The organism is Chryseobacterium sp. MDT2-18, assembly GCF_030815285.1.
Lineage (GTDB): Bacteria > Bacteroidota > Bacteroidia > Flavobacteriales > Weeksellaceae > Kaistella > Kaistella salivictor.
This window is the reverse complement of record NZ_JAUSWQ010000005.1, coordinates 1-230,686: the sequence shown is the minus strand read 5'-3', so window position 1 is coordinate 230,686 and position 230,686 is coordinate 1. Positions and strand designations below refer to the sequence as shown.

The following is a 230,686-nucleotide window of genomic DNA, read 5'->3' as shown; positions in this document are numbered from 1 at the left end:
TTTCGGATGTCGAAAAAAGATGGGAAATCAGTTTTATTGAAAACGGAAAACAAGAAAGGGTTTTACACTTTAAAAATTCCAAATCCAGAAGCGTTTGAACCTTGCGACAAAGCCGCAAAAGCCTGTCCGGTCAAGATTATTTCGGTGAAAGAAATTTGAACTTCAAATAAATGATCAATTGCGTTTCACTGGAACGCGATTTTTTTTCACTATTTTTGAATATGAAAAAAACTGAAATCAGAAAAATATATTTAGCGAAAAAGGAGAAATTAAGTAAAGCCGAGATTGAAGGCTTCTCTAAGAAAATATTTTCCCGTTTTATCTCTGAATTTCAATTGAAGGAAAATCAGAAAGTGCATTGTTTCCTTTCTATTCCTGGGAAAGGTGAAGTTGATACGAAGGAGTTTCTCAACTATTTTTTTGAAAATAAAATCCGTGTTTTTGTACCGAAAATGATAAACACAAAATTAATCGCGCTTGAAATTACCAAAGAAACGACTTTAATTGAGAACTCCTGGGGAATAAAAGAGCCCGCTGGTGAAGAAGATTGTGGCGTCAAAGATTTTGATATCATCATTACGCCGCTTTTGTATTCCGATCATTTTGGAAACAGAGTGGGTTACGGAAAAGGCTTTTATGACCGGTTTTTTTCAGAAATCAATCCGAATGCGGTTAAAGTTGGCGTAAGTTTCTTTCCTCCCGAAGAAAAAGTGGAAGATATTTCAGCTTTTGATGTCCCGTTGGATTATTTGGTAACCCCGACAGAAATACTGTCTTTTGGCACTTTTGAATCGAAATCGACGAAGTAAAATTTGAATTCCTTTTTAAATTTGATGGGTGAAGGTTCCAGTACGTAATGCGCACTTTTTTCAAATGACCCGATTAAGCGGTTTTTGAAATCGAAGTATTCTACATAAAATTTTGCAAGATCCAAAGTGTCGTTCCCTCTGATTTCTTTCGTTACAGAAATATCTCCCACTTTTGCCGTTTGTACTTTCAAGCTGTCGAGTTGCTGGAGAAGTGGTTTTAGTCTATTGGAGTTAGGATCTACGAAATAGCTTTTCATCTGAGCATAAATTACAGAATCAATTTCGGTATCCCGGTTTCCCGCGGTATATAAAGTAGAGAGATCGAGCAGCTCTTGAATCTTTTGTTTCGTAATAAAAGTGATTGCCTGCGCGCTGTCCATTTTGGTGACAGGGTAGGATTTTTTATTGTTGTTGTTTCTAACGATTTCTAAATCAGATATTTGTGTGTTTTCTTTATTACAGGAAAAAGTAATTAAAAGTAAACTGATGAGGAGAAGAACAATTTTATTTTGGTTTTTCATCGGTGGCAATTTTAAATTTAATCATTATTATTTTGTTGTTTTTATCGTTCCTGGTGTCGATGACCTGTAGGTTTTCCAGTGAGGTCGATGGCAGGGTGACCAGATTGATATACCGTTGTTTATCCATGGTTTCTACGCCGTAGGTTTCGTTATCATAAACCTGGTAAATCAGAGCGTCATCACTAATTAGATAATTTAATGATTCTCTTTTCTTCTTTAAATCTTTGATCGATTTTGAATAGTAGAAAAGCATAATCGCATAATCATTAGGTTTCAGCTCGATGGTTTCCGCCTCGGGCGCGGTTTCCAGATTCCGTCGGATGGTATCTGTCTTATAATAGGGTGAAGATACGACCATCGTCAGGTTTTTTGATTTGGTGGTATAAACAAACGCTTCGTTGGGTTTGGCATTATATAAAATCGGCGATTCGTTTTCTTTGAGGATCTGTACTTGTAATTCTGCATTAATTGTTGTATTCCGGTCTGCATCAACAAAGCTATAATAGAATTTTTTACTGAAGAGTTCCTCTTTGAATACTAAAAGTCCCACCAAAACTGCTAAAATAGCAGAGATTCCCAACCAGATATACTTTTTTACAATTGATATGGTTGATTTTTGTTCAGTGGTATCGTAAGTAGTGAATGTGCCTTTCTTTTCCTTAATATTTTGATTATCAGTATTCGATATTTGTAAATCAGATTTTTCAGTCGTCGTTTCAGCCGGGTTATGTGCGGAAATATCCTGTTTCTGGATAATTCTGGTTTGTTGTAATGTGTTTTCTGCGTTTTCAGGATGATTTTCCAATTCGGCCTCTGGATTTTCATCAGAATCTTCTAATTCTTTTAAGATTTCATTGGCAAAAAGATGTTTCTTTTTAAAGTCGTACCATGAGACATAACCCGCATAAATGCTGAGGATGTTAAGCATGTCAATCCTGGGAAGTCTGGTTACAGGAGAATTTTTAAAATAGGTGTAAAACGATTTTTCGCTGATATTTCCTTTAGCGATCTTTCGTAGATCTTCTTGAAAATAGATGATGTCAATCCCTTTCCATTTTGATATATTATCATAGGAAGGGGTGTGTTGGCTTAAATATTGAGTTTGAACCTCATTTTTTAGCTGTTCAAAGTGTAATAAATCTAAATCGCTCAATTGCTATTTTTGTGTAATTTATTGATTTCCAGTTATATTGTTTTGTAAAACGATTTTACAAAGATATTACAATTAATTTTCGAATGCAAATTTATTTCTCACCCTATCTTTGTCCTGTTCAAAATGATAAATGAGAACAAACAAATTTTACAATAACAAAACAATTAAATTTAATTTATTATGAAAAAGTCATTATTCGTAGCTGCTATCGCTGCTTTAGCTCTTGTAGCTTGTAACAAAACTGAAACTGTAGAAACTGCTAACGCAACTGATTCTGCTGCTGCTGTTGTTGATTCTGCTGCTGCTGTTGTTGATTCTGCTGCTACTGTTGTAGATTCTGCTGCTACTGTTACTGCTGATGCTGCTAACGCAACTGTAGAAGGAGCTGCTGATGCTGCTAAAGGTGCTGCTAATGCTGCAACTGATGCTGCTAAAGACGCTAAAGATGCTACTAAATAATTAGTAACTGATTTACAAATTAACCGTTTCTCTTTGAGAAGCGGTTTTTTTTATGTCATTTTTTGTCTTAAAATCTCATAACAGGTGATGGCAACGGCATTGCTCAAATTCAAAGAGTCGATACTTCCCGACATCGGAATAACCGTATTCTTTCCTTTCCCCATCCAGAAATCGGTCAGTCCCGAATGTTCTGTTCCAAAGAGTACTGCGCTTTTTTCTTTTAAATTTCTTGTTTGGATATTTTCAGATGCTTTATCCATGATGGTAGTATAAACTGCGTAACGGTTTTCAGTGAGAAATTCGTACACTTCATCATTGCTGGAATAGAAAATGTTCATCCCAAAAAGACAACCCACACTGGAACGGATCACATTTGGATTATAGAAGTCAACTTTCGCATCAGTTACAATTAAGGCATCAATCCCAAACGCTTCGCAACTCCGCAATATTGCGCCCAGATTTCCTGGTTTCTCGATACTTTCTACGATAATTACCGATGAGTTTTTTTTAGGGTTGAAATCCTTTAAATCAGAGTTTTTCGTGTGGTAAATTCCTATGATTCCTTCTGAAGAACCACGATAGGCAATTTTATCATAGATTTTTTCTGAGACCAAATGTATTTTTCCTTCCGGTAAATCTTCATTAAAAATACTGTCGGCGATATAAAATTCCTGGGCATCAAAACCGAATTTTAACGCTCTATCGTTCTCCTGCTTCCCTTCGATCACGAAAACATTTTCTTTTTTTCGAAACCTGTTGTCTGTCAAAAGTCGGGTGACATATTTTATTTTTTCGTTTTGAAAACTTTCTATCATTTTTATTTAATTGAAATTTTGTTCTTCATCAATACTGAGCGATATCTGATTCTCCGGATTGACCCGCGAGATTAAGTTTTCCGGTAAAGATTTTTTAGCTTTTGCGCCCATTATTTTTAATTTCTGAACACTGTTTACCAAATTCCCTTTTCCTGTAACTAATTTATTCATCGCTCCCTCGTATTCTGTTTTTGTTTCTTCCATTTTTTTTCCAATTCTTAATAAATCGGTAACAAATCCATCGAACTTATCATATAAAGCACCGGCTTGTCTGGCTATTTCTACGGCGTTTTCCTGTTGCTTCTGATTTGTCCACATGCTGTCGATAGTTTTCAGAGTTGCCAAAAGAGTAGAAGGTGTGACAATAATAATGTTTTTTTCAAAAGCTTTATTGTAAAGATGAGTGTCCTCATTCAGCGCAATCGCAAAAGCAGGTTCGATGGGAACGAAAAGTAAGACAAAATCCGGACTTTCGATATGATATAAACTTTGGTAATTTTTATTGCTTAACTGTTCAACGTGACGTTTCAGTGAAAGCACGTGTTCTTTCAAATGACTTGGCTTGAGTTCGTCGTTTTCTTCATTGATCAGTCTTTCATAGGCATTCAGCGAAACTTTTGAATCGATGACCATTTTTTTGCCGTCGGGTAAATTTATGACAACATCAGGCTGCAGGCGTCCGTTTTCGGTTTGATGGCTTTTCTGAACTTCGTATTCTCTACCTTTTTCTAATCCGGATTTTTCCAGAACTCTTTCCAAAACCAGTTCACCCCAATTTCCCTGAATCTTGTTGTCGCCTTTTAAAGCTTTGGTAAGGTTGACGGCTTCTTTGCTCATTTGCTTATTCAAATCCTGCAAACCGATAATTTGTTGTCGCAGAGCCGCGTGATAATCGATACTTTCTTTGTGGGTGTTTTCTACTTTCTTCTCGAAATCGTTGATTTTTTCCTGTAATGGATGGAGTATTGTTTTTAATTGAAGTTGGTTCTGTTCCGTGAATTTTTCTGTTTTTTCTTCTAAAATTTTATTGGCTAAATTTTGAAATTCATTTTTGGCCAGTTCCTGCATGTTGGTAATCTCCTCTTTCTGGTTTTCCAGTGAGTTTTTTAAAGCGTCGTTAATGGCTGAAAGTTCGGAATTCCTGGCGAAAATATTTTGTTTTTCCTGATGTAGATTTTCAATTTGCGAACTTTGTTTGAAGTTAAATTCCCGCTGGTCCTGCAACTGAGAATTGATGGAAACGTTTTCTGCCGAAAGAGTTGCCATCTTATTTTTCAGTTGATTAATGTTTTCCTGCTGAAATTGGCTGGCTTCTTTCTGTTGCGAAATCTCCTCCTGAAATTCCTGATTCCGTTTCGAATAATTCTCTAAATCTGAATTTGTTTTAATAAAACTTTGATTCAAATCATCGAATTTCTGTCGCGGAATATGAGAAGCTTTAAATATGAAATACAGAATAACCGCACCGAAAACAGCGCCGAACATAAAGCCGGTTAATATAGAGGTGAAATCCATTTTTCAAAAATACAAAAGTTAATTTCAGTAATGCAGAAAGAAATTAATCCTCTTAGTTTTTAATGCGCAGAAATTCCTTGGCAAGATCGATCATTTTTGGGTCTCCTGTATACTTTCCGTGTTCATCAGAAAGTTTTACCGTTGGAATCCAGTCGCCGTTAATCGATTGTGCGGCAATGAGTTTCATGACGATATTCATTGGTTTTAAACCGACATCGTTTGTTAAATTAGTTCCGATTCCGAAAGAAATTCCGATTCTGCCTTTGCAGGCTTTCGTGATTTCTTCCACTTTTTCCAGATTCAGTCCGTCGGAAAAAATAATGTATTTAAATAAAGGATTGATTCCGTTTTTCCTATAATGTTCAATGGTTTTATTGGCAAATTCGATTGGATCTCCGCTGTCGTGACGAACGCCATCAAATAATTTTGCGAATTTCTTATCAAACTGCTGAAAGAAAACTTCTGTCGTATAAGTATCCGAAAGGGCAACTCCCAAATCACCGCGGTACACATCTACCCAGTGTTCTAGCGAAAGCGCGTTGGCCATCTTGAATCCGTATTCTGCAGCGTGAAACATAAACCATTCGTGCGCATGGGTTCCGATGGGTTTTATGCCATATTTCATGGCAAAGTGAACATTTGAACTTCCGATGAAATTTCCGGATCGATTGTTCCTTACCAGAGAATCTACCACCAAGTCGTGTACTTTATAAGAATGCCTTCTGCGCGTGCCAAATTCGGCGAAAGTAACACCAAGAATGTTGAGTTGATCGGCCTTTTCTAAAGTTGTTTGAATAACCGCTTCATTAGAATTACGCTCCATGTGATTCATCTCATAATGTAATTCTGAAATCAAAGACAAAATAGGCACTTCCCACAAAATGGTCCTGTACCATTCGCCGTCCACGGTAACTTCTAAAGAATCTTCGGTCTGCACAATTTGTACTTCTGCGGGATCGTAATGATAGCCTGCTAGAAAATCTAAATAGGGAAGGTCTAAATAAGGACAGGTTTCTTTTAAGAATTGCTTTTCATCTTTGCTTAATTTCAGCTCTGCCATTGCGTTGACCGATTTTCTGAGTTCTTCTGCAAATCCAGTAGGGAAGTTATGGTTGCCGCGATTGATGAACTGGTATTTCACTTTCTCGTTCGGAAAAAGTTTAATCACAGCATTTTGCATCGTGATTTTATAGAAATCATTATCGAGAATTGACTTTAGACGGACTTCAATCATGGTTTATTATATATTCAAACAAATGTAAAAATTCAAAAACAAAAATCGCCTTTAAAAAGACGATTTCTTCGGTTGGTGATTTTTTTAACTGTTATTTTCCGAGATAGGAGTTGTACATCCACACTTCTTTTTCCTGCTCCGGAATGTAATCACTCATCAGGGAATTCGTTCCTTCATCACCCGCTTTTTCGGTAAGATCTAAGAGTTCCCTTTGCGAATCAATAACGGTTTTAAAGGAAGCCAAAATGTTTTCTACCGCTTTATCAGCGTTGGAAACTTCTTTACTTTCTTTGATGGTAGAAAGCGTTAAATAATCCGAATAATTATGGTTGGGCGTAGATCCTAATGTAAGAATTCTTTCTGCAATTTCATCTATTTTTAAAACCAGATTATTGTAGAGTTCTTCAAATTTGGGATGTAGGGTAAAAAACTGGTCTCCTTTAATATTCCAGTGTGCGCCTCTCGTATTTTGATAAAAAACAGAATAATCGGCTAAAAGAATATTTAATTTTTCTGAAATTTTTTTACAGTCGGTTTCGTCTAAACCGATAATTTTTGAATTGTTCATAATCTTTATTTAAAGTCAAATATACTGATCATAAAAGGGTTTTCCTATTTTTATTGATTGACGAAAACTATCGTGATTATTTTATCGATTGTCGTTTTCTATTAAATCTTGATGAATTTAAACGATTTCAAACCATCAGAAGTTTTAATTGAAATGATATAAGTTGCCGACGGTAAAAGGCTGATGTCGATTCTTTTCGATTTTTCAGTCATGATTAATTTTCCGCTTAAATCAAAAATAAATACTTTTTCAATATTGGATTTGCTGGTTTTGATGTTGATTAAATCTTTCGCCGGATTCGGGTAAACAGTTAAATCTGTTTTGACTTCGGCAGTGGCCAGTTCTATTGCCAAAGTAATAGGTTCCCGAAAGAACGAAATTTCCATCAGTTCTTTTGGAAGGACTTCAAAAAAATAGGCTTCACAAGTGTAATCCGCAAAATCTTCGTTTGCAACATTGCCGATGTAATATTTTTCTGAATTAAGCGGAGTTTTCTGATCTAAGTTTTTAAACCAGGAATATTGATACTCATTTCCTGAAAGGGATTGCGGTAAAGTTGCAGCACTGCCTATACCTGCAAAAACAGTTTTCGCCTCATCATATCTTTGTGGTGAATAGCTGAAATCTGCCAGTGATTTATTTTTCAGTAAAAATGTTCTGATATCCTGCTTCGTAAATTGGTTGTTGTCGATAAAAGTGAGCGCGGGAATAGTTTCCGGTATTTCACCAGACAGCTGATTGTTGTTGAGCGACAGCATTTGCAGTTTTTTTAACTGAAGAAGCCCACTTGGGAAAGAACCCGAAATGAGATTTTTATCCAGATAAATCTGTTCTAAGTTTTGCAAACCTGCTAAATTTTCCAAGCCGCCTGAAATTTGATTATCAGAGAAATTCAAATGAATTAACTGTGTTAATTGTGAAAGTTGCGCTGGGAATTTCATCATCTGGTTTCCTGCAAAAGACAGCCATTCTAAATTTTTCAATTGCGCTAAAGCTGCGGTGAAATTAGGTGAGATGGTATTGTTGCTTAAATCCAGACTGTTTAATTGACTAAGCGTGGATAATTCTGTTGGTATTTTTGTCAGCTGATTTCCCGAAAGATTTAATTCTTTTAAAGAGAGTGCCGTTGAAAGATAATTGAATTTCTGAGAAATCGAATTGTTGCTTAAATTCAAAGATTTGAGCTTCATTAAAGTGGAAATCTTTTGTGGAACTGCGTTTAAACCAATATGTGCTAAATCCAGAATTTCCATATCCTGAAAGTTTTGCAGGAATGTTTCGATATCTGCAAAAACAAATGTATTGTTTCCGAGTGACATTTCCTGAAGTTGCGAAAGTGGTAAAAGACTCGCAGTTGGATCCCCGAAAAAACGGTTATTGCTTATGTCCAGACGTGTTAAAGTAGTTAATCCTGAAACCGCCATTGAAACTTCGCCAGATAATTGGTTCGAACTCAGATCGAGTTTTTCAAGTTTTGACAGACCCGAAACAGCAACCGGGAAATTTCCTTTCAAAGCATTTCCTCGAAGATTAATTTCGCTTACGTTTCCATTTTTGATTTTAATGCCGTACCAATATTTAGGATCTTTGGTTAAATCCCATGTTGTACTCCAGTTTTCGCCGTGAGTACTGTTGAACAGATTGATCAGCGAAGATCTTTCAGCAAAAGAAATACTCCAGTTTTGTCCAAAGCAAAAGCTGGACAGAAGAATAAAGAATAGAATTTTTTTCACTCAATTTTTAGTTTTTATGCAATACAAATATATACTAAAAGTTGATTTGTGAAATTTTTTTAAATTAAATAAACATCTTCCTTTTAAATTTCGATAATTAAAAGTTATGAGATTCTTGTGTCAATCTGCATTTGAAAGTTTGATGCCGTCTTCTTCCAGTTTGTTTTTCAGTATCCGTAATGCATTACTCTTTATTTTCATAATGTTTTCGCCGCTTTTCATGAAAAATCGGGCTTGAAAATAGAAAATGCCAAAAGACTGTTTCAGGATAATAACCTGGGATTCTTCAATATGGTCTGTGAAATCAAAACTTTTGATCTGGTCTAAAATAATCTCTCTTGTTTTTTCTAAATCCTGACTGCCGGCCACCTGTAATTCCAGAAAAACTTTCCGCTGTCCGGAAGATGAATAATTGGTAAAAGGAGCACTGAAAATTAATTGGTTGGGTACGAAGACTTTTTTTCCGTCGTCTGTAATAATCTTCGTAGTCAAAAATCCGATTTTTTCTACCACACCGGTTACGTCTTTGATGGAAACATAATCGCCATCGGCAAAAGATTTATCGATTCCCACCAGCGCTCCCGAAAACATGGAGGAGACTAAATCTTTCAAAGCGACACCGGCCACAACTCCCGCAACTCCCAAACTGCCGATGAATTTTAGAATAAATCCGCCCAATCCCATTATTTCAAAGGCGATAAATGCTCCTGAAAGAATAATTAAAAACTTAAAGACTTTAATTAAAGTCACAATGGAACTGTTGTTGCTTTTTGGGAAAAACTTATGAAAAATTCTTACCGATATCTTGCTCAGGTAGGTGCTCAGCGTTAAAAAGAGCAGGAATACCAAAATCCCAACTGCAAGTTTAGGGGTCGCCTGTGCAAAGCTTTTGTACCAGCGGTCCAGCACAGACATAATGATTTCATAATAATTCATAATTCAGATATATCAATAATTCAAGGTGTCTTCACAGCAAATTTCTTTCCAAAAAAAAATTACTGTAAATTTTCAACTTTATGTATCTTTGTTGTCCACAAGAAAAACGGCCTGTTGATTCCCGATTCGTTGGGGGTAGGAAAGTCCGGACACCATAGAGCAGCAAAGCGGATAACATCCGTCGGTCGCGAGATCAGGACAAGTGCAACAGAAAGTATGTATATTAATTTATAGTGAAACCAGGTAAACTCTTTGCGGTGCAATGTTAAGTATATCGGATTTTTTCAGCAATGAAAATAGGAGCGGCTCGCTCCAAAAACCGAGGGGTAAACAGCAAAAGTTTTGCAGCAATGTAAAGCGCAGATAAATAACAGGCATTTTGACTTCGGTCAATGTACAGAATCCGGCTTATAGTTTTTCTTGTGGGTTTTTTAAAAATTGAAAAAGCAGAAGTTGAGGTTTCTGCTTTTTTCATTTTCTTTTTCATTTTTCAAAACAAATATTTAAAAATTCACCGGTTTAAAATGAATCCTGTATTTTTCGATAAATTCACCATTCACTTTTCACCATTGCTATTCACTTTTCATCTGCTTCTTCGCATCAGCTAACTCGGCTGTTTGATTTTCTGAAAGGGTGGGATATTGCAAATCCATTTTTTCCATTGCATCGATAATAATCTGAATGGCAGCCACTCTCGTAAACCATTTGTGGTCAGCCGGAATCACGTACCATGGTGCATCATCTTTTGATGTTTCATTGATGGCTTCTTCGTATGCAGACATGTACTTATTCCACAGGGCGCGTTCGGGTAAATCTCCTGCGGCGAATTTCCAGTTTTTGGTGGGATTGTCAATCCGTTCCAGGAATCTTTTTTTCTGTTCTTTTTGGGAGACGTTCAAAAATATTTTAATAATCGTCGTTCCGTTTTCAGCTAAAGTTTTTTCAAAGTTTCTGATGCTTCTGTACCGGTTTTCCCAGAATTCGTTATCAAAATCATCCACTGATTTCCAGACTTTTTCATTCAGATTATATTCAGGATGAACTTTACATACCAGAACACTTTCGTAATGGCTTCTGTTGAAAATACCGATTTTTCCTTTTTCAGGCAGTGCGGTATAATGTCTCCACAGGAAATCATGGGCATATTCTTTATTATTTGGCGTTTTGAAACTGGTTACTGCACAGCCCTGCGGATTTACCCCACTAAACACGTGCTTGATCAGAGAATCTTTTCCAGCTGCATCCATCGCTTGCAAAACAATCAGTATAGATTTGCTGCCATCACTGTACAGCCGTTCCTGAAGTTCACGGAGTTTTTCTTTCTCCTTAGCCAGCATTTTTTTTGCAGCGTCTTTCGAGAGTTTTCCCTCGTATTCTGTAGAGAAATCTTTGAGAGAGAATTTTCCGTTCACGATGAAATTATCCGTAAAATCTAAATCCATTGTTGTAATATTTCTACTAAAATAAAAAAATCATTTCAATTCTGAAATGATTTTAGATTTTTTATTTGTTAGCACAAATTACAGTGCCTGTAATTTTTTTGCCGTTGCTTTTTTAGCTGCAGGAGCAACTTTCATCGTTTGTGGAGTACTCATTAATTTAGCTTCAGTCTTAATCGCTGTTTGTGGAGCGATGGTAGCTGATGCCTCGCCTACATTTCCTTTAATAGTGATTACAGATCTGCTGTTTTCGGTATCATTAGAATATACTTCGATAATCTTTGTAAAAGGTCCTACGATTTTGGTGTCGTAACCTACTTTTAATTCAGCGGTTTTTCCCGGCATGATTGGGTCTTTGGTAACCTCAGGAGTTGTACAGCCACAAGATGCCTGCGTTCTTGAAATAATAAGAGGTTTATCGCCAGTGTTTTTAATGATAAAAATTCTGTGGCCATCAGCGCCAACTGGAACATTCCCATATTCGTAAACTGTTTTATCGAAGGAAATAGTTTGTGCTGATGCTAATGCAAAAGTTCCGGCTAAAAATAGGCCTGCGAAGATTTTTTTCATTTTTTTAATTTTTAGTAATTGGTTTTTTGATTAAATTTAACAAACAAAGTTAAAAATTATTTTAATAGTACGGTCAATTTTCTTTATTTCGCTATTTTTGCAACTATTAAGCCAAAGATTTTATATATGCAGATTTCAGAGAAATATACGCCCCAGGAAACAGAACAGAAATGGTATGATTTCTGGCTAAAAAATAATTATTTTCACTCCGAACCCAACGAAAAACCTCCCTATACGATCGTCATCCCGCCACCCAACGTGACAGGGATTCTTCACATGGGACATATGCTGAACAATACCATTCAGGATATTTTGGTTCGCAGAGCCAGAATGCAGGGGTTTAATGCATGCTGGGTTCCGGGAACTGACCATGCATCAATTGCGACGGAAGCGAAGGTAGTGGCGAAACTGAAAGAAGAAGGAATCAATAAAGCAGATATTTCCCGCGAAGAATTTCTAAAACATGCGTGGGACTGGACTGACAAATATGGCGGTACTATTCTGGAACAGTTGAAAAAACTGGGTTGTTCCTGCGATTGGGAGCGTACCCGTTTCACTATGGAACCAAAACTTTCACAGCAGGTGGTGAAGTCGTTTGTCGATTTGTATAATAAAGGTTTGATTTATAGAGGATACCGAATGGTAAACTGGGATCCGGAAGCGAAAACCAATATTTCTGATGAAGAAGTTATTTTCAAAGAGCAAAACGGAAAACTGTTTTATTTAAAATATAAAATCGAAGGCACAGAAGATTTCCTTTCTGTTGCGACCACACGTCCGGAAACGATTTTCGGTGATACTGCCGTTTGTATCAATCCTAATGATGAAAGATATGCACATTTAAATGGGAAGAATGTAATTGTTCCGATCGTAAACCGCGTGATTCCGATTATTGAAGATGATTATGTGGATATCGAATTCGGAACCGGGGCTTTGAAAATTACACCGGCTCATGATACCAATGACTATGAAATCGGAAAGCGGCATCAGTTGCCAATGATCGATTCTTTGGATGATGATGCCAATTTGAATGAGCACGGTTTACATTATGCCGGTAAAAACAGATTCGTCGTCCGCAAAGAAATCGTAAAAGAATTAGAGCAAAATGATCTTTTGTTAAAAGCAGAAGACTACGTAAATAAAGTGGGAACATCTGAAAGAACGGGAGCAGTAATCGAACCGAAAGTTTCTGTTCAATGGTTTTTAAAAATGTCGGAAATGGCAAAACCAGCCTTGGATGTGGTCATGAATGATGAGGTGAAATTTCACCCGGAAAAATTCAAAAACACCTACAAACACTGGATGGAAAATATCCGCGACTGGAATATTTCCCGTCAACTTTGGTGGGGTCAGCAAATTCCGGCTTTCTTCTATGGTGATGGTCAGGATGATTTTGTCGTAGCAGAAACGATTGAAGATGCCCTGGTTTTAGCAAGAGAAAAGTCTCAAATGTCAAATCTTCAAATCTCAGATCTTCGTCAGGATGAAGACGCGCTCGATACCTGGTTTTCTTCCTGGTTGTGGCCGATGTCGGTTTTCGACGGACTTCTGGATCCTGAAAATAAAGAGATCAATTATTATTATCCAACTTCTGATTTGGTTACCGGTCCGGATATTATCTTTTTCTGGGTCGCCCGGATGATTATGGCGGGAATTGAATATAGAAAAGAAGTTCCTTTTAAAAATGTTTATTTCACCGGAATTGTCCGTGATAAGCAAAGACGGAAAATGTCGAAATCGCTGGGTAATTCGCCAGATCCAATTGAATTGATTGAGAAATATGGAGCAGACGGTGTTCGTGTCGGGATTTTATTGAGTTCGGCTGCCGGAAACGATTTGCTTTTTGATGAAGAGTTAATGTTGCAGGGAAGAAATTTCGCCACCAAAATCTGGAATTCAAATAAATTAATTCAAGGCTGGAAAAAAGACGATTCGATAAAAGCGAATGAGGCAGATCAACAGGCAATCGCCTGGTTTGGAAATCAAATGGATAAAACCATTGCTGAAATAGCAGATCAATTTGAAAAATTCCGTATTTCTGATGCTTTGCATTTGGTGTATAAACTAATCTGGGACGATTTCTGTTCCTGGTATTTAGAAGCCATTAAACCTAATTTTGGTGAACCGATTTCTACTGAAGTTTATGATCAGACGATCCAGTATTTTGAAGAATTAATGAAATTACTGCACCCTTTCATGCCGTTCTTATCTGAAGAATTATGGCAGAATATTTCTGAAAGAACAGTGGAAAATGCTTTGGTAATTGCGCAGCAAAGAAAAGTACAGTCTTATAATTCAGAGGTGATCAAACAGTTTGAAGTTTCGAAAGAATTGATTTCCGGCGTTAGAAATTACCGTCAGAGCAAAGGGATTTCACCACGTGAAAGTGTTGAGGTATTCACCAATGCTACTTCTTTTGACAATATGAATTTAGTAAAGAAACTGGCGAATATTGCACAAATCCATTTTGCTGAAAAAACAGACAAACCTACTTTTTCATTCTTAATTGGAGGAACAGAAGTTTCGATTCCGTTAAGTGAAAACTTAGATTTAGCAGAAGAGAAAGCAAAAACTGAAGAAGAAATCAAATATCTGAAAGGATTCATGATGTCTGTAGATAAAAAATTATCCAACGAAAAATTCATGGCAGGAGCGCCGCAGCAAGTGGTAGATAATGAATTGAAAAAGAAAAAAGACGCGCAGGATAAATTAATCCTTCTCGAAGAAAAACTGAAAACGCTATCATGAACCACATTGAAAATATCAAAAAACTTTTCACCAGAAATTTTATAGAAAGTCCTTTGATTGAGACTTTCGACGCAGGAAATATTACGCTTACAACTGGGAAGCTGGTGATCTGCGATCCTTTGATTACCAGCGAAATGCCGGTTTTCACCACAGATTTCCCTAAAGGGGATTTTTCGGTTTTAGTTCATAAAGAAATCGAAAGCAATTGCATCGCTTATGTAGAAATCGTTTTTAATGATTCAGAAATTACAGATTGGAAGCTCGCAACTTCGGAAGGTCAGAATATAGCTGATTTACAGGAGGAAGAAATCTTCGGTTTTCCCGTAGAAAGTGGGATGGGATGTTTGATGGATTTCGAAACGCAACAAAATCTGAATCTTCTGGAACAGCATTTGTTCAAAAGAAAAGGAGCCGATTTTATGGGAATTTATGAAGAGTTTTTTCATGAGCATTTTTTTCAGGAAGAAGGCGCTGTCAATCAGTACGCTTTTCTAAAACCGAACGAAAAAAAACCGGGTAACCTGTTCGCTTTTGAAACGGGTTATGGTGAAGGATTTTATGCGAGTTATATAGGTTTTGACCGAAATAACAATGCTGTAAAAGTCGTTTCTGAATTCGTAGAAATTAATTAGGATGTAATATTTCCTAATCATTCTATATTTAAGTACATTTGAAAGATAAGTTATCAGCACAATGAATATCACTTCCGAGCAACCGAAAATTATTGTAATTGGCAGTTCTTCTATCGATTTAGTTTTGAACACCGCGCATACTCCACAGCCTAATGAAACGGTTATGGCAGAAAAGTCTGAAAGTTTTTTTGGTGGAAAAGGAGCCAATCAGGCAGTCGCAACTTCCAGATTGGGCGCAAGCGTTTACTTTATCGGAGCGGTTGGTATGGATCCTTTTGGCCAGCAGATTTTCCGCAATTTAGTGGATGAAGGGGTAAATGTCAGCTATGTTGTCGAAATTGAAGACGCCCCAACCGGAACCGCGTACGTTGTTGCAGCAAAAGGAATTAATTCCATTGTCGTTGTTCCCGCATCGAATTATTACCTGCAGCCAAAACATGTAGAGGAGGCTGAAAAGCTTTTTGCTACCGCAGATCTGGTTTTAATTCAGCTTGAAATTCCGATGGACGTTGTAGAGTATACTGCGCAATTGGTGAAGAAAAATGATAAAAAATTGGGAATTTACGCTTCTCCTGCCAAACCTCTTTCTTCTGAAGTGATTGATACCGCCTCTTTCATCGTTGCCAAAAGCAATGAATTATCAATTATTTTTGGTGATGAACCCAGAGAACAGATTTTAAGAAGATATCCGAATAAATTATTTGTCCGCGATGACACCAATTCTACAACCTATTTCAATGGTACAGAAATGAAGTATTATCGGAATGATCATGATTCTGTATCTCACAAAATGGGTATGGGCGATGCCTTTACCGCAGGTTTTGCGGTCGCGCTTTGTCACCGGAATAATATCGACGACTGCGTGAAATTTGGTAATGATGTGTCTTTGAAAGTAACCAAAAACAGAGGTTCCCAAAGCGGACTACCGTACCTGAAAGATATAATTGAAGGATAATTTGCTATATTGAGCATATCGGTTTTTCCTTTTATTTCATTTAAATTTTATATTTTTAAAAAAGCAATTCCACTTATTGAAAGGTGGAATTTTTATTAAATGAAAGAACTTACTTTAAATACTCCAGATAAAATCCAACTTTCTGTAAAGATTTTCGAACCGGAATCTTCAAACGGAAAATTATTGCTCATTAATTCTGCAACCGGAGTGAAACAGCAGATTTATTTTTCCTTCGCAAAATATTTAGCAGATAACGGATTTGTCGTCATCACCTACGATTATCGGGGAATCGGGGAATCGAAACCAGAACAAATGAGCGGTTTCAAAGCCTCGATGAGAATTTGGGGAACGGTAGATTTTAAAACGGTTACTGATTTTATTCAACAGGAATATCCGGATTATACTAAATTTTGTTTAGGCCATTCCGTCGGTGCTTTAATTCTTGGGATGAATGATTATTCTGGTAATTTCGAGAAATTTATTTTTGTAGGAACGCAGGACGCTTATATTGGAAATTTAAATTTCAGCGTTGCGGTTACCGCTTTGCTGGGCTTCGGGATCGCACTTCCGGTGATGACTCATTTTTTTGGATATTTCCCGGCACACCGTTTCGGTTTGGGAGAATCTTTACCAAAAGGAGTTGCTTTCGACTGGCAGACTTTAATTTTAAATAAAAAATCCACAAGCCAACTTTATAGAGAAATTAAAGAAAATCATGCCCGGAAATTAAAACAGAAAACCTTTATTATCCACGCCGAAGATGACAACTGGGTGACTGAAAAAGGGATGAAAAATCTCCTGAAAAATGTTTATCCTGATTTAAAAACAACATTTAGAGAACTTAAAGCTTCTGAATCTGAGAAAGGCGAAATCGGACACATCAATTTTTTCAGAAGTTTCAATAAAAGACTTTGGAAGATTGTACTAGATGAACTTTAAAAAAAAATCTGGAAGTTTTAGTTCCCGGAATTTTTTTAATTATTGAAATTGATTTTCGAGATTTTTAAGCTCCGAAATGATGTGGTCTAATTTTGCATCCTGTTTTTTAATTTCCTTTTTACCGAGATAAAAATAAGCAAAAAGCATCCATAAATAAGTGATCACAAAAGTGAGAATCATCTTCCATAAATCTACATTTTTTAGTAATTCATAGAGATAAACTCCGAGTGCAATACTTAGTAAAGTGTAATAAACCGGCATGTTCCAAGATCTCTGTTTTTTCTGAAAAGCTCTGAAATTCTGCCATTGTTTCAAATGAAAACCAGGGGTTTGCGTTTCATCAATTTTATTGATTTCATTTGCTGTGAAAAGCATTAATAGCGCTTGAAGAAAACAAGTTGATGAAATAATGACCATTGATGAAATGATTGGAATGGTTTGTAATTTAGAGTCTAATAAAAACATTAAAACCAAGATGAAAATCCCTGTAAGCATCAATAATATGGCTCCTTTTGTGTAAGTGTTTTTCAGTTTCATACGATTGTTTTTTATTTTTGAAATGTTTGTGCTTTTTGTTGGAACCTTGGTTTCTGATTGTTTCCAAAGGTTTTCCAGTTCGTTAAATTCTTCCATAATTCATATATGTTTCCTGAAGTTCTTTTTTTATTCTGTGAATTTTCACACGCAGATTATTTTCGGTAATTCCTGTGATTTCTGCAATTTCTTCATAAGGTTTTTCTTCCAAAACCAAAGTGATGATAATTCTCTCACTTTCTTTCAATTTGCTGATGCATTCGTACAATCGGTTGATTTCCTTAGAGTTGTCATAAGTTTCTTCATGAACGAGTTTTGATAAAATCAGTTCAGAATTCTCCGCTTTGTTTTTTTGCTTTTTAATTCCAACCAAGCATGTATTAATGGCGATTCTGTAAATCCAAGTGCTGATTTTGCTTTCGTTCCGGAATTTGGGCAAACTGTTCCAAACTGAAATCCACGTTTCCTGGTGAAGATCGTCCGCAAATAATTTTTCACCCGAGTAACTCAAACATAATTTGTAAATTCTGGCAGAAAACTCTTTATAAAGTTGATCAAAATCGTAAGTCATCTTTTGAATATTTTGTAAAGGTCAATTTTGAATTTATAATTTTTCATTTAAAAGCTATTGGTGTTAATAAAATCAGATTTTCTGGTTTCTGTACATTGGATACAAATAGTCTAAAATTATTACAAAAATGGATGAAAAAAATCGATCGTGTCAAATAATTAAATTCTTTATTACGGCAACTCTTTTAAAATCATTAAATTTACAACAAAGTAAATCCAATGAAAATCTACACCAAAACCGGTGACAAAGGCGAAACTGCACTATATGGCGGAACCCGCGTTTCCAAAGCGTCCGCAAGAGTAGAATCTTACGGGACGATCGATGAACTCAACTCTTTTATCGGTGTTGCGAAATGTGAAATTATAGAAGAGGAGATTTTAAATCAACTCAGGAAAATTCAGTTTGATTTATTTACCGTCGGTTCAGAATCGGCGACACCTACCGATAAATTAACTTTAGCCAATGGGAAATCACGCCTGGCTTTAATGATTACCGATAAAGAAATTGAAGAACTCGAAAACTGGATGGATGCTTTTGAGAAAGAACTGGAGCCTTTACAATATTTTATTCTTCCGGGAGGCGGCAAATCTGCCACGACACTTCATGTTTGCAGAACTGTTTGCAGACGGGCAGAACGCAGCTTGGTTTTTCTCGGTGAATCTGAAGAAGTTCGCCCGGAACTCATCAAATATCTGAACCGACTTTCCGATTATTTATTCGTTTTGGCACGTTATGTTTCAAAAATAAATGGGGAAACCGAAGAATACTGGAATCCAAATGACCGATAAAGCGCTCCTTTTCATCAACGGAATCCCGCCAAAATATCTTCCACAAACTGAGGGGTATTCGTTAATAGCCTGTTCCGATGGAGCATTTCATTATTTGAAAGAGATGGATTTTCCATTTGAAAAACTCGATTTTATTTCCGGGGATTTCGATTCGCATTCCGGGAAAGACGAACAAATTTATAATGATAAATTTATATATACGCCAGATCAGGATAGAACCGATTTTGAAAAATCACTCGAGATTATCAAAGAAAAAGGATTTAAAACGATTGACGTTTACGGCGGAAGTGGTGGCGAAATGGATCATTTTTTAGGGAATCTGACCGTGGCATTTTTATTTAAAGACGATTTAAAGATTACTTTTTTTGATGAATATTCCACCTATTTTTTTGCGCCGAAAAAATTAGTTCTCGAAAACAGTAAGAATTGCATGATTTCATTATATCCGTATCCTGTGGCAGAAAAGGTGATAACAAAAGGTCTGAACTGGCCTTTAAATAAGGAAAACTTAGATATCACCAGCAGAATTGGAACGCGGAATTTCGCAAAAGATGACCAGGTGACCATCGAATTTGAAAGTGGAAATTTAGTCGTCTTTGTAGGAAAAACAGACCAACGCTAATTTTTAAGGAATTTTAAAATAAAAACCCAACTTTTTTCCTCAACTTTGCATTTTTAAAACTGTAAAATTTCAGCAACAAAATGAAAATTAAATATTCAGAACTTATCGATCAAACTTTGTATTTTCCAACCGAAGAATTTAACGTCTCGGAAAATATGCTTCAATTTCATGACATTCCTTTGATGGAGGTTATTGAACAGTTCGGTACGCCTCTGAAATTTAATTATCTGCCGAAAATATCTACCAATATTCAGCGTGCAAAAGCATGGTTCAAAGAAGCTTTCGAAATCAATGATTACAAAAAAAGTTACCGATACTGCTACTGTACCAAATCCAGCCACTTTGCTTTTGTGCTGGAAGAAGCACTGAAAAATGACATTTCACTCGAGACTTCTTCTGCTTATGATATCGATATCGTAAGATCTCTTTACGAAAAAGGGAAGTTCGATAAAACGGTGGAAGTGATTTGCAACGGTTTTAAAACCGATGATTATTTGGCAAAAATCTCTGATTTAATTAATAAAGGTTTTCACAATATTACACCGATTCTCGATAACTACCGGGAACTCGACAAACTGACAGAAAGCATCGATTCTACCTTCAATATCGGGATCCGTATCGCCTCGGAAGAGGAACCGAAATTCGAATTTTACACCTCCAGATTGGGGATTGGATACAAAGATATTATTCCTTATTACAGCCAGAAAATTGCAGACCATCCGAATGCAAGATTGAAAATGCTGCACTTTTTCATCAATACCGGAATCAAGGATACGGCTTACTATTGGAATGAATTATACAAATGTTTACGCGTTTATGCCCGTTTAAAAAAAATCGCGCCCGAAGTTGATTCTTTGAATATTGGTGGTGGTTTTCCGATAAAAACTTCTTTGAATTTCGATTACGATTACCAATATATGGTGAACGAAATTGTTTCTCAAATCAAAAAATTCTGTGAAGAAGAAGGCGTAGAAGAACCAAATATTTATACCGAATTTGGTAGTTTTACCGTTGGCGAAAGTGGTGGACATCTTTATAAAATAATCTCTCAAAAACGCCAGAACGACCGCGAGAAATGGAATATGATCGATTCGTCTTTTATGACGACTTTACCAGATACCTGGGCGATTTCCCGCAAATTTATTATGTTGCCACTCAACCGTTGGGAAGATACGTACGAACGGGTTTTCTTAGGAGGATTAACCTGTGATTCAGACGATTACTATAATTCAGAGCAGCATACCAATGCGATTTATTTACCGACTTTCAGCGACACAAAACCTTTGTATATCGGTTTTTTCAATACCGGTGCCTATCAGGAAACCATCGGCGGTTACGGCGGCGTTCACCACTGTTTGATGCCTCAGCCGAAACATATTTTGATCGATAAAGACGAAGAAGGCAATTTTGTATATACCGTTTTCCGGGAAGAGCAAAAACCGGATGATGTTTTGAAATTATTAGGATATTAAAATAAATAAGGAGCAACCAGATTGGTGCTCCTTTTTATTTTTCGGTCCCGCTGTCCACTATATCTTTTTCTTTCACTGTCGTGAAAAGAAAAAGGATGCCGTTTCCATCGGGGCTAAAACAACTTTCAGGTTTTTTTTCAAAGGCAACCTCTCTAAAAATACTTTCGACGATTATGTCTTTAGAATAAAAAATAAAATCAACTTACCGTTAAAAGTATTTAATAATTTTTTCAATCTCAATCTCCGAAAAATTAGAAATCAAAAGATTGGCTTGGTCATAATTCTGATTGATGGAATGTTCACTTTTGTAGGCGGTGCAGAAAATCCCGGCCGAGTGAGCTGCCATGATTCCGTTGGTAGAATCTTCAATGACCATGCAGCTTTCTCTTTTTTCGTCAGCGATTTCAGAGGCTAACAGAAAGATTTCAGGATGCGGTTTCGATTCCTTTAAATCGGCGCCACTGATTTTTCCAAGAAAATATTTGCCCAAATCAAACTTTTCAAAAACCATATCAATCGTAGTCATGCTGGCAGACGAAGCCAAAACGAGTTTTATATTATTTTCAAAATAATTTTCAATCAGATTTTTGACACCCGGAATTAAATTAAAATCTGCATCGCCGTAAAAATACTGTTTGAAATATTTTCTTTTGACAATTGCTAATTCTTCGGGAGTATTTTCAAGTTGGAATCTTTCGATAAGGGTGTTAGAAACTTTTTTTGTAGAAGCGCCGGTGAAGGTCGTGTATAACTCTTCAGAAACTTCAATTCCCAAATCGGCGAACATCTGGAAATAGGCTTTCCTGTGAAGAGGTTCGGTATCAACGATAACACCGTCCATATCGAATAAAACAGCTTTTAATGGCATTGATTGTTTTTTGTAAAAATAAGGGTTTTTACAGAGTTTCCGGAAATTTTCACTAAAGATTTAGATGACGGTAATAAATAGCAGCAGGCATTTTCTTATCTTTGAAAATCGAAAACTTATCATTTAAAATTTAAAAACTCATGAAAACCTACGCCGATATTCCAGAAGAAAATGCTCAGTTAGAAACCTCGAAAGTGATGCTGGTAACTGTTCCTTATGACGGAACTTCTACTTGGGGAAAAGGTGCTGACAAAGGCCCGGAACTTTTTTTAGACGCTTCCGAAAACATGGAACTGTACGATATCGAAACCAGTACAGAACCTTATTTGGAAGGTGTTTTTCTCGCAGGGGAAATCACCGAGAAATCTTCGCCGGAAGCGATGACGGCAGCGGTTTATAATAAAACCAAAGAACTTTTGGCGAACGACGGAAAATTATTTACCCTTTTCGGCGGCGAACATTCTGTATCGATTGGCTCCATTCGCGCGGTGGGTGAAAAATATGAAAACCTGACTGTTTTGCAGTTAGATGCGCACACCGATTTGCGTCCGGAGTTCCACGGATCTAAGTCTAATCACGCCTGCGCGGTTTATGAAGCCAGCCAAAAACATAATTTAGTTCAGGTAGGGATTCGTTCCATGGATATTGAAGAAATGGAATATGTGAACAAGGAGCAGTGTTTTTGGGCGCACCAAATTGCCAATAACGAAAACTGGATCAATGATGTTTTAGAAAAAGTTTCAGGGAATGTTTATATCACGATTGATTTGGATGCGTTCGATCCTTCGATTGCACCGTCCACAGGAACTCCGGAACCAGGCGGTTTACAATGGTATCCAACTTTGGAACTGCTGAGAAAAGTATTTGAAAAATGCAATGTGGTTGCTTTTGATATTGTTGAATTAATGGATTCTCCGATGCCAAAACCTACGGCGTTCTTAGCTGCAAAACTTTACTACAAAATGTTGGCGTATTATCACATCAGTAAGAATTAAGAAACGATAAATCAAAAATAAAAAACCCGTAGAATTTCTATGGGTTTTTTATTTTAACGTTCTAATAAAATATCGTCAACGTCTTTCATTCGTTGCATAACGGAACGCGCATAGGAGCAATGCGGATATATTTTCCAGTTGTTTTCTCTGGCGAAATTGATGCCTTCTTCGACCAGGTATTTGCCCATTCCTTTTCCTTCGAATTTTGAATGAACCAAGACGTAAGAGATAACTAATTTATTTTCGTCCGGGAAAATGGTGTAGGTTAATCTTCCAACTTCTTCGTCGTCATTGCTTAAAATCAGTACGCCGCCGTTTCCGGATCTGTTATTTTCGTATTTCATGATAATCGATTTTGTTCTTTAAATTTAAGGAAAATAAATTAAAAGACGTTTTTCTGCTTAAATACAGTTTTTCGTTTTGATAAAATCGCTGCGCCATAAGATTTAGATTAAAGATCTTTTCCGGTATAAAAATTATAATCTTTGATGATGACGTTGATGAATTGTCGCTCCGTCATTTTCGTTGGATCGATTTCTAATTTCAGGATTTCTTTAATTTTAGTTGAGAGTTTTGAAACGACTTGTCGGTCATCAATTTTCAAGGCTTTTTGATAATTTTCTTTAATGATTCTCACGTCGTTATCGGTCAGCGCAATGACTTGCGGAAAAAGGGGAACGTAGTCTTCTTTCAGGTTTTCAAGAATCGTCTGCGAAATAGTCACTCCGTTTTTTAAAGAAATAACTGCCGTGCCGGAGGCGATATCTCCTAACCGCTGGTTGTTTTTAGAAACAATCATGCTGATTAATCCGACCACGCCGGAGTTGGAGAAAACATCGATCAGACGGAAAAACCAGCGCATCAGATAATCGCCAAAGCCAGCCTGAAATCCATCGATTTTCACCACTTTTATTTTGACGATTTTCTTCCCAATAGTCTGCCCTTCCATGAGACTTTCGCACACCAGAGTGTAAATGTAAATCGGAAATGTGATGATGAGAATAACTGCCATTCTCGACCAATTATCCATACCGTCGAGCACCGAACCAAGATTTAGAATTCGAAAAAACACCAAAAAAAGAACAAATAAATAGGCTGCTTTTATTAAAATATCAATAAAGAAAGCCAGGATTCTTTCGCCAATACTTGCCGTATTGAAATTAATATTTACATTTTGTGAAGTATTTATAGCGATCAGCGACATATTTTTATTATTTTAGCGTCAGATGAGAGAGGTTGCATTTATCAAACAAAATAAAGAAAAATGGTTGGGAATCGAGCAGGTTATCGCGGGAAAAGTTAAAAAAAATCCGGATGATCTCTCTTCGCTGTACATTAATTTGGTGAATGACCTTTCTTTTGCACAGACCTACTTTCCCAAAAGCAAAACCACGGTTTACCTGAACCATCTTTCTTCCCTTATTTTCCAAAGAATTTATAAAACAAAAAGAGCCGAACAAAACCGACTGTTTGAGTTTTTCAAAACTGAAGTTCCGCTTTTGGTTCATCAGTACCGCAGGTATTTGTTTTATGCGTTCGGATTTTTTATTTTGTTTACGTTAATCGGTTTTATTTCAGCGTATTACGATAAAGAATTTGTCAGAATTATTTTGGGTGATGAATATGTAAATACAACGCTTGAGAATATTGAAAAGGGAAATGCGGTGGGCGTTTATCAGCAAGGTTCGGATTGGGGAAGTGCCATTGCCATCATTTTTAACAATCTGAAAGTCGGCGCTATTCTATTTGTCTATGGCGTTTTCGGTGGCGTAGGAACTTTGTATGCTTTGTTGCAGAACAGTATTATGCTCGGCTCATTTCAGTATTTTTTTCACGAACATGGCGCATTGAAAGAAAGTGCGAGTGGAATCTGGCTCCACGGCGTTTTCGAAATTTTCAGCATGGTTGTAGAAGCGATGGCAGGATTGATTTTAGGCGCTTCCATTTTATTTCCGAAAACCTATTCGCGTTTTAATTCCTTTAAATTGGGTTTTAAAGATGCTTTTAAAATATTTTTAAGTACCGTTCCCTTTACTATTGTCGCGGGAATTATCGAAGGTTATGTGACAAGATATGCGTTGGTAATGCCGGGAATTATTAATGGACTTATCATTTTCGGCACGCTTTCATTGGTCGGTTACTATTATTTTATCTATCCATATTCAGTAGCAAAAAAAACAAGAATATATGATGCAGTTTTATCAGAAACGGGACTTCGGAACCTTTATTAGCGACACATTTGCCTTTTTTAAAGAACACGGAAAAAACTACTTTAAAAATTATCTTTTAATCAACGGGATTTTATTAATTCTGATGGTTCTGATTTTTGTTTTAGGATACCGTGAATTATTCTCACAAATGATGGGTTCCAATACCAGCGGACAGAATTATTATTTTGAGGCTTATTTTCAGGAAAACCAGACGATGCTTATTTTCGTTTCCACTATTGTGTTTATTCTGTTTCTGGCCGTCACGATGGTTTCCTATTCGTACCCGATTCTGTATCTGAAAAGGCTGACTGAAACCGGTGATAAAAATATTAAAGCCGACGATATTTTAAGTGATCTGAAAAGCAATATCGGACGGTTTCTGAAATTGTTTCTCGGACTGCTTTTTATCGTAACACCGCTGGCGATGATCGTCTTCGGACTCTCGGTGATGTTGATGTTTATCCTGATCGGGTTTTTGCTGATATTTTTAGTCGGACCCACTTTGATGAACATCGTTAATTTTTTAATGTTTGATTATTTCAATACCAGGAAAGGTTTTTTCGAATCTTTGAGTTATGCCGTAAGAGCGCAGTTCTCTTATCGAAACGGTCGGGAAAAATCTCCTTTTTGGAAATATTGGGGATCCACCGTCGTGATGTATTTAATCATTCAAACGGTTTCGTCCATTTTCACGATGATACCGATGATGTTTATTTTTGGCGGCATGATGACGGTTCCGCAAACGGGAGAATTGCAGCAAAACCCTTTTGAAGGGACTATGGGAATTTTTATTTTTATCATCTACGGAATTTCCCTTCTTTTTTCTTTTTTAATGATTAACGTTATTTTTGTAAACTCCGGGTTGCAGTATTATGACAGCCGCACAGACCTTCACAGGAATTTAGACTTATCAGAAATCGATACGATTGGCAGCAATGAAATTTAAGATATTCCTCTTCTTTTTTATATTACAGTTTATAGCCGGGAATTCTCAGGAACTTCCGCCACCGCCCATTACCCGTTTTTCGGATTCGCTGGAAACTTATGAAAACGGACAATATTACACCGATTCGCTTCTGCTCGAAAAGCCTACGACCAATAATATTGTTTTTCCCAAAAGTTTTGATCAAAAATTTCAGTCCAAATATAAAGGGTCAGATTATGATTACACGACAGTAAAACCCAGAGAATCGATCTGGCAAAAGATTCAGAAAAGAATAATGAAAATTCTGGAAGCGATTTTTGGAAAAGTTGATCCCAGTAAAACTGCTTCGTATGCGGAAAATATCATGCGGATTTTCGCAGTGATCATTATCGGTTTTGTCCTCTATTTTTTAATTAAATTTTTACTGGGCAAAGACGGAAATTTATTTTTCAGTAAGAAAAATAAGAAAATCAATATCGACGATCAGGATCTTCACGAAAATATCCATGAAATAAATTTCAGTGAAAGCATTGAAAAATTTGAAAGTCAGAAAGAGTATCGTTCCGCGGTTCGTTATCAGTTTTTATTGGTTTTAAAGAAACTGGCCGATAAAAAACTGATTGCCTGGAATCCCGAAAAAACCAATAAAGATTATCTTTCAGAATTAAAATCAAAAGATGTAAAATCGGGTTTTAAAGAACTGGCTTACGTTTTCGAGTATGTCTGGTATGGCGAATTTGAGATTAATGAAGAGAATTATCTTTATTTTAAACAGAAATTTTTAAATTTTAAGATCTAGAAATCTCATTGGGATTTAGTGAAACATGAATAAAACATTCAAATTATATGGCTTGATTTTCATCATCGTGATGGCGGTTTTGGCGTTGCTGGAACTGACAAAATCCGACGTTACCGATTGGCGAAAGAATTTCGATGTTCATGAAAAGTCGCCTTTTGGTTTGTTGATCTTTAGCAAAGAAGTGGATCACCTTTTAAAAAATAAAGTACAGCGAACCGATCTTTCACCTTATGATTTCTATAAAACGCAAAAATTAAAAGCTCATAATATTTTAATGGTCCAGTCAGAAATCGATTCGGAATCCTGGAATAAAATTCTGCAGAACGTCGAAACCGGATCCGATGCATTCATTATTTCAGATTCTTTCAATAAAAAAGTGGCGGACTCGCTCGGTTTTTCAGCTTCAAGAATAAGTTATGAAGATTCTAATCTTTTATTGTTGACCGACGAAAAATTCGCTCAGGATTCTTTAAAAATCGATAAGTTACCGTCTGGAAAAGGATTTGAACTTATTCTTGAAAGTGATGAAATCTTAGGAAAAGAAGCAAGTGACAGTAAAATGGCGAATTTTATTAAAGTCGGTCACGGCAAAGGAAATCTTTATTTACATGCAGAACCATTGATTTTAACTAATTATTATTTGCTAAAGCCCGGGAATGAAAAATATGTTCAGGATGTATTTTCTTATCTTCCGGACCGGGAAACGGTTTGGTTTTCGGGAGCCAATAAAAACAGAACAGAATCCCGGTCGCCACTGCGGTTTATTTTGTCGAAACCCGCGCTCCGTTACGCCTGGTGGTTGTTTTTAGGTGGACTTTTATTGTTTATCATTTTTAATGCGAAACGCAAACAGAGAATCGTTCCCGTGATTGAACCAAAGAAAAATAAGTCGGTCGAATTTGTAAAAAGCATCGGGAATTTATATTTGCAGGAAGGCGATTTCCACGATATGATGGCAAAAAAAGCGCAATATTTTCTCAATCGGGTGAGAATGGATCTGTTAATCGATACCAAGGATTTAGATGAGAAATTCATTCATCTTCTCCATCTGAAAACCGGAAAAAGTGTAGAGGAAATTACAGAAGCCACCGAATTGATTAAGAAAGGTCAGGATCCTTATGCCAGCGTGATGAAAGAAGATTTAATAAAAATGAATACATTGTTAGACGGGATTTTACAATAAAATCCATCAACTTTAATTAAAAAAAAGACCATTCAACCCAAAATAATTATGGAAAATTTTGCAACTCAAAATCAAGAAAATCTAAATACTGAATTTCGCCCGCGATTGGATATGACCGAACTTCAACAAAGTTTGGAAGGTGTAAAAACCGAAATAGGGAAAGTGATTATCGGCCAGGAATCGATGATCGAACATTTGTTGGTGGCACTTTTGTCTAATGGTCATGTTTTGATCGAAGGCGTTCCCGGAGTTGCAAAAACCATCACGGCAAAATTACTGGCGAAAACGGTAGAGGTCGGTTTCAACAGAATTCAGTTTACACCGGATTTGATGCCTTCTGATATTTTGGGAACGTCAATTTTTAATGTTAAAAATTCAGAATTTGAATTCAAAAAAGGACCAATATTCTCCAGTTTTATTTTGATTGATGAAATCAACCGTTCACCTGCGAAAACCCAAGCCGCTTTATTTGAAGTGATGGAAGAACGCCAAATCACGATGGATGGGAAGCAATACGAAATGCAGGAACCTTTTTTGGTGGTCGCCACACAAAATCCAATCGAACATGAAGGAACATATCGCCTTCCGGAAGCGCAACTCGACCGTTTTCTTTTCAAAATAAATGTCGGTTATCCAAATCTTTCGCAAGAAATAGAAATCATTAAAAATCAGCATGAAAATAAACTGGAAGATAAAACCGATGCTGTGCAGAAAGTGATTACCGGCGCACAGTTGAAAAATTATCAAAATCTGGTGAAAGACGTTGTTGTGGAAACTCAGCTGCTCGAATATATTGCAAAAATCATTGTGAATACGAGAGAAAATCAATTCCTTTATTTGGGCGCTTCCCCCAGAGCGAGTTTGGCCTTACTGACGGCTTCTAAATCATTTGCCGCCGTTCGTGGACGAGATTTTGTAACGCCGGAAGATATCAAAGAAGCCAGTTACGCCGTTCTTCGCCACCGCGTGATGGTTTCCCCGGAACGCGAAATGGAAGGTTTAACGGCTGACGAAATTATCCGTCAAATTTTGGAAGCGATAGAAATTCCGAGGTAATGAATTTTGTGGTGAAAATATTAAAACATTAAAAAATGAAAAACCTATACCTTAACAACCGTCTTTTCTTCGCGCTTTTCGGTGTGGGATTTACTTACGTTCTGGCGTTTTTCTTTCCGGTTTTAATGTGGATTGCACATGGGGTTTTGGTTTTAATTCTCATCGTATTTATCGTTGATTATATGCTTTTATTTAATCAAAAAAAGGCAGTTCAGGCACAAAGAATTTTACCTGAAAAATTATCAAATGGCGATCAGAATTCGATAAAAATTGATCTTAAAAACAATTATCCGTTTACCATTAAAACGAAAGTGATTGATGAAATTCCTTTTCAGTTTCAGAAGCGGGATTTCAATATTGAAAGAACCATTAAACCAAATGAAAATATCCTTTTTGAATATCTACTTGAACCGAAAGAACGCGGTGAATACAGTTTTGGGAACCTCAATGTTTTTGTAGAATCGCCTTTGGGATTGGTTTCCAGAAGATTTACTTATCAGAAAGAAGCGGTGTTGCCGAGTTATCCATCTTTTATTCATTTAAGAAAATATGAATTGATGGCGCTTCAAAACGAATTTCTTTTGGGTGGAATTAAAAAAATCCGCAAATTGGGTCACACGATGGAATTTGAACAAATCAAAGAATATGTGCCCGGTGATGACGTAAGAACGATTAACTGGAAGGCGACTTCGAAAAGAAATCAATTGATGGTCAATCAGTTTCAGGACGAGAAATCGCAACGGATTTTCATGTTGATCGATAGTGGCAGAACGATGCAAATGCCTTTTAATGGATTAAATTTACTCGATTATTCGATTAATGCAACGATGGCTTTAAGTCACATTATCCTGAAAAAAAATGACCGTGCCGGAATGATGACTTTCTCCAAAAAAACAGAACATAAAGTCGCTGCTGACAATAAATCAGGACAGTTGAAAAAGATTTCGGAAGCGCTTTATAATATTCAAACTAATTTTTTCGAAAGTGATTTCAGCAGATTGTATCAGGATGTAAAATATACAGTGGGACAAAGAAGTTTGATTTTACTTTTTACTAATTTTGAAACTTTGGACGCGGTAAACCGACAAATGAAATATCTCCGCGGAATTGCAAAAAACCATTTGTTGGTGATTATTTTCTTTAAAAATGCTGAACTTCAGAGTTTAATCAATACCAATCCTGAAAACATTCAGGAAGTCTATGATGAGATCATCGCCGAAAAATTCGAGTACGAAAAGAAATTAATTATTCAGGAACTTCGGAAATACGGGATTTATACGGTTTATACTTTGCCGGAAAATTTGAATATTGAAGTCATTAATAAATATCTGGAAATAAAAGCGAGAGGAATTTTATAATTTCTTTAATCATGATATATTTTACCGCAAAAGAGACAAAAGTTTCAGTGTGAAAAACGAGCAAATCAAAGAATGCAAAAGTTATGGTCTGCAATTTTTTTAGTTTTTAAAAATGAGAAAACTGACTTTTGTGTACTGGCTTTTTTATAGAAATCCAATAAAGTTTTAATAAATTTGAGATATGAAAATTACCCTAAATAGAATCAACGATGATTACTTGTTTGAATGCACCAATTCGTTGGGCAACAAAATTCTTTTAGACAACACGTCGCAATCTGAAGGAACGAAAGGCGTTTCTCCCATGGAAACTCTTTTGATGGCTGTTGCCGGTTGCAGCGGAATCGACATGGTTTCAATCCTGAAAAAGCAAAGACAGGAAATTACCAAATTTTCTGCAGAAGTTGTTGGTGAAAGAGTTCAGGTTGACGAAGCAAAACCGTTTAAAACCATTTTGGTTACATTTTTTGTTGACGGAAATATAGATCCGAAAAAAGCCGAACGAGCCGCTGCATTATCTTTCGAAAAATACTGTTCGGTTTCTAAAACCCTGGAACCGAATGTGACGGTGAATTACGAGGTTTTCGTGAATGGTGAGAAAGTAGGAATATAGTAAAAATTTTAAATAAAAAAATGAATAAAAAAATGAATAAAAAGATATTTTATTATGTCGCGTGTATATATTTATTAGTTAAAGGTGTTGCTGCATTACGAAAAATAATATTTATTAAAGATAGTATAATCATAAGCAGTTCAACTGAATCAATGGCTTATAAAATCGGATATGTATCAGGAATTGTTGCCGAAATTATCATTTGTCTTACTTTAGTAATATTTATTTTTCAGAATTTTATAATGAAAAAATCCTTAACCGAACTGAAATCCATTAAACAGATTTAAAAATTTGTAGAAACTGATCAATCACATTTAAAAATAATAAAAGCAGCATTTCAAAATGCTGCTTTTTCATAATTCTTACCTCGGCCTCGAACCCATTCTCGGCTGTATCAATTTTGCAATCGTCGCCGTCCAGCCGGTTTGGTGAGATGCACCAATTCCTTCGCCCGTATCACCGTTGAAATATTCGTGAAACATAATGTAGTTTTTGAAAAATTCATTGTGGTTCAACAGATCATTTCCGCCATTGAAAGGCCTGTTCCCGTTTTCATCTTTACTGAAAATCGAGTAGAGTCTTTTGCTCAAGTCGGTAGCGATAAAATCGAGATTCCGGCTTTTTCCGCTGTTGGTAGGATATTCGATCTGCAAACTGTCGCCATAATAATAATGGAAACGCTGTAAACTCTCTACAATCAGAAAATTAATTGGGAACCAAATGGGGCCGCGCCAGTTGCTGTTACCCCCGAACATGCTGCTGTCACTTTCTGCAGGAGTATATTTTACTTTGAAATCTTTGCCATCGACGGTGAAGAGATAGGGCTCATTTTCATAAATTTTCGACATCGAACGGATTCCGTAATCTGATAAGAATTCATTTTCATCAACCATTCGGCACAGAACTCTTTTCAGCCGGGTTTTTCGCAGAATGCTCATCAGGTGTTTTCCGCCTTTTCCTTCTACTTCCCAATGTGAAACCAAATCAGCCAAATGCGGTTTGTTTTTAAGAATCCACTGCATTCTATCCAGAAAATTAGGCAGTTTTTCCAGCATACTGTGTTCTACAATTTCTACGGCAAACAAAGGAATTAACCCAACAATACTTCTCAATTTTAAGGAAATAGAATCGCCATTGTTCAATTGCAGAAGGTCGTAGAAAAAACCGTCTTCGTCATTCCACAAACCATTTTTCGTTTCGCCGATATTTTCCATGGCTTCGGCGATATAGAGATAATGCTCGAAAAATTTAATCGCCATATCTTCATAAATCGGATTGTACTGTGCCAGTTCCATTGAAATCCGCATCATGTTCAGAGCAAACATCGCCATCCAACTCGTGCCGTCGGCCTGCTCTAAATGGTCGCCGTTTTTGAATTCCATATTACGGTCAAAAGCACCGATATTATCCAAGCCTAAAAATCCGCCACCAAAGACATTGTTTCCTTTTTTATCTTTTCGGTTCACCCACCAGGTAAAATTCAATAATAATTTTTGAAAAACACTTTCCAGAAAAGGGACATCGGGTTTTCCGTTGATCATCTGGTCAATTTTAAAAACCCGGAAAGTGGACCACGCATGAACAGGCGGATTGACGTCGCTGAAATCCCACTCATAAGCCGGCAACTGTCCGTTCGGATGAATGTACCATTCTTTCGTGAGTAACCTTAATTGTTGTTTCGCAAAACCTGAATCCAGAATAGCAAAAGGGACACAGTGAAACGCCAAATCCCACGTCGCAAACCACGGATATTCCCATTTGTCGGGCATCGAAATAATGTCCTTATTCTGCATGTGTTCCCATTCTTTATTTCTCACATGATGATGGAAATTTCTTGGGGCATTCAGTTTCGGCTCTCCTTTCAGCCATTTAGAGACATTATAATGGTAGAACTGTTTGTTCCATAATAGTCCTGCAAATGCCTGTCTTTGAATCATTTTTTCTTCTTCATCGGTAATTTCTTTTTGGATTCCTTGGTAGTATTCGTCGGCTTCTTTTTTTCTTAAACTAAAAACGTCGTCGAAGTCAAAGAAAGCATTTTTCATATCATGCGGACTCAACCGGAAATCGAAAGTTTTGCTTTCGCCGGCTTCAATTTCTGTATCGATTGCGAAACAGGCTTTAGTTCCGGTTTGGTCAGGATTTACAGCATTTCGGTCGTCATGAATTATAAAATTATTGATGCCGTCTTTATAGTATTTTGGTTCACTGCTCGCGCCATGAATTGTAGCCGGATTACTTTCGTTATTGCAAAAAAGAGCTTCTGTATTTTGATCCCGGGAATATAATTTGATGACGGGTAAAGACTCATGATGAATTTCAATGTCGCCGGTTGCCGAAGATTTTAGTTGAGGTTGATAATCTCCGAAGCCCCAGTTCCAGTTGTTTCTAAACCAGATTGTTGGTAAAATAACAAGCGGCGCTTTGTGACGGCTCCGGTTTACTGCCGTGACACGGATTAGATAATCATCATGATTTATTTTAGCATATTCAATGAAAAGATCAAAGTAATTATTGTCATTAAATATCCCGGTGTCGATCAACTCAAATTCCGGATCGTGCTTCGATCTCCTTGCGTTTTCTGCAATTAAATAGTCATAAGGAAATTCACTGACCGGATATTTATACACCATTTTCATGTAAGAATGGGTCGGTGTATTATCCAGATAATAGTAGAGTTCTTTTAAATCCTCGCCATGATTTCCTTCATGATTACTCAATCCAAAGAAACGTTCTTTGATCATTTTGTCTTTGCGGTTCCAAAATGAAAAAGCAAAACATAATCTTTGTTTAGAGTCACAGATTCCTGCGATTCCGTCCTCACTCCAGCGATAGGCTCTGCTGATGGCCTGGTTGTAAGTTGTATATCCCCAGGCATTTCCATCATTGCTGTAATCTTCCCGAACCGTTCCCCATTGTCTGTTGCTTACGTACGGTCCCCACGTTTTCCAGTTCTCATCGAGCATTCTTTCTTTCTCCGTCATCTTTCTAAAATAATTTCTGGTGCGAAATTAAGGAATAAAATAGATTCCTAAAATTTGTGAGATTATATTTTAATGCTTTCCTTTGCACCGAAATAAGTTCATTTACATATTTGAAAATGTTATTAAGAAAGGTGGAGAGATTAGACTCAATGAAACCTTGGCAACCCTTCGGAAACGGAGAAGGTGCTACATTCTATCCCGATTTGGGAAGAGATAACAGAAACTATTTTTACCTTTCTCAGGTAGCATTTTCAATTTTAATTTTAAGAAAAATTGAAAAATTCGCTACAACATCTCAAACTCAAAAATCATCATTTAGTATCAGGAAAAATCCTTGATATTGATTTATCGTATCAACTTTATGGTAAAGATTTACACGCTGCTCCAATTATTTTGGTCAATCATGCCTTAACCGGAAATTCGAATGTTGCCGGAGAAAACGGCTGGTGGAATTCTTTAATCGGAGAGCATAAAATTATTGATACCAATACTTTTTCTGTCATCTGTTTTAATATTCCCGGCAATGGTTTCGATGGAAATTTAATTGAAAATGAACAGGATTTTGCACCAAAAGATATTGCGGCTATTTTCCTTAAAGGTTTATCATTTTTAAATATTTCCAGACTTCATACTTTGATTGGCGGATCCTTAGGCGGAGCGATTGGCTGGGAAATGTTGGCATTAAAACCCGACTTGGCAGAAAGTTTCATTCCGGTAGCCTGTGATTATAAAACCTCCGATTGGTTGCATGCGCAGTGCTTGGTTCAGCAATTCTTATTGAATCAAAATGACCAGCCTTTGCAAAAAGCCAGAATTCACGCCATGTTGTGTTACCGAACGCCGGCATCTTTAAATGAAAGATTTAAAAATGAAATTCATCCAGAAAAGCAGATTCTGAAATCCCACGACTGGCTCAGTTTCCACGGTGAAAAATTAAACGAGAGATTTAGTTTGAATGCCTATCGGTTGATGAATCATCTGTTGATGACCATTAATACAGATCAAAAGAAACTCAAAAAAATCAAAGCCAATATTCATCTCATCGCTGTCGATTCCGATTTGTTTTTCCCCGCTTTTGATATGCAAAAATGTTATCAGTTTTTACTCGAATCAAAATCAAATACTTTCTACCACGAAATAAAATCCATTCACGGGCACGACGCTTTTTTAATGGAATACGACCAACTTAATCAAATTTTAAATACCATCATTCATGAAAAATAAAACCGCAATAAAGATTTTAAAAAACAGATCCATCATCAAATTCGAAGGAAAAGATTTCTTAGGCGAAGTCGGTATCGACGGCAGAATCTTCAAAGCACTGACTTACGCAAGAATCAGCGTGGGCGTTATTTCCCAACAGGCAATAGAAAACGGCATTTCAGTTTTGGTGAACGAAAGTGATTCCGAAAAAGCAGTGAACTGTTTGATCGATGAATTTGAAAAAGAAAGAAAATCAGGAAAAGTAAGTCAGATTTTCAGCATTAATAATGTTTCTGTTTTAGGATTTGTTGCCCAAGATTTTAATAAGATCATGTCGGAACTGGCGAGGAATAATATTTTTCCTTTGATTCTGAATCAGATTGCGGCCGAAAACAGGATCAATATCGTGGTCACTTCTTTGCAGGACGAGAAAGCGAAAAACATCATCGAAGCCGAAATCAATTCAAAACCTAAAACGGTCCATTTAGCGGTGATCGGACATGGGAAAGTGGGATCGACGCTGATTGAGCAGGTTCTGCAAAATTCAAAAGAAATCAGGAATCGTAAAAATCTTGATTTAAAAATTATTGCAGTGGCAAATTCCAGAAAAATCGCATTTAATAAAAAAGGGTTTAATGAAAACTGGGAACAGGACGTTTTAGTCGCGGAACATGAATCGAACATGGATTCCTTAATACAGTTTTCACAGGTTAATCAACTCGAAAATCTAATCGTAGTCGATAATACCGCAAGTGTCGATTTTGTGAAAAACTATACGCTTCTGGCAGAAAACGGCTTCGATCTGGTTTCATCCAACAAGATTTTCAACACTTTATCTATTTCTGAATACCGGGATTTCCGACGTGTTTTAAATAAGAGAAATAAAAAATATTTATATGAAACCAATGTTGGAGCAGGTTTACCTTTAATTGATACCATTAAATTACTGCATTTGTCGGGAGAAAATATTACCGGGATAAAAGGCGTTTTCTCCGGTTCTCTCAGTTATATTTTTAATAATTTTTCAGTTCGTGATGAGAAGTTTTCGACGGTTTTGAAAGAAGCGATTGATCAAGGATTCACAGAGCCGGATCCGCGCGAAGATTTATCAGGAAATGACGTTGCCAGAAAACTATTAATCCTGGCCAGAGAACTTGATTTAAGCAATGAATTTAGCGATATCAATGTTGAAAGTCTAATTCCTGAACATCTGTCAAAGATTGAACAATCTGAATTTCTGAATGGATTAAACCTTTTAGATGCGCATTTTGAAGAATTGAAAAAGAATCAAAAAGAAAATCACGTTCTGCGTTTGGTAGGAGATTTACATGGTGATTTGCAACAAGAAAAAGGAGAACTCGATGTTCAGTTAATTTCAGTTCCTTCCAATTCTGCCCTCGGACAGTTAAAAGATTCAGATTCTATTTTTGAAATTTATACCGAAAGTTATGGTGAAAATCCGATCGTAATTATGGGTGCCGGAGCCGGAGCAAAAGTAACTGCCAGAGGTGTGTTCGGAGATATTCTGAGATTATCTGAAAATAAATAACCGTCATTTTAATTTTATTGGAAAAAAATGAAAAATACAGCAGCACTTTATAAAGTCTTAAATGAAAGAATCCTCGTCCTCGATGGGGCGATGGGAACGATGCTTCAACGCTATAAATTTTCAGAAGAAGATTACCGAGGTGAACGATTCAAAGATTGGGAATATTCTCTAAAAGGAAACAACGATTTACTTTCACTTACGCAACCTCACGCCATCGAAGAAGTTCACAGAAAGTATTTAGAAGCCGATGCTGATATTATTGAAACGAATACTTTTTCGGGAACTACCATCGCTATGGCTGATTACCACATGGAAGAATTGGTTTACGAACTCAATTATGAATCGGCAAAAATTGCGCGCAAAATTTGCGATGAGTTTACTTTAAAAAATCCTGATAAACCTAGATTTGTGGCAGGGTCCATGGGTCCGACCAATAAAACAGCGAGTTTAAGTCCGGATGTGAATGATCCGGGTTTTCGGGCGGTTACTTTTGATGAATTGCGACTGGCGTACAAATTACAGGCAGAAGCACTTCTAGACGGAGGTTCAGATATTCTTTTGGTCGAAACAATTTTCGATACTTTAAATGCGAAAGCAGCGCTTTTTGCGATTGATGAAATTCAGGAAGAAAGAAATATTAAAATTCCAATCATGGTTTCGGGAACGATTACTGACGCTTCGGGACGAACTTTGAGCGGACAGACCGCAGAAGCATTTTTAATTTCTGTTTCACATTTAAATTTATTGAGTGTTGGATTAAACTGCGCTTTGGGAGCAAAACAATTAACGCCTTATTTGGAAACTTTATCCAAAAATTCCGACTTCTATATTTCTGCTTATCCCAATGCAGGATTACCCAATGCTTTCGGTCAATACGATGAAAGCCCGGAATTTATGGCAGAACAGATTCGCGAATATGCCGAAAAAGGTCTCATCAATATTATTGGCGGTTGCTGCGGAACAACACCGCCACATATCAAAGCCATCGCTGATTTGGTGAAGGATTACGTACCGCGTTTAAAAAATGTACCAGTTTAGTGATGTAACAATTTACCAATCATGGTCTTCATCGTTACATTGCTACACTTTTATATTGTTACATTAAAATATTATGAAATATCTAAAACTCTCAGGTCTCGAACCTTTAATTATAACGCCGGAATCCAATTTTATTAATGTTGGAGAACGAACCAATGTCGCTGGTTCTAAGAAATTTCTTCGACTCATTAAAGAAGGAAACTATTCAGAAGCACTTAATATTGCCCGCGATCAGGTGGATGGCGGCGCACAAATCCTCGATGTTAATTTTGATGATGGATTGCTCGACGGAAAAATGGCAATGGTGAAATTCCTGAATTTAATTGCTTCCGAACCGGATATTTCCCGGATTCCGATGATGATCGATTCCTCAAAATGGGAAATTCTGGAAGCCGGATTACAGGTCGTTCAGGGAAAATGTGTGGTGAATTCCATCAGTTTAAAAGAAGGAGAAAAGGAATTTATCAGCCATGCAAAGACGATAAAAAGATACGGCGCTGCAGTAATTGTAATGGCTTTCGACGAAAATGGACAAGCCGATAATTACGACCGAAGAATAGAAATTTGCAAACGATCCTACGATATTCTAGTGAACCAAGTGGGGTTTCCATCCGAGGATATTATTTTCGATCTCAATATTTTCCCCGTCGCAACGGGAATGGAAGAACACCGCAGAAACGCTTTGGATTTCATTGAGGCCACAAAATGGGTTCGAGGAAATTTGGCAAATGTTTCGGTGAGTGGAGGCGTTTCCAATGTTTCGTTTTCTTTCCGTGGAAATGATAATGTACGGGAAGCGATGCATTCCGTTTTTCTTTATCATGCAATCAGAGCCGGAATGAATATTGGAATTGTGAATCCATCGATGTTAGAAGTGTATGACGAAATTCCGAAAGAGTTGCTGGAGTTGGTAGAAGATGTGATGCTCGACAGAAGAGACGACGCAACCGAGCGACTTTTAGATTATTCCGAGCGGGTAAAATCTACTAAAAAAGAATTTGTAGAAGAATTAGAATGGCGGAAAGAACCATTACAAAATAGAATCACCCACGCTTTGGTAAAAGGAATTGATCGATTCATTATTGAAGATGTTGAAGAAGCAAGAATTATTTCTAAAAGACCTTTAGATGTTATTGAAATTAATCTTATGACCGGAATGGGTGTTGTCGGCGATCTTTTCGGAAGCGGAAAAATGTTTTTGCCGCAAGTCGTAAAATCCGCGCGGGTAATGAAAAAAGCCGTTGCTTATTTGCAGCCTTTTATTGAAGCGGAAAAAGATGAAAAGCAAAAACCCAATGGCAAAATTTTGATGGCGACTGTAAAAGGCGATGTCCACGATATTGGAAAAAATATTGTGAGCGTAGTTTTAGGCTGCAACAATTATGAAATCATCGATTTGGGTGTCATGGTTCCGGCGGAGAAAATTATTCAGGCAGCGATTGACCACAATGTTGATGTGATCGGTTTGAGCGGATTGATTACACCGAGTTTAGACGAAATGGTTCACGTCGCGGAAGAACTGCAAAGAAAAAATCTGAATTTTCCATTGTTAATAGGTGGTGCCACCACTTCAAAAGCGCATACTGCCGTGAAAATCTTCCCCAAATATGGAAACACAGTTGTTCATGTCAATGATGCTTCCAGGGCAGTTGGCGTAGTTTCGCAGCTTTTGGATCATAATAATGAACAGTATAAAGCAGATTTAAAAGTTGATTATGAAGATTTCCGAGAGAAATTTTTGAACCGGCAAATTGAAAAAGAATATGTTTCTATCGAAGACGCCAGAAAACAAAAGTTCACGATCGACTGGAAAAACGAAGAACCCGTAAAACCTAAAACTTTAGGAATCTATATTATAGAAAATCAAGATTTAAGAGAATTATTAGATTTTATGGATTGGACTCCTTTTTTCAGAAGTTGGGAACTCCACGGGAAATTTCCTCAGATTTTAACTGATGAGTTTGTGGGTGAACAAGCAACCGAATTGTATAAAGAAGCCAAAGTTTTATTAAATAAAATTTTGGATGAAAAATTATTTACCGCGAAAGGGATTTTTGGAATTTTCCCGGCAAATTCAAACGAAGAGGATGATATTTTGCTTTATGATAAAGATGGAAATGAAATCTCACAATTCCGAACTTTAAGACAGCAACTGAAGAAATCTGCAGGGAAAAAATATTTGGCTTTAAGTGATTTTATCGCGCCGGAATCTTCCGGTAAAAAAGATTATGTGGGCGCTTTTGCGGTGACGACAGGATTTGGAACAGAAGAATTGGCGCAGAAATATTACGATGATGGTGATGATTACAATGCAATTATTGTTAAAGCATTAGCCGATCGTTTGGCAGAAGCGTTTGCCGAATTTCTGCATCATAAAGTGCGGACAGAATTTTGGGGATACGCAGAAAGTGAAAATTTAGAAAATGAGGACTTAATCGCAGAGAAATATTCAGGAATCCGCCCGGCTCCCGGTTATCCGGCCTGTCCCGATCATTTGGAAAAAACCACGATCTGGAATTTATTAGAAGTAAAAGAAAATATCGGATTGGAATTGACTGAAAGTTTAGCCATGTTTCCAACAGCCGCAGTTTCGGGTTATTATTTCGCCAATCCGGAAGCTAAATATTTCGGCGTTGGAAAAATTAAAGAGGACCAGTTGAAAAATTATGCTGAAAGAAAAAGAATCGATTTGGAATTCGCAAGAAAATGGTTGAGTCCGAATCTTGCGGAATAATCGGGATATGCGTAAAGCGCTGTTAGAGCTTCAAGCTCTAACAGCGCTCTGGAACCGATGGGATTTGCATCCTTTTTTGCCAGCGTAAACGTCGGTCATAAATAACACAAAAACAACTATGAGCAAATATTGCTTGGCTTCCCTAACAATGACAAAATGAAAATTACAGAACATATCAATAACGCCAAAGGTAAAACCTTGTTTTCCATCGAAATTGTGCCGCCCACCAAAGGAACAGGTATCGAAGATCTCTATAAAAACATCGATCCTTTAATGGAATTCAAACCTCCATTCATCGACGTCACAACTTCGCGGGAAGAGTATATTTATCTCGATAAAGGCAACGGTTTGATGGAGCGGAAAATTACCAGAATGCGGCCGGGAACTTTGGGGATCTGCGCGGCAATTCAGCATAAATATAATGTAGATACCGTTCCGCACGTTTTGTGCGGCGGCTTTACTAAAGAGGAAACAGAGTATCTTTTGGTCGACTGTATGTATCTGGGAATCGAAAATATTATGGCTTTAAGAGGCGATGCGATGAAAGGACAACAGTATTTCGAACCAACCGAAGGCGGTCATAAAAATGCAGTGGATTTGGTTCGACAAATGAACGATTTGGGACGCGGGAAATATCTTCATGATGAAAAAATCTGTGACGGAAACAACAAATTCTGTATTGGCGTTGCGGGGTATCCCGAAAAACATATCGAAGCACCCTCGATGAATTACGATTTAAAATGGCTGAAACAAAAAGTAGATGCCGGTGCGGATTATGTCGTTTCCCAGATGTTTTTCGATAATAAAAAATTTATTGATTTTGTAAAAAGTGCCCGGGAAATCGGCATTAATGTTCCGATTATTCCGGGAATTAAGCCCATTGCAACGAAGAAACAGCTGCAACTTTTGCCACAGGTTTTTAAAATTGATTTGCCGGAAGATTTGATTTCCGCCGTAGAAAATGCAAAGGATAATGCCACTGTAAAGCAAATCGGAATCGAATGGACGATCAATCAATGTCGTGAATTATTGGATTTCGGTGTTCCGGTCTTGCATTTTTACTCGATGGGGAAAAGCGATAATATTAAAAAAATTGCTCGCGAACTTTTTTAATTAAAGATAAATAACGCAAAAAACCCACGTTCAAAAAAATTGAAACGTGGGTTTTTTAGACTGAATTATTGATTCAGGAAATTTCGGGATTTTATTAAATCCTGTTCCTTATTATTAGGTTTGGGCTTATTTTTATCAGTAAACTCTTTTATGTTCTTTACCGGGAAATCGGCTCAGAATCTTTTAGCCAGGACACTTTGATTTTAATACAAATTAATCCATTTTGTTGTATTTCCTCATTAAATTCTCATAAAAGTTCTGCGGCAGAATCCATTTTAGCGGAATCCCAATCTTCTGTCCGAATTTCCCAAAATAAAAATGGGCTTTCCATGATTTTTTATTTAAAAGTTTTTCAATATACGCTGCGACTTCAAGTGGCTCTGTTCCATCGTCTACGTGAGAATTCATTAGAGAATATACTTTATTAAAAGTAGATTGATACGGTTCAGAAACTTTGGTTTTTACTCTGTTTTCAGCAATATTTGTTTTAATGTCTCCTAAATGCAAAACACAAACCTGAATATTCCAGGGAGAAACTTCGTAGCGGATTGCTTCTGTCACTTTATCTAAAGCCGATTTTGAAGCCGAATAAAATCCACGGAACGGCAATCCCATTTCACTGCCGATACTGGAAATATTAATGATTTTTCCCAATTTTTGCGCCCGCATTGTCGGCAGCACAGCGGTCATCATCTGTACGGAACCAACTAAATTTAAGTTAAATAATTTCAGGATTTCCTCCTGTGAAGAATCTTCAACTGCGCCCACCATTCCCATTCCTGCATTATTGATGAGAATATCGATTCTGGATTCTGTTTTTAATATTTCGGCAATTGCATTCTGAACCTGAGTATTGTCTGTAACGTCGGTCGCAATTGTTTTAAAATAGGTAGAGTCCGCACTTTTTCTGCTTAATCCGTAAACGGTATGTCCTTTCTTGCCGAGATAGTTAGCCAGGGTAAAACCAATTCCGGCAGAAGTTCCGGTGATAAGTATTGTCATTTTTGTAATTTAATGTTGATCAAGAACCTGGGCGAAATCATCCCAAAACTGTGGATAGGATTTTTCGACCACTTGTTCATTTTCAATTGTTAGCGGCGTGATGAGGCAAAACGGTGCAAAACTCATGGCCATCCGGTGATCGTTATAGGTTTCAATCGAAATATTTTCATTCGCCTCAAAGAATTTTACCGAGTAAATGGAATCGTCGGTGATTTCAGAAATACAACCGATTTTGAAAAGTTCATTTTTTAAAGCGACCAGACGGTCGGTTTCTTTTACTTTTAAAGTTGATAATCCTGTGATTTCAAAAGGGATTTGTAATGCCGTTGCCGTGACACAAAGCGTTTGCGCAATGTCCGGGCAGTCATTCATGTCCAGAGAAATGTATTCCGGAAAAACAAATGAACTTTCCGGCATTAGTGAAATCTTACTTTCCGAACCTTGAGAAATCGTGTTGACTCCGAAAAACTTCCAGTAAATTTCCTTGATTACAGAATCGCCCTGAAGCGAGTGTGGCCGGAAACTTTTAAGGTTAATGGACTTTCTGCCGATAGCTGCCAAAGAATAAAAGTAGGAAGCAGAACTCCAGTCGCTTTCACAAATACATTTGATAATCTGCGAACTTTTATCGCTGTGAATATTTGGGAAAATCTGAATCACCTGGCCTTCCCATTGCGTTAAAATCCCAATGTTTCGAAGGATTTTTAAAGTCATTTCCAGATAAGGCCGCGATGTAATTTTTCCAACCAGATTAATTTCCAGGCCGTTTTCTAATTTCGATCCGATCAACATTAAGGAAGAAATAAACTGACTTGAAATATTCGCAGGAATTGCTACCGAACTTTTTTCCAGTTTTTTTCCGTTAATCTTTAATGGAGGAAAACCTTCTTTTTCTAGATAAGAAATATCGGCTCCCAAATCCCGTAAAGCATCGACCAGGAATTGAATCGGTCTCTCTTTCATCCGCTCAGATCCCGTCAAAACGGTCGTCTTTCCTTCCTGAATTGCAAAGTAGGAGGTGAGGAACCGCATCGCCGTTCCGGCATGATGAATGTCGACGAGGTCTGCATTGCTTTCCAGAGCTCTGTGTAAAAGTTGAGTGTCCTGAGAATTAGAAAGGTTTTCAATTTTCAGGTTTTTAAAAAGATAGCTTAAAATTAAAAGACGATTCGAAATACTTTTCGAACCGCTTATTTTAATCGTTTCATTGTCTTTTAAGGTTGATTTTTCCAGCCTCATATTGATACTTTTGTCTGATTAAATTCTGAATTTTTTGATTCTTATTTCAGTTTTTCGTTTTTCTGATGACGGTCTTTGTCGCGGTCTGTTTTAACTTTCATTTTTCGGTCAAATGCTTCCTGCAGGTTAGTTCCGGTTTGATTCGCCAGGCATAAAGTGACAAATAAAACATCCGCTAATTCTTCACCGAGATCTTTCACTTTATCAGATTCTTTTTCACTTTGTTCACCATATCTTCTGGCAATAATTCGCGCAACTTCACCCACTTCCTCAGTAAGCATCGCCATATTCGTAAGTTCGTTAAAATACCGGACGCCGATGGTTTTTATCCATTGATCGACTTCTTCCTGGAGTTTAATTATTTCCATATTTCTTTTATTTGGGCAGAACTGAATTATTGATAAGCGCCCATACTTGGATTGACCAATCGGGAAATTTTCACAATATCCAAAGGCGCTGTCGCAGCTGCCGCCGTATTTCCTTTTCCTTTTGCCGGAGAATCAGCTTTTAATCTCAGATTCATTTTTTGGGTAAAATAATTCTGGAATTTCGGATCTTGATTCTTCATCGAACCTGCATCCAAAGTATAATTTGCGGAACTTCCGTATTTCAGTAATGAAGTCTGGAAACTGTAATTAAAAGTCTGTCCGGCTGTTGGTTTAAAAAGAACTGCGTTGTCATTATCGGTATAAATAATCGAGTTTTTAACATTTAAAGTTAAAGCTCCCTGTTCAATGGACGTTCCGTTATCGTACTCATTGGTGGCGTACAATCCAAGTCCCGGAAGTGCTGAATTTAGGCTCCAATAATTCGCCAAAGTAGAATGGATGATATTATAAGTTCCGCCTTTAAAAATGGCAAAGTCGGCATTTCCACAATTATTCATCACCAGGTTTTTCGCAGTAACAATCGAGTTGATCGCCATAATTCCAAATTCCTGATGCGTATGGAAAATAGAATTATCAATCGTTGCAGTTGTTTGATTCATTTCTAAACCAACGGTTCCGCCGAAAACTTTCGCATAATTCATATTTAAAATAGAGTTGGCCTCCATTGAAATTCCCTGCCAGTTTTTAGGAATCGTGTCATAGCGCGTGTCATTTCGGTCGCCACGGAAAATGATTTCTTCTCCTAAATCACCATTAATATTCAGTTTGGCATTTTTAGAAATCTTCAGTCCACTGTTTTTGTGAAAATAAATTTTAGTTCCTTTTTCAATATTTAAAGTTTTTCCTTCCGCCAAAGTCAAATCTCCGAAAATGATTTTCGCCTTATTGCCGGTCCACAATGTATTTGAATTTAAAATATTTGGATTGGTTTTACTTTCAATATAAAATTCAGCATCCTGAACGACTGAAAACAAAGTCACATGTTGATTTCCGGCCGGCGTTTGAAAATTAATACGATCCTCGGCAATCGCTTCCGGTGCGTTGGCAATCGGTGCAATTTCTACAAAAATATACAGACTGTCTTTTTTCCGCAAAGGAATATTACTGAAATCTGTCCCCGCTTTGCCATCAACATTGATTCGGTATAAAGAGCCGGCTCCTTTTTCAAGAGAGATTTTCGGAATCATAACGTCTTTGTCTTCGTTGTTATAAATTTTCACAGCGTAAGTTTCCGACCGGACCTGATTATAAACAGTATCCAGGAAAAGGGTGTCTTGCGAAAAACGAAGCAGCTGAGTGGGGGATTCAAAGTTGATATCGTCTCTGTTACAGCTTATTGCCGTTAAAAAAATCCAAAAAGAAAAAGCAAGAATAAGTTTAAATTTGTTCATTTATGTAGGAATAGATGTAGGTTTCAAATTTAATTAAAATTGTTGAACATAAAAATTATTAATTAAGTTGATATACTATTTGGAGATAAGAAAATTATTTGTACTTTTGCGGTCTAAAATTTAGCAGAGAAATACCATTACTATTTCGAAAGCAAAGCTTTAATTATTAATAATAAAATAAGTTATGAAAAACGGAATCCACCCAGAAAATTATAGACTTGTTGTTTTCAAAGATATGAGTAACGACGAGATGTTTCTTTGCAAATCTACTGCAGATACAAAAGATACAATTGAATATGAAGGTTCAACTTACCCATTGATCAAAATGGAAATCTCTTCAACTTCTCACCCTTTCTATACCGGAAAAGTGAAATTAGTTGATACCGCAGGTAGAGTTGACAAATTCATGAACAAGTACAAAAAATTCGCGAAGTAATTTTCGAATTTTAATGATAATTAAAGTCTTTCAAGTTTTTTGAAAGACTTTTTTTAGTGTAAATTTGATTCACTTTGTCAAACTATTAATTTTTGATAAAGTTTGTAATAAAAATAGAACTTTAAACTTAAGCCGATATGCAACTCGTATTTTCAGACGCCCAGTTTTGGGAAGATTTTTTACCGCTTACTTTTACCAGGCCTGTCGCAGAAATGCGTTGCGGGATTTTGACTTTTTCGGAAAGATGGCAAAAGCTGTTGGGTTCCGCAGATGTTTCTTATCTCACAGAAGATTATTTGCAGGAAAAGTTTAAAAAATACGACCTGAAAGAAAGCCTTTTCATTGTTCCTAATTTTCTGCCCAGCGAAAATCTTTTAAACCAAATTAAAGACTTGCAATTGGGAGAAGCGTTGGTTTACAAAGATGAATTACTCGCAGTCAGAATTAATATGGATAATTTTTCCTTAAGTCACATTAATAAAATGACTGATATTGAGGAAGAAGTTTTGTTTTTTAATCAACCAACCGATTTGTTTTCATTTAATGAAAAAGCAATCGATTTTGATTTTGAACTTCTTACAAAAGGGCGAGTTTCGGCACCTCTTTCTGAAACCAATGGTTTCTTAGGTGACAAAAAAGATTTGTTCATCGAAGAAGGAGCAGAAGTTGAGTTCTCAACCTTAAATACCAAAACCGGAAAAATCTACATCGGTAAAAATGCAGAAGTGATGGAAGGTTGCAATCTTCGTGGCCCAATCGCATTGTGTGAAGAATCGAAATTTAATTTAGGCGCAAAAATTTACGGTGCGACAACGGTTGGTCCGCATTGCAAAGTCGGTGGTGAAGTGAATAATGTCGTCATTTTTGGATATACCAATAAAGGTCATGACGGGTTCATTGGTAATTCGGTCATTGGCGAATGGTGCAATCTCGGTGCAGATACCAATTCGTCGAATCTTAAAAATAATTACGCTATGGTAAAGCTGTGGAATTACAAAGCGAAAAAATTTGTGAATACCGGATTGCAATTTGTAGGTTTGATTATGGGTGATCATTCGAAATCGGCGATCAATACACAGTTTAATACCGGAACAGTGGTAGGAGTTGCTGCCAATATTTTCAAAAGCGGCTTTCCGCCAAACCTGATCGAGAGTTTTTCCTGGGGCGGAATGAAAGGCGATGAAAAATTCAAATTGGAAAAAGCGTATGAAGTTGCGGAGTTGGCGATGGCGAGAAGGAAAGTGGCTTTTACTGTAATAGATCAGAAAATTTTAAAAACGATTTACGAATTTTTTTAATCTCCAGGTATCAAATATAAAACAGGATGATTTTTTTTGGCCTGGAGCATTTACAAAAACCCCGCTCAGTTCATTCGATAAAAAGAATGTAGATTAATTCAACGACAATTCTACCAGGACCGGACAATGATCAGAATGAACGGCTTCTTTCAAAATCGCAGCACGCGAAAGCTGCTGCTTCAGCGAGTAAGACACGAAATTATAATCTAATCTCCACCCTTTATTTCTTGCTCTGGAATTTTGTCGGTAACTCCACCAGGAATAATTATCGGGTTGATCATTGAAAAACCTGAAGCTGTCGATTAGCTCGCATTCTTCGATGAACAGAGTCATCCATTCTCTTTCCATCGGCAGGAATCCGGAAGTGTTCTTTAAACCTTCAGGATTGTGAATGTCAATAGCGTGATGACAGATATTGAAATCTCCGCATATAACCAAGTTAGGGATTGTTTTTTTTAATTCTTTAATATAAGTCAGGAAATCGCAACAGAACTTCATTTTAAAATCGAGTCTTTCGATATTGGATGCAGACGGGACATATACAGAAATCACCGAAAAACCTTCGAAATCTGCGCGCATAATTCTGCCTTCAGAATCATAGTCTTCAATACCGCAGCCATATTCAATGTGCTTGGGTTTGATTTTTGAAGCGATTCCAACGCCGGAATAGCCTTTTTTCTGGGCAGAATGCCAGTAACTGAAATAACCGTTTTTTTCTAAACTTTCGATATCGATTTGGTCGTTGCCTGCTTTGCTTTCCTGGATGCAGATGACATCAGGATCGGCCACATTCAGCCAGCCTAAAAAATCTTTGGTAAAAGCCGCCCGAATTCCATTGACATTATAAGAGATGATTTTCATAAAATTGTTTAATGCCCAAAAATACAAATTACGATTTGTAACTAGTAATGAAAATGAGTTAATCAAAAGAAAATACAGAGATTCCAAAAAAAAATGATTGCTTTATCACGGGTTTATCCAAGTGTTTTTACTTTATATTTATATACCTTTGAAGCCTGTTTGTTACAGAATCATTATGGTAAAAGGCTTGATTTTGATGCTCTTGTTTAATTTGGGAACTCTTTCAGAACATTTTCGATCTACGAAAAGCGGTGAAGATTTGTTGCACACCCAGCTAGAAAAAAGGCAGGGAGGCGATAGTTATTTATGGACTTCTTTTTTTAATCAGAAAAGCAATGCTTATTTAATGGCTTTACTGAAGGAATGGAATATCAAAACTCTTTTTCTTTCTGTGAATCCGACAATGGATTTGGCAAAACTGCGTTCTTTTAAAATTCTTGCTTCACAAAATGGAATTAAAGTCGATTTTCTAATCGGAGAAAATTCTTATCTGGAAGAAGATGATGGATTTACCCACTTAGAAAAAGTAATGATCGAAGGTAGAGATCTAGGATTTGCCGGAATCCATCTGGATATTGAGCCACATACTTTTGATGATTACCATGAAAATATAAAGGTTTATTCGAAAAGGCAAATCAAGTTATACACCCAGGCGAAAAAATGGTGTGCCGATAACGGCATGGATCTGAGCACAAGTGTTCCGATGCATTTACCAATTGAGGTGGCAAAAAACTTGAGCAGAAATAATATCACAACCTATATTATGGCCTACGACCATTTGAGTTTAGAAAAAAAGATGGACAAAACAGAAGCCATCAGAAAAATTTTAAAAAATAATTACCGCTGGGTATTCGAGATTGATGATTTTCCGGATTATACCAGTTTGCAGGAAACTGAAAATAAATTAATTGAAAAAGGAATCAAAGGGTTTGCCTATCATGATTTGTCTCAGATGAATTTGTTTAAAAAATAATGGAAATTTTAGATCATTTTTTAAAAAGATTTTTGCGCGTGAAAATGGTGGTCAATAAAAAAGCGGAAAGAATCTAAGATTCTCTCCGCCCTAGAGCCCAAAATCAAATAAACTATGAAAAAAACTATTTGGGTTCTAATATGCTGATCGGAATAATGCATTCCTCCAAAGAAATCCCGCCATGTTGATAGGTTTCTTTGTAATAGTTTACAAAATGATTATAATTTTTCGGATAAGCCAAAAAAGTATTATTCTTTGCAAAGATGTATTTGGAACTTAAATTTCCTTTCGGTAAAAATAATTTCTCGGGATTGGAAATTGCCCATACATCATTGTTTTCGTAGGTTAAACTTCTGCCCGTTTTATACCGGATATTTGTTGAAGTTTCTCTGTCGCCAACCACTTTACTGGGTTTCTTCACATAAATAGTTCCGTGGTCAGTCGTGATGACGAGTTTGAAACCATTTTCTGCGGCCTGTTTAATAATCTTTAATAATGAAGAGTTTTCAAACCAGTTATACGTCAGTGACCGGAAGGTCTTGTCATCTCTGATCAGTTGATTGACAATGACGTTGTCTGTTTTTGCATGAGATAATATATCGATGAAATTATAGACAATGACCAACAAATCGTTGTTTTTATGCTGGTTGAAATCTTCTAAAATTTTGCGTTCAAAATCTGCATTTAATATTTTCAAATACTTCATAGACTTTCCGGATAAACCGAGGCGTTTCATTTGATCTTCTAAAAAATCGCGTTCGTGCTCGTTTTTATTGCCATCTTCATTATCATTAATCCAATATTGCGGAAATCTCTTTTCAATTTCTGACGGCATTAATCCGGCGAAGAAAGCATTTCTCGCGTACTGTGTTGCCGTGGGGAGAATGCTGTAATAATAATCTTCAGATGTTTTCTGATAAAATTTGGTAAATAGCGGCTCGATGACTTTCCACTGATCATAGCGCAGATTATCAATCATTAATAAAAGAACTTTATCTTTTTCTACTTCCGGCTTTATTTTATCTTTAAACAACGTATGGCTCATCATCGGTTTATCAGATGAATTCAACCAATGTTCATAATTTTTTTCAATGAACTTTCCGAACTGAATATTGGCTTCCTCTTTTTGAGATTGCAGCAAATCTGAAAACTCATTGTCGAAAACTTTATCAAATTTAATTTCCCAGTTCAGGATTTTCTTATAATATTCTGCCCATTCCTGATAGGTTTTCAAATAAGACAACTCCATCGAGAGATTTCGGAATTCCTGCTGGTATTCGAGTATGGTTTTTTGCTCGATTAAGGTTTCCTCCTGCAAATTCTTTTTTAATGAAAGTAAAATCTGATTCGGATTTACCGGTTTCAAAATATAATCTGCAATCTGTGAACCAATGGCCTGTTCCATAATCAGTTCTTCTTCGTTTTTGGTAACCATTACGATTTTAATGGCGGAGTCGATATTCTTAATCATCGGAATTGCCTCCAGCCCAGAAATCCCAGGCATATTTTCGTCCAGCAAAGCCAATTGAAAATTTTCTTTTTCAATCATTTCTAAGGCTTCATTCACGTTATTCACCGGTGAAACTTTGTAGCCTTTGTTTTCTAAAAATACAATATGAGGTTTTAGTAAATCTACTTCATCATCTATCCAAATAATTTTTGACATCTATTTCTTAATTTGTTTATTGTTACAGAAAGGAGTATTGATACTCGCAATTCTATTATCTAACTGCCATCAAAAATACAACCAAAAACTGCCAACTTTTCTGTAATATCAAGTTAAAGTTGCGTTAAATTTAATCATAATTGATAAATGCTCGATGTGAATAATTCATAACCGACACCGAAGCACTTACCTTAAAACTAAATTGTAAATTTGCAGATCGAAGTTTCTATTATGACCAATAAATTTAAAATAATCAATGATCCGGTACACGGATTTATCAATATTCCCCACGAAATTCTTTTTGATGTGATCGAGCATCCTTATTTTCAAAGATTACGGCGGATTTCGCAGACCGGTTTATTGAATTTAATTTTTCCCGGTGCAACACATACCAGATTTCATCATGCTTTAGGCGCAATGCATTTGATGTTTACCGCGTTGGAAACTTTGAAATTGAAAGGTGTTACAATCTCTAAAGAAGAAGAAAAAGCCGCAATGCTGGCCATTCTTCTCCATGATATTGGGCACGGTCCGTTTTCGCACGCTTTAGAAAATATGCTGATGGATGACTGGCATCACGAGAAACTGTCGCTGTTGCTGATGAATAAAATGAATGAGGAGTTCAATGGTGAACTTTCGATGGCGATAGAAATGTTTCAGGGAAAATACCAGAGAAAATTCTTTAATCAGCTGATTTCCTCCCAGTTGGATGTCGACCGTCTTGATTATTTAAAGCGCGACAGCTTCTATACAGGAGTCGTAGAGGGAAATGTAAACACCCAGAGAATTATTTCGATGATGAATGTTTCTGAAGACGAACTGGTGATCGATGCAAAGGGGATTTATTCCATCGAAAATTTTCTGACGGCACGGATGTTTATGTATTGGCAGGTGTATTATCATAAAACGTCTGCATTGGCAGAATATCTTTTGGTGAAAATTTTAGCACGGGCAAAATTTCTGGTTTCTCAGGGCAATGAACTTCCAGCTTCAGAAAACCTGGCTTATTTCCTACACAAAAATGAGTTTGAAAAAGCGACCGGAGAAGACATTCAGCGTTTTACAGAACTTGATGATAATGATGTAATTCAAGCCATTAAATTCTGGACAAAAAGTGATGATGTTGTTTTGTCTTATCTGTGTAATTGTGTTATTCAAAGAAAATTTCCGAAAACACTGATGTCTTCCAAACCTTTCGATAAAGAATTTATTGAAGATAAAATCGCCAGAACAAATCTAAAATTTGGACAAGATATCGGTTCAGAACTTGTAGATCAGATAGCCAGAAATCTTCTGCCGTATAATGCAGAGCATCAGCCGATTTATTTACTGCAAAAAGATGGCGAAAAAACCAAGCTTGACCATTCTGAGAATCAAATTCTGTCCTCCTTTATCAATCAACTGAATACCAAGTATATTTTATCATTTCCCCGAGAAATTTAAAGCCGTTTTTTGTCACCTAAATGATTTGCAATATTTGGGAATTTGTTATCTTTGCAGGATATGGAATTTACCGCATCGCAGATTGCAAATTTTATTAACGGACGAATCATAGGGGATGAGCATGCGCTCATCACGGGCGTATCGCCTATAGAAAGTGGAGAAGAAGGCCATCTTTCTTTCGTCGCGCAAGAAAGATTTGCAGAGCATATTGATCGATCGAAATGCTCAGTTCTAATTGTTTCTGAGAAACTATTAACCGAAAAAACTTATCAACCCACTATTATTGCTGTAGAAGATGCTTATCTGGCGTTTCAGGTTTTAATGAATCTGTATCAGGAAATGCAGGGGCGTAAATCTGGAATTGAAGATGGAGCGGTGTTTCACGAGTCTGCCTCGGTAGGCGAGAATGTATATGTAGGCGCTTTTACCTGCGTCTCTGAAAAGGTAAAAATAGGAGATGGTTCCCAAATTTATCCGCAGGTATTTATCGGTAAAAATGTAAAGATTGGTAAAAACTGTGTCTTATACAGTGGTGTAAGAGTTTACGATTATTGTGTGATTGGCGATAACTGCATCATTCATTCCAATACGGTAATCGGTTCAGATGGTTTTGGTTTTCAACCGACGAAAGATGGCTATCAGAAAATTCCGCAGTTAGGAAATGTTATTTTAGAAGATCATGTAGAAATTGGTTCTAACTGTAGCATTGACAGAGGAACTATCGGATCGACGGTTATTGGGAAAGGTACCAAAATCGATAACTTAATCCAAATCGCTCATAATGTAAAAATTGGCCAGAATAATGTAATTGCCGCACAAGCCGGAATTGCAGGTTCTACAGTAATTGGCGACTGGAATCAAATCGGCGGTCAAGTCGGTATTGTGGGACATATTCAGATTGGTAATCAAGTAAAAATACAGGCACAAAGTGGTGTGAATTCTAACACCAAAGACGGCGAAATTCTGTACGGCTCCCCTGCCATCAACGCAGGCGAATACCGAAGAAACTATGTGCATTTCAGAAATTTCACCGATATTGTTAAACGAATAAATAATCTTGAGCTCAACTCAAAAGATAAAACTAATGAGTGATAAACAAAAAACCTTAAACGAAGAGATCTCTCTCTCCGGAATCGGCCTTCATACTGGTCGGGAAGTAACCCTTACCATGAAACCTGCAAAAGAAAATACAGGTTTCGTTTTCGTAAGAACCGATCTTGAGGGGAATCCTCATATCGAAGCAGATGTCAACTATGTTACCACCACTGAAAGAGGAACAACTCTGGAAAAATTGGGCGTCAGAATACATACCTGCGAGCATTTGCTTGCTGCTTTGGTAGGATGTGATATCGATAATGTCATCTTGGAAATGGACAGTGCAGAACCACCAATTTTAGATGGATCTTCTAAATTTTTCGTGGAAGCAATCGAGAAAGCAGGGATCATCGAACAATCTGCAGCAAGAGAATATCTGATTGTAAAAGAGGTGCTGAGTTACAGTGATCCTGCAACCGGTTCAGAAATTACAATTATTCCCTCCGATACGTATGAAGTAACAACCATGGTCGATTTTGGAACCAAAGTATTGGGAACCCAAAACGCCACTTTAAAGGATATTTCAGAATTCAAAACCGAAATATCATCAGCAAGAACTTTCAGCTTTTTACACGAGCTGGAAATGCTTTTGGATGCCGGCTTAATTAAAGGTGGTGACATTTCAAACGCCATCGTCTATGTTGATAAAGAACTTACTCCTGAAACAGCAGAGAGACTGAAAAAAGCGTTCGGAAAAGATGAAGTTTCAATCCGTCCGAATGGAATTTTAGACAATCTTACCTTAAATTATCCTAACGAAGCAGCACGTCATAAATTACTCGATGTGATAGGCGATTTGGCTCTGGTTGGTGTTAAAATCAAAGGAAAAGTTATTGCAAACAAACCGGGACATTTCGTCAATACACAGTTTGCAAAGAAATTAAACAGACAGTGGAAACTGCAGAAAAAGAAAAATGTTCCCGATATCGATATTTATAAAGAACCGGTTTACGACATCAATGGAATTATGAAATTGATGCCGCACAGACCACCGTTTTTATTAATTGACAAGATTTTAGAACTTTCAGATTCTCACGTGGTCGGTTTAAAAAATGTAACGATGAACGAACCGTTTTTCGTTGGGCATTTTCCGAAAGAACCTGTGATGCCAGGCGTTTTACAAGTAGAAGCTTTAGCCCAGACCGGAGGTATTTTGGTTCTGGCAAGCGTACCCGATCCCGAAAATTACTCGACTTATTTTATTAAAATGGATAAAGTAAAGTTCAAGAAAAAAGTAGTGCCGGGAGATACGATGGTATTTAAAATAGAATTGATTTCACCTATCAGACGGGGAATTGTGCACATGCAAGGATACGGATATGTCGGCGACAGCGTTGTGGTAGAAGCAGAGCTGATGGCCCAGGTGGCAAAAAACAAACCGGATTAAATGGTACATCAATTAGCTGCCGTAGACCAGCGTGCAAAAATAGGCAAAAACGTTACCGTAGAACCGTTTACAACGATTGCCGGTGATGTGGAAATTGGCGAAGGAACTTGGATTGGGTCGAATGTGACCATCATGGATGGAGCCAGAATCGGCAAAAATTGTAGGATTTTTCCGGGCACTGTAATTTCCGCAATTCCACAGGATTTGAAATTCGACGGTGAAGAAACGCAGGTGATTATCGGCGACAGAACAACCGTTAGAGAATGTGTGACCATCAACAGAGGAACAAAAGCCCTTGGTTATACCAAAATTGGTGAAGATTGTTTGATCATGGCTACTGTTCATATTGCCCACGATTGCGTTTTGGGTGATCATGTTATCATTGTAAACGGCTCTGCGCTTGCAGGTCATGTAGAGGTGGGCGATTATACCGTTATGGGAGGACTTTCGGCCGTACATCAATTTGGTAAAATTGGCAAACATGTCATGATTTCAGGAGGAACTTTAGTGAGAAAAGACATTCCTCCTTATGTTAAAGTGGCGCGTGAACCAATGAATTACGCTGGAATTAATTCCGTGGGTCTTAGAAGAAGAGGGTTTACCAATGATAAAATTTTTGAAATTCAGAAAATTTACCGCGCTGTTTATCAAATGAAAATGAATGTTTCTCAAGCTTCAAGTTATATAGAAAAAGAAATGCTGCCTACTGCAGAGCGTGATGAAATTCTTGAGTTCATCAGAAATTCACCACGCGGAATCGTAAAAGGATATGGGACCGGTAAAGAATAATATCGGTTTTCATAAATCCCCAAAGGGATCATTTAATAAAGAACAGGAGATAATCCGCTGACTATTACCAATAAAAAAACAACAAGTCCCGAAGGGAAAGAACAGGACGTAATCCTGTGATTATAATAACATAATATATGGCAACAAGCAACGATATTAAAAAAGGAATGTGTATCGAATTCAGTAACGATATTTTCAAAATTATTGATTTTTTACACGTGAAACCAGGTAAAGGTCCAGCTTTCGTAAGAACAAAAATGAAGTCGGTTACCAATGGTAAAGTCTTAGACAATACTTTTTCGGCAGGTCACAAAATCGATGAGGTCAAGGTAATTACCAGAAAATTCCAATATCTGTATGAAGATGATAATGGATATCACTTTATGAATAATGAAGATTTTTCGCAGATCTATCTTGATAAAGAAATGATTGAAAACGCTCAGTTTATGAAGGCAGGCGAAGAAGTAACCATCATTTTAAAAGACAGCGACGAATCTCCTTTGTCAGCCGAAATCCCACCAACAGTTTATTTGGAAGTAATTGAAGCAGATCCGGGAGTGAAAGGAAATACTGCAACCAACGCATTGAAAAATGCCATCGTAGAAACAGGAGCCAGAGTAATGGTGCCATTGTTCATCGAAGCTGGTGATAAAATTAAAGTAAATACCGAAGATGGATCTTACTTGGAAAGAGTGAAATAATTTTAATAAAACCGACCGATGACTTTTACAAAACCACAAACCCTGAAATCAATCTCAGAAATTATTGGCGCTAAAATGATTGGCGACGAAAATTTTCCGGTTTTAGGAACCAATGAAATTCATAGGGTGAAAAGTGGAGAAATTGTTTTTGTAAATCATCCGAAATATTATGATAAAGCACTCCATTCTGCGGCAACCATTATTCTTATCGATAAGGAAGTAGAGTGCCCAGCCGGAAAAGCACTGCTCGTTTCTGATGATCCGTTCAGGGATTTTAATAAAATCAATACCCATTTTACAAAAATTACCAACTTCGGCGAAGCGCTGCATGAACTGGAAGTAGGAGAACGCACGCAAATTCATTCTTCTGTAGTCATTGGTAATAATGTGAAAGTCGGAAACGACTGTATCATCTTTCCGAATGTTGTGATTGGCGACCGAACGATAATTGGTGATAACGTCATCATTCAGTCCAATACAGTTTTGGGCGGTGATGCCTTTTATTACAGAAAACTTAACGGAAATTTTGACCGGTTAATTTCAGTCGGAAATGTCATTATAGAAAATAATGTAGAAATAGGAAACGGCTGTACCATCGACAGAGGAGTTACCGATGCTACGGTGATTGGCGAAGGTTCTGTTTTAGACAATCAAATCCAGATCGGACACGACACCATTATCGGAAAAAAATGCCTCATTGCTTCCCAAACAGGCATTGCAGGATGCTGCATCATCGAAGATGAAGTCACCATTTGGGGACAGGTGGGGATGGCCTCAGGTGTCCGTGTAGAAAGCGGAACGGTTCTTTTAGCAAAATGCGGTGTAAACAGGGATTTGCAAAAAGGAACTTATTTCGGACCCATTGCGGAAGAATTCCGGCAGTATTTAAGAAAGGAAGTGAAGCTTAAGAAGTTGAAATAACGGCTATAGATGCCAGCAAGTTCAAATATTATTAAGTAATTTTGTAATCATTAATTGAATAATAAATTTAAAAAATAAAAAATGTCAGTATTAGTAAACAAAGATTCTAAAGTAATCGTACAGGGATTTACCGGAAATGAAGGAACTTTCCATGCAGGGCAAATGATCGAATACGGAACAAATGTCGTAGGTGGAGTTACCCCAGGAAAAGGAGGTTCTGAGCATTTGGGAAAACCGGTTTTTAATACGGTTGCAGATGCGGTAGAAAAAGCCGGAGCTAATGTGAGTATTATTTTCGTGCCGCCGGCATTTGCTGCAGATGCGATTATGGAAGCAGCAGAAGCAGGAATCAAAGTAATCGTATGTATTACCGAAGGAATTCCGGTTGCAGATATGGTGAAAGTGAAAGCATACCTTGCTGACAAAGATAGCAGATTGATTGGGCCAAACTGCCCGGGAATTATTACTTCTGATGAAGCTAAAATCGGAATTATGCCTGGTTTCGTTTTCAAAAAAGGAAAAATAGGAATCGTTTCTAAATCAGGAACTTTAACTTACGAAGCAGCAGACCAGGTGGTAAAAGCCGGTTACGGTGTTTCTACAGCAATCGGAATTGGTGGTGACCCGATTATCGGAACAACGACAAAAGAAGCGTTGGAATTATTCATCAATGACCCGGAAACTGAAGCAGTAGTGATGATTGGTGAAATCGGTGGTAACTTAGAAGCTGAAGCTGCAAGATGGTACAAAGAAAGTGGTTCTAAAAAACCGGTTGTTGGATTTATCGCGGGACAAACTGCTCCTAAAGGTAGAACAATGGGTCATGCAGGTGCAATCGTTGGTGGTGATGATGATACTGCTCAGGCAAAAATGGCCATTATGAGAGAAAACGGAATTCACGTAGTAGATTCTCCAGCGGAGATCGGCGCTACGGTGGCCAAAGTTTTAGGATAATTTTCCTTAATAATATAAAGCGTCTTGTAATTTTTGCAAGACGCTTTTTTGTTGGTTGCATTTTTTTATATCTTTGTATGAACGCAAGTACAAAACAGATTTTAAAAAACACAATATGAAAAAATTATTACTCAGTTCAGCACTATGTGCAGCTGCCGTTTTATCAGCTCAAATTGATTTCAGCAGCACGCGATTCGGAATTACCGCAGGAGGAACTTATTCGAGGATAAGTAATGCCCATAATCCATCAGGTCCCAGATTTTCTGGTTATGGTGGGGTTTTGGCAATGATCCCTGTAGACAGTAATAACCAGTTTTACATTCAGCCTCAGGTTGAATATCTGGGAGCCGGTGAAACCGGAAAGGATAAAGATGCGAAAGGAAAAATTGGGTACGATGCAGTTTATGCCAACAACTATATCAGTGTTCCTATTTATTTTAAAGCGTATTTTTCTGAAGCCGAGTCCGAGTTTTTTGCAATGGCCGGACCGAAATTTAATTTTTTGGTGAATCAGAAAGTCACCGATCCAAGTAAGCCATATTATGCTGTTGACGAACTGTCTGCTTACCCAGGCGTAAACGGAAAGGCAAACAGTTTTAATTTTGCTTTGGGTTTCGGCGTGGGTTATTCATTGAAGCGGCAACTTGAAATCGCTGCAAGATATGATCTTGGATTGAGCAATACCTACAAAGGTTTAATGAATGAACCGGGATCTGATCCCAATATTGCAAAAAAGAAATCGGAACAGGTGCTTAGCCTGGGCTTAAGTTATATTTTTCAATAATAAATAAAAATTCCATCAATTAATTTTGATGGAATTTTTTATTTTGAAATTTTTGTCTTAAAATGATGTGGTAAATTGCTTTTTTTAAACAACTTCATTTTATTTGAAGTCAGACTTAATTCACCTCAAACTTTCTTTCTCTGATTAACTCTGCGATTGCCAACATATCTTCGCCGATCAGTCGGTCTTCTTCTAATTTGGCTACTTTCGTCCGGATTAATGAATAGGCGTTTTCTACAAACTTTCCGCATTTTGCCGGTCGCCGGAATTCTAATCCCTGCGCTCCAAACATTAATTCTACAGCAAGAATATTTTCTAAATTCCCCAAAACCTGATTGAATTTTCTACCGGAAATACTTCCCATAGAAACGTGGTCTTCCTGTCCCAAACTCGTTGGAATAGAATCTGCCGAAGCCGGAAAACACAAGGTTTTATTCTCCGTAACCAACGCAGCAGAAGTGTATTGTGGAATCATAAAGCCGGAATTTAATCCTGAACTTTCCGTTAATAATCTTGGTAAACCATATTTTCCTTCCAGTAAAAGATAACTTCTTCGGTCAGAAATATTTCCCAGTTCCGCTACAGCTAAAGTGGCGTAATCCAATGGTAAAGCCAATAACTGTCCGTGAAAATTACCACCTGAAATCGACTCTTCCGCACTTAATACAATCGGATTATCCGTCACCGAATTCAATTCGGTTTCTGCTAAATTTTTTAAATGTTCAAAAGAATTTCTGCTCGCCCCATGAACCTGAGGAACACAACGCATAGAATAAGGATCCTGAACACGGTCACAAAATTCATGACTTTTTAAATTGTCAGAATCTTTTAAAAATTTCCGCATCCTTGATGCCACTTTCCGGCTGCCGTCAAACGGACGGATATCATGAAGTTCCTTTTTAAACGGACTTGCCGAACCGCGATAAGCTTCCAAACTTACAGCCGCCGTTAAATCTGCCAGGTCGAGTAAATATTCAAATCGATGCAAACCTAAAATAGCATGTGCTAAAATAAACTGGGTACCGTTAATTAGACCCAATCCTTCTTTCGGACCGAGTTGCAACGGTTTTAAACCATGCTTTTTCAGAACTTTTCCAGTCTCTTGAATTTCATCTTTTTGCCAAACTTTTCCCAAACCTAAAAGCGGTAAAACCAAATGCGCCAGCGGAGCCAAATCTCCGGAAGCGCCTACAGAACCTTGCTCAGGCACCACCGGAATAATATCATTTTCAAGCATCAGAATCAATCGCTCAATCACTTCCAGAGAAACGCCTGAAAATCCTTTTGACAACGCATGAATTTTTGCAATCATCATCACTTTCGAATAATCCTTGGCAATTGGTTTTCCAACGCCTACTGCATGCGAAATAATTAAATTATACTGAAGTTGAGCTGTTTCTTCTTCCGAAATTTTCACATCGCAAAGCGGACCAAAACCTGTATTGATTCCATAAACCGTTCGGTCAGAAGCTACGATTTTCTGCACGTTTTGCTGAGATTTCAGAATTTTCTGTTTGGCTTCTTTGTTGAGTTTTGCTTTTTTAGGGTTGTCTAAAATCGCCATTACATCGGTAATTGTAAAAGTATCTACGCCGTAAATTTTCATTAATTAGATTTTGTCTAAAAATACAATTTTTTAACAATCTGCAGGAATAGTTCGGTGCTTTTTTATTTGCTGACAAAAGTCATACAATCAGCGTATTATTAAAGTTGCTATCCGATACATAATTAAAAATTTAATTCTAATTTTGATGGGTGTTTAAAATTATCTAATTAATAAAAGGACCAATAAAAAATATGAATAAGAAAAAACCCGCGCACAATTTTCACATTCCGGTAATGGGATTGGCATATACAATCGACAGTCCGATTCGAGTTGCACAATACGGAATTTCGTCTGTAATTTCAATTATCGATGACGAGATTATCGAGAAAATGAACTGTCTTTATCACAAAAGAAATAATTTCAGCTATACCGGAATTTCCAATAAGATTGAAGATTACCGTGCCAAAAGAATCACCGCTTACCTGGATATGGTTCACGATGTGGTGAATATGAAATTCGAAAATTTCAAGCAGGAATTAAGTAAAAGCAAGGAAGCACTTAGTCAGTACATCGATATTCTTCCCAACAAATCTGAACTTAAAAAGGGACTGGAGAACCTCGCTGATCAAAAGGAAAATTTCACCGAAAATGTTCGGAAATTTTTAGAAAGTCACCTTTCTCCCGGAAGTATTGATGTGAATATCATGACCAAAGTAGACAAGGATAATTTCGTAAAAGGGGAGCAGTTGCCAGTCATTTATAATGATGCGCACGTTTCTTTGAGAGGTTTTGCCAACAGTAAACTTTCGTCTTCCATTGTACTTTCTGCAGGAATGAATCCGAGATTATACAGTTATTTTGAATCTTTCCCCGATTTTTTTCCAAATGAAAAAGGAGAACTCAAAAAGAAAATTATTTTGAAAGTAAGTGATTTCCGGTCTGCGATGATTCAGGGGAATTTCCTGGCAAAAAAAGGGCTTTGGGTTTCGGAATATCGGGTAGAATCGGGCTTGAATTGTGGAGGTCACGCCTTTGCAACAGATGGTTTATTGCTGGGACCGATTATGGAAGAGTTCAAACAAAAGAAAAACGATCTGATTTCGTCTGCTCATGAATTGATGGTAAATGCTTTGACTCAAAAGGAAATTCCTTGTCCGAGTGAACCATTAGAAATGAAAATCACCGTTCAGGGAGGAGTGGGGACCGCCGAAGAACACGAGTTTTTGCTGGAGAATTACCAAGTTGACAGCATCGGTTGGGGATCGCCTTTTTTACTTGTTCCCGAAGCGACTTCTGTGGACAGAGAAACGCGGGAACTGTTAGCAAAATCTAAAGAAGAAGATTTTTATTTAAGCAATATTTCTCCGCTCGGGATTCCTTTTAATACGATTAAAGGAAGTTCGAATGAGTTTTTCAAACAGGAAAAAATTAATAAAGAAAAAGCCGGAAGTTCTTGCCCGAAAAAGTATTTGGCTTTAAGCAAAGAATTTGGACCCGAAGGAATTTGTACCGCTTCCCGAAAATATCAAACCGTAAAACTGAATGATTTAGAGGAGGTTAAAGAGGAAATATCTTTAAAAGAATACGACAAAAGAAAATCAAAAATCACAGAGAAATCCTGCCTATGTGTTGGTTTGGTGAATTCGTCTTATCTCGAAAGCGAAATCCAGATTAAAGGAGAAAAGCAGGGAGTCGTGGTTTGTCCCGGACCTAATCTCGCTTATTTCGACAAAGAAGTTTCGCTTTCTGATATGGTGAAACATATTTACGGAAACGAAAACGTAATGCCGGAGCAGAACCGTCCGAATATTTTCGTCAATGAACTGAAAATGTATGTGGAATATCTGAAAAATGAAATTGAAGAATTCTCCGACAGTTTCACCAATGCTCAGACTAAAAAATGGAAAACCTTTAAAACCAATTTGATTGAAGGCGTGAATTATTATGAAAAATTATTTGCAGAAACTCCTTTTTTCAAAAAGAATGTAAAAATGGTCGAACTTCAGCTGGCTGATTATAAAAACGAAATAATCGCTCTGGAGATTCCTGAAAATGTAAAAGCGTAACATTTTTAAAATTTAATTTTAAACCAGTCTGTCCATTTCGGCAGGCTGGTTTTATTTTTAGCAGTTCTTTTTTACGAAGCAAATCCCTATTTTTGTAACATGAATGCTGATCTTGAACTTCAACTGAAAACTTTGCCATCCGATCCCGGAGTTTATCGGTATTATGATAAAAAAGGTAATTTACTCTACGTTGGAAAAGCGAAGAATTTAAAGAAAAGAGTACTTTCTTACTTTAATAAAAATCAGCCGGGTTACCGTACGAAAATTATGGTCGCCAAAATATTCCGGCTGGAAACTACCGTCGTGAATAGCGAATACGACGCGCTTTTGTTGGAAAATAATTTAATTAAAGAACATCAGCCGTTTTACAATGTCATGCTCAAAGATGACAAAACCTATCCCTGGATCTGCATTAAAAATGAAGATTTTCCGCGTGTTTTTTTAACGCGGACGAAAATTAAAGATGGTTCAGAATATTTCGGACCTTATGCGAAAGTCCGCCCAGCCAAGGTTTTGCTCGATACCATCAAACACCTCTATAAAATCCGGACCTGTAATCTGAACCTTTCACCCAAAAAAATTGCGGAAGGAAAATACAGGGTTTGCCTGGAATATCATATCAAAAACTGCGAAGGTCCCTGCGAAATGCTGGAATTGAAAGAAAGTTATGATAGAAAAATTGATGCGATACGCGGAATTATTAAAGGTGATTTCCGGACGGCGAAAGAATATCTGACCAATCAGATGATAGCTTTTGCTAAAAATTTGGAATTTGAAAATGCTCAGACAATAAAGGAGAAAATCGATTTGCTGGAAGATTTTCAGCACAAGCACACGGTGGTCAATCCAAACATTGATGATGTGGATGTTTTTGGGATGACGAGCGATGAAACTGCGGCCTACATTAATTATTTTAAAATTCAGAACGGAAATATTATCCAGAGTTTCACCACAGAAATAAAGAAAATTCTGGAGGAATCTGACGAAGATATGCTGGAAGAAGCGATGATTGAGATTCGCCAGAAATTTAATTCTGATTCTAAAGAAATTCTGATTCCTTTTCATTTAACATTAGAAATTCCTAACGTGAAACTGATTGTTCCTAAAGTCGGCGATAAGAAAAGAATCATCGAACTGTCTGAAAAAAATGCCAAAGAGTACCGTGTTGAAAAACTAAAGCAGGTTCAGATTATCGATCCCGAAAGACATACCAACCGAATCATGGCAGAGATGCAGAAACTGCTGCGGATGCCTGTGGAACCGCGACATATTGAAGGTTTTGACAACTCGAATATTCAGGGAACAAATCCCGTTTCCGCCTGTGTTGTTTTTAAAGATGGAAAACCCAGCAAAGCCGATTATCGTATTTTTCATCCGAAAACGGTGGTAGGTCCTGACGATTATAAGACGATGGAAGAAGTGATTTACCGCCGATACAAAAGGCTTTTAGAAGAAGCAGAACCTTTGCCGCAACTTATTTTAATTGATGGTGGAAAAGGTCAGCTTTCTTCTGCTGTTAAAAGTTTGAAACTGCTCGGTCTGTACGGAAAAATCACCATCATCGGAATTGCAAAACGCCTGGAAGAAATTTATTTCCCGGAAGATTCGATTCCGCTTTATTTAGATAAAAAATCAGAAACATTGAAAATTCTTCAAAGAGTTCGCGACGAATCGCACCGTTTTGGCGTGAAACATCACCGAACCAGACGCAAAAATTCAACCATCAAATCCGAACTCGACGAAATTCCCGGAGTGGGTGAAAAGACGATTGAAATGTTGCTTCAGAAACTGAAATCCGTCAAGAGAATTAAAGAATCGAATTTAGAGACTCTGGAAGAAATTCTGGGAAAATCGAAAGGGAAAGTGGTTTGGGAGTATTTTAATCCGAATTAAAGATTACTTTTTTGAAAAGACCTCTTTTCTGAAACTTCCGTCTGAATTAACTAATTCTACAATGATTTCGCCGTTTTCGAAATAACCCAAAGTTGCCGTTTCATCAGCGAGTTGAACCCGATAAACGTCTTTTTTAGTGGAAGGTTTGAAGGTGGCATACAGAACCGAATTGTTTGGATGAACTAAAATAAATTCTCCATTGGCCAGGAAAATTCTGTTGACCGATAAAGTTCCGTTACTGTAAACTTCTGCTTTTTGTCCCGCGGTCGCGCCTTCTTTTGGAGCCGGTACCACTTTAATGTTTTTACTTTCTGAAACGAGCGGCAAATCTTTCTTGACGGTTTCTGATTTCTGTTTTATTTTTGCAGGTTCTACTTTTTCAGTCACCATCGATTTCTCAACAGGCATTGAAACCGGTACTTTTTTCGCGGCATCTTCTAAAGCGTCACGCATTCCGGGTTCAAATTCCTTGATAGAAGATTTTCCTTCCAAAGAACTGATTGTTGTAGTTTGACAGTCTTTAAATTCAATCTTAAGTCTGTTTTTGAACATATTACTGCTGTTCAAAAGTTCTGCAGTCAAAATATGACAAGGGTTTTGTAATAATTCTGCAGGCCATTTTTCTTTGGATTCGGTAATTACTGTGAATTTTTTCTGTTTTAATTTGAGTTTCAGCAAATCATTCAAATCGAATTTGTTGACTTCAGTATCACTGAATTTTTCCGGAACATAAATATATTGATAATCCGAAACTTGTTGTCCGTATAGAAATGGGAGAAAAAGCAAGGTGAAAATCTGCAGAATTTTTTTCATAAATTTAATTTGATGAGAAGTTACTATTTTTCTAAATAATCCTTTCTGTTCATTTTATTTTTAATTCAATTAATGTTTTAAAAGCTAAGGTTGTAAAAGTTCTTAAGGAGGATTTGAGTCGAAACTTTTCCACCTGCATTTTTTCATCGTTTTTTTACCCTAAAAAATCTATTTTTGCAAACCCATGGCCAAGAGAACTGTTAAAAGAAAAACCACCCGGAAAATTCATAAAAAACGCAGGAGACATTTTCTTCTGCGCCGGGAAATTTTATTGCTTTTTTTGGCTTTGGCATTATTCGGAACCGGCTTTTATTTAAAGCAGAAAATCGCGTTTTATTATGCGATGTATTTCAATAAGTTCGAACATAAAAAACTGTCGAATTCTGAAAGGGAAGAAAACAGAATCAACAGGATTATCGGTGATTACGCCGATAAAACTTTTGGGATGGATGTTTCTCATTACCAAAAAAAAGAAGATATTACCTGGGACAGTTTAAGTATCGGGAACCGCGCTATTCCTATAAAATTTGTGGTTCTTCGGGCGACGATGGGCAACAGATCTGCTGATAAACATTTTGATGAGTTTTGGCAGCTTTCGAAAAAACATGAACTCATCCGGGGTGCATATCATTTTTACAGAGCCGATGAAGATCCCGTAATGCAGGCCAATAATTTTCTCGACAATGTGAAATTGGAATCCGGAGACCTGCCACCGATTTTAGATATTGAAAAAATTCCGCGGAAAAAATCGACCAAGAAATTAATTGAAGATCTGAAGATTTGGTGCCGGATAGTCGAAGAAGCGTATGGCGTGAAACCGATTATTTACACTTATTACCATTATCACAAAGATTTTCTGAAAGGAGAGTTTGATGATTATCCGATGTGGCTGGCCAATTATAATGATGTGCCACAACCGTCGCCCGACGCAGATTGGAAAATCTGGCAGTTCACCGAAAACGGAATCGTATACGGAATCAATACCAAAGTAGATCTGAATGTTTTCAACGGGAATCTGTGGTCGCTGAAAAGGTTGACTTTAGATTAACAAAAAAGGATGCTTTTGGGCATCCTCTTCGGTATATAAATATAATGAAATGGTCTATTTAAGTTGATTTAATAAAGCCTGAGTTTCTGCATAATCTTCACCTTCTTTTTTGGCCAGTTCAATGGCTTTTGCTGCCCATATTTTGGCATTCACCTTGTCTCCGCTCTTTAAATAAAGATTTGCGAGCGTATCGGTATTGGCGTAACCCTCATTCAGTTTTACCGATTGCTTTGCCCAAAGAATCGCTTTCCCTAAAGCGGTTTTGTCTGTGATATTTTCAAAAAAGTACCAGGAAACAGAGTTGAGTTCATCCCAGGTAAATTCCGCAGATGCTCCGTCTTTGTAGTAGGCTAAAGCGTATTTTTGATAAGCAGCGGTATCTTTGTCCGAAGCAGCAATTTTCATTTTTGCTTTCAATAACAGGGAATTCGCTTTCTCTTCAGACATTATTTTTTTAGCTTCTGTGATAAATTTTTTCTCATCAAGAATTTTTGTGGTTTGGTCAAAAGAAGTATTGAAAATCGCGTTCAGTTTAAAATTATTAACAGTTCTGTTGTAATTTTCTTCCGGCATCAGTTTCAGTAATTCGTCTTTACGGGAGATAAATTCGGGAAAAAGGGGAGAGTTGCTGTCTTTCGTCAATGAAAAAAGATAAGATAAATCTTCCTGAGTTAAAAGATCTGCTTTTTTACCCTCAAAGTAGGTTTTGGCTACTTTCGATGCCAAAACAGGATCTGTGTAAGCATACACTTTGATGAAATTTTTCAAAAATTCCGGATCTTTTTCGCCGGCTTCAAATTTCTTTTTAAGCGCGCCCATTTGTTTTGAAGGATCTACGGCATCTTTCCCGACATTGATGAAATCTTCGGGGTCGTAATAAGAAGTCACACGATGAATCAGTTCACCGTCTCCATTGATGAAAAGATAGGTAGGATAGACTCGCACATTATACTTTTTCGCAATATCGATTCCTTCGCCTTTTTCCATATCAATTTTAGAATTGATGAAATTGGCATTGTAAAATTCTCCAACGGAAGCCTGTGGAAAAACGTTTTTTGCCATCATTTTGCAGGGACCGCACCACGTGGTGTAAGCGTCTAAAAAAAGAAGTCGGTTTTCTTTCTTGGCAAGTGCCAAAAGTTCTTTAAAGGTTTTGTTTTCCTCGAATTTCATTCCCTGTCCAAAAGTGATGATGCTGAAAAACACGAGTAATATCAGTGAAGTTTTTTTCATTTTATAAAATTTGTTACGATGTAAAAATAAGGTATTCTGCAAATATTGAGATTAAAACTATGAATTATTTTTGAACTTTCACATCGATGTTGATTGCCGGGCTTACCATCGGAACCTTTTTCCATTCGCCTAAATAATTTCTGTAAATGGTTTTGTTTCCCATCAGCGCGCCACTCATATAAAAAGCACCTTCGAAACGATTCAGCAACTGAATTCCGATATAGAAATCATTATTTACCCAGATGTTGTTTTTAGAAACATCGTAACTATAAGTGTTATCAACGATTTTATTTGAAGTAATTTCGTCGTGTAGATCTTCAGTAAGAATTGAATTCAGATTTTTATCGTAAACAGTAAACCTTATAAAGACCGGTTTGTCAGTTTTGAAATTAGAAATATTGATGTTGATTTTTTCAATTTTTGCCTTTTTATTGGTTTTAAAAAGCATGGCAACTTCTTTTGAAAGATCTTCTTCACTTTTTGAAGGAATATGACCGATCTGTATACTTTGGGTTTTCGTGTTGATTCCCCAGTTTTTTCTAATATATTTTTTAGGATTAATGACTACTTCCTGAATATCTTTTACTTTTTCAGTTAGGAAAATCGGGCGTTGCTTTTCTTTTAAAAAATGAGCCACTGAAACTGCATATTTTTCAAAACCACCAACTTCAATTTTTAAAGTTTTATTTATGTCGATGTTTGTTAATTCGATTTTAAAATGGCCGTTTTCATCGGCGATGGTCCCGGTATTTTCGTTTTCGATTCCAATTTTCGCGTAAGGAATGGGTTGCCGGTCTTCTTTAGAAAAAATGGTTCCGGAGATAATTTGTGCATTTATTAAAAATCCAAAAAGGAGAATAAAAAGTAAAGATGCTTTTTTCATAAATTAATTTTGGCAAATATTCTAAAATTATCTTTAGGATTGTGCTAAAGAATTGTTAAAGTCGGTGACTTTAACTAAATTTTAGAAATTAAAAGTGCTCTCTTTTGATTAAAAACAAAGCGCAAAGAAGTCTTTTATCTCTCATCTAAAAATCTCTCATCTAATTTCCGTACTTTTGCACCTTTCAAAAATCACTCAGTCCAAATACATAATGAATTACATTTCAGCCGAAAACCTTACGAAATCTTACGGGGTAAAAACACTTTTCAAAGACATCACTTTCCATATTAATGAAGGTGATAAAATTGCCATCGTTGCCAAAAACGGCTCCGGAAAATCGACTTTGCTCAAAATTTTGATGGGTAAAGAAATCGCCGATTCAGGAACAGTTACCATTAACAAAGATATTCAGGTCGTTTTATTTGATCAGGAAATCGATTTTGAAGGCGAACTGAATGTTGAAGAATTCATGATGACTTTGGATTCTGCGCCGATTATGGCGTTGAAAAATTACCATCACGCTTTGATCTCCGAAAATCCGGATGATATGGATAAAGCGTTGAATGAAATGGAAGTTCACGAAGCCTGGGATTTGGAAAATGAAATGAGCCAGATTCTCAGCCAGTTAAAAATCACGGATTTGACTTCGAAAATGAAAACCCTTTCCGGTGGTCAAATTAAAAGAGTTGCCCTGGCAAAACTTCTGGTAGAAACGCGCGCGCAGCACCGCCATACTTTATTGATTATGGATGAGCCGACCAACCACCTGGATGTGGATATGGTGGAATGGCTGGAGAATTATCTCTCAAAAGCGATGGTGACTTTACTTCTGGTAACGCACGACCGGTATTTCCTGGATGCGGTTTGTGATATTATTTGGGAAATTGAAGATTTTAATATGTATGTTCATAACGGGAGTTACGGAACCTATCTGGAGAATAAAATCATCCGCGAAGACAATATGAATTCTACGATCGACAAAGCACAAAACCTTTACAGAAAGGAATTGGAGTGGATGCGCCGTCAGCCAAAAGCGAGAACGACGAAATCTAAATCACGCCAAAGCGATTTTTACGAAACCGAAAAAGTAGCGAAAACTGACACCAGAAAAGAAAAACTCGAGCTTGATTTTGAGATGAAACGACTCGGAACAAAAATTCTTGAATTACATGATATCGGCAAAAGTTACGGTGATAATTTATTGTTGAAAGATTTCTCTTACCAATTTCAACGAGGTGAAAAAGTAGGAGTCGTTGGAAAAAACGGAGCCGGAAAATCGACGCTTTTAAATATTATTCAAGGTTTGGAACCTTATGATTCCGGGTCTATTGAAACCGGTGAAACCATTAAATTCGGTTATTTTTCGCAAAAAGGTTTAAAGTATAAAGAAGATCAAAGAGTGATCGACTTTATTAAAGATATTTCAGAAAATTTCCCGTTGGCAAACGGACGGACGATTTCTGCCTCGCAGTTTTTACGTTTGTTTTTATTTGACGACCAAACGCAGTATTCGCCGATTTCTAAACTTTCTGGTGGTGAAAAAAGACGCCTGCATTTGATGTATGTCTTGTATCAGAATCCGAACTTCCTGATTTTCGATGAGCCGACCAATGATTTGGATTTACCAACTTTGACGGTTTTAGAGAATTTCCTGTTGCAATTTCAGGGAAGTCTAATAATTGTTTCTCACGACAGGTATTTTATGGACCGTATTGTAGATCACGTTCTGGCTTTTGAAGGCGACGGAATCATCAAAGATTTTGTGGGTAATTTCTCAGAATATCGTGAAAAGAAATCTCAGGAACAGAACAAAAAAGTTGTTGCTCCGGTGGTTGAAACTCCTAAAAAAATAGAGACTGTGGTTTCATCGCCAACAGTGGTCATCAGGAAATTATCATTCAAAGAGCAGCAGGAGCTAAAAGAGATTGATAAAGAAATCCCCAAGTTAGAAAAACAGAGGGCAGAAATTCTGGAGAAATTAAATAACGAAACAGATTACGGAAAAATCGCGGTCTATTCGAAAGATTTAGAAACCATTGCAGAAAAGCTTCAGGCTTTAGAAATGCGTTGGTTGGAACTTCAGGATTAATTACTTGGATTAGTAAAGATTTTAAATCATCAAAAGGAATGGGTTTTTGCCCATTCCTTTTTTTGGGTAATAAGCGCCACGACTGCACGAGTTTTTCATTTCAAATTGCTTCAGTTTATTTAAAATTCGCGGATTTTTTACAAACAGTAAAAACATGTTGTAAAGGAATTCGTGAATTTGTGGCAAAAAAATAATACGGAAAAATCGCGGACTATTTGAAAGCAGAAGCCACGAATGCACGAATTTTTCTTTTTAAAAGGATAAAGTTAATTTTAGATTCGCGGCTTTTTTTAAAGCTGTAAAAATCATTTGCAAAGAAATTCGTGAATTTGTGGCAAAAAAACAATACTTTTTTTCGGGATCTTGTGCTTTTTATTTAATAACTAAAAAGCTTTTGCTTTCTTTGTGTTAAATTTTTATAAAAATGAGCAACGACCAAAAACTGGAAGCCAAATACGGATTGTTTACCGCCATTTCGATGGTGATTGGCCAAGTGATTGGTTCCGGCATTTTCTTTAAAGTAGACGATGTTTTATTGGCAGCACAGGGAAATGTTTTGGCCGGGCTTTTAGGTTTTATCATTGTGGGAGTCAGCGTGGTGTTCGCGGGAATTTCAATGGCGAATTATGCAGAACTTTTACCGAAAGATGGGGGGATTCTGAATTACGTGAACTACAGATTCGGCGAAACGGCAAGTTATTTTGTGGGTTGGATGTACATGAGTTTGTTTTATCCTGCCCTTACAGCCGTTCTATTCACCGTTTCAGGAATTTATATCGCGCATTTACTGGCAGAGTTCATGAATTTTGAACCTACGCCTCTGCATTTTGCGCTGATAGGTTTTGTTAATTTAGTCATCTTCTTTTTTATTAATATTTTCCGACCGAAAAGCAGTGGAGTTTTTCAGCAGATGACCACGGTGTTGAAAGTTTTGCCTTTAATATTTATTGCTTCCCTTGGAATTTTAAGTTTATTTAAAGGAGAGGTAAGCGAAGTGAATACCTTTACTCAGGTTGGAAGTGGTTTGCAAAATCAATCGTTTATTCTTTTGGTGGCGGCGAGCTTCATTCCTATTTCATTTGCATTTGACGGTTGGTATATTGCCACGCAGATTTCTGGGGAAATTAAAAATTCAAGGAAAAATCTGCCGAAAGCTTTAATTATTGGAACCATTTCGGTAATGGTGATTTATATCGCTTATTATTTGGGAATTGTTTTCCGGATGAGTGGCGATGAAATTATTCAGTTAAAAGACACTTATATCACAGAGTTTGCACGGAAAACTGCGTCGAATTCTGGGGCGATATTAATGCAGCTTTTCATTATTATTTCTGTTTTAGGAACTTCTAATGGTTTGCTTTTAGCGACAATTCGCGTTCCTTATCAATTTGCAAATTTAGAAAAGTCGAAGAAATTTCTAAATTTAAATAAAGTGAATGAGAAAACGAAAATGCCTGTTAACAGTGCAGTTTTTGGAACATTAATTATTGTTTTTTACCTCTTCGTCTATTATATTAACAACACGCATCCTTATTTTACGGAGAGCAACTTTGATCTTTCTGCCATTCCTATTATTTTTATTTATTTGGTAAATGGGGCTTTATTTCTGGGTTTATTTCAATTATTTAACAAGAAAGTCTTCACTACAAATTCCTTCTTAAAAAAAATCATCACCATTATTGCTGTTTTAGGAAATGCAGTGGTGCTGTTCGGGACAGCAACCGCGCCGAATGGACTCACGTATTTCGTTATCAATATAGTGTTCGTTCTCGCAGGGTTTCTGCTAATGAGACGAACATGATAAAAATCACGGTCTTTAATTTTACTCATTTTCAGTGATTTAAGCATTTGTCATAAAGTTTATTTAGAATAATTACAAATAGCCTTGTCTAATAGTAAACTGTTTTTTACTTTTGCGCTGTTATTTTAATTCAGTCTAAATAAAAACGTCTTATGAAAAAACAGATTATTTCACTTGGAGCTTTAATGATTGTCGCGACACTAAGTGCGCAGATGAAATTTGACCCAATAAGCGATACCATCAGAATTCAACAGATAGAAGATATCAACCTGCACAAAACAGGGAATCCAAATAAAGCAAGACCAATGTCGTCGAAATCCAATTTGACGATGATGGAAAACCCACAACCCGTGGCAATTGTTACCCATGAAATTATTGAGCAGCAACAGGCAAAACAGCTGAGCGATGTTCTTCAGAATGTGAATGGATTGTACATTACTTCTTCCAGAGGGAATTCTCAGGACAGTTTTGGCGGACGGGGATTTAATTTCGGGAACGATAATATTTTCAAAAATGGAGCCCGGGTAAACAGCGGTGTTTTTCCTGAAGTTTCGGGGTTGGAAAGAGTAGAGGTATTGAAAGGTGGAAACGCCATGTTGTACGGGAATGTCGCAGCGGGCGGCGTAGTCAATTTAATTACGAAAAAACCGAGATTCGATTTTGGCGGAAGTGTCGGATTGAGTGCCGGAAGCTGGAATACTTATAAACCTACTGTCGATTTTTACGGGCCGTTAAATGATAAAGTTGCTTTCAGAGTCAATGGTGCTTACGAAACGGCTGACAGTTTTAGAGATGTGGTTTCTTCTTCAAAATATTATTTCAATCCGTCTTTCTTATTTAATATTGGAGAAAATTCTCAGTTGATTGTAGAAGCAGATTATCTGAAAAATGATTTTACACCGGATTTCGGAGTGGGTTCTATTATCAGTAAAGATGATTCTTACTCCTTAAATACTTTATTGCCAAGAAATACATTTGTTGGTGCCGACTGGCAATTTCAAAATGTACAGCAGGCCACAACGGGAATAACTTTTAATCACCAGTTTAATGATGTCTGGACTTTAAACGCGGTGGCTTCCTATCAGAATTATACGAAAGATTATTTTTCAACAGAAAGAGTGCAGTGGAGTTACGATGCGGCAGACCGATTGAACTGGAAAAGACCGTTGAACAGAACTTATAATGAACAGAATTATACTTCATTACAAGTGAATCTTAATGGTGAAGTAAAAACCGGAAAGGTTACGCACAAAATTTTGGTGGGTACCGATGGAGACTACGGGACGGCTGATTCTTATACTTATCTTGATCCCAAAAACGGAAAAACTTTCGGAACCTCTTATTTATACGGAACCAATGGTGCGGCAAACGGTACTGTTTATTTAGATGATCCTGCAACCTGGACTTCAGGAGCGATGCCAGACACCATCAAAAAGGACAGAAACAGAATTCCAACCCAAAGATTCGGAATTTATGCTCAGGATTATATTGAACTTTCAGATCAATTTAAAGTTTTGGCCGGTTTAAGATGGTCATACATTGAAAATAAAGAATCTGAGAAAGTGAATTTTGCCGATGGAAAAATTACTGCCGGCCCAGGAACTGTGGATAGGGCTTTTTCTCCAAAAGCAGGTTTGGTTTATATGCCGAATAATAACTTATCACTTTTTGCAACGTATACCAATTCCTTCTCCGCCAATACGGGACGCGATATCAATGGGAATTCTCTGAAACCTTCATTAATCGACCAGTTTGAAGTGGGAATGAAACATAATTTCTGGAATAACGCAGTCGCTTTAAATCTTTCCGTTTATCAGATTGAAAACAGAAATTTCTATCAAACTGCAGATTATAAAGCAGATGGAACTGTAAATTCGGATACAGCAATTAAAGAATTCGCGGGGAAAATGCGTAGTCAGGGTGTAGAATTAGATATTACAGGAAATCCTTATCCGAACTTGTCAATAATCGCGGGAGCATCTTACAACCATTCATTTTATCTGGATACGCCCGCAGATTTCGGATATGTTGAAAACCAGCGGCTCGTGAGAACGCCTGCTACCACAGCAAACGCATCCGTTTTCTATACCTTTAATCAGTATGTGAGAGGATTAAAATTAGGCGCAAGTGTTTACTTCGTAGGAGACAGACTTGCCGGCTGGAATGATACAAAAGCCACCAATGATGCAAGAGACGGCGTTTCCAGATTATTCAAAGTGGATGATTATGTCACCGCATCTTTATCTGCCGGATATGACTGGAAGAAGTTTTCCATCATGGGAAAAGTTGGAAATCCGTTTGACACCGTGAATTACAATGTGCACGAAAATTACTCGGTAAACCCGATTACGCCAAGAAATTTCTACGTGACTTTAACTTATAAGCTCTAATTAAAAAAACATTCATATCATCTTAAATTCATAGCAACAGCGGTGGGGATTTCGGTTTCCACTTCTGTTATTTAAAAGTAAAAAAACAAAAAAACAAAAACAGAAAACTATGGCAGCAATTAAGGACACCAAGTCATTCATGCGGATCACACACCGTTATCTAGGTTATTTCGCAGCGGGAATTATGGCTGTATATTCCATCAGTGGAGTATTGTTAATTTACCGCGACACCAATTTCCTGAAAAAAGAAAATAAAACCGAAATCGTATTGAAACCCAATATGACGGAAAAAGAACTCGCGAAGGAAATCAAAATGAAAAATATTGAGTTCCAGCCAGGCGAAGGTGATCTTAAAATTTTTGAACAGGGAACTTATAATCTCAAAACCGGTGAGGCGAAATATACTAAAATGCAGTTGCCGATCGTGTTGGAGAAATTTAATCAGTTGCATAAATCAACCTCCACACACCGTTATGCTTCTTTGAATACGGTTTTTGGACTTGTCTTATTTTTCTTTGTGATCTCCTCATTCTGGATGTTTAATTTCAAATCAAAAGCCTTCCGAAGAGGAATGATCTACGCCGGAATTGGATTTATTCTGGCTTTGATTATGGTATTCTTTCAGTAGAGAATTAAAAGTACACGAAGTATAAATTTAATAATGAAAGGTTCTGAAGAGAAAAGAATTGTCTTCTTTGATCTTACAGTTAAATTGCATTTTACTATTTTCTCTAAGGGTGTAAATCTCAGTTTTGAACCTAAATTTCTTTCGAAACGTCCTTCATAGTCCTGATTGCAGCGGCATCCTTTTATGAAGCTTGAGCGGAATAAAAGATACAGCGGAAAGCAGGTTCCCGACTCCTGAAAAAAAAGATTCTTAGGCTGTAATTATTTAAATATTAGGACTGGTGAATGAGAATATTTCATTATCTTTGCGGCCTTAATTAATCGGGACGAGTTCCCACAAATTCAAACATTTATGTCAGTAAAAATTAGATTACAGAGACACGGTAAAAAAGGAAAACCTTTTTATCACATCGTAGTTGCCGATGCAAGAGCAAGTAGAGATGGTAAATTCATCGAAAAAATTGGTACTTACAATCCAATCACCAATCCAGCGGTAATTGAACTTAATGTAGATGCAGCAGTAAAATGGTTAGGAAACGGAGCGCAACCTACCGATACGGCTCGTGCAATCCTTTCTTACAAAGGGGTGCTTTACAAAAGACACTTGCAGGGTGGAGTAGCGAAAGGTGCTTTCGATCAGGCTGAAGCTGATAAAAAGTTCGCAGCGTGGTTAGAAGAAAAAGAGCAAAAAGTTGTTGGTAAAAAAGACGGTTTGGCAAAATCTAAAGAAGATGCTAAAAAAGCAGCTTTAGAAGCTGAAGCGAAAGTAAACCAAGATAGATTAGCTGCTGCACAGAAATTAGTTGACGACGCAAAAGCTGAAGCTGATGCTAAAATCGCTGAAGCAAAAGCAGCTGAAGAAGCAGCTAATGCACCAGTTGTAGAAGAAGCAGCTCCGGAAGTTACTGAAGAACCAACTGCAGAAGCAGAAGGAACTGAAGAAACTCAGGCTTAATAAAATTTCTTATCTTTAAGAATTATGGAGACGTCATTTTTGACGTCTCTGTTATTTTAAAACACTTTATATTTGTACCATGAAAAAAGAAGATTGCTATTTTTTAGGAAAAATTACCCGAAGACACGGATTACACGGAAATGTATTCCTGAAATTAGATACAGACCAGCCTGAAATGTACTCTAAATTAGACACCGTATTTGTAGATATCAACGGATTATTGGTGCCTTTTTTTATTACCAGACAGTCTTGGAGCAAAGGCGAAACGCTGATTGTTTCTTTCAAAAATTCTACCGAAGCACTCGTGGATCAGGTGGTGGGTAAAGATGTTTATCTTCCGCTTTCCGGTTTGCCGAAATTGACAGGTAACAAATTCTATTACCACGAAGTTATAGGTTTTGAAATCCGCGAAGAAGACGGTAAATCCTGCGGTATTATCGAGTCGGTCAATGACCAAACCGGTCAGCATTATTTCGTGCTTACTTTAGCGGGGAAACAAATCGTTATTCCGATTATCAAAGACTGGATTATTGAATTAAACCGCGAAGAGAAGTTTCTGAAAATGTCTTTGCCAGAAGGTTTGATGGATGTTTTTCTGGTGCCGTCTAAGAAAGACGAGTAAATCTTATTTTTTATGTCTTCGAAAGTTAATTCGTTAATTTTTTGGTCGACAATTTCCGCCTGAGTTTATCCTGAGCTTGTCTAAGGATTCCCGCTTTTTTGCCCCACTGCGTTGCCCAAAAGGAGCTCCACTCAAGTCGGTTCGCAACTGGGATTTCAAAATAAATTTCATTGCTTATCAGTTAGGTTGCTAATTCGATATTTTGGGAGGTTATATTAAAACTGATTTCATTATATTTATGATGCATTTCCCATCAATGAAAGTAGAAAATTGAAGAAATTACAGATGTAATTTCTCTAAAAAAACAAGATTATCTTCGGAAATATAATAATCCAATCGAGCTTGATAAAGCAATCTTATATCCAGCCCAATGAATTTAAACGCTTTTTAACAAGCGTTTTTTTTATGATAATTTTTGCCTAAGAGCAAATTTTACGCCAATTTTTAGTAAGTTTGCATCTATAGGATTATGGAATGCTGAATCTAGCCGGTTCGCAGGACACATTAAAATTGAATACTTACGAATGAGAACGACTATTAAAGAATTATTAGGGGATTATAAAAAACTGATTCATCATGACATCACCGTGCAGGGCTGGGTAAGAGCATTCCGCTCCAACCGGTTTATCGCTTTGAATGACGGTTCCACGATCAACAATTTACAGGTGGTTGTCGACTTTGAACAGTTTGATGAAAATATTCTTAAAAACATCAGCAACGCGGCTTCATTGAAAATTGTCGGTGAGGTTGTAGAAAGTCAGGGAGCGGGACAAAATATCGAAATCATTGCTAAAAAGATTATTATCTTAGGAGATAACTTTACCGAAGAAAGAGACAAAACAATCCTTCAGCCAAAGAAACATTCATTGGAAGTTTTGCGTGAACAGGCGCATTTGCGTTTCCGTACGAACTTATTCAGTGCGGTTTTCAGAGTGAGAAGTTCGGTGAGTTTTGCGATTCATCAGTTCTTTAGTCAGAACCAGTTTTTCTATATGAACACGCCGATTATTACCGGTGCAGATGCAGAAGGAGCCGGAGAAATGTTTGGCGTTACCAATTTCGATCTGAATGAAATTCCACGTGATGAAAACGGTGCGGTCGATTTCGCACAGGATTTTTTCGGCAAGAAAACCAATTTAACGGTTTCCGGTCAGTTAAGTGTAGAAACGGCCATGATGGGCTTGGGAAGAGTGTATACTTTCGGACCAACTTTCCGTGCAGAAAATTCAAACACTACGCGTCACCTTGCAGAATTCTGGATGGTAGAACCTGAAGTTGCTTTTAATAATTTAGAAGATAATATAGATCTTGCAGAAGATTTCTTAAAATACGTCATTAATTATGTTTTGGAAAATTGCAAAGATGATCTGGAGTTTTTAGACAAAAGATTTGCAGAAGAACAAAAACAAAAGCCTGAGAAAGACAGAGCGTCCGAAGGATTAATCGAGAAACTGCAAAACGTAATTCAGAAAAGATTCAAACGGGTTTCTTATACCGAAGCGATTGATATCCTGAAAAATTCGAAAGAAAATAAAAAAGGTAAATTCCAGTTTCCTATTGATGAATGGGGCGCAGATTTGCAAAGTGAGCACGAACGTTTCCTGGTAGAAAAGCATTTTGAAAGTCCTGTCGTTTTGTTTGATTATCCGAAAGATATCAAAGCGTTTTACATGAAACTGAATGAAGACGGCAAAACCGTTGCTGCGATGGATGTATTATTCCCGGGCATTGGTGAGATCATCGGAGGTTCTCAGCGAGAAGATAAATTCGATGTATTGAAAGCCAAAATGAAAGACATGAACGTAGATGAGGAGGAACTTTGGTGGTATCTGGATACCAGAAAATTCGGTTCTGTGCCGCACGCAGGTTTCGGATTGGGATTAGAAAGACTGGTACTTTTCGTAACGGGAATGACCAACATCAGAGATGTAATTCCGTTCCCAAGAACGCCTAACAGTGCAGAGTTTTAAGGAAATTTTTTTAATTTTATCTTTAAAATAAATGTTATTATGCTTTTAAAAATTCGCCAATAGTGATATTGAGGAATTCGATGAAGCATTAACACGAGACTCAAGATGAAATTTAAGCATATCATAAAAAGAAAAACAGATAAATAAAAGCACAAAAATATGTTGAAACAAAATCTTCAAATGAGACTCGGCCAGAAATTGGCCCCGCAACAAATTCAGTTGATGAAGTTGATTCAACTTCACACGCTGGAATTTGAAGAAGAATTAGAGCGCGAGCTCGAAGAGAATCCTGCTTTGGAAAAGGTGCAGGAAGAAAATAAAGAAGAGGACTATGCTTCGCTCGATGAGAAATTTGAAGATGAAGGCAATGAAAGTATCGACACCGATTTCGATGTGAATGACTATATTTTCGATGACGAACCGGCCTACAAATCATCCGCTAATAATTATTCTGCTGACGATGAAGAGTTTGATAATCAATCCCTTTTAACGGAAGGTGAATCTTTGTACGATTACCTTTTAGAGCAAATCCGTTTGGCAAATGTAGATGGTGATGATTTGAAAATTGCAGAATATATCATCGGAAACCTCGATAACGACGGCTATCTTCGTAGAGAAGTAAAGCAGTTGGTAGATGATTTGGCCTTTTCACAAGGTTTGATTACAACTACAGAAAGAGTAACTGAAATTTTAGAAAATTACGTTCAGAAATTAGATCCGCCGGGAGTGGGAGCCAGAGGTTTACAGGAATGCCTTCTGCTGCAGATTGAGAAAAAAGTAAGTGCAGATAAAGCTGTAATTTTAGCGGGAAATATCCTGAGAAATCAGTTTGATGCATTAACCAATAAGCATTACAATAAGATTATCCAGAAATACGATATTGAAGAAGACGATCTAAAAGCTGCTTTGGAAGTGATTTCAAAATTGTCTCCGAAAGTGGGCGGGAACTATGATACGCAGACCATTACCATTAATAATGAAATTATTCCGGATTTTTTGATTACCGTTAAAGATAACGGACCGCGAGGCGTGGACGTTATTCCTTCTTTGAACAGTAAAAACGCTCCGTCTTTGAGGGTTTCAGATGAGTACAAAGATATTTTAACCACCTATTCCCACGATAAAAAATCGGCGGAACATAAGCAGGCAGCGCTTTTTATTAAACAGAAATTAGATGCCGCGAAATGGTATATTGATGCGATTAATCAGCGCCAGAATACTTTACTGCAAACGATTTCTGCCATCGTTCAGTTACAGAAAGAATATTTCATTACTGCGGATGATAAGTCACTGAAACCGATGATTCTGAAAGATGTGGCAGATATTACAGGTTTCGATATTTCTACAATTTCCCGTGTGGTAAAAAGCAAATACGCCGATACACCGAATGGAATCGTTTATTTAAAAAGTCTCTTTTCAGATTCGTTGACGAATGATGACGGTGAAGAAGTTTCTACCAAAGAAATCAAAACCCATCTGATGGAAGTGATCGAAAATGAGAACAAAAGAAAACCTCATACAGATGATGCACTGGTTGGCCTTTTGAAAGAAAAAGGATATAATATCGCCAGACGTACGATTGCAAAATACCGCGAACAGCTGAATATTCCGGTGGCCCGGTTGAGGAAAGAACTGTAAAATTTCACAGTAAAGAACAGAAAAAGAAGAGGAGATTTTTATTAATTCTCCTCTTCTATGTTTTGCAGCTGCTTCAGGTTTTTCCCTAGTCTTCGGAGGATAAATCCGTAAACGATGCGGTAATAGATCCAGATTAAAACAACACTGATTCCCATGGTTAGGATTAAACCTGTGATAAAACCAGTTAATGTAGGATTTGTTAATTCAACATTTTGTTCAACCAAAACAGTTATCGTGAATACTCCTAAAATTAGCGTAAATAAGATTACCAAGCCGATATTGGCAACGATAAACAGTTGAACCGTTTTTTTGAATTTAATGATCTGGAGAATCAGTTTTTTAAGATTCGATTCGATTTTTATTTTTCGGTAATTTTGATAGAATAAATACACGAAAATTCCTGTGAGAGCTAAACTGACCATTTTTAAAACAAAATAAAGATGCGATATTGTTGTTTCAAAACCCTCAGAATGATCGATTCCTAATTTGCCCAAAACGCTCATTAAATCCGAGGTGTCGTCTCCCAAAAAAGAATAGTACATGTTGGCCAAAAGAATAATGATAAATTCAGCTAAACTGATCCAGAGGATATATTTCACATAATTACGGGACGATTTATTCAGCATCGATTCTATATCTTTGCTGTCATATTTTGGCCGGACAGGTTCCTGTTGCCATGTTTTTTTGAAATTATCTAAATCAAATTCAGGCATGTTTTTCCATTAGTTGTTTTAAAGTTTTTTTCAACCGATTCATCTTTACCCTTGCATTCACTTCTGTAATCCCTAAGTTTCCTGCAATGTCGCGGTAGGGCAAATCATCCAGATACATGGTTACGATTGCCCGTTCTACCGTTGGCAGCATTTTGATGACTTTATAAAGGGTCGAAATGTGCTGTTGTTTTTCATCGTCAATTTCCACAAAATCGCTGTGGTGATAATCCATCAGTTCATCGGTTTGCGGGGACTTTGTTTTTTTTCTGAAAAGCGTGATGGCGGTATTCAGAGCCACGCGGTACATCCAGGTAGAGATTTTCGACTGTCCTTTGAATGAGTCGTAAGAACGCCATAGTTGTAACACGATTTCCTGAAAAAGATCCTGCTCATCTTCCAAAGTATTAGTGTAAAGCCGGGAAACCTTGATAATCAAACCTTGATTATCCTTAATTAGTTTCGCAAATTCCTTTTCTTTGGCACTCAAATCTGATGATTTTTCTAAAAAGCGAAGATAATTTTTTTAAATTGAAAATTAAAGAAATTCAGAGACAAACATTCAATTATCGGTTTCAGCGGCTGAGGTTTTCACCCAATCTTGCATCTAATTTATTATATTTGCTCCATGATTCTACGCGGAGAAAATTTAATTAAAGAATACGGCCCGAAAAAAGTGGTAAAAGGGGTTTCTGTCGAAGTCCGGCAAGGTGAAATCGTAGGGCTTCTCGGTCCCAACGGAGCCGGGAAAACCACCAGTTTTTATATGATCGTGGGTTTGGTAAAACCAACTTCTGGTAAAATTTTCCTGGACAATAAAGAAATTACCAGCGATGCAATGTACCGTAGAGCTCAAAAAGGAATTGGTTATCTGGCGCAGGAAGCATCGATTTTTAGAAAACTTTCGGTAGAAGATAATATCTTGGGCGTTCTGCAGTTGACCAAACTTTCAAAACGGGAGCAACAGATCAAATGCGACGAACTCATCGAAGAATTTTCTTTGCAGCATGTTCGCAAAAACCGTGGAGATCTGTTATCCGGTGGTGAAAGAAGAAGAACGGAAATCGCCCGTTGTCTGGCGACCAACCCGAATTTTATTTTACTCGATGAACCTTTTGCGGGCGTAGACCCGATTGCCGTGGAAGATATCCAGAAAATTGTGAGAAGTTTGGTGGATAAAAATATCGGCATTTTAATTACAGATCACAACGTACAGCAGACTTTGGCGATTACGCATAAAACCTATATTATGTTTGAAGGAAGAATTTTGAAAGAAGGACTTCCGCATGATTTGGCCAATGATCCCCAGGTTCGGGATGCTTATCTTGGCGAAAACTTCGTCTATCAGGATATTTTAAATAAACCGAAGAAAAAATCTTTTGTCTATAATATCTGGGCCGGAAATTTTGATTCAAAAAATCAGTTTCAACATTTTGTAGATGAAAATTTTCAGAATACCGATAATCTGCGGTTGATGTACGGTTTTGAAGACATCAGTTTTGCATCGTTAGCGAATTCTGAAATTGAACATATCTTTAATGAAGTGGTAGACAAAAATTCTAATAATTCTTTTCTTTTTCAAAAGAAAGAAATCAACAGCAATTATTCTTTGGAAGAAGCAGAATCAAATTCAAAACTGGTCAGCAAACCCGAATTGCATTATTTAACCAGTTTCACTTTTGAATTGTAAAAGATTGTTTTTTCTTTTTTATCGCTTTCATTTTTATCATTTGATCGTGGTCGGTTTTTTGTAAGTTAGAATATTTCCAATTTTTTCTATTTTAAACGATGCCCAAACCATTCAACAGAACGATTACGCTTTACAATATTTATCAGCAACTGGTTCCATTTATTAAACCTTATCGTTTGATGATGTACGGAACTTTGTTTCTGACTTTTATCGGTGCTTTGATGGCGCAGGTGAATCCTTTGGTTTTAAAATATACCGTTGACGAAGTCACCAAACTTTCGCTGCTTCCAAATCCGATGGACGAAGGAATTCATGTTTTGGTTATCATATCCGCCATTTTACTTGGGAAAGAAGTCATGAATATTTTCATTCAGTTTGGCCAGAAATTCTACGGGGAAAAAATCAGAATTAACACAAGTTCGGTTCTTGCCCAAACGGCCATTGACAAAATACTGACTTACAGCGTTGCCTTTTATAATGATGAAAACCACGAGTCCGGAAAACTTCAACAAAGGATAGACCGCGGAATCGAAAGTTTAACCAAGTTGGTTCAGAATTTCTTTATCGATATTTTGCCCATGTTCTCCAATGCGCTGATTGCGTTGGTGATTATGTATATGCAAAATGTATATGTAGGTTTAGTTTCTACGATTGTGGTTCCTGTTTATTTTGTGATAAGTTCTTTACAGGCAAAAAAATTATCAGGTGTCCGCCGGCAGTTGCGCAATCAGCGGGAGCAAAAAACTTCCGGACTTTTAAATCTGATCAATTCGATTATGGTGATCAAAAGTTTCGTTCGTGAAAAGTTTGAAGGAAAAAAACAGTACGATTTGCAGATGCAGTTGATGGACAGCCAGATGTTTACCCGAAGAACCAATTTTATTTATGACGGTTTAAAAACTTTTATCGAGCAGATCGGGGTCGTTTTAATTATTCTGCTGACTGTTTATCTGGTACTCGATCAGCAGATGACCATCGGGGCGATTATGCTGCATATTCTTTTATTTAATAATGTTTCTGCGCCCATTCGCCAGCTTCACCGGATTTATGATGATATGAATGATGCGATGATTTATGCGGAAGGATATTTCGATATTTTGAATGCAGAGGACGAAACCGAACCGAACGGAACTTTCATTGAAGAAAATATCAAAGGAAAATTTCAGTTACAGAATGTCGATTTCACTTATCCTAACGGAACGAAAGCTCTGCATAATGTTTCTATGACCATAGAAAATGGAAAAACTACGGCGCTGGTCGGTTTGAGTGGTGCCGGGAAGTCAACGGTCATAAATCTTTTGTGCAAATTTTATTTTCCGGATTCAGGACATATTTTTTTGGATGAGGTGGATTTAAATGATTTCAATAATACTTCATTACGAAACGATATCGGTTTAGTTTTGCAGAAGAACCATATTTTTCAGGGAAGTATTGAAGACAATATTCGGTACGGAAATATGAACGCCACTTTTGAAGAAATAGAAACTGCTGCCAAAAAAGCGTATCTCCACGATCAGATCGTCGATTTACCGCAACAGTATAATCACGATGCAACACAGCTTTCGGGTGGGCAGCAGCAGCGTATTGCCATTGCCAGACTGTTTCTGAAAGATCCGCCGATCATTTTTCTCGACGAGCCAACTGCAAGTCTGGATGCGGTCGCTACGGAACAGATAAAAAATTCGCTGGATGCCATTAAAGAAGGCAGAACCGTCGTTATTATTTCACATTCTTTATCGCAGATTTTAGATTCGGACTGTATTTATGTCATGAAAAAAGGACAGGTTGTAGAAAGTGGAACGCACGACCAACTCATCAGTCTTCACGGCTCCTATCGGGAAATTTTTGATGCTTCTGCACGGAGTCTTAATCTCGATAAACTCATCAGTTCCTTTAAAGAAAATTAATTTTAAAATTTAAAAATGAAAAAATATATTGTCATCATCATTCCATTATTCGTATGGACTTCTTGCTCTAAAATCGAAGAAACAATCACTGAAACCATTGATAAAACCACTGAAAGTGTCAAACAAAAAGCACAAAATGCAGTTCATGAAACCTTGAATGAAACCGTGAGTAATTCTATAAATTCGATAACCGGTGCAGAGAATGCTCAGTTTCAGGAAGTATTTCCTCAGAGTGAACCAACCATGATTTCTGATTTTAGAGGAAAGAAATTCAGTTTCCCGAACGGATCGCCCGCTTATTTTTTTAAGTATAAAGCTGATAAAGAACTGTTGATTCCTTTTCTGGAGCAACAGGAAACTTTAAACGAAGAGAAATCTGATCAAGTGGTCAAAAAAATTGATGGTAAAAGTATCATTGACAAACTGAGTTTTGTAGAGAAGTTTCTGCCTGCAAATACCATCGATATGAGCTTTTTAGAAGATCTGAAAAATGATAAAAGCATTGAATATTACAAACTGAAAAGATTTCCGAACAGCAGCACGCTTATTTATAATCCTAAAACGCAACAGGTTTTTCAGTTTGTAGAAGTTTCCCAATAATTTAAAAAAAAGAAGAATGTCCCAAAATTTAATTCAGAATACGGTTGCTTTTGTTAAAGAAAAATTAGAAGGTGCCGAAGCAGGTCACGATTGGTTTCATATCGAAAGAGTTTGGAAATTATCGCAAAAAATTGCTGCTGCAGAAACCTGTAATCTGGAAGTTGTTGAACTTTCTGCTTTGCTTCATGATATTGCAGATCCGAAATTTCACGACGGGGATGAAACTTTGGCGCTGAAAATATCCCGCGAATTTCTGGAAGGTCAAAATGTTTCGGCTGAAATAATCGAACCGGTTTTATTCATTATTGAAAATATTTCCTTTAAAAACAGAGAAGAGATGCCGGATATTTTACCGGTCGAACTGCAAATTGTTCAGGATGCCGACCGCATTGATGCCATTGGCGCTATTGGAATTGCAAGGACTTTTAATTATGGTGGCTTTAAAAATAATTTAATGTATCATCCCGATATTCATCCAAAACTGAATATGACGAAAGAAGAATATAAAAAATCGAACGGAACCACCATCAATCATTTTTATGAGAAATTGTTGCTGTTAAAAGATTTGATGAATACTGGCACCGGAAAAAAAATAGCGGAAGAACGACATGATTTTATGCTGAATTTCCTGGAACAGTTCTACCGGGAATGGAATGTAGACTAAGATGCTGCACTTTTAAATTTTCGACGGGTACTTGTTAATTTTATTTATCTTTACGCCATGTTTTATTTGTTTTTTCTGCTTGCAGTATTGCTTTCCTTTGGCTTGTTTTTTTCGGTGATTAAAACCGGCAGGTTCAGTATTTGGGCGAAGGCTTTTCGAATGACAGTTGTCGGGATTGCCATCATTGTTTTCTCTTATTATTTCATTCAGAAAAGTGTAGATCACTTTGTAAAGGATTCTATGACCGTTCAGGTGGTCAACAAATTGCCTTTCCCTCTGGACTTTTATATTATCAAAGTAAACAACCATGCTGATCCCGATTTGCGGTACGAAACCAGACACGTCGGAAATATCAGAAACAATTATTATAGAATCGATTATTTGAAAATGGATTCCTCCGATCAGTATTGGATTGCCGCCTATATGGGAAAGAAAAATATGGTTTATTTCTCCCAGCATTCAGTGCCAAATAAAAATGAAGATCAGATTATTGAGGTTCAAAATTATATTGTTCAGAGTTCTAAGTTGGCAGAAATTGCAAAAACGCATATAGAACAACTCAAATTCGACAATATCAAAACAGCGATCTGGATGACTTTAGGATTGCTTCTTTTATTCTTAAACCTGGGATTATTGCTCAGAAAAGCCAAATCAAAAATATAGTCCCTTATTTTGTAAAAAAAACAGGGACTATAAATCGATAATTTGGAAAAAAATAGTTTTAAATAAAGAGTTTTGCGAAAATTAGTAATATAGCAAATTCTACTTTTTCATATAAAGATATTTTCTTTTTTTTCTTTACAAAGAATTTTTTATCTGATCTTAAATGCGAATTTGGTTTTGAAGAAATTCCCATTTCTCTGCCCAAAGAATTACAGGCAGCATTAAAGCAGTCGTCGATATCGTAATTAAAGGTTTTCATAACTGTAATTTATTTACATTTCATTTGCGGTCAAATAAAATGTTCTGTTTTTCTTAAAGCAAAGATGAACATAATGTGGGCCGAACTATTGGGGGAAACCACCTAAGTTGAAGAGAGACAACACCCTTTTTTTTATAGGTCTTTTATCGAAAGAATAATTAAAAATTGTTATGAAAATTTTTATCAGGAAAATATCGTTCCTATTTATTCATTAAATAATCTTACCTATTTTTTTTTATTTAAAAATATTAAAACAACTTTCCGGACAAATCCAGAATAAAAAAAAATCCCGGAAATTTCCGGGATTATCTGTTATAGAACTAAGATTGTTGTTTATTTACCTTTCTTTTCCTTCAAAGCTTCTTTGTCTTTATCAGACGGATTCCAGACTTTTACTTCAGCATCTTTGTTGATGCCGGATAAGATCTGAACATTTATTCCATCGCTTGCGCCGAGTTTTACATTTACTTTTTTAAATTTTCCGTCAGGCTGTTTCACTTCTACAAAAGAATTGTCTTTGCCGTTCACTTTATCATATTGAATTAAAGATTCATCCAAAAGCAAAGCGTTTTTCTGCGAACTCAGTATAATTTCGCCGTTTGCTGAAAATCCCGCGCGGATATATTCATTGGTTTTATTAAAAACATCGGCTTCAATGGGAAATTTAATTGTTCCGTTTTCCTCTTTTCCTTTCGGTGCAATCATCGTTACGCGTCCCGGGAAAGATTTGTTTTGCAAAGCACCAATTACCACGTTCATCTCCAAACCTTCTTTTAATTTTCCGGCTTGTGCTTCATCAATCGTGCCCTGGAAAATGAGAGAATTCAAATCTGCAATCGAGCAAATTGTACTTCCCGCATTAAAGGAGTTGGCTTCGATGACTTGGCTGCCGACTTTTACCGGAACTTCCAATACGGTTCCGTTGGCTTTAGATCTGATTTGTGTCGTTGCCAGACCTGCCAATTCCGGCGTCGCTCCGGTTTTTGCGATTTGCAGGTTTTTCAGGGCAGTCTGTCTTTGCTGCTGCGCATTTTTCAACACTTGCTGTGTCGATTGCAACTGCTGCTGAGCCGAAATATATTCCTGTTTAGAAATCACCCCTTGGGAATACAGTCTTTCCTGCATGGCAAACTGCTTTTGTTGCTGCGACACATTCACCTGAGCATTGTTGATCTGCAGATTCGCATTATTAATTTCCTGTTGCGCTGCGTTCACATTTTGTATACTCGGGACGATTCTTATCGTTGCAACCAGCTGTCCGGCGGTTACTTTGTCACCTTCCGTCACCAGGATTTTATCGATAATTCCAGAGATATTCGGTTTGATTTCAATTTCCTCCCGCGGTACAATTTTTCCGGTCGCCATTACCTTGTCATCCATATTTTGAACAAATGGTTTTTTAGTTAGGAATGCCTCGCTTTCTTTGGTGTTCGACGAAATCAGATAGCTAATTCCCGAAATTAATGCCACCGCAAAAACTACTCCTAAGAGGATGTAAATTGCTTTTTTTAAAGTGAACTTCTTTTTCATATACTTCGTTTATTTTTTAATATTTTTTGTGGGCGACTGTTTCCGTCCTCCATTCCCGCTTTTTTGTTCGTCGTGCCTCCTCGCAAAAAGAGCTTCATTCAGGCCGGGTCGCGATTTCGTTTTATTTACAAAATCAGGTGATTATCCGGTATTTATTAGTTTTAAACTGAAAGCTTTGTAGTACAAAACCCAATCACCCAATTACCCAATTACTCAAAAACTCCCTACTCCGACCTCAGTGCTTCAATCGGTCGGATCTTCACCGCTCTTTGTGCCGGAATCATTCCGACAATTAAACCTAAAATAACCATAATTGCCATCGCGCCGAAAACCTGTCCATAATTCACCGTCGGATTATAAAAAGGAAAAGAATCCTGGCCTTTGGTCACCGCATTGAGAATCATCAGCAGAAAAATGCCCAGCATAAATCCCAAAAGTCCTGATGATAAAGTAATCACCACGCTTTCTAACAGAATTTGATTTCGCACTTCTGCCGGTTTTGCGCCCAAAGCACGACGGATACCGATTTCTTTCGTTCTTTCTTTTACTGTAATTAATAGGATGTTCGAAATGGCAATTACGCCGGCTAAAATGGTTAAAGTGCCCACCGTAATGGTCAGCAGCTGCATACCTGTAAGAAAGCCGGTCAGTTTGGCAAATTCTTTTCCGAGGTTAAAGCTTCCGAAAGCGTTGGTGTCTTCCGGCGAGACATTGTATTTTTTTTTGAGTTCAGCTTTTACCTGATCTTCAACAATTTTCAAATCTGCATTTGGTTTGCTTACAATCGCGAAGAATCCCACTTTGTCGCCATTGTTATACATTTTAGAAAACGTCGTAAAAGGAATAAAAGCGGATTGGTCATTTTCCATACCTCCTCCTTTTTTTACCCGGAAAACACCGATGACGTTAAAGAATATACCTTTTATATTAACTGACTGTCCGATAGGGTTTTCATTTTTTTTGGCATCGAAAAAGTTTTTATAGATTTCTTCACCAATGACGGCTACATTTTTATTTCCGGAGATGTCGGCATCGTTAATATACCTTCCGAAGATGAGTTTTTTTTCAGAAATTTTATTTCCTACCGGAAAATCACCGGTTAATGTGTAAGTTGCATTTTTTCCGTTTTTGGAAAAAGCTTCACCCGGGGTGCCGAAGTTTCCACGGGTACTTTGAGGGGAAATATAATCAATGGCCGGAATTTTTTGGGGAAGCAAATCAAGATCGCTTAAATGCAGATCCATTTTTCTGCCTTTCGGAAATCCATCATAAGGAATCGAGGTATTCTGTGCCCACAGGAAAATAGAGTTGGTTGCAAAGCCTGAAAACACTTTATCAAAGCCATTTTCCATCCCTTTCGCCGCACCCAGAAGGGCAACAAAAAGAAACATTCCCCAGCCCACGCCAATCATGGTTAGAAACGTTCGAAGCTTATTATTCTTCAGGGAATAATAAATTTCTTGCCAGGTATCTATTTTGAAAATGATATTCATATAAAAAAACTTTGTTTTTTGTCAATTTCGGCTTCGCCGGTGAATTTGCTTCGCTTGTCAATTTATTCGGGTCAATTTTTATGGTGGATTTCTTCGGAGGAATTATTAACAGCTAATTTCACTATTCACTATTCACTATTTAAAACTCCCATTGACATTAAAGCTAATTACTTATTCGCTTCTCAACGCTTCAATCGGTTTAATTCTACTGGCCCGATAGGCAGGTACAAATCCTGCGATCAGCCCTGAAATGACTAAACTGATAAAGGCCACGATCACTAACCCCCAACCAACAGAGGGATCTACTATGAAATATTTCTCTAAACTGTCGCCGATTAAATGCAAAGTGAGAATTCCCAGGCCAACACCTATCAAACCGGAAATTACAGTGATGACAATGCTTTCCTGCATAATCAAACTGACGATACTGCTTGGTTTGGCTCCGATGGCTTTTCTAACCCCTATTTCCTGCGTTCTTTCTTTAACAATATAAACCATGATATTGCTGATTCCAATAATTCCGGCGAGGAGTGTTCCCATACCAATAAAACCAACAATGAGCGTAATGATGAATAAAAACTGAAAAGTTTGACCCATATTTTTAGCATTATTTCTTACAACAACACCATTCTCGTCATCGGGAGAAACTTTATGTTTGGCTTTTAATTCTTTTTCCAGTTGTTCACCATATTTAATGGCCTGGTCTGGAGTAAGGTTGGTATTGTAAGTCAGGAAAATAGTGCTTACGGTATCTGAACCTTTTTTCAGTTGCTGCAGCGTGGTGATGGGAATGGTAATCATTCGTTCGTCGAAATCGCCTCCGTCATCAGAAAAAACACCCACGATTTTAAATATGCTGCCATTAATATCTAAGTCTTTTCCAATGGGACTTCCGTTTTTTATTAAATCGCGCTGAACCATTCTGCCAATCACGGCAACATTCTGTTTGCGGTTTAGATCCAAAGGGTTGAGGTACCGGCCTTCAGTCACTTTACGGTTTTCGATGATAATCTCATCAGGATTCGCGCCACTGATCTGATAATTCCCGCTTTCTTTACCGTATTTCACAGTCATATTTGCGGAATATCTTGGCGTTGCACTTTCTAATCTTTCTGGTTGCTCGGTGGTGATTTTCTCGTAATCATCATTTTTAAGAATGATTTGCCGGTCAGATTGTAAACCGCCGTAAGCGATGGTTGTTTTTCTGGTGAAAATAGTGATCAGGTTGGTTGCGTCCCGGGCAAAACCTTTGGTAAAGGCGTTTTGCAAACCGGTTCCAATGCCAAAAAGGACGATGAAAATATATAAACCCAGGGCGACCGTAAACCCAGAAAGCACCGTTCGCAATATGTTACTGCGAATCGATTCGAATATTTCTCTCCAGCGGTCAAGATCAAACATAATTTTTAACTCTAATTTTATTTCTTAAATTCACTATTCGCCAATTGCTCATTGCCAATTACTCATCATTTATTGTAAAACCCTTTGGGTAATAAATTTGTCACTTTCGATAATGCCATCTTTCAGGATAACGTTTCTTTTGGTTTCTGCAGCAACGTCTGGTTCGTGGGTAACCACAATGATTGTTTTTCCCTCACGGTTAATTTCCTGAAGAAGCTTCATAATATCATAGGTTGTTTTAGAGTCCAGAGCTCCTGTGGGTTCATCAGCCAAAATTACTTTTGGATCCGTAATTAAAGCGCGGGCGATGGCGACTCTTTGTTTTTGTCCGCCCGAAAGTTCATTCGGCATATGGGTCGCCCAGTCTGCCAATCCTACTTTTTCCAGATATTCCATGGCTCTTTGGTTGCGCAGTTTTCGCGGAACATCTTGATAGTAGAGTGGGAGGGCTACATTTTCCAGGGCGGTTTTGTAACCGATCAAATTAAACGACTGGAAGATGAAACCGAGGAATTTACTCCGGTATTCTGCGGCTCTTATTTCGGATAGATCCTCAATCGGAATCCCGTCGAGGTTGTAAATTCCGGAATCTTTCTCATCTAAAATCCCAATTATATTTAATAAAGTAGATTTTCCAGAACCCGAACTTCCCATAATCGAAACAAATTCTCCTTCATCAATCGAAAGATTAATTCCTTTCAGAACATGAAGTTTGCTCTTTCCGGTGTCGTATGATTTATTGAGATCCTTAATTACTAACATCAAGTGGAGATTTATTTTTTAATAGGTAGGATATTTATTTTAATTGTTACAATACTTTCATTAAACTGATAATTAAAATTAACCTTAATGATGTGGGAGTTTTTAGGATTTATAATTCTGTATAGATATAACTTATTAAAAATAGAAATCGCTATGTTTTTAATCGTCTGATATGGATTTTTTATTAGTAAGAAATGATGACTCTATTTTCAGTTGGATCTGAATTCCGGAGTTCTCTAAATTTTTCAGCATGTTTAAAAATTTGGGGCAGTTCTCGTGATTTGTAAAACTTATTTCCAAACAAAAATGCAACATTGTTTAAAGGTTAGGTGCATGCCAGAAGGGTTTTACAGAAAATTGTTTAAGTGTTTACAGCGATTCGCCGCTGGCAGTAACCTTTGTTGCAAGGTAAAGGCAATGGGAACGCAAGGTCTGTGTGATTGTGGAAAACTTTTACCCCTTGTAGTCAGTTAATTAATGATTGTAGCTTTCTTCTTAAGGTTTCATTTCCTATTTTTGTACGGAACGCATTAAAGGAGAAATATGCTGCTTTCGCGTCCATTCATTTTGCAAACAGCTAATAATCATTTCGTTATATAATTTCACTTTTCCAGGAGAAGTGCTCTAAAAATTAAGTTTTACTATGGGAATTTTTGACAAAAGAATTGGATATAAACCATTTGAGTATCCTGAAATCTTACAGTTTGTGGAGGCGATAAACAAGTCATTTTGGGTGCATTCCGAAGTAGATTTTACCGCTGATGTTCAGGATTTCCACTCTCAGTTAGAACCCCATGAAAAAAACGCGATTAAAAATGCGCTTTTGGCCATTGCTCAAATCGAGGTTTCTGTAAAAACTTTCTGGGGGAATCTCTACAGTCATATGCCGAAACCGGAACTCAACGGATTGGGCGCTACCTTTGCCGAATGCGAATTCCGCCATTCCGAAGCCTATTCCCGTTTGCTCGAAGTTTTAGGATATAACGATGCTTTTAACCAGGTTATCGAAATTCCTGCCATTAAAAAAAGAATTGATTTTCTTTCCAATGTTTTAAAACACGCAAATTCTACCTCGCAGAAAGAATATGTATCGTCTTTATTGCTGTTCAGTATTTTAATAGAAAACGTTTCTTTGTTCTCGCAGTTTGCCATCATTTTGTCGTTTACGAGATTCAAAGGGTATATGAAAAATGTGTCCAATATTATCGCCTGGACTTCCGTAGATGAGCAAATTCACGCCAATGCCGGGATTTATCTGATCAACAAGATCCGTCAGGAACAACCGGATTTATTAACTGATTCCGATATCGAAGATATTTATACTTTAGTCGATCATTCAATCAATGTAGAAGAAGAAATTCTGGACTGGATTTTCGAAATGGGCGAGATCGATAATGTCAGCAAAGAAAACTTGTTGAACTTCATGAAATTCCGTGTGGATGACAGTTTGAAGAAGATCAATATGAAAACCCGTTACAATATAACGCCGGAGCAATACCGTCCGATGGTTTGGTTTGAAGAAGAAGTTTTCGCCAATTCTATGGATGATTTTTTCGCCAAAAGACCGGTTGATTATACCAAACACGATAAGAGTATTACCGAGAACGATTTGTTCTAATACTTTTATTTGGGCGCCTTAATCCGCCTTCCACTCCCAGTCTTTTTGTTCCGCTTTGCTTCACAAAAAGGATTTCCGTTCAAGTCGGGGCGCAACTGGGAATGTAAAATGAGTTTGGTATTTTAAAAGAACAAAAGTGCAAATGCCAAAGATTTAAGATAAATCATTATCAATACGAACTGGCCTTAGCCAAAACTTATATGCAGATAAGAAATCTTCGAAAAACAAAAGACAGAAATTAATAGCCCCGATTGGAACGGCATCCTTTTTATTTTTTCTCAGAAAAATAAAAAGATACAGTGAAAAGCGGGACTGAACTTTATAAGAAGCAAACATTTCATGCTTCAAAAAAAATAATAAAAAACACATTTGTACGCAGTACATTTTTAGAGAAAGAGAATTATGGAAGAACAAAACAAAATTTGGTGGCTGAACGAAGAGTCGGAGCAAATGTTAAACCGCGGTTATTTATTGAAAGGCGAAACCGTAGAAGGTGCCATTCTAAGAATTACGACGGCTGCTGCGAAAAGGTTATATAAACCCGAATTACAACCTGCTTTTGAGGAAATGATTACCAAAGGTTGGATCAGTTTTTCATCGCCAGTTTGGGCGAATATGGGAACGGAAAGAGGATTGCCGATTTCTTGTTTCAATGTTCATGTGCCGGATAATATTGAAGGAATTACGCACAAATTAGGGGAAGTGATTATGCAGACCAAAATTGGTGGCGGAACTTCTGGTTATTTTGGAGAATTGAGAAATCGTGGAACGGCGGTTACGGATAACGGAAAATCTTCGGGTGCGGTTTCTTTTATGAAATTATACGATACGGCAATGGATGTGGTTTCGCAAGGTGGCGTTCGCAGAGGAGCTTTTGCGGCTTATCTGGATGTTGACCACGGAGATATTGAAGAGTTTTTATCGATTAAAGATATTGGAAGTCCGATTCAGAATTTGTTCACAGGAATCTGCGTGCCGGATTATTGGATGCAGGACATGATCGATGGTGATATGGACAAACGTAAAATCTGGGCGAGAGTTCTTGAAAGTCGTGCACAGAAAGGTTTGCCATATATTTTCTTTACGGATAACGTGAACAGAAATAAACCACAAGTTTATAAAGACTTAGGAATGACGGTTAACGCGAGTAACTTGTGTTCTGAAATCATGTTGCCTTCCAGTGAAGCAGAATCTTTTATCTGTTGTCTTTCTTCGATGAACTTAGAATTATATGACGAGTGGAAAGATACCGATGCGGTGAAACTGGCCATCTATTTCCTGGATGCCGTTTTAACAGAATTTATTGAGAAAACAGAAGGGAACTATTATTTAAATGGTGCGCGAACTTTTGCTTTGCGTCACAGAGCGCTTGGTTTGGGAGTTTTAGGATACCATTCTTACCTTCAAAAAAATATGATTCCGTTTGAAAGTTTTGAGGCGACTCAGTTTAATGCAAAAGCATTCAGACAAATCAAAGAACAATCGGTGATCGCTTCTCAGGAACTGGCGAATATTTACGGTGAACCGGAATTATTGAAAGGTTATGGTTTAAGAAATACCACCACCATGGCGATTGCGCCTACCACTTCCAGTTCTGCAATTTTAGGACAGACTTCGCCGGGAATCGAACCGTTTGCTTCCAATTATTATAAGGCAGGTTTGGCGAAAGGAAACTTTATGCGTAAAAATAAATACCTCGCAAAATTACTTCAGGAAAAAGGAATCGATAATGAAGATACCTGGAGAACCATTATGTTGAATCACGGTTCTGTTCAGAATATCGCGGAATTGAGTGATGAAGAAAAAGCAGTATTTAAAACATTTAGAGAGATTTCCCCAATGGAAATTATTTCTCAGGCGGCACAAAGACAACAGTACATCGATCAGGCACAATCACTGAACTTGCAAATTCCATCGACCATGCCGGTGAAAGATGTGAATTACCTGTACATCGAAGCCTGGAAAAAAGGAGTAAAATCTTTATATTATCAAAGAAGTTCTTCTGTTTCTAAGGAAATGATGGTGAATTTTGTGACGTGCTCAAGTTGTGAAGCGTAATTTAGCTAAAAGAGTAAAGACAAAAGAATAAAGAAAAACCACGGAATTATTTCTGTGGTTTTTTAAGTAAAATTGGTTTAATGATGACCGGATAAATTCAAAATTCCATAACTTTAAACCTCAAATTATAATCACTATGAAATTCGGACAAGTTGAAGACCCATCGCAAATTGATTTTACCCTTCCCAAAGATCATCCGAGAACAAAAGAAATTTTAAAGGACAATACATCCAAAAAATTCAATGTTTTTATCGGATGTGCCAAATGGAACAAAACTGATTTGAAAGGATTTTATCCAAAAGGAACAAAAGACGAATTAACCTATTATTCTACACAGTTTAATTCAATTGAGCTGAATGCTACTTTTTACGGAATGCCCTCACCGGAGCAGGTATTGATCTGGAAAGAGAAAACGCCGCCAGGTTTTAAGTTCTTTCCGAAAATCCCAAATACGGTTTCTCATTACAGAAGATTGTTAAATATCACCGATGTTGTGACCCAGTTTGCGACCTCTGTTTTAAATTTTGATGAAAAACTGGGAATGGTTTTCCTTCAGCTTCATGATAATTTTAAACCAAAAGATTATGAGCGGTTGGAAAAATTTGTGCAGGACTGGCCAAAAGAAGTTCCGCTTGCGGTGGAATTAAGAAATAGTGAATGGTTTGCAGATGAAGAAATTTTCAACAAAACAATGGATCTTTTTGAAAAGTATGCTGTTACCAATATCATCGTAGATACGGCGGGCAGAAGAGATATGCTGCACATGCGTCTCACCACTCCGACTGCCTTTATCAGATACGTCGGAGCCAATGCAGACAGCGATTACACGCGACTCGATGATTGGATAGACCGCATTAAAGTTTGGGAAAAAGAAGGTTTGGAAAATCTGAATTTCTTTGTCCATCAGAATATCGAAAAAGCATCTCCGCTTTTATCCGCTCATTTTATTGAAGCCATCAATAAAGAATTCAAAATGAATATTCATATTCCTTTGATGGCTTAAATTAAAATTCCATTTATTTTCAAATACAAAGGAAAATAATAGAAGACGGTGTTGTCTTTTATTATTTTTTTTTTTACATTTGTTGTTACTTAGAAAGATATGTTTTCAAAATCATGTGAATATGGAATTCGTGCAGCCATTTATGTCGCTAAACATTCCCGCAATAATCATAAAGTAAGTTTAATAGAAGTTGCAAAACATACCGATTCTCCGCCTGCATTTATGGCGAAGATTTTACAGAAATTAACTAAAACCGAAATACTTTCTTCCTTAAAAGGTCCTACCGGTGGTTTTTTTATAACGGAAGAACATTTAAATACAATATCACTCTTAAGCATTGTGCTCGCGATTGATGGTGACGGGATTTTTGAAAACTGTACTCTCGGTCTTAGAAGATGTGATGGACAGAAACCTTGCCCAATGCATTTCAATTTTAGAAAGATTCGGGAGGAAATGAGAGAAACCTTAAGTAATACTTCTTTAAAATTACTGGCTGAAGAGGTTTCTGATGGAATAACGTTTTTGAAACGGTAGCTTTTTTTTACTACAATAAAGGACAATTTTATCTTTTAATATTTCCATATGAATAATTCAATATTTGGGGAATCGGGAATTCAGATTACGGTACTGCTGATTTTAATACCGGTACTTGTTGGTTTGCTGATCGCCGTCGTGAAGACTTATGCTACGTACAAAGACCTGCGTAACCGGCGTAAGCTGTTTGAATTCAATAAAAAATTAGAAAACCTTTCTCCCGAAGAACTTGCGTTCTACGAAAAAAGAAAAATCGAGGAGGCTTATCAACTTCCCCACAATGAACTCTCCGGTAAAATTCCTCCTTCAGACGAAAAGGGAATTATCCATAATATCAACGCGATCGAAGAGTTGAGGGTTATTCCGCATAAAAAAAGTTTTGTCCCACAGAAATATATTTCTCCGGAATTGGCAAAACTGATTCTTTATTTTCTCGGTTTTGCTGTTTTCTGGTTGCTTTTTGGGACTACAGTCGGCGAATATCTGGGGATTAAATTTGTTGCGCCGGATGCAGATCATGTCAGCTGGTTAAGTTTTGGGCGGCTTCGTCCTGTGCACACCAATATGGTTTTTTGGGGCTGGGCATCTTTTGCTATGGTGGGACTTTCTTATTATGTAATTCCGCGGGTGAGTAATATAGAAATTCACAGTCTTAAAATCGGGTGGTATACATTAATCCTCATGAACATTGCAGTATTGACGGGAACAGTTTCATTAATGGCTGGAATTAATAATGGCGGTGGTGAATACCGGGAATATATCTGGCCGATAATGGCGGTTTTTGCTGCAGGAATTGTTCTTTCACTTTATAACTTTCTGATGACCGTAGCGAAACGTGTTACCAGAGAAATCTATGTTTCCAACTGGTATATTATTGCCGCAATGATGTACGTTATTGTTATTTTGGTTGTGGCTTATATTCCTTTGTGGCAGGATGGGCTGGCAGAAACAATCATTCAGGGTTATTATATGCACCAGGGAGTAGGAATGTGGTTTATGTTTTTAACATTGGGTTTGATGTATTATTTTCTTCCCCAGCAGCTTAATAAACCGATCTATTCTTACAGTTTGGGAATCCTGGCCTTCTGGACCCAAATTATATTTTATACTTTGATCGGAAGTCACCACTTTATTTTCAGTGCCATTCCGTGGTGGATGCAGACGGTTGCTATTGTGGCGAGTGTTGGTATGGTTATTCCGGTGGTGGCGGGAACGGCCAACTTTTTACTTACATTTAATGGAGCCTGGTATCAGGTGAAAACTTCTTATACTCTTCCATTTTATCTCATAGGCATTGTATTCTACTTCACGGGTTCAATGCAGGGAACTGTAGAAGCATTCCGGTTTACGAATTTAATTTGGCACTTTACCGATTTCACAGTCGCTCACTCGCATTTAACGATGTATGGGATTATCACCTTTATGCTTTGGGCATTTATTTATACTTTAGTTCCAAGAATTACCGGAAAAGAACCACCCAAAACGATGGTCGGTATTCACTTTTGGTTGGCCTTAATCGGATTGCTGTTTTATACCTTTTCATTGATGATCGGTTCCACACAGAAAGGATTGCTTTGGATGGACAGTAAACCATTTATTCAAAGTGTGGTATTGATGGCTCCGTACTGGTTGTGGCGTGCAATAGGTGGTACAATGATGTGGATTTCGCACTTTGTTTTTGCCTATAATTTTTATAAGATGGTCAACCGAAAACAAGAGATCATCATCCCAAGAACGCCCGCAGAAATTTTGGAAGCCAAAAGACAGCTTAAAAAGACAGTATACTTCCCCACAAAATAAATTGGAATAATGGAATTTTTAAATAATCATAAAACTTTGTTTTGGTCAGCCCTGATCCTGTTTCTGTTCCTTACGTTACAGATCGCGATTTTACCTGCTTTTACCAATCAGCAAATTTATAAACCTCTTCCCGATGCAAAACCTTTAACCAAAGATGAGCTTGCCGGAAAAGCCATCTACGTAGAAAATGGCTGTATTGCCTGCCATACGCAGCAAGTTAGAGAAGTTGAAATGGATAAAGTGTTCGGAAGCAGGCCAAGTATTCCTGCAGATTATGCCGGCAACCACCGGATGGATTTTTGGAGAAATACGGCCAATTTATTAGGATCAGAAAGAACCGGTCCGGATTTAACTGCTATTGGCGAAAGACAACCGAGCAGCGATTGGCAATTGCTTCATTTGTACCAGCCCAGAGCGGTAGTGAATGAATCAATAATGCCTTCTTTTTCATTTCTTTTTGAAGAAAAAGATTATTTAGATAAAGGCGATATTGAAGTTAAGGTGCCGCCGGAATTTCTTAAAAATAAATTTAAAAAAATCGTTCCTACGAAGAAAGCACTTCAACTCGTTGCATACTTATTAAGTTTGAAACAGACAAAATTACCGGAAGGTATCAAACCGCAGGAATTTCTTTATAAAAAAGAAGTAAAGAAATCGGCTGGTGGTGGTGCAAGTGCTTTGCCAGATGGCGGAGAACTATTCACTGCGAACTGCGCAAGTTGTCACCAGGCTACGGGCGAAGGATTGCCGGGAGCTTTCCCACCTTTAAAGGGAAGTCCGATTGTGACAGGGGATGATATTTCAGTTTACGTGACGATTATTATGACCGGTTATACCGGAAGACCGGGATATGGGCCAATGCCTGCGGTTGGAAAAAACGCCAACTTTACGCCGGAAATGGTGACCGCGATTATGAATCATGAAAGATCTTCATGGGGAAATAATGCGAAACCGGTGACTTTAGAGCAGGTAAAAGCAGTGATGGATCAGCTCAAGTAAATGGATATATTAATTGCTTTTCACTTATTAAATAACATTAATTGAAACCGATGAAAAATATTAGAAATAGCGCAGTTGTCTTTTTTTTACTAATGGTAAATTTCGCGTTAGCATGTGAAGCCTGTAAACTTCAACAGCCAAAAGTAACCAGAGACTTTACCCACGGAGTAGGACCCCGTGGTGATTTTGACTGGATAATCGTCGCTGTGATCGCAGTTCTTACCCTATTTACTTTTATTTATTCTTTAAAGTATTTGGTAAAACCCGGGGAAAAAGAGCAAGATCATATTAAGAATTCTATTTTAAATTAATCCCATAAAAATCAGAAGATGACTAAAGATAGAAGTTCCGTTTTCCTCTTTATTGATGACGATGCAAAACCCCTGGCAGAACTAAAAACGCCGATTGTATTTGATTTTGACACCTCGAAATTAACCGATGGAGATCATGTTTTGAAAATAGTGAGCAAGTCGCCAACGGGCCGGGAAGGAATTCGGAAAATAAATTTCACCGTTAAAAACGGCCCCTCGATCAGTGTTGAAGGACTTAACGAAGACGATGTCGTTGATGGTATTCTTCCTTTAATGATCAATGCGTACGACAAAGGAAATCAAAAAAGTTTCGTCATCGAAGGAAGTGAAACTCCGCAGACCATTCCTGTCTGGATGTGGATTATTATGATTTTGATCGTGGGTTGGGGTGCCTATTATTTAATCACCTATTTCAGTGGACTTCCTTATTAAAGCAGATGTTTTTTTATTTTTTTAAGTATTAATTAAATTAAACTTTACAGATCACGACTATACTTTTCTAAATTTTAATAAAAAAAAGAAAGTGTCTCAATACCTCAAATAGCGCTCTGAGATTTTGATATTCGCAACCCAAGCTCGGACAGGAGTCAGTGAGAAAACTACAAAAAAAGCCGTTTCATTGAGTTATGAGACGGCTTCTTTTTATTTTTAAAATAATCCTATGCTAGAAATTCGATTTCTTTATCTTTGAAATCGTTGTTTTCAACCAGTTTCTGCATGGTTTTTAGAATTTTTTTGCGAAGTTTTGCGATTCTTCTGACGTTTTTATCATCACTGTAATCAAAGATATTGTCTTCAAAAGAAAAAGTGTCTCCTTTTTTAAATTCGATTTGATTTTCTTTCAGTTCTTTCAGCAACATTAAATTAGTCATTGTTTCTAATAGAACATGTTCAGTTTTCGCCAATCCCTCTAATGATGCGAGAAGTTCCTTCTTATATTTCTTATTCGTCTTATCCATTTTCTATTTATTTTTATTAAAAATTTATGATTGCTCTATATTCAATTTTGCATTTTATTATAGTCATGCAAGATAAGATTTTAAAGTAAATTTATCAAACTAATTTAGCGCCGATTCTACTTAAGTTAATTCTGCAATTCCTTATCTTTGTTTCATTCATGAAAAACACAGATCTTTTAACCCTGATTGCTTTTGCGAAAAATAAAAATCAGAAAGCACAAACCCAACTCATCAATCTGTTTTGGGTGGATGTGTTCAGTTTTGTAATGAAAAAAGTACAGGACGAATATGTCGCTGATGAACTTACTGTTTCTGTATTTTCAAAAGTATTGGCGAAGCTGGATTTATTTGATCCAAACTTTCAGTTTAAAACATGGATTCTGACCATTGCGCAAAATTCTATCATCGATTACTGGCGAAAAAAAGCCCGTGAAAATGAAGATTCTACCGATAATTTCGATGGATTCAAAAATCATCTGGCGCTTTCACCGGAAGAACTTCTGATTTCTGAAGAAGATCAAAAACAAATCTTATCCATCATCGAAAGTCTGGATTCTAATTACAAGGATATTATTCAGCTTCGGTTCTTTGAAGAAAAAAGCATTAAAGAAATCGCTGAAGAACAGAATATTACCGTTGCCAATACGAAAGTAAGGATTATGCGCGCTAAAAAATTACTCGCAGAATTGCTCAAAAATAAAGAGTCTGATGATTGATTCGGTGTTTTCAAAAACGACCGATTTTAATCTTTGGCATTTATCCCAAATCCGATATATCAACCACGGATTTCATTCCATAGAGAAAGAAATTTGTAAATTTGCTTTTTATCTTTAAAAATGAACGAAATACTTACCGATACAACGATACAAAAACCAAAATGGATTCGCGTAAAACTTCCTACAGGAAAAAATTACCGAGAACTCAGAACCTTGGTTGATAAATATAAACTCAACACCATTTGCCAAAGTGGAAGCTGTCCAAACATGGGCGAATGCTGGGGTGAAGGAACTGCGACTTTTATGATTCTGGGAAATATCTGTACCAGAAGTTGTGGGTTTTGCGGTGTAAAAACAGGGAAACCTTTGGATGTGAATTGGGATGAACCGGAAAAAGTAGCGCGGTCTATCAAGTTGATGAAAATTAAACATGCCGTTTTAACTTCTGTAGATCGTGACGATTTGAAAGATATGGGCTCCATTCTTTGGGCAGAAACAGTACACGCTGTGCGCCGGATTTCTCCCGGAACAACCATGGAAACGTTGATTCCGGATTTTCAGGGAATCACCAAACATATCGATCGTTTAATTGAAGTTCATCCGGAAGTGATTTCCCATAATATGGAAACCGTGAAAAGATTAACCAGAGAAGTGAGGATTCAGGCGAAATATGAAAGAAGTTTAGAAGTTCTTTCTTACTTAAAAGAAGCTGGGCAAAAAAGAACGAAAACCGGTTTAATGCTTGGCTTAGGTGAAGAAAATGCTGAGGTTTTCCAAACCATCGAAGACATAAGAAATGCCAATGTAGATGTCATAACCATCGGTCAATATCTGCAGCCGACAAAGAAACATTTGCCCGTGAAAAAATTTGTTACTCCGGAAGAGTTTAATGAATTCGGTGATTTTGCCCGAAGTCTGGGATTCCGTCACGTAGAAAGTTCGCCATTGGTGAGAAGTTCTTACCATGCCGAAAAACATATTCATTAAAAAATCAACTTTAGTACTATTAAAAAACGCAGCGATACCGTTGCGTTTTTTATTATTTGAACTTTAGAATTCTTACCTTTAATCATTCAAATTATTAATATTTTAATCATGAAAATACTCAAAATTTCTGCGGTAATTGTTTTGCTGCTTTTTATTTTTTCCTGTAAGGAGAAAAAAGACAATGTAAGAAATGGTTTAAATTCTGTGAAATCGACCACCGGAAAAATGACTACAGAAGAAGTAACTTATGACATTGACGGCAAAAGTTATCAGTCATTTGTTGCATATTTAGGGGACGCAAACGAGGTGAGACCTGTTGTGATGGTTCTTCCGGAATGGTGGGGCGTAACTGATTATGTGAAAAGCCGGGCTAAACAACTGGCAGAATTAGGCTATTTTGCAATGGCCGTGGATTATTATGGCGATGGAAAAACCGTTGATAATCCCGAAGAAGCCGCAAAATTATCAGGAGAATTCTATAAAATTCCTATCGATGCAAAATTGAAATTTGATAAGGCAAAGGCGCAGCTTCTGAAATTCCCCAATGCCAATTATGATAAAATTGCCGTAATCGGATATTGCTTTGGTGGAGCGCAAGCTTTAAATATGGCACGTTTGGAAGACGAACTGAAAGGTGCTGTTTCTTTTCATGGAAATTTAATGACCGGAATCAAACCGAAAAATAATGAGGTAAAAATTTTAGTTTTAAACGGCGAGGCAGATACTTATGTTCCCGCCAAAGAAATTGCAGCTTTCAAAAAACAAATGGATTCTGCCAAAATAGATTATCAGTTCATCGATTATCCAAATGCCATTCATTCATTTACCAATCCTGCGTCTACCGCAATTGGCGAGAAATTCAATCTGAAAGTCGCTTACAATAAAGAAGCCGACAAGAAATCCTGGGAAGCCATGAAAACTTTTTTAGCTAAAATTTTTAAATAGTATTTCAATTCTTAATAATGTTTTTTCCCTTTCATTTCCGGAAGGGAAATTTTTATGTTGTGGGATTAATTATTCGTTTGTCCAGATTAAACCAGATATAATATTTACATCCCATATAAAAAAGTACAGCTGATTTTTTTTCAGCTGTACTTTTTGTTTCAGTTTGTTATCTTAAATTTATAATAACAGTAAAACATCATGCAGAATTTGATGGTTTTAGCTCAAAGACGAATTTTATGATTCTTTGAAATATTTCCTCAGTTTCCAGGCCATTTTTTCGTGCTCCTGCATCAATCCATTTAAGAAATCAGCAGTTCCTGCATCATTATGATCTTCTTCTACTTTATCTAAATTATCGCGTAATGATTTGACGATTGTTTCGTGATCAGCCACTAGTTCTTTCAGCATTCCCTGAGTGTCAGGCACTTTTCCAGGAGTTTCCTTCAACTGGGATTCTTTCGCGAATTCAATCGAGGTTCCGATTGCAGTGCCTCCCAAAGTACTGATTCTCTCTGCAACTTCGTCTACTGCTTCACCCACTTGAGTGTACTGGTCTTCGAACAAAAGATGCAGTTCCATGAAATTATCCCCTGATAAATTCCAATGAAATTTTCTTAGTTTGATGTAAAGAATATTTCCGTCAGCCAAGACACCATTTAAAATTTTGTGAACGGCGGTTAAGTTTTTTTGCGTAATTCCTAAGTCTGGTTTCATAATTTATATTTTAATGAGTTAATATTAAATGCGTAATGTTCCTTCCCTTCCATCATCATTATCAGATTTCTGACCTGAAATGGCCGCGGTTGCAAAATGAAGCATTGAAACAAATTTTCCAACTTTCGGTTCCCAATAATAGGTTTCATCTGGAGTAACTCTGATGACAGACACATTCGGATCGTCTTTTCCATCGAACCAAGCATTTGCCATTGCACTCCATTTTTCTTCAATAGTTTCTTTATCTTTATAAATAAATGCTTTCCCCAAAATAGAAAGATATTCAGAATCACTGTTGTTCATAAAATATAGTTGAACCCGATTGTCTTTTTGAATTTCAAAGTTCTTATGACTCTGATCACTGCTGATAAACCATAGGTTTCCCTGATCATCAGTTTCCCTTAAACTCATGGGACGGCAGGAATTGGGATGAGAATCTAAATCGGTGCAGAACATACATATTCGCGCACTTTCAGAAAGTTTTTTCAGTTTTTCAATTGCTTCTTTTTGATTTAAGTTTTCGGTAGACATATTATCGGTTTTTTAAGGATTAAATAAAATTGATTCTTGTGAAAAAGATTAAATCATTTTTTTTTGCGGTGCTCATATCCATTCAAAAAGCAAACCAAAACGCAGTAATTAAAACTTTAGCATGTTAAAGTTTTATTAAATAAGATGATTTGATAAAATAAGAAGGCTTTTATTGTGGATTTAATACTGCGGCTTAGTTTTTGATTTTCAGCATTTCAAAATAAAAAGTATGGATTTAAAATCAAATGAACCTTTTTGGCTGGTGAAGAACGGACTGCTTTCTTCCTATCCTTCTTTAAAACAAGATGAGAAATGTGAGATTCTTATCATCGGCGCAGGAATTACAGGTAGTTTAATCGCTCATCAGATGACAGAAGAAGGCTACAAAACCATTATGATCGACAAACGCGAAATCTGCAATGGAAGCACTTCTGCAACCACATCAATGTTGCAGTACGAAATCGATATTCCACTTTATCAATTGAAAGACGAAATCGGGAAAAAGGCAGCAGTTGAAGCTTATCAGGCGTGCTCAGCTTCCATCGATGAACTGGAGAAGATTTCAAAAAAAATAAAATCAAAAGCAGGTTTTAAACGGAAAGCGTCACTGTATTTTGCCTCAAAGAAAAAAGATGTTTCCTGGTTAAAGAAAGAATTTGATGCCAGAAAAGAAGCAGGATTTAAAGTGAAATGGCTGGAGCCCGGCGAGATTGCAGATCAGTTTGGTTTGAAAAAAACGCATGGCGGGATTTTATCAAAACAGGGAGCAAGCGTTGATGCCTTTAATTTGGCTCATGAACTTTTACAGTACAATGCAGCGAAAGGATTGAAAATTTTCGATAAAACCGAAATGAAATCCATCAAATATCACCCGAATTATAATGAAGTGAAATTAGCAAGCGGTTTTAAAATCAAAGCCAGGAAAATTATTTACTGTATCGGTTACGAAAGCAAAAATCTCATCAAAGAAGATTTTGTACAGCTTAAAAGTACATTTGCGATGGTTTCTGAAATGGGACAGATAAAAAACAAAAACTTTTCGAAAACCCTGTTTTGGAATACCGATGATCCGTATCTTTATATGAGATCTACGGATGACGGCAGGATTCTCATGGGCGGCGGCGATGAAGATTTTCAAAATCCGGAAAAGCGGGATCAACTTTTGAGCAAAAAGCAAAAAGAAATTATTAAAATCTATAACAGCGTTTTACCGGATCAGCCCTTTGATACCGATTTCGTTTGGGCAGGAACTTTCGGGGAAACCAAAGACGGATTACCGTATATCGGCGAACATCCAAAATTTAAAAATTCTTATTTCGTTCTTGGTTTCGGCGGAAATGGCATCACTTTTTCTGTAACCGGAATGAAAATGGTTTCTGATTTTCTGAGGAAAAAAACACATCATCTGGCCGAATATTTCAGGTTTGGCCGTTAAATAAAAAGTATGAAAAATTTAAATAAACTCGCAATCCCCGTTGCGCTTGGGATTTTGGGTGTCGCATTTCTACATTCCTGTTCTGTGGGAATTCCTAAAGGAGCAACTGCCGTTCAAAATTTTAACGCTAAAAAATATTTGGGAAAATGGTATGAGATAGCCCGTTTCGATTACCGTTTTGAGAGGAATATGAAGAATGTCACCGCAACCTATTCCATGAAAGACAACGGCAATATCAAAGTGGATAATAGAGGTTATGACTACGTGAAAAATAAATGGAAAGAAAGTATCGGCGAAGCCAAATTCGTAGAAAATGAAAATGTGGCGAGGTTGAAAGTTTCTTTTTTTAAACCAATTTGGGCAGGCTATAACATCATCGATATCGATGAGGATTACAAATATGCCTTAGTAGCTGGCAACAATCTCGATTATTTGTGGATTCTTTCACGGGAGAAAACCATTCCCGTTTCCTACAGAGAAAGGTTTTTGGAGAAAGCTAAAAAACTGGGTTATCAAACAGGAAATTTGATTTGGGTTGAACAGGATGAGTAATATTTTTTATTTAGCCAAACCATTGACAAAGCAGGATCTTTTTTGATTTTTTATGGCAGCATTTTTCGTCTTCCATTCCCGCTATTTTTTTCATGGCTGGTTCTTAGCTAAAAAATGAGTTTCATTCAAGCCGGGCTGCAGATTCGGCATCCAAAAATTACTGGATTTTATTTCGGTGGGTGGCTGGAATATAATTCAGTAATTTTATCGTCTTAAAATTTGATATGAAAGCAGTTCTCATCACCATAGGCGACGAAATTTTGTCGGGAAATACAGTCGATACCAATTCTAATTTCATTGCAGCCGAACTCAAGAAAATCGGAATTCCGGTGGTGCAGATTTTAACGGTTTCCGATGAAATAGAAAGCATTAAAAGAAACCTGAAATCAGCTTTTGAAATGGCAGATTTGGTGATTACGACCGGCGGTTTGGGCCCTACCAAAGACGATAAAACCAAAACCGCTTTTAAAGAATTCTTTAATGATGAAATCATTCTGGATCCCGAAACTTACGACCATTTGCGGAGGTTATTTGAGAAAAGAAACCGTGCCCATCTTTTAGAACTCAATAAACCACAGGCCGAAGTCTTAAGCAAAGCCTTTATTTTTCAAAACGAGAACGGAAGCGCGCCCTGTCAGATGATTCAGGAAAATGGAAAGATTACCATTTGTATGCCCGGAGTTCCGTTCGAGGTAAAACCTTTGATTAAACATAAAATCATTCCTTTTCTCGCCGAAAAATGGAGTTTGAATTACATTGTAACGCACACTATTTCTGTGGTCGGAATTCCTGAAAGTGTATTATCTGAACAAATTGAAAGTTGGGAATTGGCTTTACCAAAGGATATTTCGCTTTCATATCTTCCCGTGGGAAACCGAATTAAATTGCGCTTAACTGCTCAGGGTAAAAATCAGAAAGAACTCGAACTGCGGATTGAAGAGGAAGTTCAGAAATTAAATCCTTTAATCGGCAATCATGTCATTTCCTGGAACGGTGATGATATTCAGGAAATTTTAAAAGAAATTTTAGATGAAAAAAAGCTCACGGTTTCTACAGCTGAAAGTTGTACCGGCGGCGAACTTTCAAAATTACTCACTTCAATTTCAGGAAGTTCTACTTATTTCCTTGGTGGAATTATCGCTTACGATTATCACAAAAAAATAGAAATTCTGGGCGTTTCTGAAAAAACGATTCAGGAGAAAACAGTGGTTTCTGAAGAAGTTGCACAGGAAATGAGTTTGGGTGCTCAAAAGCTTTTCAAAACAAATATTTCGCTTTCTACCACCGGTGTTGCCGGGCCGAATTCTGATGAATTCAGTAATGAAATCGGAATTGCTTTTTACTCGATTCGGGTTAATGATTTCGAAAAGACCACCCGTTTGCATCTTCCCCATTTCGAACGAAATGATTTCGTCAATTTTGTATCACAGCGAGTTTTACAGGATTTGGTTGAGATTTTAATTCGCGCGCCATATTAGAAATTTTAATTAATTATAAAGTAAAAGGCTCTATTTTTCAGTCATTTAAAATTATAGATAGAAAACTGAAAGTTTTGTTTTTTTGGGCTTTTAAAATTTAGCATTTTGAACTTGACTCTAAAGTTCAAAAATCAAATCTTCCGTAAAGGCAATACATTCAAAATCCTGACAGGACTGAGTGTCCAGGCCGGTAAATTTACTGAAAGCCGGAAGAATTAACTGATTTTCTGAAAGCCGAAAACACGGCAATCTTACAGATTTTCGCTTTTCCAGTTTTACCGTAACGCCGGGATGAAGATGTCCGGAAATTGAAAACTGATTTTCTGTATTTTCCGGGATATGAATAAAAGTAAAAGGTTCGGTGTAAAGAGAATTTTCAATGATGTGGATGTTTAAATCAAGTAAAAAGTCAGCATTTTTTATATCATGATTTCCTTTAATTAAAATAATTTTCAGGGTAATATTTAACTTTCGCCATTCTTCAAATATTTTGAAATCTGCGTTTTTTCCGGCGTGCAAAAAATCACCGACAACGATAAGTTGCTCTGCTTCAAAATGTTGAATTAAAAAATCCAGTCTTTCCAGATCATCTTCTAAAATATCCGACGGAACCGGGATGCCGTTTTTTCTAAAATAAGCGGTTTTTCCTAAATGTAAATCGCTGATAATTAAAGCTTTATTTTCCGTCCAAAAAAGGGCACGCTGATTGGTAAAAATGAGGGTTTCTTTCTGAACGGTTTTTTCTATAGTCTGCAGATTCATTTTTTCATTTTCTTTTTCATGGCTTCCATTTTCATTCTCAGAATGCGGGCTTTCAGATCTTCGCTGCTCAAACTTTGGCGCAGACTGTCAACTTTAATAGGAAAACTTAAGGGAGTAAAGGTATTTGAATTTTTAATAATAATCTCACTTTTATGAATACGGTCAAAGGCCTCGACCAATCTCACTTCATCGATCTGCTGAAAAAAAACTTCGGAATATGCCTGCTTAAATAATAAATTTTCGGGATCGTAATCCTCCAGCACATTAAATATTAAACCTGAAGATGACTGTAAATTTTTATTGTTTTTCTGCTGCCCCGGATAAGTTCTGATGACCATTCCAGAAATTACGGCGATATCCCGAAACTTCCGCCTGGCCATTTCCGTTGAATTGACTGACGCCATTACATCGCGGATTAAATGTTCTTTGGATAATATTTCTGAAATATTTTCTTCACTCAACGGAATTTCGATTTTCGAAAATAATTCAAAACCATAATCATTCATCGCAATTGAAAAAGAAATGGGTGAAATCCTGGAAATTCGATAGGCAACCAATGCCGACATCACTTCGTGAATCAATCTGCCTTCAAACGGATACATAAACAGATGATGGCCTTCGCGGGTTTTGATGCGTTCGACCAGAAACTCGTTTTCGCTTGGGATATGTGAGTTTTCCTGTTGGCTGACCAGAAGCGGATGCAAAAACCGCAGTTCTTTTTCAGAAGATTTCGCGTTGAGAGATTCCGAAAGTTTTTGTCTCAGAAAACCGCTCAAATAGGAGGATAAAGGTAATCTTCCGCCCAAATAACTCGGGACGATTCCTTTTCCGCTGGAGTTCCGAACGTACACGGTCATTTCTTTGACGTGGGAAACTTCAAGAACTCTTCCGGCCAAAACGAACTTATCATTTTTATTTAATTTAGAAATAAAATACTCTTCGATCATGCCGATATATCCGCCGCCGAAAAACTTTACTTTCAACATGGAATCGCTTACAATCGCGCCAATATTCATCCGGTGCAGCATTGCAATTCTGCGTGAAATAACTTTATACAGACCGTTTTCAATTACAACTTTATGATATTCTTCGTAGGTTTTTAATTTTCCGCCAACCGTAATGAACGTTAAAATCCAGTTCCATTCTTCAGGTGACAACTCTTTAAAAGCATTCGTCTGAGTAATTTGGCTGAAGGTTTCTTTTTCATCAAAACCATCTCCAACTGCGAGTGTTAAAACAAATTGAAGTAAAACATCATAACATAAAACCAGAGGTTCGCGCGGTTCGATTTTATTTTGTTTCACGGCTTCCTTCAAAGCCGCAACTTCAATAAGTTCTAAAGAATGGGTTGGAACAAAATAGATTTTTGAAGTTTCGAAAGGCGAATGTCCGCTTCGTCCGGCACGTTGTAAAAATCTTGCAATTCCTTTACTGGAGCCGATCTGAATAACGGTGTCAACGGGTTTGAAATCTACGCCCAAATCCAGCGATGAGGTGGAGATGACGGCTTTTAAATATCCTGAAGATAAATTTTCTTCAATCCAGATCCGGATATCTTTATCCACGGAACTGTGATGAATCGCGATCTGTCCCGCAAAATCGGGATGTTCATTCAGCAAAACCTGATACCACATTTCGGCCTGACTTCGGGTATTGGTAAACACCAAAGTTGTTTGACTTTCCAGAATAATGGGAATTATTTTATCAGCGAGTTTGGTTCCTAAATGTCCTGCCCAGGGCAAAACTTCGACATCATCGGGGAAAACAGATTTGATTTCGATTTTCTTTTTTTCTTTGGCAACAATTTTAGTTTTTTTAATCGGGTAGGGAATAAGGACTTCCATGGCTTCGTCCAGATTTCCGATGGTTGCTGTGATTCCCCAGATTTTTATTTTGTTCTGATAACTAAATATCCTTGAAACGGCGAGTTCGGTCATCACGCCGCGTTTCGAACTGAGCAGCTCGTGCCATTCATCAACAACAATGCACTGAAGATTTTTAAAAAATTTCGGGTGTTGTTTTTGTGCTAAAAGCAGATGCAGACTTTCGGGCGTTATGATTAAAATATCAGGCATTTTTTTGGTCTGCTTCGCCCGGATTTCTTTAGGTGTATCACCATTTCTCACAGCAACTTCCCAGTCTAATCCGATTTCTTCCAAAGCTTCACTCATCGCTTTCGCAATATCTTTTGCTAAAGCGCGCAGTGGAGTGATCCACAACAGTTTCATGCCGGATTTGTAGTGGTCCGGATTGTTCATATAATCGATGACGACGGCTAAAAAAACCGAGAATGTTTTTCCAAAACCTGTTGGCGCGATCACCATTCCCGAATAATTCTGGGAAAATTTATACCATGTTTCAGACTGAAAACCAAATGGTTCCCGGTCTTTGTCTTCCATCCATTTTTCGATGATCTGGAAACCTGTGGAATTTTTAAATTTTTCGGTCATTCAGAATTTAAATATATTTTCAAACACCAGTTTCACTCTTATATTTCACGATTAAAATAAAGGGAAAATCTTTTTTTTTATGGTGCCGTACGTCTTGCTTTAACAAAATTATCATTAAAAAATTATGAGATCTTTCGTAGTTTTAAAAATTAAGTAATCAGTTTTTTAATTTCCTCGAGGTCATCAATTTGATCGGCTGTTTTGTCCCGCCGCCAACGAACGATTCGCGGGAAGCGCAATGCCACGCCACTTTTATGCCGGCTGCTGAAACCGATTCCTTCGAAAGCGATTTCAAAAACCAGTTCAGGTTTTACGGTTCGGACGGGCCCGAATTTTTCGATCGCGTTTTTGTTCACAAACTTGCTGACTTCCATAATTTCTTTGTCCGTCAAACCTGAATAAGCTTTCGCAATGGTGACGAGTTTATCATCATTTTTTACTGCAAAAGTATAATCAGTATAGTAGCTGCTTCGGCGGCCGGACCCTTTTTGAGCATAAATTAATACCGCATCAATCGTGAGCGGACTGACTTTCCATTTCCACCAGTCGCCTTTTTTTCTGCCGGCGTGGTATCGCGAATTTGTTTCTTTTAACATTAAACCCTCAGAATTATTGTCCCGGGAGTTTTCTCTGATTTGGGCTAATTCTTCCCAAGTGCCGGTTGTAATAATCTCTGATATTTTAATGTTTTTGAGTGGAGCATCTACAAGTAAACTTTCTAAAAGCAATCGTCTTTCAGACAAAGACCTTTCTCTCAGATCCTCAAATTCCAGTTCCAAAATATCATAAACAAAAATATGACAAGGAAGTTCCTCCAGCATTTTTTTAGGAATTGTTTTTCGGTTCAGGCGTTTCTGCAGTTCATTAAAATTAAGAACTCTGTCGTTTTTTACCACGAGAATTTCACCATCGATTACAAAATTACCTTCCACTTCTTTTAACGCGGAAACAATTTCGGGAAACTGTTCTGTGACTAATTCTTCACCGCGGGACCAAATAAATATTTCTTCATTTCGCTTGATGAACTGTCCGCGGATGCCGTCCCATTTAAATTCTGCCTGCCAGTTTTTCCGGTCGCCCAGTTCCTGAATTTCTTTTTCTAAAGGATACGCCAGACAAAAAGGATAAGGTTTGGAAGCATCAGGATTGATATGGGTTCCCAGAATTAAATCGTCAAAATTCTTATCTTCGATTTTCCATTTTCCCATAATGCTGTGCATCAGAATATTGGTTTCAATACCGGAATATTTAGACAGTGCATTGATTAACAGTTTTTTAGAAACTCCAATTCGAAAACTTCCGCCAATTAATTTGTTAAAGATGAATCGTTCCACATGATTCAAACCGTTCCAGGATTCCAAGACATACTTTTTCTTTTCATCATCGGTTTGGTCTTTTAAGGCAGTCAATTCGGTCATCCATTGTGTTAACGGTTTATCGATTTGGTTTTCTGAGTTGGGAAGGATTAGTGATAATGTTTCGCCCAGATCGCCTACGGCAGCATACGATTCTATAAAAAGCCACTCCGGAAGCAGTGTGATTTCTAAAGCCCATTGTTTTAAAAGATTAGTGTTTACCGGTCTTTTCGGTCTTTTGCCGGTAAATAAAGCTAGGAACCATAACTTGTCATTGGCATCTGCGGTGTTCAGGTAAGAAACCATCGCCTCTACTTTCGCGGTTGTTTTGTTGGTGCTGTCGAGCGCATTGATGAGTTGGGCAAAATCTTTCATTTAGTTTCTATCAGTTCTTTTTCGGAGGTTTCTTCATCTCCGAAAATGGTTTTTAATTCTACGGCATTGATTCCGATTTCATTTAAATATTTAGAAAATACGGCGGTTTGTCCGTGGGTGACGTAAACTTTTTCGGCTTCGGTGGCTTTCACGGTTTCAATTAATCCGTTCCAGTCTGCGTGATCTGAAATTGCAAATCCGGCGTCGGCAGAACGCCATCTTCTGGAACCCCGAACCTGCATCCAGCCGGAACAGATCGCGGTGGCACGATTCGGTATTTTTTTTATGATGTTGGAATCAAATAATGCGGGCGGTAAAATCACGATTTCGCCGTTGGTTGATTTTAAACTCTCCTGAAAATTCAGCGTTTCATATTCGGGTAAATCGATCCCGACCGATTCCATTCCCTCATTCAGTTTACCGATCGACTGATGAACGAAAATCTTTCCGCTGCCTTCTATCGATTTCATAATCCGTTGGGCTTTTCCTAACGAATAACCAATGAAGACAGACGTTTTACCGTTTTCGCGATTTTGCTGAACCCAGGTTTGCATTAATTCTGAATATTCCTGCGGTTTTAACCAGTTGTAAATTGGTAGTCCAAAAGTGCTTTCGGTGATAAATTCATTGCATTTCACCAATTCAAATGGCGTTGACAATCCGTCGTCATCTGTTTTATAATCTCCGGAAAAGACAATAACATAACCTTTGTACTCCATTCTGATCTGCGCCGATCCGATGATATGTCCGGCAGGATGTAAGGAAACTTTTACTCCATTAATAATAGTTTCTTCTCCATATTCCACCGTTTGAATTTCAATATCTTCCCCAATTCTATGTTTTAAAATGGGCTTCGTAAACCGATGACACAAATATTTTTTCATTCCCCAACGTGCGTGGTCACCGTGCCCGTGAGAAATTACGGCCAGATCAACGGGTTTCCAGGGATCAATGTAGAATTTACCCGGAATGCAGTATATTCCTTTATCGGTGAGGCGAATAAAAGTTGGATTTTTCATTAAAAGTTTAGAGATTAAAAGCGAAAATTAAGCCAATATTTTCCGGTTATTTCCAGGTTAAAAAAAGGGTTTACCTTTTTTATTGCCCCTGAATGAGAATTATTCTCTTCAGATTGTCGGCATTAGACTATTTCGGGTAATAAAAAATAGAAGTTTCACTTTTTGTTATTAAGCATAACTAAATAAAAGTTCAATATATTTGTTTCCTGAATTTATATAAAATATCTTTTACCCTTTATTTGAAATTTGATGAAAAATTGTCTTGGTTTTTTAATGGTATTGTTATTTCCTTTTGCACTGTACAGCCAGCAAAATTTAAGTGCTGATGAATTGTTCAGTGAAGCGCGGAACGCTGCTTTTGAGCAGAAAGATTATACCACCGCTATTAAACTCACAAAGGAAGCGCTGGAAAAGGCACCGGATTATACCGACATTTCTGTTTTCTTAGGCCGCCTTTACACGTGGACTAATGATTTAAGTTCAGCAAGAGCTGTGTTTGATGGACTTGAGAAAAAAGAAGTTCGTGATGAAGATTTTTTTATAGCATACGCTTCTCTGGAATATTGGAACTACCAAAATGATAAAGCAATTGAAATCCTGAATAAAGGACTGGAGTACCATCCTCAATCCGAAGCGCTTTTATTGTTGAAGGGGAAAGTGGATTTTAATAATTCGAATTACGCAGACGCCGAAAAGGCAGTAAATACTCTTCTGCGAATTAATCCCAAAAATACAGAAGCCAGAGCTCTTTCCATTAAAATAAATGATTTTACTTCTAAAAATGCCATAGGTATTGCCTATAATTTTTCTCATTTTGATAAACAGTTTGATGATGACTGGCATATTGTAGGACTCAGCTATAAAAGGGTTACGCCAATCGGGTCGGTTATTCTGAAAGGGAATTACGCCAATAAATTTGCATCAAGCGGCACTCAGATTGAACTTGAGGCTTATCCGAAGTTATCGAAAATGTTTTATCTGTATGTAGGCGCGGGCTATTCCAATGACGTCGGAATCTTTCCGAAATTTAGAAGCGGTGTTTCTTTAAATGCGAATCTTCCCAAAAGTTATGAAGCTGAAGTAGGCTACAGACAACTTTATTTCAGTAATAATATTTGGATGTATACGGCATCTGTAGGAAAATATTACAAGAATTTCTGGTTTAATTTAAGGACCTATATTACGCCGGATAATGATAATATTTCTCAGTCCTATACCGGAACAGTCCGTTATTATACCACAGGAGCTACGGATTATTTTGCTTTTCAAATCGGAACCGGCATCAGCCCAGAAAGTTATCTCAGCAATTTATTGGAAAACGAAATCTACAAACTGAAAACTTTCAAAATTGGCGGAGAATATAATTTTGCGGTGCAAAAAACAAACCTGTTCTCTATTTCTGCGATGTATTACAATACAGAATATTTGCCTAAAACAAAGGGAAATCAGTATGATTTTTCTCTTGGATATACCAAAAAGTTTTAAAAGTTCGATCGGGTTTTTTTCATGAAGGTGGAGATCACGGAATCTGGCATCAGCTTTTTAGTGCTGTAAAACTGAGAATTCATATTTTTGAACTCTTTGAAACTCCCGTTGGCTTTGTTAAAAGCTGCTTGGTTATTTATACCATTTTCCTGCAGATTATTTAAAAGTAAAAGCTGGTTATTTTGCAGGTGATATTTTCCGTAAACGTAGTCGATCAGTTGATTTTTACTCTGCATTAATGGAATCCTCAATTGGTCAGTTCTTGGTTTTTCTGAAAGACCTCTGCCCACCCAGGTAACAGTAGACGGAGTCGAAATAGTATAATTTTCTCTGTAATAGGCCAGAATCGAAGGTGCCACATCAAAATGGCTTACGATATTTCTAAAATGTTTGGACTCCTTTAGCAGAGGAGAATACACCAACAAAGGAACATGGTAGCGGTCTATTTTCGACTCCAGCGTAATTTCAGGCATGCTGTGGTCACCGGTGATCACAAAAATGGTATTGTTAAAATCTTCGCGTTTTCGGTAACTTTTAAAAAAATTATGTAATGCATCATCCAGATTTAATACTGAAATCAATTGCTTTTTGTTATCCAGCGCCCATTTTTTCTGCTTGTTTGACAGTTGATTTGAATTCACCCGTTGCGTAAACAACTTCTCGTAATAAGGAGCATTATTAATTAAAAACGGATTGTGCGTTGATAAAGTAAGAATAATATCGAAATACGGTTTTACCAATGGTTTCTGAACCTGCAGCATTTTTCCGAAAACAGCCTGGTCCTCATAACCCCAACTTTCGCTGCCTACGCTTGCCGGCAATTTTTGATACGGTGCATCATACGAAAACTCATCTACTATGTGATCTACTTTGCTGTATTCCAAAAATTCTTTTATACGGTCAAAAGAACTGTTGCCGCCGTAGAAAAAACCTGTTTCAAATCCGTTTGATTTTAAAACAGTGTACAGATTGAAATGGTCGGGCGTTTTTTCTATTTCCAAAAAGCCGTTTTTTCCGAAAGGTAATGAACCTGTAATCGTAGGTAGAACGCCAAATGTTCTGCCGGAGGAACTTAAATTATTTTCCCAATAAAGGCTTTTGTGTGCCAGCGAATCGATGAAAGGAGTGAAGTTCCCGACATAGCCGTTCGGCGAACTGTAGGCATGCCCTAAACCTTCGACGAGGACGAAAACAAGATTCGGTACTTTTTCAGATTTGTTCAGATACGAGCCTAAAAAGTCCGGGGTATTTTCTTTTCGCCAAAATGGGAACGATTTGTCGAGCATCTCCGAATTGATTTCAAAATTATTTGAATCACCACCAAAAGCACTTAATTCCGGATGTTCACTAATGAAGTTATCGATGTTAGAATTTAAAAAATAAGCCCATTTGCTTTTCGCGGCGTTCTGATCAAATTCATTTAAACCTTTTGAATGATCTGACAGCAGCATATCATTAGGGACAGAAAAACTGATTGCTCCGAGACCTAAAAATACAGCGCCAACATATTTGGGTTTAAAAGAGGATTTAGAAGCGAACCAGAAAGGAATGAAAGAGAGGGTAACTAAAATTCCCAGTAAGGCAAAGTTTTTATAACTGAGCATTCCGCTTGCCTCTAAAATCTGCTTCATTTCAGCTTTACTGTAATACAGAATATCGGCACCTAATAAATTATGAGATTCTGAAAAATAAATGAATAAAAGGTAGTGGGTGACAATGACGAGGGTGAAGGTGAGGACGATTAAAGTTTTTGCCCAGCTTTCTTTGAGGAAATTTAAAATTAAATAAATGAGCCCAGAACCCATTATCAATTTTAATACAAATATCAGATTATTCAGTAAAAGATGTTCGCCGAGCATTGGACTGTTCAGCGTTTGAAAAGTATGTCGGTACCAAATCCACTCTGAAACGGTTCCCACTGAAAACAGCAGTAAAAAGACACCTGCAAATAGGCCCCACTGATGAAGCCCAAGCTGGAGCTTTGCCCACACCCGCTTTTTGAACGGTAAATTCTGATGGTTCTGATGAAAGCCCTGTCTCGTCATTTCGCCCCAAGCGTGGGATTTTTTAAAATAATCGATAAATCCGCTCACTCCTGCTTTAACCACCAGAGGATGAAAATAGAACGGTTCTAAAAGGGCGGTACCGATTAAGGCGAGGAAATCTTTCCTTTTAGCATAAACCTGATGACTTAAGAGATCTACCAAAATACCATAGATCGAAAAAAGAAATCCTGATGAAATAACCAAAGCGAATAAAATAATAAAGAAAGGCCAGTTGATAATTCCTAAAATCAAAAAAACAATAAAAATAACATAACCTAAAAATTCAACCAGCGGACCCAGGAATTCAAAAAAAAACCAGTAGGGAAGACTGATCATTCCCAGTTTTCCATATTTTGGATTAAACATTAATTTACGGTGCTTCCACAGCGTCTCCATGGTGCCACGCATCCAGCGGTTTCGCTGTTTTTTTAGAATATCCTTTGTTTCCGGTGCTTCGGTCCAGCACAAAGGATCGGGAATGGTGATAACTTCGTAGGGTTCGTTTTGTTCTTCCATATACTTTCGCATACGGACCACCAACTCCATATCTTCGCCAACGGTTTTCCGGTCGTAACCTCCACAGGCGAGAACTATTTTTCGGTCAAAAACACCGAAAGCCCCTGAAATTAAGATTAATCCTGAAGCGCGTGACCAGGCCATTCGCCCTAAGACAAAAGCTCTGATATATTCTAAAGCCTGGGTTCTTCCTAATAGTGTTTTGGGAATATTAATATCAGTGACTTTGCCATTTTCGATTTTACAGTTATTGGCCAGACGGATGATTCCACCACAGGCAATCAATTTTTTATCGGTTTGTTCCAGAAAAGGTTTTGCTAATTTCAAGATCGCGTCCTGTTCCAGAATACAGTCTACGTCGATACAGACAAGATACTCACCGGAAGATATATTGACTCCGACGTTCAGGGCATCTGCTTTACCGCCATTGTCTTTGTCTACGATAATTAATTTTTTGAAGGCGGGGTTTTTGCTTTTATAAACTTCGCGGATCTTATTGGTTTCTATTTCACCCTGTACAAAAAAAGAGACTGCTTCAAGTTCATAAGCCTCAATCAGTTTTAATATCGAATCGTCTTTGCTTCCATCATTTACAATGATGATTTCCAGGTTATGATAATAGAGAGACAAAAGAGATCTTACATTCTCTACGATGGTCATGCCTTCGTTATAAGCGGGAGCAATAACGCTGAAAGTGGGCGCATTCGGGTTAGATGCGATAATGCTGTAATCGGTAAAAGTATTCTCTTTTTTGTACCGGATAACAGCACCGAGCGCATAAATTCCGATCCATCCGTAAACGAGAAATACCGCTGTTCCATACAATAGGAACAGCCAGATGATAAGTTCATAAATGATCTGTGAAAACGCTAACATATCCTTTCCTGCATTGAGTGTTTAATAATTTGGATAATTTGCTCCGGAGCAGATCCGTCTTCTGCCAGACTGATTAAAAAAGATTCCTGGCCGAGCGCGAAAAGAGCTTCGGCCGCGAAGATTTTTAACTTTGGAAAAGGATGCTCAATCAGTTGTGTTTTTAAAAAATCTGTAGAACTTTGGTCTTTTGCCATTTTTAAAGCCTTTATGATTTCAACCTGAACGTCTGTTGTCTGATTCGCATAAGATGCGGTAAGATCATTTACAGTAGAAGGGTTTTCCAGGGACTGTAAGGTTTGTACTGCCTGTATTCTGATCTGCTCTGAAGAATGGTTCAGTAAATGTAGAATTGGAGAATAAAATGATAACATCTGAAATTTTCTCGCTAACCGAAGCGTAAAGATAATGACGGAATTGTTTTCACTTTGTAACCAACTATTTACGGTATCATCGCAATTTTTAGGAATGTGTGGGATCGAAATAAGCAAGCGCAATTGTTGCCATTCCGAAATTTTATTTGAAACGGTATTCAAAAACTGCAGGCCGTTGAAACCTTTAAAACCGACCATCGCATATTGCGCTTCCTGATAAACAAGAGGCGAAGGATGGGTTAAAAAAGAATTTATTTTTGTAACTGCCGCTTCTACCCGCATGGAGGTAAGTTCCTGTATGCCGCCTGCAATAAGGTGAGTTTTTTTTGAATCTAATTTTTTCAAGGCCTCTTTTTCAAGATTATAATCCTGAAAAAGTTTATTGATTTCGTTCTGTGCTGTTCCCGAAAATTTCTTTTCTGAGTCGACCAGTTTTTCTAAAAATAAATCGCGGAAAGAAGAGTTATTAGAATATTGACTGAAAGTGCCGCTGTCTTTTTGTTCTCCTTCATCACTGCCGTGAACAATTGCCTGCGACACTTTGTAATCTATTTCCTTTGACCAGTATATAAGATCGATGAGTTTTTTGAAGAGGTAAAAACTGTAGTACAGTACCCCGGCAATTAACAAGAAAACGATTAACAATATTCCCAGAAATGTATCGAAAAGAAAATGGAGTGAAATGTCTAGAAACAGCATTAGTCTTCTATTTTGAAATCAATCTTTTGGTTCTCAACATCAATTCATTGGGACTGAAAGGTTTCACGATGAAATCAGAGGCGCCCAAATCAAAAGCATTCAGAACCACTTCTTCCTGCCCCATACTCGAAAGCATAATAACGGGTATTTTTTTTCCTGTTGATTTAATGGCCGAAAGGATTTCTATTCCCGAGGCAAAAGGCATCATTATATCCGTGATGATAAGGTTTATGTCTGTGTTTTGTATATGGTCGATGGCTTCTTTACCATTCCGGCTTAAAATAACTTTATATCCATCTTTGAGTAATTTATGTTCAATTGTTTTTAGAATCAATTCGTCGTCTTCGGCGATTAGAATTACCATATCTTTCTTTTTTAATTTAGCAGTCCTTTCATTAAATCCAGCCCAATTGCTATTTCAGTTTTCATCTCTTTCTCCAGTGATTGGCAATCTCCAGATGTTTCTATTTTGTTTTCCCAGTTTGCAGAAGTTTCTGCGAGTTTAAACAGGCCGGCGGTTCCGGCAGTTCCTTTCAGTTTGTGCAGTATCTTTTTAATATCATCAATATTACCCTCTATGATTGCATTTTTTAATCTTTCCTGAGAAAGAGTGAGTTCCTGCAGGACCAAATTTAAGAACATTATTCGGAACTCCTGATCTTCGCCAACCTGTTCATTCAGTAAACTGACATCAAGATATTGATCGCGGTTTACCATTTTGGCAGTTTGTTCATTTTCATGAAGAGCGACATTTTGAATCAGTTTTTCTAAAAGGTCGGCCTGTCTTAAAGGTTTAGGTAAGAAATCGTCCATTCCTGCGGCGAGGCATTTTTCTTTTTCACCCAAAATATTTCCTGCCGTAACGCCAATGATAGGAACTTCTTTATACTGAGGTAATAAACGGATGTGTTTTGTCGCCTCTATTCCGTCCATCACAGGCATCTGAACATCCATAAGGATAAGATCGAAGCTATTGTTTTTGCAGGCATTCAGTGCTTGCATACCATCTGCCATTTCCGTTAAATGTGCTTGCGGAATAAGGGACTGCATGATCTTATTGTTCAATACCATATTCACAGGATTGTCATCAACCAGAAGAACATTTAATGAATCTGGAAACAGAGACTGCTTATTTTCGGACGGACCATTGAGTTCTTCAGTTTGCTTAACCTGATCTTTAACAGCGCGCTTCAATGTAGTGTAAAGTTCATCTGATTTAATCGGTTTTAACAGACAGAAAGATTTGTCATCCTGCCGGAAAGAATTGATCACTTCGTGTTCTTCCGAGGAGGTATGCAATACAATTAGCGGCGAAAGTTCATCCTGCTGGTGGAATAGCTCCTTTATTTTTTGGATGGTTTCCAAACCGGAAATTACCGGCATGTGATAATCCATTAATATAACGTCAAAGCGTTCTCCTTTCATTAAAATCTGAAGCGCTTCCATTCCATTGGCAGCTAATGTTGAGTTGATGTTTTTGTAGGCCAGCATATGTTGCAGAATGATACGGTTGTTTTCGTTATCATCTACAATCAGTGCATTATTTATATTTAAATCCTCTTCATCACCAAAACTTTCAGTTTCATAAGGAACGGTGATGTCGAAATAAAACACAGAACCTTTTTGTGGTTCACTGGAAAGCGACAGGTGACTGTCCATGTATTTTAAAATATTATTGGAAATGGTAAGTCCCAATCCGGTACCGCCATATTTTTTACTTACGGAACTGTCTTCCTGCATAAAAGCATCAAAAATGCGGGTTTGTTTTTCGGCAGGTATACCAATTCCGGTATCCCTCACTGCGAAACGCAACGTGAGGTTTTCGTTTTCTATATTCAGCTTCTCCACTTTGAGTTCGATTTCTCCGTGGTCTGTAAATTTAACGGCATTGCCGAGAAGGTTGATTAAGACTTGTTTGATTCTGGATTCATCCAGCCACAGCGTTTTTGGTAGTCCCTGTTCTATATTCAGAAGCAGTTCTATGTTTTTTCTCTGTGACTGATAAAGAATGACATTCACCACCTGACTTACCAGGTCATAGATATTGGATTTGTCTTCCAACAGTTCCATTTTCCCTGATTCTATTTTAGAAAAATCAAGGATATCATTGATGATATTAAGCAAACTTTCGCCTGACTCATTGATGTAATTGAGGTACTGAGTCTGCATTTCATTAAGCGGAGTTTTGAGTAACAGATCTGAAAATCCAATAACTCCATTGAGCGGCGTTCGGATTTCGTGACTCATATTGGATAAAAATTCGGACTTGGCTTTGCTGGCGATATCTGCTATTTCTTTTGCCTTTTTTAGATCCTCATTTACTTTAATATAATCGGTAATATTTTGTGCCGAAACGATTACGCCACCAATGTTTCCTTCTGAAAGATACCAGGGACTTACTTCTATATTGTAATTTTTCAGTTCGTCACTGCCGGCAACTTTAATCTCTAAGTTTTCATTTTTATAAGCTTTACCTTTTAAGGCATCAAAATATATTTTGGATCTTTCTTCCGGGATATTAGGAGAGATCGTGAACATGTGCTCGCCGATGATTTCGGAATCATTCATGTAAAACTCTTTTTCCCAGGATTTGCTTACAGACAGATAATTGAGTTTTCGGTCGAACATTGCTACAGACACCGGCGTGTATTTAATAAAAGACCGCAGCATCGCTTCCTTTTCTGCCAGTTCCAGATAGGTTCTTTTGGTTGCATCAATATCCTGAATAATCCCAAAGACTTTGGTGCAGACGCCATTGTCGAATTCCGGAACTCCTTTAACTCTTACCCAAATCAGCACACCGTCTGCCCGCAGAAGCTGAAGTTCCTGGTCATAAGGTATTCCTTTTTGTATCGCCTGCTGAAGTGAAAAATTAAGTTTTTCATTATTTTCTCCATGGTAGAATTCTGTGGCATTCTCAAATGTAGGGGTAAAATCCGGCTGTACTTTATGAATCTCCTTCACAGATTGTGACCAGTAAATGGTGTTTTTTCGCAGGTTTAATTCCCATCCTCCTACCTGCGCAACATCACCGGTCTGCTCAAGTATTTTTTTGGTATAAATTAAATCTTTTTCCAAAGCCATTTTTTCAGTGACATTCAGGGCGGTGCTCATGACATAGGGGTTACCTTCTTCATCAGTTTCCAGTATGTTGTGGTACATCCAGATTACTTCTTCGCCACCTTTTTTCTGCAGAAGCATATTTCCTATGTCTTTCTTATTCGACGCAATTCTGGTTAGGTAATCATTCAGTGATGGCCAGTTTGCCTGCGGAACAAGATCCTTTAAATTCAAACCTTTGATCTCCTCTTCGGAATAATCAAGCAGTTCACGGCCTTTTTGGTTAACACCCAATATGTTCCCCTCTAAATCGTGCAGGCTCATGAGTCCGATCGCATTCTGGAAAAAATTTCTAAACCTTTTTTCAGCGTTTTCGAGTTTCTGATTTTCTTCTATCTGAGAGGTGATGTTCCGGCCAAAACAAAAAATATCAGAATGATTTTGTTTGAAGGACCATTCCACGGTTATCGTTTTTTGCAGATCAGTAACAGTGGAGGTGGTGCATAATACTTCATCTTTTCTGGGGAAAGTTTCCGCCAGCGTTTTGAGTTCGGTATTGTTTTCTCCTAAAATAGTTACCAAAGACTGATGAAGCGTACTTTCTTTTTTGATTTCAAAAGCTTCTTCAAAAGCAGGGTTCAGGTCTTTCAGTTTAAAATCCGAATGGAGTACACAAACTAAATTATTGGTAATATCAAAAATCTGTTGAAAATAATCGGCTTGAATATTCTTTTTTTTGTTAATTAAAAGTTTTGTTACGGCTTCAGCCATTTTTTGAAGCGTGATGATCTGGTTTTCGGAAAGTTTTTTTGGCTGGTAGTCGATCACGCAAAGCGTTCCCAGAACAAACCCTTCATCATCGATCAGTGGAATTCCCAGATAGAAACGGATTCCTGCTTCTATAATCAACGCGTTATGAGAAGAACGCTCGTCCAGAAGGGTGTCACTAATAATTAATATTTCCTTGTTAGCAATCACATATTGGCACACTGTATCCTGACGGTTTACAGAATCTAGCTGAAGGCCTACACAACTGTTTATATGCTGCGAATCCTTTGCCATAATAGAGATCAAGGAAACCGGGCAATCTGCGATAAGACTTGCTCCCTCTGCAAAAACATTCAACTCTGGATCTTTTTCCAAATCCAACAAATCCAAAAATTCTAATTTTTCGATACGTTCTCTTTCATTATCGGGGATCGGATATTGCTTCATTTAGTTTAAAGGGCTTGGGGTGATAGTATATTGGGAAAAACCGGAATCAAAGATAGTGTTTCGCAGGTAAATTCAAAATATTTTTCAAATTAAAATAGAGTTATTGGTAATGCTTTCATTTCTCTGAAAATCAACGTGTTTTTTAAAATTAATTTTTCATGTGTAGTAAAGTTAGTCACATGATTTAAATTATTAAAGCAAAATTTTAGGAGAAATTTAAAATAAATTCTGTCGCAAAGCGTTATCTTTACTCCAATAAATTAGAAATTATGAAAAAGATAGCTGTGGGCTTGATGATGTTTGTGATGCAATATTCTTTTGCGCAGGTGACAAGAAATGTAGGAGAATTTTCATCACTGAAAGTATATGATAAAATCAATGTGGTGATTATTCCATCGAATCAAAATAAAGTAGAAGCCGAAAGTGCCGATGTAGAAACGGTGAACAAAAACGGCGAGCTGAAAATAAGAATGGCTCCGGTCAGAATATTGCAGGGAAATCAGGTTTCTGTGAAAGTGTATTATCAAACGCTCAACGATTTGCAGGCCAGCCAGGGATCTTCAATCAGTTCAACCGAAACTTTGAAATCGAAAATGTTGAGTTTAACCGCCAATGAAGGTTCAAGAATTACTTTAGGAATTGATACCGGAAAACTGAATATCAAAACCAATTCCGGCGGAGAAATTAAAGTTTCCGGAAAAGCGGACCATCAGGATATCGTGGTGAATTCCGGTGGTAAATTTAATGGTCAAAATGTAGAATCTCAAAGCGCAACCGTTGCCGCAAATGCCGGTGGAATTGCTGAAGTGTTTGCTAGTGAATCCGTAAATGCAACCACAAGAGCTGGCGGAATCATCGATGTTTATGGCGACCCAGACGACCGCAAATTTAAAAATGTGATTGGCGGCAAGATCACCTTTAAATAGATAACCTAAAGTCATTCAATTAAGAATGGCTTTTTTTATTTACAGAATGTTGTAACAAATAAAAAAAACATCAGACTAAATAAAAAAGGATTTCCTTATGAAAAATATAAACATCGGTATTCTGGCTTTTGCCGGAGTAATCGCCCTGAATTCATGTGCCTCTAAAGTGGCAAATCCGGCACAGCCCGCTGCGCCGGCGGTGGAAACGGTAAAAGAAACGCCGGAAAACGGTTTGGATTTCACCACGTTTGATAAAGCAGTCCGTCCGCAGGATGATTTCTATAATTTTGTGAACGGAAGCTGGATGAAAACTGCAGTAATTCCGGCAGATAAATCAACCTGGGGTTCATTTAATAAATTGGCGGAAGACACGGATAATAATTCGATGACGATCCTTCATTCTTTACTGAATGATAAATTTGCGCCCGGAAGCGAGGGGAAAAAAATCCAGGATTTGTACGGCACTTACATGGATATGGCCAAAAGAAATGCGGACGGAATTTCACCTATCAAAGCCGATTTAGCAAAAATAGATGGCATTAAATCACTTGCAGATTTACAGAATTATTTGATTGAAGCGACTAAAAACGGAGAAAATCCTTTTTACTCTTGGGCTGTGTTTTCAGATTTGAAAGATTCGAAAATGAACGCGGTTTATTTAGGAGATGCCAGCCTTGGGCTAGGAAGAGATTATTATCAGAAGGTAAATCCAAAAAATACAGAAACGCTGGCAAAATATACAGATTATGTTTCTTCGATGTTAAATGTTTTAGGATATAAAAACTCCGGGGCAACTGCAAATAATATTGTTAATTTCGAGAAAAGTATCGCTCAGACTTATCTGACCAATGAGCAAATCCGCGATGCCACCTTACAGTATAATCCGCGAACAATGCCGGAACTGTCAAAGTTGGTGAAAAATGTAAACCTGCCAAAATATTTGACAGAAGTTGGGGTAAAAACGGATAAAGCGATTATCGGGGAATTAAAATATTACCAAAATTTAGATCAATTCATCAATGCGAAAAATCTTCCTTTAATTAAAGACTATATGAAATTTCATCTTCTTTCGGGAAGCGCGAGTTATCTTTCGAAAGATTTAGATGATATGAAATTTAATTTCTACGGTAAATATTTAAGAGGTCAGGATGTTCAGCGAGCGCAGGATAAAAGAGGGTTCGAATTGATCAACAGCTCTCTGGGTGAAGCATTCGGAAAGTTGTATGTTGACAAATATTTCCCGGCTGAAGCAAAAGCTCAGATGGTGGAACTGATCGGTTATTTGAAAAAGAGTTTCGCTGAGCATATCACGAATTTAGGCTGGATGTCTCCCGTTACCAAAGAAAAAGCTTTAAACAAACTGAATAAATTTACCGTAAAAGTAGCTTATCCAGACAAGTGGAAAGACTATTCTAAACTGGCTATTAATCCTAAAGATACCGGTGGCACTTTATACGGAAATCTACAGAATTTAACTTCCTGGCAATATGACAGAGAACTCGAGAAAGTAGGCAAGCCGGTTGACCGTACCGAATGGGGAATGACGCCTCAGACGGTGAATGCATATTACAATCCGGTAAACAACGAAATCGTTTTTCCGGCCGCGATTTTACAGCCGCCTTTCTTTAATCCAAAAGCAGATGCAGCCATTAATTTCGGCGGAATCGGAGCGGTTATCGGTCACGAAATCACCCACGGTTTTGATGATTCTGGAGCACAGTTCGATGCAGATGGGAATTTGGTAGACTGGTGGACGCCAGAAGATAAAGCCAATTTCGAGAAAGCCACGAAAGCTCTCGCAGCGCAATATGACAAATATGAACCTGTTAAAGGAACTTTCGTGAACGGAACTTTTACCAATGGTGAAAATATCGCAGATTTAGGTGGTGTAAATATTTCTTACGATGCTTTGCAGATGTATTTAAAAGACCACGGAAATCCAGGATTGATCAGTGGCTATTCACAGGAGCAAAGATTCTTTATGAGTTGGGCAACGGTTTGGAGAACCCTTCAGAAAGAAGCCGCTCTGATTAATCAGATCAAAACCAATGAGCATTCGCCCGGGTTGTACCGTGCATTCGGTCCACTCGTAAACACTGATGCTTTCTACAAAGCTTTTAATGTGAAAGAAGGAGATCAACTTTATAAAAAACCAGAAGACAGAGTGAAAATCTGGTAATCCAACAGTAAATATTTTAGAAAAATCACTCCATTTATTTTGAGTGATTTTTTTAATGGCGTAACCCTTTTCATGCCAGTGTTAAAAGCGCTTCGGTTGCTCTTAATGCTTTATGATCAGGCCGGGCTTTTCCACTGTATCTTTTTTTGTTACTGCGCTAACCGTCCGAAAAAAAGATGGTCGTTCCAATCTTTTGCCGCGATAACAAATTGAGTCATAAAAGCATTTATAAACAATAAATAATCATTATCTTTGAAATAATCTTAATAATAATCAATAAAGTCTTATGAAAAGAATTACCATCGCAGCCCTCGCTTTTACGGGAGTTGTTTTACTGAATTCCTGTTCAACTGCGAAAGTTGCAACTACAGAAACAGAAACGACAGTAACTACTGATGTAAAGCCAGTACCAACCAAAGACGAGGGAATCAATCTTTCCTATATGGATACCACGGTTCGTCCACAGGATAATTTCTTTAATTATGTCAATGGAAACTGGATGAAAACTGCCGAAATCCCTTCTGATAAAACAAGCTGGGGAAGCTTCAACGCTTTAAGAGAGGATGTTGACAATGCTTCTTTAGGAATTTTAGATAAAATCCTGGCTGACAAATTCGCGCCGGGTTCCGAAGGTCAGAAAATCCAAAACCTGTACGGAACATTTATGGATTGGAACAAGAGAAATGCCGACGGAATTAATCCGGTTAAAGGTGATTTACAAAAGATTGATCAAATCAAAACAGTTGCACAATTACAAAGCTATTTAACAGAAGCAACCAAAACCGGAGATAATCCTTTCTACGCCTGGCGGGTAAGTCCGGATATGAAAAACTCCGTGATGAACGCTGTTTACTTTGGTGGCGCATCATTAGGTTTAGGCCGTGACTATTATCAAAAAGACAACGACGCGAATACCAAAACTTTGGCGGAATATAAAAATTACCTTGCGCAGTTGTTTACCATTATTGGTCAGAAAAACGCAGATCAAACGGCACAGAACGTTGTGAATTTCGAAAAGAAACTTGCGAAAGATCTTTTGACCAACGAGCAGAACCGCGATGCCAATCTTCGTTATAATCCTAAAACATTGCCTGAACTTTCAAAATTGGTGAAGAATGTTAACTTGCCGAAATACCTGACCGAGGCCGGTGTGAAAACGGATAAAGTCATCGTAAGCGAGCTGAAATATTACCAGAATATGGATTCCTGGATGACCGATAAAAACCTTCCGCTGATCAAAGAATATATGAAAGCCAGAATGATTGCCGGTAACGCAGGTAATCTTGATAAGCAGTTGGATGATCTGAATTTTAATTTCTATTCTAAATATCTTCAGGGTCAGCAGGAACAGAGAGCGATGAACAAAAGAGGTTTAGGCGTTATTAATGGAGTCTTGGGCGAAGCTTTCGGTAAATTGTATGTAGACCAATATTTCCCGGCTGAAGCGAAACAGCAGATGGAAACCTATATCGGTTATTTGAAAAAGTCATTCCAGCAGCATATTGCAGACAATGACTGGATGTCTCCCGAAACGAAAGTTAAAGCACAAGAAAAATTATCAAAATTCTCTGTGAAAATCGCTTATCCAGATACCTGGAAAGATTATTCTCAACTGCAACTGACAGGCCCGGCCGAAGGTGGAACGTATTATAAAAACTTACAGAACATCACCGAATGGTCTTATGCAAAGAATTTAGCTAAAGTTGGAAAACCAGTTGATAAAACGGAATGGGGAATGTCGCCGCAAACCGTGAACGCTTATTACAGTGGTTCTAACAACGAAATCGTTTTCCCGGCAGCCATTCTTCAGCCGCCTTTCTTCAACTTCAAAGCAGATCCTGCCGTTAACTTCGGGGGAATTGGTGCGGTAATAGGACATGAGATCGGCCATGGGTTCGATGATTCCGGCTCAAGATTTGACGGAGATGGAAATTTGAATAATTGGTGGACAGACGCAGACCGTAAAAATTTCGATGCAAAAGTGGGGCAACTTGCTGCGCAATATGATAAATACGAACCGGTGAAAGGAAGTTTCGTTAACGGTAAATTTACCAGCGGCGAAAACATCGGCGATTTGGGTGGAGTAGCAGTTGCTTATACCGCTCTTCAAATGTATTTGAAAGATCATGGAAATCCGGGATTAATCAGTGGATTTACACAGGATCAAAGATTCTTTATGAGTTGGGCCACGGTTTGGAGAACCAAATCTACAGAGCAATATATGGTGAATCAGGTGAAAACCGATCCGCACTCGCCAGGTTATTTCCGGGCGTTTGCACCTTTGGTGAATCAGGATTCATTCTACAAAGCGTTCGACATCAAGCCGGGTGATGATTTATATAAAGCACCGGAAGAAAGAATAAAGATCTGGTAAAATAGGATAACAGACATATTTTGAACCCTTTCAGCCTTTAAAAAGGATGAAAGGGTTTTTTAATTAAAAATAAAATCGTCATTATTTTTGTCAAAACATCAGTTTTATAACAATTTATAGTTCTTATTTTTTAAAATTATGTAACGTTTTGAGGAATTTAATTACCAATTAAATAATGAAGTAAAGGTTAAGTCTTCTTTGGTTATTAATTTAGAAACATTTTAATAAATTAGAAATGATCGACAATATAATTGAAATTAAAAATTTGAACTTTGGCTTCGATAAAAATAAACCGATATTAAAAGATGTCAATTTAATGGTACCGAAAGGATCGATCTATGGTTTTCTGGGTTCCAACGGTGCTGGAAAATCCACAACGATGCGACTGATAATGGGACTTTTTAATGATGATGCAAATTCTGTAAAAGTGTTTGATACGTTAGTTTCAAATTTGTATCCGGAAGGTTTTAATAAAATTGGTTCCCTCATCGATTATCCCGCTTTTTACGATCATCTTTCCGGCTATGATAATTTAAAGATTGTATGTATTTTGAGGAACTTGAACATTAGTAGAATCGATGAGATTTTAGAATTGGTTGGACTGACAGAGGCGAGAAATATAAAAATGAAAAAATATTCTCTGGGGATGAAACAAAGATTAGCAATTGGTTTGGCTTTAATCAGCGATCCTGAACTGCTGGTTTTAGATGAGCCCGTAAATGGATTGGATCCGAATGGAATGAAGGAAGTTCGGGAACTATTGATTAAATTAAATCAGGAATATGGCGTCACAGTTTTTATTTCAAGTCACTTGCTTTTAGAAATCGAAAAAATGGTAACACACATTGGGATCATTTCAAATGGGGAGATAAAATTTCAAGGCAGTAAAGAGGATCTTAATGAACTCTACCGATTCCAGAAAACAAAATTCAGCTTGAAAATGCCAAAAACTTTGCAGCGCTTTTAGCAGAAAATTATCAGGTAGAATTTAAAAATGAGACGGATTGTGAAATCGTAACCAATTCACCCAAGCAGATCTCTGACATCAATAAAATTTTAGTTGATCATGGCGCAGAGATTCATCAGATCTCTCCTGCAGGAGGTTTAGAAGAATGGTTCATGGAAATTTCAAAACAAAATTAGAAAGATGAAGAAAAGATCTACTTTAGCAATGGTTTTCAAAGCAGAATGGCTGAAAATCAAAGGTTTAGGGTTAGTCACAATTGCAATTGTTTTTGCGCTGTTTCTTCCTGCATTATTTTTTACTATTGGTGTTTTTAGCGAGAATGCACGCCTTTACGATGGTTTGTTAACTAAGGCCGCCACCAAGGATATTAAGGAATCCATTGGGCAATTTGGCGGTTTCTTTATGCTGTTGTTTATCATTATTTCGGCAACCAGAATTACCCAGACCGATCATAAAAATAACGGCTGGACCTTCCTGGAAACACAGCCAGTTTCAAAATTAAGTATCTATAGCGCTAAATTTTTAGTCCTCACGCTATTAAGTTCTATCATGTTTATGGTTTATTTTTTATCATCCACATTATTTTCAAATCTTACCCTATTTATTTTCCCGCAGAAAGAGCTGCAAATGGGAGTAGATTTTTATTGGCAGTTTCAAACATTCGCGAGAGTCTTCCTTTTAAGTCTGTGTATCATTTCTTTCCAGTTAATGCTTTCGACTATCATTACTGGTTTTATCTGGCCTTTTGCCATTGGATTTGTAGGATTTGTTATCAATATTGTGGCAGCAGTTCGACAGGAAACGTATGATTTTATTCCTTATAATGCTGTACAAACGGGTTTAAAATTTAAAGATTCTTTTCAGCTCAATCATTTTTTTAACTATACGGAATATCTGAGTTTATTTTGGACATTATTGTTTTTCATTATCGGATATTTTTGGTACAGTCGAAGGGGATTTAAAAATGCTTTTCTGAATAGCAGCAAAGCGAAAGTTTCTACAGTAATTGGAATAATCGTGTTTGTGAGTATGTATTATTTCATAACAAAGCCTATTTATCCACAAAAATTTAAAGATCATTCTGTAATTAGTGGTTCAATCCAATCTCCAAAACCGATTAAAAATGTTACCATAACTTCTGAAGAATTCGGCGATAATATTGTTCAGATCCCAGTGATAAACGGTGAGTTTACCTGGAATACTAAAGAAGAAATTCCCTTCGCTCAATATGCCATCAGCTATGAAGGTAAATCTTATCCCTTCGTATTTTCTAAAGGCGACAATTTACATTTCGATATAAAAATGGATGATAAACAATCAGTTGTTGTAGTAAAGGGCACGAGAAAAGCCGAAGATCTCTTCAGGAAAATGGAAAAGTATAATTCTTCTTTTTACGATTATATTGTAGCTGATAAATTGTATAGCGATAGTCCATCATTGTTTTATAAGGAAGCGCAGAAACACTGGAAGAATGAATTAAAGGATTTAGAAGATTTTAGAACAGCCGAGAATATCTATCTTGCAAGTGATTTTAAGGAATACCAACTACAGAAAAAAGCGACAAAAATGCTATCTGCTTTTTATGATTATCAAAAAATAACCTCCTTTACCGATAAAAAGTTTGCCCCTGGTCCGTCCTTCATCACTGAATTAGAAAATATTATTCGAAAACCCAGTCCTTTACTATATGCCACCGATACTTATAAATCCTGGAAATTGAAAGAATTATTGCCAAAAGAAGGAAGTGCAAATCCAGACAGTATCCTATTTGTTAAATTAGCAGCAATGACTTCAGGCAGTGCGAAAGATCAACTTTTAAGTACCCAGATCATTAAAATGATAAAGATGGAGAATGATGAAGCTAAGAGGAATTTAATATTTCAGGAAAATATTGACGGTATTAAAAATCTCAAGTTTAAAAATTTTGTAGCGAAAAATTTAGAAATTGTCAACAATCAACAAAAAGGAAAAGCGTTTCCAGCTTTGGCTTTTAAAGACACCGATGGAAAGAAAGTTAATATGTCTCAATTCAAAGGAAAGTTTGTCATCATTGATTTCTGGGCAACATGGTGTGCGCCCTGTAAAGAAACTTCTCCCGTTTTTGCCTATCAAGCCAAAAAAAATAAATATAATAATAACCTAGTTTTTCTGGCCATAAGTTTAGACCAGGACCAAAATAAATGGAAACTGGACTTAAAGAACACACGGTCTAATGTGAAACAATGGTGGCTATCTGATGCAAAAGCTTTACAACAGCTTGGTGTAGAAGGTGTTCCCAGATTTATGATGGTGGATCCTGACGGTAAAATTTTCAATGCAAATATGCCGCGTCCCAATGAAACCAATTTCGCGGATATTATAGAAAAAGTCTCCCGTAATTCCACCAACCAGATGGTTCAGGTCTATTAAATATTTATAATTAACATGAAATTTAGTTTTGTTATTGAATTTGAAGTCCTTTCACTCTAATCAGGTAAAAGGATTTTTGTTTTTAATCCGTAACTTTAAAGAACATAAAACATATTCAAATGAAACTCAATATCGAAAAAAATATCATCATCAAAAACGCTGAGACCCATGATTTTTTAGCGGACGCCTATTACCCGGAAGATGCAGAAAAATTACCGCTCGTTATTTTCGCCCACGGTTACAAAGGATATAAAGATTGGGGTGCCTGGGATTTGATGGCCAAGAAATTGGCGGAAGCAGGTTTTTTCTTTGTTAAATTTAATTTTTCGCACAATGGAACAACAATCGCGCAACCCAAAGACTTTGCAGATTTAGAAGCTTTCGGACATAATAACTTTTCTAAAGAAATGTCAGACTTTGATGAGGTTTTGAATCATTTTTATAACCATCTGAAAATCGATAATGAAAAAATCTGCATCATCGGTCACAGTCGTGGTGGCGGAATTACCGTTATTAAAACATTTGAAGATGAACGCATAAAAATCCTGATCACTTTAGCCGGTGTCAGCAATTTTAAATACCGATTCCCGACGAAAGAACGTTTTGAAGACTGGAAAAGAGAGGGAGTGATGTACTCCGAAAACAAAAGAACGCATCAGGAAATGCCGCATTATTTTCAGTTTTTTGAGGATTTTGAGAAAAATGAAAGAAGATTTGATATTCAATATGCTGCGCAACATTTAGAAAAACCCTTCCTTATTATTCAGGGAACCGATGATGAGGCTGTGAAAGACAAAGAAGCATTTCTGCTGAATGAATGGTGTAAAACTTCAGAACTTGTACTTTTAGAAAATGCGAACCATACTTTCGGCGCCAAAGAACCCTGGACAGAAAATAAGCTGCCGGAAGATTTAGAGAAAGCAAGCTCAAAAATGATTCAATTTATGAGGAGCCATTTTGAAACTTTAATGTAAACAAAAATTAATATTAGATAAATTCAGAAATGCTTTATTTTTACCGACCAAAATTTAATTTATGATGTTACTGTCAGTGCTCGAATTTCCAGATTTTAGTCAACCGCAAATCTGGATCAGTTTATTAACCCTTACTTTTCTAGAGATTATTCTCGGGGTTGATAATATTATCTTTATTTCTATCATTTCTGATAAATTACCTAAAGCCAGACAAAAATTTGCCAGAAATATCGGGTTGACATTTGCGATGGTGTTCCGGGTAGGATTATTATTAATGATCAACTGGATCATCGGTTTGAAAGAACCGATCTTAACGTTACCGTTTTTAGAAGAACCGGGAACTGATATCGCATTGGCACTAAGTTGGAAAGATTTAATCCTATTGCTCGGAGGGATTTTCCTGATTGGAAAAAGCACCTTTGAAATCCATGGGAAAATGCAGCTTCACGATGAAAATCACAAACCAAAATCTGCAGGTTCTTCCCTGATGACCATGGTGATTATTCAGATTATTTTAATCGACATGGTTTTCTCGCTCGACTCTATTCTTACCGCGATTGGTTTGGTAGATAATGTGATGTTGATGATCATTGCGGTGGTTATTTCCATTGGGATTATGATGGCTTTCGCCGGTCCTATTTCTGCGGTTATCAATAAATATCCAAGTTTACAAATGTTGGCGCTTGCCTTTTTGGTGGTGATTGGGGTAATGTTGGTGGCAGAAGGAATTCATCAGCATGTGAGTAAAAATATCATTTATTCCTGTCTTGCGTTCAGTTTATTGGTCGAAGTTTTAAACATCAAACTGAGAAATAATCAAAACAGGAAAGCGCTGAAATTAAATCCGGATCTGAACAAAGATTTAAGCATCAAAGATGAAAACGATTAATACAGGTTTTTCATTTTTTGAAAATGAATTGGTATAGAATCTTCTTAATAGAAGAAAAAAAATCCTGCTTCGAAAATTGAAGCAGGATTTTTTATTTTAGGAATTATTCTTTAATGATTTTTGTGGTATAATTTGATCCTTTATCAGTGAGCACTTTCACGAGATAAAAACCAGGTTTTAAAGTGGGTAGAGCGATCTCTTTTTCAGCAATTTTGTTTAAAAAACAATTAAAAAGATCTGAGTTTTCTTTTTAAATCCTTAGTTACATTTCAATATTTTCCACGCTTCCGCAATTTTATTGTGGTGAAGAAGTTTCTGTGCCTCACGGTGAATTTCTTCATCAGACGTGAAATTGCCCTCCGGTAAATCTTCGGTATTGGCGAGCATTCCCAAATCATTTCCCGTGAAAACAGTGCTGAACTTGATTTCATCAGGTAATCTGTCAAAGCCAATTCCTTTGGTTACTAAAGGTTTTGGAACTTCGAACAAATTATTTTCATTATTTCTGGAATACCAGTTTCCACCCAATCTTGCGACGAGATCCAATTTCTTTTGGTCAAGATTTCCGTCTTCATTCAGGTATTCTTCCCGAACATGAATTTTTATTACTTCGCAGATGACTAAATTTCCGGCTCCTCCTTCAGATCCTAAATGTTTAATTTCTATAACTTTACATTCCAGGTTGACGGGGCATTCTGCGATCAGTTTTGGCTTTACCAGATCTGCGTCTTGCATGGTCAGGCCCGATTTTACAAACTCGTTGACTTCTTTCTCATATTCCGTAGAAGCGAGTGAAATCTGCTGAACAATTTTATAATTCACGATGCCGATGACCACTTCGGGAACTTCCAAAACATTTTCTAAAGTATGTTTCGTGGTATTGTCCCGAACTCTCCGCGCCGGCGAAAAAATCACAATCGGCGGATTAGAACTGAACATATTAAAGAAACTGAAAGGACTTAAATTCACATTACCGTCTTTATCAACCGTTGAAGCCAAAGCGATCGGCCGTGGAGCAATCGCTGTCTGCAGCAGCGTTTGCAATTGAAAGTTGTTTAAATCCTGAGGAGATATTGTTTTCATATTTTATTACAATGATATTTTTTTTTAACACATTAGTCACATTAGTTTTAGTGTATCACTTGGAAAATATTTAGTACACATTAGCTGGGGAAAAATCAAAAATTTATTGATCAACTTTTTGGAAGTTTTTTAAAGTGTGAACTTACATATGTTTCATGACCTTCATGATACAAATTAGTTACATTAAAATTAACCAAGATTGCTTTAGGTACTTTCAATAAATTCATGTAGTTCATTGTTTGTGCTCTGTGGATATTAAAAAACTCAGTTACTGCCTTTAATTCCAAAACAATAAGATCTTCGATTAAGAAATCGCATTTAACCAAACAATCAATAGGTTCTCCTTTATAATTGAATGGAATTGTCAACTCTGATTTGTATTCTATATTTAATAAATCCAATTCTTTTTTGAGACATTGATGATAAATGTTTTCGTAAAGTCCAGGACCAAGTATTTTATGAACTTCGATACAAGCTCCAGTAATTTTATACGTTAGTTCGTTAATATAAGTTTGCGTAATTTCCATAGCCATTATAAAAATCTTTGATTTTTCAATCTTATGTGATCTAATGTTTACTAGAGTAGGTTCTTTAAAAGTAAACTAATGTGTTACAAAAATACTTTATGGTTTACATTTTAGCCGCCAACACTTTCCCTCTAACCTCGCCAAAACCAACGCGCATTCCTTCTTTTTCCGCATAACCTCTCATAATTACCGTGTCATTATCATTGATGAATTGACGTTCTGTGCCGTCTGATAATTTTAAAGGTTCCGTTCCCCGCCACGTTAATTCCAGCATGGAGCCGAAAGAGCTCCTTTCGCTGCCCGAAATGGTTCCTGATGCGTAGAGATCACCAACCTCTACATTACAGCCATTCACGGTGTGATGCGCCAGTTGTTGCAGCATATTCCAGTACATGAATTTGTAATTGCTTTTAGAAATCAAATTTTCTTTTCCGTTTTCCGGTTGAATATAAACCTGAAGATGGATGTCAAAATTTTGCAGTCCTTCAAATTTCAGATAATCTAAAACTTCCGGTTCCTGTTTAGGAGAATCAGTTTTAAAGGGTTTTAAAGCTTCTAAAGTAACCACCCAGGGCGAAATTGTAGAGCAGAAATTTTTACCTAAAAAAGGTCCAAGCGGAACATATTCCCAACTTTGAATATCTCTGGCGGACCAGTCATTAAACAGGACCAATCCGAAAATGGCATCTTCGGCTTCGGCAGTCGAAATACTGTCGCCCATTTCGGTATTTTTATTTACGATGAATGCCATTTCCAGTTCAAAATCGAGTTGTTTACAGGGACCAAAAATTGGATTTTCCGCGCCGGCAGGTTTCGTCTGACCTTTCGGACGGTGAAATTCTGTGCCGGAAACCACGATAGATGAAGCCCGGCCGTGATAGCCAACCGGAAGATGTTTCCAGTTCGGAAGCAATGCGTTTTCCGGATCACGAAACATTTTTCCAACATTGGTGGCGTGTTCAATGCTGCTGTAGAAATCGGTATAATTGGGAACGTGAACCGGCATCATCATCTGTACTTTATCAAAATCATAAAAACACTCTTCAATCGTTTTCTTATCGCCCGCCAGTTTAGAATTCTCTCCCAATATTTCCTGGAGTTTTAAACGTACAGCTTTGGTCACCGGTTTTCCCAGTGCAATAAATTCATTTAAAGTAAAGGCCTCGAACACATTTTCGTCAATACCTTCGATTTCATCAAAAAAACCGTAATCGTACAAAGTGGCCAGATCAATTACCTGATCACCGATCCGGGAGCAACAGGCAATGTATTCTTTGTTGAAAACTCCGACACCAAAGGGAATGTTATAGATCGAAAAGTCTGAGTTTTCGGGATATTTGATAAATGATTTCATATTAATTATATTTAAAGAAAAGGTTCAAAAGAATGAATTTACATTGCTGTTTTGAACCTTATTTTGTTTGCAGTTTATTTTTTGTTAATGGCTCTTTCCTCGATCCATCTTTCCTTAGAGTTGATGTCGATGAGGTAAAGAATTTTTTTCTGTTCGGTCATTAAAAAAGTTTTGGTCACCGGAATTGGGATTTTTCTGTCTTCTAACCGATCTGCCCGAAGCGAAATAATCTGGTGAGTAGACCGGACAATATCACCGGAGAAAACATTGACTGAGGATTCCCCGGTTTTCTTATCATCGAAAATTTCTACATAGGTGGCCAGATTCCCTTTAATAATGATAAAATTCCTTTCGGTATGATCATCGAAATCTTTAATCAAAACAAATTTGATATCGTTGATATTTACGTTTTCCAGATTTCGGTTGATGCCTCTTTTTTCTTCGAGCCGGTCTAAAATTGCGTTGATGGAACCATACTGTGCTTTCACTCCCAATGCTGACAAGGAAAACAGAATAATGAAAAATATTTTTTTCATGGTAAATTTTAATTTGAAGTTAGCGGCAATTTTAGATTAATATTTTAAAGATTTCCTCTTTTTTCCTGTTCTCTTTCCAGGGCTTCAAATAGGGCTTTGAAATTTCCGGCACCGAAACTTTGCGCGCCATGTCTTTCGATAATTTCGAAGAAAAGGGTAGGGCGGTCTTCCACCGGTTTGGTGAAAATCTGAAGTAAATAACCTTCTTCGTCATGATCGATTAATATTCCCAGTTCCTGAAGTCTCTTTAAATCTTCATCGATATGGCCAACTCTTTCGGGAACCATTTCGTAATACGCTTCTGGAGGAGCAGAAAGAAATTCGATTCCTCTTGCTTTTAATTCTACAACCGTTTTGATGATGTCTTTGGTGGCCACTGCGATATGCTGAACACCTTCGTCTTCGTAAAAATCCAGATATTCTTCTACCTGAGATTTTTTCTTTCCTTCCGCAGGTTCATTGATCGGGAATTTTGCAAAACCGTTTCCGTTGCTCATTACTTTAGACATCAGGGCAGAATATTCGGTGTTGATTTGTTTGTCGTCAAAACTTAGAATATTCACAAATCCCATCACCTCTTCGTACCATTTTACGACCGGAAGCATTCTGTCCCAGCCGACATTTCCAACGCAATGATCTACATATAAAAGCCCTACATCAGCTGGCGCATAATCACTTTCCCATTTTTGGAAACCCGGCATAAATTCACCGGTATAATTTTTACGTTCTACAAACATGTGAACGGTTTCACCATAAGTGTAGATTCCGGACATTCTTACTTCGCCGTTTTCATCGGTGAGCGTAGTCGGTTCCAGATAAGGTTTGGCGCCGCGTTTGGTGGTTTCTTCGAAAGCCGAATAAGCATCATCTACCCAAAGCGCGAGAACTTTTACGCCATCGCCATGTTTTTTCTGATGTTCACAAATCGGGGAATCAGAATTGAGTCCGGAAGTTAGTACGAGTCGAATTTTGCCCTGTTGCAAAACATAAGAAGCACGGTCTCTGATCCCTGTTTCCGGTCCGGCATAAGCTAACGACTGAAAACCAAAAGCTGTTTTGTAAAAATGGGCTGCCTGCTTGGCATTTCCGACATAAAATTCGATATAATCTGTTCCGTTAATCGGCAGGAAATTCTCTGCTTGAGCGATCTTCTCGGCAAATGTAAGTGTTGACATTTTATTCTTTTTTAGATATTGCAAAGTACAAAAATTTCAGGAGTACTAAAACGGTGTGAAATAAAATGCAAATACTGATATGTTTTTTTAAGTTTTTTTAAGTCTAAAATTTCCTGATCATTCAACATATATTTGCAATACTAAGCGTAGAGCCTCGACGATTCTAAGAACACAAATGATTTAAACTAAGCCCAGTTCTGAGGCTTAGTTTATTTTTAAAATATTGCCATAATCGGGATTGAAATTGTCCCAGATTTTCCAATGGTTATCAAGGTTTTTTATAAAATAAAACTGCGTATTCAAATGATGGACAACGTAGCTGTTTTCTTTATCATCTTTAAAAACCAAATTCCAAAATTCCCGTGTTTTAATTACTTTAAGTTCCGGATCTTCTGAGATTTTAGTGATTTGAAAAATCTCGTAGTTTGAACGGTTATTTTCGGTAACAAAAACCAGATTCTTATTTCCTTTTTCCTGAAGATATTGAGTGGTGCGTTCTAATATGGGTGAATCTTTACAGACTATTGTTGAAAATTCCGCCACATTGATTGCGGGCAAATGTTTCAGCGCATCAAACTGAAACTGGCAGAACTTAGTGACCAATTCTTTATCAGATAGATAAGTATTGCCGTCATCATTTGGTGCACTGTCGTCTTTTTGAAAATTTTTATGAATATAATCATTCAGATCAGTTTTGCCCAGAAAGATGCAAAGTTTATCCAGTGTTTTGATAAATCGCAGATCATTATGCGTCTTTATCTGATATTCGTTTTCATAGAAGCGCTGTAAGGTAATCGGTGAAATCGTAGTTCCCAGACTTAGCCTTTTCTCCTCAGTTAATATCGGAGACTTAGCCAGATGTTTGGAGATAAGATCTGCCAGAATAACATACTGGCTTCTTTTCCAGTCATCAACTATTCCCAAAAGTGATGAATTAACCTCAGGATGACTCCTGATGTCTCCTTTTATTGCGTTATAGATTTTTTCCAAATCAGATGTTTTTGTTTCACAAATATAGTATTCTTTAGCTGATATGGATACATCAGTGATTATTTAATAATTTTTTTCAAAAAAACCATGATTCAGCATAAAACTACGATGAACAATAAATCTTCAATTTTAGAGAGAATTTATAAGGGTTTATTTTTTTTAAATCAATACTTTAAATCTTTCAAAAGCTGCTGCGTCAAGCATTTCTCTGTCATCAGGATGGGCGATTTCAATTAATGCTTTTGCTCTTTGACGTAAATTTTTACCATACAGGTAAGCGACGCCATATTCGGTTACTACATAATGTATGTGTCCTCTGGTAGTTACCACTCCTGCGCCTTGTTTAAGGAAAGGAGCAATTCTCGGGATTCCTTTTTTGGTCCTTGAAGAAATGGCAATAATTGGTTTGCCACCATCAGAAAGTGCTGCGCCACGCATGAAATCCATTTGACCGCCGATCCCACTAAACTGATAGGTTCCAATAGAATCTGCACAAACCTGCCCTGTTAAATCAATTTCAATGGCGGAATTAATCGCAACCATTTTTTTGTTTTTCATGATGTTGATCGGATAATTCACATGCTCCACATCCATAAATTCAAAGGATGGGTTGTCATCGATATAATCGTACAATTTTCTTGTTCCAAAGGCGAAACTGGTAATTGTTCTGTTACAATGGGTTCCTTTAAATTTATTAGTAATGATATCATTTGTGACCAAATCTACAATCCCATCACTAATCATTTCGGTGTGAATTCCCAGATCTTTATGGTTATGAAGACATTTAAGAACAGCATCAGGAATAGTTCCGATTCCCATTTGCAAAGTGGATCTGTCATCAATTAATTCTGCCACATTTTTGCCAATCAGCATTTCATCGGCACCTACTTTTGCGCCGTAATCGATGGTTAGTAACTCTTCTTCGTGCCATACCATTCGGTGGATTTTCGAATAATGAATCATCCCGTCACCGTGAGTTCTCGGCATTCTCGGGTTTACCTGTGCGATGATTATTTTTGCAGTATCTACGGCACTTCTTGCCACATCTACCGAGGTTCCCAAAGTGCAGTATCCGTGAGCATCTGGTGGAGAAACAGTTACCATCGCAACATCCAGCGACAGTATTCCTCTTTTAAAAAGTAGAGGGATTTCACTTAAAAAAACAGGTACGAAATCGCCCCGGTCAGAATTTACCGCTTCCCGAACGGGCGTCGAAACGAAAAGTGAATTGATATAGAAACTGTCTTTATATTGAGGTTTCGCTACTTCCACATTTCCCTGCTGCGTAATCGAAACGAATTCTATATCCCTTAGGCGGCCAGCCTGATTGGCCAGTTCGCTGATCAAAAGATTGGGCGTGCAGGCGCTGCCGTGAGAAAATATCCGGTCACCACTTTTAATTAATGAAACTGCTTCTTCGGCGCTTACATACTGAACCATATTTTTATTTTTTTAATTGCTGTTGTTTACTTCTCAAAAGTAATTCTTTCATTTCAGATTTGAAATGAGCAAAATCAGTTTTGATAAAAGTCATAAGAAAAATTATTCCTGGCTGCGATCATATAAATGATGATCTTCATCCTCAAGCCAGGAAGTTTTGTAAGAAGGATCTTCTACTTTCATCGCTTCTTCGGTAATTTTAAAAGGTCGGAACGGATCAACCATTACGGCAAATTCTTCGGTGGATTTTTTGCCGATGCTGCGTTCCATCGCGCCGGGATGTGGGCCGTGCACAACTCCGCCCGGATGAAGGGTGAAGTCCATTAAATCAATATGATTGCGGCTCATAAAGTCTCCTTCGGTGTAAAACAGAACTTCATCCGAATCGATATTGGAATGATTATACGGTGCCGGAATGGCCAGTGGATGATAATCGTACATTCTGGCAACGAACGAACAAACCACGAAATTGTGCGCTTCGAAATTCTGATGAATCGGTGGCGGCAAATGTACGCGACCCGTAATCGGCTCGAAGTTTTTGATATTGAATTTATAAGGATAAAAATAACCGTCCCAACCGACAACATCAAATGGATGCGTGGCATAAATGAAATCCCAGATTTGATCTTCTTTTTTTACTTTAATTAAAAATTCTCCTTTTTCGTCAATCGGTTCTACAAAAGTAGGCGCGATCATATCTCTCTCGCAAAAAGGCGCGTGTTCCAGCATTTGGCCGAACTCATTTCGGTAGCGCTTTGGCGTATAGATCGGCGAGTGACTTTCGATGAAAAGAAGCGTGTTTTTTTCATCTTTAAACTCGATGGAGTAGATGGTTCCTCTTGGAATAATTAAATAATCACCATAAGAAAAATCAAGGTTTCCCAGAAAAGTTTTCAGTGTTCCGCTTCCTTCGTGAATAAAAAGAAGTTCGTCACATTCAGCATTTTTATAAAAATAATCGGTTGATTTTTTCGGTTTTGCAAGTCCCAGCTTGAGGTCGTTGTTGACCAATAAGATCTTTCGGCTTTCCAGGAAATCATTTTCCGGAGCAACGTTCATTCCTTTAAACATCCGTGGAGTAACGTTTTTGGCAACCGCAATTTTCGGACTTACATCTTTCGGTTCGCTGATTGATTTAATCTGTGTTGGCCGGTGAATATGATATAAGAGAGAGGAAATACCGTGGAATCCTTCAGTCCCGAACAACTGCTCGTAGTAAAAGTGATTATCCGGTGATTTGAAAACCGTATGTCTTTTCGCGGGAATTTTCCCGGATTTCTGATAACTCATTTTTTTACAATTTTAGATTGATAAAATTAATGAATTTTTTCTTGCCGCGGATTCACGAATTTCTTTTAATTTTTAGCCACGGATTCACGAATTTTTTGTGGACGTCCATGCTGGAAACGTTGCATGTTTTTTGTTCGTGAATTCGTGGCTTTTTATTTTAATTATTTCCCATGAATTCACGAATTTTTTTGCCGCAGTAATTGCAAGTTTATGGTAGAGATTCTGCAGATTTCTTATTCGTGCATTTGTGGCTTCTTATTTTAATTATTTGCCACGGATTCACGAATTTTCTTGCTACAGTAATTGGAATTATATGTTAGAGGTTCTGCAGATTTCTTTCGTGCATTTGTGGCTTCTTATTTTAATTATTTGCCACGGATTCACGAATTTTCTTGCTATAGTAATTGGCATTCTATTCAAAATTCATCACCGGTTCGTAGAAATCCTCTTCCATCACGCCAAACTGTTGAGAAAGTAATTTGATACCGTCTATATTTTTAATTAAATTTTCATCAGAAGACGAAATGGGAATTGCCCCAATATTGGTCTGCAAAGTAAAATGAGAATTGGATTTTGAAAAATTGGTTCCCGAATATTCTAATTTTCTGAAAAAGTTCAATGATTTTTCTACGGTTTCAGCTAGGCTTGCATCGTAGACCAAAATACCGCCCGGAATAATGTTTTCCAAAACAGAAATTACCTCCTCACCGGATATTTCAGAACTGATCAGAACGATATTCGGTTTAAATAAAGTTGCTTTTGCAAGATCTGAAGTTTCAACGATAACAAAATCATTATTTGAATTGGTGAAAACACCGTTTTCTGCATAAAAGTCAAAATCTTTTCCGTGGAACTGGAGTACTTCCCGTAATAATCTGGCTACAGAAGGTTGGGTACTTAGAATGAGAACTCTTGTTTTGTTTTTTGATTCCTCGAAGAGATTTTCCATCAGTAGGGGCGAATTGTTGTTAGGATTCGGTTTTGATATTCTTGTTGATGATCTGCTGAAAAGCGCTGACGATTTTTTCCCAATGCTGTTGGTTTTTTTGCATAATTAAAGAAGCATCGCTTTTATTACCTGCATTATTTCCTTTTTTAATATTGATTTCAACAGAAATATTATCGTATAATTTTTTGTAATCCTCCTGAATTTTGGTAAACTTATTTTCAGTAAGTGTGTTTTCTATTGTTATCAAATCTTCATTAGAAATGGTAAAGTTTTTTTTAATATTCTTTCCCTGTCCTTCAAATGAATAATGAACTTTATTCCCTTTAATAAGTAAGTTTTCATAAATTGGCGAGATGCCGCCACTTCGCGCAAAACTGTAGTCGAAATCAGAATATTTGTTTTGATCACTGCTGCTGCATCCTACTGCAATAATGAGTAGAAAGACAAAAATCATTTTTTTCATAATAAACCAGTATTAACTTTTAACTTCGTTTTTCTGCGCTTTGCGCTCTTCATCGTAATCATGAAGAACGTTGAAATCCTCGGTTTGCTCTATCGCCACCATGATTTTATGCATAATGGTCCTCGAGTCGTCCTTCTCATAATCGATATCCAGAGCAGGTTTGAATTCCATCGTTGGTGTACAGCCTGTCACTTTTACCCGCAAACCTTTCTTGTCGAATGCACGGCGAAAACCGTTTATTTTTATGGGGATCACAATTGGCTTTTGGTTTTTAACCAGTTTAGCTGTTCCTTTCCTACCTTGTGCAAAAGCTGAAGTTGTGCCCTGTGGAAAGGTAATTACCCAACCGTTGTCGAGAGCTTTCATGATGTTTTCTACCTCAGTTAAATCCACCATTCTGTTCACGTTGTGCCCTTCTGCCCGCCATGTTCTTTTTACCGTAACCGCGCCTGCCAGTTTAAAGAGTTTGGTCATCAAACCTTTATTCATGGTTTCTTCAGCCGCAACGTAATAGAAATCTACTTTTGGATTGAGCAGATAAATCGGATTTTTAATGGAGTTTAAATAACCATTGTTTACCGCACAAAAAGCGTGATACATCGCAGCAACATCTGCAAAATACGTCTGGTGATTTGAGACGAAAAGGACATTGGAATCCGGAAGATCAACCAGGTTTTCAGTACCGGAAATCTTCAGTTTATTAAAACCATTGAACCTTCTGTAGGAAATCATTCCTAAGACGAAAATAATCAGTCTTTTCAGGAAATACAGATTACCAAAGGCATCCGTGAAAATATTTTTCTTGGCCATTATCTAATTAACATAGTCCGCGAATTTACAAATTTTTCAGCAACTGACTAAACTCGCTTAATATCATCGAAGTCGCGCCCCAGATGATATAACCGTTGAAATCAATTACCGGAACTTTCACACCGCGGGAACTTGGTAAGATTCTCATTTCCGGTTCGTTATCCAGATTTAATATAGAGGAGATCGGAAATTCAATTAATTCAACTGCTTCACTTTGCTGAAGAATAAACTCGGGATTTTTCCTGGTGTAAGAAACAAACGCTTTCACGTAAAAATTGCTCGGTGGAATATAAATGGGCGAAAGCTCGCGGATAATTCTAATATAATGTCCCTCAATTCCTACTTCTTCTGAAGTTTCGCGTTTGGCAGTTGCTCCAAAATCAGCATCAAAATCTTCTTTTTTTCCGCCGGGTAAAGAAATTTGACCACTGTGCCGGTCACGTTCATTTTCGCTGCGCACGATGAGTGGCAGATACCATTCGTTATTTTTTAAATATAATAAAATATTGACAGCCGCGAATTTTGGATTTTTTGTTAAAATTTCATCGTAAGAATAAAGCGGCCGATAGGGAGGTGAATAAATTTCGTGCGCTGCTTCACCCTGAAGTTTTGCCTGCTGTATTTTTGTGAGTAAATCTCTGCCAAAGGTTTTCATGACGTAAATTTAGGAAATTTGTCTCTGAAAGTATTGTAAAGGAAAGTTAAATTTTTTAAGATTTAATGCGAAAATTTGAACTCACAACAAGCGTGAAAACAAGAATTATTGTTTTTAACTAACGAAACTTAATTAAGGGTTTGGCATTGAATGTTTTACTGTTTTTTAAAAATACTGTGAATAGAATTGCTGGAAAGAGAAGGTCAGCGCGTTGGTAAGAAATTTTTTTTAAGTTTTACTTGCGATCAGCCGGAATGATAACCGTTTGCCGATATTATCCATTTTGTTTGAATTGAATTGTTAATGGATGGAAATACCCATTAATTCTCAAAAACACATTTTTTTTAATTCCCTATCTTTTTTATTTTCGTTACTTTTGCACATCTTAATAAATACCCTCTTTGGAAACTCAGGATCTTATTTTTAATCCGCAGGATATTGCAGAAATGCTCAGCCAACTTCGTGCTGATGAGCGTCTTTTGGCATTTCTAAAAGTTCCGAAGGAATACAAAGCAGATGTATTCTCACATTTGGATCCGGATTTCCAGGAAGAAACCATTCGCGGAATCGGCAGTGAGGAGGTTTCTGAGATTCTGAACGCCATGAGTCCGGATGACAGAACCGCACTTTTAGAGGACTTTCCTGATGAACTGATCAGATATTCCATCAATCATCTTAACCCTCAGGAAAGAAGAATTGCACTGAAGCTTTTGGGGTATCACGTAGATTCCATTGCGCGTCTGATGACGCCATATTATATTCAGATCCGGAAAGAATGGACGGTAAAAAGATGTTTTCAACAGATAAAAAAAGTAGGTAAAAAGGTAGAAACCATGAACCATCTTTATGTGGTTGATGAAAGAAACCGCCTGGTAGACGATATCGCAATCGGTTCCCTGTTATTGGCAGAAGAAGATACGCTGATTTCAGAAATTACCGATAATCACTTTGTTGCCATTACCACCACCACTACAAAAGAAGATGCGGTCACCTATTTCGAAAAATATGACCGGTCTGCTTTGCCGATTGTCACAGAAAGTGGCGTTCTGGTGGGGATCGTAACCATCGATGATATTTTGGATCAGATCGAAGCACAAAATACCGAAGATATTCAGAGATTCGGGGGTGTTGATGCGCTCGATATGCCTTATACCCAAACTTCATGGACGGAGATGATCAAAAAAAGAGGAACCTGGCTGGTGATTCTTTTCTTTTCTGAAATGTTAACGGCGTCGGCCATGGGATTTTTCGAACATGAAATCGAAAAAGCAGTGGTGCTTGCTTTATTTGTACCCTTAATTATTTCCAGTGGCGGGAACTCCGGTTCTCAGGCGGCAACCTTGATCATCCGTGCCATGGCGCTCCAGGAAATCGGGTTGAAAGACTGGTGGTACGTCATGCGGAAAGAAATTGTCTCCGGAGTTTTCCTCGGGGGAATTCTGGGAGTTATCGGTTTTATCAGAATCATGATCTGGCAGGAAACAGGTTTGTATGATTACGGCGAACACTGGATTTATATTGCGTTCAGTATCGCGGTTTCCCTCTTATTAATAATATTGTGGGGTACCCTTTCGGGCTCGATGATTCCATTTGTTTTGAAAAAATTCAAACTCGATCCTGCGACTTCTTCTGCACCTTTCGTAGCGACATTGGTCGATGTAACCGGTTTGATTATCTACTTCACCGTCGCCGGAATGTTTCTGGCGGGTAAATTACTTTAACTTTCATGAAAATCATTTCGCTGGTTCCCAGTATTACCGAAACATTATTTGATTTTGGCTTAACGGCTGATGAAGTTATCGGGCGCACAAAATTCTGCATTCATCCTCTGAATCTGATGAGAAATGTGGAAATTATCGGTGGAACTAAAAATTTAAATATTGAAAAAATTAAATCACTGCAACCTGATTTAATCATTGCCAATAAAGAAGAAAATGAAAAACTTCAAGTTGAAGAACTGATGAAATATTTTAAAGTTTGGGTCACCGATATCGAAACTTTAGAAGATAATCAAAATTTCATTTCTGAGCTCGGAAGCCTTTTAAATAAAGAGATTTCTGCACAAAATTTTAATCAGAAAATCAATTCTGTTTTTAATGATATTAAAGTTTCTTCACCGAAAAAAATCGCCTATTTAATTTGGAGGAATCCTTATATGACCGTAGGTTCTGATACCTTTATTAATGAAGTTTTACAGGAATCAGGATTTGAAAATTTATTTAAAAACAGAAAAAGATATCCCGAAATTTCGGTGGAAGAACTGAAGGAAGCAGATCTTATTTTTCTCTCTTCGGAGCCATTTCCATTTCAGCAGAAACATATCGATGAACTTCAGAAAGAAATGCCGACAAAAGAAATCATCTTAGTTGACGGCGAAGCGTTTTCGTGGTTCGGTACCCATTTAATGAAGGTTGATAATTATCTGAAGGACCTTTCCTTAAAATATTCTGTCTGATTTTTTTGATTCAAAAAAGCTCTTTTTTACTAAAATGAAACGTTGTTTTATAAGAATATGCGACGATTTTGAACGGAACTCTTTCTTTTGTAATATGAAATGTGACTTCAAAAAAAAAGGAATTCCTTCGACAAAGCTGAGAATAATTTCAGATGGAAAGGCGTCCAATTAAAAAGGAATCAGGCTTTTTTAAACATTCCCGGTTTGTAATTGGTGATGAAAACTCCGGTGATAATCAGTGCTGCCGCGACAATGAACTGAAGTGAAATAGGCTCGTTTAAAACCAGCCAACCCAGAAAAATCGCAATAATCGTATTCACGTAAGAAAGGATCGAAATCTGGATCGGTGAAATTCTTTTTAATGCGAAATGAAATGCAAAAAAAGCAATCACAGAACCAAACAGGGCGAGATAAACCGTAGCAGACAAACTCTTCAACGTCCAGCTGTAAATATTGATGTTTTCCGACAAAAGAAATCCGAAAATAATCTGAACAATACCGGCGAAACTAAACTGATAAAAAAGATTGAGCGATATATTCTGCGGCTGATGATTCATTTTTTTTGAGAAGATCGTTCCAAATGCCCAACCGAAAATGGCAAAAAACATGTAAATGATTCCCATTCTATATTCTGCGTTGAGTAAATCCTGCAGGCCGTTTTTGAAGATCAGCAAGATTCCCGAAAATCCTAAAAGCACGCCAATTAAACCTCGAAAAGTAAATTTTTGTAAACTGAAAAACAGACTCAAAATAAACACCAGAAGTGGAGAAGTGGAGCTGATGAGCGAGGCCAAACTGCTGGTCAAATGTTTTTCGGCGACGGTCGTCATTCCGTTGGCGACGATTAGCATTAGAGAGGCGAGGATAATTTGATTTTTTAAATTTTTCCAGCCAATCCATCTTAAGTTTTTTGAAAACAGCAGATATACCAATAAAATAATCCCGGCTAAAAACTGACGGATTCCGGCGACAAACCAAGGCGGAATCGTTTCTACCGCAATCCGGATTCCTAAAAATGTCGTTCCCCAAACCAAAGCCACGGTAATGATTGCGAGTACTAATTTGGGATCTTTGAACATGAAAAGTGTAGAATTGTATTTGGTGAAATTAATAATATCGCTAAAAAAATGTTTTTTGCAGTCGTGCAAAGGTAGATTTTATGGGAGAATTGAACAAAGATGAGGGCACATTGTTGAAAATTATCCTTGTTAATTTTGGTCTTCGGAGAAAATATAAAGCAATTGTATTTCAACTTTTTAAAATTGCACAATCTGTTTTTTGTACGTAAATTTGTACAAATAAAAACGCATAATTATGTTTATCACTAGTGTTTCTGATTTTAGAAAAGATATCAAATCCTATTTAGACCGCGTTTCAAAAAACTTTGAAACCTTGATCATTAATCGTGGCAAAGATTCTGGAATCGTTGTAATGTCCTTGGAAGAATACAATTCTTTGATGGCAACCAATTACGAGCTGTCTTCGCGTAAGAATGAGATGCGATTAGATGCTGCCATCGAGAAATTGAAAATTGGAAAATCTTATTCTAAGGAATTAATCGAAGAATAAGATGAAATATATTTTCGTGGATGAATCCTGGGAGGATTATTTGTACTGGCAAAAAATCGATAAGAAAAAACTGAAACGGATAAATGATTTGTTAAAGGATATTTCACGAACTCCTTTTGAAGGCATCGGAAAGCCAGAACCGCTGAAACACAAATACGCTGGATTTTGGTCGAGAAGAATCGATGATGAACACCGCTTGATTTATAAATTTCAAGAAGATGATATCTTGATTGCTAAGTGTAGATTTCATTATGATTAAGTGAAATTTTCAGAATTAAATAGTAAGAAAAGGAATAAAAAGACTTGAGAAAAACAAGCATAAAGTCTGTAAGAAAATAAATATAACTTTAGAACAATCTCAAGATGGGAATAGAAATAGAAAGAAAATTTTTAGTCAACAAAACCAAATGGCAGCAGGTCGAAAAACCAGGCGGTGAATTTTACAGACAGGGTTATTTGCTGACCGATCCCAATAAAACAATTCGCGTGCGACAAACTTCTGATAAAGGATTTCTTACCATTAAAGGAATTTCGGTTGGTGCAACAAGAGCGGAATACGAATATGAAATTCCTGTCGGTGAAGCCAAAGAACTGCTGGATCAGTTTTGCGTGGCGGAACTTTCCAAAATCAGATTCAAAATATCCGTTGGCCAACACGTTTGGGAAGTTGATGAGTTTTTGGGAAATAACACCGGACTTCTCGTGGCAGAAATCGAATTGACAAGCGAAGATGAAATCTTCACTCTTCCTGACTGGATCGATAGCGAAGTAACGGGAGACGAAAAATATTATAATTCAAATTTGGTGACTCATCCTTATAAAGATTGGAAATCATGAAGGGTAACTATACGATGAAATTTCCGTTGTCATCAAAAAAAATCCGCATTGTTGCAACATGAGCGAAGATCAAATAATCATTATTGGAGCCGGTCCAGCCGGATTAATGGCGGCACAGATTTTAGCCGAAAAAGGCTATAAAGTTCAGGTTTATGAGCAGAATAAAGCGGCCGCCAGAAAATTTTTGGTCGCCGGAAACGGCGGATTTAATTTGACACACAGTGAAGAAACCGACTCTTTTTTAGAGAAATATGAAGCCCCGGAAATTCAGGAAATTGTGCGCCAATTTGATAATCAAAAAGTAATTCAGTGGCTTTCAGATCTTGGGATCACAACTTATGTCGGAAGTTCAGGCAAGATTTTTCCGACCAAAAATTTCAAACCGATTCAGGTTTTAAAGGCGTGGTTGAATCATCTGGAAAAAATTGGTGTGGAAATCCATTATGAATATACATTTATCGATTTTGATGATTCTTCAGTTTATCTCCAAAATAATGACAAAAATGTAACTTTCAAATATTCAAAATTAATTTTAACCATGGGTGGAGGTTCCTGGAAAAAAACAGGCTCTGATGCAAAATGGGTAGAAATTCTAAAGTCAAAAAACATAGCAATAATTCCATTGCAATCTGCAAATTCCGGATATAATACTTCCGAAAAATATCATTTGCTGCAAGGACAATATCTGAAAAACATCAAAGTTTCTTTTGATGATCAAAGTAAAACCGGCGAAATCGTATTCACCAAATATGGTATCGAGGGAAGCCCGATTTATTATTTGAACCGTTTTACCAGAAAACATGATTTTCCTGTGACCATTCATATTGATCTGAAACCCAATTTAACAGGAAGTGAAATTCTATCAGAATTAAAAAGGTCCGACAAAATAAGTCCGGTTTTAAAAAGAAATTTAAAATTATCCACCACTGCCATTAATCTTTTAAAAACATTAGACAAAGAAACCTACACCGATGTCGAAATTTTATCAAAAATGATTAAAAAATTTCCGATAGAAGTTTTCAGTTTCCGCCCGATCGACGAAGTGATTTCTACCGCTGGCGGCGTTGCGTTTTCTGAACTGGATTCAAATCTCGAATTGAAAAAGTTTCCAGATGTTTTTTGTGCCGGAGAAATGATCGACTGGGAAGCGCCTACTGGTGGTTATCTTTTGCAGGCGTGTTTCAGTACGGGATTTTGGGTGGGGAATTCAATTGCGAATTCTGAAAATTCAAAGTCTTCAAAGTTTCCCGGCTAAAACCTCAAATTTTCTTATCTTTAAACCTTAAAATTTATACTAAAAATGGTCGGAATCATCATGGGAAGTCAAAGCGATTTGACAATTATGGAACAGGCAGCGGATTTTCTGAAATCTCTGGAAATTCCTTACGAATTAACGGTGGTTTCCGCACACCGAACTCCGGAAAGAATGTTTGAATATGCAAAAACGGCAAAATCCCGCGGGTTAAAAGTGATTATTGCCGGAGCAGGCGGCGCGGCTCATCTTCCCGGAATGGTGGCCAGTTGTACCACTTTACCTGTAATTGGCGTGCCGATTTTATCCTCCAATTCCATTGATGGTTGGGATTCTGTGCTTTCGATTTTGCAAATGCCGTCGGGAATTCCGGTTGCGACGGTTGCGTTGAATGGGGCGATGAATGCCGGAATTTTGGCTGCTAAAATTATTGGAAGCGCCGATGAACAAGTTTCAAAAAAATTAGAAAGCTATCAGGATACTTTGAAAGATAAAGTGTTGGGAACCGTTTCGGAAATTCAGAAGAAACATCCGAACAGTTTTGATTGATATTTCGAATAAATTTTAAATGGGTAATTGCGCTGCTCAGCAGCTCAGCCATTTAGATGGAAAAAAACAACCACTGAAGTTGTGGTTGTTTTCATCAAGAAATTAAATTAACATTTCATCATTATAAAAATTTTAACTCAGGATGCCAACCTGTTGCATGCACCATTTCATTTTCCCGTACGTTCTTTTGATATCATGGTCTAAACCGATTGACATTCTGATTAAACCTTCAGAAAGTCCCATTTCTTTCTGTTCTGCTTCCGGGATTTCAGATGAAGTTGAACTTCCCGAGCACGAGAACAAAGTTTTATAAAAGCCGAGACTTACCGCCAGATAACCAAGATTTTCTTTTTGCATCAACTCCATCAACTCGTTGGCTCTTTTCATGGTTTGCACATCCAGTGTCAATAAACCGCCGAAACCATATTCCGGATTCATCATGTTTTTGAAAAGTTCGTGTTGTTTGTGGCTTTTTAAGCCGGGATATTTTACCGTCAGTCCGTCGTTCTCAAATTGTTCGGCCAGATACTGCGCATTCTCACTGTGTTTCTTCATTCTGATATGAAGCGTTCTCAGGTTTTTAAGAATGCTCGCTGCGCGGAAACTGTCTAAAGTTGGACCCAGTAGCATGCAGGCTCCCGAATTCACATCTTTTAAATCATTAATGAACTGAGCTGATGCGCAAACAACTCCGGCAACGGCATCACTGCTCCCGTTAATGAATTTTGTTAAACTGTGAATCGTAATGTCTGCTCCCAGAGTTTGCGGACTGATTGAAAGCGGTGAAAAGGTATTGTCAACAACCAATTGAAGATTATGCTTTTTAGCCAGTTTAGCCAGTTCAAAAAGATCTGCTATTTCTAAAAGTGGATTGCTTACCGTTTCACAGAAAAGAACTTTCGTGTTTTCAGTAATGGCATTTTCCACGGCAGACAAATCGGTGATATCGACAAAGGAAGTTTTGATATTGTAATCATGTAGAAAATTTTTCATAAATGCATATGTGCCGCCATAAATGGTGCGGCTCGAAATAATATGATCGCCAGCTTTGCAAAGCTGAAAAAGGGTAGAGGTGATTGCCCCCATACCAGATGCGGTAACATTGGCGCTTTCCGTGCCTTCCATCTGGGCCAGTGCCTGACTCAAATAAAGATTGCTTGGTGTGGAATGGCGTGAGTATAAATAACAACCTTCTGTTTTTCCTTCGAAAGTGTCGAACATGGTTTTTGCAGAAAGAAAAGTATAAGTAGAACTATCAGATATAGAAGGGTTTACGCCACCGAACTCTCCAAAATATTGCAGATCCTGAATATTATTGGCTGCATCAAAGTTTTCCATAATAGTAATTTTTGTTTTGATAAAAGTGAACGTTTTTAAACTTAAATGCAATGATTTAAAATAAAATAAGAAAATAAATCGGTTGTTTGAATCATTTATAGATTTTAATTTTATATTTGAGGAATAATAAAAGTAATAACCGAAAATATTTCATTTCATGTTGGATACAAAAGATAAAAAATTACTGATTTTACTGCAGAATGATGCCAAAAAAACCACCAAACAATTGGCCAATGAATTGGATTTATCGGTTACCGCTGTATTTGAACGGATTAAAAAACTTGAGAAACACCAGGTTATCAGGAAATATGTGGCTTTATTGAATACCGAAAAAATTCAGAAAAACTTCATCGTTTTATGTCATGTAAAACTGGTTCAGCATAAGAAGGAATATATCTCGCAGTTTGAACGGGAAATCACGCAGTTTCCGGAAGTGTTAGAATGTTTTCATGTCTCTGGAGATTACGATTATATCCTCAAAATCTGTGTTCGGGATATTCAGGAATATCGTGAATTTATGGTGGGAAAGCTCACGAATCTGCAGCACATTGCCAGTACCCAAAGTTCTTTTATGATCAAGGAAGTGAAAAATTCTACGGTGATTGAACCTTAAGTTTAAATGCAATTTAAAGAAAGAAAATCTACCTTTAATTTTTAAACAGCCACAGATAAGCAGCTCCGAATTCGCGCGACCAATAGGATTCGGAATGGGTTCCGTCTTCATCAAATTTAGTTTTGATATGCTCTGGCGGAACTCCTTTTTTAATTAAAACCGGAATGACCTTTTCAATATCTGAAACCATTTCTTCCGATTCTTTGACGCCCGCGAGAAAATAAAATTGAGTGTTTTTTAAATTTTTAGCACTTTTGCTGACAAAGAGATTTAAATCTTTAAAATCAAACCAGAAACTGGGACTGAAAATCCCGAGTTTTCCGAATTTTTCAGGATATTTCAAGCCTGCATAAAACGAAATTAAACCGCCCATCGAGCTTCCGATAAGTGCTGTGTTTTTTGCCTGTGGCAAAGTTCGGTAGTTTTTATCGATATAAGGTTTCAGTGTTTTTGCCAGAAATTCGGTGTAGGCGTCGCCTTTTCCGCCACCATATTTTGCGTTGTTCCAGGCCGAATATTCATTCAGCCTTTCTACACCACCATTTTCAATTCCCACCACAATAGCAGCGCGGTTTCCTTCCTCAAATAGCTGATTTAAAGTTTTATCTACCTTCCATTCACCGGAAAAAGAAGTGGCATCATTAAATAAATTCTGTGCATCCTGCATATAAATGACAGGATATTTTTTGGTGGAAGTCGCATAATGTGGTGGAAGATAAATCCAGATGCGGCGGCTGGTCTTCAACTGTGGAATATTAAAATTTTCACTTAAAACTTGTACATTATCGGTCGCAGTGTTCTTTTTTGCAGCGGTACGTTCCCATGAAAGTATTTTGTTTTCAACGTTTTGAGCGTTTTTGCTGAAGGTGAGTTTTCTGTTGTCAGAGTTGTTTCCATTGCGATCGCCTTCCGCTGTTTCCCAATTTCCCTGTGTAAATTTGTATTCTAAAGTTCCTTTATTTTCAGGGATTTGTAAAATATAATTTCCGGCGCTGTCTTTTTTTAATTCAAAATCAGGATCGTCGGGAATCCAGTTATTCAGAGAATTTGGCATGAAGATCCTGGCATCTGCCGGAGTTTCCTTGGGAACGGAAGTGATTGTGATGAGAACCTGACTTTGCAAATGAGTAACCAAACCCGCAAAGAATACCAAATAGAATTTAATGTGTTTTAAAATTCTCATATTGAAAAATTATTTTCCGAAAAAATCCATCAGATCCATATAGTTTTTCTGATTCACGCCATGGCCGCTCATATATTCCCGGAACGAAAAGTAGGCGCCCAGCTCATATAAAAAGTCCGCGGCTTTGCGCCCCCAGTCCAGCGGGATTATCGCATCATCAGTGCCGTGAGAAATAAAGAATCTTAATTTTTCAATTTTCTTTTTATCTTTTACAATGTTTGTTAATAGTTTTTCTTCGGCATAACAGCTCATACAGGCAACCTTTGTGAATAAGTCGGGATGATTCAGCGCCAGTGCATAACTCAGGATTCCGCCTTGGGAAAATCCGCACAAATGGGTTTGGTTTTCTGTTAAACCATATTTATTGGTGATTTTCAATATGTTTTCCAAAATTGCCTGCTCTGATTGTTTGGCTTGGGCAACGTCAATTCTGTTTTCTTCATTCATTAAATCAATATCATACCAGGAATAACCCTCGTAATTGGTATTGAAAGGTGCTCTGAAACTGACAATTAACCAGTCTTCCGGCAGCGTGGGCACAAAGCTGAATAAATCCTGTTCATTGCTTCCGTAACCGTGAAGTAAAATAAGTAAAGGCGTTTTTGAGTTGATGTTTTCGGGTTCGCGAACGGTGTATTGTAAATCCATGGAGCAAAGATAATAATTTAGGCTGAAGATTGGCGCTCAAAATCAGCAGCCGGTCAGCGGTTTTATGAATAAAATCTGCATTCAGAATTTAAGAATGACGAAACAGGATTGTTGAAATCACTGCCAGCTTGTAATGTCTTTATTTAAATAATATCTTTGTAAAAATTATAATTATGAGCGATACAATAGGATGTCCGAAGTGCCAGTCGGAATTCACTTATGAACAGGATGGCAAAATGGTTTGTTCACAGTGTTTCTACGAATGGACGCCGGGAGAAACAGCTGATGAAGATAAAATTTTAGATGCCCACGGACACGAATTACAAAATGGCGACTCGGTCGTGGTAATCAAAGATTTACCGGTAAAAGGTGCACCAAAACCGGTAAAAGCAGGCACCAAGGTGAAAAACATCAGACTGCGCCCGGACAGCGACCACAATATTGATTGTAAAATCGACGGCTTCGGATCAATGGCTTTGAAGTCTGAATTTGTGAAAAAGGCGTAAAAAAAAAGGAAAAATTTGGACAGGGTTCCGTTTCAAAGACTAGTTGCACAAAGGAATCGTACTAATTTCGTCTCAGGGGCAGAAAGAGAATTAACCAAAAATTTCCTTACGTTTTGAATAACAAAGCTAAGAATTATTTTCAAAAGATAAAAATGAACTGAGAAAAGTCAGGCCTCCATTTGCAAACGCTGAATTGGCCCGGCTTTTTTTATTTTTAAAGATTGATTTTAATCAAACCTTCCGCTTTTTCCGCGGTGTAAATAATCAGTTGTTTGCCTTTCAGGGAAATTTTCGTCCAGTAACAGCTTCCGGCAAAACGGCTTTCTAAAACTTCGGCTTCTTTTCCATGATCTGAAATGGTTATTTCGTGTGGATACCAGAACTTTTTAGAAATATTTAATTCTAATTTTTCTTCCTCCGAAAAAACATTCACCTCACCGAAAAGTGACGCAACATATTGATTGTAAGGATTATTGTAGGTTTCTTCTGCATCATCATTTTGGATGAGCCGTCCGCCTTGCAGAACAATAATCTGATCCAGCCAAGGCATAACTTCCTGGATTTCATGTGTCGAAATAAGGAGCGAAATATTCTTTTCCCGAACGTAATTAAAAAGCCGTTCGCGCAGTTCTATTTTTCTGGAAAAGTCGATATTGCTGAAAGGTTCATCTAGTAATAAAAGCTTGGGCATTACCGAAAGCGCTCTTGCAATGGCGACTCTCTGCATTTGTCCACCACTCAGATATTTGGGTAATGTGTTTTCGTATTCTTCAAGTCCAACCACCGTTAAAAGTTCCTGAACTCTTTCTTTTTTCTCTTTTAAATTGATATTGGAAATAAATTTCCCCACATTATCTGCCACCGTAGAATAGGGCATCAGATCGTAATTCTGAGCGACCAGTTTCATATGATCTTCGCCGGGAACCAAATTTTTTGTAGGTCCCAAAATCGGTGCGCCATTAAAAATGATTTGGCCTTTTTCCCATTCGAGAAGGCCGTAAATTAAATTTAAAATAGTAGATTTTCCACAGCCGCTTTCACCTGCTAAAGCGATGATTTTCCCTTCCTCAACTTTAAGATTAAAATTCTGGAAAAGCCTTTGCTCTGGGCGATGGGAAAAAAATAAATTCTTGATTTCTAATAGCATATTGCAAAAATAACATATTTGTCTCTAATAAAGATATTTTTGTTATTTTAGCCAAAACAATTTAATTTAAGCTATATAATGATGAAATCAATTACCAATTCGGTTTTCTTCGTACTTTTTTCATTTGCAGTCGTATCATGTGCGAAAGACAAACCCCTGACCAGCGAGGTTACCGAAGTTTCTACCACCAACCGGGGTGCAATATATGAACTCGATACTTTAAACAGCAGAATCGAATGGAAAGGGTACAAAGTAGTGAAATCTGAACAATCGAGCCATTTCGGAATTATTAAATTCGAAAGTGGTGATCTAACCGTGAAAGACGGCGTTTTGGAAAGCGGTAAATTCGTGGCCGACATGAATTCTTTGACTTCTGTAGATTTAAAAAACGATCCGGAACAGTTGGCAAAATTAAACGGTCATCTGAAAAGCGGAGATTTCTTCGAAGCAGACAAGTTCCCGACCGCATCTTACGAAATTACCAAAGTCACACCCACTCAATCGGGTGACTATAACACCCTTCTGGATGGGAACTTGACCATCAAAGGAATTACAAAACCGGTACAGTTCAATGCAAATGTTTCTGTAAAAGGTGCTGAAGCGACCATTGCCACTGAACCTAAAGATATTAAAAGAGAGGATTTCGGCGTGAAGTTTCAGCTGCCACTTGCCAACGGTCTTATTAAGGATGAGGTGAATCTTCAGATTTTAATTAAAGCCATGGAAAAGAAATAATATTTAATATTTTGAACTATTTTTAAAAGGTAAATCCGTCTCATTATGAGACGGATTTTTTTTAGTTTAAATTGAGTTGCGGCATTTCTGATAAGCAGCTTTTAAAGATTATTGCGGAAAATAAGGTTGCAAAGTCTGCTTTAGAAATGAAGTATAGGATCCAAAATGTAATTGATATGCTTTCATTTTCCTGATTTATTTTCTTTTCGCCAGGCTCTTTTTTTTTTGGATCAGTTAAATCCTTCCAGTACTTCCTCCAGCGTTACTTTTCCAAAATACCCCGTCAGGTCAACAGAGGTCAGGAGTTCATTTAAAGCAGAGATTTCGTGTTTTTTTCCGATCAGCTGTTCTTCCAGTTCTTCAATCGGTTTCGAGGCGAAAAAGTCGCCGAATATTTTGGCTTTTTCTATGAAGCCCTGTACGACCTCTAGATGGACTTCAATAAATCCAGCCGGAACTTTGATGGCTTTCTTAAAATTATAGTTGGGTGAAAATCCAAAGTTCCAGTCCCAGGTTTCGTATTTTTCTGCCATCAGCTGCTGGATGTTTTGCAGGTCTTCTGCGGTGAGTTCGTATCGTTCTGCACCCGGATTGTTTTTGATGATCTCTTCGGTGAGCAGGTTTTTAAGGTGATCTGTAGTGGTGTCTTTGGGCAGATAGCTGATGAGGTTGGTCACGCGCGACCGGGTAGATTTAATGGCTTTGTCGATGAATTTCAAAGGGTTGACTTTCAGCGCTTCCCCCAATACTTCCATTTCGGAATTCAGAAGGATGGTTCCGTGCTGAATCATTTTTCCATGGCGCGCGAGTTTGGCGTTGCCGCTGAATTTTTTACCCTCTACCAATAAATCGTTACGGCCTTTTAATTCTGCGGGCACGTTTAACTGATTCAGCATATTGAGCACGGGTTGGGTGAAAAAAGAAAAGTCACCAAAATCATTCTGGCCCAAAAGGGTATGAAAGGAAAAGTTGAGGTTTCCCAGATCGTGATATACTGTGCCGCCACCCGACATCCGGCGCACGACTTTGATTTCTTTTTCCCTGACATAGTCGAGATTAATTTCCGCAAGGGTATTTTGAAATTTCCCTACGATAATCGAGGGCGCATTGACGTACAATAAGAAAATATCTTCCGTCGGAAAGCGGTGAAGCAGGTATTCTTCCGAGGCAATATTGAAATAGGCATTCTGAGAAGGGGAATCGATGAGAAGCATGTTTTTTTCTTTGGTGCAAAATTAAGGGAATTTTATGAGATGGGTATTGGTGTTGGATGCTTGGTATATATGCGGGTTTAAATGCAGTTTTTTCAATTTGAGAGTTCTTGTTTTAGCGGTGGTTGGGGTAATAGAGAGTATTTCGATATGGAGGCAAATGTAGATGATGGATGGTTTAGAAAACTAATGTTGTTCCGAAATGTTCCGTAATCTTCCGAAATGTTCCCTTTTAGTACCCGAAATGGCAAGTTTGGAGTGGTTGGCTATAGGTGGACTTCTGGCTGGCTTCTGGTATTGAGGTGGTTGTAGCTATAGACGGGGGTGGGTAGGGAGTGGTTTGCTCGATAGATGATAGACTGACCCGTCCTAAAAAAAGTTTACAAATTTAACTTTTGTTTATTGATAGTCCTGGTACAAATTTACATTTAAATTTTAGTCCTAAAATATTTTCACATTTGTTGTTATCAGCAGAAGTGGAAATTAGCTCTGCTGAGGAGCAGTTCTGATTTTTTTAATACCTATTCTGAAGATATGCCTAAAAAAAGCAGCCATGTACCGTCAATGGTGTCAATTGTGAACGCTGTGTTGGGTTTACTGCCGTTTTTCAATTTGAGAGTTTCTTGTTTTAGCGGTGGTTGGGGTAATAGAGTGTATTTCCTTATGAGGCAATGTAGATGGTGGATGGTTTAGAAAACTTATGATGTTCCGAAATGTTCCCTTTTGGTACCCGAAATGGCAAGTTTGGAGTGGTTGGTTATAGGCTGGCTTCTGGTGTTGAGGTGGTTGTAGCTATAGACGGGGGTGGGTAGGGAGTGGTTGTGGAGCTGTGGAAATGTTGATTTTAATGTAGTTTTGTTTAATATTTCTTGTTTTAGCGGTGCTTGGGAGTAATATAGAGTATTTCGATATGGGGGCTAATGTACATGATTTAGAAAATTCATGATGTTCCGAATGTCACGCTCATGTTGGTGATTGAGCGGAGCCGAAATCACCGTAGTGCAGTTTGAGACTACCATCATGGTCTTGCTTCGTCGTGCCTCCTCGCAATGACGGAGTTGTTATGTGAAGAGGGGTAAATTCTTCTACGGGGAGTTTAAATTTGATTGATTGATGAGAATTGGTATTATGTCTTTGATGATTTCATAATGAATGGGTTTTTTTGTTGGTGATGATATTTTTGGGATGTCTTTGAGTATCTGTAAAATAGTTTCTTTTTTTAAGACTATTTTGCAGGGTTTTTTTAAGTTATGTTATGTATATCGAATTTCTTTGCTGGTTTATTTGAAATATATATCTTTGCGCCCGTCTGAAATGATATAGGTGAATTAGGGGTTTCCTATATCTGTAGAACAACAAATGATAAAAAATTACTTTTCTGTGCTGCATCGATTTTGTCGCTGCAGTGTCCTTTTTCCGTAAAATTTTATCATTGTAACAGGAAAGTAGAGAAAAAACTACTCTTAGTTTTCCATTTTTCAGATAAAATAATAAAGCGATATATATTACCAACACAATAATATTTTCAATTGAACACCAAAGGAAAAAGAATTATGAAAAAATTATGTATTATTTTTAGAGAAAAAGTAGTATTTCTGCTGCTGTTATTGCCTTTTTTAGGGTTTGGACAAATTATACCAGCGGGAACATATTTAATTGGAGTGAGTCAGAAAGCTCCATATAATACTTTAGTAAATGCTATCGCCCGTGTTAATTCATCAGGGATAAGTGGCCCTGTGACTTTTTTAATAGACGAAAATCAGACGGTAACTTCTCCAATTACAATTAATCAGTTTGTTGGATCCAGTGCTGTAAATACGCTGACAATAAAGCCTAATATAGGTAGGAATGTGACTGTTTCGGGAGATATTAATGACGGATCTATTTTAGCATTTAATAATGCAGCTAATATTATTATTGATGGTAATAATTTATCTGCTGACAATATGTTGACGATTTACAATAAAAATAATTTTGGATATGGCAAACGTGCTGCTATCCAGTTTTATAATGATTCTAGTAACAATAAAATCCAAAATTTAAAGGTTAATTTAGAGATAGCGGGAATTACGACAGGTATTTTATCAGTAGGAATTTTTGCAGGAGGTCAGTCTTTAGGTACTAAGGGCAATAATCCTAATAATACTATAAAAAATGTCACTTTTACAAATGTAAAACAGGCTCTAATGGTAGTTGGAGAGAATCAAAATAATAAAGATTGGAATATTTTAAATAACACCATAAAATCAACCGATGATAATACGAAAGCTTTTTTAGGTATTTATATTTTGAATGCTTATAATTATACTATTTCTGGAAATACTGTTTCTGGAATTAAGCTACCGGCAGGAGTTGGCAGCAGTCCTTTTCACTCTGGGGTATATTTAGAAAATGCAAATAACAGTTTTGTTTCAAGAAATATTATTTCTAATATACAGAATAGTGCGGGTAATGCGGTTGGATATGGGATTTTCATTAAGGGAGATTACAATCAAGTTAATGATAACAGCGTAAAAGGTTTAGATTCTAATTCTACCAATGACGGTAGTTATGGAATAAAATCGGAAGGAAATAATACTACAATTTATAGAAATGATATTGCAAATGTCTTTAGTTCGGAAGCTAAAAATACAAATGGAATATATGTATCGGGAAATAATCAGTTGGTATATAATAATTTTGTAAATGATGTAAAAGCTGCTGGAGGTGGCGATCCTTCTAATCAAAGTGGTTTTGGAATTTATATTAATGATGGTAGTGGTGTAAAGTTATATTATAATACAGTTGTTCTTAAAACAAATCAAAAAGTCGGAGTTTCAGCAGCGTTATTTATAAAAGCAGGTTCTAAATTAGATATTCGTAATAATATATTTATTAATAATCAAACTGCTTCTACGCGTTTTGCAATCTATTCTGAAGTGACTAATTCTAGTAATTTCGATTATTTAGATTACAATGATTATTTTTCGACACAGCATATTGGATCATTTGGTAGTTATTACACAAATACAAATATAAAAACATCATTAGCTGACTGGAAAGCAGCTACTGGTAAAGATAAAAAGTCAATCAATATCCTTCCAGCTTTTGTCTCTCCAACCGACCTTCATTTACAAACCGGTACTGCAAATAATGCTTTAAAAGCAGGAGCGGCTATTTCAGGTATCACCACCGATATCGATGGAGATGCACGTGACACGAAACAACCTTATATAGGTGCAGACGAAATATGTTCACTTCCTACAGCAGCTGGTGCAATTATAGGAACTTCAACTGTTTGTAAGGGGCAGGCCGGTGTTCAGTATTCGGTTCCGGTGATTAGCAATGCTATTTCTTATATGTGGTCCTACTCCGGTACAGGAGTAACTATTACCAATGAGACAACAAATAATCCAACAATAACTTTTGCTACGAGTGCTACTTCAGGAAATCTTACCGTTTATGGAATGAATGCCTGTGGCAAGGGGGAGAGCTCTGCAAGCTTTGTGATTGATGTAAATTATCTGCCCAGTACGCCAACAATTATTAAAGGAGCGGCAACCGTTTGTCAGGGACAGGCCGGCGTTGCGTATTCGGTTCCGGTGATCACCAATGCTACTTCTTATGTATGGACCTACTCCGGTACAGGAGCAACTATTACCAATGAGACAACAAATAATCCAACAATAACTTTTTCTGAGAGTGCTACCCCGGGTAATCTTACCGTTTATGGGTTGAACGGCTGTGGCAAAGGGGAGAGTTCTGCAAAATTTGCGGTTGCTGTAAACCCTCTGCCTGTTACGCCAACAGTTGTAACGGTAACACAGCCAACCTGTGTGATCCCATCGGGAAGTGTGGTGCTGGGTAATTTGCCGGCTACGGGGTGGATGATCAATATCAAAGGAAGTATGACTAAAGTTGTAGAAGGAAGTGGTAATTCTTACACTATTTCCGGTTTGGCTGCAGGTACGTATAATTTTACGCTTTCTAATGGCGGCTGTTCTTCACTGGCAACAGCGGATGTCGTTATCAAACCGCTCATTACGAATGTCTGGAACGGAACTGCCTGGTCGGACCAGGGAAATCTTCCGACTCTTGACCAGCCGGTCGTTTTTAATGGAGATTTCAAGTCCACAGAAGATATGAATGCCTGTTCGTGTACCGTAAATTCAGGTAAGGTTATTATTAACACCGGGCATGCTTTAACCGTTGCCAACCAAATTGACGTATTGGCTGCCGGATCACTAACCATTGAGAGTGATGCAAATTTGATCCAAAATAATGATAAAGCAGTGAATACGGGTAAAATTACGGTCAAAAGAAACGCTATGATGAAGCGTCTCGATTACACTTACTGGAGTGCTCCTGTATCAGACCAGTCATTGAAAGATTTTTCACCGTCCACCGTTTCTACAAGGTTTTTGGAGTATCATGAAAATGATGATTATTTTTATGCGGTCAACTGGCTCTCCAATTTTGAGCCCGGGAAAGGATATGCTGTTCGTGCACCTAATAATTTTACAACAGAGGTAAAATCCTTTGAAGGAAAATTCGTAGGGAAGCCCAATAACGGCGAGGTTACTTTTGCACTGAAATATCAGTCCGGAAAAGGGGTTAAAGAAGGTGAACTGACGGGTAATGGTTATAATTTGATCGGCAATCCCTATCCTTCAAATATTGATTTTACGCAATTGGTGAGAGATAACAGTGATCTGTTGGAAGGAACCGCCTATTTCTGGACCAACCTCAATCCCAATCCGGCAATGGAGGGAAGCGGTTATCCTGGAAAAGGTTTCTTTAATAACTATGCCATGCTGAATCGTGCCGGTTCTGTCCCGGCAACCTATGGGCTGGCAAAAAATGTAGAGGGTAAATTTCCATCTGAGATTATCGAAGTAGGACAGGGTTTTATTGTTAAAGCAAAAAAAAGTGGAGGTTTAGTATTTAAAAATTCCTACAGAACTCCAGAATCCGACCGTGTTTTTTTCAATAAGGGTGCTGCAAGAACGGAGCGTGACCGGTACTGGCTGCAATTGACCACGCCGCTGGATGTCGTGAATACTGCGTTGATCGCCTATGTTGATCAGGCAACCAATGGCTATGAAGCGGGTTATGATGCAGAGGTGTTGAGTTTGGGCTCAGATGCGCTTTTCACGACCTTGGCAGACCGCAAATTAGGAATACAGGCCAGACAGTTCCCGCTTCAGACTTCAGATATTGTGGCTCTTGGGATGAGCCATTATGAAGCCGGTAATTATACGCTGAGTATCGCAAAAGCGGAAGGTATTTTTAATAGTGGCCAAAGCATTTACGTAAAGGACAAACAGACCGGAATCGTCACCAATTTATCCCGGGATAATTATACTTTCAGTGCCAATGGAGGTTTGAGCCAGGGCAGGTTCGAAATCATCTACCAACCGGATGTGGTATTGGTAACCGATAATAAGGTAAAAGAGGGAGTAGTGGTTTACCGGGACGGCAGCGACTTTATCATCACCTCTAAAAATGAGAAGATGACCGGTATCGAGATTTATGATACCAGCGGTAAATTGATCAGTAAACTGCAGCCCAATAGTACGAAAGTGCTTATTCCTGCAGAAAGAATGAGCAATGGACTGTATGTTTTGAAAATCAACCAAAATGAAACAGTGACCGTGAAGAAAATTTTGAAATAAGTTATTTTTAGCGCGATACAAAGCCGGACGTACTGTCCGGCTTTTTTGTGTGATGAGGTGAAGGTTGAATCGTTGAATCGAAGTGTTGACTTTTATTTTGGAGGCTGCTTCATCATACCTAAACACGCAATTACTCAAATACTCAAACACGCAATTACCCAATTACTCAAATACCCAGGTCAAACGCAGCGTGTTTGCATTGGATATTTATGTAAGAAACCAATTCCCGCGGTTCAATCTGTCAGTAAAAAAGTCATTTTTAAAGCTGATTCTGATAAAAAGCGAAAATATTCCCTTCATCGAAGGGGTATTATGAAAGCGGAAGTATCGTTTCGGGATGGGTATTCCGACCATAACATCCATTCATCCAGCTCACTAACCTGTCACTTAGCGTTAAATCACCTAATTTTTTTTTTTAATAGTTTTTATTTATTAAACAAAAAAGACTAAGTTTGTACTTTAAAGGATCAATAACAATGTGAATCCTTTACCAACACAAATATAATAGGATGAAAAAAGAAAAAGGATGCTACTTCGGTATGCATGATACTCTGGGGGAATATTATTTTCTCCAACTCCATTACCAAATTCGCAACAGATGCTCTTCACTCTCCGGTGCAGCGCATTCACTATTTCTACAATAGCCTGAGATGTCTTTTCAAAAGATTTTTTCAACTGCCAGGACGCAACATAGAGTTTGCGGCCTGTATCGGCATGCCCCTCTAAAATTACGAAGTTTTACAATTGAAGATAATATAGTGCGTTATAAAAACGCCTGCCATTACTGTCTTTGAACATACACCAACACCAACACCAACACCAACACACACACACAACATGAAAAAAAATTACTTATTGCTCAAAAAAGGCTGGATTCTACTGCTGGTTTTGATTTCTTCTTTTGCTGTTGGGCAAACTACGGTGCCTTATAGTGCACCAGGAACCTACACCTTTACGGTGCCGGCCGGAGTAACGAGTCTTAAAATTGAAGCTTGGGGTGCCGGCTCCGGAGGAAATAACAGTAATAGCCGTGGTGGTGGTGGTGGCGCCTTCGCAGGCAATGACACCCAGGCAGTAACGCCCGGCACTGTTTATACGGTAATAGTGGGAGCTGGCGGAGCAGCCGGAACCGGAAATAGTGGACAGGATTCCAAGTTTGGCAGTTTGGTTATTGCGAAAGGAGGCAATGCAGAATTCGGAGGTTTAGCTTCTGCTAGTACCGGTACTGTGAAATTTGATGGCGGTAATGGAGGAAGAAGTACTAGTACTGGAGGTGCCGGTGGTGGCGGTTCAGCTGGTTCCGGTGGAAACGGTGGTGCGGGTGGAAATACCAGTAATACAAATGGAGGTGCAGGGGGAGCTGCAGGATCAGGCGGTGGTGCAGCGGGAGGAAATGGCGGCAGCACTAATAACAATGGTTCAAATGGTGCATTTCCAGGCGGCGGAGGTGGTGAGAGAGGAAGTAACGGCACAATAGGTTCTGGTGCCGGTGGGGACGGGCAGGTCATCATTACTTATACCCCAGCTTATGTTGCCCAGCTTATCTCCGCGAGTACCGGATCAACGACTTGGTGTGCCGGAGAGACCAGAAATGTAACTGTCACCATCAAAAATATCGGGTCCCAACCCTGGACCGATGTACCTGGCCCGGGTGGTAAAGATTTCAATATCGGTATCAAATGGAGCCAAAACGCAACTAGCTGGAATGATTATAACGTAAGAGTGGATGCCAGAAATTTAGCCCCAGGAGCAACCAACACGTACACTTTTCCAATAACGGCTTCTAATAATGTAAACGGTTCCTATACTACACCATTGGCAGCGGGGACCAATAATCTTACGTTCGATGTCGTTTACGAGATGGTCGCTTGGTTTGGAAATAATCCTGCCGGGAGTACCGGAGTGGGACCGGGCAATAATGTTTTTACGACTCCTGCTCAAACGATCGTTGCCTTACCTAGTGCGCCAACAGGAATTAGTCCCAGCACTGGCCAAACTATTTGCAGTGGCAGCAGTGTGAATTTGTCTGCTACCTCGGCAGGGAATACCATTTATTGGTTTACCACAGCAACAGGTGGAACGTCTGTAGGTTCTTCTGCAAGTGGAGCTACTTTTTCAGTGTCTCCCACGGTTAACACGACCTACTATGCTGAAGCTAGAAATGCTTCTGGATGTGCAATTGCAACACGTTCGGCGACCGCATTGATTACCGTGAATACTACTTCTTCTCCAACGGGAACGGCTTCACAATCCTTTTGTTCCGGAGCATCGCCAACAGTTGCGAATTTGCAGGCAACGGGTACGGCAATTAAATGGTATTCTGCACCAATAGGAGGGACGGCTTTAACTGCTACAACACCTTTAGCTAACAATACCCATTATTACGCCTCTCAAACGGTAAATGGATGTGAAAGTACAGCGAGATTTGATGTTACGGCAACAGTGTCCAATCCCACCACACCTTCTGGATCAGCCTTCCAGTATTTTTGTTCTGGAACTGGAGCTACTGTGGCTAGTTTAACTGCAACCGGAACAGCTGTCAAATGGTATGCTGCATCAACAGGAGGGACGGCTTTAGTTGCTACAACACCTTTAGCTACCAATACCCATTATTACGCCTCTCAAACGGTAAATGGATGTGAAAGTACAATAAGATTAGATGTAACAGTCACAATAAGTCCACCTCTTTCCGCTCCAACAATAGGAACGATAACACAACCAACCTGCTCAACAGCAACAGGAAGTGTTATTTTAAACGGTTTGCCTACAGGTTCCTGGTCGTTGACCAGAAGTCCGGGAAATGTTATAACTACAGGAACAGGAACGAGTACAACAATTTCAGGACTTGCCGCAGGAACATATACTTATTCGGTTAGCGGTGTAAGTAATGGTTTGAAAGGGGAGTATTTCAACAATATGACACTTTCGGGTTCGCCGACATTAACACGTACCGATGCAGCAGTTAATTTCGATTGGGGAAATGGCAGTCCGGATGCTTCAATTCCTGTTGATCGTTTTTCGGTAAGGTGGTCAGGTCTGGTACAACCGCTTTATAGTGAGACCTATACTTTCTCAACAGAAAGTGATGATGGAATAAGATTATGGGTAAATGGGGTACAAATTATTAACAATTGGACAGATCACGGGCCTACTACTGACACAGGAACCATATCGCTTACAGCAGGTGTAAAATACAGTATTGTCCTGGAGTATTATGAAAATGGAGGAGGTGCTGTTTCGAAATTGTCATGGAACAGTGCAAGTCAAAGCTCTCAAATAATTCCGACAGCACAGTTGTTTCCAGCAGGCAGTTGTGCTTCGCCAGCTTCGGTAAATGTGGTTATCAACGCACAGCCTGCAACGCCAGCAGCACCAACAATTACGGCAGGTGGATCAACTACTTTCTGTGCGGGAGGAAGTGTAACCTTGACTTCAAGTGCGGGAACAAGTTATTTATGGTCAAATGGAGCAACAACTCAATCGATATCCGCAATAACAGGAGGAACATATACAGTTCAAGTAACCAATGCATCAGGTTGTCAAAGTGCATCAAGTACCGGGACAACCGTTGTTGTAAATGCGTTACCTGCAACGCCAACAATCACTGCCGGAGGTTCACTGACCTTCTGTGCTGGCGGAAGTGTAACATTAACTTCAAGTACAGGAACAAGTTATTTGTGGTCAAATGGAGCAACAACTCAATCAATATCCGCAACAGCAGGAGGAACATATACAGTTCAAGTAACCAATGCGAGCGGATGTCAAAGTGCTTCATCAGCAGCAACATTTGTAACAGTAAATGCTTTGCCCGTTATTACTCAAACTAAAGTAGACGAAACCTGTCCTGCCTCTCATAATGGGAGTATTACACCAGTTCTTTCAGGAGGACTTACAAATATTCGATACATAAAATTAACGCAAAAATATGTGAATGCTGACGCTTGGCAACAAGTGGCAGAGATTGAGGCTTTTGAAATTTTCACAGGGACTAATGTTGCTCGATCCACTAATGGAGCAACCGCTTCTTCAAGTTCAAATTATTCTAATGATGCAACAAATTATGGCCCCCAAAAAGCTATCGACGGGAACAATTCGGGGAATAATAATTTTTGGCATAGTAATTCGCGTAATATAAACGAGTGGATACGAGTAGATTTGCAATCAGGAAAAAATTTAGATAACATAAAAATCTATAATCGTACCGATTGTTGTTCAGAAAGAGGACAAAATATGCTGTTGGAACTTTTTGATACATCCAATAATTTAGTCTATTCAAAAACAATTGATTTGTATCAATCAGGGGCTAATGTACCTGTTGATATCAACGTGTTGGACGTTTCCTGGGCAGATAACGCAACAACTTTAATCAGAACTGGATTAGATGCCGGAACTTATACGCTGAATTACAAAGATGCCGTAGGTTGTTCTATCTCTTCAACAGCAACTATTGGTACAACGAACACCGCCTCGATAGCACCAACAGGAATAACGGGAAGCTTTACGATCTGTAATGGCGCTTCTACAACGCTGACCCTCAGTGGAGGATCAGCCGGAACAGGAGCAGTTGCGCAATGGTTTACCGGTTCATGTGGAGGCACTTTGATTGGTACGGGAAACAGCATTACCGTATCTCCAACTGCTACTACAACTTATTATGTCAGATACAGCGGGACTTGTTACACAACTGCCTGTGTTTCTCAGGTGGTGACAGTACGGTCTCCATTCAGCTCAGGAACAATTGACAATACAGGGCAAACGGTTTGTTATGGAGGTACGCCAAGTGCCATAGGAAGTACAGCATCTGCCAGTGGAGGAGATGGCGAAATTACTTATTCGTGGCGTTCTTCGGCAGATACTTATGTTGCCACCATTGCAGGAGCAACTAGTGCTACTTATACGCCACCTGCTGGATTAACTGCTACTACGAGTTACAGAAGGTATACAAAAGATGGCGCTTGTAATACTACACCAACGGTGTCAGTCAATACATGGACAGTGACCGTTACACCAACCAATACCGTAAGCACAGCTATGCTATCACCACAAGTATGTCTTAATTCGCCGTTACCTGTCATCACGCACACCACAACAGGTGCTACCGGTATTGGTGCAATAACAACATTGCCGGCAGGCGTCACTGCAGCCTGGTCCGCCAATACCATTACCATCAGCGGTACTCCAACTGCTTCGGGAATATTTAATTACAGCATTCCTTTAACAGGAGGTTGTGGAAATATGAATGCAATAGGAACCATTACTGTGGGAGGTGTTTCAACCTACAATGGCATAACATGGGTTGGCGGTACTCCTGATATTTATACAACGGCCATTTTCAATGCAGATTACAGTACCTCTTCAGCTAATATTACCGCATGTAACTGCCAGGTTGAAGCTGGGAAGAAATTAACGGTCAGCCCAAATACGAGTGTGACCATTCAGAATAATATCATCAATAACGGAAATATTATTGTTGAAAGTGATGGGAATTTAGTCCAGGTCAATGACTCAGGTACTTATACCGGACTAGCAGCTAATTTTGTGGTAAAACGCAACGCCAATATGAAGCGTCTGGATTACACCTATTGGACAAGCCCTGTAAAGAACCAAAATTTAAAAACGTTTTCTCCGGGAACAGTAGCTACCCGTTTCCTTACCTATAATGAAGGCAATGATTTATTTGAAGTCATTCCCCCTGATGCCAATATTTTTGGAAACAGGAATAATGGAGGTTATGAAAGTGCTGCGAAAGGATATGCCATCAGAGCGAATAACAATTATCCTGTACCAACGGCCACCGATCCTAAAATACAAATCTTTGAAGGTGTTTTTAAAGGAGAGCCTAATAATGGGGTGATTACCTTTCCTTTACAATACCAATCTTTGGCAACGGGGCAAGGTTTCAACCTGATTGGGAATCCCTACGCCTCCAATATCGATTTTTGGAAACTGGCAGATCAAAACGCTGCTCTTATTGATAAGAAAGCCTATTTCTGGACCAACCTGAATCCCAATCCGGTAATGCAGGGTGCCGGCTATCCTGGTACCGGCTATGTTAATAACTATGCGGTATTAAATGATGTTGGAGGAATTCCGGCAACCACGGGAGGGCCTGTTGGAGGGGATCCGAAACTGGAAAGCATTACTCCTACCGAAATAATTAAGGTGGGGCAGGGTTTTATTGTTCAGGCGAAAAAAGCGGGACCCCTAACTTTTAATAATGCCGTACGAAATACCTCCGGTGCGTCTGTCTTTTTCAACAAAGGAGCGCAGGCCACAACTCGGGACAGATACTGGATTCACCTTACCACGCCTCTGAATGTGGTCACCACAGCCTTGGTTGGTTATGTGCAGGGTGCTACGGACGGATATGACCGCGATTATGACGCCGATTTATTTGGCCTGGGTTCAGATGCGATGTTCACCCTCTTAGCAGATCGTCGGTTAGGAATTCAAGGTAAAAAGGGACCTTTAAATACGGCTGATATCGTTCAGGTGGGAACCAATCATTATGCAGCGGGAATCCATAAATTCAGCTTAGGCAATAAAGAGGGCATCTTCGCCAACGGACAGAATATCTACCTGAAAGACAGGCAAACCGGAACGCTGACGAACCTTTCTGAAAACAGCTATACTTTCACCGCCAATAAAGGTTTGACAGAAGGACGTTTTGAAATCGTCTATCAACCCGACGTTGTTTTGGGTACCGGTTCTGCTGTAAAAGAAAGCCTTGTGGTTTACCGGGATGGAGATGATTTTGTGGTCAAGGCCCAGACGAAGAAAATCACAGGTATTGAAGTGTATGATACGGCTGGCAGGTTGATTTACACCACGCAACCGCACAGTATCCAAGCGCTGATTCCGGCAGAGCAACTCGTCAATGGCGTGTATGTTTTGAAAATCAACCAGGACGGACAGCTCACTTCCAAGAAAATCATAAGGTAGCCTCTTAAGATAAATTTTTACAAAGAAGCCGTCTCAATACCTCAAATAGCGCTCTGAGATTTTGATATTCGCAACCCAAGCTCGGACAGGAGTCCGTGAGAAAACTACAAAAAAAGCCGTTTCATTGAGTTATGAGACGGCTTCTTTTGGACAAGAGCAAGACAGGTAACAAGAGCCAAGGAAAAAGTAAAAAGAGCCAAGGAAAAAGGAACAAGAGCCAAGGAAAAAGAGCCAGGTAAAAAGTAAAAACAGCAAAGGAAAAAGGAACAAGGAAAAAGTAAAAAGAGCCAACGGGAGCGGTTCACATGATGCGATTTTCGTGGGAAATCTTAATTACCCTTATTCCCTTAATGGTAAAAATAAAGAATGGTGACTGTTACTGATGATTTATTTTAAAAAGAGCCAGTTAAAAAGTAAAAGAGCCAAGGGGAGCGGTTCACATGATGCGGTTTACGTGGGGAAATCTTAATTACCCTTATTCCCTTAATGGTAAAAATAAAGAATGGCGACTGTTATTACTGATGCTTTATTGAACAAGAGCCCGGTAAAAGCAATAAAAAAGCACTCCCCACCCTTACTGTTACCCGAATTTTTTCCGGCCTGTTTTATAATGTAACCGGCTTCGTTATTTCAGAACGGGTCATGTTCTACCGCACCCATCTTCATAGCAACCCGTAGGGTATGCTGACTGTATGCTGACTGTATGCCGAGTTATAAGGTGGAATGGTGGTGGTTGTATAATCAATTGCAAATCCCTAAACGGCACTGATTTGCTTTTTTGAATGATTCATGCTCCTGCTGAACGCTGCAATAAACTCGGGCAACGGTAATTGAAGGTGTTCAAAGTTGCCGATCATTGAACAAAAATAGTAAAAATTTCCTGTGTATGCATGACTTTTGAAATTAGTCTTTGTCTGGTTGTTTTTTTTAGCTGTAAAAAAAAAATAAATGGATAATAGGATGCATTTCATTAAATGTTTTCATCACAAGGGTGTTTTCACCTTTTTTTTTTCCGGTTTTAAGTCTATTTTTGTGGCAACACAACACAAAAACACACATGATGAAAAAATTTACCTCTTGGGGAGCGTGCCTCCTGATGTTTTTCCTGCTTGCTTTTCAGACGTTTAATGCACAGGTTAAAGGAGATTACAAATCTGCTGGAACTGGAAACTGGACCAGTCTTTCAAGCTGGCTTTATTATGATGGATCAGGTTGGGCAACACCAGGTAGTACTGTGGGTTACCCGGGTGAAAAAACCAATCCCCTTACAAAAACGGTTACGATCCTTGCACCCCATACGATAACAGTCAGTTCTGCTCTCTCCGTAAGTATAGGTGATTTATATGTTGAAGGGAAATTAGTTTTAATGAATAATTTTACTCTTAATACCAGAACGCCTTACCCCAATCTAATTATTAATGATGGAACAATATATTTTGCAAAAAATGCCGAATTTACTTTGCCATCGGGAGCTAATATTAGTATTTCTATTGCCGATTCTAAGACGCAAGGTCTACAAATGGTCGACCCCAATGATAATACTGCGTGCACTGGGCAAACCGGAATAAGTATCGGAAATAAAAAGTTTTCAATGTGCCAAGGTGCCGGAACGGCAGGAACTTTTGGCCAAGTTAATGAAGCAGCAGCAAGTGGTATTGCAGTAGCCAATGCAGATGAAACGCAGATATGTGCAGGAGGCTCTGTTAAGCTTATTGGAAGCAAAATTGGTAGTGCTTTGGCCAAGGACAAAACTATCAAATGGGTACAAATTACTGGTCCAACTGTATCTATGCCTCCGACACCGCAAAAATTTCCTTCTGAAATAAATGTCGGACCTCTTAGCGCAGGTACTTATGCCTTTGAATTTAGTTTTATGATAGGAAATAATACATTCACTGACAATATAACCATTAGCGTAAATCCTACTTCAGTAGTAGGAACTGTATCTGCTAATCAATCTATCTGTTCCGGTACTGCTGCAACTATTAGCTTGAGCGGTAATGTGGGAACAATACAATGGCAGCAATCTGCCGACGGCAGTACCTGGACTAATGTTACGGGAGGGTCAGGTGGCACAACAAATAGTTATACTACACCCAACTTGACCGCAACAACTTATTATCGGGCACTGGTAAAAAGCGGAGCCTGTTCTTCAGCCACTACATCTTCGGTTACCGTAAATGTAAATCCTGCTTCTGTAGCAGGGACTGTTTCAGCTTCTCCATCTATCTGTTCCGGTACCGCTGCAACAATTAGCTTAACCGGCAGCGTGGGAACAATACAATGGCAGCAATCTGCCGACGGAATATCAAATTGGACCAATGTTACAGGAGGGTCAGGTGGCACAACAAATAGTTATACTACACCCAACTTAACCGGGAATATTTTTTATAGAGCGGTTGTTACGAGTGGGCTTTGTCCTTTTGCAAATTCTTTACCTATAAAAGTAACAGTGTCACCAATAAGTACCGTAAGCTTAACTTCTGTCCCGGCGACGAATAACCAGATCCTTTGCAGCAGCGCTGCAGTTGCAATCACACCAATTACTTTCAGCACAATGGGTGCGTCGGGAATCGGCACACCAACCAATTTACCAACAGGGGTTTCTGCAGCGTGGTCAGGTAATACCATTACCATCAGCGGTACTCCGACAGAAAGCGGAACATTCAAGTACAGTATTCCTTTGACAGGAGGATGCGGTACCGTCAACGCAATTGGCACAATTACCATTAACGATGGAGCACCCACCACTTTCAGCGGAACCTGGAGTAATGGCTTACCGGACATTAGCAAAAAAGCCATTTTCGCAACCAGTGCTGCGATCACCTCCGGAAATAATATGACAGCCTGCAGTTGCGAAATACAACCAGGTGCAACCTTAATTATTAATGCAAATGCCGCACTGACGGTTCAAAATAATATTGTCAACGAAGGTCAGCTGATTGTGGAATCTGATGGTAACCTTATTCAAAGAAATAACACCGCAACCTATACTTCTGCAGCAGGAAAAAGCATTACTGTAAAACGGAATGCTTCCATGAGACGTTTAGATTATACGTATTGGGGAAGCCCCGTTTCCGGTCAGAAGTTGAAAACATTTTCTGCCGGTACTTTAAATAACCGTTTTCTGACTTATAATGAAAGCAATGATATTTTTGTTGAAATAGATCCTGTTGCCAATAACTTTGCTGATAATGGTAAAGGTTATGCAATCAGAGCCGCCAATACCTACACTGTCACGCCGCAGGTGTTTGGAGGAACTTTTGTCGGCAAGCCTCATAATGGGATCATTTCCTATCCGTTACAGAAATTGGGTCAGGGTTTCAATCTGGTGGGTAATCCCTACGCTTCCAATATCGATTTCAATAAATTGGCAAACGCAGGTACAATAGTGGGTAAAGCTTATTTCTGGACCAATGTAAATGAAAATCCTCCGATGGAGGGCGGTGCTTACAGCGGTGCTAATTATGCTACTTATACCGTAGGTTCTGGTGGCGTGCCCTCCCTAAACGGTGGTCCTGAAAAAAAACCTGACCAATTTATTAAGGTAGGGCAGGGATTTATTGTACAGGCAAAAGCAAACAATACCCAATTGGTATTCAATAATGACATGCGGAATGACGGTTCCGGGGCCAGTAAATTTATGAACAGAAATGCAGCCAATAACGATCATCAGATTGATCGGTTCTGGCTGAAACTAACCACCCCTGCAGGCAATTTCAATACCATATTGTTGGCTTACCCAGAAGGTTCTACCAACGATTACCAAGCTGACTATGATGCGGAGCAACTTGGCGCGAGTTCAGATTCTTTTTACTCTGTACTCAATGAGCTTTCCTTAATTATACAGGGACGCCGGTTTCCATTAGAAAGGGCAGACAGAGTTCCTTTGGGAATGAAAGGTGTTGATGCCGGAAGCTATACCATGGAAACGGTAGAGAAGGAAGGGAGCTTCGCCAACGGGCAACATATCTACCTGAAAGACAAGCAAACCGGAACGCTGACTAACCTTTCCGAAAACAGCTATACTTTCACCGCCAATAAAGGGGTAACAGAAGGTCGGTTTGAAATCGTTTACCTGCCCGAAACTGTTTTGGTTACCGATAATAAGGTAAAAGAAGGTGTGGTAGTGTACAGAGACGGTAGTGATTTTGTAGTAAAAGCACAAAGTGAAAAAATTACCGCCTTGGAGGTGTATGACGGAGCAGGCAGAATCATCTTCTCGGTAAAACCAAACAACGTGCAAGTCACCATACCTGCGGACAAAATGGTCAAAGGGTTGTATGTTTTTAAAATTGCTCAAAGTGGAGAAGTTACCACCAGGAAAGTGATGCCATAACCCAGTCATTGCCAGCAGGAGGTACGACGACGCCACCTCAAAGTAAAAGCAATTGTTCCTTAAAAACTTTGCCAAAGTTCTGAACTTTGGCAAAGTTGGTTGTTGCGTGGGTGGCGGCGCGGAGTTGAAGCGATGTTGTGGTGATTTCGGCTCCGCTCAATCACCAGGGGAGGTTGTACAGTCACTAGGGAGGTCGCGTAGTCACCGGTGGGTTATGTAGTCACCAGATCTTTTATTAAAACATTTTGGTGATTTCGGCTCCGCTCATTCTACCAGGGAGGCTGGTCCATCACCGGGGGAGGTTGTACAGTCACTAGGGAGGTCGCGTAGTCACCAGTGAGGTTTTGTAGTCAGGGTCTTTTATTAAAACATTTTGGTGGCTGAGCGGAGCCGAAGCCCAAAGTTGGTCGCTGCGCGGATGCAAAATAGTAATGTTTTATGATATAAGAATTGGTGTTTTCACGCTATATTATTTCATGCAAAGGCGGTAAATTTGAACGTATTTTACTGACAGTCATATTGTTTTATAAATAATTTCTTAACACAAATGCACTTTACATGAAAACTTTTTACTTTATTCCGGGCAAGATTCCCTCGTAATTTTCTGGTTTTTCTCCGGTATCCGCAGTGGTTGTTTACCAAATCAGTATGTCATTATACCTGTGGTTCTTGCAGATTTATTATGTTCCTTTTATTCCTCATACTTACCACCAGCCGAGGTAAGTGATTTCCGAAAGCAAATCTTCAAAAATCGCGGTTTACAGATTCGCAGCTGATCAATCAGGATCGGGAAGATTCCTGTCTAAAGCGATGTTTTAATTGTTTAAAACAGATGCTCTAATCACTCTATTACAAAAGGTTTTTAGCCCTGCCAACCCAATATGAAATTCTTTAAAAAGTAATTTTATAAGAATAAGAAAAAACAGCAAAAGTGATTCACCTCAAGATAAATCTTTGACCCTGGAATTATTTGTGCTTTTTCAATAATATAAACACTGATGCCATGGAAAATAGCTCTATCTTCTTTAAAATGAATAAACCTTTATCATTTTATACCTTAAAAAGTACAATCCAAAGTTTAGTTATCGTCTTACTTACTCTTTTTGGAGTAACCAATGCTTTTGCGCAGCCCGTCACTTATACGACCGGATCTGGAAATTTTACAGTTCCTTGCGGGGTGACTTCACTAACAGTTCAAATCTGGGGAGGTGGCGGAGCTGGAGGCGCAGCAGATAATAATCCAAATGGAGGTTCAGGAGGAGGAGCGGGAGGGTACTCGACTGCAATATTAGCAGTTGCTCCCGGTAATGTTATTGCCTACTCAGTAGGTATTGGAGGTAATGGAGGTGCAGGTAACGGAGGTGCAGGAACAGCTTCTTCTTTTGGCGCTTTGTTAGCTAATGGAGGTAGTGGCGGAGGTCAAAACCAAGGGGCAATCGGAGGTGGTGGGACTGCGTCCGGCGGAACAACAAATACGTCTGGTGGAAATGGAGGAACAGGAACCACTACACTCGGAGCTGCAGGAGGAAACGCGCAAGGTGGTGGAGGAACAGGTGGGGCAGCCAGAACGGGCGTTTCTAACGATGGAAACAACGGGAATAATCCTGGCGGTGGAGGTGGCGGTGCATTAAGAATAAGCAACTTTGGAAGTGGTAGAACAGGGGGCGATGGTGCCCGTGGCGAAATAAGAATTACTTATTCCAACGTAATACCTGCAAATCCTGCCAACCCTACCAGTAATTCACCACAGTGTAATCCACCAGGTGTTACTTTAAGTAGAACAGGTACGCCACCAGTTGGGGTAGCATGGTATTGGCAAGTAACCGCATTAGGAACTGACACCGCAAATAGTACTTCTACTTATGTCGTTAATGCATCAGGTACTTATTATCTTAGAGCTCAAAATATTGCGACGGGTTGTTGGAGTACAGGATCAGGCAGTGTAGTGGTTGTAGTTAATCAACCGCCTGGTGCAATTGCTGGTGGGGCTGCAACGGTATGTTCTGGTTCTAATACACCTGCTTTTACAAATCCTAATGCTGGAGGGACTTGGTCTGTGATAGACGGAACAGGAACTGCAACAATCAACAATGGTACTCGGGTTTTAACAGGTGGTAATGCAGGAACAATAACGGTAGTTTATACCATAGGATCTTGTGTTCCTGCTACTTATAATGTAACAGTTAATCCTACTCCAACTGCAATTGGTGGTGGTGCACCAACGGTTTGTACAGGAACGGATTCTCCGGCATTTACCAATGCTACACCAGGAGGAACGTGGTCTGTTACAAACGGTACGGGTTCAGCAACCATAGATGATGCAACAGGAGTGGTAACAGGGGTTACGGCTGGTATTGTAACGGTTGTTTATACGGTCGGGGCGTGTTCAGTGACAAGAGCTTTAACCGTTCAACAGACACCAGGCCCAATTACTGGTGGAGCTGCAACGGTATGTGCAGGTTCTTTGACACCGGCTTTTGTAAATTCTATTGGTGGAGGGACTTGGTCTGTTATCAGCGGAACAGGAACCGCAACAATCAATAATGCTACTAGAGTTTTAACGGGTCTTACTGCGGGAACAGTAACAGTAGTTTATGCAATAGGCAACTGTACAGCAACATACGCTGTAACCGTAAATGCTTTACCTGTAATTACCGCTCAACCTGTAATTACCACCATCTGTACAACAGGTTCTGGTACTTTTAGTGTCGTGGCCACAGGTGCAGCAACGTACCAGTGGAGAAGAGCGGGGATTATTTTAACGAACACCGCTCCGTACAGTGGGGTAGATACGCCTACCCTTACCATTACCAATCCAACGGCAGGTGCTGCTGGCAATTTTGACGTGATCGTAGGCAATGGAAACTGTTCGGTAACCTCTATTCAAAGAGCTTTAACCGTGACAACGGTTCCTGCTGCTGTGAACGCTCCAACCCCGGCAAACAACGCTACTGGAGTATGTTATTCCGGTTCAGGCGCTATTTCCAGCATTGCATGGGGTGCTGTGGCGACTGCAACATCATATGACGTGTATTTCGGCACGGGAAGCGTGCCTGCAACCATCACTGCAAATGTTGCTACGCCAACCTTTACTACAGGAGCTTTGCTTGCCAATACGACCTACTATTGGAGAATAGTCGCTAAAAACAGTTGCGGTGATGCTCTTAGTTCTGCTCCTTATACTTTTACCACCTCAGCAGTACCATGCTATTGTGTACCGTCAGTGTCTACCAATACGCAGGCTCAGACGAATTATCTTTATCAGGTCAATTTCTTAGGGACTTTATTGGATACTTTTAATACCTCTACCTATTCAACTGCACCTCGCGGTTACCAGGATTTTACTGGCCTTACCCCTAAAAGTATTCAGGCAGATGGTAATGGAATGAATATCTATATGGCATCCACAATATCCGGTTTCTTTAAAGTATGGGTAGATTGGGATAAAAATGGTATTTTTAGTGATGCTGAAGTTGTTTATAATTCAAATGGCATTGCTCAGGCTTCAACTACTGTGGGGATTGTAATACCTGTTGGAGCACCCCCTGGTGATTATCACATGCGCTTACGGGTGAATGGACAGATTGTGTTCGGTTTTTTAACTGGCGATTCAAATGCATCTTCCTGTGGAAATTTAAATTATCCAGGTGAAACTGAAGATTATCTGTTTACGGTCGTTGCAAATTGTTCCGCTAATATTGCAACTGCCCCTCGTACCTCCCGATGCGGTGCTGGGCCTGTTAAATTAGAGCCAACAGCAAGTGCTGGAGTGACTGAATTTAGATGGTATAGTTCAGGAACTGGTGGCTCACCCATTGCAACTACAGCTGCAACAGGAAATACCACCTCTTGGGATACCCCAAGTATCTCTGCAACTACTACTTATTATGTAACTGCCTTTAACGGGTGTGAGTCTTTATTCAGAACACCAATGGTCGCTGTAATTAATGCCTTACCGATCATTTCTTTTAGTCCTGATGCTGCTGAAGTATGTGGCAATGAAGTTGTCATTGCAGTTTCAGCGACAGGAAGCGATCAGGTAGAGTATTTAATTAATGAAAACTTCACTAATGGGCTGAATGGATTCACCAATCAACTTCTGTCTGGAAGCAATGGTACTAATGCTGCTGCTGCGTGGCAGGTAAGAAGTAGTATTTTTACACCAGCTCTTTTCAGTTGGTATCCCGCTATTTCTTCGGGAATTAATGGAAATAAATTTGTAATGGCAACCTCTGATGTTGGGGTACAAGGACTAAATACAGAAAATGCATTGGTTTCACCATTCAAAAACACCGCTAATTTCGTAAATCTTACGTTAAATTTTAAAATGTATTATTCAAGATATTATCCGGATGGAACTAATCTTACTGCAGATTTTGTAAATGTAGAAGTCGCAACGAATGCGGCAGGTACCAACTGGGTGCTGATTCCAGGTGCTCAGCCCAATCCAAGCAGGATTACTACGGATGTTGGAATTGGAACTAAATTTACGCAGTTAAGTTATAATCTTGGAAATTATCTCAATCAACCTACCTTGAGAATCAGGATCCGTTATCATGGTGAATGGTGCGACGGGGTAGCAATAGATGATGTAGAGCTGTTTGGTGAAAAACCTTTAACTCCTTCATTTTCCTGGACCAGCAATAATCCTATTGCGTTTTATTCTGATGCAGCAGCAACGACGCTCTATACGGGTACTCCTGCATCAACCGTTTATATTAAACCCACTAATTTGCAGATGGAGCAGTCTTCAAATTGGGACATTCTGGCTACCGCTACTTTAGCGAATGGCTGCTCGGCTTCCGGTAATATTTCGGTCATCAATAATAATAAAGTTTGGAACACCAACACAAGTACAGACTGGAACGCTCCAAATAAATGGTTCCCTAACAATGCGGTTCCCAATGCAACTCAGTGTGTGATCATCAGACAGCCCGTCGTTTTAGGAGCCGGTGCGCCTGGTCTGGCAAAAAATATTACGGTACAGACTGGCGGTAGTTTAACCATTAATCCAAACCAATCATTGACAGTAACCAATGAAATCATCAACAACGCCGGTGCTGCTGATTTTGTCGTGGCCAGCGACGCCAGTTTGATTCAAAGTAATGATGCTGCAGTCAATTCCGGCAGCATTACCGTAAAACGCAATGCCAATATGAAACGTCTGGATTACACCTATTGGGCAAGTCCGGTTGCTGGACAGAATCTGAAAAACTTCTCTCCGGGGACTTTAAATAATCGGTTCTTAACCTATAACGAAAGCAACGATCTTTTTGACGTGATCGATCCACTTTCCAACAGTTTTGCAGATAATGGAAAAGGATATGCCATCCGCGCTTTCAATACCTATGGCACTGCCTCACAGGTTTTTGGAGGTCATTTTGTCGGAATCCCGAATAATGGCCTTAAAGGAATCGCTTTAAATTTCACAGATGCTGCGCATGGCTATAACTTAATTGGGAATCCATATTCATCGAATCTTAACTTTTATTCGCTTTACGCCAACAACAGTACACTCATTTATAACACCGCTTACTTCTGGACCAATATCAATCCAAACCCTGAAATGCAGGGAAGCGGTTATCCTGGAACAGGCTTTTTTAATAATTATGCGGTATTAAATGGCACCGGAGGAGTAAGTGCTACCATTTCTTCCTCTGCCGTTAATGGCAGCGATATCCCCAATGAATTTATAAAAGTGGGTCAAGGTTTTATTGTGAAGGCAAAAGCAGCAGGAGTACTTAATTTTAAAAATGCCGTCAGGACGGCTAATAACACTGGACATTTCTTTAATAAAAATGCAGAAAATCCGGTAGATCGTTACTGGCTGAGTCTGACCACGCCGCTTAATGTAGTCACCACACAGTTGATCGGCTATAAAGCAGAAGCGACAAATGGTTTCGAACTGGATTATGACGCGCCGCTTTTCATCTTGGGTGCGGATGCTTTCTACTCCCTGTTGGGTGAAGAGAAATTAGCCATTCAGGGTAAAGGTCCTTTTGTAGTAACCGATGTTGTGCCTTTAGGAGCCAGTCATTACGAAGCCGGAAACTACACCATCTCCCTGGGAAACAAAGAGGGTATTTTTGCCTCCGGACAGAAGATTTATTTGAAAGACAGCCAAACCGGCACGCTTACCGATCTTACCGAGGGATCATATATTTTTACGGCAGCTCGTGGAATAACCGAAGGCAGGTTTGCAATGGTATATGTGCCACAGGTTGTCCTCGCCACCGATGCTGCATCAGATGATGAGTTGGTTGTGTATCGTGAAGGAAATGATTTTGTAGTTAAAGCATCTGCCAAAAAAATAACTTCTATAGAAGTCTTTGATCCAAGCGGCAGGTTAATTTACACCCTGAAAGGGAACGGCCTCAGAGTGGTTGTTCCAGCCGAAAAACTGCCGAACAGTATTTATATTTTGAAAATCAGTCAAAACGGTACGGTAACAAGTCGGAAAATTTTAAAATAGTACATCATCTTTTTCATCAGAAAAGCCGGAATTGTCCGGCTTTTTTGATAAAAAAGGGAAAGGTTAATGTCTTTAAGAGTTGGTTTTCAGTAGAAAAGGTGTTTTGACCCTAACGTGTTAGTTGTTTTTATTTATATTTGTAATATATATATATATATATATATATATTACTGAATGTGAATTAAGACCTGTTTTATGAAAAAAATTCTATGTCTGTCATCGCTTCTTTTTAGCATTTTATTTTTTGGACAAACCCCTGTCACCTGTACTCCAAAATCAACCGCAACTAACCGCTTTATAAGCAGTGTAGAGTTTTTGGGAACCTTAAACCCCGATACAATTAACACGAGCGGGTATTCACCGGGTGGGTATTTCAGTTATGTCAACAATCCGGAGAAAGCCAAACAGGTTCCCGGTGGTGCGATCAATACGAAAGTGATTGTAACAGGTCCGGATTTAGGGGCCATAAAAGCGTGGGTAGACTGGGACAACAACGGCAGTTTTGGTAATATGGCCAGCGAGAATGTTTATAGCAGTACCATAAAGGGTTATGGAGTGCGTAATATGGTCTTTGGATTTATTGTACCTGTCGGAACGAAACCCGGACTCTACACCATAAGAATTAAGACCTCTGCAAAGGGCGAAAATTCTTTTTCGGCATGCACTAATTTAACAAGCGGTGAAACCGAGGATTATGCCATCGAAATTATTGAGGACTGTGCTGCAAAAATAATATCCCTTTCCGCATTGCAACGTTGCGGGCCGGGACCCATAACTTTAACGGCAGGGGGTTCCAAAGGTACGACTTCTTACCGGTGGTACGACTCTGAGTTCGGACCTCCCATCAGTGGACCAACTTCCAATATTTACACCACGGGAAATCTTGCGGTGGGAAGTTATATATACTACGCTACCGCACTCAACGGCACTTGTGAATCAGCCTTCCGTACACCGATTCGGGTCATGGTAAATCCGACCACAGAGATTGGCTTTTCACTGAACTCTCCTGAGATTTGTGCAGACCAGTCTTCTGTAATAGTTACCCCGTACGGCGAGAAAGAAGAAGTAACTTTGCTCACGGAGAAGTTTGAAGATGAAACATCTGTTACATTTAGGAACGATTTTGCAGGAAATGGAGAGTCGGGTTCGGGTTGGCAATTGCAGACCAGTCCATACCGTCCTGATCCCAAGGTTCATATTTATACCCCTGCTATTTCTTCGGGTTACAACGGCGGCAGGTTTGCGAATATCATTACCGATATACAGCGAAATTCGAATCTTTTAAATTACTTTACTTTAATCAAAGGCCTTAATACCACAGGGTTTTCTAATTTGAGTATCGATTATGATCTCTATTATTTCCCCGAAGAGAACAAAGAAACCAGAAATTATTTAAAATTACAGTACTCCGTAGATGGCAATTCCTGGACGGATGTAGCTACTTATTTTAACGACGTCGGCATAGCGAGCAGATTTCAGCGGCAAACCTTTGCGCTCCCTCCCGATGTTTTAAATAAAACCGACTTGAAAGTAAGGTTTGTTTTATTTGCTTATGGAGCTGGCAGTGAGTGGATTGCGGATATCGTGGGAATCGACAACGTGCGTATTTATGGTGAAAAACCTTTGAATACCTTATTGGGATGGACTAGTTCGTCAATTGATATTTATGATGCAAACTGTACGACGCGTTACACCGGAGCGACTCAATCAGTCTGCATTAAACCGACAGATGCCCAGCTTGAAAATAAAGAACAGTTCTCTGTAACGGCAACTGCTACTCTCAGCAATGGATGTCGGGTAAGTGCAGATGTCATCATTCTCAATAATAATAAAATCTGGAATTCTACCACCTCGGGAAACTGGAATGATACGGATAAATGGAAACCAAACAATCTGGTGCCGTCCGCAGATAAATGTGTCATAATAAAAACTCCAGTCGTTTTAGGTTCTGGTGCAGACGGTCTTGCTAAAAAACTCACCGTCATGCCAGGAGGAAGTCTGAATATTAATTCGAATAAAGTCGTAACAGTAACAGACCGTATAATTAATCATGCGAATGCAGCTGATTTCGTTGTTGCCAGTGATGCGAATCTGGTGCAAAAAAATGATACCGCCGTCAATACCGGTAAAATTACGGTGAAAAGACATTCGAATATGAAGCGTCTTGATTATACGTATTGGGCAAGTCCCGTTTCTGACCAAAATTTGAAATCCTTTTCTCTGGGAACAGTCAATACCAGATTTTTAACCTATAGCGAGGATACCGATCTGTTCGAGGTAATCGATCCTGTAACCAACAGCTTTATTCCGGGGAAAGGTTATGCGGTGCGCTCTCCTAATGATTTCCCCGCAGATAATTTAACCTATCAAGCCTTCAATGGAGTATTCACGGGAGTTCCTACGAACGGAACTTCCTGGAAAGATGCCACCCATGTTTCGAGGAGATTAAGTTTTCCCTTAAAATTAAACGGCAATGGATATAACCTTGTCGGGAACCCTTATCCTTCCAATATTGATTTTGAACTCTTGCATGCTTTAAATTCCGACAAAATAAATTTACTGGCGTATTTCTGGACCAATGTCAACGTTAATCCTGTCATGCAGGCTGATAAATACCCCAATGGAGGTTATGTAAGCAATTATGCGGTATTAAATGGGACAGCAGGAACGCCTGCCACCTATTCGGTCACTAATGTGAATCCAAATAATGGGTCTTTATTGGTTTCTAAAACGCCCAATAAGTATATTAAAATAGGGCAGGGATTCATTGTTAAAGCACTGGTAAACAATGAAGATTTAATTTTTAATAACAGCATCAGAAAACCGGATGCACCCTCTGTATTTTTTAACAGTAAAATGGCAGATTCTAATGCTGTAGACCGTTTCTGGATTCAACTCACCACGCCACTGAATGTCGTAACTACTGCAGCAATTGGCTATAAGCAGGGTGCTACAAATGATTTTGAGCTCGATTATGACGCCCCACTCATGGGTCTGGGCTCTGATGCAATATTTACCAATCTAGGGATAGAGAAACTGGCGATTCAGGGACGGCAGTATCCTCTGCAAATTACAGATGCAGTACCATTGGGGACCAATCATTATACTGCCGGTCTTTATACCATTGCGGTGCCTGTAGCAGAAGGCATTTTTGCCAACGGACGGAATATCTACCTGAAAGACTGTCAAACCGGAACGGTGACCAACCTGTCCGAAAGAGCTTATAACTTTTATGCCAATGCGGGGTTAACAGAAGGCCGTTTTGAAATTGTATATCAACCGGGATTAGTTATGGGTACCGATTCTGTGCTGAAACAGAATATAATTGTTTACCGGGATGGGCAGGACTTTGTCGTTAAATCTTTTGACAAAAATATTACTGGTATTGAAGTCTATGATGCTTCCGGCAGAATGTTGATGAAAATGCAGTCTAATCAGAAAGAAATCCGCCTGGATACCACCCGTTTCGTCAGCGGAATATACGTCCTGAAAATTGATCAGGAAGGAACTGCTGTCACGAGGAAAATGAGAAAATAATAATACATCGTAAAAAAAAGAACTACAAAGCCAGACTCGATTCTGGCTTTTGTGATAAATAGAAGTAGTTACAAAAAGTCAACTTTTATAATTTACTCATTAATGTTTTGGACAATATTTAATTATAGGTTTTTTTAACCGCCAAAGGAGCAGAAGTTTTATTTTAATAAGTTTGTCAAAAGGCGGTAAAAGTTGGCGCGGATTATTTTTTAACGACACAGTCACAAAGTTGTGTTGAGTTTTTTAAGCTGCAGAAAAGTAAATAAAGATCTCTCCGTGGTAATTTCCGAAGAAAATCTTAATCTCTCTTCATTTCTTAATGTTGAAAAATAAGTGGACATTCCAGCTTTTTTTAAATCGAAAAAGTAGCAAAAGTTTTATTTTAATAAGTTTTTCAAAAGGCGGCAAAAGTTGATGGGGATTATTTTTTAACTGCACAGTCACAAAGTTATACAGTTGTGTTGACGTTTTTAAGCTGCAAAAAAGTTCATGAAGATTTGTGCACGGTAATTTCCGAAGAAAATCTTAATTTCTCTTCATTTCTTAATGTTGAAAAATAAGCGGGCATTCCAGTTTTTTAGACCGTGAAAGAAGCTTGGCTTAACTAAAAGCACTGGCAACATCGTTTTTTGACTTTCTGGTTTTTAAAATAAATTTAAAACAGACTCTGATTATGGTGGTTACACCTCCCATAATTTCCCTAAAACCAATTAGAAAATAAATAGTTTTTTCAGGTAAATTTGGTATTGAAAACCAAATGATTATGAAGATAAACTTACTTTTTAAAAGAGGATTGTTGATAATATTGATGCTGATTTATGCGCAGGGATTTAGCCAATTATTTACGCAGGATTTTAATTCATCGACCAATCTTAGCAGTTATGTAAATGCAACAGCACCGACCAATGGGCAGTTCAATTCCATTGGTACTTCCGGGTCGGGAGTCGTTGTTTCCATTAATGCAAATCAGTTACGGTTTTCAAGAACTAACGCAAATGCAGGATCTTATTCCAGAACCACCGATTTTTCTCCCGTCCCGACCAGTTTGATTTATAAATTTGATATTACAGTTTCCGGGAATTCAACAGCGACAACAAGTGCTGCCGAATGGCAGGTGGGTTCAGGATTTGGCACAGCAAATAGTGCAGAAGCAAATTCAAAAACATACGCCAGAATAGGATTAAACTTGGGTGCTCTTCCAGGCGAATTTTCATTAAGAAATATTGGAGTAAGCAATTCTGCTACATTTTCCGGTCCCCAAACCGTAATATGGTACATCAATAATTCCGGAGCAACGCTAAGTTACTTGGCACCTAATGGTACTGTTCAAAATGTTTCAAATGATACTTTTGACGTCTGGGTTGGAAATGTGCAGGTGTTCGATGATCTTGCAGCTACTACCGCCACGGTGGATTTAAAAAACATTAAATTTATATTCAGCGGTGGTACAGGAACCATTGATCTGGATAATATTTCGGTTGATCCTTTTCCAACCACTAACCCAACCATCGCCACCGGAGGAGTTGCTTCCCTGTCGGGATTTGTCTATAATGAAGGAGTGGGTCCTGCTATATCGCAGTATTTTACTTTGTCTGCGAGCAATCTCGCGCCTGTCTTGGGATCAGTGACCGTGGCTCCACCTTCAGATTATGAAATTTCGACTGATAACATTACATTTACTTCCTCCTCTTTATTAGTATCCTATACTGTTGGCTCCATTCCTCAAAGTCCGCCTACGAGAATTTATGTCAGGCTTAAAGCTGGCCTGCCTGCAAATACTTATAATAATCAAAACATTACCCTTTCTGGGGGTAGTGCCCCGGTGGTACATGTTACCTGCAATGGAACGGTGCTTAAACCATCCATTGCTTTGGGAACACTTTCTTCCACAGCAATGATTTATCCGGTGGGAAGCGGCCCTTCTCCTTCCGCCAATGCTACCGTGGCGGGAACGAACCTGAATGGGAATGTGCTTATTGTCCCGGATGATCCGTCAAAATGGGAAGTTTCTACCAACAATACCTCGTGGGGTTCCTCTGCGGCGTATATTCCGTCGGGTGAAACGCTTGCCGCATCGGCGAACCGAATTTATACGAGGTTAAAAGCTGGTCTTCCGGTGGGGAATTATACAGGGAGTCTCATCGCGGGTTCTCCCAATGCCCTCACGAAAACAATTGCAATAAATGGAATGGTAACCCAGCCGCTGATTCAAATTAACCAGCTTTCTCAGGATTTAATTCTGACCGGTTTTTCTTATGATTTCGCACAGGGACCTTCTCCCACGCAAAGTTTCCGCGTCGATGGTTCAAATCTGGCCGCAGATATTACAGCAACGGTCTCTGAAAACTGGGAGATTTCTTCTAATCTTTCCTATGACGACACCAATTCTTTTCCTTTTACAACGGTTGTTTTCGCCAAAACCGCGGGAGGTGGAGCTACCAACAAAACCCTCCATGTCCGTTTGAAAAATGGTTTAGCGGCAGATTTTTATTCGGGTACACTCACGCTCACTTCAGCCAACGCCATCACCCGAACCGTCACCCTGTCGGGGGAAGTGCTGCAAGGAAAAGCGGATATGAAAGTGTTGGGTGGTACCGCAACTATTAATGATGGAAGCACCGTTCCTTCCAGTTTAAACAGAACACTTTTTGCGACCCAAAATATCGGGGACTCTCAAATTAAAAGCTATACGATCACCAACAGAGGAGGTGCCGGTTTAATACTGGGAGAAATAATAATAAGCGGAACAGACGCTTTAGATTTCTCCATTGTAAATTTTCCGGTGCCAGGTACCCAATTATTGCAGGGTCAAAATGCAATATTTGAAGTGAGATTTGCACCTACCACTGCAGGTTTAAAAACGGCAACGGTTGAAATCAGTAACAATGATCCCGATAAAAATCCCTACGATTTTGTCATTAAAGGGAATGCGGTATTTTGTGGCGCTGCCGGTACTTTGGTCATTGCGCAGCAAGGTTTCGAAGAAATACCCGCCTTTTCAGAACTTACTTATACGGTTTCACACAACACTGATATGTACGGTTTGCAAACAGGGTTTTCTATGGGAAAAAGTGCAAGTGGAGATAAACCGGCAGGTAATAATTTGTATGCAGATGGTGTGCGTGGTTTCCGCATTCAGGGTGGCAGCGAGCCTAACGGTACTTTAATGCCGCTGGTTTTGGAATTTGATGCGGTGGACACCTCTATTTACTCTGCTATTGATCTTTCTTTTAAAGTGGCAGCCTTTTCTCTTGGGGGTCAGGATAATGGGATGGATAACTTCGACGCAACGGGTGCGGTAACAACTGATAACGCAAAGAAAATGGATTATGTGCTGGTCGAAATCAGTCCCGATGGTGGGATAACCTGGTACAAACAGGTGAAGATTGTTTCGGGTGAAGCTCAGGCAATCTGGGGCTTTAATACCAACAGCGCAATTATCGGACAAAGGGATTATAGAGCGAACAATAATTTAACCTATTTTAATGCCACCACGGCTATACCCTATAATCGAATAGTCATTCAAAATATTCCCGCCGTGCCCAGTCTCAAAATAAGAATTTCTGCGCAGGACAATGCTGAAAGAGAATCCTGGATCTTAGATGATATCAGACTGGAAAGTACCGGAATTGTTCCTAAAGTCTGGAATGGCACTACCTGGTTTCCTTCTGTGCCGATAAAGTCGGATAAAGTCATCATCAATAAGGATTACAATACCGGTACTCATGGAAGTTTAAAAGTGTGTCAGTGCGAGATTAACAATGCAACGCTAACGGTTTCCGGAAATACCACCATTATCGTTTCGGATCAACTCATTAATAATGGAAACATTATCGTAGAAAATGATGCTTCCTTCATGCAAGTGCACGAACTCAATACCAACTCAGGAACGGGTACCTTTAGCGTCAAACGGAATTCTAATTTAAAACGTCTGGATTATACCTATTGGGCAAGTCCGGTACGGGGTCAGAATTTAAAAGCCTTTTCTCCCGGCACTTTGAACACCCGGTTTTATACCTATAATGAAGGCAATGACTTATTTGAAGTCATTCCCCCTGATGCCAATATTTTTGGAAACAATAATAACGGAGTTTATGAAAGTGCAGCCAAAGGCTATGCGATTCGGGCAAATAATAATTATCCTGCTGAATCCCCGCCTAATCCGGCTCCTATGCAGGTGTTTACCGGTGTTTTTAAAGGGAGTCCAAATAACGGTGAAATTACCTTTCCTTTAAAGTATCATTCTCCAGCCGCTCCTGCGAGTACGGGTGACGGCTATAACCTCGTGGGTAATCCTTATCCTTCTAATCTTGATTTCTACCGACTGGCAGACCATAACAGATCGACCATTCAGAAAACCGCTTATTTCTGGACGAACCTGAATCCAAATCCTGTCATGCAGGGCAGTAATTATCCGAACGGCGGGTATTATAACAATTATGCGGTTCTTAATGGTACAGGTGGAATTCCCGCAACTTTAGGCGAACATGTTTCAGTAAAAAGCGCAACACCAACCCGCATTATCAAAGTGGGACAGGGCTTTTTAGTAAAAGCCAAACAGGCGGGAACACTCACCTTTAAAAATGCGGTGCGCACGGAGGATACCAATTCTGTGTTTTTTAACAGAGGAAAAAATGAAGAAACTGAAATTCTGCCTGATCGCTTTTGGCTGCATTTAACAACACCAATGGGCGTAGTAACTACGGCTTTGATTGGGTACCTTGAAGAAGCAGCCAATGAATTTGATGAGGACTTTGATGCGAATCTGTTAGGTTTGGGAGCAGACGCTCTTTTTACAAAATTAGGAGACCACCGGCTCGGGATTCAGGGAAGAGCAGCGCCATTGAATAGCAATGATATCATATACTTGGGTACCAATCATTATGAAGCCGGAAATCATACCTTGGCTGTTGGAGCGAAAGAAGGCATCTTTGCTGACGGAAAGGATATCTACTTAAAAGACAAACAAGCGGGAATCATCACCAACTTAAGTGCAGGTGATTACACTTTTGAAACTAACGCAGGAGAAAGCAATGGTAGATTCGAAATTATTTACCAACCGGAAACGGTTTTGGCAACGGATACTAAAGCGAAAGAAGGTATCGTGGTTTACCGCGATCAGGATGCCTTTGTAATTAAATCCCCAAAAACAATGACGATGATTCAGGTGTATGATGTTTCCGGAAAACTCATCACCGTCTTGAAACCCAATAACAAGAAGGAAATCTTAGATTCATCAGGAATCACCAATGGAGTGTATGTAGTGAAAATTACCACCACCGACGGTGAAGTAACGAACAGAAAAATAATCAGATAAACTTTAAACTAAAATCCTCTTCGGAGGATTTTTTGTTTCACATAGTCATTGCGAAGTGGTAACCATCCTTTTCACCTAACAACTCTCTATCAAACCGCTGAAGGGGTCTCACCCAAGCTCTGTAATACCCAAATTACTACCTCCTTCCTCCTCGAGATGACGAGAGCCTTCGGTTGTACTCAATCACCACTGAGTTTTGTTTTTAATCCCAGAAATATCCATTTTTAAATAAATCGGTTGCTGACTGAAACGATATTTTTAAATTATCAATACTACACCATTGCTGGTTTGTTATTTGGGTAATTTTAATAAAATTTAATAATAATTATGTTTTTGATAAGTAAAATACTGTAATTTTGCTTCCTCAAATGTCGGAAAATGAAAAAAAAATTACTTACTATTGGTTTTTTAGCCCTATTAAAAGGAACTTCCCATCCTCTGTGCCACTCTTTTTTAAAACAACTTTTCGTTGCTTTTTTGCTTTTAAGCTCGATCGGGGTTTGGGGGCAGGGAACTTTAGGTACTCCTGTTTTCTCTGAAAATTTCGGAACATTAGCGGATGCTACAGCATTGACCACAGCTAATACTAATTTTAGTTTTGTAAGAGTGGGGATTTCCACAACAGTTAATTCTCTGACTAATAAGATTGTTGCTAAAAATCCATCATCATTTACCCAAAGTTCAGGAGTTATATCCGCAAAAGGAGCTTCTATTTCAACAGTGGATAAAACTGGCTTAACGTCATTTAACAAAGGAGTCTTTACTTTTAAAGTAAAAACGCCGTCAGATCTTTCTACCTCTGGTGCTGCTTTAATAAGTGCTGTAGGAACGGGAGTTTCGTTTGGAACTGCAAACGGATTTACAGGAGCACAATTATCTGCTGCATTTCAAATTAATGGAACGGATTTACAGATAAGAGCAGCGGGAGTATGGACGAGCGTACAAACAGTAGCAGTTTCTACTAATTATACTGTAACTATTGTTTTCAATAACACGACAGGAAGTTTACCTTATGGTAACGGTGAGACTTTACCTGCCAATAAAGTACATATTTGGATTGATGGTATTAAAAAAGGTGAGTACACGAGTGCAACAGCTAGTTTGGCCGCCGCCGCTTTTAGAATATATACAACAACAGCAGAGTTTGAGGTTGACGATATTGGTGTTTATGATACTCTTCCAACTTCTTCTGGCTTCAAGGTAACATATAATGGAAACGGAAATACTACAGGATCAGCTCCAACCGATGCTGCCAACTATGCATCAGGAGCTACAGTTACCGTATTAGGAAATACAGGGTCTTTAACAAAAACTGGTTATACTTTTGGAGGTTGGAATACACTTGCTGATGGTACTGGAACTAATTATACCGCAGGATTTGGTACTTTTTCAATTACTGCAAATACCTCTTTATATGCCAAGTGGAACATTAACAAATACAACGTTTCTTATTCTGGAAACGGAAATGAAGGCGGTTTTGCACCTGCTACGCAAAATGGTGATTATAATACAGGCATTAACTTGGCAAGTAATTCTGGTGGTTTAACCAAATTGGGTTTTACCTTTAATGGTTGGAACACCAATGCAGCAGGAACAGGAACTCATTTTAATGCAAATACAACTTATACGATACCCGCATCGGATACGCCATTGTATGCAGAATGGGTTTCTAATGCTCCAAGTTTAAGCTATACAGGAACTTTGTCTGCTTTATCCACAGTTTATGGTACTGCGTCTGGAAATACATTCATTTCTATTAGCGGAACTAATCTTACTGCTGCTGTAACAGTGAATGCACCAGCAGGTTTTGAAATTTCAACTTCTTCAGGTTCGGGATTTGGGACCAGTTTAAGTTTACCAGTTACAGCGGGAACTTTGGCTGCAACTACCATCTACATTCGTTTGGCGGCAACAACTGCTGTGGGAACAACATATAACGGAAATGTTTCTGCAACTAGTAACGCAACTACTGCGAATGCACCTATTCCCAATTCTACAGTAACTACTAAAGCTTTAACCATTACCGGACTAATTGCTACTTCAACAAAAATATATGATGGAAACACTTCTGTGAGCGTAACAGGAACACCTGCTTATTCCGGTTTGGTAAATAGTGAAACTTTCTCGGTTTCAGGATCTGTAAGTTGGGCATATCCGGATGCAAATGTAGGGACTGGAAAAACACTTACAAGGACTGGAAGCTACAGCGCACCATCTACAAATTATACGGTAACCCAACCGGCATTATCAGCTGATGTTACAGCTAAACCATTAACGATTTCTTCGCCATCCATTGCATCAAAAGTGTATGATGGTTCAGCAACAACTGGAGCAATAACTGCCGGAGCTTTATCTGGATTGGTAGGAAGCGAAACATTAACGGTATCAGCAACTGGAACTTATGCAGATGCCAATGCAGGAACAGGAAAACCAGCAACGGTTGTTTATACACTTGGCAATGGAACAAATGGCGGTTTAAAAACCAATTATTCTTTGGCAAACGGAACAGGAACTGGGGATATTACGAAGGCGCCTACAGTAATTACCCCTTCAACAATAAATGTAGGTCCGGGCGCAGCTTATACTTTGCCGGGAACCGCATTTACTACTAACAATCCAGACGGAGTGATCACTTATTCAATGACCGATAATGCCGCAGCAACTCTTACTGGTGGAAATACGATCAATGGTATCGCAGTTGGAACAAATGCTTTAATGGTAAATCAAGCAGCGGGTACGAATTATCTTGCAGCGAGTAAAACCGTGACGGTGAATGTGAATACAGTTGTATACAACGACGGAGATTATAGAACTCTTACCTCAGGTAATTGGCCAGGTTCAACTGGAGCAGCAACATGGGAACGCTATGATGGTTCTACCACAACTTGGATACAAAATTCTACTCCTTTATCTAGTGCAGTTGGAAACTTATACATACTTCATACTATAAAATCTAATGGTTCTTTTGCGCCAGCATCAGGTACCAAAATTATTGTAGAAAACGGTGGTATATTTACAGATAACCATTCTTCTACATTATCTTTAATTCGTGTGAAAAATGGAGGGACATTTGAGGTAGGAGCTACTGGTGTTACATTGGTAACAACAGGTGTAAAACTTATTGAATCTGGTGGAACTTTACTAATAAATGCTGCCTTAACAAATACATCCACTTTTTGGAAGGGTTCTGAAAACTTTCAAGAAGGTTCTATCGTAGATTTTAGGAATTATTCAGGAACTTTATTAGATAATCCTTCTCAAATTAGTAATAATACGGATAATTATTTATTTGGCAATTTAAAATTCTCAGGCACTACTGCCATTACCTTAATAGGGACAAATTCAGCATCTGATTTTAACCTCATAGAAAATAATATGGAGGTGAACAGTTCCACGAATAATATTTTATTATTGTCTGCAAGTTCTAAAAATGTTTTAATTAACGGCAATATTATCGTCAACGCAGGTACTTTGAGAAGTATGACCTCTTTATCGTCAATTACCGTAAATGGAAATTTAGAAATCAATGGAGGAACTGTAGATGTAGGACCCACCAGTAATGGAGCTATTGTTTTTAGTATGAAACTAAAGGGTGATTTGAAAATGCTTAATGCATCTGTATTAAAAACAACTGATCCGGATAGTGAATTGCAATTTGTAGGAGGAGGAAATAGTTCCCCACAATTTATTGATGTAGCAAATACTTGTGATGTCAATACTCTTAAGCTAAATGTCACTGCCGGTGCTTCTACAAAAATACTAGATCAAGGTTTATCTTTAGGTAAGAACAGTTCAGTTAGTATATCTAGCGGTGGAACTTTAGATTTCGGTTTCAATGGCGCTACCGCTTTAAATATTTTGAAATCAAGTGGAGCAACCGGGACTGTTTTCACCGCTCAACCAGGAAGCATATTAAAAATTACTTCACCGGATGGTATTACGACAAATGCAACTCTTTCTGTAGGAAACGTTCAAACGGACACCAGATCTTTTGCTACCGGATCAGATTATTACTTCATCGGCAACGCAGCCCAATCAACCGGTAATGCACTTCCTACAGATGTGAGAAACCTGATTATCAACAATAGTTCGAACACTAACGAAGTGACCCTTAACAATGCTTCTCTCAATGTTAACGCAAGTTTAGATGTACAGAAAGGAATTTTCAACCTTAATGATAAAGCAACTACAGGTACAAGTTCTGCAACGCTTGCTATAGAAGGTGGTGCTGCTTTGAAAATTACGGGTACAAAAACCTTCCCATTAGGATTTAATACAATTGCTTTCAAACCTACTTCTATCGTGGAATATGGTGGAGCAACGCAAAGTATGGCACATACGGGGGTAACAGGGTATACCAATCTCCCTCCTTACCAAACTTTAAAAGTTTCCGGAACCGGAATTAAAACAACTGCAGGAATTACAACCGTAAAGGAGAAAACCTATGTTAGTGCAGGTGAATTATTGGTTGCTGCGACAGTGGATTCCGCACTTCCAAACGTGTTTGTAGCTTCTGAGGGGCTAGAGGTCTCAACCGGCGCGAATTTCAGATTGGCTAATAATGCGAATTTAATGCAAAATGAAAATGCTGCAAACGCCGGTAGTATCATCACAGAGCGTAATGCCCATATCAAAAGATTGGATTATGTGTATTGGTCGTCTCCCGTAGCAGATCAAAATCTAAAAGCATTCTCGCCGGGAACAATCAATACAAGATTTTACACCTATAATGAATGGGATGATCAATTTACGTCGGTTTTTACCGGTACAAATGATCCGGCGACGGTAACACGGGTTTTTGAGTCAGCAAAAGGATATGCAATCCGTGCGTTTAATACGCAGCCTACACCCTCAGTTGATTGGCTTGGTAGATTTGTTGGAAAACCACATAATGCGGATATGCCAGCAGTGAGTATTGCTTATTCCGGTGCAGAGCACGGTTATAATCTGGTAGGGAATCCTTATCCTTCTAACATTGATTTTGATAAATTGGTGGATAAGGATTTGAATACTTCAAACGGTAATACCATTTATCACCTGGCTTATTTTTGGACCAATACCAATCCCAATGGTGCAATGCAGGGCAGTGGTTATCCGAAAGATGGTTTGATTAATAACTACGCCATCTACAACGGTACCGGTGGAACTCCCGCAACAGGTCCGGCGACGAACGCGACACCGGAAAATCCTTCTCCGACCCTATCGTCACCAACTCCAAACGGTACTATCAAAATAGGTCAAGGTTTTATTGTCAAAGCAAAAAAGGCCGGGACTTTACAGTTTAAAAATAATGTAAGAGAGCCGGCTGTTTCTTATTTCTTTGATAAGTCAAATCCTGTTGATCGGTTTTGGTTAAATCTAACCACGCCCTTACAGGTACAAACGACCACTCTAATCGGTTACAAGGAGGCTGCAACTGATGGTTTTGAACTTGATTATGACGCACCATTAATAGTGGTCGGTTCCGATGCTTTATTTTCTGAATTAAATGTGCGAAAACTTGCTATTCAAGGTAGGAAAGCGCCATTGGATATTGCTGATGTAGTTTCGTTGGGAACCAGTCATTATGAAGCAGGAAATTATACCTTGTCCCTTGGAGGGAAAGAAGGTATCTTCGCCAACGGACAAAACATCTACCTGAAAGACAAGCAGGCCAGTACGATCACCAATCTTTCGGAACGAGCTTACTCTTTCTCCGCAAATGCTGGGATTACTGAAGGCAGGTTTGAAATCGTTTATAAAAATGACCTTGTTTTAGCTGCAGGATCCACCAAAAATGATCAACTGATGGTCTATCGTGATGGAAATGATTTTATCATCCAGTCAACTGATAAGAAAATTAACTGGGTAGAATTATATGATTTGTCCGGAAAATTAATTCATAAAGTACAATCTAATAATACAAAGGTCGTTATCGGCAGCAGTTTGATTAGCAATGGTGTTTATGTTTTGAAAATTGATAGAAACGGAGACTTTCATACCAAAAAAATAATTAAATAAACAAATATTTGATTACAATGCGATATTATTAAATTTTCATTTATATATTTGCTAAAACTTAAATGATGAAGAAGTTTGCGGTTCTACTTTTACTGATGATTGGGTATTTTGTTCAGGCACAGCAAGAGAGTAATCCTTTTTTGGAAAGTGAGAAAACCACTGAGAGCACTGGTCAGGGCTCTACGGCTGAAGATCCTCCGACGCTTCCAGGAAATCCGGGTGGTGAAGATGATTTGCCCATCGATGATTACCTACCCGCCCTAGCCATTACCGCCGTAGGCATCATTGTTTATACCGTACGCAAGAAAAAAAACTACTTAACCAATAACCCATAAAAGTGTTAACGAAAATTGACGCTTTAGCACCCTTTACATGTATCGAAATGTTCTAAAACCAATTTTGGACCGCTCTATTGCCAGTTGCGCATTACTGGTAGTGAGCCCTTTATTTATCGTAATAACCGTTGTGTTATTCTTTAACAATAAAGGAAGTGCATTTTTTGTGCAGAAAAGACCGGGTAAAAACGGCGCTATTTTTAACATCATCAAATTCAAAACCATGAATGATAAGGTGTGCGAAAACGGTATTTTGCTCTCCGATTATGAGCGTTTAACCTTCATCGGAAAAGCGATACGGAAAACATCGTTGGATGAGCTCCCGCAATTAATCAATGTTCTGAAAGGCGAAATGAGTCTGATAGGACCCAGACCGCTCTTACCTGAATATCTGCATCTGTATAATGAAGAACAGAAAAGGAGGCACGATGTCAAACCCGGGATAACCGGTTGGGCACAGGTTAACGGCCGCAACGCATTGTCATGGGACGAAAAATTCAGGTTTGATGTAGAATACGTAGATAAAATATCTCCGGGGCTCGATGCGCAGATCGTTTGGATTACCCTGTCAAAAGTAGTGAGAAGACATGGCGTCAATGTGAATAATTATATGACTATGGACGCTTTTAAAGGAAACGCAGCATGATTTTATACGGTGCCAGAGGACAGGCAAAAGTTATTTATGACCTTATTCTTTCGAATAATCAACTGTTAGAATATCTGGTGGATGATCATCCGCCTGATCATTTTTCGCATCATCTCGAAATTTTTAAACCCACCCAGGCGCTGCTTCAAAATAAAGAGGTCATCATCGCGATAGGTGATAACAAAGTGAGAGAGGCAATTTATCATCAGATAAAAGAGTGGTGCCGGTTTGAAATTATGCAGCATTACAGTGCTTATGTTTCGCGGTTTACGGAAGTGGGAGAAGGTACGGTGATTATGCCCAATGTCTGCATCAATGCCGAAGTGAAGATTGGTAAACACTGTATCATCAATACCGCGAGTGTTATCGAACATGAATGTGTGATTGAAGACTTCGTGCATATTTCGCCTAAAGCCGCTCTGGCGGGCAATATTCTCATTAAAAAAGGAGCGCATGTCGGTCTGGGAGCTAATATTATTCAAGGCATTACCATTGGAAAAAATGCCGTTATCGGTGCTGGTGCTGTCGTGCTGCAGGATGTTCCCGATTATGCAGTAGTGGTAGGAAATCCCGGAAGAATTGTTAGATTTGTTGGAGCAGAAAATAATGGATAAAAAAATATGGCTTTCTTCACCGCACATGGGTGGAGGCGAGATGAAATATATTCAGCAGGCATTCGATGAAAACTGGATCGCTCCTCTGGGGCCGAATGTCAACGGTCTGGAAAATGATCTGGAAACCTATTTGGGCGAAGGGGTGCATGTCGCGGCCTTGAGCTCCGGTACTGCCGCCCTGCACATGTCCCTTATTTTATTGGGCGTAGAAACAGGTGATTTTGTGATTTGCCAAAGCTTAACCTTTTCAGCGTCTGCCAATCCGATTGTTTACATGGGTGCTCATCCTGTTTTTGTGGACAGCGAAAAAGACACCTGGAACCTTTGTCCCAATGCCGTAGAGGATGCCATTAAATTCGGGATTTCTAAAGGGAAAAAACCCAAAGCCATTATCACCGTCAATTTATACGGAATGCCCTACAAAGCAGAGGAGATCAGTGCGCTGAGCAAGCGGTATGATATCCCGGTTATTGAGGATAGCGCAGAGGCTCTGGGAAGCAGTTATAAAAATCAGAAATGCGGCACTTTCGGAGATCTTTCAGTGATTAGTTTTAATGGCAATAAAATTATTACGACTTCCGTTGGAGGGTGCCTAACGGTAAAAAATAAAGAGTTTAAAGATAAAGCGGTTTTCCTGGCAACCCAAGCCAAAGACAATGCTCCCCATTATGAGCATACGAGTATAGGGTACAATTACCGCATGAGTAATGTATGTGCGGGAATTGGCAGAGGGCAGATGGAGATGCTGGAGGAGCGGATTCAACAGCGGCGCGCCAATCACCGGTTTTATCAGGAGCTGTTTCAGGATCACCCGTCAGTAACTTTGCATACAGAGCCCACCGCAGATTATTTCTCCAACCATTGGCTCAGTGTGGCTTGTCTTTCTCCGGAACTCGGAATTACCAGGGCAGAACTGATGGAGAAATTTACAGAAGAAGAGATAGAAACCCGCCCTATCTGGAAGCCGATGCATCTGCAGCCGGTATTCAAAAATGCGGCTTTTTTTGGTTCTGATTTATCAGAAAAATTATTTAATAACGGGCTGTGTTTGCCATCAGGATCTAATTTGTCCGATTCTGACCGGGCGAGGATAGCCGGCGTTTTTAAAAAGGTTTTGATGTAGCGTTGGTTTAGATTTAAAATTAAAGCAAAAGCCGGAGAAGGGTAAAAGAAAGACCGGTTGTAGAAAAAATATAAATTTGAAGATCGGAAACCACGCACTTAAACGTTGAAAAAATATTAAAATCAGTTAGAGTGAAATTTATACCGGCTCTTAAAGTTTGTTTAGATCTATTTTAAATTGATTTGTCGTAAGGGTTTAAAATATTTGTCTCAAAAAAATAGACGCCTTATTTTTAAAAAGTTAAAGCTTTTCTCAACTCATGCCACCTGTTTTTTAGGTGTTGAAAATAAATATAATATTAAAATTTAGGCATTGCTCTTTGCCACAATCCTGATTGTTGGCATATATTTTGTAAATTTGCAAAAACAACAATGATCCGAAAATGAAATTAAGCAATGCAATCGTACGTTCATTTATTCATTTAATAATCTGGGTAAAAAAATGAGTATTAACAGAAAATTCAACAAGAGAATCTATGGCGGCGATAATTTAATGGGACTTTCCGATTTACGGTATCTGCCGCGTTGGATTATTTTAAGTATCGATATTCTCTTTATCACCTTCTCCATCTATTTTTCCTGTTATCTGATTGAAAAACTGAGCTACGGTTCAAATCCTGTTTTTCCGCATGGGAATATGATGGTGGTAATGATTATTGTAATCAGTGTGATGTTTATGTTCCTGTTCCGGACTTATGCGGGAATTATCCGACATTCTACTTTTATTGACCTTTTCAAATTATTTCTTGCTACTTTCAGTACGACCGCTTTGGTTGCTGTCATAAGTTTTTCATATTATTTAGTAAAGGGAGAGCGCTTAATTTATATGTCGGTGCCATTTCTGGTCATCTTCTGCACCGCATCGTTTATGTTGATGTTCCTGTTCCGGTTGTTTGTAAAAGAGTTTTTTCATTTTATCAGACAGATTCGCAGAAGTACCCTGCGCAAGAGAATCTTGGTGTTGGGTATTACAGAGCAGTCTGTTGCCATGGCACGTGCAGTAATCGATAATCCCAATTTACCTTATCACGTGGTGGGTTTCCTTACGCAGCGGCACGATTCCAGTAGGGCGAGCTTATTGGGTAAGCCTATTTATACTAAAGAAAAAATAGAGCAGAATTCCAAGCAAGATTTAATTTTAGATGGAGTTCTCCTCCTTCAGGAGTTGATGAGCAAGGAAGAAATGAATTACTGGGTAACCCTGTTTCTGGAAAAAGACTTAGAGGTATTCAAAGCTCCTTCTTTACAAAAATTAAAGGAAAACGATCACGAACCGACAATTAAAAAATTACAGATTGAAGATTTGCTGAACCGCAAACCTATTAAGATTGAAAATGAAGAGGTCAGAATGAGGCACTTCGGGAAAACCATATTAATTACCGGCGGTGCAGGGTCGATTGGCAGTGAAATCGTAAGACAGGTTGCTCTTTTTAACCCGGAATTAATCGTTGTGTTGGATCAGGCGGAGACCCCTCTTTATGAGATCGAAATGGAAATGCGAAAAACTTTTCCAATGCTTTCATTTAAATTTGTCCTGGCAGATATTTCAAATAGACACCGTATTGAACCCCTGTTTCGGAAGTATCAGTTTTCCATGGTCTACCATGCCGCGGCTTATAAACACGTTCCCTTGATTGAAGAAAATCCGCACGAAGCCATTTTGGTCAATATACTGGGAACCAAAAATTTGGCGACTTTGGCCTCCCGTCATAAAGTAAACCGTTTTGTCATGGTATCCACCGATAAAGCCGTGAAACCAACTAATGTGATGGGCGCCTCCAAAAGAACAGCCGAACTCTTCGTGCAGGCATTGCAGAAAACCGGGAACAATTCAACCAAATTTATTACGACGCGCTTTGGCAATGTTTTAGGCTCTAACGGTTCGGTAATCCCGCACTTCAAGAAACAAATTGAGAATGGCGGTCCTGTCACCATTACGCATGCGGATATCACCCGCTATTTTATGACCATTCCGGAAGCTTGTGATTTGGTTTTACAGGCAGGAACGATGGGAAAAGGTGGTGAGATCTTCGTCTTTGATATGGGAAAGCCCGTGAAAATAGTCGATTTGGCAGAACGCATGATTAAACTTTCCGGCCTGGAACCTCATGTTGATATCAAAATTATCTATACCGGCTTAAGACCAGGGGAGAAGCTCTACGAAGAACTGCTAAGTGACGATGCCGCCACCATGCCAACCCACCACGAAAAGATACTGATTTCCAAAGACCCTACCATGGGGTACCAAAATATTGACAGCCATTGCAATAATATTGTAAAGGCTGCGTTGAGAAGAGAAAAAATGGAGGTAGTACAGATTTTAAAAGACATCGTCCCCGAATTTAAAAGCAATAATTCGGTCTACGAAGTTTTGGATAAGTGATAGAGAATTGTATATTTGTAATTCTGCATATTTAAATGACTATCAATGAATAAAAATAGAGCGCTCCTTTTTCTCAGTGTATTTCTTATACTAACTTCCTGTAAAACAAAGGAGAAAGCCAGTGAACTGAATTACATGCAAAATGTAGAACAAATGGCCTCCGATGTGGCGTTGAGAAGTTCAACATCTACCATTCAGAAGGGTGATCAGCTTGTGATTTTTGTTTCAGCTAAGAATATGGAGGTCGTAAGACCTTTCAATCAGGGATATTATACAACCCAAAATCCTGCCGCTACAACCGCACCTAATACTGAGAAAATCTATCTGGTCGATTCTGAAGGAACCATCGATTTCCCACTTCTGGGCCGCATTGCGACCGCGGATAAAACCGTGGAGGACGTAAAGGCTGAGTTGACGCAAAGGGTAACAGCTTATGTTAAAAATCCTACTGTGACCGTTCGGCTGATCAATTTTAAAGTCACTGTTTTAGGCGAAGTTGCACGGCCCGGCCAATATACCATTCCTGAAGGACAGACTACTTTGCTTAATGCCATCGGGTTAGCGGGTGATTTGACTATCTACGGAAAGAGAGATGATATCCTGATGGTCAGAAATGAAAACGGTACCATTACCAAGGAACGCATCAATCTTATGGATGCCAATTTTATCAATTCTCCTTTTTTTCAGTTGAAGCAGGGCGATGTCATCTATGTGTCGGCCAATCAGACCAAGGAAAAAATTGCAAGACAGGATCCCAATACAGGTATTTATATCGCTGTTGCCGGTACTATTATAGGGCTGGCTGGGATCTTCATCACCATTTTTAAAAAATAACTTCATAACAGAATAAATGAGTCAGATCCCAAGTGCGGAAGTGGAAGCTTCTACCGATATTAATCTTAATGAAATTATAAAACCCTATATCAACAAATGGTGGTGGTTTATCTTCTCTGTATGTGCTTTTCTGGCATTGGCCATTTTTTATATTAAAATTGCAACACCGGTTTACAGTATTAAGTCTACTGCGCTGATTAAGGATACAAAAAAAACCCCATCCGCCGACATGGGAATGTTGTCTCAACTTGGGGGCTTCGGAAGTGTGGGTACCAATAGCATCGAAAACGAAATTGAAGTTCTGAAATCTAAAAAATTGATGCATGACGTGGTAGCAGATTTAGGTCTGCAGACTTCGGTTATCAACAAAAATGGTCTGCGTACAAAAGAGCTCTATGGTAAAACTTCACCCGTATTGATTCAGTTGATCAGTGAAAAACCCTATGATGAACGCACTATAAAACCGATCATTCTGAAAATTTCCGGGGATAAACTCGAAGTTTCTTCCGAAGAATTTCCGAAAACAATTGTTACAACTTACAAAAAAACCATCAGTCTTCCTTACGCGAATATCATGATTCTTAAAAATCCTGCTTATGAACCGTCTGAAATGGTGGAGTTGGGAGAGCTGCAGATACGTTATTTACCTACTGATGCTACCATAAATTCATTTCAGAAGATGACGAAAGTTGATTTGGTCAACAAAGATGCAACAGTGTTGGAGCTGTCTATTGATTATGCCAATGTTGCAAAAGGGAAACAGGTCATCAATAAACTGGTGGAAGCCTATAACAGTGATGCTATTAACGACAAAAATTCTGAATCCAGAAAAACAAAGGATTTTATCGATGAACGGATTGGTATTATTGCTAGTGAACTTGGCGAAGTGGAGAGTCAGAAAGAACAGTTTAAAGTAGCAAATAAGATCACAGATATTCCTACTGAAGCCTCATTAACACTTGGAAGTTCAGCAACCGCTCGCGCAAGAATTCTTGAGACAGAAACGCAATTGCAGCTGACCAATGATCTGATTTCCTACATGTCGAAATTAGGAAGCAACCAAACTTTGCCCTCCAGCGTAGGGCTGAGCAATCCAACCGCTTCGGCCAACATCAATGCCTACAATCAGTTGATCCTTGAAAAAAACAGTCTGCTCGAAAATGCAACGCCCCAGAATCCTGTGGTAGCTGATCTGAGTAAACAGATTACCGTGTTGCGCTCATCTGTGCTTGATGGTCTGGTGAAAAACAGAGTGGCACTGGAAACTGCCAGAAACCAGATTGGAGGCGAACAGAATGTAATCAATACCAAAATCGCCAAGATCCCTGCGCAGGAAAAACTCTTCCGAAGCATAGAAAGACAGCAGCAGATAAAGGAAAACCTTTACCTCCTGCTCCTGCAGAAAAGAGAAGAAGCCGCCATTTCTTTAGCCATCACGGCACCTAAAGCCAGAATTATCGATACTGCGTACGCATCAGAAAAACCGGTGTCTCCAAAAAAAATGATCGTTTTGGGCGCGAGCCTTTTGCTTGGAATACTGATGCCACTCAGTTATATCTATTTAAGAGAACTCTTTAACAATAAAATCCGTTCTAAACATGATCTTGAAAAACTTTCCCATGCTCCTATCCTGGGTGAATTGCCAAGCGTTGGAAAAGGTCAGAATGAGCTGGTAGAAATGAATGATCTGTCGCCGATGGCAGAAGCTTTCAGGATTTTAATTACCAATATGACTTTCATGTTACCTAGAAAGGAAAAGGGAAAAGTCGTTTTTGTTACCTCAACCATAAAAGGGGAAGGGAAAACTTTTGTTTCTGTGAATCTCGCCTTAACCATAGCGTCGCCGAAAAACAAAGTAATTATCATTGGCTCCGATATCCGGAATCCACAGTTGCAGAGGTATGATCCTGCAAAAAAAGGATCAGACGGTCTTACAGAGTTCCTCTATAATGAGAATGAAAAAATTGAAGATATCATTCATGTTTCCTTATTTAATAAGTACTGTGATATTATCTATTCGGGAAGTATCCCTCCAAATCCTACAGAACTGCTTTCGAACGGTAGGTATGAGATGCTCATCAACGAACTTAAAATATTATATGATTATATCATCATCGATACGGCACCACTGATGTTGGTAACAGATACCCTGATCACTTCTTATTTAGCGGATGCCACCTTATATGTTACGCGCTCCGGTATTACCGAAAAACCATTGATTGAGTTTGCCAACAAGCAGATTGACTCAAAGAAGATTAAAAACGCTGCTTTTGTGCTGAATGATGTGGACAAAGATTATTTCGGCTACGGAAATAAATATGGGTATGGATATAGTGCTCAGGAACAAAGCCTTTGGCAGAAGATAAAAGACAAGTTTTGATCACGTAGATTATGGAACACGATAAAAGACCTTGGGGAGAATATTGGGTGATTGAAGTTGCGGAAACACATAAAGTAAAAAGGATAAAGGTGAATCCGGGTGGAAGACTTTCTTTGCAGTATCATTTTAAAAGAGCCGAGGTTTGGACGGTAGTTTCAGGGGTAGGGACCATCACCATTAATGACAGCATAAGAGACTATACCGTAGGGGAGGTAGCACAGATCCCGCAGGGAGCGCACCACCGGATGGAGAACAGAACTTCCGAACCTGTTGTATTTATTGAAGTGCAATATGGTACCTATTTTGGGGAAGATGATATTGTGCGCATAGAAGATGATTACAACAGGAAATAAAAAAATATATCCTGACCTGGATAATAGGGCAACCCTTTTTTTTAAAAAAAATATTCTTTCGTTAGAACTGAAATAGAAATATTATCAGAAGTTTAGAATTACCTTGTATAAGAGTTGCAGTCAATTTCTTGATAAGGTTATGATAATAATTGTGGCCATATTGTGAGATTGATTAAAGAAAAACTGACCTTTTTAAAAAACAGAGAAAGAAATTACTTAATTTTTTTTCAGTTTTTTAATGCCTTTCTTTCAATTATTTTTGGCAAACTTGTAGCATTGCATGTAACTCCCGAAGCATTTGGAACATTTAATATTCAGAATGCAGCATATTTTTTTGTGTTTAGCTTGCTTCTGCAACCCTTTCTTCAGTATATTAAATCTAACTTTCAACATCTGAAAAATTTAGGTGCTTTCAGCCACCTCCTTAGGTTTTATATCCTGTTTGTGACAGTAAGTAGCATTCTGATTGTGATGATTTTCCGGCTTTATTTTAACGAACATTTTTGGATCATTCTTTTTGTTGTTACTACGCTGATTCTCAATTCCATCTTTATGCTCATGAATGACTATTTTTCCCTTAGGGGCGAATTCAGGAAGATTTCTGGGCTTAATCTGTTTAAAAACGCTCTGCCTATTATATTTCTGATGGTATTTGTGTTTGTCATTGGCTTTATGCCTTCGGACGGTTATGTGTTGCTTTGGTGGGCCCAAATTGTGGGTTTTTTTGCCGCATTATACTATGTACTGAAATGGTACAGATTAGGGATTGCTGATATACCGGCCATTGGAGGTCGTAAGTTATTAACGGAGATTTTTATCTACATGGGACCACTGATGATTCTGTCTTTCTGGAACTGGATCAACAGTTATGCAGATCGTTTTATCATTGAAAAATTGTTAGATCTGAAAACAGTTGGTATTTATAACGCTAATGTTGGGCTTGGCTCAAAAGTTTTTCTCATGATCGGTCCGCTATTCCTTACGTTGCTGACTCCAGTGGTATTTAATCCGAGTATATCATTGAAAGATCGAAAGACACAGATTGACCGGTATCTTAAAATTTATATTGTCCTTATTCTAAGCGCAGGAGTTTTTATATACTTTTTTGAGAAACCTATTGGGATGCTGTTTTTATCCAAGGCTTATGAGGATGGTTTTTTTCTGATTTTTTGGAGTTGTATTTCCTACGGAATCATCACCGCAGGTTATTTTTTAGAGATGATTTTTTATGCAGAGAACAAAACCAAAATCATACTTTTTGCCAATATTATTTCTGCAGTTGCAGTAGTTTCAATCAATGTATTTTTCTTGCCTCTATATGGTCTTCCAGTGGCGGCATTTGCTTTATTCGCGGCTTCTATGATTAAAATTATATATTTACGCTTCATTTTTTCCCTAGCTTCCTAAAATGGTTTTATATTACAGTTTATTTTTGTTTTTCTTTTTCTTAAGTTTTTTCGATATCGAAAAAGTGAAAACCGAGGTGAAAACTACGGTCTACTATTTTGGCGTGTGTCTGCTGATTTTACTCAGCGGCTTCCGCTGGAAAACTGGAACAGACTGGGGTCTATATTACTATTACTTTACCATGTATGACCGTTTCGGCGAGTTTAATAACGGTCAATTTGAGATTCTTTATGCCACCTATACTTATCTTATAAAAAGTTTTACCGATTCATATTCGGTCTTTCTTATGATTTCGGCAACGATTATAATTGGAATAAAAGCGATAATGATTAAAAAGTTAGAGCCATTTTTTATGGTGTCGCTTTTTGCTTACTATTCCCTGTTCATTGGTGACTTATTTGCCGTACGGCAAAGTTTGGCGATCTCAATTTCATTGTTCAGCTTTTATTATATTATTAAGCAGAAAAAACTTTTTTTCCTGATTTCGGTGATTGTTGCAACGCTTGTACATAATTCTGCGGTGGTGCTTTTTCTGGCATATCCCCTGTTTTATGTAAAGATTAATAACAAAACGACCGTTGTTATCATTGTGTTGTCCCTGTTTCTGGGTGTTTCGGGGGTGATGAATCTACTGCTAAGTAAATTTCAGTTTTTAATCGAAGGTTTTGGTGGCGCGGATTCAGAGAGAATTGCCGGCAAATTGGATGCCTATACTACTGAAGTTTCAGCATCAAAGATCGACAGCAATGTTGCTTTTCTCATCAGTGCATTGAGAAGGATCATTATTTTGCCAATTATTCTTTATTTTAGAAAGGATGTACAAAGTGCAGTATATGACGGTTACATTAATCTTTTTACATTCAGCAATGTAATTTTTTTCACTTTGTCACAAGTATCCATTGTGTTTGTAAGGTTTACTTCTTATTTTACAGTGATCGAGATTTTAATTATTGCCATGGTACTCCGTATTCAAAAAGATAAGAGAAAGCAGTTCCTGTTGTTTGTCTTTTTTGCCATTTATATGGGCTTCAGGATTTTTGTGTCGCTGAATACCTACCTGGATCTGTATGATCCTTATTACTGGATTTTCGATAAATATATTCCCAGAATACCTTATTAGAAAAATGGTTAGATTAATAGAAACCCAAATGCAGGGCGAGGGTCACCTGATGATCAATCTTGCAATGATTAAACATTTCGCATCCGGCCAGGATTTTGTGTATGTAGGTGAAAGGTCACAGATATCAGCGCTGAACAGAAGAATTGCCATTAAAAACAGGAATTACATCAAGGTTCAGCATTTTGCTAAAAAATGGCAGCTTCCGTTTTATGTGATATATCATTTCTTTATTATTTTGAAACAGCTCATCGCGTCCCGGTCCGAAGACAAAATTGTTTTTACGAGTTTATTCCCGGTGACGCACTTTTTAGTCAAACGGTTCTTTTTTCTATCATCCGCTGAAAAATATATCGTACTGCATGGTGAACTGAAACAGATAGAAGTTTACTCCAATGCTCTGTTAAAGGTTTTGGGGAAATTTTTAAAGCAGGCACTGCTTCACAAAGTGCAGCATCTAAAATATGTGGTGCTTGGTGAGAATATCAAGGAAACGGTAGTGTCAAAAAACTGGCTTCAGCCTGAGGAAATGGTATGTGTTGAGCATCCTTATGATTTTAAAGATGTTTTGGAAAAAGTAAAAGATCCGCAACATATCCGACTGGCGGTCCTCGGTTCTGCATCCTTCAATAAAGGCACCCATCATTTTATTGAACTGGCCCGGGAAAACAGGAATCCAAAACTCAGATTTGAGATTATTGGTGCACTTGCTGATCCTAAGCTGGAACCACTCTTGCATGATCAAATCAAATATTTCAAAGAACGTTTTGTCTCTTCCTCTGACTATAACCTTGCGCTTTCACGCACCGATGCAGCCGCTTTTTTTCTGGACGAAAAAGAATACGCCTATACCGCAAGCGCCGCTTTCTTGGATGCCGTAAAATACAAAATTCCCGTTCTGGCAGTAACCAACAGCTATTTTAGAAATTATTTCAAAAAGTACGGTGATGTGGGCCTTCTGTTTGATGATTATATAAGTTTAAAAGAATTTCTCCTGAACCGAGATTTGGAGTCTCTCATCGCGGAGAAAAATGAAATCTGGCAAAGTAATTTTGAGAAGATCATCGCTCAAAACAGTATTTGAAAGCTTAGTTTTACAGTTGTATTTTAATTTCTTTGGCGTCCTATCTGCAAAAGAGTATGCTCTCTAATTTAAACAGTTACAGCGTTATTTATCAACATCTGAGAATTATTAAGTATTTTTGTAAACGGGTCTTTTTTAATGCATTCTCGCAGAAACTGGCCGGTAAAATTATTATTAAAATTAAACGGTTTACTATTGATACTGGTTGATGCACTTTTTGTAAATGGCGGTGGCGGAAAAATCCTGCTGGATTATCTGACCGAAGAGCTCGAAAAAACAGACAGAGAAATTTTTTATCTTCTGGACAAAACAATTGAAAATCAAGCCCCTTTGATTTCCCAACGGAATACTGTTTTATTTCTGGAAGCAGGCTTTTTGAAACGCGCGCAGTTTTATCGTAAAAATCGCCATCAATTCAGTTCCGTGCTCTGTTTTGGTAACCTGCCTCCCAACATCAGACTCAGCGCAAAAACCTATACTTATTTTCATCAGAAACTTTTTCTCACGCTCCCCACCGATATGGGGCGACTTGCCCAATTGAAGTATTGGCTTAAAACTGAAATACTGTATTCCATCAGAAAGAATGCCGATTTCTGGATGGTGCAGAATGAAAGTATGAAAAAGGCACTCGCTCACAAGTACCGTATTCCGGCCCATCAGGTACTGATAAGACCTTTTTACAAAACGTTTGGTTTTGAAGGCTCTTCTGAAAAAACTAAGAATACTTTTTTGTACGTGAGTACAGCAAATCCCCACAAAAACCATGTTTTATTAATTGAGCAGTTTTGTGCATTTTACGAACAGCATCAGATTGGGCAGTTAATACTGACAGTAAGCGATGTCTATCCGGAGGTGGTCGCATTGATCAACCGCAAGGTCAGTCAAAACTATCCAATTGTAAACTTAGGCTTTATTCAGAGGGGTGCGTTGAAAAAGGTCTATGCGGAAGCTGAATTTGTCATTTATCCTAGTCTGGCAGAAAGTTTTGGCCTGGGTTTGGTTGAAGGCATTGAGGCAGGATGTAAGGTTATCGGTGCGGATCTGGAATATCTTCATGAGGTCTGTATCCCAAGCCTGACCTTTAATCCGGATGAAAAGAATGCGATTGCTGAAAGTTTAGCCTATGCATTGCACCATGAGTTGCCGCCAAGTTACTCGAAAGTAACCAATACCATTCAGCAAATTATTGAGGAAATAACATGAGAACCATCTTGATTTTACTGGTCATCATTCTGCCGCTGTGTGCTCCTGCGCAGCATAAAGCTTTCCATATCGCCAGTTACTCCCAGATTAGCGTACCGGCAAGACCTACGGAACAGGAAAAATATATGGCGAGGCTTATTAAAGATAAGATCCAGATCCATTATCAGAAAACGATGAAAATCTATCCGCAGGATAACCCACCACCAAAATCTATCGTAATCGGCCGTTTGCCTGCAGGCAAGGCAGTGCCAAGAGATCCTATTAATATTGAATTTTCGGAATCGAGTGTATTTATTCATGGGAAAGAAAATAAAGATTTACTGTATGCGGGATACACTTTTCTAGAGGATTTTCTGGGCATTTACCAATTTACTCCCACGGTGGAGAAACTGATTCCCGCCAACGTTTCTGAAACCGACTTGCACTATTCCAGTCCATTCATCTACCGGAGAGATTACTCCTACGGTTCCAATTATTCCAAAGAATTCAATGCCGTTCTTCGGGAGGATGGGGATTTTGCTCCCGATGCGGTGTTTGGTAAACCGTACACCTTAGTGGGTTTTGTGCATACTTTTGCGCAGATTCTTCCTGCCAGCAAATATTTTAAACAACACCCTGAATGGTTTTTATCTTCCGGTCAGATCAAAAAGATGAAACCCGGCTTCAATGATCAGGAAGTACAGCTCTGTCTTAGCGATCCCGAAGCGTACAGACAGTTTGTAAAAAACCTGCTTGCTGTTATTCAGAAGAACTCGGGCGAGACCGTATTTTCAGTATCCCAAAATGACGGGGGAGTTTTTTGTGAATGCACCGCCTGTACTTCAAAAAAAAACAAGTCCACTCAGCTTCTTGAATTTATCAACAGGATAGCACAAGAAATTGAAATAGAATATCCCGATGTTTTTCTGGAAACCCTTTTTTACGCAGATGCGATCGAGCCGCCAACGGTAAGACCCCGCAAAAATGTGATCGTACGGCTGGCGCTCATTAACAGTGAAATCGGACATCCAATTGATGATTTAAGGAATGTGAATAAGAAAAGACTTATTGATTCGTGGGCGGCCCTATCACGGGATTTTATCTACTGGGATTATGCCCTTAATTCGCATCCTGCCGGATTTTTAATGCCACAACCGGGTTTTCGCCGAATCGGGAAAGATCTGCAGTATTTAAAAAAAGCTGGAATGGAGGGGTATTTCGTACAAAGTTACCTTTATAATGATGAATTGGGTTTTATGACGGATATGAAAACCTGGGTCCTGTCCAGACTCCTGTGGAATCCTGATCAGCATCAGGAGATGCTCATTAGCTTTTTCATTAAGAACAATTATGGGGCAGCTTACAGGGAGATGGATCAGCTTTATAACCTGATAGAAAATGCAGTGAACAATATCAACCTGCCTACATACGATGCACATTTTAATTATCTTACAGATCGTGTACTGGATGCAGGCAAAAAATTACTGGCTGATGCTTTACAGAAAACAGCAGCCGATCCGGTGGTGAGAAGAAAAATAGAAAGGGAGCAGTTTCTTTTTAATTTCGCGGAACTCTATCTCTTTAAAACGTTGAATGTTCAGAAAAAATTCCGCGACATGAAAACGGACAGCGCCGGTGATTTTACTGCTAAAAAACTAAAGCTCACTGCAAACTTGAAAAATCTTAATCTCACTCTGGAATCTGAAAGAAAAATATTGCAGCTTATCACAAATCTAAGTTTCCAGGATTCTTCATTGAATGTTCAAAAATCAATCATCATTCAGGAGGATGAATTTCAGATTTACGGTGATCCTTCCATCGCCGGAATCAAGACAGATCAGGGAAAAAAGGTGGCCTATCTTAATGGTAATAATCTGCTTTGGGGAATAACGGTCTGGTTTTCCAAATACCTCCCTGTGCTTCAGGAAAAAGAGTGGATCATCACTGCTAAGGTGCGAATAAAAATAAAGGAAAAAAAAGACAATATCCTTTTGAATGTAGGTGTTTATAGCGCAGATTCCCAAAAGAATAAAACCGTTAAAAATTTGCCTATTGAAAAATTTGTAAATAATAAATATGTAACCTTATCTTTACCTCCAATAAAAATTAACGAGCAAGACCAGCTTTGGTTCTATGTAGACGGCAATTGCCAATGTATAGACCAACTGCTTATAGACTATATCGAATTAACGCCCGCAAATGAAAATCCAAAATAAAACCCTCCTCATCACCGGTGGAACCGGCTCATTCGGAACCGCTGTCCTCAACCGTTTTCTGAAAACTGATCATTTTAAAGAAATCCGTATTTTCTCCCGCGACGAAAAAAAGCAGGACGATATGCGTAACCTCTACAGAAACGATAAAATAAAATATTATATCGGCGACGTTCGCGATTATACCAGTGTAGAACCGGCCACTAGGGGTGTAGATTATGTCTTCCATGCCGCCGCACTGAAACAGGTTCCTTCCTGTGAGTTTTTTCCGATGCAGGCGGTGAAGACCAACGTGGAAGGCACACAGAACGTGATCCGTGCGGCTGCTTTCAATAAAGTGCAGAAGGTCATCTGTTTAAGTACCGATAAAGCCGCTTATCCGATCAATGCTATGGGAATTTCCAAAGCGATGATGGAAAAGGTAGCGGTGGCCGAATCAAGAAGTCTAACCGATACCGTAGTATGTTTAACCCGTTACGGCAACGTAATGGCATCAAGAGGTTCAGTGATTCCTTTGTTTTTAAATCAAATTCAGAAAGGAGAAGAAATAACCATTACCGATCCTAATATGTCAAGGTTTTTCATGTCTTTGGAAGATGCTGTAGATTTGGTTTTATTTGCGTTTGAAAATGGAAATGCAGGAGATCTTTTTGTGAATAAAGCGCCTGCGGGCAAAATTGGTGATTTGGCCCAAGCGTTAATGGAACTTTCCGGTAAAGAAGTAGCAGTGAAAATTATTGGAACACGACATGGTGAGAAATTATACGAGACACTCTGCACCAGAGAAGAAATGGTGAAGGCTGAAGATATGGGAGATTTCTACAGAGTGCCGGCGGATAACCGTGATTTGAATTATGCGAAATATTTTTCTGAAGGTGAACAAGATGTTTCCATAATAGAAGATTACCATTCTCACAACGCTGAACAAGAGGGAATAGAAGGATTGAAATCATTACTGTCTACTTTGCCTTTAATCCGAAAAGAAATTTTCGGGGAGAATGTGATGCAGTATCCATAAAAAAGAAAATTTTATGAATCCAACCGTTATCAAAGGAAACCATCATCAGGATGAAAGAGGAATTATCCGTTTCAATAACGGTTTTGATGTTCTTGGGATTAAAAGAGTTTACCTTATTGAAAATACAGATGTCGGTTTTGTCCGGGCATGGCATGGGCATCAAGTCGAGCAGAGGTGGTTCTCCCCTGTTAAAGGAGTTTTTAAGATAAAACTGATCAAAATAGATGATTGGAATAAGCTTTCACCTAATTTGCCTGTTCTGGAATTCACATTGCATTCTGAAAATTTGGATGTCCTTCATATTCCGCCAGGATTTGTTACTTCGATTCAGGCTTCCGAAGACGACTCCCAATTAATGGTGTTTGCAGATTACCGCTTGGCTGAAATACAGGACGAATATAGTTTTCCGCCAGATTATTTTAAATTATAAATGAAAAAGTTGTTAATGAAAAAAGTTGGAATTACCGGACAGAACGGATTCGTTGGTTCGCATCTATATAATACTTTAGGTTTGAATCCTGAAGAATTTGAAAGAATAGAATTCCGTAAAGAGTATTTTGACAATGCGGAAACACTTGATGATTTTGTACAGCAATGTGATGTCATCGTACATTTGGCAGCGATGAACCGTAACCCTGATCCGGAATTGATTTACCATAATAATGTGGATCTGGTAAAAAAGCTTGTCAATTCATTGGAGAGAACCGGTTCAAAAGCACATCTTATCTTTTCCTCCTCATCGCAGGAAGAAAGAGACAACCGATACGGAGCCTCTAAAAAGGAAGGCAGAAGATTATTGGCAGAATGGGCAAATAAAAATGACGGAGTTTTCTCAGGATTAATTATTCCTAATGTTTTTGGGCCTTTCGGGCTCGCGAATTACAACTCGTTCATCGCTACCTTCTGTCATCAACTCACCCACGGTGAAAGCCCAGTTATCGATGTTGACGGTGAAGTAAAACTGATTTATGTGGGCGAACTGGTGCAGGAAATCATCAATCAGATCAAATCGGGAAAAACGGCGGAAGAATATATCGTGCCTTTTACCACTTATATTAAAGTCTCAGAAGTACTGGCAAAACTGGTTCATTATAAAGAACTTTATTTTGAAGGCGGTGAAATCCCAGTGCTTACAACGCAGTTTGATTATCAGTTATTCAATACATTCCGTAGTTATTTTGATATTGCTGCGCATTATCCTGTAAAATTCAAACAGAATATCGATCCGCGCGGTGCATTTGTAGAAATTATAAGGCTGGGAATCGGTGGTCAGTGTTCATATTCAACCACTGTGCCCGGTATTACCCGAGGGAATCATTTCCATACCCGCAAGATTGAACGCTTTGCCGTCATTAAAGGAAAAGCGCTAATTCAGCTGCGAAAAATTGATTCTGATAAAATTTTAAACTTTTATCTCGATGGAAATGAACCAGCTTATGTAGACATGCCGGTTTGGTACACGCATAATATTAAAAACATTGGTGATGAAGAACTTTTAACCGTATTTTGGATCAATGAGCCTTTTAATGCAGATGATGCCGACACGTATTTTGTAGAGGTGTAAAAAGTACGTGGCTTAAAGAGCTTTAAGCCAATTTTTTTTATTTATCTTAATCAATTTATGTTATTTTTGTAATTATTAAAAAATATGAAGAAACTCAAAGTAATGACAGTGGTGGGAACCCGTCCCGAAATAATCAGATTGGCAAGGGTTCTTACTGCTCTCGATAATTCCGAAGCGGTAGAGCACATTATTGTTCATACCGGTCAAAACTACGATTATGAACTCAATCAGATATTTTTCGAGGATTTGGGTTTGCGAAAACCTGATTATTTTTTAGAAGCAGCCGGGAAGACGGCCACTGAAACCGTAGGAAATATTCTAATCAAAATAGATCCCCTTTTAGAAGAACTGCAACCCGAAGCTTTTTTGGTACTAGGAGATACGAACTCTTGTTTGTGTGCAATTCCTGCTAAAAAAAGACAAATCCCGATTTTTCACATGGAAGCCGGAAACCGGTGTTTTGACCAGAGAGTTCCCGAAGAAACCAACCGGAAAATTGTAGACCATACTTCCGATATTAACTTAACCTACAGCGATATTGCCCGCGAATATCTTTTAAGAGAAGGACTTCCTGCAGACCGGATCATTAAAACCGGTTCGCCGATGTTTGAAGTTTTAAATCATTATTTACCGGATATTCAAAAATCTGATGTTTTATCGAGATTGAATTTAGAAGAAGGAAAATATTTCGTAGTAAGTTCACACCGCGAAGAAAACATCAATTCCGAGAAAAATTTCCGTGGACTGATGACTTCTTTAAATGCTATCGCGGAAAAATATCAATACCCAATCATTGTTTCAACGCATCCGCGAACGAAAAATATGATTGATAAAATGCAGATAAAAACACGCCAGGAAATTCAGTTCTTAAAACCACTAGGTTTCCACGATTACAACGCTTTGCAAATGAGAAGTTACGCGGTTTTATCAGATTCAGGAACTATTTCTGAAGAATCTTCTATCTTAAATTTCTGTGCTCTCAATATCAGAGACGCGCACGAAAGACCCGAAGCCATGGAAGAAGCAAGCGTGATGATGGTCGGAATGAATCCTGAAAGAATCCTGCAGGCTTTAATCCAATTGCAACAACAGAAAATAGGCAACGAAAGAAATTACCGTCGGGTTGCAGATTATTCAATGCCGAATGTTTCAGAAAAGGTCGTTCGAATTATTTTGAGTTACACTGACTATGTAAATAGAGTAGTTTGGAGTAAAGGATAATGACAAATAATTTTTTTTATATCGCCCAGTATTTTACACCAGAACCTTACCTTAAAGATATTCAGTTTATTAAAGATATAAAAGGAAAAGGCTGGGAGCCCGTTGTAATAACAGGATTTCCAAATTATCCGAAGGGCATAATTTATAAGGGGTACTCAAATAAATTTTTTGCCGAGGAAATGATGGATGGAGTTCGGGTAATTCGGGTCTATACGTATGCAGACCACAGTTTGAATGCTTTTAAAAGAGCGCTAAATTATTTTGTTTTTGCATTATTTGCGTCGATAGCAATTTTTAAGTTCGGAAAAAAAGAAAGTTTTTATTATATCCTGCAATCTTCACCTTTTGTTGTTCTTTGCGCATGGACTGTAAATGTTTGTAAGAAAAAATCAAAAACTTTACTTGATATTCAGGATGTTTTTCCGGAAAATATTCGAATCTCAGGATATGTTAAATCCACTTGGATTATTAGTTTATTAGATTTTTTCTTAAATAATTTTTATTACAAATCTTTTGATTTATTTGTGACCGTATCAGAAAGTTTCCGCAATATAATCGCTAAAAAAAACATTGGATTAAGACGTATATTGACCCTTTATAATTGGTCCATGGTAGAAAAAAGTTCAGCGGCGCCCTCGGTAATAGATTTTTCGTTTCCAAATTCGGGAATTAATATTGTTTATGCGGGTAATATCGGGGTGCATCAAGGTATATCGACACTTTTTCAAGGGATGTTTAATGTAATAGAGAATAATCCAAAAATTCACTTTCATTTATTTGGAGACGGTACAGATTTTGAAATATTGAAAAGTTTGGTGAAACAAAATGAAAACATAATTCTTCATGGGCGCGTTTCTACCACCGAAATTGGAAAATATTTGGAAGCTGCTGATGTTTTATTTTTACATTTAATTAAAGATCCGATTTATGAATCTATAATCCCGTCAAAATTACAGGCCTATATTGAAGTTGGAAAACCAATTCTTGGCGGAGTAGAAGGTGAGGCACGAAACTTAATTACAGAAAATAGGCTGGGTCAAGTCTTTGAACCTCAGAGCATAATAGATTTTCAAAACGCGGCATTGAAAATTTCTGACTTAAAGATTGATGATATTCGTGAAATTAAACAAAGAAGTGCAAAATTGTATTCTGAAAAATTTTCCAGAAAAGCCGGTATTGATCGTCTTGAGAAATTTATTAAAAACTATTTATGAAAGTTAGAAGAGCAAGCTTGCAAGATGTTCACGTAATTGTGAAAATTCATGAGGAGAGATTTCCAGCTTTCTTTCTATCTACTCTTGGAAAAGATTTTCTTGCCGTTTTTTACACAGGATTCCTGAAAAATCCCGGTGTACTTTTGGTATTGGAAGATAGTAATGAAATTAAGGGGTTTGCCGCTGGAAGCAGAGATAACCGTGGGTTTTTCAGGATACTAATTAAAAATAGTTTTTTTCAATTTACATGGTCTGGCATAAAAATATTATTTAGCAAACCTTTAGCTTTGAAAAGGATGGCCTTTAATGTTAGTAAATCAGAGAAAAATAACCTCATTTATGCAGAGCTTCTAAGTATTGCAACGCTTGCAAATAAGAAAGGGTATGGTAAAATACTACTTGCAGAATTCGAAAAGGAAATTGCAAAGGAAAATATAGAAAATTTACCATTATCTTTAACCACAGATTTCGACGAAAATGAAAAGGCAATCGGATTTTATAAAGAAAGTGGCTATGAAGTTTATCAGATTTTCGAGAGTTATCAAAATAGAAAAATGTATCGTTTTATAAAAAATATCGTAAAGAAATAATGAAAATATCTTTCGCACCCCCTTTTATCGATGAAGATATTATCGCTGAAGTAGTAAATACTTTAAAATCGGGTTGGATTACAACAGGTCCAAAAGTAAAAGCACTTGAAGAAGAAGTGGCAAAACTTACTGGAGTACCTCATGTGCTTTGTGTTAATTCGTGGACTTCAGGAGCAATTTTGATTTTAAAATGGTTTGGTATCAAAGAGGGTGACGAGGTGATCATTCCCGCCTACACCTATAGTGCTACTGCTCTTGCAGTATTGCATTGCGGCGGAACTCCTGTAATGGTAGATGTGAAAGACGATTTCACCGTAGATCCTGAAAAAATTAGACAGGCAATTACAGAAAAAACAAAAGTAATTATGCCGGTCGATATTGCCGGACTCCCATGCGATTATGATTCCATTAATCAAATGGTTAATCTTCCCGAAATTAAAAGTCTTTTTCATGCTCATTCTGAGAATCAAAAAAAGCTGGGTAGAATTCTAATTCTTTCCGATGCTGCTCATTCAGTGGGTGCATTTTATAACAATAAGCCGGCAGGATCACTTACCGATATCACAATTTTTTCATTTCATGCAGTGAAAAATATTACAACTGCCGAAGGGGGTGCAATCTGCATCAATCTACCGAAACCTTTTAACAATGAAGAGGAGTATAAAACAATGAGACTCTGGACCCTTAACGGTCAAACGAAAGATGCTTTCACAAAATCACAAGGGGGTGGAAGCAGTTGGAAATATGATATTATTTTTCAAGGTTTAAAAATAAATATGCCGGATATATGCGCTGCATTGGGATTAGCTCAAATAAGAAAATATAATACAGCAATTTTACCCGAAAGAAAAAGAGTTGCCGAGCAATATCATGAGTTTTTCAGCAAGAGAGAATGGGCCCAATTACCGATAACTAAAGATGACACGAGGACTTCATCGTATCACTTATATGCATTAAGGATAAATAATATCACCGAGGAACAAAGAGATGCGATGATGATTTCTATAGCAGAAGATGAAGTTGCTGTAAACGTACACTTTATCCCAATGCCTCTATTGACTTTATTTAAAGATTTGGGTTACAGGATCGATGATTATCCAAACGCTTATCATAATTATTCGAGAGAGATTTCACTGCCAATTTATCCGCAATTGACTGCTGAACAAATTGATTTTATCTGTAAATCCGTTGAAAAAGCATATAAAAAGATCATTTAATGAAAAGGATTTTTGATGTAATTTTGTCTGTTATAGGGATTATAATACTCTCACCGTTTTATATAATAGTTTCACTTTTAATATGGTCAGACAGTAAAGGCGGAATTTTATATAAACAGGAAAGAGTTGGATTGAATGGTCAAATTTTCAAAGTTTTTAAATTTAGAACCATGAGACCGGATTCTTTTTCAAAAGGAGCACTCACCGTCGGAAGTCGGGATCCTAGAATAACCGGTATCGGTTATTACCTCCGCAAATATAAACTGGATGAATTACCACAACTTTTCAACGTGCTTTTTGGTGAGATGTCTTTCGTAGGTCCCAGACCGGAAGTTAAAAAATACACCGATTTATACAATGACGAACAGAAAAAAGTATTGTCTGTTCTTCCGGGAATCACCGATTATGCTTCAATAAAATTTAGAAATGAGAATGATTTGCTCTCGGCAAGCGACACTCCGGAGAAATTATATATTGAACAGATAATGCCTGAAAAATTAGATTTGAATATGAAATATATTAATGATAATAATGTATTTAAAGATATTAAAATCATTTTTGATACATTTTACACGATTATCAGGCACTAATTTTAGATTCTGAAAAAAATACTGACCGTCTGCTAAATTCAAAAAAAATAACTATTTGTAAAAAATATCCTGGTTTTCAATGGAAAAAAAAGTAAAAATAGCCATCTTAGGTTATGGGCATATCGGTAAAAAGCATGCAGACATGGTCTTTCAAAATCAAGACTGTGAACTGCTAGCCTTAATCGATCCAAAATTTACAACAGCGGAAATGGAGCGTCAAAATCCGGTTCCCTGTTTCCATTCTTTGCAGGATTTTTTAAACAGTCCTTTAACGGCTGATGTCGTTGCAGTATGTACGCCAAATGGTCTGCATTTTGAACAGGCAAAAACCCTGATTGAAGATGGAATTGATGTGATTATCGAAAAACCCGTCGCGCTCAGTTCGGAAGAAGCGGAGGAATTGGAAAAATTAGCGCACCAAAAAAAAGTTCATATTTTCCCGGTCATGCAAAATCGGTTTTCGCCACCGGCCTTGTGGTTGAAAGATTTAATTGAATCCGAAATTTTAGGGAATTTATTTATGGTGCAGATTGCTTGTTTTTGGAACAGAAATGAACATTATTATGCAAAAGGCTCATGGCGCGGAACCAAAAATATGGATGGCGGGACGCTTTATACGCAGTTTTCCCATTATCTGGATATTATGTTCTGGCTTTTTGGCGATATTACCAATATCAAATCCAAATTTGCCGACTTCAACCATTCTCATTTAACAGAGTTTGAAGACAGCGGCATAATCACTTTTGATTTCGCCTCCGGAGGTATGGGAAGTTTTACCTTTTCGACTTCCGTGTGGAATGAAAATCTGGAAAGCTCCCTCACCATTATTGCCGAAAACGGTTCTGTGAAAGTGGGCGGACAATACATGAACCATGTGGAAAAATGTATAATTAAAGATTACACTGCACCCGAATTACCCGCAACGAACGGAGCCAATGATTACGGAAGCTTTAAAGGTTCTGCCCAGAATCACCAGCATCTCTACAGGAACATAATCGATTTTTTACGCCACGGGAAAGAAATTCAGACCACCACAGACGACAGTGTGAAAGTACTGAAAATGATAGAAAATATTTATTCCTCAAATTAAAGCAAGATGAAAATTAAAAAAACTCCCTTAAAAGACTGCTACATCATAGAACCCACCGTTTATGAAGATGAGCGGGGTTATTTTTATGAAAAATTCAACGAACAGAAATTTGAAGAATTAACCGGCTTAAACGGTCATTTCGTTCAGGATAATATTTCTAAATCTTTCTATGGGGTTTTGAGAGGACTTCATCTGCAAAAAGGCGAACATGCTCAGGCAAAACTGGTTTCCTGTTTAGAAGGAAAGGTTTTCGATGTGGCCGTAGATTTACGGAAAGATTCTCCCACTTTCGGGAAATGGTTCGGCGTAGAATTGACGCCTGAAAACAAACTGCAGCTCTATGTGCCAAGAGGTTTCGGACACGGCTTTTCAGTTTTAAGTGAAAATGCCATATTTTCCTACAAGTGCGATAATTTCTATAATAAAGAATCCGAAGGAAGTGTCATCTGGAATGATAAAGATTTGAATATCGACTGGAAACTTCCCAAGGACGCAATCATTCTTTCTGAAAAAGACCAAAATTTGCCGACCTTTGCAGAAATGAATTTTTAAGATTTCGGTATTTTTGAATTAATTTAAACGGTTTTAACTCAAATACTCAAACACCCAAACACCCAATCACTCAAATACTAAGCATTCAATTTCTATGAAAAACATAATCATCACCGGTGGAGCCGGGTTTATCGGATCTCACGTCGTTCGTGAATTTGTAAAGAATCATCCGGATTCTAAAATCATCAATCTCGATGCTTTGACCTACGCCGGGAATCTTGAAAATTTAAAAGACATTGAAAACGAACCGAATTATGTTTTCGAAAAAGCAGACATTACCAATGTGGATGAATTGCGAAGAGTTTTCGAAAAATATAATCCCGACGCAATTATCCATTTGGCAGCAGAAAGTCATGTGGACAGAAGCATCACCGATCCAAATGCATTTATTAATACCAATGTCAACGGAACGGCAAATCTTTTGAATTTAGCCAAAGAATTCTGGACTCTGAACCCAGATCATCAACACGGGAATTTCCCTGATGAAACAAGAAAAAATTTATTCTATCACGTTTCTACCGATGAAGTGTACGGGAGTTTAGGCGAGACGGGTTTCTTTCTAGAAACCACGGCTTACAATCCAAAATCTCCTTATTCCGCCAGTAAAGCAGCATCTGATCATTTGGTCCGCGCTTACGGAAACACGTATGGAATGCCGTTTATTATTTCAAACTGTTCCAATAATTATGGTCCCAATCATTTCCCGGAAAAATTAATTCCATTGTGTATTTCTAATATTTTGAATGGAAAACCGCTTCCGATTTACGGCGACGGAAAATATACCAGAGATTGGCTCTACGTTATCGATCACGCCAAAGCGATCCATCAGATATTTTTTGAAGCAAAAACCGGAGAAACATACAATATCGGTGGTTTCAACGAATGGAAAAATATTGATCTGGTCAAAGAACTCATCAAACAAATGGATGAAAAATTGGGGAATCCGGCGGGTCGTTCAGAAAAACTCATCACTTATGTGAAAGATCGTCCAGGTCATGATCTTCGTTACGCCATCGATGCTACAAAACTCAATAAAGAATTGGGCTGGAAACCCTCCGTAACTTTCGAACAGGGATTAAGCAAAACAATCGACTGGTTCCTCGAAAATAAAGAATGGCTGGAAAATGTAACTTCGGGAGATTATCAGAATTATTATGCAGAGCAATATAATTAGTAATTGAGTATTTGGGTTATTGAGTTATTGAGTTTAATAATGTGAAAATTTAGAAGATGACTTTTGTAAAATTCCATAAAGATTTAGTTGTTTATCAAAAAGCATTTTCGGCAGCAATGGAAATATATACGATTTCAAAAACGTTTCCTCAGGAAGAAAGATATTCACTAACCGATCAGATAAGAAGATCCTCTCGTTCTGTTAATGCAAATATTACCGAAGCGTGGAGAAAGAGAAGATATGAAAAGTCTTTTATCAGTAAACTCAATGATGCAGACGGTGAAGCGGCGGAAACTCAAAACTGGTTGGATTTTGCATTCGCGTGCGCATATATTGATGAAAACACCTATTTAGATTTGTATAAAAAGTATGATGAAATTTTAGGAATGATCGTTTCGATGACCATCAATGCTAAAAAATGGACTTTTTCTGAAACTAAGAACCCCAATCCTTAATAGCTCAACAACATACTCAATCACTCAAATACACAATCACTCAAATACTCAATCACTCAAATTATGAAGGGAATAATACTCGCCGGCGGCTCCGGAACAAGACTTTATCCATTAACCATCGCGGTTAGCAAGCAGTTAATGCCGGTTTACGACAAGCCGATGATTTATTATCCGCTTTCGACATTGTTGTTGGCCGGGATTAAGGATATTTTAATTATTACAACACCTCACGATCAGGAAGGATTCATTAAGCTTTTGGGAGATGGTTCGGCGATAGGCTGTACGATTCAGTATAAAGTGCAACCGAGTCCAGACGGTTTAGCCCAGGCGTTTATTTTGGGCGAAGAGTTTATTGGTGACGATTCTGTTGCCTTGGTTTTGGGAGATAATATTTTCTACGGTGCGGGTTTGCCGGAGCTTTTGGAAAGTAAAACCAGTGTAGAAGGAGGTTGCGTTTTCGCTTATCAGGTTTCAGATCCTGAAAGATACGGCGTCGTTGAATTTGACGAAAATTTAAAAGCAGTTTCTATCGAAGAAAAACCGGAAGATCCGAAATCTAACTTTGCCGTTCCGGGATTATATTTCTATGATAATTCGGTAGTGGAAATTGCAAAAAACCTGAAACCTTCACCAAGAGGAGAACTGGAAATTACAGATGTCAACAGAATTTACCTTGAAAAAGGACAGTTGGAAGTCGGTGTAATGTCTCGTGGAACGGCTTGGTTAGACACCGGAACTTTCGATTCTTTGCATGAAGCTTCAGAGTTTGTCAAGGTTTTGGAGAAAAGGCAGGGATTCAAAATTTCCTGTATCGAAGAAATCGCTTACGTGAAAGGTTTCATTAATAAAGAAGAGTTGCTGAAATCTGCCGAAAAATACGGAAAAAGCGGTTATGGTGATTATCTGAAGAAGCTGGTGTAAAACTTTTATTTCGAAATTTCAATAGGCCTGTTTTGAAATGAAAAAAATATTTAAATCACAATAATCTGGAAATAAAAACTTCTGAAAGAGTAAAAAGACACCTTTTTAGGGCAGTTTCCTTATTTGTTCTTTTAAAAAACTTAAAAAATAACATAGCTATTGTGCCTTTGTGGTTTTTAAAACAAAATTTTGAACCGCTAAGAATATTTAAAATCCTTTGAGCGAACTGTCGCTGAAAGGATTTTTTCTTTTAAATCTTCAAAGTTATTTTGGTTTTCTCTAACAAATAAATCACTAAATTTGCACCCACAAAAAATTAGCAATTGCTAATCAACTTATTATATTAAAAATATGCGTACAAAATCCGTCGGAAAAAAGAAAATCAATATCGTAACATTAGGCTGTTCCAAAAATGTATATGATTCTGAAGTGTTGATGGGACAACTGCAAGCCAACGGAAAAGAGGTGGTACACGAAGAAAAAGGCGATATCGTGGTTATCAATACCTGCGGTTTTATCGATAATGCCAAAGAGGAAAGCATCAATACCATTCTGGAATTTGTTGAGGCGAAAAACAGAGGCGAAGTAGAGCAGGTTTTTGTGACGGGCTGTTTATCAGAGAGATACAAACCGGATTTAATAAGAGAAATCCCGGATGTTGATCAATATTTCGGTACCCGTGATTTACCTTTATTATTAAAACATTTGGGCGCCGATTACAAACACGAACTGGTGGGCGAGAGAATGGTGACCACGCCAAGACATTACGCTTATTTGAAGATTTCTGAAGGATGTGACCGCCCCTGTTCTTTCTGCGCGATTCCTTTAATGAGAGGAAAAAATATTTCAACACCAATTGAAAACTTAGTGATTGAAGCAGAAAAATTAGCGAAAAAGGGAGTTAAAGAACTCATTTTAATTGCGCAGGATTTAACTTATTACGGTTTAGATTTATATAAGAAAAGAGCCTTGGGCGATTTGCTTTTGCGTTTGGTAACAGTAGAAGGAATTGAATGGATCCGTTTGCATTACGCGTTCCCAACTGGTTTCCCCGAAGATGTTTTAGAGATCATTAAAAACGAACCGAAAGTTTGTAACTACATCGATATCCCGTTACAACACATCAATTCTGATTTGTTGAAAGCCATGAAACGTGGAACTTCTCACGAAAAAACCAATGCATTGTTGGATAAATTCAGAGAAAAAGTTCCCAATATGGCGATCAGAACAACTCTGATTGTCGGTTTCCCTGGCGAAACAGAAGAGAGATTTCAGGAGATGAAAGAGTGGGTTAGGGAACAGAGATTCGACCGATTAGGTTGCTTTACCTATTCCCATGAAGAAAATACGACCGCTTACGTTCTGGAGGACGACGTTCCACAGGAAGTAAAGGAAGCAAGAGTTGAAGAAATTATGGAATTGCAGTCACAGATTTCCTGGGAGAAAAATCAGGAAAGAATCGGGAAAGTGTACCGGTGTATTTTTGACCGTAAAGAAGGAAATTATTTCGTGGGAAGAACAGAGTTCGATTCTCCGGATGTTGACAATACCGTTTTGGTTCCGGCAGAAAATACCTATTTGTCCATCGGTGAATTTGCCGATATCAAAATTACTTCCGCAGAAGAGTTTGATTTGTACGGAGAATTAGTTTAAGATATTGCAATATTTGGTCATTTTTTTGACAATTATGTAAAGGTAATTAGTGAAAAAATACTTCTGGATTTTCCGGAAGTATTTTTTATTTAATGATCTGTCGTTCAGTTGATTGTAACTAACTAAGTCTGGTCGCTATGTAATGATTAGTTAATATTGTTAACATTTAAGCCTATTTTTTAACACAATTTAACATAGTTTGTAGATCACTGGTATTAAAGGGAATGCGGGAGTTGTTAACAAAAATTTAACAATTCGTTAAGACTGTTTAACTGTCGGAGTGTTGTATAAGTCAATTTCGGGATAAATTTGCAGAGTCAAAACCCATAAAAATAAATTCAAAATGATGAAAAGAGGAATACTCCTAATCATAATGATGATTTCAACACTCGGCCTGTTTTCTTTTAAAACAACTGCCGAAGATGCTAAAAAAACAAGTTTTGCATCGTTTTACCACGATAAGTTTAATGGTAAAAAAACAGCAAGCGGGGAAGTTTTCAGTAATGAAAAATTAACTGCCGCCAACAGAACGCTTCCTTTCGGGACAATGGTAAAAGTTACAAACCTGAGATCAGGAAAAAGTGTAATTGTAGAAATAAATGACCGCGGTCCTTTTCATTCTTCAAGAGCACTCGATCTTTCTAAGGCAGCGTACCAATCAATCGGCGATCCTAGAAAAGGAACAATGCCCGTTGAATACGAAATTATCGAAGTCGATTAACATTAACTTTTACGTTAAAAACAACCAAAGCCGTCTCATAGGAGTCGGCTTTTTTATTGGGAAAAACTGAGCCGCTCCTTAAACTAGGCACAAAACTTCATGAGAAAAATTAAATGGGTTCGGTGCGGAATAAAACCGCGCTCTTCAAACGCCTGTTAACCGGATTCTATTGCACCCAACCCTATACCAACTTGTAGTGTATGCTGACTGTATGCTGACTGTATACTGACTCGTAAGGTATGAAGGTGGCTTTATAATGAAAAGATTGCAATCTGACCAGAAATGATATGACTTGTTTTTTCTTAAAAATAGAAAAGAACGGAATCAGAATATTCTGTGCTGGTAAATTGAAAGACTTCCGCAATAAACTCTAGTAAACATAATTAAAAGTGTGCAAAGCGATTTGTCATTGAACAAAAATAGTAAAAGTATATGACTATGCATAAATTTCATTTAAACCAATTTTTTAAATTTTATCTGAAATTTTTGCAGGATGAGTAAAACGGTATATCATAGAGATATTTTGATACAGATCCTTAATATTGTCTTTCTCATATAGTATTACGTGTTTTTAAAAACAGAACTTTAGACTTTCTCTGATAAGAATTAGTATACTGCTAAATAAGTACACGCTAATTTTGAAATAAGGTCAGCGATAGCTAGTCGGATAATGTCCACAACTAAATCAGAACCTTCCAATCAGCGTCCAGAGTAATATTATCCCTGAAGAATTCCCCTCATAAGAAGAAATCTTACACGGAAATTTACTTTATGATTAAAATGGATGCAGAAAAATAAGGTACGCTTTTTTGAGATTTTTCGGAAACCCTCTTATATAGATGAACTATTTTCCAATATCTGCAGTTTTTCCTGTCCAAACCCCCGCTCCTGTCCGTAGTTTGAGTGCTGTTTTTCTATAGATCCAGTCCCTTGCGGTATTTTCACATAAAGTGGATAACTCCAAATATTTTGTATTTTACTATTAATTAATAAGTTGCAATATTAGTTATTCACATTTCCTAATTAGTCCCAAAATAAGTTGCGGGATATAGATAGTAATCCTACATTTGCACCACTCTAAAAAACAGAGTAGCGAAGTAGACAGAGCAGGTAATATAGAAAGGGTAGGAGGATTAGATTTCTTTTATTTAATTTTAAAAAAGCTTGTGGATTAACAAAAACTTCTTATCTTTGCAATCCCAAATCGAAAGAGTATGGGAGCGAAGGAGAAGCGGATTGGATGGGTACGAGGAGAGATTATTGGTTACTTAAAAAACTTTTAAATTTCTTTGAAAAACATTTGGTCATTAATAAAAAACGTTATACTTTTGCACTCGCAATTCGGAACGAACGACAGAAAGAGTTTCCGGTTATAAGCGAGAAGAATAAAAGATCATTGACATACAAATAACAACCAAAAAAGTAAGGAAAAACTAAAGCGTCAATAACTTTGAGTGAGTCAGACAAACATACAATGGAGAGTTTGATCCTGGCTCAGGATGAACGCTAGCGGGAGGCCTAACACATGCAAGCCGAGCGGTATAGTTTCTTCGGAAACTAGAGAGCGGCGTACGGGTGCGTAACACGTGTGCAACTTACCTTTATCTGGGGAATAGCCTTTCGAAAGGGAGATTAATACCCCATAATATATTAG

179 protein-coding genes, 1 rRNA gene, 1 other RNA gene, 1 pseudogene and 1 riboswitch (1 of these 183 cut by a window edge) are annotated in these 230,686 nt (G+C 38.2%); of the genes and pseudogenes, 119 read left to right on the top strand and 63 right to left on the bottom strand.

The features are described 5' to 3' along the window. Positions 1 to 159, top strand: partial view of a ferredoxin gene (locus tag QF004_RS07525; protein WP_133438882.1) — the 3' portion only. Its footprint begins 72 nt before the window's first position; only the last 159 of its 231 coding nucleotides appear in the window; the start codon falls outside the window, past its left edge; it ends in the stop codon at positions 157 to 159. A 62-nt stretch (positions 160 to 221) separates the two neighbouring features. Beyond that, entirely contained in the window at positions 222 to 809 is a 588-nt protein-coding gene (locus tag QF004_RS07520; RefSeq protein WP_133438881.1) for a 5-formyltetrahydrofolate cyclo-ligase, read from the top strand. On the opposite strand, the gene QF004_RS07515 is transcribed toward QF004_RS07520, so the two are convergent. Beyond that, positions 746 to 1,330, bottom strand: coding sequence for a hypothetical protein (locus QF004_RS07515; protein ID WP_133438880.1), 585 nt, complete (start codon positions 1,328 to 1,330; stop codon positions 746 to 748). The genes QF004_RS07520 and QF004_RS07515 overlap by 64 nt on opposite strands. After that, the gene (locus QF004_RS07510; protein WP_307424560.1) at positions 1,314 to 2,483 is read right to left on the bottom strand and encodes a hypothetical protein; all 1,170 of its coding nucleotides are present in this window, start codon (positions 2,481 to 2,483) and stop codon (positions 1,314 to 1,316) included. The genes QF004_RS07515 and QF004_RS07510 overlap by 17 nt, the downstream gene beginning before the upstream one ends. Before the next feature lie 180 nt (positions 2,484 to 2,663). Here QF004_RS07510 and QF004_RS07505 point away from each other — a divergent pair, with 180 nt between their 5' ends. Further along, positions 2,664 to 2,942, top strand: coding sequence for a hypothetical protein (locus QF004_RS07505; RefSeq protein ID WP_133438878.1), 279 nt, complete (start codon positions 2,664 to 2,666; stop codon positions 2,940 to 2,942). A 50-nt stretch (positions 2,943 to 2,992) separates the two neighbouring features. Here QF004_RS07505 and QF004_RS07500 read toward each other — a convergent pair whose 3' ends face one another. The 6 genes from QF004_RS07500 to QF004_RS07475 form a co-directional block, all read right to left on the bottom strand. Then, positions 2,993 to 3,757: an RNA methyltransferase gene (locus tag QF004_RS07500; protein WP_307424558.1), complete on the bottom strand. Its 765-nt coding sequence runs from the start codon at positions 3,755 to 3,757 to the stop codon at positions 2,993 to 2,995. 6 nt (positions 3,758 to 3,763) lie between these two features. Then, positions 3,764 to 5,272: a DNA recombination protein RmuC gene (gene rmuC / locus QF004_RS07495; protein ID WP_307424555.1), complete on the bottom strand. Its 1,509-nt coding sequence runs from the start codon at positions 5,270 to 5,272 to the stop codon at positions 3,764 to 3,766. Between the two features lie 52 nt (positions 5,273 to 5,324). Beyond that, positions 5,325 to 6,506: a nicotinate phosphoribosyltransferase gene (gene pncB / locus QF004_RS07490; protein ID WP_307424552.1), complete on the bottom strand. Its 1,182-nt coding sequence runs from the start codon at positions 6,504 to 6,506 to the stop codon at positions 5,325 to 5,327. Between the two features lie 91 nt (positions 6,507 to 6,597). Further along, positions 6,598 to 7,074 (bottom strand): Dps family protein, encoded by a 477-nt coding sequence (locus QF004_RS07485; protein ID WP_307424549.1) that lies wholly within the window; start codon positions 7,072 to 7,074, stop codon positions 6,598 to 6,600. Between the two features lie 101 nt (positions 7,075 to 7,175). Beyond that, positions 7,176 to 8,807: a T9SS type A sorting domain-containing protein gene (locus tag QF004_RS07480; RefSeq protein WP_307424546.1), complete on the bottom strand. Its 1,632-nt coding sequence runs from the start codon at positions 8,805 to 8,807 to the stop codon at positions 7,176 to 7,178. A gap of 120 nt (positions 8,808 to 8,927) precedes the next feature. Then, positions 8,928 to 9,743 carry a mechanosensitive ion channel family protein gene (locus tag QF004_RS07475; RefSeq protein ID WP_307424543.1) on the bottom strand — a complete coding sequence of 272 codons (816 nt, stop codon included), beginning with the start codon at positions 9,741 to 9,743 and terminating at the stop codon, positions 8,928 to 8,930. 98 nt (positions 9,744 to 9,841) lie between these two features. Between QF004_RS07475 and rnpB the strand changes: the two genes are divergently transcribed. After that, positions 9,842 to 10,170, top strand: an RNA gene (gene rnpB, locus QF004_RS07470) — RNase P RNA component class A. Positions 10,171 to 10,315: 145 nt separating this feature from the next. Here rnpB and QF004_RS07465 read toward each other — a convergent pair. Both QF004_RS07465 and QF004_RS07460 read right to left on the bottom strand, forming a co-directional pair. Then, the gene (locus QF004_RS07465) at positions 10,316 to 11,185 is read right to left on the bottom strand and encodes a polyphosphate kinase 2 family protein (protein WP_133438872.1); all 870 of its coding nucleotides are present in this window, start codon (positions 11,183 to 11,185) and stop codon (positions 10,316 to 10,318) included. A gap of 78 nt (positions 11,186 to 11,263) precedes the next feature. After that, positions 11,264 to 11,752 carry a DUF1573 domain-containing protein gene (locus QF004_RS07460; protein ID WP_307424539.1) on the bottom strand — a complete coding sequence of 163 codons (489 nt, stop codon included), beginning with the start codon at positions 11,750 to 11,752 and terminating at the stop codon, positions 11,264 to 11,266. Positions 11,753 to 11,878: 126 nt separating this feature from the next. Between QF004_RS07460 and QF004_RS07455 the strand changes: the two genes are divergently transcribed. From QF004_RS07455 to QF004_RS07440, 4 genes are all read left to right on the top strand, one after another. Then, the gene (locus tag QF004_RS07455; RefSeq protein WP_307424535.1) at positions 11,879 to 14,500 is read left to right on the top strand and encodes a valine--tRNA ligase; all 2,622 of its coding nucleotides are present in this window, start codon (positions 11,879 to 11,881) and stop codon (positions 14,498 to 14,500) included. Further along, positions 14,497 to 15,132, top strand: coding sequence for a DUF4241 domain-containing protein (locus QF004_RS07450; RefSeq protein ID WP_307424532.1), 636 nt, complete (start codon positions 14,497 to 14,499; stop codon positions 15,130 to 15,132). Before QF004_RS07455 ends, QF004_RS07450 begins: the two co-directional genes overlap by 4 nt. Before the next feature lie 61 nt (positions 15,133 to 15,193). Further along, positions 15,194 to 16,087, top strand: coding sequence for a ribokinase (locus tag QF004_RS07445; RefSeq protein ID WP_133438868.1), 894 nt, complete (start codon positions 15,194 to 15,196; stop codon positions 16,085 to 16,087). Positions 16,088 to 16,186: 99 nt separating this feature from the next. Beyond that, positions 16,187 to 17,026 (top strand): alpha/beta fold hydrolase, encoded by an 840-nt coding sequence (locus tag QF004_RS07440; RefSeq protein WP_307424528.1) that lies wholly within the window; start codon positions 16,187 to 16,189, stop codon positions 17,024 to 17,026. Positions 17,027 to 17,065: 39 nt separating this feature from the next. Here QF004_RS07440 and QF004_RS07435 read toward each other — a convergent pair whose 3' ends face one another. Further along, on the bottom strand, positions 17,066 to 17,563 hold the full coding sequence (locus QF004_RS07435) for a hypothetical protein (protein ID WP_307424525.1): 498 nt from the start codon (positions 17,561 to 17,563) through the stop codon (positions 17,066 to 17,068). A gap of 82 nt (positions 17,564 to 17,645) precedes the next feature. Further along, positions 17,646 to 18,131, bottom strand: coding sequence for an RNA polymerase sigma factor (locus QF004_RS07430; RefSeq protein WP_133438865.1), 486 nt, complete (start codon positions 18,129 to 18,131; stop codon positions 17,646 to 17,648). A gap of 218 nt (positions 18,132 to 18,349) precedes the next feature. Between QF004_RS07430 and QF004_RS07425 the strand changes: the two genes are divergently transcribed. The 3 genes from QF004_RS07425 (at position 18,350) to QF004_RS07415 (ending at position 21,013) form a co-directional block, all read left to right on the top strand. Further along, positions 18,350 to 18,919 (top strand): cob(I)yrinic acid a,c-diamide adenosyltransferase, encoded by a 570-nt coding sequence (locus QF004_RS07425; protein ID WP_307424521.1) that lies wholly within the window; start codon positions 18,350 to 18,352, stop codon positions 18,917 to 18,919. After that, positions 18,879 to 19,541, top strand: coding sequence for a thiamine diphosphokinase (locus tag QF004_RS07420; protein ID WP_246012421.1), 663 nt, complete (start codon positions 18,879 to 18,881; stop codon positions 19,539 to 19,541). The genes QF004_RS07425 and QF004_RS07420 overlap by 41 nt, the downstream gene beginning before the upstream one ends. An 80-nt stretch (positions 19,542 to 19,621) precedes the next feature. Beyond that, positions 19,622 to 21,013 (top strand): arginine decarboxylase, encoded by a 1,392-nt coding sequence (locus QF004_RS07415; protein WP_133438863.1) that lies wholly within the window; start codon positions 19,622 to 19,624, stop codon positions 21,011 to 21,013. Between the two features lie 208 nt (positions 21,014 to 21,221). On the opposite strand, the gene QF004_RS07410 is transcribed toward QF004_RS07415, so the two are convergent. Then, positions 21,222 to 21,881, bottom strand: coding sequence for an HAD family phosphatase (locus QF004_RS07410; RefSeq protein WP_307424516.1), 660 nt, complete (start codon positions 21,879 to 21,881; stop codon positions 21,222 to 21,224). 140 nt (positions 21,882 to 22,021) lie between these two features. On the opposite strand from QF004_RS07410, the gene speB reads away from it, so the two are divergent. Next, positions 22,022 to 22,876 carry an agmatinase gene (gene speB, locus QF004_RS07405; RefSeq protein WP_307424514.1) on the top strand — a complete coding sequence of 285 codons (855 nt, stop codon included), beginning with the start codon at positions 22,022 to 22,024 and terminating at the stop codon, positions 22,874 to 22,876. Positions 22,877 to 22,929: 53 nt separating this feature from the next. Here the strand turns inward: speB and QF004_RS07400 are convergent, their stop codons facing one another. Both QF004_RS07400 and QF004_RS07395 read right to left on the bottom strand, forming a co-directional pair. Then, positions 22,930 to 23,220: a GNAT family N-acetyltransferase gene (locus QF004_RS07400; protein ID WP_307424511.1), complete on the bottom strand. Its 291-nt coding sequence runs from the start codon at positions 23,218 to 23,220 to the stop codon at positions 22,930 to 22,932. Positions 23,221 to 23,327: 107 nt separating this feature from the next. After that, a complete protein-coding gene (locus tag QF004_RS07395) occupies positions 23,328 to 24,080 on the bottom strand; it encodes an RDD family protein (RefSeq protein WP_133438859.1) in 753 nt (250 codons plus the stop codon). 22 nt (positions 24,081 to 24,102) lie between these two features. On the opposite strand from QF004_RS07395, the gene QF004_RS07390 reads away from it, so the two are divergent. The 7 genes from QF004_RS07390 (at position 24,103) to QF004_RS07360 (ending at position 31,017) form a co-directional block, all read left to right on the top strand. Further along, positions 24,103 to 25,107, top strand: a complete 1,005-nt coding sequence (locus QF004_RS07390) for a stage II sporulation protein M (RefSeq protein WP_307424508.1) — start codon at positions 24,103 to 24,105, stop codon at positions 25,105 to 25,107. Next, complete coding sequence (locus tag QF004_RS07385; protein WP_307424505.1) at positions 25,064 to 26,032, top strand: DUF4013 domain-containing protein; 969 nt, start codon at positions 25,064 to 25,066, stop codon at positions 26,030 to 26,032. Before QF004_RS07390 ends, QF004_RS07385 begins: the two co-directional genes overlap by 44 nt. Next, positions 26,022 to 26,810, top strand: coding sequence for a DUF4129 domain-containing protein (locus QF004_RS07380; RefSeq protein WP_307424502.1), 789 nt, complete (start codon positions 26,022 to 26,024; stop codon positions 26,808 to 26,810). Before QF004_RS07385 ends, QF004_RS07380 begins: the two co-directional genes overlap by 11 nt. 25 nt (positions 26,811 to 26,835) lie before the next feature. Continuing rightward, on the top strand, positions 26,836 to 27,993 hold the full coding sequence (locus QF004_RS07375) for a DUF4350 domain-containing protein (protein ID WP_307424499.1): 1,158 nt from the start codon (positions 26,836 to 26,838) through the stop codon (positions 27,991 to 27,993). 48 nt (positions 27,994 to 28,041) lie between these two features. Beyond that, entirely contained in the window at positions 28,042 to 29,049 is a 1,008-nt protein-coding gene (locus QF004_RS07370; RefSeq protein WP_307424496.1) for a MoxR family ATPase, read from the top strand. A 35-nt stretch (positions 29,050 to 29,084) separates the two neighbouring features. Continuing rightward, on the top strand, positions 29,085 to 30,407 hold the full coding sequence (locus QF004_RS07365) for a DUF58 domain-containing protein (protein WP_307424492.1): 1,323 nt from the start codon (positions 29,085 to 29,087) through the stop codon (positions 30,405 to 30,407). A 181-nt stretch (positions 30,408 to 30,588) separates the two neighbouring features. Beyond that, positions 30,589 to 31,017 carry an OsmC family protein gene (locus tag QF004_RS07360; RefSeq protein ID WP_307424490.1) on the top strand — a complete coding sequence of 143 codons (429 nt, stop codon included), beginning with the start codon at positions 30,589 to 30,591 and terminating at the stop codon, positions 31,015 to 31,017. Between the two features lie 362 nt (positions 31,018 to 31,379). On the opposite strand, the gene QF004_RS07355 is transcribed toward QF004_RS07360, so the two are convergent. Beyond that, on the bottom strand, positions 31,380 to 34,001 hold the full coding sequence (locus tag QF004_RS07355) for a glucosidase (protein ID WP_133438851.1): 2,622 nt from the start codon (positions 33,999 to 34,001) through the stop codon (positions 31,380 to 31,382). A gap of 116 nt (positions 34,002 to 34,117) precedes the next feature. Beyond that, a riboswitch (SAM riboswitch) is annotated at positions 34,118 to 34,221 on the top strand. A gap of 53 nt (positions 34,222 to 34,274) precedes the next feature. Here QF004_RS07355 and QF004_RS07350 point away from each other — a divergent pair. The 5 genes from QF004_RS07350 to metF all read left to right on the top strand — a co-directional run bounded on the left by QF004_RS07350 (position 34,275) and on the right by metF (position 41,638). Continuing rightward, entirely contained in the window at positions 34,275 to 35,225 is a 951-nt protein-coding gene (locus QF004_RS07350) for an alpha/beta fold hydrolase (protein ID WP_307424485.1), read from the top strand. Continuing rightward, positions 35,215 to 36,753, top strand: coding sequence for a homoserine dehydrogenase (locus QF004_RS07345; protein WP_307424482.1), 1,539 nt, complete (start codon positions 35,215 to 35,217; stop codon positions 36,751 to 36,753). The genes QF004_RS07350 and QF004_RS07345 overlap by 11 nt, the downstream gene beginning before the upstream one ends. A gap of 27 nt (positions 36,754 to 36,780) precedes the next feature. Next, entirely contained in the window at positions 36,781 to 37,791 is a 1,011-nt protein-coding gene (locus tag QF004_RS07340) for a homocysteine S-methyltransferase family protein (RefSeq protein ID WP_133438848.1), read from the top strand. 73 nt (positions 37,792 to 37,864) lie between these two features. Then, positions 37,865 to 40,525, top strand: coding sequence for a methionine synthase (gene metH, locus QF004_RS07335; RefSeq protein ID WP_307424479.1), 2,661 nt, complete (start codon positions 37,865 to 37,867; stop codon positions 40,523 to 40,525). 156 nt (positions 40,526 to 40,681) lie between these two features. Continuing rightward, a complete protein-coding gene (metF, locus tag QF004_RS07330) occupies positions 40,682 to 41,638 on the top strand; it encodes a methylenetetrahydrofolate reductase [NAD(P)H] (RefSeq protein WP_307424476.1) in 957 nt (318 codons plus the stop codon). A gap of 213 nt (positions 41,639 to 41,851) precedes the next feature. Here the strand turns inward: metF and QF004_RS07325 are convergent, their stop codons facing one another. The 4 genes from QF004_RS07325 to QF004_RS07310 are packed head-to-tail and all read right to left on the bottom strand — an operon-like array spanning position 41,852 to position 45,659. Then, on the bottom strand, positions 41,852 to 42,640 hold the full coding sequence (locus QF004_RS07325) for an SDR family oxidoreductase (protein WP_307424473.1): 789 nt from the start codon (positions 42,638 to 42,640) through the stop codon (positions 41,852 to 41,854). Between the two features lie 9 nt (positions 42,641 to 42,649). After that, on the bottom strand, positions 42,650 to 43,879 hold the full coding sequence (locus tag QF004_RS07320) for a 3-phosphoshikimate 1-carboxyvinyltransferase (RefSeq protein WP_307424471.1): 1,230 nt from the start codon (positions 43,877 to 43,879) through the stop codon (positions 42,650 to 42,652). Positions 43,880 to 43,920: 41 nt separating this feature from the next. After that, positions 43,921 to 44,247, bottom strand: coding sequence for a nucleotide pyrophosphohydrolase (locus QF004_RS07315; protein WP_133438843.1), 327 nt, complete (start codon positions 44,245 to 44,247; stop codon positions 43,921 to 43,923). A 26-nt stretch (positions 44,248 to 44,273) separates the two neighbouring features. Continuing rightward, positions 44,274 to 45,659, bottom strand: a complete 1,386-nt coding sequence (locus QF004_RS07310; protein WP_307424467.1) for a hypothetical protein — start codon at positions 45,657 to 45,659, stop codon at positions 44,274 to 44,276. 184 nt (positions 45,660 to 45,843) lie between these two features. Between QF004_RS07310 and QF004_RS07305 the strand changes: the two genes are divergently transcribed. Further along, a complete protein-coding gene (locus QF004_RS07305; protein WP_133438841.1) occupies positions 45,844 to 46,095 on the top strand; it encodes a type B 50S ribosomal protein L31 in 252 nt (83 codons plus the stop codon). A gap of 137 nt (positions 46,096 to 46,232) precedes the next feature. After that, on the top strand, positions 46,233 to 47,393 hold the full coding sequence (locus QF004_RS07300) for a GlmU family protein (RefSeq protein WP_307424464.1): 1,161 nt from the start codon (positions 46,233 to 46,235) through the stop codon (positions 47,391 to 47,393). A 93-nt stretch (positions 47,394 to 47,486) separates the two neighbouring features. Here the strand turns inward: QF004_RS07300 and QF004_RS07295 are convergent, their stop codons facing one another. Continuing rightward, positions 47,487 to 48,254: an exodeoxyribonuclease III gene (locus tag QF004_RS07295; RefSeq protein WP_307424462.1), complete on the bottom strand. Its 768-nt coding sequence runs from the start codon at positions 48,252 to 48,254 to the stop codon at positions 47,487 to 47,489. A gap of 193 nt (positions 48,255 to 48,447) precedes the next feature. Here QF004_RS07295 and QF004_RS07290 point away from each other — a divergent pair, with 193 nt between their 5' ends. Next, positions 48,448 to 49,227: a hypothetical protein gene (locus tag QF004_RS07290; protein ID WP_307424459.1), complete on the top strand. Its 780-nt coding sequence runs from the start codon at positions 48,448 to 48,450 to the stop codon at positions 49,225 to 49,227. A 124-nt stretch (positions 49,228 to 49,351) separates the two neighbouring features. Here QF004_RS07290 and QF004_RS07285 read toward each other — a convergent pair whose 3' ends face one another. After that, positions 49,352 to 50,893 carry a PglZ domain-containing protein gene (locus tag QF004_RS07285; RefSeq protein WP_133438837.1) on the bottom strand — a complete coding sequence of 514 codons (1,542 nt, stop codon included), beginning with the start codon at positions 50,891 to 50,893 and terminating at the stop codon, positions 49,352 to 49,354. Positions 50,894 to 51,124: 231 nt separating this feature from the next. On the opposite strand from QF004_RS07285, the gene QF004_RS07280 reads away from it, so the two are divergent. The 8 genes from QF004_RS07280 to QF004_RS07245 all read left to right on the top strand — a co-directional run bounded on the left by QF004_RS07280 (position 51,125) and on the right by QF004_RS07245 (position 58,967). Beyond that, entirely contained in the window at positions 51,125 to 52,336 is a 1,212-nt protein-coding gene (locus tag QF004_RS07280; RefSeq protein WP_307424649.1) for an HD domain-containing protein, read from the top strand. A 60-nt stretch (positions 52,337 to 52,396) separates the two neighbouring features. Beyond that, on the top strand, positions 52,397 to 53,428 hold the full coding sequence (lpxD, locus tag QF004_RS07275) for a UDP-3-O-(3-hydroxymyristoyl)glucosamine N-acyltransferase (protein ID WP_133438835.1): 1,032 nt from the start codon (positions 52,397 to 52,399) through the stop codon (positions 53,426 to 53,428). Continuing rightward, complete coding sequence (locus tag QF004_RS07270) at positions 53,421 to 54,818, top strand: bifunctional UDP-3-O-[3-hydroxymyristoyl] N-acetylglucosamine deacetylase/3-hydroxyacyl-ACP dehydratase (RefSeq protein ID WP_133438834.1); 1,398 nt, start codon at positions 53,421 to 53,423, stop codon at positions 54,816 to 54,818. Before lpxD ends, QF004_RS07270 begins: the two co-directional genes overlap by 8 nt. After that, complete coding sequence (gene lpxA, locus QF004_RS07265) at positions 54,819 to 55,607, top strand: acyl-ACP--UDP-N-acetylglucosamine O-acyltransferase (protein ID WP_133438833.1); 789 nt, start codon at positions 54,819 to 54,821, stop codon at positions 55,605 to 55,607. A gap of 137 nt (positions 55,608 to 55,744) precedes the next feature. Next, positions 55,745 to 56,308, top strand: a complete 564-nt coding sequence (efp, locus tag QF004_RS07260; protein WP_133438832.1) for an elongation factor P — start codon at positions 55,745 to 55,747, stop codon at positions 56,306 to 56,308. A gap of 18 nt (positions 56,309 to 56,326) precedes the next feature. Further along, a complete protein-coding gene (locus QF004_RS07255; RefSeq protein WP_307424450.1) occupies positions 56,327 to 57,229 on the top strand; it encodes an LpxD N-terminal domain-containing protein in 903 nt (300 codons plus the stop codon). Between the two features lie 81 nt (positions 57,230 to 57,310). Beyond that, complete coding sequence (gene sucD, locus QF004_RS07250) at positions 57,311 to 58,183, top strand: succinate--CoA ligase subunit alpha (protein WP_133438830.1); 873 nt, start codon at positions 57,311 to 57,313, stop codon at positions 58,181 to 58,183. Positions 58,184 to 58,298: 115 nt separating this feature from the next. Then, entirely contained in the window at positions 58,299 to 58,967 is a 669-nt protein-coding gene (locus tag QF004_RS07245; RefSeq protein WP_133438829.1) for a porin family protein, read from the top strand. 115 nt (positions 58,968 to 59,082) lie between these two features. On the opposite strand, the gene hutH is transcribed toward QF004_RS07245, so the two are convergent. Next, positions 59,083 to 60,573 (bottom strand): histidine ammonia-lyase, encoded by a 1,491-nt coding sequence (hutH, locus tag QF004_RS07240; protein ID WP_133438828.1) that lies wholly within the window; start codon positions 60,571 to 60,573, stop codon positions 59,083 to 59,085. Positions 60,574 to 60,764: 191 nt separating this feature from the next. Here hutH and QF004_RS07235 point away from each other — a divergent pair, with 191 nt between their 5' ends. After that, entirely contained in the window at positions 60,765 to 62,579 is a 1,815-nt protein-coding gene (locus QF004_RS07235) for a hypothetical protein (RefSeq protein ID WP_307424447.1), read from the top strand. A gap of 99 nt (positions 62,580 to 62,678) precedes the next feature. Continuing rightward, a complete protein-coding gene (gene uvrC, locus QF004_RS07230) occupies positions 62,679 to 64,472 on the top strand; it encodes an excinuclease ABC subunit UvrC (protein WP_307424444.1) in 1,794 nt (597 codons plus the stop codon). Positions 64,473 to 64,475: 3 nt separating this feature from the next. On the opposite strand, the gene QF004_RS07225 is transcribed toward uvrC, so the two are convergent. Then, complete coding sequence (locus tag QF004_RS07225) at positions 64,476 to 65,285, bottom strand: hypothetical protein (RefSeq protein WP_307424441.1); 810 nt, start codon at positions 65,283 to 65,285, stop codon at positions 64,476 to 64,478. Positions 65,286 to 65,469: 184 nt separating this feature from the next. On the opposite strand from QF004_RS07225, the gene QF004_RS07220 reads away from it, so the two are divergent. Next, entirely contained in the window at positions 65,470 to 66,333 is an 864-nt protein-coding gene (locus QF004_RS07220; RefSeq protein ID WP_307424438.1) for a glycoside hydrolase family 25 protein, read from the top strand. Positions 66,334 to 66,387: 54 nt separating this feature from the next. On the opposite strand, the gene QF004_RS07215 is transcribed toward QF004_RS07220, so the two are convergent. Then, on the bottom strand, positions 66,388 to 67,566 hold the full coding sequence (locus QF004_RS07215) for a thioredoxin family protein (protein ID WP_307424436.1): 1,179 nt from the start codon (positions 67,564 to 67,566) through the stop codon (positions 66,388 to 66,390). Between the two features lie 64 nt (positions 67,567 to 67,630). Further along, the gene (locus QF004_RS07210; RefSeq protein WP_307424433.1) at positions 67,631 to 68,449 is read right to left on the bottom strand and encodes a carboxypeptidase-like regulatory domain-containing protein; all 819 of its coding nucleotides are present in this window, start codon (positions 68,447 to 68,449) and stop codon (positions 67,631 to 67,633) included. Between the two features lie 211 nt (positions 68,450 to 68,660). Between QF004_RS07210 and QF004_RS07205 the strand changes: the two genes are divergently transcribed. The 8 genes from QF004_RS07205 (at position 68,661) to rpoN (ending at position 80,541) form a co-directional block, all read left to right on the top strand. After that, on the top strand, positions 68,661 to 70,538 hold the full coding sequence (locus QF004_RS07205; RefSeq protein WP_307424430.1) for an ABC-F family ATP-binding cassette domain-containing protein: 1,878 nt from the start codon (positions 68,661 to 68,663) through the stop codon (positions 70,536 to 70,538). A gap of 424 nt (positions 70,539 to 70,962) precedes the next feature. Next, the gene (locus QF004_RS07200) at positions 70,963 to 72,339 is read left to right on the top strand and encodes an APC family permease (RefSeq protein ID WP_307424427.1); all 1,377 of its coding nucleotides are present in this window, start codon (positions 70,963 to 70,965) and stop codon (positions 72,337 to 72,339) included. A gap of 152 nt (positions 72,340 to 72,491) precedes the next feature. Beyond that, the gene (locus QF004_RS07195; protein ID WP_307424424.1) at positions 72,492 to 74,729 is read left to right on the top strand and encodes a TonB-dependent siderophore receptor; all 2,238 of its coding nucleotides are present in this window, start codon (positions 72,492 to 72,494) and stop codon (positions 74,727 to 74,729) included. A gap of 109 nt (positions 74,730 to 74,838) precedes the next feature. Then, the gene (locus QF004_RS07190; protein ID WP_307424421.1) at positions 74,839 to 75,357 is read left to right on the top strand and encodes a hypothetical protein; all 519 of its coding nucleotides are present in this window, start codon (positions 74,839 to 74,841) and stop codon (positions 75,355 to 75,357) included. 351 nt (positions 75,358 to 75,708) lie between these two features. After that, entirely contained in the window at positions 75,709 to 76,311 is a 603-nt protein-coding gene (locus QF004_RS07185; RefSeq protein ID WP_133438818.1) for a 30S ribosomal protein S16, read from the top strand. 79 nt (positions 76,312 to 76,390) lie between these two features. Further along, positions 76,391 to 76,933 carry a ribosome maturation factor RimM gene (gene rimM, locus QF004_RS07180; protein WP_307424416.1) on the top strand — a complete coding sequence of 181 codons (543 nt, stop codon included), beginning with the start codon at positions 76,391 to 76,393 and terminating at the stop codon, positions 76,931 to 76,933. A gap of 524 nt (positions 76,934 to 77,457) precedes the next feature. Continuing rightward, positions 77,458 to 78,903, top strand: coding sequence for an asparagine--tRNA ligase (gene asnS, locus QF004_RS07175; RefSeq protein WP_307424413.1), 1,446 nt, complete (start codon positions 77,458 to 77,460; stop codon positions 78,901 to 78,903). A gap of 159 nt (positions 78,904 to 79,062) precedes the next feature. Beyond that, positions 79,063 to 80,541, top strand: a complete 1,479-nt coding sequence (gene rpoN, locus QF004_RS07170; RefSeq protein WP_133438815.1) for an RNA polymerase factor sigma-54 — start codon at positions 79,063 to 79,065, stop codon at positions 80,539 to 80,541. 41 nt (positions 80,542 to 80,582) lie between these two features. On the opposite strand, the gene QF004_RS07165 is transcribed toward rpoN, so the two are convergent. Further along, positions 80,583 to 81,254, bottom strand: coding sequence for a beta-carotene 15,15'-monooxygenase (locus QF004_RS07165; RefSeq protein ID WP_133438814.1), 672 nt, complete (start codon positions 81,252 to 81,254; stop codon positions 80,583 to 80,585). Next, entirely contained in the window at positions 81,247 to 81,741 is a 495-nt protein-coding gene (locus QF004_RS07160) for an RNA polymerase sigma factor (protein ID WP_133438813.1), read from the bottom strand. Before QF004_RS07160 ends, QF004_RS07165 begins: the two co-directional genes overlap by 8 nt. Before the next feature lie 138 nt (positions 81,742 to 81,879). Here QF004_RS07160 and lptB point away from each other — a divergent pair. The 5 genes and pseudogenes from lptB to QF004_RS07135 all read left to right on the top strand — a co-directional run. After that, positions 81,880 to 82,605, top strand: a pseudogene (gene lptB, locus QF004_RS07155) (LPS export ABC transporter ATP-binding protein); the annotation flags it as partial. A gap of 515 nt (positions 82,606 to 83,120) precedes the next feature. Continuing rightward, positions 83,121 to 84,848, top strand: coding sequence for an ABC transporter ATP-binding protein (locus tag QF004_RS07150; protein ID WP_307424646.1), 1,728 nt, complete (start codon positions 83,121 to 83,123; stop codon positions 84,846 to 84,848). 15 nt (positions 84,849 to 84,863) lie between these two features. Continuing rightward, the gene (locus QF004_RS07145) at positions 84,864 to 85,448 is read left to right on the top strand and encodes a hypothetical protein (protein WP_307424410.1); all 585 of its coding nucleotides are present in this window, start codon (positions 84,864 to 84,866) and stop codon (positions 85,446 to 85,448) included. Positions 85,449 to 85,464: 16 nt separating this feature from the next. Beyond that, the gene (locus tag QF004_RS07140; RefSeq protein WP_307424408.1) at positions 85,465 to 86,112 is read left to right on the top strand and encodes an HD domain-containing protein; all 648 of its coding nucleotides are present in this window, start codon (positions 85,465 to 85,467) and stop codon (positions 86,110 to 86,112) included. 57 nt (positions 86,113 to 86,169) lie between these two features. Beyond that, positions 86,170 to 86,775, top strand: coding sequence for a hypothetical protein (locus QF004_RS07135; RefSeq protein ID WP_133438809.1), 606 nt, complete (start codon positions 86,170 to 86,172; stop codon positions 86,773 to 86,775). Positions 86,776 to 86,833: 58 nt separating this feature from the next. Here the strand turns inward: QF004_RS07135 and QF004_RS07130 are convergent, their stop codons facing one another. From QF004_RS07130 to QF004_RS07110, 5 genes are all read right to left on the bottom strand, one after another. Beyond that, positions 86,834 to 87,034 carry a hypothetical protein gene (locus QF004_RS07130; protein WP_133438808.1) on the bottom strand — a complete coding sequence of 67 codons (201 nt, stop codon included), beginning with the start codon at positions 87,032 to 87,034 and terminating at the stop codon, positions 86,834 to 86,836. 333 nt (positions 87,035 to 87,367) lie between these two features. Further along, positions 87,368 to 88,564, bottom strand: a complete 1,197-nt coding sequence (locus QF004_RS07125; protein ID WP_307424404.1) for an efflux RND transporter periplasmic adaptor subunit — start codon at positions 88,562 to 88,564, stop codon at positions 87,368 to 87,370. 224 nt (positions 88,565 to 88,788) lie between these two features. After that, a complete protein-coding gene (locus QF004_RS07120; protein ID WP_307424401.1) occupies positions 88,789 to 90,057 on the bottom strand; it encodes an ABC transporter permease in 1,269 nt (422 codons plus the stop codon). A gap of 171 nt (positions 90,058 to 90,228) precedes the next feature. Further along, the gene (locus QF004_RS07115) at positions 90,229 to 91,458 is read right to left on the bottom strand and encodes an ABC transporter permease (protein WP_133438805.1); all 1,230 of its coding nucleotides are present in this window, start codon (positions 91,456 to 91,458) and stop codon (positions 90,229 to 90,231) included. Positions 91,459 to 91,527: 69 nt separating this feature from the next. Further along, entirely contained in the window at positions 91,528 to 92,220 is a 693-nt protein-coding gene (locus QF004_RS07110; RefSeq protein ID WP_133438804.1) for an ABC transporter ATP-binding protein, read from the bottom strand. Between the two features lie 643 nt (positions 92,221 to 92,863). Here QF004_RS07110 and QF004_RS07105 point away from each other — a divergent pair. From QF004_RS07105 to QF004_RS07070, 8 genes are all read left to right on the top strand, one after another. Next, positions 92,864 to 93,838 carry a ribonucleotide-diphosphate reductase subunit beta gene (locus QF004_RS07105; RefSeq protein ID WP_133438801.1) on the top strand — a complete coding sequence of 325 codons (975 nt, stop codon included), beginning with the start codon at positions 92,864 to 92,866 and terminating at the stop codon, positions 93,836 to 93,838. Between the two features lie 402 nt (positions 93,839 to 94,240). Next, the gene (locus QF004_RS07100) at positions 94,241 to 95,896 is read left to right on the top strand and encodes a ribonucleoside-diphosphate reductase subunit alpha (protein ID WP_307424392.1); all 1,656 of its coding nucleotides are present in this window, start codon (positions 94,241 to 94,243) and stop codon (positions 95,894 to 95,896) included. A 136-nt stretch (positions 95,897 to 96,032) separates the two neighbouring features. Next, a complete protein-coding gene (locus tag QF004_RS07095; protein ID WP_307424390.1) occupies positions 96,033 to 96,899 on the top strand; it encodes a DUF72 domain-containing protein in 867 nt (288 codons plus the stop codon). Positions 96,900 to 96,998: 99 nt separating this feature from the next. Next, positions 96,999 to 97,433: an Rrf2 family transcriptional regulator gene (locus QF004_RS07090; protein WP_133438798.1), complete on the top strand. Its 435-nt coding sequence runs from the start codon at positions 96,999 to 97,001 to the stop codon at positions 97,431 to 97,433. 48 nt (positions 97,434 to 97,481) lie between these two features. Then, positions 97,482 to 99,233, top strand: a complete 1,752-nt coding sequence (locus tag QF004_RS07085; RefSeq protein WP_307424387.1) for a cbb3-type cytochrome c oxidase subunit I — start codon at positions 97,482 to 97,484, stop codon at positions 99,231 to 99,233. Positions 99,234 to 99,242: 9 nt separating this feature from the next. Further along, complete coding sequence (locus QF004_RS07080; protein WP_133438796.1) at positions 99,243 to 100,232, top strand: cytochrome c; 990 nt, start codon at positions 99,243 to 99,245, stop codon at positions 100,230 to 100,232. A gap of 50 nt (positions 100,233 to 100,282) precedes the next feature. Then, positions 100,283 to 100,543 carry a hypothetical protein gene (locus tag QF004_RS07075; RefSeq protein WP_133438795.1) on the top strand — a complete coding sequence of 87 codons (261 nt, stop codon included), beginning with the start codon at positions 100,283 to 100,285 and terminating at the stop codon, positions 100,541 to 100,543. A gap of 18 nt (positions 100,544 to 100,561) precedes the next feature. Beyond that, positions 100,562 to 100,975, top strand: a complete 414-nt coding sequence (locus tag QF004_RS07070; protein WP_133438794.1) for a cytochrome C — start codon at positions 100,562 to 100,564, stop codon at positions 100,973 to 100,975. Between the two features lie 227 nt (positions 100,976 to 101,202). Here the strand turns inward: QF004_RS07070 and QF004_RS07065 are convergent, their stop codons facing one another. Beyond that, entirely contained in the window at positions 101,203 to 101,502 is a 300-nt protein-coding gene (locus tag QF004_RS07065; RefSeq protein WP_133438793.1) for a hypothetical protein, read from the bottom strand. 158 nt (positions 101,503 to 101,660) lie between these two features. Between QF004_RS07065 and QF004_RS07060 the strand changes: the two genes are divergently transcribed. The 3 genes from QF004_RS07060 (at position 101,661) to QF004_RS07050 (ending at position 104,150) form a co-directional block, all read left to right on the top strand. Beyond that, on the top strand, positions 101,661 to 102,218 hold the full coding sequence (locus QF004_RS07060; protein ID WP_133438792.1) for an RNA polymerase sigma factor: 558 nt from the start codon (positions 101,661 to 101,663) through the stop codon (positions 102,216 to 102,218). Between the two features lie 120 nt (positions 102,219 to 102,338). After that, positions 102,339 to 103,205, top strand: a complete 867-nt coding sequence (gene lipA / locus QF004_RS07055) for a lipoyl synthase (protein ID WP_133438791.1) — start codon at positions 102,339 to 102,341, stop codon at positions 103,203 to 103,205. A 108-nt stretch (positions 103,206 to 103,313) separates the two neighbouring features. Continuing rightward, positions 103,314 to 104,150, top strand: a complete 837-nt coding sequence (locus QF004_RS07050) for a dienelactone hydrolase family protein (RefSeq protein ID WP_307424379.1) — start codon at positions 103,314 to 103,316, stop codon at positions 104,148 to 104,150. A gap of 234 nt (positions 104,151 to 104,384) precedes the next feature. Here the strand turns inward: QF004_RS07050 and QF004_RS07045 are convergent, their stop codons facing one another. Both QF004_RS07045 and QF004_RS07040 read right to left on the bottom strand, forming a co-directional pair. After that, entirely contained in the window at positions 104,385 to 104,864 is a 480-nt protein-coding gene (locus tag QF004_RS07045) for a Dps family protein (RefSeq protein WP_133438789.1), read from the bottom strand. A 24-nt stretch (positions 104,865 to 104,888) separates the two neighbouring features. Then, positions 104,889 to 105,395 carry a pyridoxamine 5'-phosphate oxidase family protein gene (locus QF004_RS07040; protein ID WP_307424375.1) on the bottom strand — a complete coding sequence of 169 codons (507 nt, stop codon included), beginning with the start codon at positions 105,393 to 105,395 and terminating at the stop codon, positions 104,889 to 104,891. A 229-nt stretch (positions 105,396 to 105,624) separates the two neighbouring features. Here QF004_RS07040 and QF004_RS07035 point away from each other — a divergent pair, with 229 nt between their 5' ends. The 3 genes from QF004_RS07035 (at position 105,625) to QF004_RS07025 (ending at position 108,860) form a co-directional block, all read left to right on the top strand. Further along, positions 105,625 to 106,830, top strand: a complete 1,206-nt coding sequence (locus tag QF004_RS07035; protein ID WP_307424372.1) for an FAD-binding oxidoreductase — start codon at positions 105,625 to 105,627, stop codon at positions 106,828 to 106,830. Between the two features lie 9 nt (positions 106,831 to 106,839). After that, positions 106,840 to 107,382 carry a lipocalin family protein gene (locus QF004_RS07030; RefSeq protein ID WP_133438786.1) on the top strand — a complete coding sequence of 181 codons (543 nt, stop codon included), beginning with the start codon at positions 106,840 to 106,842 and terminating at the stop codon, positions 107,380 to 107,382. 224 nt (positions 107,383 to 107,606) lie between these two features. Further along, the gene (locus QF004_RS07025) at positions 107,607 to 108,860 is read left to right on the top strand and encodes a CinA family nicotinamide mononucleotide deamidase-related protein (protein WP_307424369.1); all 1,254 of its coding nucleotides are present in this window, start codon (positions 107,607 to 107,609) and stop codon (positions 108,858 to 108,860) included. 117 nt (positions 108,861 to 108,977) lie between these two features. Here QF004_RS07025 and pdeM read toward each other — a convergent pair whose 3' ends face one another. The 4 genes from pdeM to QF004_RS07005 all read right to left on the bottom strand — a co-directional run bounded on the left by pdeM (position 108,978) and on the right by QF004_RS07005 (position 114,821). Further along, positions 108,978 to 109,622: a ligase-associated DNA damage response endonuclease PdeM gene (gene pdeM, locus QF004_RS07020; protein ID WP_133438784.1), complete on the bottom strand. Its 645-nt coding sequence runs from the start codon at positions 109,620 to 109,622 to the stop codon at positions 108,978 to 108,980. Then, positions 109,619 to 112,072: a ligase-associated DNA damage response DEXH box helicase gene (locus QF004_RS07015; protein WP_307424366.1), complete on the bottom strand. Its 2,454-nt coding sequence runs from the start codon at positions 112,070 to 112,072 to the stop codon at positions 109,619 to 109,621. Before QF004_RS07015 ends, pdeM begins: the two co-directional genes overlap by 4 nt. A 149-nt stretch (positions 112,073 to 112,221) precedes the next feature. Then, on the bottom strand, positions 112,222 to 113,802 hold the full coding sequence (locus tag QF004_RS07010) for an ATP-dependent DNA ligase (protein WP_307424364.1): 1,581 nt from the start codon (positions 113,800 to 113,802) through the stop codon (positions 112,222 to 112,224). Beyond that, complete coding sequence (locus tag QF004_RS07005) at positions 113,799 to 114,821, bottom strand: ligase-associated DNA damage response exonuclease (RefSeq protein ID WP_307424361.1); 1,023 nt, start codon at positions 114,819 to 114,821, stop codon at positions 113,799 to 113,801. The genes QF004_RS07010 and QF004_RS07005 overlap by 4 nt, the downstream gene beginning before the upstream one ends. A 249-nt stretch (positions 114,822 to 115,070) precedes the next feature. Between QF004_RS07005 and QF004_RS07000 the strand changes: the two genes are divergently transcribed. After that, positions 115,071 to 116,306, top strand: a complete 1,236-nt coding sequence (locus tag QF004_RS07000; protein WP_307424358.1) for a YaiO family outer membrane beta-barrel protein — start codon at positions 115,071 to 115,073, stop codon at positions 116,304 to 116,306. Here the strand turns inward: QF004_RS07000 and QF004_RS06995 are convergent. Genes QF004_RS06995 through QF004_RS06980 form a run of 4 tightly spaced genes read right to left on the bottom strand, consistent with a single transcriptional unit; the run spans position 116,303 to position 125,088 of the window. Next, positions 116,303 to 119,743, bottom strand: a complete 3,441-nt coding sequence (locus QF004_RS06995) for a sulfatase-like hydrolase/transferase (RefSeq protein WP_307424355.1) — start codon at positions 119,741 to 119,743, stop codon at positions 116,303 to 116,305. The two genes, QF004_RS07000 and QF004_RS06995, sit on opposite strands and share 4 nt — an antisense overlap. Next, on the bottom strand, positions 119,737 to 120,813 hold the full coding sequence (locus tag QF004_RS06990) for a HEAT repeat domain-containing protein (protein WP_133438778.1): 1,077 nt from the start codon (positions 120,811 to 120,813) through the stop codon (positions 119,737 to 119,739). The genes QF004_RS06995 and QF004_RS06990 overlap by 7 nt, the downstream gene beginning before the upstream one ends. Positions 120,814 to 120,820: 7 nt before the next feature. After that, positions 120,821 to 121,177, bottom strand: a complete 357-nt coding sequence (locus QF004_RS06985) for a response regulator transcription factor (RefSeq protein WP_133438777.1) — start codon at positions 121,175 to 121,177, stop codon at positions 120,821 to 120,823. An 11-nt stretch (positions 121,178 to 121,188) separates the two neighbouring features. Then, positions 121,189 to 125,088, bottom strand: a complete 3,900-nt coding sequence (locus tag QF004_RS06980) for a response regulator (RefSeq protein ID WP_307424351.1) — start codon at positions 125,086 to 125,088, stop codon at positions 121,189 to 121,191. 269 nt (positions 125,089 to 125,357) lie between these two features. Here QF004_RS06980 and QF004_RS06975 point away from each other — a divergent pair, with 269 nt between their 5' ends. From QF004_RS06975 to QF004_RS06945, 7 genes are all read left to right on the top strand, one after another. Then, complete coding sequence (locus tag QF004_RS06975; RefSeq protein WP_307424348.1) at positions 125,358 to 126,014, top strand: head GIN domain-containing protein; 657 nt, start codon at positions 125,358 to 125,360, stop codon at positions 126,012 to 126,014. Between the two features lie 97 nt (positions 126,015 to 126,111). Beyond that, positions 126,112 to 128,193 carry a M13 family metallopeptidase gene (locus QF004_RS06970; protein ID WP_307424346.1) on the top strand — a complete coding sequence of 694 codons (2,082 nt, stop codon included), beginning with the start codon at positions 126,112 to 126,114 and terminating at the stop codon, positions 128,191 to 128,193. Between the two features lie 286 nt (positions 128,194 to 128,479). Continuing rightward, entirely contained in the window at positions 128,480 to 130,567 is a 2,088-nt protein-coding gene (locus tag QF004_RS06965) for a M13 family metallopeptidase (RefSeq protein ID WP_133438773.1), read from the top strand. A gap of 235 nt (positions 130,568 to 130,802) precedes the next feature. Next, positions 130,803 to 131,534, top strand: coding sequence for an ABC transporter ATP-binding protein (locus QF004_RS06960; protein ID WP_307424343.1), 732 nt, complete (start codon positions 130,803 to 130,805; stop codon positions 131,532 to 131,534). Positions 131,535 to 131,714: 180 nt separating this feature from the next. Then, the gene (locus tag QF004_RS06955) at positions 131,715 to 133,943 is read left to right on the top strand and encodes a thioredoxin-like domain-containing protein (protein WP_307424339.1); all 2,229 of its coding nucleotides are present in this window, start codon (positions 131,715 to 131,717) and stop codon (positions 133,941 to 133,943) included. Positions 133,944 to 134,062: 119 nt separating this feature from the next. Next, a complete protein-coding gene (locus QF004_RS06950) occupies positions 134,063 to 134,917 on the top strand; it encodes a S9 family peptidase (RefSeq protein ID WP_307424336.1) in 855 nt (284 codons plus the stop codon). A gap of 61 nt (positions 134,918 to 134,978) precedes the next feature. Beyond that, complete coding sequence (locus QF004_RS06945) at positions 134,979 to 135,806, top strand: TerC family protein (RefSeq protein WP_133438770.1); 828 nt, start codon at positions 134,979 to 134,981, stop codon at positions 135,804 to 135,806. A gap of 103 nt (positions 135,807 to 135,909) precedes the next feature. Here QF004_RS06945 and QF004_RS13960 read toward each other — a convergent pair whose 3' ends face one another. The 13 genes from QF004_RS13960 to QF004_RS06885 all read right to left on the bottom strand — a co-directional run bounded on the left by QF004_RS13960 (position 135,910) and on the right by QF004_RS06885 (position 147,078). Continuing rightward, complete coding sequence (locus QF004_RS13960; protein WP_373456882.1) at positions 135,910 to 136,002, bottom strand: T9SS type A sorting domain-containing protein; 93 nt, start codon at positions 136,000 to 136,002, stop codon at positions 135,910 to 135,912. A 62-nt stretch (positions 136,003 to 136,064) separates the two neighbouring features. Then, entirely contained in the window at positions 136,065 to 136,889 is an 825-nt protein-coding gene (locus tag QF004_RS06940) for a flavin reductase family protein (protein WP_307424333.1), read from the bottom strand. A 110-nt stretch (positions 136,890 to 136,999) separates the two neighbouring features. Beyond that, positions 137,000 to 137,416, bottom strand: a complete 417-nt coding sequence (locus tag QF004_RS06935) for a GxxExxY protein (protein WP_307424330.1) — start codon at positions 137,414 to 137,416, stop codon at positions 137,000 to 137,002. Between the two features lie 103 nt (positions 137,417 to 137,519). Continuing rightward, complete coding sequence (gene fahA, locus QF004_RS06930) at positions 137,520 to 138,770, bottom strand: fumarylacetoacetase (protein ID WP_133438767.1); 1,251 nt, start codon at positions 138,768 to 138,770, stop codon at positions 137,520 to 137,522. 74 nt (positions 138,771 to 138,844) lie between these two features. Beyond that, on the bottom strand, positions 138,845 to 139,306 hold the full coding sequence (locus QF004_RS06925) for a hypothetical protein (protein WP_133438766.1): 462 nt from the start codon (positions 139,304 to 139,306) through the stop codon (positions 138,845 to 138,847). Between the two features lie 44 nt (positions 139,307 to 139,350). Continuing rightward, complete coding sequence (gene hppD, locus QF004_RS06920; RefSeq protein ID WP_133438765.1) at positions 139,351 to 140,481, bottom strand: 4-hydroxyphenylpyruvate dioxygenase; 1,131 nt, start codon at positions 140,479 to 140,481, stop codon at positions 139,351 to 139,353. 204 nt (positions 140,482 to 140,685) lie between these two features. After that, on the bottom strand, positions 140,686 to 141,471 hold the full coding sequence (locus QF004_RS06915) for a hypothetical protein (protein ID WP_133438764.1): 786 nt from the start codon (positions 141,469 to 141,471) through the stop codon (positions 140,686 to 140,688). A 159-nt stretch (positions 141,472 to 141,630) separates the two neighbouring features. Then, positions 141,631 to 142,911, bottom strand: a complete 1,281-nt coding sequence (locus QF004_RS06910; RefSeq protein WP_133438763.1) for an acetyl-CoA hydrolase/transferase family protein — start codon at positions 142,909 to 142,911, stop codon at positions 141,631 to 141,633. A gap of 102 nt (positions 142,912 to 143,013) precedes the next feature. Then, complete coding sequence (locus QF004_RS06905) at positions 143,014 to 144,201, bottom strand: homogentisate 1,2-dioxygenase (protein ID WP_307424322.1); 1,188 nt, start codon at positions 144,199 to 144,201, stop codon at positions 143,014 to 143,016. A 412-nt stretch (positions 144,202 to 144,613) separates the two neighbouring features. Continuing rightward, complete coding sequence (locus QF004_RS06900) at positions 144,614 to 145,150, bottom strand: hypothetical protein (RefSeq protein ID WP_133438761.1); 537 nt, start codon at positions 145,148 to 145,150, stop codon at positions 144,614 to 144,616. A 19-nt stretch (positions 145,151 to 145,169) separates the two neighbouring features. After that, the gene (locus QF004_RS06895; RefSeq protein ID WP_133438760.1) at positions 145,170 to 145,613 is read right to left on the bottom strand and encodes a hypothetical protein; all 444 of its coding nucleotides are present in this window, start codon (positions 145,611 to 145,613) and stop codon (positions 145,170 to 145,172) included. A gap of 12 nt (positions 145,614 to 145,625) precedes the next feature. After that, the gene (locus QF004_RS06890; RefSeq protein WP_307424316.1) at positions 145,626 to 146,423 is read right to left on the bottom strand and encodes a 1-acyl-sn-glycerol-3-phosphate acyltransferase; all 798 of its coding nucleotides are present in this window, start codon (positions 146,421 to 146,423) and stop codon (positions 145,626 to 145,628) included. Between the two features lie 25 nt (positions 146,424 to 146,448). Beyond that, positions 146,449 to 147,078, bottom strand: a complete 630-nt coding sequence (locus QF004_RS06885; RefSeq protein WP_307424313.1) for a CoA pyrophosphatase — start codon at positions 147,076 to 147,078, stop codon at positions 146,449 to 146,451. A 401-nt stretch (positions 147,079 to 147,479) separates the two neighbouring features. On the opposite strand from QF004_RS06885, the gene mgtE reads away from it, so the two are divergent. Both mgtE and QF004_RS06875 read left to right on the top strand, forming a co-directional pair. Then, positions 147,480 to 148,799, top strand: a complete 1,320-nt coding sequence (gene mgtE, locus QF004_RS06880; RefSeq protein ID WP_307424309.1) for a magnesium transporter — start codon at positions 147,480 to 147,482, stop codon at positions 148,797 to 148,799. Between the two features lie 5 nt (positions 148,800 to 148,804). After that, on the top strand, positions 148,805 to 149,533 hold the full coding sequence (locus QF004_RS06875; RefSeq protein ID WP_307424305.1) for an ABC transporter substrate-binding protein: 729 nt from the start codon (positions 148,805 to 148,807) through the stop codon (positions 149,531 to 149,533). 179 nt (positions 149,534 to 149,712) lie between these two features. On the opposite strand, the gene QF004_RS06870 is transcribed toward QF004_RS06875, so the two are convergent. Continuing rightward, positions 149,713 to 150,612: a DMT family transporter gene (locus QF004_RS06870; protein ID WP_307424302.1), complete on the bottom strand. Its 900-nt coding sequence runs from the start codon at positions 150,610 to 150,612 to the stop codon at positions 149,713 to 149,715. Positions 150,613 to 150,847: 235 nt separating this feature from the next. Here QF004_RS06870 and QF004_RS06865 point away from each other — a divergent pair, with 235 nt between their 5' ends. The 5 genes from QF004_RS06865 (at position 150,848) to purE (ending at position 153,740) form a co-directional block, all read left to right on the top strand. Continuing rightward, positions 150,848 to 151,102 (top strand): type II toxin-antitoxin system Phd/YefM family antitoxin, encoded by a 255-nt coding sequence (locus tag QF004_RS06865; RefSeq protein ID WP_307424299.1) that lies wholly within the window; start codon positions 150,848 to 150,850, stop codon positions 151,100 to 151,102. Between the two features lies 1 nt (position 151,103). Further along, positions 151,104 to 151,361, top strand: coding sequence for a Txe/YoeB family addiction module toxin (locus tag QF004_RS06860; protein WP_133438753.1), 258 nt, complete (start codon positions 151,104 to 151,106; stop codon positions 151,359 to 151,361). Positions 151,362 to 151,465: 104 nt separating this feature from the next. Further along, complete coding sequence (locus tag QF004_RS06855; protein ID WP_307424294.1) at positions 151,466 to 151,939, top strand: CYTH domain-containing protein; 474 nt, start codon at positions 151,466 to 151,468, stop codon at positions 151,937 to 151,939. Between the two features lie 58 nt (positions 151,940 to 151,997). Continuing rightward, the gene (locus QF004_RS06850) at positions 151,998 to 153,194 is read left to right on the top strand and encodes a TIGR03862 family flavoprotein (RefSeq protein ID WP_307424291.1); all 1,197 of its coding nucleotides are present in this window, start codon (positions 151,998 to 152,000) and stop codon (positions 153,192 to 153,194) included. Positions 153,195 to 153,239: 45 nt separating this feature from the next. Next, positions 153,240 to 153,740, top strand: a complete 501-nt coding sequence (purE, locus tag QF004_RS06845; protein ID WP_307424289.1) for a 5-(carboxyamino)imidazole ribonucleotide mutase — start codon at positions 153,240 to 153,242, stop codon at positions 153,738 to 153,740. A 132-nt stretch (positions 153,741 to 153,872) separates the two neighbouring features. Here purE and QF004_RS06840 read toward each other — a convergent pair whose 3' ends face one another. Beyond that, a complete protein-coding gene (locus tag QF004_RS06840) occupies positions 153,873 to 155,078 on the bottom strand; it encodes an aminotransferase class I/II-fold pyridoxal phosphate-dependent enzyme (RefSeq protein ID WP_307424286.1) in 1,206 nt (401 codons plus the stop codon). 157 nt (positions 155,079 to 155,235) lie between these two features. Here QF004_RS06840 and QF004_RS06835 point away from each other — a divergent pair, with 157 nt between their 5' ends. Then, a complete protein-coding gene (locus QF004_RS06835) occupies positions 155,236 to 155,691 on the top strand; it encodes an Lrp/AsnC family transcriptional regulator (protein ID WP_307424283.1) in 456 nt (151 codons plus the stop codon). A 34-nt stretch (positions 155,692 to 155,725) separates the two neighbouring features. Here QF004_RS06835 and QF004_RS06830 read toward each other — a convergent pair whose 3' ends face one another. After that, positions 155,726 to 156,874, bottom strand: coding sequence for an alpha/beta hydrolase (locus QF004_RS06830; RefSeq protein ID WP_307424280.1), 1,149 nt, complete (start codon positions 156,872 to 156,874; stop codon positions 155,726 to 155,728). A gap of 9 nt (positions 156,875 to 156,883) precedes the next feature. Beyond that, positions 156,884 to 157,522, bottom strand: coding sequence for an alpha/beta hydrolase (locus QF004_RS06825; RefSeq protein WP_133438746.1), 639 nt, complete (start codon positions 157,520 to 157,522; stop codon positions 156,884 to 156,886). 173 nt (positions 157,523 to 157,695) lie between these two features. Here QF004_RS06825 and QF004_RS06820 point away from each other — a divergent pair, with 173 nt between their 5' ends. Beyond that, complete coding sequence (locus QF004_RS06820; RefSeq protein ID WP_133438745.1) at positions 157,696 to 158,028, top strand: zinc ribbon domain-containing protein YjdM; 333 nt, start codon at positions 157,696 to 157,698, stop codon at positions 158,026 to 158,028. 214 nt (positions 158,029 to 158,242) lie between these two features. Here QF004_RS06820 and QF004_RS06815 read toward each other — a convergent pair whose 3' ends face one another. Next, on the bottom strand, positions 158,243 to 159,175 hold the full coding sequence (locus QF004_RS06815) for a sulfate/molybdate ABC transporter ATP-binding protein (RefSeq protein WP_307424275.1): 933 nt from the start codon (positions 159,173 to 159,175) through the stop codon (positions 158,243 to 158,245). 81 nt (positions 159,176 to 159,256) lie between these two features. On the opposite strand from QF004_RS06815, the gene QF004_RS06810 reads away from it, so the two are divergent. Next, positions 159,257 to 159,910: a YceI family protein gene (locus tag QF004_RS06810; RefSeq protein WP_133441031.1), complete on the top strand. Its 654-nt coding sequence runs from the start codon at positions 159,257 to 159,259 to the stop codon at positions 159,908 to 159,910. A gap of 230 nt (positions 159,911 to 160,140) precedes the next feature. Here the strand turns inward: QF004_RS06810 and QF004_RS06805 are convergent, their stop codons facing one another. After that, positions 160,141 to 161,124 carry a lipoate--protein ligase gene (locus tag QF004_RS06805; RefSeq protein ID WP_307424272.1) on the bottom strand — a complete coding sequence of 328 codons (984 nt, stop codon included), beginning with the start codon at positions 161,122 to 161,124 and terminating at the stop codon, positions 160,141 to 160,143. A 1,550-nt stretch (positions 161,125 to 162,674) separates the two neighbouring features. Here QF004_RS06805 and QF004_RS06800 point away from each other — a divergent pair. The 36 genes from QF004_RS06800 to QF004_RS06625 form a co-directional block, all read left to right on the top strand. After that, the gene (locus QF004_RS06800; RefSeq protein ID WP_307424269.1) at positions 162,675 to 166,775 is read left to right on the top strand and encodes a T9SS type A sorting domain-containing protein; all 4,101 of its coding nucleotides are present in this window, start codon (positions 162,675 to 162,677) and stop codon (positions 166,773 to 166,775) included. Positions 166,776 to 167,612: 837 nt separating this feature from the next. Further along, the gene (locus QF004_RS06795; RefSeq protein ID WP_307424267.1) at positions 167,613 to 173,717 is read left to right on the top strand and encodes a PA14 domain-containing protein; all 6,105 of its coding nucleotides are present in this window, start codon (positions 167,613 to 167,615) and stop codon (positions 173,715 to 173,717) included. A gap of 1,057 nt (positions 173,718 to 174,774) precedes the next feature. Further along, positions 174,775 to 178,056 (top strand): T9SS type A sorting domain-containing protein, encoded by a 3,282-nt coding sequence (locus tag QF004_RS06790; RefSeq protein WP_307424265.1) that lies wholly within the window; start codon positions 174,775 to 174,777, stop codon positions 178,054 to 178,056. 1,030 nt (positions 178,057 to 179,086) lie between these two features. Then, entirely contained in the window at positions 179,087 to 184,528 is a 5,442-nt protein-coding gene (locus QF004_RS06785) for a GEVED domain-containing protein (protein ID WP_307424263.1), read from the top strand. A 195-nt stretch (positions 184,529 to 184,723) separates the two neighbouring features. Further along, positions 184,724 to 188,065 (top strand): GEVED domain-containing protein, encoded by a 3,342-nt coding sequence (locus tag QF004_RS06780; protein ID WP_307424260.1) that lies wholly within the window; start codon positions 184,724 to 184,726, stop codon positions 188,063 to 188,065. A 763-nt stretch (positions 188,066 to 188,828) separates the two neighbouring features. Continuing rightward, positions 188,829 to 193,382 carry a choice-of-anchor D domain-containing protein gene (locus tag QF004_RS06775; protein ID WP_307424256.1) on the top strand — a complete coding sequence of 1,518 codons (4,554 nt, stop codon included), beginning with the start codon at positions 188,829 to 188,831 and terminating at the stop codon, positions 193,380 to 193,382. Positions 193,383 to 193,760: 378 nt separating this feature from the next. Further along, a complete protein-coding gene (locus tag QF004_RS06770) occupies positions 193,761 to 199,382 on the top strand; it encodes a YDG domain-containing protein (RefSeq protein WP_307424253.1) in 5,622 nt (1,873 codons plus the stop codon). 62 nt (positions 199,383 to 199,444) lie between these two features. Further along, complete coding sequence (locus QF004_RS06765; protein WP_307424251.1) at positions 199,445 to 199,717, top strand: hypothetical protein; 273 nt, start codon at positions 199,445 to 199,447, stop codon at positions 199,715 to 199,717. Between the two features lie 37 nt (positions 199,718 to 199,754). Continuing rightward, the gene (locus tag QF004_RS06760; RefSeq protein ID WP_307424248.1) at positions 199,755 to 200,363 is read left to right on the top strand and encodes a sugar transferase; all 609 of its coding nucleotides are present in this window, start codon (positions 199,755 to 199,757) and stop codon (positions 200,361 to 200,363) included. After that, positions 200,360 to 200,977, top strand: a complete 618-nt coding sequence (locus QF004_RS06755; protein WP_307424245.1) for an acetyltransferase — start codon at positions 200,360 to 200,362, stop codon at positions 200,975 to 200,977. The genes QF004_RS06760 and QF004_RS06755 overlap by 4 nt, the downstream gene beginning before the upstream one ends. After that, positions 200,970 to 202,100, top strand: coding sequence for a DegT/DnrJ/EryC1/StrS aminotransferase family protein (locus QF004_RS06750; RefSeq protein WP_307424242.1), 1,131 nt, complete (start codon positions 200,970 to 200,972; stop codon positions 202,098 to 202,100). The genes QF004_RS06755 and QF004_RS06750 overlap by 8 nt, the downstream gene beginning before the upstream one ends. 441 nt (positions 202,101 to 202,541) lie before the next feature. Beyond that, positions 202,542 to 204,482 (top strand): nucleoside-diphosphate sugar epimerase/dehydratase, encoded by a 1,941-nt coding sequence (locus QF004_RS06745; RefSeq protein WP_307424239.1) that lies wholly within the window; start codon positions 202,542 to 202,544, stop codon positions 204,480 to 204,482. 45 nt (positions 204,483 to 204,527) lie between these two features. Beyond that, positions 204,528 to 205,316: a polysaccharide biosynthesis/export family protein gene (locus tag QF004_RS06740; protein WP_133438733.1), complete on the top strand. Its 789-nt coding sequence runs from the start codon at positions 204,528 to 204,530 to the stop codon at positions 205,314 to 205,316. A gap of 16 nt (positions 205,317 to 205,332) precedes the next feature. Continuing rightward, positions 205,333 to 207,696, top strand: coding sequence for a polysaccharide biosynthesis tyrosine autokinase (locus QF004_RS06735; protein WP_307424234.1), 2,364 nt, complete (start codon positions 205,333 to 205,335; stop codon positions 207,694 to 207,696). 11 nt (positions 207,697 to 207,707) lie between these two features. Continuing rightward, positions 207,708 to 208,049, top strand: coding sequence for a phosphomannose isomerase type II C-terminal cupin domain (locus QF004_RS06730; protein WP_133438731.1), 342 nt, complete (start codon positions 207,708 to 207,710; stop codon positions 208,047 to 208,049). Positions 208,050 to 208,493: 444 nt separating this feature from the next. Continuing rightward, positions 208,494 to 209,456 (top strand): oligosaccharide flippase family protein, encoded by a 963-nt coding sequence (locus QF004_RS06725; protein WP_133438730.1) that lies wholly within the window; start codon positions 208,494 to 208,496, stop codon positions 209,454 to 209,456. Position 209,457: 1 nt separating this feature from the next. Further along, positions 209,458 to 210,576, top strand: coding sequence for an EpsG family protein (locus QF004_RS06720; protein WP_307424229.1), 1,119 nt, complete (start codon positions 209,458 to 209,460; stop codon positions 210,574 to 210,576). Positions 210,577 to 210,580: 4 nt separating this feature from the next. Beyond that, entirely contained in the window at positions 210,581 to 211,657 is a 1,077-nt protein-coding gene (locus tag QF004_RS06715; protein ID WP_307424226.1) for a hypothetical protein, read from the top strand. Positions 211,658 to 211,795: 138 nt separating this feature from the next. Beyond that, positions 211,796 to 212,860 (top strand): glycosyltransferase, encoded by a 1,065-nt coding sequence (locus QF004_RS06710; RefSeq protein WP_307424224.1) that lies wholly within the window; start codon positions 211,796 to 211,798, stop codon positions 212,858 to 212,860. Beyond that, positions 212,857 to 215,055, top strand: a complete 2,199-nt coding sequence (locus QF004_RS06705; RefSeq protein WP_307424222.1) for a DUF4838 domain-containing protein — start codon at positions 212,857 to 212,859, stop codon at positions 215,053 to 215,055. The genes QF004_RS06710 and QF004_RS06705 overlap by 4 nt, the downstream gene beginning before the upstream one ends. After that, positions 215,039 to 216,070 carry a polysaccharide biosynthesis protein gene (locus QF004_RS06700; RefSeq protein WP_307424219.1) on the top strand — a complete coding sequence of 344 codons (1,032 nt, stop codon included), beginning with the start codon at positions 215,039 to 215,041 and terminating at the stop codon, positions 216,068 to 216,070. The genes QF004_RS06705 and QF004_RS06700 overlap by 17 nt, the downstream gene beginning before the upstream one ends. A gap of 13 nt (positions 216,071 to 216,083) precedes the next feature. After that, the gene (locus QF004_RS06695) at positions 216,084 to 216,500 is read left to right on the top strand and encodes a WxcM-like domain-containing protein (protein WP_307424216.1); all 417 of its coding nucleotides are present in this window, start codon (positions 216,084 to 216,086) and stop codon (positions 216,498 to 216,500) included. Between the two features lie 15 nt (positions 216,501 to 216,515). After that, complete coding sequence (locus QF004_RS06690; protein ID WP_307424213.1) at positions 216,516 to 217,634, top strand: NAD-dependent epimerase/dehydratase family protein; 1,119 nt, start codon at positions 216,516 to 216,518, stop codon at positions 217,632 to 217,634. An 84-nt stretch (positions 217,635 to 217,718) separates the two neighbouring features. Beyond that, positions 217,719 to 218,855: a non-hydrolyzing UDP-N-acetylglucosamine 2-epimerase gene (gene wecB, locus QF004_RS06685; RefSeq protein WP_133438722.1), complete on the top strand. Its 1,137-nt coding sequence runs from the start codon at positions 217,719 to 217,721 to the stop codon at positions 218,853 to 218,855. Next, positions 218,855 to 220,069, top strand: coding sequence for a glycosyltransferase family 4 protein (locus QF004_RS06680; protein ID WP_307424209.1), 1,215 nt, complete (start codon positions 218,855 to 218,857; stop codon positions 220,067 to 220,069). The genes wecB and QF004_RS06680 overlap by 1 nt, the downstream gene beginning before the upstream one ends. Continuing rightward, positions 220,066 to 220,659, top strand: a complete 594-nt coding sequence (locus QF004_RS06675) for a GNAT family N-acetyltransferase (protein WP_307424206.1) — start codon at positions 220,066 to 220,068, stop codon at positions 220,657 to 220,659. The genes QF004_RS06680 and QF004_RS06675 overlap by 4 nt, the downstream gene beginning before the upstream one ends. Then, positions 220,659 to 221,876, top strand: a complete 1,218-nt coding sequence (locus QF004_RS06670) for a DegT/DnrJ/EryC1/StrS aminotransferase family protein (protein WP_307424203.1) — start codon at positions 220,659 to 220,661, stop codon at positions 221,874 to 221,876. Before QF004_RS06675 ends, QF004_RS06670 begins: the two co-directional genes overlap by 1 nt. Continuing rightward, entirely contained in the window at positions 221,876 to 222,466 is a 591-nt protein-coding gene (locus QF004_RS06665; protein ID WP_307424198.1) for a sugar transferase, read from the top strand. The genes QF004_RS06670 and QF004_RS06665 overlap by 1 nt, the downstream gene beginning before the upstream one ends. Before the next feature lie 79 nt (positions 222,467 to 222,545). Continuing rightward, complete coding sequence (locus tag QF004_RS06660) at positions 222,546 to 223,556, top strand: Gfo/Idh/MocA family protein (RefSeq protein ID WP_133438717.1); 1,011 nt, start codon at positions 222,546 to 222,548, stop codon at positions 223,554 to 223,556. 6 nt (positions 223,557 to 223,562) lie between these two features. Further along, positions 223,563 to 224,108, top strand: a complete 546-nt coding sequence (rfbC, locus tag QF004_RS06655; RefSeq protein ID WP_307424195.1) for a dTDP-4-dehydrorhamnose 3,5-epimerase — start codon at positions 223,563 to 223,565, stop codon at positions 224,106 to 224,108. A gap of 94 nt (positions 224,109 to 224,202) precedes the next feature. Beyond that, positions 224,203 to 225,282, top strand: coding sequence for a dTDP-glucose 4,6-dehydratase (gene rfbB, locus QF004_RS06650; protein ID WP_307424192.1), 1,080 nt, complete (start codon positions 224,203 to 224,205; stop codon positions 225,280 to 225,282). A gap of 56 nt (positions 225,283 to 225,338) precedes the next feature. Next, positions 225,339 to 225,737 (top strand): four helix bundle protein, encoded by a 399-nt coding sequence (locus QF004_RS06645; protein ID WP_307424190.1) that lies wholly within the window; start codon positions 225,339 to 225,341, stop codon positions 225,735 to 225,737. A 63-nt stretch (positions 225,738 to 225,800) separates the two neighbouring features. Next, positions 225,801 to 226,658, top strand: a complete 858-nt coding sequence (gene rfbA / locus QF004_RS06640) for a glucose-1-phosphate thymidylyltransferase RfbA (protein WP_133438714.1) — start codon at positions 225,801 to 225,803, stop codon at positions 226,656 to 226,658. A 351-nt stretch (positions 226,659 to 227,009) separates the two neighbouring features. Next, on the top strand, positions 227,010 to 228,311 hold the full coding sequence (rimO, locus tag QF004_RS06635) for a 30S ribosomal protein S12 methylthiotransferase RimO (protein WP_307424186.1): 1,302 nt from the start codon (positions 227,010 to 227,012) through the stop codon (positions 228,309 to 228,311). 343 nt (positions 228,312 to 228,654) lie between these two features. Further along, on the top strand, positions 228,655 to 229,032 hold the full coding sequence (locus tag QF004_RS06630; RefSeq protein ID WP_133438712.1) for a septal ring lytic transglycosylase RlpA family protein: 378 nt from the start codon (positions 228,655 to 228,657) through the stop codon (positions 229,030 to 229,032). A gap of 1,471 nt (positions 229,033 to 230,503) precedes the next feature. Then, positions 230,504 to 230,686 (top strand): 16S ribosomal RNA (locus QF004_RS06625); the annotation flags it as partial.

Bases quoted from the DNA above. Each gene is read 5' to 3' on its own strand.
- QF004_RS06905 (WP_307424322.1), bottom strand. From the start codon at position 144,201: ATGAGTTATCAGAAATCCGGGAAAATTCCCGCGAAAAGACATACGGTT.
- QF004_RS07375 (WP_307424499.1), top strand. From the start codon at position 26,836: ATGAATAAAACATTCAAATTATATGGCTTGATTTTCATCATCGTGATG.
- QF004_RS07075 (WP_133438795.1), top strand. From the start codon at position 100,283: ATGAAAAATATTAGAAATAGCGCAGTTGTCTTTTTTTTACTAATGGTA.
- hutH (WP_133438828.1), bottom strand. From the start codon at position 60,573: ATGAAAATTTACGGCGTAGATACTTTTACAATTACCGATGTAATGGCG.
- metH (WP_307424479.1), top strand. From the start codon at position 37,865: ATGAAATATCTAAAACTCTCAGGTCTCGAACCTTTAATTATAACGCCG.
- QF004_RS07395 (WP_133438859.1), bottom strand. From the start codon at position 24,080: ATGTCGCTGATCGCTATAAATACTTCACAAAATGTAAATATTAATTTC.
- fahA (WP_133438767.1), bottom strand. From the start codon at position 138,770: ATGAAATCATTTATCAAATATCCCGAAAACTCAGACTTTTCGATCTAT.
- QF004_RS07270 (WP_133438834.1), top strand. From the start codon at position 53,421: ATGAGTGATAAACAAAAAACCTTAAACGAAGAGATCTCTCTCTCCGGA.
- QF004_RS07025 (WP_307424369.1), top strand. From the start codon at position 107,607: ATGAAAGCAGTTCTCATCACCATAGGCGACGAAATTTTGTCGGGAAAT.
- QF004_RS07040 (WP_307424375.1), bottom strand. From the start codon at position 105,395: ATGTCTACCGAAAACTTAAATCAAAAAGAAGCAATTGAAAAACTGAAA.
- QF004_RS07455 (WP_307424535.1), top strand. From the start codon at position 11,879: ATGCAGATTTCAGAGAAATATACGCCCCAGGAAACAGAACAGAAATGG.
- QF004_RS06830 (WP_307424280.1), bottom strand. From the start codon at position 156,874: ATGAGAATTTTAAAACACATTAAATTCTATTTGGTATTCTTTGCGGGT.
- QF004_RS07065 (WP_133438793.1), bottom strand. From the start codon at position 101,502: ATGGATAAGACGAATAAGAAATATAAGAAGGAACTTCTCGCATCATTA.
- QF004_RS06825 (WP_133438746.1), bottom strand. From the start codon at position 157,522: ATGGATTTACAATACACCGTTCGCGAACCCGAAAACATCAACTCAAAA.
- QF004_RS06710 (WP_307424224.1), top strand. From the start codon at position 211,796: ATGCATTCTCGCAGAAACTGGCCGGTAAAATTATTATTAAAATTAAAC.
- QF004_RS06995 (WP_307424355.1), bottom strand. From the start codon at position 119,743: ATGTTAGCGTTTTCACAGATCATTTATGAACTTATCATCTGGCTGTTC.
- QF004_RS06945 (WP_133438770.1), top strand. From the start codon at position 134,979: ATGATGTTACTGTCAGTGCTCGAATTTCCAGATTTTAGTCAACCGCAA.
- QF004_RS06925 (WP_133438766.1), bottom strand. From the start codon at position 139,306: ATGAAAAAAATATTTTTCATTATTCTGTTTTCCTTGTCAGCATTGGGA.
- QF004_RS06835 (WP_307424283.1), top strand. From the start codon at position 155,236: ATGTTGGATACAAAAGATAAAAAATTACTGATTTTACTGCAGAATGAT.
- QF004_RS07220 (WP_307424438.1), top strand. From the start codon at position 65,470: ATGGCCAAGAGAACTGTTAAAAGAAAAACCACCCGGAAAATTCATAAA.
- QF004_RS07400 (WP_307424511.1), bottom strand. From the start codon at position 23,220: ATGAAATACGAAAATAACAGATCCGGAAACGGCGGCGTACTGATTTTA.
- QF004_RS06985 (WP_133438777.1), bottom strand. From the start codon at position 121,177: ATGGTAATTCTAATCGCCGAAGACGACGAATTGATTCTAAAAACAATT.
- QF004_RS07225 (WP_307424441.1), bottom strand. From the start codon at position 65,285: ATGAAAAAAATTCTGCAGATTTTCACCTTGCTTTTTCTCCCATTTCTA.
- QF004_RS07190 (WP_307424421.1), top strand. From the start codon at position 74,839: ATGGCAGCAATTAAGGACACCAAGTCATTCATGCGGATCACACACCGT.
- QF004_RS06770 (WP_307424253.1), top strand. From the start codon at position 193,761: ATGAAAAAAAAATTACTTACTATTGGTTTTTTAGCCCTATTAAAAGGA.
- QF004_RS06765 (WP_307424251.1), top strand. From the start codon at position 199,445: ATGATGAAGAAGTTTGCGGTTCTACTTTTACTGATGATTGGGTATTTT.
- rimM (WP_307424416.1), top strand. From the start codon at position 76,391: ATGAAAAAAGAAGATTGCTATTTTTTAGGAAAAATTACCCGAAGACAC.
- QF004_RS06715 (WP_307424226.1), top strand. From the start codon at position 210,581: ATGGTTAGATTAATAGAAACCCAAATGCAGGGCGAGGGTCACCTGATG.
- QF004_RS06935 (WP_307424330.1), bottom strand. From the start codon at position 137,416: ATGGAAATTACGCAAACTTATATTAACGAACTAACGTATAAAATTACT.
- QF004_RS06665 (WP_307424198.1), top strand. From the start codon at position 221,876: ATGAAAAGGATTTTTGATGTAATTTTGTCTGTTATAGGGATTATAATA.
- QF004_RS07280 (WP_307424649.1), top strand. From the start codon at position 51,125: ATGACCAATAAATTTAAAATAATCAATGATCCGGTACACGGATTTATC.
- QF004_RS07475 (WP_307424543.1), bottom strand. From the start codon at position 9,743: ATGAATTATTATGAAATCATTATGTCTGTGCTGGACCGCTGGTACAAA.
- QF004_RS06750 (WP_307424242.1), top strand. From the start codon at position 200,970: ATGGATAAAAAAATATGGCTTTCTTCACCGCACATGGGTGGAGGCGAG.
- QF004_RS06760 (WP_307424248.1), top strand. From the start codon at position 199,755: ATGTATCGAAATGTTCTAAAACCAATTTTGGACCGCTCTATTGCCAGT.
- lpxD (WP_133438835.1), top strand. From the start codon at position 52,397: ATGGAATTTACCGCATCGCAGATTGCAAATTTTATTAACGGACGAATC.
- QF004_RS06695 (WP_307424216.1), top strand. From the start codon at position 216,084: ATGAATCCAACCGTTATCAAAGGAAACCATCATCAGGATGAAAGAGGA.
- QF004_RS06745 (WP_307424239.1), top strand. From the start codon at position 202,542: ATGAGTATTAACAGAAAATTCAACAAGAGAATCTATGGCGGCGATAAT.
- QF004_RS06645 (WP_307424190.1), top strand. From the start codon at position 225,339: ATGACTTTTGTAAAATTCCATAAAGATTTAGTTGTTTATCAAAAAGCA.
- QF004_RS07080 (WP_133438796.1), top strand. From the start codon at position 99,243: ATGGAATTTTTAAATAATCATAAAACTTTGTTTTGGTCAGCCCTGATC.
- pdeM (WP_133438784.1), bottom strand. From the start codon at position 109,622: ATGAATCTGCAGACTATAGAAAAAACCGTTCAGAAAGAAACCCTCATT.
- efp (WP_133438832.1), top strand. From the start codon at position 55,745: ATGGCAACAAGCAACGATATTAAAAAAGGAATGTGTATCGAATTCAGT.
- QF004_RS07150 (WP_307424646.1), top strand. From the start codon at position 83,121: ATGATGTACGGAACTTTGTTTCTGACTTTTATCGGTGCTTTGATGGCG.
- QF004_RS06735 (WP_307424234.1), top strand. From the start codon at position 205,333: ATGAGTCAGATCCCAAGTGCGGAAGTGGAAGCTTCTACCGATATTAAT.
- purE (WP_307424289.1), top strand. From the start codon at position 153,240: ATGGTCGGAATCATCATGGGAAGTCAAAGCGATTTGACAATTATGGAA.
- QF004_RS07045 (WP_133438789.1), bottom strand. From the start codon at position 104,864: ATGAAACCAGACTTAGGAATTACGCAAAAAAACTTAACCGCCGTTCAC.
- QF004_RS07355 (WP_133438851.1), bottom strand. From the start codon at position 34,001: ATGACGGAGAAAGAAAGAATGCTCGATGAGAACTGGAAAACGTGGGGA.
- QF004_RS07105 (WP_133438801.1), top strand. From the start codon at position 92,864: ATGGGAATTTTTGACAAAAGAATTGGATATAAACCATTTGAGTATCCT.
- QF004_RS06660 (WP_133438717.1), top strand. From the start codon at position 222,546: ATGGAAAAAAAAGTAAAAATAGCCATCTTAGGTTATGGGCATATCGGT.
- QF004_RS07515 (WP_133438880.1), bottom strand. From the start codon at position 1,330: ATGAAAAACCAAAATAAAATTGTTCTTCTCCTCATCAGTTTACTTTTA.
- uvrC (WP_307424444.1), top strand. From the start codon at position 62,679: ATGAATGCTGATCTTGAACTTCAACTGAAAACTTTGCCATCCGATCCC.
- QF004_RS07435 (WP_307424525.1), bottom strand. From the start codon at position 17,563: ATGAAACTGAAAAACACTTACACAAAAGGAGCCATATTATTGATGCTT.
- QF004_RS06900 (WP_133438761.1), bottom strand. From the start codon at position 145,150: ATGGAAAATCTCTTCGAGGAATCAAAAAACAAAACAAGAGTTCTCATT.
- rimO (WP_307424186.1), top strand. From the start codon at position 227,010: ATGCGTACAAAATCCGTCGGAAAAAAGAAAATCAATATCGTAACATTA.
- QF004_RS06680 (WP_307424209.1), top strand. From the start codon at position 218,855: ATGACAAATAATTTTTTTTATATCGCCCAGTATTTTACACCAGAACCT.
- hppD (WP_133438765.1), bottom strand. From the start codon at position 140,481: ATGTCAACACTTACATTTGCCGAGAAGATCGCTCAAGCAGAGAATTTC.
- QF004_RS07385 (WP_307424505.1), top strand. From the start codon at position 25,064: ATGATGCAGTTTTATCAGAAACGGGACTTCGGAACCTTTATTAGCGAC.
- rmuC (WP_307424555.1), bottom strand. From the start codon at position 5,272: ATGGATTTCACCTCTATATTAACCGGCTTTATGTTCGGCGCTGTTTTC.
- QF004_RS07520 (WP_133438881.1), top strand. From the start codon at position 222: ATGAAAAAAACTGAAATCAGAAAAATATATTTAGCGAAAAAGGAGAAA.
- QF004_RS07165 (WP_133438814.1), bottom strand. From the start codon at position 81,254: ATGCCTGAATTTGATTTAGATAATTTCAAAAAAACATGGCAACAGGAA.
- QF004_RS07200 (WP_307424427.1), top strand. From the start codon at position 70,963: ATGAGCAACGACCAAAAACTGGAAGCCAAATACGGATTGTTTACCGCC.
- QF004_RS07425 (WP_307424521.1), top strand. From the start codon at position 18,350: ATGAAAATCTACACCAAAACCGGTGACAAAGGCGAAACTGCACTATAT.
- QF004_RS07085 (WP_307424387.1), top strand. From the start codon at position 97,482: ATGAATAATTCAATATTTGGGGAATCGGGAATTCAGATTACGGTACTG.
- QF004_RS07030 (WP_133438786.1), top strand. From the start codon at position 106,840: ATGAAAAATTTAAATAAACTCGCAATCCCCGTTGCGCTTGGGATTTTG.
- QF004_RS06780 (WP_307424260.1), top strand. From the start codon at position 184,724: ATGAAAAAAATTCTATGTCTGTCATCGCTTCTTTTTAGCATTTTATTT.
- QF004_RS07035 (WP_307424372.1), top strand. From the start codon at position 105,625: ATGGATTTAAAATCAAATGAACCTTTTTGGCTGGTGAAGAACGGACTG.
- QF004_RS07485 (WP_307424549.1), bottom strand. From the start codon at position 7,074: ATGAACAATTCAAAAATTATCGGTTTAGACGAAACCGACTGTAAAAAA.
- QF004_RS06855 (WP_307424294.1), top strand. From the start codon at position 151,466: ATGGGAATAGAAATAGAAAGAAAATTTTTAGTCAACAAAACCAAATGG.
- QF004_RS06805 (WP_307424272.1), bottom strand. From the start codon at position 161,124: ATGCTTCTCATCGATTCCCCTTCTCAGAATGCCTATTTCAATATTGCC.
- lpxA (WP_133438833.1), top strand. From the start codon at position 54,819: ATGGTACATCAATTAGCTGCCGTAGACCAGCGTGCAAAAATAGGCAAA.
- QF004_RS06670 (WP_307424203.1), top strand. From the start codon at position 220,659: ATGAAAATATCTTTCGCACCCCCTTTTATCGATGAAGATATTATCGCT.
- QF004_RS07210 (WP_307424433.1), bottom strand. From the start codon at position 68,449: ATGAAAAAAGCATCTTTACTTTTTATTCTCCTTTTTGGATTTTTAATA.
- sucD (WP_133438830.1), top strand. From the start codon at position 57,311: ATGTCAGTATTAGTAAACAAAGATTCTAAAGTAATCGTACAGGGATTT.
- QF004_RS06740 (WP_133438733.1), top strand. From the start codon at position 204,528: ATGAATAAAAATAGAGCGCTCCTTTTTCTCAGTGTATTTCTTATACTA.
- QF004_RS06775 (WP_307424256.1), top strand. From the start codon at position 188,829: ATGAAGATAAACTTACTTTTTAAAAGAGGATTGTTGATAATATTGATG.
- lipA (WP_133438791.1), top strand. From the start codon at position 102,339: ATGAACGAAATACTTACCGATACAACGATACAAAAACCAAAATGGATT.
- wecB (WP_133438722.1), top strand. From the start codon at position 217,719: ATGAAGAAACTCAAAGTAATGACAGTGGTGGGAACCCGTCCCGAAATA.
- QF004_RS07195 (WP_307424424.1), top strand. From the start codon at position 72,492: ATGAAAAAACAGATTATTTCACTTGGAGCTTTAATGATTGTCGCGACA.
- metF (WP_307424476.1), top strand. From the start codon at position 40,682: ATGAAAATTACAGAACATATCAATAACGCCAAAGGTAAAACCTTGTTT.
- asnS (WP_307424413.1), top strand. From the start codon at position 77,458: ATGAGAACGACTATTAAAGAATTATTAGGGGATTATAAAAAACTGATT.
- QF004_RS07305 (WP_133438841.1), top strand. From the start codon at position 45,844: ATGAAAAACGGAATCCACCCAGAAAATTATAGACTTGTTGTTTTCAAA.
- QF004_RS06730 (WP_133438731.1), top strand. From the start codon at position 207,708: ATGGAACACGATAAAAGACCTTGGGGAGAATATTGGGTGATTGAAGTT.
- QF004_RS07235 (WP_307424447.1), top strand. From the start codon at position 60,765: ATGAATAAGAAAAAACCCGCGCACAATTTTCACATTCCGGTAATGGGA.
- QF004_RS06965 (WP_133438773.1), top strand. From the start codon at position 128,480: ATGAAAAGAATTACCATCGCAGCCCTCGCTTTTACGGGAGTTGTTTTA.
- QF004_RS07295 (WP_307424462.1), bottom strand. From the start codon at position 48,254: ATGAAAATCATCTCTTATAATGTCAATGGAATTCGGGCGGCTTTTACC.
- QF004_RS07365 (WP_307424492.1), top strand. From the start codon at position 29,085: ATGAAAAACCTATACCTTAACAACCGTCTTTTCTTCGCGCTTTTCGGT.
- QF004_RS07245 (WP_133438829.1), top strand. From the start codon at position 58,299: ATGAAAAAATTATTACTCAGTTCAGCACTATGTGCAGCTGCCGTTTTA.
- QF004_RS07120 (WP_307424401.1), bottom strand. From the start codon at position 90,057: ATGAATATCATTTTCAAAATAGATACCTGGCAAGAAATTTATTATTCC.
- QF004_RS07095 (WP_307424390.1), top strand. From the start codon at position 96,033: ATGAAATTCGGACAAGTTGAAGACCCATCGCAAATTGATTTTACCCTT.
- QF004_RS06705 (WP_307424222.1), top strand. From the start codon at position 212,857: ATGAGAACCATCTTGATTTTACTGGTCATCATTCTGCCGCTGTGTGCT.
- QF004_RS07135 (WP_133438809.1), top strand. From the start codon at position 86,170: ATGTTTTATTTGTTTTTTCTGCTTGCAGTATTGCTTTCCTTTGGCTTG.
- QF004_RS07465 (WP_133438872.1), bottom strand. From the start codon at position 11,185: ATGGATTTAGATTTTACGGATAATTTCATCGTGAACGGAAAATTCTCT.
- QF004_RS06850 (WP_307424291.1), top strand. From the start codon at position 151,998: ATGAGCGAAGATCAAATAATCATTATTGGAGCCGGTCCAGCCGGATTA.
- QF004_RS06720 (WP_307424229.1), top strand. From the start codon at position 209,458: ATGGTTTTATATTACAGTTTATTTTTGTTTTTCTTTTTCTTAAGTTTT.
- QF004_RS06820 (WP_133438745.1), top strand. From the start codon at position 157,696: ATGAGCGATACAATAGGATGTCCGAAGTGCCAGTCGGAATTCACTTAT.
- rfbA (WP_133438714.1), top strand. From the start codon at position 225,801: ATGAAGGGAATAATACTCGCCGGCGGCTCCGGAACAAGACTTTATCCA.
- QF004_RS07015 (WP_307424366.1), bottom strand. From the start codon at position 112,072: ATGACCGAAAAATTTAAAAATTCCACAGGTTTCCAGATCATCGAAAAA.
- QF004_RS07050 (WP_307424379.1), top strand. From the start codon at position 103,314: ATGAAAATACTCAAAATTTCTGCGGTAATTGTTTTGCTGCTTTTTATT.
- pncB (WP_307424552.1), bottom strand. From the start codon at position 6,506: ATGATTGAAGTCCGTCTAAAGTCAATTCTCGATAATGATTTCTATAAA.
- QF004_RS07110 (WP_133438804.1), bottom strand. From the start codon at position 92,220: ATGTTAGTAATTAAGGATCTCAATAAATCATACGACACCGGAAAGAGC.
- QF004_RS06870 (WP_307424302.1), bottom strand. From the start codon at position 150,612: ATGTTCAAAGATCCCAAATTAGTACTCGCAATCATTACCGTGGCTTTG.
- QF004_RS06840 (WP_307424286.1), bottom strand. From the start codon at position 155,078: ATGGAAAACTTTGATGCAGCCAATAATATTCAGGATCTGCAATATTTT.
- QF004_RS06950 (WP_307424336.1), top strand. From the start codon at position 134,063: ATGAAACTCAATATCGAAAAAAATATCATCATCAAAAACGCTGAGACC.
- QF004_RS07420 (WP_246012421.1), top strand. From the start codon at position 18,879: ATGGGGAAACCGAAGAATACTGGAATCCAAATGACCGATAAAGCGCTC.
- QF004_RS07360 (WP_307424490.1), top strand. From the start codon at position 30,589: ATGAAAATTACCCTAAATAGAATCAACGATGATTACTTGTTTGAATGC.
- QF004_RS07345 (WP_307424482.1), top strand. From the start codon at position 35,215: ATGAAAAATAAAACCGCAATAAAGATTTTAAAAAACAGATCCATCATC.
- QF004_RS07130 (WP_133438808.1), bottom strand. From the start codon at position 87,034: ATGAAAACCTTTAATTACGATATCGACGACTGCTTTAATGCTGCCTGT.
- QF004_RS07440 (WP_307424528.1), top strand. From the start codon at position 16,187: ATGAAAGAACTTACTTTAAATACTCCAGATAAAATCCAACTTTCTGTA.
- QF004_RS07505 (WP_133438878.1), top strand. From the start codon at position 2,664: ATGAAAAAGTCATTATTCGTAGCTGCTATCGCTGCTTTAGCTCTTGTA.
- QF004_RS06865 (WP_307424299.1), top strand. From the start codon at position 150,848: ATGTTTATCACTAGTGTTTCTGATTTTAGAAAAGATATCAAATCCTAT.
- QF004_RS07445 (WP_133438868.1), top strand. From the start codon at position 15,194: ATGAATATCACTTCCGAGCAACCGAAAATTATTGTAATTGGCAGTTCT.
- QF004_RS07320 (WP_307424471.1), bottom strand. From the start codon at position 43,879: ATGAGGCTGGAAAAATCAACCTTAAAAGACAATGAAACGATTAAAATA.
- QF004_RS07380 (WP_307424502.1), top strand. From the start codon at position 26,022: ATGAAATTTAAGATATTCCTCTTCTTTTTTATATTACAGTTTATAGCC.
- QF004_RS07010 (WP_307424364.1), bottom strand. From the start codon at position 113,802: ATGAAAGATTTTGCCCAACTCATCAATGCGCTCGACAGCACCAACAAA.
- QF004_RS07115 (WP_133438805.1), bottom strand. From the start codon at position 91,458: ATGTTTGATCTTGACCGCTGGAGAGAAATATTCGAATCGATTCGCAGT.
- QF004_RS06800 (WP_307424269.1), top strand. From the start codon at position 162,675: ATGAAAAAATTATGTATTATTTTTAGAGAAAAAGTAGTATTTCTGCTG.
- QF004_RS06690 (WP_307424213.1), top strand. From the start codon at position 216,516: ATGAAAAAAGTTGGAATTACCGGACAGAACGGATTCGTTGGTTCGCAT.
- speB (WP_307424514.1), top strand. From the start codon at position 22,022: ATGAAAACCTACGCCGATATTCCAGAAGAAAATGCTCAGTTAGAAACC.
- QF004_RS07450 (WP_307424532.1), top strand. From the start codon at position 14,497: ATGAACCACATTGAAAATATCAAAAAACTTTTCACCAGAAATTTTATA.
- QF004_RS07415 (WP_133438863.1), top strand. From the start codon at position 19,622: ATGAAAATTAAATATTCAGAACTTATCGATCAAACTTTGTATTTTCCA.
- QF004_RS07315 (WP_133438843.1), bottom strand. From the start codon at position 44,247: ATGGAAATAATTAAACTCCAGGAAGAAGTCGATCAATGGATAAAAACC.
- QF004_RS07285 (WP_133438837.1), bottom strand. From the start codon at position 50,893: ATGTCAAAAATTATTTGGATAGATGATGAAGTAGATTTACTAAAACCT.
- QF004_RS06700 (WP_307424219.1), top strand. From the start codon at position 215,039: ATGAAAATCCAAAATAAAACCCTCCTCATCACCGGTGGAACCGGCTCA.
- QF004_RS07100 (WP_307424392.1), top strand. From the start codon at position 94,241: ATGGAAGAACAAAACAAAATTTGGTGGCTGAACGAAGAGTCGGAGCAA.
- QF004_RS06890 (WP_307424316.1), bottom strand. From the start codon at position 146,423: ATGGCCAAGAAAAATATTTTCACGGATGCCTTTGGTAATCTGTATTTC.
- rfbC (WP_307424195.1), top strand. From the start codon at position 223,563: ATGAAAATTAAAAAAACTCCCTTAAAAGACTGCTACATCATAGAACCC.
- QF004_RS07500 (WP_307424558.1), bottom strand. From the start codon at position 3,757: ATGATAGAAAGTTTTCAAAACGAAAAAATAAAATATGTCACCCGACTT.
- QF004_RS07125 (WP_307424404.1), bottom strand. From the start codon at position 88,564: ATGAAAAAGAAGTTCACTTTAAAAAAAGCAATTTACATCCTCTTAGGA.
- QF004_RS07310 (WP_307424467.1), bottom strand. From the start codon at position 45,659: ATGAACAAATTTAAACTTATTCTTGCTTTTTCTTTTTGGATTTTTTTA.
- QF004_RS06795 (WP_307424267.1), top strand. From the start codon at position 167,613: ATGAAAAAAAATTACTTATTGCTCAAAAAAGGCTGGATTCTACTGCTG.
- rpoN (WP_133438815.1), top strand. From the start codon at position 79,063: ATGTTGAAACAAAATCTTCAAATGAGACTCGGCCAGAAATTGGCCCCG.
- QF004_RS07430 (WP_133438865.1), bottom strand. From the start codon at position 18,131: ATGACTTACGATTTTGATCAACTTTATAAAGAGTTTTCTGCCAGAATT.
- QF004_RS06980 (WP_307424351.1), bottom strand. From the start codon at position 125,088: ATGAAGCAATATCCGATCCCCGATAATGAAAGAGAACGTATCGAAAAA.
- QF004_RS07255 (WP_307424450.1), top strand. From the start codon at position 56,327: ATGACTTTTACAAAACCACAAACCCTGAAATCAATCTCAGAAATTATT.
- QF004_RS06675 (WP_307424206.1), top strand. From the start codon at position 220,066: ATGAAAGTTAGAAGAGCAAGCTTGCAAGATGTTCACGTAATTGTGAAA.
- QF004_RS06910 (WP_133438763.1), bottom strand. From the start codon at position 142,911: ATGGTTCAGTATGTAAGCGCCGAAGAAGCAGTTTCATTAATTAAAAGT.
- QF004_RS06790 (WP_307424265.1), top strand. From the start codon at position 174,775: ATGATGAAAAAATTTACCTCTTGGGGAGCGTGCCTCCTGATGTTTTTC.
- QF004_RS06940 (WP_307424333.1), bottom strand. From the start codon at position 136,889: ATGAAAACAATATCTCCTCAGGATTTAAACAACTTTCAATTGCAAACG.
- QF004_RS07060 (WP_133438792.1), top strand. From the start codon at position 101,661: ATGAAAAACACAGATCTTTTAACCCTGATTGCTTTTGCGAAAAATAAA.
- QF004_RS07390 (WP_307424508.1), top strand. From the start codon at position 24,103: ATGAGAGAGGTTGCATTTATCAAACAAAATAAAGAAAAATGGTTGGGA.
- QF004_RS06955 (WP_307424339.1), top strand. From the start codon at position 131,715: ATGAAGAAAAGATCTACTTTAGCAATGGTTTTCAAAGCAGAATGGCTG.
- QF004_RS06975 (WP_307424348.1), top strand. From the start codon at position 125,358: ATGAAAAAGATAGCTGTGGGCTTGATGATGTTTGTGATGCAATATTCT.
- QF004_RS06970 (WP_307424346.1), top strand. From the start codon at position 126,112: ATGAAAAATATAAACATCGGTATTCTGGCTTTTGCCGGAGTAATCGCC.
- QF004_RS07005 (WP_307424361.1), bottom strand. From the start codon at position 114,821: ATGAAAAATCCAACTTTTATTCGCCTCACCGATAAAGGAATATACTGC.
- QF004_RS07410 (WP_307424516.1), bottom strand. From the start codon at position 21,881: ATGCCATTAAAAGCTGTTTTATTCGATATGGACGGTGTTATCGTTGAT.
- QF004_RS06630 (WP_133438712.1), top strand. From the start codon at position 228,655: ATGATGAAAAGAGGAATACTCCTAATCATAATGATGATTTCAACACTC.
- QF004_RS06815 (WP_307424275.1), bottom strand. From the start codon at position 159,175: ATGCTATTAGAAATCAAGAATTTATTTTTTTCCCATCGCCCAGAGCAA.
- QF004_RS07370 (WP_307424496.1), top strand. From the start codon at position 28,042: ATGGAAAATTTTGCAACTCAAAATCAAGAAAATCTAAATACTGAATTT.
- QF004_RS07215 (WP_307424436.1), bottom strand. From the start codon at position 67,566: ATGAAAAAAACTTCACTGATATTACTCGTGTTTTTCAGCATCATCACT.
- QF004_RS07460 (WP_307424539.1), bottom strand. From the start codon at position 11,752: ATGAAAAAAATCTTCGCAGGCCTATTTTTAGCCGGAACTTTTGCATTA.
- QF004_RS06895 (WP_133438760.1), bottom strand. From the start codon at position 145,613: ATGAAAAAAATGATTTTTGTCTTTCTACTCATTATTGCAGTAGGATGC.
- QF004_RS06990 (WP_133438778.1), bottom strand. From the start codon at position 120,813: ATGCTGTTTCTAGACATTTCACTCCATTTTCTTTTCGATACATTTCTG.
- QF004_RS06785 (WP_307424263.1), top strand. From the start codon at position 179,087: ATGAATAAACCTTTATCATTTTATACCTTAAAAAGTACAATCCAAAGT.
- QF004_RS07000 (WP_307424358.1), top strand. From the start codon at position 115,071: ATGAAAAATTGTCTTGGTTTTTTAATGGTATTGTTATTTCCTTTTGCA.
- QF004_RS07300 (WP_307424464.1), top strand. From the start codon at position 46,233: ATGCAACTCGTATTTTCAGACGCCCAGTTTTGGGAAGATTTTTTACCG.
- QF004_RS06755 (WP_307424245.1), top strand. From the start codon at position 200,360: ATGATTTTATACGGTGCCAGAGGACAGGCAAAAGTTATTTATGACCTT.
- QF004_RS07325 (WP_307424473.1), bottom strand. From the start codon at position 42,640: ATGACAATACTTATCACCGGAACTTCTGCCGGAATTGGTTTTACCCTG.
- QF004_RS07185 (WP_133438818.1), top strand. From the start codon at position 75,709: ATGTCAGTAAAAATTAGATTACAGAGACACGGTAAAAAAGGAAAACCT.
- QF004_RS07090 (WP_133438798.1), top strand. From the start codon at position 96,999: ATGTTTTCAAAATCATGTGAATATGGAATTCGTGCAGCCATTTATGTC.
- QF004_RS07340 (WP_133438848.1), top strand. From the start codon at position 36,781: ATGAAAAATACAGCAGCACTTTATAAAGTCTTAAATGAAAGAATCCTC.
- rfbB (WP_307424192.1), top strand. From the start codon at position 224,203: ATGAAAAACATAATCATCACCGGTGGAGCCGGGTTTATCGGATCTCAC.
- QF004_RS07070 (WP_133438794.1), top strand. From the start codon at position 100,562: ATGACTAAAGATAGAAGTTCCGTTTTCCTCTTTATTGATGACGATGCA.
- QF004_RS06810 (WP_133441031.1), top strand. From the start codon at position 159,257: ATGAAATCAATTACCAATTCGGTTTTCTTCGTACTTTTTTCATTTGCA.
- QF004_RS07145 (WP_307424410.1), top strand. From the start codon at position 84,864: ATGAAAAAATATATTGTCATCATCATTCCATTATTCGTATGGACTTCT.
- QF004_RS07140 (WP_307424408.1), top strand. From the start codon at position 85,465: ATGTCCCAAAATTTAATTCAGAATACGGTTGCTTTTGTTAAAGAAAAA.
- QF004_RS06960 (WP_307424343.1), top strand. From the start codon at position 130,803: ATGATCGACAATATAATTGAAATTAAAAATTTGAACTTTGGCTTCGAT.
- QF004_RS07205 (WP_307424430.1), top strand. From the start codon at position 68,661: ATGAATTACATTTCAGCCGAAAACCTTACGAAATCTTACGGGGTAAAA.
- QF004_RS06860 (WP_133438753.1), top strand. From the start codon at position 151,104: ATGAAATATATTTTCGTGGATGAATCCTGGGAGGATTATTTGTACTGG.
- QF004_RS06885 (WP_307424313.1), bottom strand. From the start codon at position 147,078: ATGAAAACCTTTGGCAGAGATTTACTCACAAAAATACAGCAGGCAAAA.
- QF004_RS06875 (WP_307424305.1), top strand. From the start codon at position 148,805: ATGAAAATCATTTCGCTGGTTCCCAGTATTACCGAAACATTATTTGAT.